This window comes from Sphingomonas sp. LR59 (assembly GCF_036855945.1).
Taxonomy (GTDB): domain Bacteria; phylum Pseudomonadota; class Alphaproteobacteria; order Sphingomonadales; family Sphingomonadaceae; genus Sphingomonas.
Genome location: NZ_JASPFL010000001.1, coordinates 2352530 through 2583215, shown reverse-complemented (window position 1 = coordinate 2583215; position 230686 = coordinate 2352530). Strand labels below are relative to the sequence as shown.

197 protein-coding genes, 1 other RNA gene and 17 pseudogenes (2 of these 215 cut by a window edge) are annotated in these 230686 nt (G+C 65.8%); 107 read left to right on the top strand and 108 right to left on the bottom strand.

The window, feature by feature from the left end; genetic code table 11:
• On the top strand, positions 1-719 hold the 3' portion of the coding sequence (locus QP164_RS11995; RefSeq protein WP_132895488.1) for a SapC family protein. Its footprint begins 64 nt before the window's first position; only the last 719 of its 783 coding nucleotides appear in the window; its start codon lies off the left edge, out of view; its stop codon occupies positions 717-719.
• A gap of 11 nt (positions 720-730) precedes the next feature.
• The gene (locus tag QP164_RS11990; RefSeq protein WP_333923278.1) at positions 731-1324 is read left to right on the top strand and encodes a cytochrome b; all 594 of its coding nucleotides are present in this window, start codon (positions 731-733) and stop codon (positions 1322-1324) included.
• Between the two features lie 429 nt (positions 1325-1753).
• Here QP164_RS11990 and QP164_RS11985 read toward each other — a convergent pair whose 3' ends face one another.
• From QP164_RS11985 to QP164_RS11970, 4 genes are all read right to left on the bottom strand, one after another.
• On the bottom strand, positions 1754-2824 hold the full coding sequence (locus tag QP164_RS11985) for an AI-2E family transporter (protein ID WP_333923277.1): 1071 nt from the start codon (positions 2822-2824) through the stop codon (positions 1754-1756).
• Between the two features lie 98 nt (positions 2825-2922).
• Positions 2923-3207: a hypothetical protein gene (locus QP164_RS11980; RefSeq protein WP_132736137.1), complete on the bottom strand. Its 285-nt coding sequence runs from the start codon at positions 3205-3207 to the stop codon at positions 2923-2925.
• Positions 3208-3313: 106 nt separating this feature from the next.
• Positions 3314-4540: a multidrug effflux MFS transporter gene (locus QP164_RS11975; RefSeq protein WP_333923276.1), complete on the bottom strand. Its 1227-nt coding sequence runs from the start codon at positions 4538-4540 to the stop codon at positions 3314-3316.
• 203 nt (positions 4541-4743) lie between these two features.
• Positions 4744-5016, bottom strand: a complete 273-nt coding sequence (locus QP164_RS11970; RefSeq protein WP_333923275.1) for a hypothetical protein — start codon at positions 5014-5016, stop codon at positions 4744-4746.
• Between the two features lie 311 nt (positions 5017-5327).
• Between QP164_RS11970 and QP164_RS11965 the strand changes: the two genes are divergently transcribed.
• A complete protein-coding gene (locus QP164_RS11965; protein WP_333924244.1) occupies positions 5328-6584 on the top strand; it encodes a glycoside hydrolase family 130 protein in 1257 nt (418 codons plus the stop codon).
• Positions 6585-6599: 15 nt separating this feature from the next.
• On the opposite strand, the gene QP164_RS11960 is transcribed toward QP164_RS11965, so the two are convergent.
• The 5 genes from QP164_RS11960 to QP164_RS11940 form a co-directional block, all read right to left on the bottom strand.
• Positions 6600-7520, bottom strand: a complete 921-nt coding sequence (locus QP164_RS11960) for a glycosyltransferase family 61 protein (RefSeq protein WP_333923274.1) — start codon at positions 7518-7520, stop codon at positions 6600-6602.
• Between the two features lie 306 nt (positions 7521-7826).
• Positions 7827-8705 (bottom strand): glycosyltransferase family 4 protein, encoded by an 879-nt coding sequence (locus QP164_RS11955; protein ID WP_333923273.1) that lies wholly within the window; start codon positions 8703-8705, stop codon positions 7827-7829.
• Positions 8702-10858, bottom strand: a complete 2157-nt coding sequence (locus QP164_RS11950) for a glycosyltransferase family 2 protein (protein WP_333923272.1) — start codon at positions 10856-10858, stop codon at positions 8702-8704. The genes QP164_RS11955 and QP164_RS11950 overlap by 4 nt, the downstream gene beginning before the upstream one ends.
• A 104-nt stretch (positions 10859-10962) precedes the next feature.
• Entirely contained in the window at positions 10963-11844 is an 882-nt protein-coding gene (locus QP164_RS11945; protein ID WP_333924243.1) for a polysaccharide biosynthesis/export family protein, read from the bottom strand.
• Positions 11845-12215: 371 nt separating this feature from the next.
• Complete coding sequence (locus tag QP164_RS11940) at positions 12216-12887, bottom strand: ABC transporter ATP-binding protein (RefSeq protein ID WP_333923271.1); 672 nt, start codon at positions 12885-12887, stop codon at positions 12216-12218.
• A gap of 68 nt (positions 12888-12955) precedes the next feature.
• Here QP164_RS11940 and QP164_RS11935 point away from each other — a divergent pair, with 68 nt between their 5' ends.
• The 7 genes from QP164_RS11935 to QP164_RS11905 are packed head-to-tail and all read left to right on the top strand — an operon-like array spanning position 12956 to position 21736.
• Positions 12956-14266, top strand: coding sequence for a glycosyltransferase family 4 protein (locus tag QP164_RS11935; protein ID WP_333923270.1), 1311 nt, complete (start codon positions 12956-12958; stop codon positions 14264-14266).
• A complete protein-coding gene (locus tag QP164_RS11930; protein WP_333923269.1) occupies positions 14256-15602 on the top strand; it encodes a glycosyltransferase family 4 protein in 1347 nt (448 codons plus the stop codon). The genes QP164_RS11935 and QP164_RS11930 overlap by 11 nt, the downstream gene beginning before the upstream one ends.
• Positions 15603-16406: an ABC transporter permease gene (locus QP164_RS11925; protein ID WP_207894113.1), complete on the top strand. Its 804-nt coding sequence runs from the start codon at positions 15603-15605 to the stop codon at positions 16404-16406.
• Positions 16407-16463: 57 nt separating this feature from the next.
• The gene (locus QP164_RS11920) at positions 16464-17636 is read left to right on the top strand and encodes a lipopolysaccharide biosynthesis protein (RefSeq protein ID WP_333923268.1); all 1173 of its coding nucleotides are present in this window, start codon (positions 16464-16466) and stop codon (positions 17634-17636) included.
• A 10-nt stretch (positions 17637-17646) separates the two neighbouring features.
• Entirely contained in the window at positions 17647-19158 is a 1512-nt protein-coding gene (locus tag QP164_RS11915) for a capsular polysaccharide export protein, LipB/KpsS family (RefSeq protein WP_333923267.1), read from the top strand.
• Positions 19155-20441, top strand: a complete 1287-nt coding sequence (locus QP164_RS11910; RefSeq protein WP_333923266.1) for a capsule biosynthesis protein — start codon at positions 19155-19157, stop codon at positions 20439-20441. The genes QP164_RS11915 and QP164_RS11910 overlap by 4 nt, the downstream gene beginning before the upstream one ends.
• Before the next feature lie 23 nt (positions 20442-20464).
• Positions 20465-21736 carry a glycosyltransferase family 4 protein gene (locus QP164_RS11905; protein WP_132736858.1) on the top strand — a complete coding sequence of 424 codons (1272 nt, stop codon included), beginning with the start codon at positions 20465-20467 and terminating at the stop codon, positions 21734-21736.
• A gap of 34 nt (positions 21737-21770) precedes the next feature.
• On the opposite strand, the gene QP164_RS11900 is transcribed toward QP164_RS11905, so the two are convergent.
• The gene (locus QP164_RS11900; RefSeq protein WP_333923265.1) at positions 21771-22889 is read right to left on the bottom strand and encodes a class I SAM-dependent methyltransferase; all 1119 of its coding nucleotides are present in this window, start codon (positions 22887-22889) and stop codon (positions 21771-21773) included.
• Between the two features lie 370 nt (positions 22890-23259).
• On the opposite strand from QP164_RS11900, the gene QP164_RS11895 reads away from it, so the two are divergent.
• The 5 genes from QP164_RS11895 to QP164_RS11875 are packed head-to-tail and all read left to right on the top strand — an operon-like array spanning position 23260 to position 31120.
• The gene (locus QP164_RS11895; RefSeq protein WP_333923264.1) at positions 23260-25455 is read left to right on the top strand and encodes a glycosyltransferase family 2 protein; all 2196 of its coding nucleotides are present in this window, start codon (positions 23260-23262) and stop codon (positions 25453-25455) included.
• A 26-nt stretch (positions 25456-25481) separates the two neighbouring features.
• Positions 25482-27494, top strand: coding sequence for a glycosyltransferase (locus QP164_RS11890; protein WP_333923263.1), 2013 nt, complete (start codon positions 25482-25484; stop codon positions 27492-27494).
• Positions 27491-29632, top strand: coding sequence for a glycosyltransferase (locus tag QP164_RS11885; protein ID WP_333923262.1), 2142 nt, complete (start codon positions 27491-27493; stop codon positions 29630-29632). Before QP164_RS11890 ends, QP164_RS11885 begins: the two co-directional genes overlap by 4 nt.
• Positions 29633-29684: 52 nt before the next feature.
• On the top strand, positions 29685-30509 hold the full coding sequence (locus QP164_RS11880) for a formate/nitrite transporter family protein (protein WP_333923261.1): 825 nt from the start codon (positions 29685-29687) through the stop codon (positions 30507-30509).
• Entirely contained in the window at positions 30509-31120 is a 612-nt protein-coding gene (locus QP164_RS11875) for a phosphatase PAP2 family protein (RefSeq protein WP_333923260.1), read from the top strand. Before QP164_RS11880 ends, QP164_RS11875 begins: the two co-directional genes overlap by 1 nt.
• 5 nt (positions 31121-31125) lie before the next feature.
• Here the strand turns inward: QP164_RS11875 and QP164_RS11870 are convergent, their stop codons facing one another.
• The 4 genes from QP164_RS11870 to QP164_RS11855 form a co-directional block, all read right to left on the bottom strand.
• On the bottom strand, positions 31126-32169 hold the full coding sequence (locus tag QP164_RS11870) for a cache domain-containing protein (RefSeq protein WP_132736097.1): 1044 nt from the start codon (positions 32167-32169) through the stop codon (positions 31126-31128).
• 245 nt (positions 32170-32414) lie between these two features.
• Positions 32415-33632, bottom strand: coding sequence for a methionine adenosyltransferase (gene metK / locus QP164_RS11865; RefSeq protein WP_333923259.1), 1218 nt, complete (start codon positions 33630-33632; stop codon positions 32415-32417).
• Between the two features lie 139 nt (positions 33633-33771).
• Entirely contained in the window at positions 33772-34866 is a 1095-nt protein-coding gene (lnt, locus tag QP164_RS11860) for an apolipoprotein N-acyltransferase (RefSeq protein ID WP_333924242.1), read from the bottom strand.
• Positions 34800-35261 carry a hypothetical protein gene (locus QP164_RS11855; protein WP_333923258.1) on the bottom strand — a complete coding sequence of 154 codons (462 nt, stop codon included), beginning with the start codon at positions 35259-35261 and terminating at the stop codon, positions 34800-34802. The genes lnt and QP164_RS11855 overlap by 67 nt, the downstream gene beginning before the upstream one ends.
• A 363-nt stretch (positions 35262-35624) precedes the next feature.
• Between QP164_RS11855 and QP164_RS11850 the strand changes: the two genes are divergently transcribed.
• Positions 35625-36044, top strand: a complete 420-nt coding sequence (locus QP164_RS11850; protein ID WP_333923257.1) for a VOC family protein — start codon at positions 35625-35627, stop codon at positions 36042-36044.
• A gap of 10 nt (positions 36045-36054) precedes the next feature.
• A complete protein-coding gene (locus QP164_RS11845) occupies positions 36055-36357 on the top strand; it encodes a polyhydroxyalkanoic acid system family protein (protein WP_333923256.1) in 303 nt (100 codons plus the stop codon).
• A gap of 15 nt (positions 36358-36372) precedes the next feature.
• On the opposite strand, the gene QP164_RS11840 is transcribed toward QP164_RS11845, so the two are convergent.
• The 4 genes from QP164_RS11840 to pyk all read right to left on the bottom strand — a co-directional run bounded on the left by QP164_RS11840 (position 36373) and on the right by pyk (position 40991).
• Positions 36373-36891, bottom strand: coding sequence for a biliverdin-producing heme oxygenase (locus tag QP164_RS11840; RefSeq protein ID WP_333923255.1), 519 nt, complete (start codon positions 36889-36891; stop codon positions 36373-36375).
• A complete protein-coding gene (locus tag QP164_RS11835) occupies positions 36888-37076 on the bottom strand; it encodes a YbdD/YjiX family protein (protein ID WP_333923254.1) in 189 nt (62 codons plus the stop codon). The genes QP164_RS11840 and QP164_RS11835 overlap by 4 nt, the downstream gene beginning before the upstream one ends.
• Complete coding sequence (locus QP164_RS11830) at positions 37073-39127, bottom strand: carbon starvation CstA family protein (RefSeq protein ID WP_333923253.1); 2055 nt, start codon at positions 39125-39127, stop codon at positions 37073-37075. Before QP164_RS11830 ends, QP164_RS11835 begins: the two co-directional genes overlap by 4 nt.
• A gap of 400 nt (positions 39128-39527) precedes the next feature.
• On the bottom strand, positions 39528-40991 hold the full coding sequence (gene pyk / locus QP164_RS11825; protein ID WP_333923252.1) for a pyruvate kinase: 1464 nt from the start codon (positions 40989-40991) through the stop codon (positions 39528-39530).
• A gap of 92 nt (positions 40992-41083) precedes the next feature.
• Between pyk and QP164_RS11820 the strand changes: the two genes are divergently transcribed.
• Both QP164_RS11820 and QP164_RS11815 read left to right on the top strand, forming a co-directional pair.
• Positions 41084-41398: a DUF1244 domain-containing protein gene (locus QP164_RS11820; RefSeq protein ID WP_333923251.1), complete on the top strand. Its 315-nt coding sequence runs from the start codon at positions 41084-41086 to the stop codon at positions 41396-41398.
• Between the two features lie 167 nt (positions 41399-41565).
• Positions 41566-41808, top strand: a complete 243-nt coding sequence (locus QP164_RS11815) for a DUF2312 domain-containing protein (RefSeq protein ID WP_197942503.1) — start codon at positions 41566-41568, stop codon at positions 41806-41808.
• A gap of 192 nt (positions 41809-42000) precedes the next feature.
• Here QP164_RS11815 and QP164_RS11810 read toward each other — a convergent pair whose 3' ends face one another.
• Together QP164_RS11810 and QP164_RS11805 are read right to left on the bottom strand one after the other, a co-directional pair.
• A complete protein-coding gene (locus tag QP164_RS11810; RefSeq protein ID WP_333923250.1) occupies positions 42001-42291 on the bottom strand; it encodes a GIY-YIG nuclease family protein in 291 nt (96 codons plus the stop codon).
• A 175-nt stretch (positions 42292-42466) separates the two neighbouring features.
• Positions 42467-43929 (bottom strand): annotated as a pseudogene (locus QP164_RS11805) (helicase HerA domain-containing protein).
• Between the two features lie 112 nt (positions 43930-44041).
• On the opposite strand from QP164_RS11805, the gene QP164_RS11800 reads away from it, so the two are divergent.
• From QP164_RS11800 to ruvA, 14 genes are all read left to right on the top strand, one after another.
• Positions 44042-44584, top strand: a complete 543-nt coding sequence (locus QP164_RS11800; RefSeq protein ID WP_333923249.1) for a DUF1003 domain-containing protein — start codon at positions 44042-44044, stop codon at positions 44582-44584.
• Positions 44585-44614: 30 nt separating this feature from the next.
• Positions 44615-45358 carry a YebC/PmpR family DNA-binding transcriptional regulator gene (locus QP164_RS11795; RefSeq protein WP_056477859.1) on the top strand — a complete coding sequence of 248 codons (744 nt, stop codon included), beginning with the start codon at positions 44615-44617 and terminating at the stop codon, positions 45356-45358.
• 180 nt (positions 45359-45538) lie between these two features.
• Positions 45539-46045: a crossover junction endodeoxyribonuclease RuvC gene (gene ruvC, locus QP164_RS11790; RefSeq protein ID WP_132736071.1), complete on the top strand. Its 507-nt coding sequence runs from the start codon at positions 45539-45541 to the stop codon at positions 46043-46045.
• Between the two features lie 48 nt (positions 46046-46093).
• Positions 46094-46273, top strand: a complete 180-nt coding sequence (locus QP164_RS11785; RefSeq protein WP_332754748.1) for a hypothetical protein — start codon at positions 46094-46096, stop codon at positions 46271-46273.
• Positions 46274-46893: 620 nt separating this feature from the next.
• Complete coding sequence (locus tag QP164_RS11780; protein ID WP_333923248.1) at positions 46894-50157, top strand: glycosyltransferase; 3264 nt, start codon at positions 46894-46896, stop codon at positions 50155-50157.
• Between the two features lie 14 nt (positions 50158-50171).
• Positions 50172-50822: a hypothetical protein gene (locus QP164_RS11775; protein ID WP_333923247.1), complete on the top strand. Its 651-nt coding sequence runs from the start codon at positions 50172-50174 to the stop codon at positions 50820-50822.
• 38 nt (positions 50823-50860) lie between these two features.
• A complete protein-coding gene (locus QP164_RS11770) occupies positions 50861-51847 on the top strand; it encodes a hypothetical protein (protein ID WP_333923246.1) in 987 nt (328 codons plus the stop codon).
• Positions 51848-51961: 114 nt separating this feature from the next.
• Entirely contained in the window at positions 51962-52774 is an 813-nt protein-coding gene (locus QP164_RS11765) for a polysaccharide pyruvyl transferase family protein (protein ID WP_333923245.1), read from the top strand.
• Positions 52775-52811: 37 nt separating this feature from the next.
• Positions 52812-54302: a BNR repeat-containing protein gene (locus QP164_RS11760; protein WP_333923244.1), complete on the top strand. Its 1491-nt coding sequence runs from the start codon at positions 52812-52814 to the stop codon at positions 54300-54302.
• 290 nt (positions 54303-54592) lie between these two features.
• Positions 54593-55567 carry a polysaccharide pyruvyl transferase family protein gene (locus QP164_RS11755; protein WP_333923243.1) on the top strand — a complete coding sequence of 325 codons (975 nt, stop codon included), beginning with the start codon at positions 54593-54595 and terminating at the stop codon, positions 55565-55567.
• Positions 55564-57216, top strand: a complete 1653-nt coding sequence (locus QP164_RS11750) for an AMP-binding protein (RefSeq protein ID WP_333923242.1) — start codon at positions 55564-55566, stop codon at positions 57214-57216. Before QP164_RS11755 ends, QP164_RS11750 begins: the two co-directional genes overlap by 4 nt.
• A complete protein-coding gene (locus QP164_RS11745; protein WP_333923241.1) occupies positions 57213-57482 on the top strand; it encodes an acyl carrier protein in 270 nt (89 codons plus the stop codon). Before QP164_RS11750 ends, QP164_RS11745 begins: the two co-directional genes overlap by 4 nt.
• Positions 57479-58435, top strand: coding sequence for an alginate O-acetyltransferase AlgX-related protein (locus tag QP164_RS11740; protein WP_333923240.1), 957 nt, complete (start codon positions 57479-57481; stop codon positions 58433-58435). Before QP164_RS11745 ends, QP164_RS11740 begins: the two co-directional genes overlap by 4 nt.
• 58 nt (positions 58436-58493) lie before the next feature.
• Entirely contained in the window at positions 58494-59093 is a 600-nt protein-coding gene (gene ruvA / locus QP164_RS11735; RefSeq protein WP_333923239.1) for a Holliday junction branch migration protein RuvA, read from the top strand.
• Between the two features lie 148 nt (positions 59094-59241).
• On the opposite strand, the gene QP164_RS11730 is transcribed toward ruvA, so the two are convergent.
• Complete coding sequence (locus tag QP164_RS11730; protein ID WP_333923238.1) at positions 59242-60150, bottom strand: 2-hydroxyacid dehydrogenase; 909 nt, start codon at positions 60148-60150, stop codon at positions 59242-59244.
• A gap of 53 nt (positions 60151-60203) precedes the next feature.
• Between QP164_RS11730 and ruvB the strand changes: the two are divergent.
• From ruvB to QP164_RS11695, 7 genes and pseudogenes are all read left to right on the top strand, one after another.
• Positions 60204-61228: pseudogene (gene ruvB / locus QP164_RS11725) on the top strand (Holliday junction branch migration DNA helicase RuvB).
• Positions 61229-61497: 269 nt separating this feature from the next.
• A pseudogene (gene ptsP / locus QP164_RS11720) lies at positions 61498-63768 on the top strand (phosphoenolpyruvate--protein phosphotransferase).
• 108 nt (positions 63769-63876) lie between these two features.
• Entirely contained in the window at positions 63877-64839 is a 963-nt protein-coding gene (locus QP164_RS11715; RefSeq protein WP_333923237.1) for a helix-turn-helix domain-containing protein, read from the top strand.
• 95 nt (positions 64840-64934) lie between these two features.
• Positions 64935-65858, top strand: coding sequence for a tetratricopeptide repeat protein (locus QP164_RS11710; RefSeq protein ID WP_333923236.1), 924 nt, complete (start codon positions 64935-64937; stop codon positions 65856-65858).
• A gap of 178 nt (positions 65859-66036) precedes the next feature.
• Entirely contained in the window at positions 66037-66999 is a 963-nt protein-coding gene (gene tilS, locus QP164_RS11705; protein ID WP_333923235.1) for a tRNA lysidine(34) synthetase TilS, read from the top strand.
• A gap of 100 nt (positions 67000-67099) precedes the next feature.
• Positions 67100-69088 (top strand): ATP-dependent zinc metalloprotease FtsH, encoded by a 1989-nt coding sequence (gene ftsH / locus QP164_RS11700; protein ID WP_333923234.1) that lies wholly within the window; start codon positions 67100-67102, stop codon positions 69086-69088.
• 63 nt (positions 69089-69151) lie between these two features.
• The gene (locus tag QP164_RS11695) at positions 69152-69529 is read left to right on the top strand and encodes a hypothetical protein (protein WP_277984408.1); all 378 of its coding nucleotides are present in this window, start codon (positions 69152-69154) and stop codon (positions 69527-69529) included.
• 157 nt (positions 69530-69686) lie between these two features.
• On the opposite strand, the gene QP164_RS11690 is transcribed toward QP164_RS11695, so the two are convergent.
• Positions 69687-70652, bottom strand: a complete 966-nt coding sequence (locus QP164_RS11690; RefSeq protein ID WP_333923233.1) for a DUF3667 domain-containing protein — start codon at positions 70650-70652, stop codon at positions 69687-69689.
• Positions 70653-70872: 220 nt separating this feature from the next.
• On the opposite strand from QP164_RS11690, the gene QP164_RS11685 reads away from it, so the two are divergent.
• From QP164_RS11685 to QP164_RS11630, 12 genes and pseudogenes are all read left to right on the top strand, one after another.
• A complete protein-coding gene (locus QP164_RS11685) occupies positions 70873-72135 on the top strand; it encodes a glutamate-5-semialdehyde dehydrogenase (RefSeq protein WP_333923232.1) in 1263 nt (420 codons plus the stop codon).
• 31 nt (positions 72136-72166) lie between these two features.
• Positions 72167-72421 carry a hypothetical protein gene (locus QP164_RS11680; RefSeq protein ID WP_333923231.1) on the top strand — a complete coding sequence of 85 codons (255 nt, stop codon included), beginning with the start codon at positions 72167-72169 and terminating at the stop codon, positions 72419-72421.
• Positions 72418-72702: a type II toxin-antitoxin system RelE/ParE family toxin gene (locus QP164_RS11675; RefSeq protein WP_333923230.1), complete on the top strand. Its 285-nt coding sequence runs from the start codon at positions 72418-72420 to the stop codon at positions 72700-72702. The genes QP164_RS11680 and QP164_RS11675 overlap by 4 nt, the downstream gene beginning before the upstream one ends.
• Positions 72699-73322, top strand: a complete 624-nt coding sequence (locus QP164_RS11670) for a nicotinate-nucleotide adenylyltransferase (RefSeq protein ID WP_333923229.1) — start codon at positions 72699-72701, stop codon at positions 73320-73322. The genes QP164_RS11675 and QP164_RS11670 overlap by 4 nt, the downstream gene beginning before the upstream one ends.
• A 21-nt stretch (positions 73323-73343) precedes the next feature.
• The gene (gene rsfS, locus QP164_RS11665) at positions 73344-73751 is read left to right on the top strand and encodes a ribosome silencing factor (protein WP_131583613.1); all 408 of its coding nucleotides are present in this window, start codon (positions 73344-73346) and stop codon (positions 73749-73751) included.
• Positions 73752-73769: 18 nt separating this feature from the next.
• The gene (locus QP164_RS11660; RefSeq protein ID WP_333923228.1) at positions 73770-74192 is read left to right on the top strand and encodes a 23S rRNA (pseudouridine(1915)-N(3))-methyltransferase RlmH; all 423 of its coding nucleotides are present in this window, start codon (positions 73770-73772) and stop codon (positions 74190-74192) included.
• Positions 74192-75352 carry a murein hydrolase activator EnvC family protein gene (locus tag QP164_RS11655; protein WP_333923227.1) on the top strand — a complete coding sequence of 387 codons (1161 nt, stop codon included), beginning with the start codon at positions 74192-74194 and terminating at the stop codon, positions 75350-75352. Before QP164_RS11660 ends, QP164_RS11655 begins: the two co-directional genes overlap by 1 nt.
• Before the next feature lie 299 nt (positions 75353-75651).
• Positions 75652-77048, top strand: a pseudogene (locus QP164_RS11650) (S41 family peptidase).
• 20 nt (positions 77049-77068) lie between these two features.
• Positions 77069-77551, top strand: coding sequence for a disulfide bond formation protein B (locus QP164_RS11645; protein ID WP_333923226.1), 483 nt, complete (start codon positions 77069-77071; stop codon positions 77549-77551).
• Complete coding sequence (locus QP164_RS11640) at positions 77548-78084, top strand: demethoxyubiquinone hydroxylase family protein (protein ID WP_056061210.1); 537 nt, start codon at positions 77548-77550, stop codon at positions 78082-78084. Before QP164_RS11645 ends, QP164_RS11640 begins: the two co-directional genes overlap by 4 nt.
• Before the next feature lie 65 nt (positions 78085-78149).
• Positions 78150-78368 (top strand): hypothetical protein, encoded by a 219-nt coding sequence (locus QP164_RS11635; RefSeq protein WP_333923225.1) that lies wholly within the window; start codon positions 78150-78152, stop codon positions 78366-78368.
• A gap of 968 nt (positions 78369-79336) precedes the next feature.
• Positions 79337-79771, top strand: a pseudogene (locus tag QP164_RS11630) (DJ-1/PfpI family protein); the annotation flags it as partial.
• A gap of 262 nt (positions 79772-80033) precedes the next feature.
• Here the strand turns inward: QP164_RS11630 and QP164_RS11625 are convergent.
• On the bottom strand, positions 80034-80666 hold the full coding sequence (locus tag QP164_RS11625) for a DedA family protein (RefSeq protein WP_277984403.1): 633 nt from the start codon (positions 80664-80666) through the stop codon (positions 80034-80036).
• Between the two features lie 80 nt (positions 80667-80746).
• Here QP164_RS11625 and QP164_RS11620 point away from each other — a divergent pair, with 80 nt between their 5' ends.
• Positions 80747-81544 (top strand): aldo/keto reductase, encoded by a 798-nt coding sequence (locus QP164_RS11620; RefSeq protein WP_333923224.1) that lies wholly within the window; start codon positions 80747-80749, stop codon positions 81542-81544.
• Between the two features lie 126 nt (positions 81545-81670).
• On the opposite strand, the gene QP164_RS11615 is transcribed toward QP164_RS11620, so the two are convergent.
• The 7 genes and pseudogenes from QP164_RS11615 to QP164_RS11585 all read right to left on the bottom strand — a co-directional run bounded on the left by QP164_RS11615 (position 81671) and on the right by QP164_RS11585 (position 90391).
• Positions 81671-83056 carry a UdgX family uracil-DNA binding protein gene (locus QP164_RS11615; protein ID WP_333923223.1) on the bottom strand — a complete coding sequence of 462 codons (1386 nt, stop codon included), beginning with the start codon at positions 83054-83056 and terminating at the stop codon, positions 81671-81673.
• 141 nt (positions 83057-83197) lie between these two features.
• On the bottom strand, positions 83198-84442 hold the full coding sequence (locus QP164_RS11610; RefSeq protein WP_333923222.1) for a putative DNA modification/repair radical SAM protein: 1245 nt from the start codon (positions 84440-84442) through the stop codon (positions 83198-83200).
• Between the two features lie 67 nt (positions 84443-84509).
• On the bottom strand, positions 84510-84686 hold the full coding sequence (locus QP164_RS11605) for a hypothetical protein (RefSeq protein WP_333923221.1): 177 nt from the start codon (positions 84684-84686) through the stop codon (positions 84510-84512).
• 64 nt (positions 84687-84750) lie between these two features.
• Positions 84751-88135, bottom strand: a pseudogene (locus tag QP164_RS11600) (chromosome segregation SMC family protein).
• 260 nt (positions 88136-88395) lie between these two features.
• Positions 88396-89136, bottom strand: coding sequence for a thioredoxin domain-containing protein (locus QP164_RS11595; protein ID WP_056051660.1), 741 nt, complete (start codon positions 89134-89136; stop codon positions 88396-88398).
• Positions 89137-89162: 26 nt separating this feature from the next.
• A complete protein-coding gene (locus tag QP164_RS11590) occupies positions 89163-89828 on the bottom strand; it encodes a thioredoxin domain-containing protein (RefSeq protein ID WP_333923220.1) in 666 nt (221 codons plus the stop codon).
• Positions 89828-90391, bottom strand: coding sequence for a DUF721 domain-containing protein (locus QP164_RS11585; protein WP_333923219.1), 564 nt, complete (start codon positions 90389-90391; stop codon positions 89828-89830). The genes QP164_RS11590 and QP164_RS11585 overlap by 1 nt, the downstream gene beginning before the upstream one ends.
• A 26-nt stretch (positions 90392-90417) precedes the next feature.
• Here QP164_RS11585 and QP164_RS11580 point away from each other — a divergent pair, with 26 nt between their 5' ends.
• Genes QP164_RS11580 through nudC form a run of 3 tightly spaced genes read left to right on the top strand, consistent with a single transcriptional unit; the run spans position 90418 to position 93700 of the window.
• Positions 90418-91467 carry an A/G-specific adenine glycosylase gene (locus QP164_RS11580; protein ID WP_443027437.1) on the top strand — a complete coding sequence of 350 codons (1050 nt, stop codon included), beginning with the start codon at positions 90418-90420 and terminating at the stop codon, positions 91465-91467.
• Positions 91464-92816 carry a serine hydrolase domain-containing protein gene (locus QP164_RS11575; protein ID WP_333923218.1) on the top strand — a complete coding sequence of 451 codons (1353 nt, stop codon included), beginning with the start codon at positions 91464-91466 and terminating at the stop codon, positions 92814-92816. The genes QP164_RS11580 and QP164_RS11575 overlap by 4 nt, the downstream gene beginning before the upstream one ends.
• A 5-nt stretch (positions 92817-92821) precedes the next feature.
• Positions 92822-93700 carry an NAD(+) diphosphatase gene (nudC, locus tag QP164_RS11570; RefSeq protein ID WP_333924240.1) on the top strand — a complete coding sequence of 293 codons (879 nt, stop codon included), beginning with the start codon at positions 92822-92824 and terminating at the stop codon, positions 93698-93700.
• A 240-nt stretch (positions 93701-93940) separates the two neighbouring features.
• On the opposite strand, the gene QP164_RS11565 is transcribed toward nudC, so the two are convergent.
• Positions 93941-94852, bottom strand: coding sequence for an LLM class flavin-dependent oxidoreductase (locus QP164_RS11565; RefSeq protein WP_333923217.1), 912 nt, complete (start codon positions 94850-94852; stop codon positions 93941-93943).
• Positions 94853-94949: 97 nt separating this feature from the next.
• Entirely contained in the window at positions 94950-97271 is a 2322-nt protein-coding gene (locus tag QP164_RS11560) for a S8 family peptidase (RefSeq protein ID WP_333923216.1), read from the bottom strand.
• Between the two features lie 119 nt (positions 97272-97390).
• Here QP164_RS11560 and QP164_RS11555 point away from each other — a divergent pair, with 119 nt between their 5' ends.
• The 5 genes from QP164_RS11555 (at position 97391) to QP164_RS11535 (ending at position 102819) form a co-directional block, all read left to right on the top strand.
• Positions 97391-98056 carry a pyrimidine 5'-nucleotidase gene (locus QP164_RS11555; RefSeq protein WP_333923215.1) on the top strand — a complete coding sequence of 222 codons (666 nt, stop codon included), beginning with the start codon at positions 97391-97393 and terminating at the stop codon, positions 98054-98056.
• Positions 98053-98871, top strand: coding sequence for a 2,3,4,5-tetrahydropyridine-2,6-dicarboxylate N-succinyltransferase (dapD, locus tag QP164_RS11550; RefSeq protein ID WP_333923214.1), 819 nt, complete (start codon positions 98053-98055; stop codon positions 98869-98871). The genes QP164_RS11555 and dapD overlap by 4 nt, the downstream gene beginning before the upstream one ends.
• 61 nt (positions 98872-98932) lie before the next feature.
• Positions 98933-99904 (top strand): class II fructose-bisphosphatase, encoded by a 972-nt coding sequence (glpX, locus tag QP164_RS11545; protein ID WP_333923213.1) that lies wholly within the window; start codon positions 98933-98935, stop codon positions 99902-99904.
• A gap of 262 nt (positions 99905-100166) precedes the next feature.
• Positions 100167-100898: a CPBP family intramembrane glutamic endopeptidase gene (locus QP164_RS11540; protein WP_333923212.1), complete on the top strand. Its 732-nt coding sequence runs from the start codon at positions 100167-100169 to the stop codon at positions 100896-100898.
• A gap of 70 nt (positions 100899-100968) precedes the next feature.
• Entirely contained in the window at positions 100969-102819 is a 1851-nt protein-coding gene (locus QP164_RS11535) for a CocE/NonD family hydrolase (protein WP_333923211.1), read from the top strand.
• Positions 102820-102891: 72 nt separating this feature from the next.
• Here QP164_RS11535 and QP164_RS11530 read toward each other — a convergent pair whose 3' ends face one another.
• The 5 genes from QP164_RS11530 to QP164_RS11510 form a co-directional block, all read right to left on the bottom strand.
• Positions 102892-103653 carry an ABC transporter permease gene (locus tag QP164_RS11530; RefSeq protein WP_056065813.1) on the bottom strand — a complete coding sequence of 254 codons (762 nt, stop codon included), beginning with the start codon at positions 103651-103653 and terminating at the stop codon, positions 102892-102894.
• Positions 103650-104579, bottom strand: a complete 930-nt coding sequence (locus QP164_RS11525; RefSeq protein WP_333923210.1) for an ABC transporter ATP-binding protein — start codon at positions 104577-104579, stop codon at positions 103650-103652. Before QP164_RS11525 ends, QP164_RS11530 begins: the two co-directional genes overlap by 4 nt.
• A 135-nt stretch (positions 104580-104714) precedes the next feature.
• Positions 104715-105425 carry a DsbA family protein gene (locus QP164_RS11520; protein ID WP_333923209.1) on the bottom strand — a complete coding sequence of 237 codons (711 nt, stop codon included), beginning with the start codon at positions 105423-105425 and terminating at the stop codon, positions 104715-104717.
• The gene (locus QP164_RS11515; RefSeq protein WP_333923208.1) at positions 105422-106777 is read right to left on the bottom strand and encodes a M48 family metalloprotease; all 1356 of its coding nucleotides are present in this window, start codon (positions 106775-106777) and stop codon (positions 105422-105424) included. The genes QP164_RS11520 and QP164_RS11515 overlap by 4 nt, the downstream gene beginning before the upstream one ends.
• Positions 106778-107371: 594 nt before the next feature.
• On the bottom strand, positions 107372-110341 hold the full coding sequence (locus QP164_RS11510) for an Rne/Rng family ribonuclease (protein ID WP_333923207.1): 2970 nt from the start codon (positions 110339-110341) through the stop codon (positions 107372-107374).
• A gap of 539 nt (positions 110342-110880) precedes the next feature.
• Between QP164_RS11510 and QP164_RS11505 the strand changes: the two genes are divergently transcribed.
• Together QP164_RS11505 and QP164_RS11500 are read left to right on the top strand one after the other, a co-directional pair.
• A complete protein-coding gene (locus QP164_RS11505; RefSeq protein WP_333923206.1) occupies positions 110881-112122 on the top strand; it encodes an N-acetylmuramoyl-L-alanine amidase in 1242 nt (413 codons plus the stop codon).
• A 161-nt stretch (positions 112123-112283) separates the two neighbouring features.
• Positions 112284-114257, top strand: a complete 1974-nt coding sequence (locus QP164_RS11500) for an OPT family oligopeptide transporter (protein ID WP_333923205.1) — start codon at positions 112284-112286, stop codon at positions 114255-114257.
• A gap of 339 nt (positions 114258-114596) precedes the next feature.
• Here the strand turns inward: QP164_RS11500 and QP164_RS11495 are convergent, their stop codons facing one another.
• From QP164_RS11495 to queF, 3 genes are all read right to left on the bottom strand, one after another.
• Positions 114597-115880, bottom strand: coding sequence for a glycoside hydrolase family 130 protein (locus QP164_RS11495; protein ID WP_333923204.1), 1284 nt, complete (start codon positions 115878-115880; stop codon positions 114597-114599).
• A gap of 63 nt (positions 115881-115943) precedes the next feature.
• Entirely contained in the window at positions 115944-118214 is a 2271-nt protein-coding gene (locus QP164_RS11490) for a glycosyltransferase family 4 protein (RefSeq protein ID WP_333923203.1), read from the bottom strand.
• 158 nt (positions 118215-118372) lie between these two features.
• Positions 118373-118831, bottom strand: coding sequence for a preQ(1) synthase (queF, locus tag QP164_RS11485; protein WP_333923202.1), 459 nt, complete (start codon positions 118829-118831; stop codon positions 118373-118375).
• Between the two features lie 20 nt (positions 118832-118851).
• Between queF and QP164_RS11480 the strand changes: the two genes are divergently transcribed.
• The 5 genes and pseudogenes from QP164_RS11480 (at position 118852) to QP164_RS11460 (ending at position 123844) form a co-directional block, all read left to right on the top strand.
• Positions 118852-120408, top strand: a complete 1557-nt coding sequence (locus QP164_RS11480; RefSeq protein ID WP_333923201.1) for a cryptochrome/photolyase family protein — start codon at positions 118852-118854, stop codon at positions 120406-120408.
• Between the two features lie 24 nt (positions 120409-120432).
• Positions 120433-121263, top strand: coding sequence for a 3-mercaptopyruvate sulfurtransferase (sseA, locus tag QP164_RS11475; RefSeq protein WP_333923200.1), 831 nt, complete (start codon positions 120433-120435; stop codon positions 121261-121263).
• A pseudogene (gene metC / locus QP164_RS11470) lies at positions 121260-122455 on the top strand (cystathionine beta-lyase). The gene sseA and the pseudogene metC overlap by 4 nt, the downstream one beginning before the upstream one ends.
• Before the next feature lie 88 nt (positions 122456-122543).
• Positions 122544-122720: a hypothetical protein gene (locus QP164_RS11465; RefSeq protein WP_165886461.1), complete on the top strand. Its 177-nt coding sequence runs from the start codon at positions 122544-122546 to the stop codon at positions 122718-122720.
• A gap of 266 nt (positions 122721-122986) precedes the next feature.
• Positions 122987-123844, top strand: coding sequence for a TorF family putative porin (locus tag QP164_RS11460; protein ID WP_333923199.1), 858 nt, complete (start codon positions 122987-122989; stop codon positions 123842-123844).
• A 401-nt stretch (positions 123845-124245) separates the two neighbouring features.
• On the opposite strand, the gene QP164_RS11455 is transcribed toward QP164_RS11460, so the two are convergent.
• From QP164_RS11455 to QP164_RS11425, 7 genes and pseudogenes are all read right to left on the bottom strand, one after another.
• Positions 124246-124659, bottom strand: a complete 414-nt coding sequence (locus QP164_RS11455) for a DUF3035 domain-containing protein (protein ID WP_333924239.1) — start codon at positions 124657-124659, stop codon at positions 124246-124248.
• Positions 124660-124674: 15 nt separating this feature from the next.
• Positions 124675-125154: pseudogene (gene lspA, locus QP164_RS11450) on the bottom strand (signal peptidase II); the annotation flags it as partial.
• Positions 125147-128101: pseudogene (gene ileS, locus QP164_RS11445) on the bottom strand (isoleucine--tRNA ligase). The pseudogenes lspA and ileS, both read right to left, overlap by 8 nt.
• A 191-nt stretch (positions 128102-128292) precedes the next feature.
• Positions 128293-129218, bottom strand: a pseudogene (locus QP164_RS11440) (bifunctional riboflavin kinase/FAD synthetase).
• A 69-nt stretch (positions 129219-129287) separates the two neighbouring features.
• Positions 129288-129751 (bottom strand): annotated as a pseudogene (locus QP164_RS11435) (dihydrofolate reductase).
• A gap of 188 nt (positions 129752-129939) precedes the next feature.
• On the bottom strand, positions 129940-130458 hold the full coding sequence (locus QP164_RS11430; protein WP_333923198.1) for a hemerythrin domain-containing protein: 519 nt from the start codon (positions 130456-130458) through the stop codon (positions 129940-129942).
• 75 nt (positions 130459-130533) lie between these two features.
• Positions 130534-131328, bottom strand: coding sequence for a thymidylate synthase (locus QP164_RS11425; protein ID WP_333923197.1), 795 nt, complete (start codon positions 131326-131328; stop codon positions 130534-130536).
• A gap of 100 nt (positions 131329-131428) precedes the next feature.
• On the opposite strand from QP164_RS11425, the gene QP164_RS11420 reads away from it, so the two are divergent.
• Positions 131429-131806, top strand: coding sequence for a JAB domain-containing protein (locus QP164_RS11420; protein WP_333923196.1), 378 nt, complete (start codon positions 131429-131431; stop codon positions 131804-131806).
• Positions 131807-131984: 178 nt separating this feature from the next.
• On the opposite strand, the gene QP164_RS11415 is transcribed toward QP164_RS11420, so the two are convergent.
• From QP164_RS11415 to QP164_RS11405, 3 genes are all read right to left on the bottom strand, one after another.
• Positions 131985-132680: a class I SAM-dependent methyltransferase gene (locus QP164_RS11415; RefSeq protein WP_333924238.1), complete on the bottom strand. Its 696-nt coding sequence runs from the start codon at positions 132678-132680 to the stop codon at positions 131985-131987.
• A gap of 23 nt (positions 132681-132703) precedes the next feature.
• Positions 132704-133831 carry a peptide chain release factor 2 gene (gene prfB, locus QP164_RS11410; protein WP_060526781.1) on the bottom strand — a complete coding sequence of 376 codons (1128 nt, stop codon included), beginning with the start codon at positions 133829-133831 and terminating at the stop codon, positions 132704-132706.
• Between the two features lie 132 nt (positions 133832-133963).
• Positions 133964-136483, bottom strand: coding sequence for a penicillin-binding protein 1A (locus QP164_RS11405; RefSeq protein WP_333923195.1), 2520 nt, complete (start codon positions 136481-136483; stop codon positions 133964-133966).
• A gap of 612 nt (positions 136484-137095) precedes the next feature.
• On the opposite strand from QP164_RS11405, the gene hrpB reads away from it, so the two are divergent.
• On the top strand, positions 137096-139408 hold the full coding sequence (gene hrpB / locus QP164_RS11400) for an ATP-dependent helicase HrpB (protein ID WP_443027436.1): 2313 nt from the start codon (positions 137096-137098) through the stop codon (positions 139406-139408).
• An 8-nt stretch (positions 139409-139416) separates the two neighbouring features.
• Positions 139417-139698, top strand: a complete 282-nt coding sequence (locus QP164_RS11395) for an ETC complex I subunit (protein WP_056051595.1) — start codon at positions 139417-139419, stop codon at positions 139696-139698.
• 100 nt (positions 139699-139798) lie between these two features.
• Here QP164_RS11395 and QP164_RS11390 read toward each other — a convergent pair whose 3' ends face one another.
• The 4 genes from QP164_RS11390 to QP164_RS11375 are packed head-to-tail and all read right to left on the bottom strand — an operon-like array spanning position 139799 to position 142427.
• Positions 139799-140302, bottom strand: coding sequence for an NUDIX hydrolase (locus tag QP164_RS11390; protein ID WP_443027435.1), 504 nt, complete (start codon positions 140300-140302; stop codon positions 139799-139801).
• Entirely contained in the window at positions 140299-140964 is a 666-nt protein-coding gene (locus QP164_RS11385) for a TPM domain-containing protein (protein WP_333923194.1), read from the bottom strand. The genes QP164_RS11390 and QP164_RS11385 overlap by 4 nt, the downstream gene beginning before the upstream one ends.
• Position 140965: 1 nt before the next feature.
• A complete protein-coding gene (locus QP164_RS11380; protein ID WP_132735880.1) occupies positions 140966-141820 on the bottom strand; it encodes a TPM domain-containing protein in 855 nt (284 codons plus the stop codon).
• Positions 141821-141830: 10 nt separating this feature from the next.
• Complete coding sequence (locus QP164_RS11375; protein WP_132735877.1) at positions 141831-142427, bottom strand: LemA family protein; 597 nt, start codon at positions 142425-142427, stop codon at positions 141831-141833.
• Positions 142428-142531: 104 nt separating this feature from the next.
• On the opposite strand from QP164_RS11375, the gene mscL reads away from it, so the two are divergent.
• Positions 142532-143002: a large conductance mechanosensitive channel protein MscL gene (mscL, locus tag QP164_RS11370; protein ID WP_332754685.1), complete on the top strand. Its 471-nt coding sequence runs from the start codon at positions 142532-142534 to the stop codon at positions 143000-143002.
• Between the two features lie 149 nt (positions 143003-143151).
• On the opposite strand, the gene QP164_RS11365 is transcribed toward mscL, so the two are convergent.
• Positions 143152-143583, bottom strand: a complete 432-nt coding sequence (locus tag QP164_RS11365; protein ID WP_132735874.1) for an RrF2 family transcriptional regulator — start codon at positions 143581-143583, stop codon at positions 143152-143154.
• 101 nt (positions 143584-143684) lie between these two features.
• On the opposite strand from QP164_RS11365, the gene ssrA reads away from it, so the two are divergent.
• Positions 143685-144039, top strand: a transfer-messenger RNA (tmRNA) gene (gene ssrA, locus QP164_RS11360).
• 48 nt (positions 144040-144087) lie between these two features.
• On the opposite strand, the gene QP164_RS11355 is transcribed toward ssrA, so the two are convergent.
• The 15 genes and pseudogenes from QP164_RS11355 to rimP all read right to left on the bottom strand — a co-directional run bounded on the left by QP164_RS11355 (position 144088) and on the right by rimP (position 159392).
• Positions 144088-144819 carry a hypothetical protein gene (locus QP164_RS11355; RefSeq protein WP_132895401.1) on the bottom strand — a complete coding sequence of 244 codons (732 nt, stop codon included), beginning with the start codon at positions 144817-144819 and terminating at the stop codon, positions 144088-144090.
• 129 nt (positions 144820-144948) lie between these two features.
• The gene (locus QP164_RS11350) at positions 144949-145263 is read right to left on the bottom strand and encodes a hypothetical protein (protein ID WP_333923193.1); all 315 of its coding nucleotides are present in this window, start codon (positions 145261-145263) and stop codon (positions 144949-144951) included.
• A complete protein-coding gene (locus QP164_RS11345) occupies positions 145239-146096 on the bottom strand; it encodes an acyltransferase family protein (protein WP_333923192.1) in 858 nt (285 codons plus the stop codon). The genes QP164_RS11350 and QP164_RS11345 overlap by 25 nt, the downstream gene beginning before the upstream one ends.
• A gap of 22 nt (positions 146097-146118) precedes the next feature.
• Entirely contained in the window at positions 146119-146907 is a 789-nt protein-coding gene (locus QP164_RS11340) for a GDSL-type esterase/lipase family protein (RefSeq protein ID WP_333923191.1), read from the bottom strand.
• An 86-nt stretch (positions 146908-146993) separates the two neighbouring features.
• On the bottom strand, positions 146994-147341 hold the full coding sequence (locus QP164_RS11335; RefSeq protein WP_333923190.1) for a response regulator: 348 nt from the start codon (positions 147339-147341) through the stop codon (positions 146994-146996).
• A 162-nt stretch (positions 147342-147503) separates the two neighbouring features.
• A pseudogene (pnp, locus tag QP164_RS11330) lies at positions 147504-149948 on the bottom strand (polyribonucleotide nucleotidyltransferase).
• Between the two features lie 192 nt (positions 149949-150140).
• On the bottom strand, positions 150141-150410 hold the full coding sequence (gene rpsO / locus QP164_RS11325; RefSeq protein WP_055881152.1) for a 30S ribosomal protein S15: 270 nt from the start codon (positions 150408-150410) through the stop codon (positions 150141-150143).
• A gap of 18 nt (positions 150411-150428) precedes the next feature.
• Positions 150429-151448 (bottom strand): tRNA pseudouridine(55) synthase TruB, encoded by a 1020-nt coding sequence (gene truB, locus QP164_RS11320; protein ID WP_333923189.1) that lies wholly within the window; start codon positions 151446-151448, stop codon positions 150429-150431.
• A gap of 147 nt (positions 151449-151595) precedes the next feature.
• A complete protein-coding gene (locus QP164_RS11315; RefSeq protein WP_056065907.1) occupies positions 151596-152171 on the bottom strand; it encodes a thymidine kinase in 576 nt (191 codons plus the stop codon).
• A gap of 373 nt (positions 152172-152544) precedes the next feature.
• On the bottom strand, positions 152545-152934 hold the full coding sequence (gene rbfA, locus QP164_RS11310; RefSeq protein WP_333923188.1) for a 30S ribosome-binding factor RbfA: 390 nt from the start codon (positions 152932-152934) through the stop codon (positions 152545-152547).
• Between the two features lie 118 nt (positions 152935-153052).
• Positions 153053-155920, bottom strand: coding sequence for a translation initiation factor IF-2 (infB, locus tag QP164_RS11305; protein ID WP_333923187.1), 2868 nt, complete (start codon positions 155918-155920; stop codon positions 153053-153055).
• Positions 155917-156648, bottom strand: a complete 732-nt coding sequence (locus tag QP164_RS11300; RefSeq protein WP_333923186.1) for a DUF448 domain-containing protein — start codon at positions 156646-156648, stop codon at positions 155917-155919. The genes infB and QP164_RS11300 overlap by 4 nt, the downstream gene beginning before the upstream one ends.
• A 118-nt stretch (positions 156649-156766) precedes the next feature.
• Entirely contained in the window at positions 156767-157006 is a 240-nt protein-coding gene (locus QP164_RS11295) for a tautomerase family protein (RefSeq protein WP_333923185.1), read from the bottom strand.
• Complete coding sequence (gene nusA / locus QP164_RS11290; protein ID WP_333923184.1) at positions 157006-158796, bottom strand: transcription termination factor NusA; 1791 nt, start codon at positions 158794-158796, stop codon at positions 157006-157008. Before nusA ends, QP164_RS11295 begins: the two co-directional genes overlap by 1 nt.
• Positions 158796-159392 (bottom strand): ribosome maturation protein RimP, encoded by a 597-nt coding sequence (rimP, locus tag QP164_RS11285; RefSeq protein ID WP_333923183.1) that lies wholly within the window; start codon positions 159390-159392, stop codon positions 158796-158798. The genes nusA and rimP overlap by 1 nt, the downstream gene beginning before the upstream one ends.
• A 178-nt stretch (positions 159393-159570) precedes the next feature.
• Between rimP and QP164_RS11280 the strand changes: the two genes are divergently transcribed.
• The gene (locus QP164_RS11280; RefSeq protein ID WP_333923182.1) at positions 159571-160692 is read left to right on the top strand and encodes a PQQ-dependent sugar dehydrogenase; all 1122 of its coding nucleotides are present in this window, start codon (positions 159571-159573) and stop codon (positions 160690-160692) included.
• Positions 160693-160814: 122 nt separating this feature from the next.
• On the opposite strand, the gene QP164_RS11275 is transcribed toward QP164_RS11280, so the two are convergent.
• The gene (locus tag QP164_RS11275; RefSeq protein ID WP_333923181.1) at positions 160815-161216 is read right to left on the bottom strand and encodes a PaaI family thioesterase; all 402 of its coding nucleotides are present in this window, start codon (positions 161214-161216) and stop codon (positions 160815-160817) included.
• Entirely contained in the window at positions 161213-161668 is a 456-nt protein-coding gene (locus QP164_RS11270; RefSeq protein ID WP_333923180.1) for a PaaI family thioesterase, read from the bottom strand. The genes QP164_RS11275 and QP164_RS11270 overlap by 4 nt, the downstream gene beginning before the upstream one ends.
• A gap of 95 nt (positions 161669-161763) precedes the next feature.
• Here QP164_RS11270 and QP164_RS11265 point away from each other — a divergent pair, with 95 nt between their 5' ends.
• Positions 161764-162546, top strand: a complete 783-nt coding sequence (locus tag QP164_RS11265) for a crotonase/enoyl-CoA hydratase family protein (RefSeq protein WP_333923179.1) — start codon at positions 161764-161766, stop codon at positions 162544-162546.
• A 240-nt stretch (positions 162547-162786) separates the two neighbouring features.
• On the opposite strand, the gene QP164_RS11260 is transcribed toward QP164_RS11265, so the two are convergent.
• From QP164_RS11260 to QP164_RS11210, 11 genes are all read right to left on the bottom strand, one after another.
• The gene (locus tag QP164_RS11260; RefSeq protein ID WP_333923178.1) at positions 162787-163143 is read right to left on the bottom strand and encodes a hypothetical protein; all 357 of its coding nucleotides are present in this window, start codon (positions 163141-163143) and stop codon (positions 162787-162789) included.
• A complete protein-coding gene (locus QP164_RS11255) occupies positions 163143-163559 on the bottom strand; it encodes a hypothetical protein (RefSeq protein WP_333923177.1) in 417 nt (138 codons plus the stop codon). The genes QP164_RS11260 and QP164_RS11255 overlap by 1 nt, the downstream gene beginning before the upstream one ends.
• A gap of 40 nt (positions 163560-163599) precedes the next feature.
• On the bottom strand, positions 163600-164325 hold the full coding sequence (gloB, locus tag QP164_RS11250; RefSeq protein WP_333923176.1) for a hydroxyacylglutathione hydrolase: 726 nt from the start codon (positions 164323-164325) through the stop codon (positions 163600-163602).
• Between the two features lie 7 nt (positions 164326-164332).
• On the bottom strand, positions 164333-164749 hold the full coding sequence (locus QP164_RS11245) for a VOC family protein (RefSeq protein WP_333923175.1): 417 nt from the start codon (positions 164747-164749) through the stop codon (positions 164333-164335).
• A gap of 194 nt (positions 164750-164943) precedes the next feature.
• Positions 164944-165657 carry a tetratricopeptide repeat protein gene (locus tag QP164_RS11240; protein WP_333923174.1) on the bottom strand — a complete coding sequence of 238 codons (714 nt, stop codon included), beginning with the start codon at positions 165655-165657 and terminating at the stop codon, positions 164944-164946.
• Between the two features lie 103 nt (positions 165658-165760).
• Positions 165761-166525 carry an alpha/beta fold hydrolase gene (locus QP164_RS11235; RefSeq protein ID WP_333923173.1) on the bottom strand — a complete coding sequence of 255 codons (765 nt, stop codon included), beginning with the start codon at positions 166523-166525 and terminating at the stop codon, positions 165761-165763.
• A gap of 21 nt (positions 166526-166546) precedes the next feature.
• Positions 166547-167488 carry an alpha/beta fold hydrolase gene (locus QP164_RS11230; protein WP_333923172.1) on the bottom strand — a complete coding sequence of 314 codons (942 nt, stop codon included), beginning with the start codon at positions 167486-167488 and terminating at the stop codon, positions 166547-166549.
• Complete coding sequence (locus tag QP164_RS11225) at positions 167485-167694, bottom strand: helix-turn-helix transcriptional regulator (RefSeq protein WP_132735806.1); 210 nt, start codon at positions 167692-167694, stop codon at positions 167485-167487. Before QP164_RS11225 ends, QP164_RS11230 begins: the two co-directional genes overlap by 4 nt.
• Positions 167691-168095: a hypothetical protein gene (locus QP164_RS11220; RefSeq protein WP_132735803.1), complete on the bottom strand. Its 405-nt coding sequence runs from the start codon at positions 168093-168095 to the stop codon at positions 167691-167693. Before QP164_RS11220 ends, QP164_RS11225 begins: the two co-directional genes overlap by 4 nt.
• A 229-nt stretch (positions 168096-168324) precedes the next feature.
• Complete coding sequence (locus QP164_RS11215; RefSeq protein ID WP_333923171.1) at positions 168325-168579, bottom strand: DUF6356 family protein; 255 nt, start codon at positions 168577-168579, stop codon at positions 168325-168327.
• Between the two features lie 24 nt (positions 168580-168603).
• Positions 168604-170001 carry a UDP-N-acetylmuramate--L-alanine ligase gene (locus QP164_RS11210; protein WP_333923170.1) on the bottom strand — a complete coding sequence of 466 codons (1398 nt, stop codon included), beginning with the start codon at positions 169999-170001 and terminating at the stop codon, positions 168604-168606.
• Positions 170002-170053: 52 nt separating this feature from the next.
• Between QP164_RS11210 and QP164_RS11205 the strand changes: the two genes are divergently transcribed.
• The gene (locus QP164_RS11205) at positions 170054-170869 is read left to right on the top strand and encodes an LD-carboxypeptidase (RefSeq protein WP_333923169.1); all 816 of its coding nucleotides are present in this window, start codon (positions 170054-170056) and stop codon (positions 170867-170869) included.
• A 186-nt stretch (positions 170870-171055) separates the two neighbouring features.
• On the opposite strand, the gene QP164_RS11200 is transcribed toward QP164_RS11205, so the two are convergent.
• Positions 171056-171616, bottom strand: coding sequence for a hypothetical protein (locus tag QP164_RS11200; RefSeq protein ID WP_333923168.1), 561 nt, complete (start codon positions 171614-171616; stop codon positions 171056-171058).
• A 134-nt stretch (positions 171617-171750) separates the two neighbouring features.
• Here QP164_RS11200 and thrS point away from each other — a divergent pair, with 134 nt between their 5' ends.
• The 12 genes and pseudogenes from thrS to QP164_RS11140 all read left to right on the top strand — a co-directional run bounded on the left by thrS (position 171751) and on the right by QP164_RS11140 (position 184618).
• Positions 171751-173739, top strand: a complete 1989-nt coding sequence (gene thrS / locus QP164_RS11195; RefSeq protein ID WP_333923167.1) for a threonine--tRNA ligase — start codon at positions 171751-171753, stop codon at positions 173737-173739.
• A 98-nt stretch (positions 173740-173837) separates the two neighbouring features.
• Positions 173838-174368, top strand: a complete 531-nt coding sequence (gene infC, locus QP164_RS11190; RefSeq protein ID WP_031396176.1) for a translation initiation factor IF-3 — start codon at positions 173838-173840, stop codon at positions 174366-174368.
• A 137-nt stretch (positions 174369-174505) separates the two neighbouring features.
• The gene (gene uvrC, locus QP164_RS11185; protein WP_132735786.1) at positions 174506-176431 is read left to right on the top strand and encodes an excinuclease ABC subunit UvrC; all 1926 of its coding nucleotides are present in this window, start codon (positions 174506-174508) and stop codon (positions 176429-176431) included.
• An 83-nt stretch (positions 176432-176514) separates the two neighbouring features.
• A complete protein-coding gene (locus tag QP164_RS11180; RefSeq protein WP_333923166.1) occupies positions 176515-177492 on the top strand; it encodes a polysaccharide deacetylase in 978 nt (325 codons plus the stop codon).
• Positions 177493-177578: 86 nt separating this feature from the next.
• A complete protein-coding gene (locus QP164_RS11175) occupies positions 177579-178316 on the top strand; it encodes a GNAT family N-acetyltransferase (RefSeq protein WP_333923165.1) in 738 nt (245 codons plus the stop codon).
• A gap of 177 nt (positions 178317-178493) precedes the next feature.
• Positions 178494-179225 carry a DNA repair protein RecO gene (recO, locus tag QP164_RS11170; RefSeq protein ID WP_333923164.1) on the top strand — a complete coding sequence of 244 codons (732 nt, stop codon included), beginning with the start codon at positions 178494-178496 and terminating at the stop codon, positions 179223-179225.
• A gap of 40 nt (positions 179226-179265) precedes the next feature.
• Positions 179266-180312 (top strand): 3-isopropylmalate dehydrogenase, encoded by a 1047-nt coding sequence (gene leuB, locus QP164_RS11165; RefSeq protein WP_333923163.1) that lies wholly within the window; start codon positions 179266-179268, stop codon positions 180310-180312.
• A gap of 7 nt (positions 180313-180319) precedes the next feature.
• Positions 180320-181417 (top strand): glycosyltransferase family 2 protein, encoded by a 1098-nt coding sequence (locus tag QP164_RS11160; RefSeq protein WP_332754966.1) that lies wholly within the window; start codon positions 180320-180322, stop codon positions 181415-181417.
• Between the two features lie 72 nt (positions 181418-181489).
• Positions 181490-182695, top strand: a complete 1206-nt coding sequence (locus tag QP164_RS11155) for a trans-sulfuration enzyme family protein (protein ID WP_333923162.1) — start codon at positions 181490-181492, stop codon at positions 182693-182695.
• Complete coding sequence (gene apaG, locus QP164_RS11150; protein ID WP_333923161.1) at positions 182692-183090, top strand: Co2+/Mg2+ efflux protein ApaG; 399 nt, start codon at positions 182692-182694, stop codon at positions 183088-183090. The genes QP164_RS11155 and apaG overlap by 4 nt, the downstream gene beginning before the upstream one ends.
• A gap of 178 nt (positions 183091-183268) precedes the next feature.
• Positions 183269-184049 (top strand): annotated as a pseudogene (locus QP164_RS11145) (LysR family transcriptional regulator).
• Positions 184001-184618: a GNAT family N-acetyltransferase gene (locus tag QP164_RS11140; protein ID WP_333923160.1), complete on the top strand. Its 618-nt coding sequence runs from the start codon at positions 184001-184003 to the stop codon at positions 184616-184618. Before QP164_RS11145 ends, QP164_RS11140 begins: the two are co-directional and overlap by 49 nt.
• A gap of 165 nt (positions 184619-184783) precedes the next feature.
• Here QP164_RS11140 and QP164_RS11135 read toward each other — a convergent pair whose 3' ends face one another.
• Together QP164_RS11135 and QP164_RS11130 are read right to left on the bottom strand one after the other, a co-directional pair.
• Entirely contained in the window at positions 184784-186055 is a 1272-nt protein-coding gene (locus tag QP164_RS11135) for a serine hydrolase (protein WP_333923159.1), read from the bottom strand.
• The gene (locus tag QP164_RS11130; protein WP_333923158.1) at positions 186055-186909 is read right to left on the bottom strand and encodes an ABC transporter permease; all 855 of its coding nucleotides are present in this window, start codon (positions 186907-186909) and stop codon (positions 186055-186057) included. The genes QP164_RS11135 and QP164_RS11130 overlap by 1 nt, the downstream gene beginning before the upstream one ends.
• Before the next feature lie 65 nt (positions 186910-186974).
• On the opposite strand from QP164_RS11130, the gene QP164_RS11125 reads away from it, so the two are divergent.
• Positions 186975-187727 (top strand): GcrA family cell cycle regulator, encoded by a 753-nt coding sequence (locus tag QP164_RS11125; RefSeq protein WP_333923157.1) that lies wholly within the window; start codon positions 186975-186977, stop codon positions 187725-187727.
• Positions 187728-188269: 542 nt separating this feature from the next.
• On the opposite strand, the gene QP164_RS11120 is transcribed toward QP164_RS11125, so the two are convergent.
• Positions 188270-189115 (bottom strand): outer membrane protein, encoded by an 846-nt coding sequence (locus QP164_RS11120; RefSeq protein WP_332754655.1) that lies wholly within the window; start codon positions 189113-189115, stop codon positions 188270-188272.
• Positions 189116-189273: 158 nt separating this feature from the next.
• On the opposite strand from QP164_RS11120, the gene parE reads away from it, so the two are divergent.
• Positions 189274-191283: a DNA topoisomerase IV subunit B gene (parE, locus tag QP164_RS11115; RefSeq protein ID WP_333923156.1), complete on the top strand. Its 2010-nt coding sequence runs from the start codon at positions 189274-189276 to the stop codon at positions 191281-191283.
• A 203-nt stretch (positions 191284-191486) separates the two neighbouring features.
• A complete protein-coding gene (locus QP164_RS11110; protein WP_333923155.1) occupies positions 191487-192557 on the top strand; it encodes a hypothetical protein in 1071 nt (356 codons plus the stop codon).
• A gap of 97 nt (positions 192558-192654) precedes the next feature.
• On the opposite strand, the gene QP164_RS11105 is transcribed toward QP164_RS11110, so the two are convergent.
• Positions 192655-193413: a hypothetical protein gene (locus QP164_RS11105; protein ID WP_132895363.1), complete on the bottom strand. Its 759-nt coding sequence runs from the start codon at positions 193411-193413 to the stop codon at positions 192655-192657.
• 292 nt (positions 193414-193705) lie between these two features.
• Here QP164_RS11105 and QP164_RS11100 point away from each other — a divergent pair, with 292 nt between their 5' ends.
• The 5 genes and pseudogenes from QP164_RS11100 to queE all read left to right on the top strand — a co-directional run bounded on the left by QP164_RS11100 (position 193706) and on the right by queE (position 198658).
• Positions 193706-194896, top strand: a complete 1191-nt coding sequence (locus QP164_RS11100) for an aspartate aminotransferase family protein (RefSeq protein ID WP_333923154.1) — start codon at positions 193706-193708, stop codon at positions 194894-194896.
• A gap of 198 nt (positions 194897-195094) precedes the next feature.
• Complete coding sequence (argF, locus tag QP164_RS11095; protein ID WP_333923153.1) at positions 195095-196015, top strand: ornithine carbamoyltransferase; 921 nt, start codon at positions 195095-195097, stop codon at positions 196013-196015.
• 194 nt (positions 196016-196209) lie between these two features.
• Positions 196210-197111: pseudogene (gene hslO, locus QP164_RS11090) on the top strand (Hsp33 family molecular chaperone HslO).
• A 194-nt stretch (positions 197112-197305) separates the two neighbouring features.
• Positions 197306-198022, top strand: a complete 717-nt coding sequence (gene queC / locus QP164_RS11085) for a 7-cyano-7-deazaguanine synthase QueC (protein WP_333923152.1) — start codon at positions 197306-197308, stop codon at positions 198020-198022.
• A gap of 3 nt (positions 198023-198025) precedes the next feature.
• On the top strand, positions 198026-198658 hold the full coding sequence (gene queE / locus QP164_RS11080; RefSeq protein ID WP_333923151.1) for a 7-carboxy-7-deazaguanine synthase: 633 nt from the start codon (positions 198026-198028) through the stop codon (positions 198656-198658).
• Between the two features lie 176 nt (positions 198659-198834).
• On the opposite strand, the gene QP164_RS11075 is transcribed toward queE, so the two are convergent.
• The 3 genes from QP164_RS11075 to lipB all read right to left on the bottom strand — a co-directional run bounded on the left by QP164_RS11075 (position 198835) and on the right by lipB (position 200874).
• Positions 198835-199542 carry a hypothetical protein gene (locus QP164_RS11075; RefSeq protein ID WP_132735736.1) on the bottom strand — a complete coding sequence of 236 codons (708 nt, stop codon included), beginning with the start codon at positions 199540-199542 and terminating at the stop codon, positions 198835-198837.
• Between the two features lie 305 nt (positions 199543-199847).
• Positions 199848-200114, bottom strand: a complete 267-nt coding sequence (locus QP164_RS11070; RefSeq protein ID WP_055881015.1) for a hypothetical protein — start codon at positions 200112-200114, stop codon at positions 199848-199850.
• Between the two features lie 88 nt (positions 200115-200202).
• A complete protein-coding gene (gene lipB, locus QP164_RS11065) occupies positions 200203-200874 on the bottom strand; it encodes a lipoyl(octanoyl) transferase LipB (RefSeq protein WP_333924236.1) in 672 nt (223 codons plus the stop codon).
• Between the two features lie 114 nt (positions 200875-200988).
• On the opposite strand from lipB, the gene QP164_RS11060 reads away from it, so the two are divergent.
• Together QP164_RS11060 and QP164_RS11055 are read left to right on the top strand one after the other, a co-directional pair.
• The gene (locus QP164_RS11060; RefSeq protein ID WP_333923150.1) at positions 200989-201810 is read left to right on the top strand and encodes a hypothetical protein; all 822 of its coding nucleotides are present in this window, start codon (positions 200989-200991) and stop codon (positions 201808-201810) included.
• Positions 201807-202547 carry a hypothetical protein gene (locus QP164_RS11055; RefSeq protein ID WP_333923149.1) on the top strand — a complete coding sequence of 247 codons (741 nt, stop codon included), beginning with the start codon at positions 201807-201809 and terminating at the stop codon, positions 202545-202547. Before QP164_RS11060 ends, QP164_RS11055 begins: the two co-directional genes overlap by 4 nt.
• Positions 202548-202685: 138 nt before the next feature.
• Here QP164_RS11055 and QP164_RS11050 read toward each other — a convergent pair.
• The 3 genes and pseudogenes from QP164_RS11050 to QP164_RS11040 form a co-directional block, all read right to left on the bottom strand.
• Positions 202686-203278: pseudogene (locus QP164_RS11050) on the bottom strand (GNAT family N-acetyltransferase).
• 1 nt (position 203279) lies between these two features.
• Positions 203280-204122: an oxygen-dependent coproporphyrinogen oxidase gene (gene hemF, locus QP164_RS11045; protein ID WP_333923148.1), complete on the bottom strand. Its 843-nt coding sequence runs from the start codon at positions 204120-204122 to the stop codon at positions 203280-203282.
• A gap of 173 nt (positions 204123-204295) precedes the next feature.
• Positions 204296-204745: a tRNA (cytidine(34)-2'-O)-methyltransferase gene (locus QP164_RS11040; protein WP_333923147.1), complete on the bottom strand. Its 450-nt coding sequence runs from the start codon at positions 204743-204745 to the stop codon at positions 204296-204298.
• A 203-nt stretch (positions 204746-204948) separates the two neighbouring features.
• On the opposite strand from QP164_RS11040, the gene petA reads away from it, so the two are divergent.
• The 5 genes from petA (at position 204949) to QP164_RS11015 (ending at position 209499) form a co-directional block, all read left to right on the top strand.
• Positions 204949-205515: a ubiquinol-cytochrome c reductase iron-sulfur subunit gene (gene petA, locus QP164_RS11035; protein WP_056489394.1), complete on the top strand. Its 567-nt coding sequence runs from the start codon at positions 204949-204951 to the stop codon at positions 205513-205515.
• Positions 205516-205524: 9 nt separating this feature from the next.
• The gene (locus QP164_RS11030) at positions 205525-206811 is read left to right on the top strand and encodes a cytochrome b (RefSeq protein WP_333923146.1); all 1287 of its coding nucleotides are present in this window, start codon (positions 205525-205527) and stop codon (positions 206809-206811) included.
• Positions 206812-206832: 21 nt separating this feature from the next.
• Positions 206833-207675: a cytochrome c1 gene (locus QP164_RS11025; RefSeq protein WP_132735715.1), complete on the top strand. Its 843-nt coding sequence runs from the start codon at positions 206833-206835 to the stop codon at positions 207673-207675.
• A 147-nt stretch (positions 207676-207822) separates the two neighbouring features.
• The gene (locus tag QP164_RS11020) at positions 207823-208371 is read left to right on the top strand and encodes an adenine phosphoribosyltransferase (RefSeq protein ID WP_333923145.1); all 549 of its coding nucleotides are present in this window, start codon (positions 207823-207825) and stop codon (positions 208369-208371) included.
• Positions 208372-208749: 378 nt separating this feature from the next.
• The gene (locus tag QP164_RS11015; protein WP_333923144.1) at positions 208750-209499 is read left to right on the top strand and encodes a hypothetical protein; all 750 of its coding nucleotides are present in this window, start codon (positions 208750-208752) and stop codon (positions 209497-209499) included.
• Between the two features lie 286 nt (positions 209500-209785).
• Here QP164_RS11015 and QP164_RS11010 read toward each other — a convergent pair whose 3' ends face one another.
• The 4 genes and pseudogenes from QP164_RS11010 to ychF form a co-directional block, all read right to left on the bottom strand.
• Positions 209786-210247, bottom strand: a complete 462-nt coding sequence (locus QP164_RS11010; RefSeq protein ID WP_333923143.1) for a MaoC family dehydratase — start codon at positions 210245-210247, stop codon at positions 209786-209788.
• Between the two features lie 11 nt (positions 210248-210258).
• Positions 210259-211545: pseudogene (locus tag QP164_RS11005) on the bottom strand (alkaline phosphatase family protein).
• 119 nt (positions 211546-211664) lie between these two features.
• Positions 211665-212051 (bottom strand): hypothetical protein, encoded by a 387-nt coding sequence (locus QP164_RS11000; RefSeq protein WP_332754640.1) that lies wholly within the window; start codon positions 212049-212051, stop codon positions 211665-211667.
• Positions 212052-212205: 154 nt separating this feature from the next.
• Positions 212206-213303, bottom strand: a complete 1098-nt coding sequence (gene ychF, locus QP164_RS10995; protein ID WP_056047251.1) for a redox-regulated ATPase YchF — start codon at positions 213301-213303, stop codon at positions 212206-212208.
• Between the two features lie 328 nt (positions 213304-213631).
• On the opposite strand from ychF, the gene QP164_RS10990 reads away from it, so the two are divergent.
• Positions 213632-214696 carry an NAD(P)-dependent alcohol dehydrogenase gene (locus tag QP164_RS10990; RefSeq protein WP_333923142.1) on the top strand — a complete coding sequence of 355 codons (1065 nt, stop codon included), beginning with the start codon at positions 213632-213634 and terminating at the stop codon, positions 214694-214696.
• A gap of 213 nt (positions 214697-214909) precedes the next feature.
• On the opposite strand, the gene QP164_RS10985 is transcribed toward QP164_RS10990, so the two are convergent.
• The 4 genes from QP164_RS10985 to QP164_RS10970 form a co-directional block, all read right to left on the bottom strand.
• A complete protein-coding gene (locus tag QP164_RS10985; RefSeq protein ID WP_056047257.1) occupies positions 214910-215515 on the bottom strand; it encodes a TIGR02466 family protein in 606 nt (201 codons plus the stop codon).
• Positions 215512-216081, bottom strand: coding sequence for an aminoacyl-tRNA hydrolase (pth, locus tag QP164_RS10980; RefSeq protein ID WP_333923141.1), 570 nt, complete (start codon positions 216079-216081; stop codon positions 215512-215514). The genes QP164_RS10985 and pth overlap by 4 nt, the downstream gene beginning before the upstream one ends.
• 208 nt (positions 216082-216289) lie before the next feature.
• Entirely contained in the window at positions 216290-216988 is a 699-nt protein-coding gene (locus tag QP164_RS10975; protein ID WP_333923140.1) for a 50S ribosomal protein L25/general stress protein Ctc, read from the bottom strand.
• Positions 216989-217259: 271 nt separating this feature from the next.
• Positions 217260-218126, bottom strand: a complete 867-nt coding sequence (locus tag QP164_RS10970; RefSeq protein WP_132895810.1) for a TraB/GumN family protein — start codon at positions 218124-218126, stop codon at positions 217260-217262.
• A gap of 188 nt (positions 218127-218314) precedes the next feature.
• Here QP164_RS10970 and QP164_RS10965 point away from each other — a divergent pair, with 188 nt between their 5' ends.
• The 3 genes and pseudogenes from QP164_RS10965 to ppdK all read left to right on the top strand — a co-directional run bounded on the left by QP164_RS10965 (position 218315) and on the right by ppdK (position 224508).
• Positions 218315-219154 (top strand): glycine--tRNA ligase subunit alpha, encoded by an 840-nt coding sequence (locus QP164_RS10965; RefSeq protein WP_093398883.1) that lies wholly within the window; start codon positions 218315-218317, stop codon positions 219152-219154.
• A 152-nt stretch (positions 219155-219306) separates the two neighbouring features.
• Positions 219307-221751, top strand: a pseudogene (gene glyS / locus QP164_RS10960) (glycine--tRNA ligase subunit beta).
• 93 nt (positions 221752-221844) lie between these two features.
• A complete protein-coding gene (gene ppdK / locus QP164_RS10955) occupies positions 221845-224508 on the top strand; it encodes a pyruvate, phosphate dikinase (RefSeq protein WP_133031604.1) in 2664 nt (887 codons plus the stop codon).
• 221 nt (positions 224509-224729) lie between these two features.
• Here ppdK and QP164_RS10950 read toward each other — a convergent pair whose 3' ends face one another.
• From QP164_RS10950 to QP164_RS10925, 6 genes are all read right to left on the bottom strand, one after another.
• Positions 224730-224978, bottom strand: a complete 249-nt coding sequence (locus QP164_RS10950) for a hypothetical protein (RefSeq protein ID WP_333923139.1) — start codon at positions 224976-224978, stop codon at positions 224730-224732.
• Positions 224979-225172: 194 nt separating this feature from the next.
• A complete protein-coding gene (locus QP164_RS10945; RefSeq protein ID WP_132736827.1) occupies positions 225173-226165 on the bottom strand; it encodes a type II secretion system F family protein in 993 nt (330 codons plus the stop codon).
• A gap of 10 nt (positions 226166-226175) precedes the next feature.
• A complete protein-coding gene (locus QP164_RS10940) occupies positions 226176-227147 on the bottom strand; it encodes a type II secretion system F family protein (protein WP_333923138.1) in 972 nt (323 codons plus the stop codon).
• 49 nt (positions 227148-227196) lie between these two features.
• Entirely contained in the window at positions 227197-228480 is a 1284-nt protein-coding gene (locus tag QP164_RS10935) for a pilus assembly protein CpaE (protein WP_132895343.1), read from the bottom strand.
• Complete coding sequence (locus tag QP164_RS10930; protein WP_333923137.1) at positions 228480-229109, bottom strand: CpaD family pilus assembly protein; 630 nt, start codon at positions 229107-229109, stop codon at positions 228480-228482. Before QP164_RS10930 ends, QP164_RS10935 begins: the two co-directional genes overlap by 1 nt.
• 48 nt (positions 229110-229157) lie before the next feature.
• On the bottom strand, positions 229158-230686 hold the 3' portion of the coding sequence (locus tag QP164_RS10925) for a type II and III secretion system protein family protein (protein WP_333923136.1). The gene runs 37 nt beyond the window's last position; 1529 of the gene's 1566 nt are visible here — the last part of the coding sequence; its start codon lies off the right edge, out of view; it ends in the stop codon at positions 229158-229160.

The window sequence follows — 230686 nt, the reverse complement described above, 5'->3', positions numbered from 1 at the left end:
ACGCGAACTACAAGGTCCGCCCGCAGGACAGCGCGCCGTTCCTGGTCGGCCAGCACGCCATCCCGATCACCGTCGACGAATTCCCGCTGGTCCAGCGCCACATGCCGATCGTCTTCTCGACCGGTGACGACGCCATCCCGCTCGCGCTGATGGGCCTGAACGAGGGCGTCAACGTGTTCGTCGGCGACGACGGCAAGCTGACCGAGACCACGTTCTACGTCCCCGCCTATGTCCGTCGCTACCCGTACATGCTCGCGCGTCTGCACCCCGATGCGCAGGAGCTGTCGCTCTGCTTCGATCCGACCTCGCCGACGCTCGGTGAGTTCGAGGACGGCGATGCACTGTTCGAGAACGGCCAGCCGACCGAGCTGACCAAGAACATCCTCGGCTTCAACGAGTCGTTCGAACAGGCCGGCGCACGCACGCAGAACTTCATGAACGAGTTGCGCGAGCTCGAGCTGCTGATGGACGGCGAAGTCACGATCCAGCCCGACGGTGCCGAGCAGCCGTTCGTCTATCGCGGCTTCCAGATGATCAACGAGGAAAAGCTGATCGACCTGCGCGGCGATGCGCTGCGCAAGATGAGCAAGTCGGGCATGCTCCCGCTGCTGTATGCGCACCTGTTCTCGCTGTCGCTGATGCGTGATATCTTCGCGCGCCAGGCACAGCTCGGCCAGACCCCGCAGCCGCAGATGGCCGCGCCGCAGTTCAACGTCTGAAGGACACGTACATGACGGCAGCGCGGGATAGTTCGGAACGCTACTCGCCGGAACGGCATTCCTCGGAACGCTATTCGAGGGTGGCGATCTGGCTTCACTGGACGATCGCGCTGCTCGTCATCCTCAACCTCGCGGTCGGCCTGTTGCACGATTCGGTGCCGGCCCTCCGCGCGTGGATGGGCGCGCACAAGGCGCTCGGGATGACCGTCCTCGTCCTGAGCGTCGCGCGGCTCGCATGGCGTCTCGCCAACCGCCCGCCGCCGTTGCCCGCGCTGATGCCGGCCTGGGAGAAGGGGCTCGCGCACGCTGCGCACGCGGTCCTCTATGTCACGATGATCGGCACGCCGCTGACCGGGTGGCTGATGGTGTCGGGCTCGGCGAAGCGCGGCCTGTTCAACTGGTTCGGCCTGTTCGACATTCCGTATCTGCCGGTATCGACGGCAACCGGGCATTTCGGCCACGAGGCGCATGAGATTCTCGGCTGGATGATGCTGGCGCTGGTCGTCGCGCATAGCGCGGCTGCACTGCGCCATCACCTGCTGCTGCGTGACGAGATCCTGGCGCGAATGGCACCGGCGTTCGCCCGCAAGAAAAACGCGCTCTGAAAAAATTCGGTGTGCGCCGCAACAAGGGTTGAACCAAATCGGGGCTCACCCATTTAGATCCTGTACGGCATCGTGTCCCCCCTTTCGCGGCGCCGTACGGTATGCTTCTAGCGTACCTCCTCCCTGAACCTAGGCCACTCCGTGCGTCATGCACGGGGTGGTTTTTTTGGCCTGCGGATGCGGGGTAGGGACTGCGGCTGCGTTCCAGCCGACACTCCGGCGTTAACGAGTACAGCCGCGCTCAAAACCGATCCTCCCCCGCCAGGGGGAGGTGGCACCGAAGGTGACGGAGGGGGAGGATGGGCAACCGACGTGCCGTCTACCGCCCCCTCCGTCAGGCTGCGCCTGCCACCTCCCCCTAGCGGGGAGGATTTGAAAACTGCGCGGTGTCGCGGACAACCAAGGCAAGCCCAGGCAGTGGCTCAGGTGTCAGGCGTCAGGCTCGGGCTGCCCAAGCCGCTGTTCGGTCAGGATCTGCCATCCCGCCAGGAACAGCGCCGCGACCACGGGGCCGACGACGATCCCGCTCAATCCGCAGATCTCGATCCCGCCCAGCGTCGTGACCAGCACGACATAGTCCGGAATTCCGGTGTCGCGCCCGACCAGGATCGGCCGCAGGATATTGTCCGCAAGCCCGATCACCACGACCCCCGACACGATCACCGCGATGCCCTGCCAGATCGCACCCGTCGCCAGCAGATACACCGCGACCGGCACCCAGACGATCGCCGGTCCCAGAGCGGGCAGCAACGAGGTGAGCGCCATCAACAGGCCCCACAGCAACGCCGCCGGCACGCCGACCAGCCAGAAGGTCAAGGCGCCCAGGCCACCCTGGACGAGCCCGACGATGACCGAGCCCTTGATCGTGGCGCGCACGACCGCGACGAACTTGCCGACCAGCCGCTCCGTCACCGACCGCTCCAGTGGCAACGCGCGGCAGATCGCCGGCCCGACACGGTCGCCGTCGCGCAGCAGGAAGAATGTCACGTACAGCGCGATGCCGAACGCCAGCAGGAATGCGAATGCATTGCGGCCGATCGACAGCGCCTGTCCGGCGATCGTCCGGACGCTGTTGCCCAGCGCGCCCGAAATACGCGATTGCAGCCGTTCGAAGCTGTCGATCCCGGACTTGTCGACAAGCTGCTGAAGCCGCTGCGGCAGGGCATCGTGGATCTGCTGGAAATAGGCGGCAAAGTTGATCTGGCCGTTCTGCATGCTCGTATAGACCGAGGATGCCTGATCGATCATCAGGCTGGCGATGATCAGCGTGGGGACGACCACCGCGACGAAGATGATCAGCATCGCCAGCGAGGCGGCGAGGTTGCGCCGCTCGGGCCAGCGCTTGAGCAGCTTTTGATACAGCGGCTGGAACAGGATCGCCGCCAGCGCGCTCCATAGCAGCGCGGCCGCGAAGGCGGATACCACCACGCCCAAGGCTATGGTGATGATCGTCAAGAAGAGGAGGAATCCCCCGTTCTCGATCCGGCCCCTGTTCGTCATGTCGCCCACCCTGTTTCGCCAGTCCGGTCGACATGTCCCGGCCGCCGTCTCGCATCACTTATATAGAAAAATCCCCCGGTCGTGCCGGGGGATCAGTATCAGCGGAGCTTCTCGCTGCCGTTGACGAGGGCCGCCTTCTCGCTGGCTGGCATCGCCTGCGCGTTCACGTCGGCGTCGTCGATCGCGTCGGCCTGCTGGTCGCCGCTCTCGCGCACGGCCTTGGCCTGGTCCTCGAGGTTGTCGGCCTTGGCTTCCAGCGCGTCGGCACGGTTGTCCGCTGCGCCTTCGACCTGGCTGCCCAGCTTGTCGTCGCCCTTGCCGCCGCAGGCTGCGAGCGGAACGGTGAGAGCAGCCATCATAAGCGCTACGGTCAGTTTCTTCATGATCGGATATCCTGTTGGTGTTGTGTCGACGCAAACCGTCACGGTGACGTAACGGTTCCCAACGCAGCGATCCTTCTGAAACAGTGTGATCTTTTTGCACTACGCCTCAGCGCAGCGCGGTCTCCCGCTGGAACCAGAAGCGTCCCTCGACCAGATACACGATCACCAGCGCACCGAGGCCGATCCCGAGATAGCCGATCGCGAGCGGGAAAGTGGATCCGTCATACGCCTGGCCGATCAACGATCCGACCACCACCGCGCCGAGACTGGTGATGAATCCCTGCACCGACGATGCGGTCCCGGCGATATGCCCGACCGGCTCCATCGCCATCGCGCCGAAGTTCGATCCGCACAGGCCGATGCACGTCATGCTCAGCGCCTGGATCGCGATGAAACTCCACAGCGTCTCTAGGCCACTGGCGATCACCGCGAGATGGACCAGCGACAACGCGATCAGCGCGAACACCCCGGCCTGCGAGATCAGCCGCGTGCCCAGTCGCTCGACCAGCCGACTATTGGCGAACGACGCACAACCCATCGCGAAGGCGCAGACCGCGAACAGCATCGTGAACCGATCGCCCGCACCGAACTGCTCACCGAAGATCTGCTGTGCCAGCGACACGAAGGCGATGATCCCGCCGAACGTCAGCGACGCGGCGGTCGCATAGCCGATCGAATAGCGATTGGTGAGCGTCAGGCGATAGGCGTTGCGCAGCGACGTCAGCGAGATTGCCGTCCGTCGCTCGATCGCCAGCGTCTCGGACAACCGCATCGCCGCCCATGCCAGGACGAATGCGGCGAACGCTGCCAGTGCGTAGAAGATGAACCGCCACGGTCCGAACGCGAGCAGGATTTGTCCCAGGCTGGGTGCGAGGATCGGCACCAGGAAGAAGATCATCTGCGCGATCGACAGCGTCTTGGCCATCTGCCGCCCGGAAAAGCGATCGCGGACGATGGCGACGGCGAGCACGCGAGTCGAGGCCGACATCAGTCCTTGCAGGATCCGCGCACAGATCAGCGCGGTGAAGGTCGCCGAACTCGCCGCGAAGATGCTCGCGCCGACGAATCCGATCAGCGTCGCGAGCAGGATCGGGCGGCGGCCATAGCGATCGGCGAGCGGCCCGTAGACCAACTGGCCGATCCCGAAGCCGAACATGTATGCGGTGATGATCCACTGCCGCGAATTGGCGGTCGCGGCATGAAGCTCGGCCCCGATCGCCGGCAGCGCGGGCAGCATCAGGTCGACCCCGAGCGCGTTCACCGCCATCATCGCGGCGATGAACGCGACGAATTCGCGACGACCAAAGGTAAAATGGGTAAGCGGCTGCGTCATATCACCGCGCCTACTGGCTAATGTTGCACCGCGCCATAATCGATCGCACCACTTCACAATCCTCCCCCGCCAGGGGGAGGTGGCAGGCAAAGCCTGACGGAGGGGGAGGACACGGAACACAGGTTGGCGCCGACCCCTCCTCATCTGGGAAGCGCCAGCCCCTTAGCGGGGAAGGACCCTACCGACTCGTTCCCCCACCCGCGTCATCCCGCGACCGTCGTGTCGCTCCGCTCCACCGCAACGATATCGACGTGATAGCTCTTCCACCCTCGCGTCGCCGCGGCCTCGACTGCGAGATTCTTGGTCTTTTTCGCCTCGCCAAGCGACTTGCTGTGTCCCCAGAACACCTCGGTCTTGCCGTTGGCGAGCACCGCGACGATCCGCCAGTAATGCGTCAGGTCGAGCGCGGTGGGCCCGATCGTCTTGACATAGCCGTCGGGCAGGACTGCCGTGAGGTAGAATTTACGCTTGGCCATCGCGACCTGCTACAAGCGCGATGGCCCGAACGCATCCGTGAAAAATGCCGTTCCCGTATCGGCCATGACGTGCGGCGACCGGATTTGGCAAACGGCGCAGGGATCGAATTGGCGCGTGCAGCGCTCCTCCTGAGACTCCTTCCGAAGGGCCGATGATGACGACACCCGACGCTGCTCCCACCAGTCTTCCTGTAACGGCCAGTCCCAACACGGCGGCTTCGGCAACGACCCCGGCAACGACTGGCGCCGACTCGCATGAGATCGACTTCAAGGCAGCGGCCGACGTGTTCACCAAGCTCGATGTCGAACTCATGCCCGATCCGTCGCGGACCGTGATCCGTCCGTTCAGCTTCGCCTATCCCGCCGCGTTCGATGATGGGCGGCCGTCGCGCGTCCATGCCGTCGTCGATCGTGTCCGTGCGCTCGATCCGGCAATGCGGACGCGGATGCGCGCGCTGCTCGCGGCTCCGATGCGCGAGCGGCACCGCAATGCTGATCGCGTCTTCCTGCGCCGCTTTGCGGAGATCCGCGACGAGATCGGCGCGGGCGATTTCGACGATGACGAGCAGTGGCTGATCGGCGCCTATTTCAGCCAGGAATACGCGTTCGAATCGGCGGCGTTGTTCAATCCGAGCATGGTCCGGTTGCCCGATGACGCGCTCGACGGGCGTCCGACCGAACCGGGCGCGGTGCGGTTTCTGCTGTCGCTGCGCGGGATCGGCGAGGGGCATATCTCGTCGGTGACGTTCCGGACCGGCGAATGGGGGCCGGGCGATCGTCTCGTGCTCGATCCGCCGAGCGCGAACGGGGTGCCGCCGCAGATCGAGCGGACCGAGGCGGACTGGGTGCGGCTGCTGTGCGAGGATAGCCAGGACGTCTCCGAGACGGTGATCTTCCCGGTCCTGCCCAGCCAGCATCAGGGGATCGAGGATCTCCGCATGGTCACCTTCACCGACCATGACGATGTGCAGAGCATCATCGGCACCTATACCGCGTTCGACGGCAAGACCGCGCGGCAGGAGATGTTGCGCGGAATCGATATCCGGACGTTCGAGATGCGGCCGCTGGCGGGGTCGATGACCGGTTATAAGGGGATGGCGTTGTTCCCGCGGCGGATCGACGGGCAGTTCGTGATGCTCGGGCGGCAGGACAGCGAGAATATCTGGCTGCTCCGCTCGGACGATCTTTACACCTGGGACAGCGGCACGCCGATCATGGCGCCGAAATATCCGTGGGAATTCGTCCAGCTCGGCAATTGCGGGTCGCCGATCGAGATCGACGAGGGCTGGTTGGTCTTCACGCACGGCGTCGGCATGGTCCGCGGCTATTGCATCGGTGCGTGCCTGCTCGACAAGGCGGACCCGTCCAAGGTGCTCGCGCGGACGCCGTCGCCGCTGCTGTTCCCGTCGGCCGAACAGCGCGGCGGCTATGTCCCCAACGTCACCTACAGCTGCGGTGGGCTGCTCCAGGATCGCCGGGTGCTGCTGCCCTACGCGATCGGCGACGAATACAGCGCCTTCGCGGTCGCCGAGGTCGACGACATCCTAGCCGCCATGGTTCCCGCCTGACGGTCCCCTTGCGGCTCAGCCAAGCGCCCCGAACAATTTGCGTATGATTCCTGTATCAACCGAAAAATCCCGCCGATCCACCGGCCGGGCGTCGGTGGCGACGGTCGGGCCGACGGCGGCAAGATAATCCAGTTGGCGGTGGTGCGCGAGATTGGCGAACAAGGTCGCATCGCCCTCCCGCCCTTCTGGAGCGAGTTCGATCAAAACGCTGCCGGGACGCATGAATACCGCATTGGCGAGTCCGGCGCCTAGCGGCCCGGCAATGGCGTCCGCGCCGGCAAACAGCTTAACTTGATCGTGAAAGGCAAGATGTTGCGGTTCGACGGTTTCGAACCCGTGCTCGGCGGCGATCTCCATGATCTCGGCTTCATTGATCAGTTTGCGCGACCCGGCACCGGCGCGGGTAATGAAGAACCGACGTCCCGCTGGTGCCGCTGGTGCATGCCGCTCGCGTATTTCATCCGCCATGGCGAATGCGTGGGCGCAAAACGTATGGATGTTGCTCAGCCCGCGCGCCGGCATCAGCAACCGGGCGCATCGTGTGATGCCGTCCGCCTGCGTCGCGCACCTGTCGATCGGTTGCAGCGCCGTCAGCATGTCGGCCATCCACGGGCGTAGCGGTGGCAGCCAGACTGTCGTGTCCGCCGCCAACCCCTCACGCTGTGCCAGCCACAGCCGCGGCATCGCCTCGAGCAACCAGTGGAAGTAGTTCAGGTTGGTTTGGATGCCCACGACCAGATGTGTTCCCGATAGCTCGGGCCCGCCGACCAGGTCGATCGAGAAAAGACGATCCGGGTGCTCGTGAAATCCGTAGCGTGCAAGCGATCCGAAGGCGCGGAAGCTGTCGCTGAGGATGCGATGATCCTGATCCGCAACCAGAAACCCTTCGGTGAGGATCGCACCATGCGGTAGCGCAACGACGAACGAAGGCGCCAATCGCGTAGTCGCGCCCGGCCCCGAACGGACGTCGTGTTCGCGCGCTACGTCGGCGACGCGCGGATCGATCGCGAAGAATACGGGGGGCTGGCGTATCACTGGTGCGCTACCAGGCAGCGTGACGCGCGTGGCTTGACCTACGGCAGTCGACAGATCATCCGTTGTGGGAATGCCATCGCGGTGGAACAGGTGATACATCGTATCAGGTACAAACTGAGAGTCGGTGATCGTCGGTTCCTTGCAGGAAACGTTGTGACGTACCTGTGTCTATGATCGCCGTCCAATCCCAGCCGGCGAACTGTTTCGTCATCCTGCGCTTCCCTCGATCTCGAGGTTGGTGAATACGCATCGGTTCTTCGCTACTTGTGCGTACAATGCCCCATAGCGGTCTGCCATCGCCGAGGTGTCATAGTGACGGCCGACCGTGTCCTGCCAGTGGACGGTCGCCATCCGGGCCGCATGGATGGCATCGGGAAGCGCCGCCAGATGAGCAAGCCATTGTGCCAGATCGGCAGCTGGAATGCCGACGTGATGCAGCCACCCGGCGCCGGACTCCTTGATCCTGTCGCCCACCGCGCCAATGTCGAAGCCGACCACAGGCAGTCCTGCTGCCCAGAGCTCGGTCAGTGTGTGACAATAGGTCTCTGCCCATATCGAGAAAATAGCCCCGAGGTGTGGCGCAATCTCGGCCACCCGAGCGGCGAACGCATCGCGCTGGTACCGCCCATGCAGGACCAGCCCAGGGCGCGCCGTCATGTGACCCGAGTCGCCAAGGACGTGAAATTCAAACGTGCGCCCGCCGTCGATCTCCGCCACGGCTTCTATGAGGATGGACCCTTTCGCGGCGGAAAGGTTGCCGGGTACGAGAATCTTGAGCGGCATACCTGGTTGCCACGGCGCGGCGATGCCGAAATCTGTAAAGGTGCGGCCATGAGGAATGACCTCAAACGGTCGATCAGCGAGATCGGGCAAGGCATCGAGAATAATCTCCCGCGCGGTCGGGCTTGTCGTGACGTACGCATCACAGTGGCGAAGCGCCTCGTTCATCATCGCGCGCCAGCGATGGATGAATTGATGCTTCAGGTTCGGAAACGCATCGGCCGGCCATAATTCGGGACGACACCGACCTGGTCCGGGCGTGCAGCGGCCACCGCAAAACACCATGTCCTGATCGAGCAGCTTCACCGTCGGACACAGCGTATAGAAATCGTGAAACGAGAAGACTGTCGCGATCCCCAGTCGGCGGCACGTTTGGGGAGGGTGGTGCTGTGCCACGCCATGTGTCGAATATGCACAAGATCGATCGCGTGCCGGGTGAGCATGTCGGCGACGATCAGGTCGTATTCGCTCGAACGGTGGACCAGCGGATCGATGCCGCGGTGCAGGTCTGCGGTCTCGACCGGCACCAGCGCGCCCTCGTGCAGCCGCGACAGCTCGAGCTGGACCGTATTGCAGCGTAGCAGCCACGGTTCGAACCGGTCCTCGATCGCGGCCATCAGGTCCTGGTTGGTCTGTGGCGTGCCCCCCGACTGCGTGGCGATCACATACAGGATGCGCGGTCGCGGCGCGGCCACGACGTCTGCCACCGCACGCCGGATCCGCCAGCGCATCGCCAGCATGTCCCGACCGCGCGAGAACACGCCGATCCGTGCCTTGTATTCGGGATAGCGTTCGTCGACCACCAGCCGCCCCGCCGCATACAGCGCCGTCTTGGCCGTGCCGAAGCTTGCCGACCCCTCATGATGGACGAACGTGCGGTCATCGACGACGTTGCGCAGCCCGGCATGATCGGCGCGCATCGAAAAGTCGTTCTCTTCGCCATAGCCGCGGGGAAACGCAGTGGCATCAAGCGCCCCGATTCGGTCGAGCGCGTCGCGGCGGATGAACAGGCAGAACCCGTGCCCGGTCGGCACCTCCGGTCGCAGCGTCATCGCCGATTGCCGGACCAGCCGTGCCATGTCGTCGAAGGAGAAGCCGGCGGGAACCGGATTGGCGATGCCGGGCTCCGGAACCGAGAAGGCGCCTGCATTGTCCGACACCGCCGTCGCGGTCGCGACTGATCGGCCGCTATAGGCCGCAAGGCGCAGACCCTGGAGCCACCCGACGGTCACCTGCGTATCCGAATTGAGCAGGACCACGTCGTCGGTGCCGGCAAGCCCGATCGCGCGGTTGACGGTACGCGTGAACCCCAAATTCTCGGTATTGCGGTGCACCTCGACGTTACGCAGCGTGGCCGCGGTCTCCAGGATTTCGGCAATCGCCGGATCGGTGCTGCAATCGTCGATCAGGATCAGCCGGCAGGGTATGTCGGTGCTGCGGCAAAGCGCGGCGATGCATGCGGCGGTATCGTTGGCGGCATTGTAGATCGGGACGATGATCGTCACGCCGCGCTCGTCGAAATCGGGCAGGATGTCGAGGATCACCGACGGCAGCAGCGTACGCCGCTCGGGAACCGGCATGTCGATCGCGCCGCGGATCGCCACGACGTCATCCAGCGCATGGACGGCAACATGCGCGCTGGTCGCGCCGGTCATGCTGATCGACGGCATCTCGAAGCGAAACCCGCCTCCCGCCGCGACGATGCCCTTGGCGACCAGATCGGCGCGGTACCGGTCGGCGACTCCGGTCGCATAGCGGATGCCATCGATCCGCATTTCCACGCGAAGCGTCCCGTCCGAGCGGTTGGCGTCGGCTGCCCAGCCCCGTGCTTCGCTCAGCGTGACGCGCTCAAGTTTGCCGTGGACCAGTTGCGTACGGACGAGGGTCGCCGCGCCGACGATGTGCGTGCCGGCCCGCAACAGGATCATGTCCGGGCCCAAGGCCGTGGCGGACGAAGGCGTCGCGCGCGCGCGCAGTGCCTGCAGCGACACGCGGAACCCGTAGTTCGGTGCGTTGCCCGGTACGATCTGCATCAGGTCGGGGCGGTCGATTGCCGGGTCGATAGACGCGGTCAGGTTGCCATCGAACTGGAGCGTCACCGGTAGGCCTACCGCGACGATCCACCCTCCCACATCGTCGCTGCCGGCCACCTCGATGTGACCGAGCGGCGCCATGGGACGCACTGCGTCCGCCGCGATCTTGAGCGGCTTGCCGGTGATCGTCGCCGTCACATGGGTCCCGTCGGCGATCGGAACCGGCAGGCAAACGCGAAATGCACGCGCACCGATCGCGGCCAGATCCTCGCGATACGCTGTTTCCGTGATCTGGACGACGCGCTGTGCGATGCCGTCGAACGAGAGCGTCAACGGGCCGGATCGCAGCGCCTCGTCGTTGGCCCAACCCTGCACGACCACGCGATCCGCCAGGCATTCCAACGCTTCGATATAGCCTGCGGTCATTGGTCTTCGCTGCTCCGTTCGCTCGCTTGGTATCCGGAGCCGACAGAACACGGTCGTTCCTGTCGTTGTTCGCTCCGGCCTCGTTCTCGTCCGTGCGTCAGCGGTTACTGGGTCAGGCTGCGAGCTAGCGCGAGCGGCGTGAAGAGCTGACCGATGATCTGCGTCATCTTGCCCGGTGCATTGGCTGCGGCGCTGGAGACGTAGATCACGTCCTTGTCCTGCATCTCGACCCGCTGCGACAGAAAATAGCTGTCGGCGCGGATCATGTTGAGGCGGTAGACGATCGGCTTGGGCTCGGCACCGAGCGAGGTGTCGTACCGGAACAGATAGACCGCGGCCGGGTCTGCGGTCCGCTCGCTCGGGCCTCCGATCCGTGCCATCGCTTCGGCCAGCGAAAGCGAACTTGCGCCGAACGCGACCTGCGAGACCTTCTCGGTTGCACCGAACACCAGGAATGTCCGTGGCCGGTTGAACAATTCGATCCGGTCGCCTGGCAACAACGCGATATTCTGATCGCCCGACGCGTTGATTTCACTCAGTCGTGTTTCTGCAGAGCGCGCGCTGCGGGTAACGCGCACGATCATGTCGTTGGGCTGGTTGGTCGTGCCGCCGGCGCGGGCGATCGCATCGAGCAGCCGTTCGCGCGGCAGGCCCAGTTCGAACCGGCCGGGCGTGCGTATGTCCCCCGAAACATAGAATACGTTGAAGGCGTTGGTTTTAACCGCCACGACGACCTGAGGGCGTTGCGACAAGCCGATCATGCCCTGTTCGATCGTCCGCTCGACCTGACCAGGCGTCTTGCCGACAACCGACACGCGACCGACATACGGCAACTGCACGTTGCCGGACGAGTCCACGCGAACGGTAAGATCGGTGCCCGATGCCGATGGTGTGAAACTGCTTTGGGCGGCGGCGCCGTTGCCACGCGTGAACAGAGTCACGCCAACTTCGAAAATGCCGATCGACAGCGTGTCGCCGGGGCCCAGCGTATCGGTACGGCCGACTTCGTCCAGCGTCGCGAGCGGCGTGGTGGTGGCGCCGTGGATGGCAAGACGCGCGGTGGTCGCCGCGTCGATATCGACGATCTGGAATCCCGTTTGGTTGTCCTTGGTCTCCGCGCGGCGGATTTGTGCGGAGGTCGGCCCCGCGGCAGGTAGGGTCGAGCACCCCCAATTGCGCCAAGTCCCACAGATATAAGGATGATCCTGGTCGATTGGCTGATGTATCGTCGACGCCGTTTGTAAATCTCAAATGTCGTCATCGATAAGTCTTTCAATAGACTGGCCGAAGATATCTAACTATCGGCCTATGTTTACCGATATACCGTTAAATGAGACCAAAGATGAAAACAATCAAATCAACGTGGCGATGGCGGAAAGCTTTGTAGTCTATGATGCACGTCGGCGGCTTCCTGAATCGTGTCATATAACGTGACGACGCCGCCGAATACCACCGCGCCGCGTTCGCAATATCGAAATAATGCGTGGGTATCGTGCGATACCATGACTAGGGTTCCACGGTCGCGGCGCGCGGTAAGTGCCTCTTCCGACTTGATTCTGAAACGTTCGTCTCCAGCGCCCGTAATTTCATCGACGATGTAGCAATCAAAGTCTATGGCGAGGGAGACGCCGAATGCAAGACGTGCGGACATTCCTGCCGAATAGGTATTGACAGGTTCATGAATATAGGAACCGAGTTGCGCAAAATCCTGAACATAGTCGAGCAGTTCTTGCGGATCCCGGCCATAGATCCGGGCAATGAAGCGGGCATTGTCAGCGCCGGTAAGCCCGGGTTGGAACGCACTGGCATAGCCGATCGGCCAGGATGTAGTCATGGTACGTTTGATGATGCCAGACGTTGGCGGTTCGACCCCCGAAATCATCCGCATCAGAGTCGACTTTCCGACGCCATTTGCGCCACATACACCAATACTATCGCCGCGTTTTATGATCATGTTGATGTCGTTCAGAACCGGGTTCTGAAAGCCGCGACCATGATATTTCTTGTAGACGTTCTCGAAGGCGATCATCGCGTCGAATGCTCCGCATGGAAGGGATGATATCTGGGCCTGTACTCGACCAAGCCCTCCATAAGAAGGTGAAGATCGCCGTCGACGCGCGATTGGCAGGAACTGGCGGTACGGGGGTTGCGACTTATCGCCGGGCGGTGCTCGCCGCGCTCGCCGCGGCGGGCCGTACCACGCTGGCCTTGCGCGATGACTCGATCGGCCGCTTCGGTGCGCCGAGCACGCGGCGGGCGGCGGCATCGCGATGGCTCTCGGCATGGTCTTCGCGACCCCGCAGCGTTTCTGCACGACCCATTGCGGCCGGGCGGGCACCGGTACGCGCAACGTCGGACCGCGAGACCGCGGGCTTGTGGCGGCGCGACATCTTCAGGCTCGCGCAGGTCCATTTCGCGCGGCACGGTACGCTGTTGCGGCTCACCCCGCCGGAGCCGGTCGGCATCATGCATTGGACCTATCCGATCCCTGCCGTCGTCGAGGGCTGGATCAACGTCCACACCGTGCACGACGTGATCCCGTTGCGCCGGCCCGATCTGTCCCCCGTCGCTGCGGAGCGATTGCGCGCGTGCCTGATGGCGATCGCCGCGCAGACCGACCGGATCGTCACGGTATCCGCCTGGGCGCGCCAGACCTTCCTCGAGATGCTGCCGATTCCGTCGGAATTGATCAGCGATTGCGGCGGCGGGTTGGTCGGGCTCGCCGGAACGCAGGAGGCGGGCACGCCGTGTTCCAGCGACACGCCTAGCGCTCGTCTCGGGCGTAGAGGCGGCGTCTTGCCGTATGATCTGCGCCCAGACGGCTATCTGTTCTTTTGCGGAACGATCGAGCCGCGCAAGAACCTCGCCCGGCTTGCGGTCGCGTGGCGGGCCAGCGGCTGCGGCGTGCCGCTGGTGATGGCGGGGCCCATTGGTAGCGATGGCGCTGATGGCGAAGGTGCTGGCGCCGATGCGTTGCGTTGCGAACTCGAACGCGCCGGCGTGCTGGTCCTGCCGTACCAGGACAGGTCGGTGTTGATCGACCTGATCCGCAACGCGCGGGCGCTCGTCTGCGTGTCGCTGGAGGAGGGGTTCGGCTTGCCGGTTGCGGAAGCGATGGCGCTCGGAACGCCGGTCCTCACCTCCAACGGTGGCGCGCTGGCGGAGATTGCAGGCGGCGCCTGCCTGCTGGTCGATCCGCTCGATGCGCAGGCGATCGCCGAAGGGCTCCGGCGGATCGTCGCCGACGATGTCCTGTGCGCCGCGTTGACGAGGCGCGGGTTGGCGCGAGCGGAGGTCTTCAAGCCGCTGGCGTTCGGCCGGCGACTGACGCCGCTGTACGACCGGCTGATCGACGCGCGGATCGCCGATGGCGTGTGGTCCGAATTGGAGACCGCGGGTGAACGCTGACGTGCGGATCGCGATCGACGGGTTCAACCTCGCCTTGCCGCATGGCACCGGGGTCGCGACCTATGGCCAGGCTCTTGGCGACGCGATCACGTCGTTGGGCGTGCGCCTGGACGGCGTATTCGGGATACCCGTCGGGATTCACCCGGAGCTGCGCGAGATCCTGTTCTACGAGGCGCTCGGGCGGGGAATTCCGCAAGGCCCCGGGCTCGCGGCGGTGCGGGCGGTGCGGGAGTGGTTCGGCCAGTATCGGCGGACGCAGATGTTCGACGTTCCGATGCGGGGATTGATCGTCCAGGGCGCGATCGCGCGGCGATTGCCGCGCTTCGAGCGGATCATGAGTTCCGCCCGGCTGTTCGAGCGTGCCGACCGATATTTCGCGCGGACCGGACGGTTCCTGCCGATCCGGGTCTCCGATCCACCGCACATCATGCACTGGACCTACCCCGTGCCGATCCGGATGCTGGGCACGAGCAACGTCTATACGCTGCACGATCTGGTGCCGCTCAAGCTGCCCTATGCGACGCTCGACCGAAAGCGGCTCTATTACCGGATGACCGAGACGATCGTGCGCGAGGCGGACCATGTCTGCACCGTGTCGGAGTCGAGTCGTGACGATGTGATCGCGCAGTTCGGTATCGCCGGGGACCGCATCACCAACACCTATCAATGCGTCTCGACCGCGCAGACACGGCAGGACCATGTCGGCGACGTCACCGCGTTGTTCGGGCTGAAGCCGCGTGGCTATTTCCTGTATTATGGCGCGATCGAACCCAAGAAGAATGTCGGTCGGCTGATCGAGGCCTATCTCGGCAGCCAGGTAAAGACGCCGCTCGTCCTGGTCGGCGCGGGTGCGTGGCAGGCCGACGAGGACCTTCGCCTGCTCGCGACCGGAGCGGCCGGATCGCACAATGCCTTTGGCAGGCGCGTCGCGAGCCAGGTCATCCGGTTGCAATATCTGCCGCGCGCGCTGCTGCTGCAGCTGATCGAGAACGCCAAGGGGGTGATCTTCCCGTCATTGTACGAGGGGTTCGGGCTTCCCGTCCTCGAAGCGATGCAGCTTGGCACCCCGGTCATAACGTCGGATCGGAGTTCGTTGCCGGAGGTCGCGGGGCAGGCGGCGCTGATGGTGGATCCGTACGACGTCGGCGCGCTGACCGCCGCCATCCTCGCGCTCGATACCGACGACGCGCTGGCGGGCCGGCTCGTGGCGGCCGGCACCGAGCAGGCGCAAGTGTTCACGCAGGATCGCTACCGCGCGCGACTCGGGGCGATGTACGACACGATCTTGGCGAAGGCCCCACGGGCCGGTCGCCACATGCCGAAGGGGTGGGAGTAGATGGCGACCCGTATCCAGCCGCGCGGCACGCTGCGTCGGGGCCTCAAGGTCCAGGGAAACGTGATCGGTGCGCTGATCATGCGCGAATTGCATACGCGCTATGGCCGCGACAATATCGGCTATGTCTGGCTCATTCTCGAGCCGATGATGCTGGCGACGATGATCGCCTTGCTGCACCAGCAGACCGGCGGGCATTTCGGCAGCGACATCAAGCCAGTGCCGTTCGCGCTGATCGGCTATTGCATCTTCATCATGTTCCGCAGCATCTTCGGCCGTGCCGAGGGCGCGCTGGAGGCCAATCTCCCGCTTCTGTATCACAAGACGGTGACGATCTTCGACGTCCTGCTCGCACGCGCGCTGCTCGAAGCCGCGGGCTGTATCCTGTCGTTCATGATCTTGATGGGGCTGGCGGTGGCGACCGGCCTGTCAGATCTTCCCGCGCGCCCTCTTTACGTATGCCTTGGCGTGGCGTGCATGTTCTTTCTGGCCTTTGGTCTTTCGCTCATCGTCTGCGCTTTTACGTTCGAAAACAGAGCGATGGGACGATTGGTCCATCCGATTGCGTACATCATGCTGCCATTGTCCGGTGTCTTCATCATGATGCAATGGGTGCCGGCAAAGTTCAGGCCGTTCTTTTCGTTCATTCCGATGTCGCATATTTTTGAAATGTTGCGATACGGATGGTTTATCAGCGCGGTGCCGTACTTTATCGACGCATGGTATCTCGCGGGCTGGATATTTGGATCGACCTTGATCGGCCTGCTGGCGATTGCTGCCGTCAAGCGCAAGATACATATGCCGTGACGATCCGTGACGGCGCTATACTCGGCCTTTACTGGCGGTCCACCCTCGGAGAATATCATGGTGCACGGTTTCATGTCCCCGGCGACCGCCGCACCGGCGGCGCTGCCGAGCCTCGGGGAGCGATGGCGTCAGGCCCGCACGCAATATGGCTGGTTCTTCGTCGTGGTGCTGCTGCCGTGTCTGGCCGCCGCGCTCTATCTCTACGGCTTTGCCGCGGACCAGTATGAGTCCGAAGCGCATTATCTGGTACGCGCGCAGGGTGCGCCGGCATCGAGCGGATCCAGCATCGAAAAGCTGCTCGGGGCGAGCGGCAGTGCTGGCGGCGGCGGTGGCCAGGGCGAGGCCAACAGCGTCGCGGACTTCCTGCTGTCGCACGACGCGGTCGATGCCCTGAGCAAGCAGAGCGCGCTGATCGCCCGGTTCCGCCGCCCCGAGGCCGACGGCCTGAGCCGATTGCCCACCGCCGATCCGACCCCCGAAGCGCTGCTTAAATATTACCGCAAACAGGTCGACGTCCATTACGACACCGACACCGGCATCACGACGCTGAAGGTCCGCGCGTTCCGGCCGGTCGATGCCTATGTCATCGCCCGCAAGCTGCTCGGACTGGGCGAAGGCCAGGTCAACACGATGAACGTCCGGTCCTATGCCGATGCGGTCAAACTGTCGCACCAGCAACTTGCCGAATCCGAAGCGGCGCTGTCCCAGGTACAAGCGCGGATGACCGATTTTCGGCAGGACAGCAGGGACGTGAACCCGCAAGGGACCGCCGAAGCGCAGATCGGCCTGGTATCGAAACTCCAAGCCGAACTGTCCGCCGCCCGGTCGCAGCTGGCGACGACGGTCAGCCTGATCGGCACGCGCAACCCGCAATACGCGGCCCTGTCGCAGCAAGTGCGGTCGTTGCAGTCCCAAGTCGCGGCACAATCCGCCAAGCTCGCGGGTGGCGGCAATGCGATCGCTGCCGGGCTGGGCGATTACGAGCGCCTCCGCATGCAGCAGGGGTTCCTGTCGAAACGCTACGACGCGGCCTCAGCGGCTTTCGAAGCGGCACGCCAGCAGGCGGTGCGCCAGCAACTCTACATCGTCCGGATCGTCGACGCGAACATGCCGGTCCGCTCCGAATATCCCAAGCGCGCGCTGTCGCTGCTCACGCTCTTCATCTCGTTGATGGTGGTGTATGGCCTTGGCTGGCTGGTCGCCGCCGGTGTTCGGGAACATGCGAGCTAAGCGCGGCGGCATGTCGTCACGCAGCATGACGAGCGACCGTAGGACCAGCGTCCTGCCGCTGTTGCGCGCACCGCCCTTTCCCTGGGTGGCGCCGGTGGCGATCACCGTGGCGGGCGGCACTCCACCCAGTCTTGCGGAGGCGCGTCTTGCGCTGGACGCATTGCGTATGGCGCGCGTCGGCGGCGCGTTCTGGGACGGCGAGAACGATCCCTGGACGCAGGTTGCGGATGGTCGCTTGGTGCAAGCGGATCCCGCCGACGACCTGGCGATCGTCGCTTGGCTGTCGGATGTGACCGTGCATGACGCGGGCGGGGCGATCGTCGATCCCGCGCGGATCGAACATGCCTGTCTGGAGCGGCTGACCGCGTTTGCGTGTCACGATCCGTTCGAGGATCGCCCCGCGACGCTGACCGAGACGATCGCACGGCTGGCGGGGTGGCGCAGGACGCTCGACGCCAACCGGAAAATCGGCGTGATGACCGGGATGGCGCGATGGAAGCGCACCACGATCGGTAGGTTCCTGTGGGACGGGCGACGGAGCCCGGATGCCGCCTCCGCGAAAAAGGCGCTAGCCTCGGCGCGTCGATCGGGGCGGGCGATCGCCGGCTGGGCGTCGCGGATGCCGTCCGATTACGCGCGCGACGTGCAAGCGGCGGGACTCGCGCTACAGATCGTCGAGGACGGTTTCGTGCGATCGAGCGGCCTTGGCGCCGATGGCCGCGTGCCGAGTTCGGTGACGATCGACACGTGCGGCGTTTATTACGACCCTGCACAGCCAAGCGATCTGGAGACCCTGTTGCAGACGCACGCGTTTTCCGACGCGCTGATCGATCGGGCACGACGTCTGCGTGGCATGATCTGCGACTCTCATATCGGCAAATACGGAATCGATGCGGGGGCGTTCGCACCGTTGCCCGATCGACGGTGCGTACTCGCGATCGGGCAGGTCGAGGATGATCGCTCGGTGCTGTGCGGCGGCGGCGGGGTGACCTCGAACGTCGAATTCCTGGCCCGCGTACGGCGTTGCGAGCCCGACGCGTTCATTGTCTATCGACCGCATCCCGATGTCGTCGCCGGTCACCGAAAAGGTCATGTGTCGCCGTCGGCCGCCGCCGAATGGGTCGATCGGATCGACCAGGACAGTGCATTGCTGTCGCTCGTCGAACGGGTCGATGCCGTCCATGTGCTGACATCCTTGACCGGGTTCGAGGCGCTGATGCGTGGACGCCCAGTGACGGTACACGGCCGCCCCTTTTTCTCCGGTTGGGGGCTTACCGAAGACCTTGTCGAGAAACCCGACCGTCGTCGTCGGATGCTGACGATCGATCAGCTCGTTGCCGGCACGCTGATCCTGTACCCGCGGTATATCGATCCGGTCACCGGACTATTCTGTGACGTCGAAACGCTCGTTGCCCGCATCGCGGCGGGGCAGGGGCGCTCCGATACCGCGTTCAACCTGATGCGCCAGATACTCGGACGAGTCCGGCGGCGGGGCATCGTACTCGCGACAGGCCTTCGATGACGCCAGCAACCGACGCCAAGCAGACGTTTCTCTTCCTGCAGGGACCACATGGTGGCTTTTTCGACCAGCTGGCGTCCGCGCTGGCCATGCAGGGGCATGCGGTACGCCGGATCAACCTGAATGGCGGCGATCGCGCCGACTGGAGCGGATTCTCGACCGACTATCGAAGCTCGCTAAAGGGCTGGCCGCTGTTCTTCGATGATTTTGTCGTCGATCATCTCGTCACCGACGTCATTCTCTTTGGCGATTGCAGGCCGCATCACGCCTCTGCGCACGGCATGGCCAAGCTGCGTGGCATTCGCGTCCACGTCTTCGAGGAAGGCTATATCCGCCCCGATTTCATGACGTTGCAGGAAGACGGCGTGAACGGGAATTCGAAATTGCCGCGTGATGGTGACTGGTATCGCGAACAGGCTGGCCGGCTGTCGGGATTTCCTCCGGTAGAACCCGTCCCATCGAGCTTCGCACGTCGGTTGCGCGAGACCAGCCGCTATACGATCTTCAGCGCGCTTACCCGTCCATTATATCCATTCTATCGATCGCACCGCTCCGCCGCGATGTTGAGCGAGGCGCTTGGCTGGGCAGTGCATTTCGTCACCAAGCGCCGCGAGCGCAGGCGGTCCGCCGCGTTGATGACGGCGATCCGCGACACCCCGTATTTCGCGCTGCCGCTGCAATTGAACTCGGATTATCAGATCCGCGTCCATTCGCCGTTTCGCGACATGCGTGCGGCGCTGCGGTTCATCATCAAGAGCTTTGCACGGTCGGCCCCGGCGGGGGTCAACCTGATCGTCAAGCGACACCCGCTCGACGGCGGATTGTCGAGCTGGCGGCGGTTCGTCCGCCGCGAGGCACAGCGGTACAAGGTCGCCGATCGGGTCTTTTATATCGGCGACGGCGATATCTCCGATCTGGTTGCCAAGGCCCGCGCGGTCGTGACCGTCAACAGCACGGTCGGCACGCTGGCGCTGAACTCGGGCGTGCCGGTGGCGGTGCTCGGCGAGGCGATCTACGATATCGAAGGAATCGTCCGGCGCGAACCGCTGGACAATTTCTGGGCCGATCCGCCGCCGGTCGACACGGCGCTGTATGATGCGTTCAAGCGCGTGCTGATCGATCGCTGCCTGATCCCCGGCGGCTATCTGAGCGACGCAGGGATCGCGATGCTTGTACGGCACGCCGAACGCCGCCTGACCCGCGAGCCGGTAGACACGGTGCACGCCGACCGGGGCGCGGACGGTGGACCCGATGTGCCCGACATGCGTGACGGAGACGGTGTTTGAAGCCGTTTCGCGCGTTTGCGCCGATGTTGCTTACTCGGACTCTGGTGCCGCGTTGGCTCGGTGGGCGCGCCAGCGTGGACGCAGAAGTCGTGCTCGATCTGTCGCGGTTGCTGAGCCGATCCTATCATGTGACGCCGACCGGGATCGATCGCGTCGAGTTCGTCTATGCGCGCGAATTGCTGAACCGTATTCCGGACCGACTGGCGTTTGCGGCGGTGCATCCCGCGGGCGGCTATTATGGGCGATTGCCGGTCGGGGCGGTGCGGCAGTTCCTCAGCTTTACCGATGCGCGATGGCGGAACCCGGACGTTCTCGATCCGCATGCGGTGCGGGCCGCCGCCAACCGGCACCTGCTGGCCCTACGGCCACGGCCGGTGCCGACCGATGACCGGCACCGCATCTATCTCCAGGCATCGCATCATCATCTCGAGGATATCGATTTGGTCGCGGCCATCCTGAAACGCGAACGCGCACGGCTGATCTCGCTGATCCACGACGTGATCCCGCTGACTCACCCGGAGTTCGCGCGGATCGACGGTCATGCGCGGCACCGCGACGTCATGCGGACGATCGACCGTCATGCCAGCGGGATCATCGGCAATTCGGCAGCGACGATCGATGCGGTCGGCCGGCATCTGACCGACGCGCGCAGCGAGCGTGTCGTCCGCGTCGCGCATCTCGGGACAGACCCGGTCGAGCTGCTCCCGTCCGCTCGCCCGGCAATCCTATCATCGGTTCCGGACGGTCCGTATTTCGTGTGCGTCGCGACGATCGAGCCCCGCAAGAACCATCTGTTACTGCTCAACGTCTGGCGCAGGCTGGCCGAGAAGCTCGGCACCGCGGCGCCGAAGCTTGTGCTGATCGGCCGCCGCGGGTGGGAAAACGAAAATGCGATCGACATGATCGAGCGCTGTGCCGCGGTGTCGGGCCATGTGATCGAGGCGTCGAACATGTCCGATCGCGAGATGCAGGCGGTGCTCGGCGGCGCGCAGGCCTTGCTGTTGCCCTCGTTTGCCGAGGGCTTCGGCATGCCGGTCAGCGAAGCACTCGCCGCCGGGCTGCCGGTGATCTGCAGCGACATCGCCGCACTGCGGGAGGTTGGCGGCGAGGCGCCCGACTATCTCGACCCGCTCGATGGTCTTGGGTGGCTGGAGGCGGTCATCGCCTATTCGCGACCGGAATCGCCGCGTCGTGCCGCGCAACTCGACCGGATGGCGCGGTGGCAGCCGGTGAGTTGGGGCCAGCACATCGACGTGGTCGAAGCGACGATCGACGCGGTCGTCGCGATGGCCTGATGGCGCAGGCCTGATCGGCCGGCGTCACCGCGCTTCAACGATCGCCGCGGCGGACGATGATCCCGAACGAGGTCGTGACATACTGACCGAGCGCGAGCTTCAGATGGTTGTCCGCCGAATAGGGGGGCACGTCGACATAGGCGTCCTGCTGCGTGTCGCCGAGATCGTATTTGATCTGCGCGACGAAATGCCCGCGCGAGACGAGATCGACCGCGAGCCGTTCGAAATCGCGACGCCGGAACAGGACAGTACCGCCGCTATCGATCGTCGCATCATTTGAGGTGAGGTTGAGTTCGGTGGTGTGTACCGCGAGCCCGCCCGGATTGAGGCACTGGACCGCGTTGCGGACGAAATCGAGACCGGCCTCGATCGATCCGAGATGCTCGTACGCGCACGACGACCAGGTGAAGTCGAACCCGCGCAGGTCGGCGGGAATCGCGTTCATGTCGGCCACGCGGAACGCGACGTTGCGATCGAAGACGTCGTTTGGACAGATCTCGGGATAGCGAAGCTGGTCGAGGCCTTCGCTATGCTGGTTGGTCAGGGTCCAGTCGCGGCTGCGGACGTCGTCGGCGGCAAGATCGGTCGCCACGATCGAGCACCCGATCGCCGCCATCGCTGCGGGCAGGGGTTCGATGCCCACACCGAAGCCCAAACCGCGCGCCCCCGCCTTGAGCATCCCGTAACGCTCGAGCGTCTGCAGGATATAGACGAATTCCCATTGCTTGCGATGGCGGTGCTTCGCCAGCTTGAGACGTTCGAGCCACTGGTCATAGGCGGGCTCGTTGAACTGCGATGCGGTGCAGGTCTGCGATACCGGATCGGCCAGCGTCGCCTTGCCGTGTGCCAGCAACCGCGAGGCGCGACGGAACACGCGTTGGCCGAAGATCGACTTGCGCGCCGCCTCGACCTGCTGCTCGAAATGCGGTTGGCGGACGGCGGCGTCGAGCAGGATCGTGAACGACTCCGCGATGGCATCGGTCTCGGTATAGAGATGCCCGAGCACCGCATATTGCATGCCGTCGACCGCATCGAAGGTGAGCCGCATGGTCCCGCCGGCCGCGACGATCTCCTTCACCGCGATCGGCCAGGTCTTGATCGTCTCCGCTGGGCGCGATCCGTCGAGCGGCAACGCGTTGACCCGAACGATCATCGAGCCAAGCGTTGCAGTCAGCCCGGTAAAGACGAGCGAGCATCGGACCGTGCTGCTCTCCAGCGACACATAGCGGGTATGAAAGACATAGGCCGGGTCTTCGGAGGGTTCGGAACCGCCAAGTCCTTGAATTCGGCTCGATCGGGGTGGCCAAAAGTCGAATGGACCCATGTCGATTTCAAGTGCTGTGGCACTAGCCGGCGAGGATGACGCACTTTGCATGATCGGGTCGTAGCGATGAAGAATGTACGCGTCACCCGTTATAAGGAGGTATGACCCAAAATTGTACGACTATACTTTGATCGGTTATGGCCTTCGTGCGGCTTGATCTTATAGTAGGGCGGTGAAGGCCCCGAAATAAGAGAGACCGATGAACAACTTATTTCGGACGGGCTTCGGCCGGTTGATGGGCGCTGCGTCCAGAGCCGGGGCCGGATCCGCGGCGCGATCGCCGGCGCGGATCGCAGGCGATGCGTCGCGCGACATCCGCGACTGGGCGGGGGCGATCGATGCCTATCGTCGTCACCTCGAGACCTTTCCCGGCGATTTCGCCATCCAGGTTCAACTCGGGCACGCGCTCAAGGAAGTGCGCGATTTCGGCGCATCGATGGAGGCGTATCACGCCGCCTACAGGCTTGATTCGCGCGATTCGGACCTGCTCGTCAACATCGGTCATCTGCACAAGATGCGCGGCCGGCAGGCGGCCGCGTGTTTCGCCTATGTCGCGGGCTATGCGCTCGACGCCAATGCCGATGCGGCGACCGAGCTTGGCGATCCGCAACTCGCCGCGGACATCGAGGCTGCACGCGACGCGTTTTCTACCGATCCGACCCGCGACCCGGTCGTCCTCGCGGTTGATGTCCAGGTATCGGATGCCGCATTGATGCCGGACCATATCGTCGGTCACGGTGATGCAATCGAGACCTCGCCGCTGTTCGACGCGCACTGGTACCGACAGCGCTATGGGGTGGGCGCGGACCTGGATGCGGCACGGCATTATACGACCGTCGGCGCCGCCGAAGGCCATGAACCGCACCGGCTGTTCGACAGCCGCTTCTATCGCTCGCAGGTGACGGGCGAACTGCCAGCGGGCGCGAACCCGCTCGATCATTTTCTCAAGGTCGGCGGTCCGAACGGGCTCGATCCACATCCGTTGTTCGCCGGCGACTGGTACCGCGAACACCATCCCGCCGCGGCCCGGACGGGCGTCATACCGATCATCCACTATCTGACGCATGCCCCGCACGAGAGCGCCGGCCCGACGCCGTTGTTCGATGCGCTACGCTACCGCGAGGCGACGCCCGACATGGCGGCGGGCGACGCGACGTTCGCGCATTATCTGGACTATGGCGACGCCGCGGGCGTGGCGCCGATCGCCGGGCTGCAAACCGGTCGGATCCTCAAAACCTTTGGCGGATCGCCGGTCGGCGGCGAAAGCGCGCTCGAACTCTACGTGCATTTCCTCGGCCGGAAGCAGGCCCTCGCCGGCGCGACCTTCGACCTGCTCGCGCCGTCGGACCTCGGCGTTCGCCCACCGCCGTTGCCCCTCGAGTCGATACGCCCTGCAGACGAACGGATCGCTGCCGCGAGCGAGGTGGTGCAACGGCTGCTCGGCGATACCGCCACCGGCGAAGGCAGGCCGTCCCCCGACCGGTACGCGCTGGCCAAGCTCGATCTGTTGCGTCGCGATCCCGACCAGCTCGATGCGGTGGTCCGCGATCTGCACGCCGCGACCGCCGCGACCGCAAGCGAGGTGGTGACGATGTTCGGCGTGTTGCCGCTGCACGACGTTGGCGATGCCGGTAGCGATGGCTTTCCGGCCGGCGGGGTGCTCGACCGCTACCGGACCGGTCAGCGCGATCTCGCACGGCGGTTCCGGCTCGATCACGACCGCGTCGGAACCGTGACCGGCGGGGTCACGATTTCGATCCTGCTGCCGATCTACCGCTCGCCGGTCGTGTATCTGGAGCGGGCGATCCTGTCCGTTCTCGCGCAGACCTATGCCAATTGGGAATTGTGCATCGTCGACGATTGTTCGCGCGAACCTGCGTTGACCGACATCGTCACGCGGTTCTGCGCGGCCGATGCGCGGATAAAATTTGTCACATCGCGGCGCAATAGCGGGATCGCGGAGGCGACCAACCGCGCGCTCGATCTCGCCACCGGTGCATATGTCGCGTTGTTCGATCATGACGACATGCTGACCGTCGATGCGCTCGAAATCGTCGTGGCGCGGATCGATGCGTCACCCGACACCGACTGGCTCTACAGCGACGAGTGCAAGATCGGGATCGACGATCAGCCCGACGAACTGCTGACCAAGCCCGACTGGAGCCCGGCGCTGCTGCTGTCGGTGATGTATACCGGGCATCTGTCGGTCTATCGATCGACGCTCGTCCGATCGGTCGGCGGTTTTCGCAGCGCGTATGATTTCTCGCAGGACTATGATCTTGCGCTCCGCATTTCGGAGACCGCGCCGACCGTTCAGCACATCCGCGACGTCCTGTATGGCTGGCGGATGATCGAGGGTCTGCTGCAAGCGGTGGCAAGCCCGAGGCGCGGCTGACCAACATCGCTGCGGTCCAGGCGGCAATGGATCGCCGTGGCTGGACCGGTCGTGCGGTCGCGTTGCCGGCATCGAATCGCCCGCGTGCGGACTATGCGACGTTCGATCAGCTCGTCTCGATCATCATCCCGTCGGACGACGCCGGGCATATCGTCCGGACGGTCATGTCGATCGTCGCATGGACCGCCTATCCCCGATACGAGATCGTGATCGTCACCAATTCGCGGACGGCGGCGCAGTGTCGCGAGTGGATGGACGGACCGCGCATCCGTTTCGCGATCTTCGATGCGCCGTATAATTTCTCTGCAAAATGCAACGCCGGTGCCGCGCTCGCGCAGGGCGATTATGTCGTATTCCACAATGACGACGTGCTGGTCATCACGCCGGACTGGATCGAGGCGCTGCTGGAGCAGCTCGTCCGCCCTGGCGTCGGCGGCGTCAGCCCCAAGCTGCTCTACGAGAATGGCCGCATTCAATATGCCGGCATGGCGGTCGGATTGCGGCAACTGACGGGAACGACGTTCCACGCCTTTCCGCGCGATACGGCAGCGCATTTCAACCTGGCGCAATCGACGCGCGACGTCGGCCTGTTGTGCGGCGCGTGCTTGGCGATGCCGACCGGGCTATTCCGGAACCTTGGCGGGTGGGATGCGCTGAACGTCGGCATCGCCCATTCCGACGTCGATCTCAGCCTGCGGCTTCGCGAGGCGGGATACCGGCTGGTCTATACGCCGCATGCCGAACTGATCCATATCGGCCATGCCTCGATCGGCGCCTCGATCGGCGCCGCGATCGGCGTCGATGCCGATCTGCCCGCGGGGTCGCGCTGGAAAAAGAGCAAAGCCGATATCTTCCTGCTCAAGCGCTTTCCGTCACTGATCGCCGACGATCCGTATTTCCCGCCAACGATGAGCGGGATCAGCTACATCGACTCGCAGGAACCCTATCGGATCCACCCCGCCACACTGCGCTACGCTGGCGACGGGCCCGACATCCTCATCGTATCGCACGACCTGACGAACAGCGGCGCCCCGCGCGTCGCGGCGGACATGGCGATCGCGCTGAAACAGTCGGGCGCATTCGTCGTCGTCACGTGCCCGACCGACGGACCGATGCGCGCCCGTCTTGCCGAGGCCGATATTCCCGTCATCATCGATGCACTTGCGCTGACCGACCATGCGAGCTTCCGTGATTTCGCGCGCAATTTCGATACCGTGATCATCAATACCGTCATCGGCTGGCGCGCCGTGAAACAGCTCGATTCGGAGACCGAAGTGCGCTGGTACATTCACGAATCCGGGCTGATCGACGAGATGGTGCGCGACACCGACGGGTTCCGCGTCGTGCTGGGATCGGCGCGTAACATCCTCGCGGTCAGTACGCGGACCGCGGCGGCGCTGCGCCGGCATGGCGTGTCCTCGCGCTTGCTCGAGACTGGGATAGCGGATCCAAAGGATTTGTATCCCGTACCGGCGCGGTCGGACGTCGTCCGGATCGGCGTGTTCGGATCGTTCGAACCACGCAAAGGCCAGGATATCGCCGCGCAGGCCTTTGCGATGCTCCCGCCCGGCACGCGCGCAAACGCCACGCTCGATTTCTTTGGCCGCGATCACGATCCCGATTTCCAGGAGAAGGTCCGGCGCACGTGGCAGCGGCAGGACGGTATCCATTTTCACGGTGAAAAGGGGCATCCGGACTATTGGTATTGCCTGGCCGATATCGACATCGTGCTGGTCCCGTCGCGGGACGATCCGCTACCGCTGGTGGCGTCCGACGCACTGGCGCTGGGCAAGACGATCGTGTGCAGCGACAGCACCGGGACGGCGGATTATATCGAGCACGAGGTGTCGGGCTTCGTCTATCCAACCGCGCGCGCGGCCGACCTGTCCGCGCTGCTGGCCCGGCTGATCGAGGATCGCACATTGCGCGAATCGGTGAGGGCGCCGGCGCGCGCGGTCTATGAGGCGATGTTCACGATGGAGGCGTTCACCGAACGGCTATCGGACCGACTCGCGCCTGTTGCCGTCGGCGTTTCGTGATCGCATCCGATGACGCGGTCGCTGCGCTGATCGCACGCGCGGATTCCGCGCGCGATCGCCGCGACTGGCTGGCAGCAGCGGATGCGTATCGCGCCGTGGTGCGCGTCCAGCCGCGCAACGCCGGACTATGGGTCCAATTGGGTCATGCACTGAAGGAATCGGGTGGCATCCAGGCCGCGGGCGACGCGTATCGCCGTGCGTTGTCGATCGACCGGTTCAGCGCCGACACGCATCTGCAGCTCGGTCATCTGCTCAAGATGCAGGATGACCGTGCCGGGGCGGTCGCGGCATATGCGCAGGCGCTGCGCCTCGATCCGACGCTGGACTCCGCGCTGGGCGAACTCGTCCATCTCGGCGCTCGCGATCTGATCCCCGCGGCGACCATCGATCGTCAGGCGATGTGGCGCCGGCTCGATGCGGTGGCGGAGGCGCTGGCGGGCGCGAACGAGGCGTTGCGGGCCTGGATCGGAACATCGGCCTATCCGATGGCCGCGTATGACCGGTTCCGATCCGACGTCGCGATGCGGCCACCGCCGCCGATCTCGGCGGTTGCCGACGACGGGGGCGTGCCGATCACGCTCGCGATCGATTGTCGGGCGACGACGGCGTCGTCGGTGCGCGTGACGTTGACCGCGTTGCTCGACCAGTCGGATCCGTCCTGGGTGGCGCGGTTGGTGGATGCGTCCGGAATCGCCGACCATCCGGTCGCCAGCATGACGGTCACCGATCCACGGATCGGGTTCGACGACGATGGTGGTTATGCGTCGCGACCCGGGCTGTTGGTCAGCATCGATGCGGGCGTCATTCTGCATCCCCATGCGCTGGCCTGGCTGCGCTATGCTGCGGCACGGTCGAGCGCGGCCGCGGTCACATGCGATCACGATCATGTCAGACGCCATTGGGCGCGCGGCCAGCGTCATGCCGATCCGATACTCTACGGTGTCGACGATTCGTCGTTGCGCGCAGCGGCACCGCCCCGTCTCGTCGCGGCGCGGAACGATATGCTCCGAATGCAGCGCGACGGCGACACGCTATCGGGGGCTGGCTTACGGGCCGCGATGATCGATGCCGCGCGAGCGGCTGCATCGCCGGTCGCGCATGTTCCGCGGATCCTCGCATCGCTGTACGACGACGCAGTGGAGAGACCGGCCGCGACGGAGCTACGCGGGGCAGCGTCACCGATCGATGCCGCGGCACCTCAGATCGCAGCGCGGCGATCGCGCATCGCCATCGTCATACCTACCCGCGATGAAGCGGCGATGCTGACCGAGGCGGTCGACAGTCTCCTCGCGGTGGCAGACCAGCCCGACCGGATCAGCGTGATCATTGTCGACAACCGGAGCCGGGAGCCCGCGACGCACGCTTTGCTCGACGACTACGCCACGCGATCCGGTCATGCGGTCGTCGTCATGGACGAGCCGTTCAACTGGTCGCGCGCCAACATGCTCGGGATCGCCACCGCGCGGGCGGCGGACTGCGACCTTTTGCTGTTCGCGAACAACGACGTCGTGATGCTGACGCAAGGGTGGGACAGCGAGCTCGACCGGCTGTTGTCCGATCCGGCGACGGGCATCGTCGGCGCGCGTCTTCTGTATCCCGACATGACCGTCCAACACGCCGGCATCGTGCTCGGTGCCGGCGAAGGCCTGCCGCTGCACGAGGGGCGTCATGCCGCGTTCGACGATCCAGGGCCCGGCGGGCGCTACGTGACGCAGCATGATGCGGCGGCGGTGACTGGTGCTTTCCTCGCGATGCGGCGCGGCGTCCTGACGGAGATCGGCGGGTTCGACGGCGCGCGGCTGCCGATCGCCTATAACGACATCGACGTCTGCCTGCGCGCGCGCGCGGCGGGATACCGGGTGCGCTATTGCCCGCAGATCGAGCTGATCCACCATGAGTCGAAGACCCGCGGCCGGACCCGGACCGAGGACGAGGTGGCGTGGGACGATGCCGAACTTGGCGATCTCCATGCCGTCTGGGGCGACGCGCTGACGCTCGATCCTGGGATCAACCCGCAATGGGCGCTTGGTGGCGCGCCGTTCGACGGCCTGCGTGAGCCGGGGTTGAGCGAGATCCTCGCGTTCATCGACCGGTCCGCACGCGTCGATCCCTGGCGCGTGACGAAGGCGGGCGTGTGATGCCGCGCGACCCGTGGGACCGAAACGCGCGGCGGGCCGTTACACTGGCGTAATGGCCAAACCGGATTCCACCCCACCGCAGGACGACGTCGACGACCTCAAGGCCGCCGATGCGCAGGATCTGCACCGCGCGGTCCGCGAGGAGGGGCAGGACGAGCTCGACCGGCCAGTCTCGTCGCTGTTCTTTTCCGGCCTCGCGGCGGGCATGGCGATCGCGAGCTCGCTGATCGCCGAGGGCGCGCTCCACGCGGCGCTGCCCGATACGCCGTGGCGGTCGATCGTCGTGTCGCTCGGCTATCCGATCGGCTTCCTCATGGTCATCCTCGGTAGGATGCAGTTGTTCACCGAAAGCACGATCACCGCGATGTTGCCACTGGTGACGCGACCGTCGGGCTGGGCGTTGCGACGCACGCTGCGGCTCTGGACGATCGTGCTCGGTGCCAATCTGCTCGGTACCGCGCTGGCGGGCGGGATGATTGCGGCAGGTCTGCTTGGCGGTGGCGAACTGCGGGCTGCGATGATCGAGGTCTCGGTGGCGATCACCGAGCTGTCGGCGGGGGCGACGTTCGTCAACGCGATCCCCGCCGGGTTCATGATCGCGATCCTCGCCTGGTCGCTGCCCAATGCGCGCGAACAGTCGTTCCTGGTGATCCTGGCGGTTACCTATGTCGTCGCGATCGGCGGGTTCAGCCATTCGATCGTCGGCTCGGTGGAGGCGTGGCTGCTGCTGTTCGCGGGCAAGACCGGCGTCGTGCAGACGCTCTTCGAACTGATGCTGCCGGCGATCCTGGGCAACCTGTTGGGCGGTGCGGGGTTGTTCGCGCTGTTGGCGCATGCGCAGGTGCGCGGTGAGATGAACGGGCGGGACGAGAGCTGATGGGTGAGATCGAACGTGCCGCGAAGACTGTCGAGGCGGCGGATCGCGGCGTCACGCTGAAGGCCGCCGAGCAGCGCGACCGGCCGGCGGTCAAGGCGGTTGGGTTCCTGGCCGAGATCGGCGACCAGCCACAGCTTGTCGCGACCTCGATCGGCACCGCGGTGATCGGCCTGATCGCCCGCCGCCCCGACATGATCCGTGGCGGCGTCCGGATGCTCGCGGCGCACGCGGCGGCGACCTTCGTCAAATCCGCGATCAAGAGTTCGGTCGACCGCACCCGCCCCGAAAAGGCGATCGAGGACGGCAAGGCGACGTTCGAACCGGGCGACAGCGACGATCACGACCAGACCTCGTTCCCGTCGGGGCATACCGCGGGCGCGGTCGCGGTCGCGCGCGCAGTATCGCGCGACATCGATGGGGCAGGGGCGCCCGCCGCGATCATCACCGGCATGGTCGCCGCGGCGCAACCGATCAACGGCAAGCATTATCTGTCCGACCTCGTCGTCGGTGCAGCGGTCGGCTGGATCGCGGAGGCGCTCGTCAGCGCGGTGTTCGACCGCGTCGCGCCCGTCGTCGAGGGTCAGGTCGCCGGCATCGCCGAGCGCGCCTGAGCCTCTTAGCCGACCCGCATGCGGGCGCGCATCATGGCGGCGATCTCGTCGTCGGTGGCGACGTGATCCTCGATCACGCAGCGTAGATCGAGTCCCGAAAACCCGTGATCGGACGGTACTGCGGCCTGCGCGACGACCAGTCCGTCGCGTGCCTCGATCCGTGGTGCGCCGCCGGCTTTCACATAGGGGTGCGGCGCGTGATAGGCGTACGCTCCGGTGCTGGCGACGACGCGGCCCTGTGGATCGACGATGCTGACCACCGCGCCCGAGCTCGATTTGCGGATCACGTCCATGATCGTCGCGGCCTGCCCCTCGAAATCATATTCCAGATAGCACACGCCGATCGTCGCGTCGTCGAAGCGGACCGGCGCGACATAGACCAGCACCTTGCGGCGATCCGACCAGGGGTTTTCCCAGACATCGTCGGTCGACCATTCCTGCGATAGATCGGCCACTAGCGCGCGTTCGAACTGCGAATAGCCCCTGAAATTGACGCCGCGGACCGATGCATTGTCATGCGCGCAGACCGCCACCGCGCCGGTCGCATCGACCACGAACGCGTTGAGGAAATAGGGCGAGCAGCGGAGCAGCGCGCGCAGCCGTTCGAGCGCCTTGGCCTCGACCTTGGGCGAATCGGAGCGGAACAGGATCGCCTCGCCGATCGAATGATCCGAGGCGAGCATGCGGATGTCGATCGAGCGATCGTACAGCGTGCGGCACAGCGTGTCGGCGATCGACTGCGCCAGTTCGACCAGCCGCCCGCCCTCGACGTCGCGGACCAGTTGCTCGGCGATCGCCGCGCCCTGTTGCAGGCGCCCGAGAATCTGCTCGCGGAATGAGGCGGATGAGGTGCGCGCCTGATCAGCCAGCGCCTTCACTTCCTGCGCGACGACCGCGAACCCACGCCCGGCATCGCCCGACCGTGCGGCCTCGATCGTCGCGTTGAGGGCCAGCAGGTTGGTCCGCCCCGCGATCGCCTCCGACTGCCGCGCATGCGCCGACACCTCCTCGCCCAGCGAAGCAACTAATGATCGTATGCGGCGGGGCATAAGCAGTATCCGAAGAAGCGAGGCGCCTCCGTTAGCCGGAAATGGTTAATCCAAGATAGTCGCGAAACGGCTATAATTTGATAAAAGGCATTGATTACGTAGGGGAATATCGTCCGTTGCGCTGTGAAGAGGACAGCGCCGCGCCGGCGGTCGATGACGCTGAACAGCAAAAGCCCCGCCCGATCGCTCGGGCGAGGCTTTATGGATCCTGTAATCCTTCCCTATGCGGGGAAGGACCGTGATGGTCAGGCGACGGCAGCCTTCAGCGCGTCGACCAGATCGGTCTTTTCCCAGGTGAACATGTCACCCTCGGGCTCGCGACCGAAATGACCATACGCCGCGGTCTTCTTGTAGATCGGCGCGTTGAGCTTGAGGTGCTCGCGGATGCCCTTCGGCGTCAGGCGAACGAGCTTCGGCAGCACCGCCTCGAGCTTGGCTTCCTCGACGGTGCCGGTGCCATGCGTGTCGACATACACCGACAGCGGCTCGGCGATGCCGATCGCATAGCTCAGCTGGATCGTGCAGCGACGCGCGAGACCGGCAGCAACCACGTTCTTCGCCAGATAGCGTGCGACATACGCAGCCGAGCGATCGACCTTCGTCGGATCCTTGCCCGAGAACGCGCCGCCGCCATGCGGGGCAGCGCCGCCGTAGGTGTCGACGATGATCTTGCGCCCGGTCACACCGGCGTCGCCATCGGGGCCACCGATCTCGAACTGGCCGGTCGGGTTGATGTAGATCGCGGTGTCGTCGGTGATGAAGCCGTCGGGCAGGACGTCCTTGAACACGCCCATGACGTAATCGCGCAGAACCGCGTACTTGGCGGGATCGGCGTTGTCGCCCTTCTCGCAATAGCCCGGTGCGTGCTGCGTCGAGACGACGAGGGCGGTCGCGCCAACCGGCACTTCGTTCTCGTACGACAACGTGACCTGGCTCTTGGCGTCGGGCTCGAGGAACGGCGCGGCGCCCGAGTGGCGGTCTTCGGCCATCCTGGCGAGGATCTTGTGGCTGTAATACAGCGTGGCGGGCATCAGGCCGGGGGTCTCGTCGGTCGCGTAGCCGAACATGATACCCTGGTCGCCGGCGCCCTCGTCCTTGTTGCCGCTCTCGTCGACGCCCATCGCGATGTGCGCGGACTGGCCGTGGAGGTTGTTCTCGAAGCGGAACGTCTCCCAGTGGAAGCCGGTCTGCGCGTAGCCGATTTCCTTGACGGTGTTACGCACCGCAGCCTCGATCTCTTCCAGGACGCCGTCGGCCCACTGGTCGTTCTCGTAGATGCCCTTGCCGCGGATTTCACCGGCGAGGACGACGAGCTGCGTGGTCGTCAGCGTCTCGCAGGCGATGCGCGCCTGCGGGTCCTTGGCGAGGAACAGGTCGACGATCGTGTCGCTGATCTGGTCGGCGACCTTGTCGGGATGGCCTTCGGAGACCGATTCGGAGGTGAAGAGAAAGGACTTGCGCATGAAACCTCTTCGCAAAGGCTCGCCCAGGACAGTCCGGGGAGCGACATATAAGGAAAGCTTTATATGTCCTTCTAGCGTTGGCGACGGCGCAGGGCAACCGCGCTTGCTCGCGAGCGGCTAATCGCCGCGGCAACGAGCATCAGTGCAGCGACGATCGCCGCCATCGCATTGCCGACGCGTGAGAAGAGTGTCGGGGGAGTGCGGATGGCATCGGCTGCTCAATCGCGCCAGCGGTCTCGTGCGGTACCGTCGCGACGAGGCGGCCATCGGCGGCGATGATCGCGGAGATGCCGGTCGGGGTGGCGCGGAGGATCGGCAACCCTTCCTCAATCGCGCGCATCCGGGCCTGGGCGAGGTGCTGCGGTGGACCCCATTTGCCGAACCACGCATCGTTTGAAGGATTGAACAGGATACGGGGGCGGTGCGCGCGATCGACGACCTCACCCGAGAAGATGATCTCGTAACAGATCTGCATCCCGATCGAGCCGAAGCCGGGCAGCGTCAGGTTCGCGGGGCCCTTGCCGGAGGTGAAGTCGATATCGCCGGGCACGAGCCGCGCGAGGCCTAGCGGCTTCAGCAGCCACGGCATCGGGAGATACTCGCCATAGGGCACGAGGTGCGCCTTGTCGTACCGCCCCCGCAGCCGCGCCTGTGCATCGAGCGCGAACACCGAATTGGCCGCGCCGGAGATCTGGTCCTTGGCGTTGAACTCAAGCGCGGTGCCGCCGATCAGCAGGATGTCCTCGGGCCCCAGCAGCCGCGCCATCCGGCGGCGGAGGTAGAGCGGGCTCGACCAGCCATAGGCGTAGAACGGGTAGCCATCTTCGACGTAATCCCGGACGACGCCCTCGGGCCAGACGACGAGACGCGGGGTGGTGCCGCCTTGGCCAGACAGCTTTTCGAGCGCGGTAAGGACGCGCTCGCCATCGGTCTCGCTGCGGTCTTCCTGGCCGATATCCGGCTGGACGACACGGACCAGAGGCGTGCCAGGCGCTGGCGGCGGGGCATTGGTCCACAGCGCGGATAATCCGGCAAGACTTAACGCGGGGATGGCGACCGCCGGCAGGGTCCAACGGCGTGAGGCCAGCATCAGCAGCGCACCCGCTGCAACTATCGTGACTCCCGACAAGGCGTAGGTGCCGATCCAGGCCGATAGCCGCGCGACGCCTATTGCTGGCAACCAGACGACGCTGAGCGGATCCCAGGCATAGCCAGTGAACAGAGTCGCACGCAGCCATTCGGTCGCGATCCAGGCGGCGGCGAAGACCAGTACAAACGTCGGGTCGGGGAGCCGGGGCGCCGTGCGGCCCGCCAGGCGACCCCGCCTGCTAGCATCGGGAACACCGCCAGATACAGCGCCAGCCCGACCGCCGCGAAATAGCCGAGCACCGGCGGCATCGCGTCCTGGAAGTCGAACGCATGCTGGAACCAGTTGTTGTTCACGGTGAAATGCCCGACCCCGAACACCCATCCGCGCCAGAGTGCGCGACGCAGGGTGGGGGCGTCGTGGACGAGCTTCATCCACAGCGCGAACGCGACGAGCGTCAGCGGCCAGAGATCGAGCGGGGCGAACCCGGTCGCGGCGAGCGCGCCAAGGACGAGGCAGGCGAGGGCGGGGTAGCGGGTCACGCTGGCGCTATGGCGTGGCGGAGGGGGTGGGGCAATGTTTTCGGTTTGGTGGGGTGGGGCATGAAGAGCAGCTCCCCGCCACCTAGCACCACCCCGGCGAAGGCCGGGGCCCAATTGGAAAGGCCGCAGTAACGAAGCGCGGTTCCCCGTTAGCTACGTCCCCCAATTGGGCCCCGGCGTTCGCCGGGGTGGAGTAATGAGGGGGAAAGGCACCCGCACCAAATCTTGTTCTCCCGCGAAGGCGGGAGCCCAGACTGGACTCCCGCCTTCGCGGGAGAACAAGGACGGGCGGGCACACATCCGTGGAAATCCCACGCAATCCCCCGGGTCGACGAACCGGATCCCCCGCCCTATCCTCCCGGCATGACCCTACGCCCCTTCCACCTCGCCTTCCCGGTCCACGACCTCGCCGCCGCCCGCAATTTCTACGGCGCAACGCTCGGCTGCCCCGAAGGCCGCTCCAGCGATCACTGGATCGACTTCGACCTGTTCGGCCACCAGATCGTCGCGCATCTCGACCCCACCGCCAAACCCGTCGCGGTCGAGAACGCGGTCGATGGCCACGCCGTCCCGGTGCCCCATTTCGGCGTCGTCCTGACGATGGACGACTGGACCACGCTCTCCGAACGCGTCACCGCCGCCGGCGTCCAGTTCGGGATCGCGCCCTACATCCGCTTCAAGGGCCAGCCCGGCGAACAGGCGACGATGTTCTTTCTCGATCCCAGCGGCAACGCACTCGAGTTCAAGGCGTTCGCCAACGACGACATGATTTTCGCGACCTAAGGACTATATTATGGCCAACCCCATCACCGTCGACGTCCCCCACCAGCTCGGCAAGGCGGCGGTCCGCGCGCGTCTGGATGGCGGGATCGACAAGATCAGCGCCAGCATTCCGGGCGGGTCGGTGACCGATCATCGCTGGGACGGCGACACGTTGCACTTCACCGTCCAGGCCATGGGTCAGACGATCGCCAGCGCGGTCACGGTGTTCGAGACAAACGTCCACGCGGTCGTCGACCTGCCCGGTATTCTCGGCCTGTTCGCGACCAAGATTCAGGAAATGATCCGCAAGGAAGCGCCGAAACTCCTGCGCTGATCTCAGTTGGAGATTTCAGGCCGGCGCGCGCCGATACAGATCGAACGCCGCCTTGGCGCCGACGATGGCCCGCTCGACCCAGGCGTCGTCGGCGGGCTCGTCGTCAATCGCGGCAAGCAAGGCGCGCCATTCGCCGGACAGATGCTTCGAACCGAGATACGCCGACGGCATCCCCTCGGGCACCGACCGCGACAACATGATGCCGCCGAGCCGCGAGCCCTCGACCACGTACATCGCGCCCCAGCCGGCCGCCTCGCTCGGCACCACATCGAACGCCATTGGTGCGGGCATATCTTCGCCCAGCGCGGCGAGATCCTCGGCCAGCGCCGTCTCCCTCGACCGGACCGCACCCAGTCCCGGGATCGCGGCAAGCCAAGCCTCGACCGCCGGCAATGCTTTGGCGTGCGCGATCAGGAACGCGCGGTAATCGTCCGCATTGCTCAGGTCATAGCGTCCAAACCCGGCATCAACCGCGTCGTGATCGCTCGCCGTCGCTGCCCGCAGCCGAGCGACGGTCGAAAGCGTCTCGGTCAACAGCAGCGTCCTCCGCCCTTGCTCCCGTACCGCGCTTCCTGCCGATCACGGAAGAACGCGCGCTCGTCCATCGGCGCGTGGTCCGGATGCTGCTCGGCCATATGCTGGCAATACGCCGTGTAGGACGGCACGCCGACCATCAGTAGCGCCGTCTCGCGCGCCTTCGCAAAGATCGCCCGGATCATTCCGCGGCCACCAGTTGCGGCGGGACTTCGGTGACGGTTGGCCGGTCGATCTTCAGCGCCGCCACACAGGTACGGATGCCAAAGAAGACGATCGACAGCACCACTGCGAGGAACAGTGCGCACAGCCCGGCGTCGATCCGGTCGTTGAGCACGATCCGCTGCATCTCCGCCATCGTCTTGGCGGGCGTGAGCAGCTCGCCCCGCGCCGCCGCATCCGCGAACTTCGACGCATGCGCAAGGAAGCCGACCTTCGGATCGCTCGCGAACAGCTTCATCAGCCCGGCGGTGATCGTGCACAGGCACAGCCACGCTGCAGGCAGGATCGTCACCCACGCATAACGCTGGCGCTTCATCCGGAACAGCACGACGGTGGCCAGCACCAACGCGACCGCTGCCAGCATCTGGTTCGAGATTCCGAACAGCGGCCACAGTGTATTTACGCCGCCCAATGGATCGGTGACGCCCTGATACAGGAAGAACCCCCACGCGATCACGCATAACGCGGTCGCGATCAGCCCCGGCACGATCGCCGAGGCGTTACGGAACGACGGCACCGCGAGCCCGATCAAATCCTGCAGCATGAACCGCCCGGCGCGCGTGCCGGCATCGACCGCGGTGAGGATGAACAGCGCCTCGAACAGGATCGCGAAGTGATACCAGAACGCCTTCATCGCCTGCCCGCCGACGAGGTGGCTGAAGATTTCCGACATCGCCACCGCCAGCGTCGGCGCGCCGCCCGTGCGGCTGACGATCGTGGTCTCGCCGACGTCCTTCGCGGTCTGCGCCAGGAGCTCCGGCGTGATCGGAAAGCCCATCGCGGTCACTGCGGTCGCGGCGGAGGCGAAGTCGGTACCGACCACCGCCGCCGGGCTGTTCATCGCGAAATAGACGCCGGGATCGAGGATCGACGCGCCGACCAGCGCCATGATCGCGACGAAGCTCTCCATCAGCATCGCGCCGTACCCGATGAACTGCGCGTCGCCCTCGCTGGCGATCAGCTTCGGCGTGGTGCCGCTGGCGATCAGCGCGTGGAAGCCCGACACTGCGCCGCACGCGATCGTGATGAACAGGAACGGGAAGAGTCCGCCCGACCAAACCGGGCCGGAGCCGTCGATGAACGGGGTGAGTGCCGGCATCCTAAGCGGCGGCGCGACGACGGCGATGCCGATCGCGAGCGCGACGATCGCGCCGATCTTGAGGAAGGTCGAGAGGTAGTCGCGGGGTGCCAGCAGCAGCCACACCGGCAGCACGGAGGCGACCGCGCCATAGCCGACCATCAGCACGCAGAGCTGCACCGGGGTCAGCGTGAACAGCGGCGCGAGCGTCGGCGAGGCGGCAACGGTGCCGCCATAGACGATCGCGGCGAGCAGCCCGATGACGCCGAGAACGGAGACTTCGCCGACCTTTCCGGGTCGGATCCAGCGCGTGTAGATGCCCATCAGGAAGGCGAGCGGGATCGTCGCGGCGACGGTGAACAGCCCCCACGGGCTGCCCGCGAGCGCGCGGACGACGATCAGCGCGAGCACGGCGAGGATGATGACCATGATCGCGAACGCGCCGATCAGCGCGATCACGCCGGGAATCGCGCCCATCTCCATGCGGATCAGCTCGCCGAGCGACCGCCCGTCGCGGCGCATCGAGATGAACAGGATCATGAAATCCTGCACCGCACCCGCGAGCACGACGCCGGCGAGGATCCAGAGCGTGCCGGGGAGGTAGCCCATCTGTGCGGCGAGCACCGGGCCGACGAGCGGACCGGCCCCGGCGATGGCGGCGAAATGGTGGCCGAACAGGACGTTGCGGTCGGTCGCGACGTAGTCGAGCCCGTCGGCGCGGCGCAGCGCCGGGGTTTGCCGCGACGGATCGAGCTGCATGACGTGCCGCGCAATGTAGCGAGCGTAGAACCGGTACGCGATCAGCTGGACCGAGACGGCGGCGGTGACGATCCACAACGCGTTGACATGCTCGCCGCGCTCGAATGCGACGACCGCTAGCGCGCTGGCTCCGAGTAGGGCGAGTGCGCCCCAACCGATCTTCTCGCGTAATGTCATGTGCGCGCCTCCCGTGCGGTCCTTACCGGCGACATCGCGTATTCGGGAAGCGAGCGCTAGCCTAGATTAGTTCGCACACCAGCCTCACAGCCCGACCCTGGCGGAGGCCGGGGCCACCGTTCCGCACACCCCGCGGACCGCGAGCCCGGCATGACCGGGAAGGGGTGGCGTTCGTTGGTGCTCCAGCTTGAATGTAGTGCTGGTGCGAGGCGGGATGCGGTCGACACCAGGGCCGTCCCCCGCGGATGCGGGGCCCAGCTAAGTACCGTAGCGCTCGGTACCCTGGACCCCGCCTTCGCGGGGGAACAGTTGGGGCGGGGTCCACTTTCTCAATCAAAGGGCTGCATCTGCATGGCAGCGACCGGCAAGCCGAGCGCGTCGCCAGTGCAAGCCCTCAAACTCAAACCTGCGAGTGATGTCCCTTCAGCTCGTCCCCCACGATCCGCACCACATGCAGCACATTCGTCGACCCAGGCGTCCGGAACGGCACGCCCGCCAGCACGATGACCCGGTCACCAGCCTTGGCCATCCCGTGCCGCAGCGCCATCCGCTTCGACTTGGCCACCATGTCCTCGAACGACTCGACATCGCGCGTGTGCACCGCATGCGTGCCCCACAGCAGCCCGAGCCGCCGCGCAGTCTCCTGGCTCGGCGTCAGCACCAGCAGCGGCACCGAAGGCCGCTCGCGCGCGATCCGGCGGGCGGTCGAGCCCGACGTCGTGAAGCAGATGATCGCCACCGCCGACACCGTCGCCGCAATGTTCTTCGCCGCCTCGGCCAGCGCATCCGCGGTCGTCGGATCGGGCTTCATCACCGTGAAGTGCATGCGGTCACCATGCTCGGGATCGGCCTCGACCGAGACGCCGATCGCATCCATCATCGCCACCGATTCGACCGGCCACGCACCCGCCGCGCTCTCGGCCGACAGCATGATCGCGTCCGCACCGTCATACACCGCGGTCGCGACGTCGGACACTTCCGCGCGCGTCGGCGACGGCGAGGTGATCATCGATTCGAGCATCTGCGTCGCCACAACGACCGGGCGGCCCATCCGGCGCGAGACCTCGACGATGCGCTTCTGCAGCGGCGGGACCTGCTGCGGCGGCAGTTCGACGCCGAGATCGCCGCGCGCCACCATCACGCCATCACACGCCTCGACGATCTCCTCCAGCCGCTCGATCGCCGCCGGCTTCTCGATCTTCGCCATCAGCGCAGCCTTGCCGCCGATCAACTTCCGCGCTTCCCAAAGATCCTCGGGGCGCTGGACGAACGACAGCGCGATCCAGTCGACCCCCTGGTCGACCGCGAAATCGAGGTCGCTGCGATCCTTCTCGGTCAGCGCGGCCATCGGCAGCACCACGTCGGGGACGTTCAGCCCCTTGCTGTTCGACAGTGCACCGCCGACCTCAACCCGCGTCGCGATCTGGCGTGGGCTGTGCGACACGACGCGCAACACGAGCTTGCCGTCGTCGAGCAGCAGGCGCGCGCCCGGCTCGATCGCCGCAAAGATCTCGTCGTGCGGCAGTTCGACGCGCGTCGCATCGCCCGGCGTCGGGTCGCGATCGAGCACGAAGGTCGCGCCGGTTTCGAGCACGGTCCGTCCGCCGTCGAACTTGCCGACGCGCAATTTTGGCCCTTGGAGATCGGCGAGGATCGTCGAAGGCCGACCATATTCCTTTTCCAGCGTGCGAATCGCCTGGATCACGGCGATCTTCGACTGCTGGTCGCCGTGGCTCATGTTGATGCGGAAGGCGTCGGCGCCGGTGCGGAACAGCGTTGCGATCATCTCTGGCGTGCTGCTGGCAGGGCCGAGCGTCGCGAGAATGCGGACTTTCCGCGAACGGGGGGCGATGGCCATGGTCATGCGGTGCGTCTTCCTCGGCGTTTCCTGGGGGAGGTCTTTGCCGCGACGGGCCTTAAACCCTATCTCCGTACGATCAACCACGGAGCATACGAATGAATCCCGATCGCCTCGATACTTTGGACGATGCCGTAGCGGCGAAAGCCTTCCGCCGCCTGATTCGCCACCTTCGCCACCGCGAGGACGCGCAGAATGTCGACCTGATGGGGCTCGCCGGTTTCTGCCGCAACTGCCTGTCGGACTGGGTCGAGGAAGCGGGCGGCCTGTCGAAGGACGAAGCGCGCGAGACGGTGTACGGAATGCCCTATGCGGAATGGAAGGCGCACCATCAGGGCGATGCGACTTCCGAGCAGCTCGAACGGATGAAGGCGAGCGTCGCGAAGAACGCGCCGTTCGATTCAGGCGATTGAGCCAAGCACGGTAAACGCCTAGACGCCGTCTCGCACCAGCAGCGGCATGATTCACGACGTCGTGAGACGGCGGTCACCGGTGCGGGCTTGTATCTCGATTGGCTTTAGGCCGGCGCGCGGCGCTGGCGAGTGGGGAATTTTCGATGTCTGACGAACGGCAACACGGCATGGGCGGCGGCGCGGTCGCAGCGGACGAACTGCGCCTGCTGATCGAGCGCGCCGAGCGTCTCGAAGAAGAGAAGAAGGGTATCTCGGACGATATCAAGGACGTGATGGCCGAGGCCAAGGGCCGCGGCTACGACCCCAAGGCGATCCGCAAGATCCTGTCGATCCGGAAGAAGAAGAAGGAAGAATATCAGGAGGAGGAAGCGATCCTCGAAGTGTATCTCCAGGCGTTGGGGATGATCTGAGGATCGTCTGATTGAGCCGTCATCCCAGCGAAAGCTGGGATATTCCGCGGCGAGGAGCGTTTCCTAGTCACGCAGCGCTGGTTGTTTGACCGGCCGCGTTCCTCCTCGCCGCAGGAGATCCCAGCTTTCGCTGGGATGACGGGCTAAATTGGGATGACGGTTTAGGCTGGGGGTTGGGCTGGCGTGACCGCCTCAGTGCAGCTGGTCGTAAAGATCCAGCCACTCCGGATTGATCGTCGCGATCAATTCGTCCTTCCACGACCGTTTCCAAGCCTTCAGCATCTTCTCCCGAGCGATCGCGTCCTGGATCGTTCCATGCTGCTCGGCGAACACCAGAATCTTCAAACCATACCGCCGGCAATAGGCCGACCCGGTATCGATCCGATGTTGGTGAACGCGCGAAGCCAGATACGCGGTGACACCGATGTACAGCATGCCAAACGGCTTGTTCGCCATCATGTAGACCCAACCGCCATGCACCATGTCGAGCCTCCAGCCCCCTTCGTCATCCCAGCGAAAGCTGGGATCTCCTGCGGCGAGGAGGAACGCGCCCGCCTAACAGCCCGTATTGTGTGGGACGGGCGCACTCCTCGCCGCGGAATATCCCAGCTTTCGCTGGGACGACGGGGAGTCAATCTAATGACGCGCGAGCGAGACCTTATGCCGCTTCCGCCGGCAACGTCGTCCACCCCAGCCCGGGTATCGTGATCGAGCGTTTACCGGCCAGATCAGTCCGGCACACGATCAACTCCCGGCTCTCGATATAGCCGATCAGGCGCTTCACTCGTCCAATCGAGCTGGTGCCGTACGTCGCCGCGATCCGCGCGTCCGACGGGCAGGGTTCGCCCTCGCGCGCAGCCCGCGCCACCAGCAGGAACGCCCCCAGCATGTCGTCGGGCAGTCCGCTCGCCACGTCGAGCGCCGCGGTCCACGCCTCGTCGGTCATGTCGAATATCCCCGCACGCGCGCAACTCAGACGCCGCACGAAACCCGGCAAATCGAGCGGCGGCTTGGCAAGTCCACCCATCCGGCAGCGCACCTGGAAATCCTGGAACAGCACCGATGGCGGCCGCAACGTCGACTCCGGATCCTCGACGATCGCGCGGAAGACGTCGGCGTAGACCGCCTCGACCTCGTCGTCGGTCTTCTCGGGGGCGGCGGTGCGGCGGTGCGCGGCTCGGGCGGGCGGGCGATGCCGTCGAGCAGTTCCTCCGCCGGCACGCGACGCGGTCGCGAATCGAACATCAGGCCGAGTTCGGGGGCGTCGACCACTGCCTCAGACAGCAAATCCTGCAAGTCCATCGGCGCAGCGCTCGGCAACGGCGTCAGCTTGGGGCTGCCGCTACGCGCGGATGTGGCCACATCGCCGATCTTCACCGTGATCGGTCGCCGCGACACCGCCGGCCCAAGCGCCATGAACGTACCGCGTTGGAGATCGCGAATCGCCTCGGCCTGGCGCCGCTCCATCCCGAGCAGATCCGCTGCACGCGCCATGTCGATGTCGAGGAAGGTGCGCCCCATCAGGAAGTTCGACGCTTCCGCCGCGACGTTCTTCGCGAGCTTCGCCAGCCGCTGCGTCGCGATTACGCCAGCGAGCCCGCGCTTACGGCCGCGACACATCAGGTTGGTCATCGCCGCCAGTGACGCCCGACGAACCTCTTCCGACACCTCGCCACCAGTCACCGGCGCGAACATCTGCGCCTCGTCGACCACAACCAGCACCGGATACCAATGCTCGCGCGGCGCATCGAACAGCGCGGACAGGAACGACGCCGCGCACCGCATCTGGCCCTCGACTTCCAGCCCCTCCAGGCTGAGCACCGCGGACGTCCGATGTTCGCGCAACCGCGTCGCGATCCGTGAGATCTCGCGTTCGCTATAGTCGCCGGCTTCGATCACGACATGACCGTGCGGCCCCGCGAGCGTTACGAAATCACCCTCTGGATCGATCACGATCTGCTGGACATGCCCCGCCGATCGCTCGAGCAGGCGGCGCAGCAGATGCGATTTTCCCGAGCCCGAATTGCCCTGCACCAACAGGCGGGTGGCGAGTAGTTCCTCCAGGTCGACGCCGACGGCAGTACCATTGCCGTCGGTGCCCATATTCACGCTAACCGTCATGCCGCGCGTTTGGCAGGTGCGGGCGTATGGGAGCAAGGAGTCTTTGCGGCTTCCGTCGCAAGCGGGGCTTTGCGCGCTGGCATAATCCGCATTCCGGGCTAGGCCTTTGAGGATGGCCACACACTCCCCGCTCGCCGATCTCTCGCAACGTCTTCTCGGCAAGGCGCCGGGCGAGCTCGACGACGAGGAGCGCCGCGTCCTTGCGGGGATCGAGGCGGGCACGGTCGTCAGCCGCGACGCCGGCGACGTCTCCGACGAACGCTCGAGCTATGGCGAGCGGCTGGCGGACAAGGTCGCGGCGGTTGGCGGGTCGTGGGGCTTCATCATCGTCTTCGCGGTCATCCTGTTCGGCTGGATGATCCTCAATTCGGACATCCTCGGCCATTTCGGGATGGCGTTCGATCCGTATCCCTACATCTTCCTCAACCTGATGCTGTCGACCGTGGCCGCGATCCAGGCGCCCGTCATCATGATGAGCCAGAACCGGCAATCGGCGAAGGATCGCTTGGCCGCGAGCCTCGACTACGAGACCAATCTGCGCGCCGAACTCGATATCTTGCGCGTGCATCACAAGATCGATCATCTGGTGCTCGCGCGGCTCGATGCGATCGAGCAGAAGATCGACGCTCTGGCGAAAACGGCCTCACCGTCCTAAAGCCACCCCATCAGGCTATTAGAGGCACCGATGGCAGGCCATTCCAAATACAAGAATATCATGTACCGCAAGGGCGCGCAGGACAAGAAGCGCTCGTCGGCGTTCAGCAAGCTCAGCCGAGAGATCACGGTCGCGGCCAAGATGGGCCTGCCCGACGTCGACATGAACCCGCGCCTGCGCGCGGCGGTCAATGCGGCCAAGGCGGCGTCGCTGCCCAAGGAGAACATCCAGCGCTCGATCGACAAGGCGAGCCGCGGAGACGCCGAGAATTACGAGGAGATCCGCTACGAGGGTTTTGGCCCCGGCGGCGTGTCGCTGATCATCGAAGCGCTGACCGACAACCGCAATCGCACCGCGACCAACGTGCGCGTCGCGGTCGGCAAGAACGGCGGCAACCTTGGCGCGGGCGGTTCTGTGAGCCACGCGTTCGACCGCGTCGGGCTGATCTCGTATCCGGCGAGCGCGGGCGATGCCGACACGGTGTTCGAAGCGGCGCTCGAAGCGGGCGCCGAGGACGTCACGTCGAGCGAGGACGGCCATGAGGTCTGGACAGCGCAGGGCGACCTGCACGAGGTGGCCAAGGCGTTGGAAGCCAAGCTCGGCGAGGCCGAAGGCGCAAAGCTCGCCTGGCGTCCGCAGGTGATGGTCGCAGTCGGTGCGGACGATGCGGCGACTTTGTTCAAGCTGATCGACGCGCTCGACGACGACGACGACGTGCAGACCGTCTGGGGCAATTACGAAATCTCCGACGAGATCATGGAGTCGCTGGGTTGAGATGAAGACTGGTTCACGCGAAGGCGCAAAGGCGCGAAGAGCTTCGCGTGGTCTAGTGATCCGCGAAGGCGGAATGTCTGTTCGGTGGTCAAGATCACTGATGAGGGTGCCGCTGACGCGGCACACCTTTCGAGTATGCGACACCTTCGCGCCTTTGCCCCTTCGCGTGAATCAATTTTCATGATCATCCTGGGACTAGACCCCGGCCTCGGTACCACCGGCTGGGGCGTCATCCGCGCCGATGGCAACCGCCTGAGCCATATCGCCAACGGCCAGATCAAGACCGATCCGTCGATGGCGCTCCCCCGCCGCCTGACTGCGCTGTACAATGCGCTGATCGACGTCATCCGCACCGAACGCCCCGACGGCGCCGCGGTGGAGGAGGTGCTTGGCAACACCAACGCGCAGTCGACGCTGAAACTGGGCCAGGCCCGCGGCGTCGTATTGCTCGCCGCGGCGGGGGCCGGGCTGCATATCGGCGAATACCACCCCTCGACCGTCAAGAAGGGCGTCGTCGGCACCGGCGGCGCGGACAAGAAACAGATCCAGGCGATGATGGCCGTCCTGCTGCCGGGCGCCAAGCTCGCGGGGCCCGACGCCGCGGATGCGCTCGCCGTGGCGATCACGCACGCGCATCATGTCGCCAGCGCGGCGGCACTATCGCGACGAACAGGCATGGGTGCCTGATCCCGACGGGAGAAATCCCGCTTCAAGCTTCCCCGGTTAAGGTCATCGATGCGCCGCCCGTCCAGACGGGCGGCGTTGCGTTATGGCGCGTCGGTGATGGCTGGCGGTATCGAGGTCGCTTCGATCCCCACGCTAAATAGTGATCTCGATCCTATTTCCCGCGACGATCTCCAATACAATTATGGCTTCAAGCATTGTCTGGCAATATCCAGCGATCTTAATCGCTAAAGTCGGAATACCAGTTCCGGTAGGTCGCCAATTGTAAGAAATGCTTTCCCCGAAAGGTAAAGACGCAGGATTCGTTTGTATTGCTAATGCCGGGCAGGCGTGACCAAGTGGCATAAATCTGAGAAGATTTGCGGGGCATTTGATTCGCAAAACACGTACGTTGCGTCGTGTAGATACTCATCGCGAAAGAGCGCCGTTTCCTATGACGTATAATCTTTTGCAGAATCCGACGTTTACGGATCATGATCCTGCAGTATCGGCCCGCCGGAACATGGGGCAGTTCTGTCAGAACTGGTTCGTCGAATACGGCGCAGCTGCAGCTGGCGACACGGGGCCGGCAAAGGCCTCGCCGAAGACGCAGGGGGTGAGGCTCCACATCCGCTCGGCACTGAGCTGGGTCCGGCTGTGGCAGCCGATCGAGTTGACGGGGTCGAACGGGGGCGCCGCGCCGTGGTACGGCTGCGGGCAAGTGCCGCCAGTGATGCCGAAGCCGGGCTCGATCTCGAATGGATCGCGCTGCTCAAGGCCAATGCGCAGGGCAAACGGATCTTTGCCAAAAGCTTTCGACGCAGCAGCGTTCGATCGAGGGCGATGCCCGGGACTATGAGCTGGAGATGCCGATGGGCGATCTCGTATCCGGCACCCCGTATTTCTTCGCCATGCAGTTTTCGAGCGGCCCCGGCACCGTCGAACTCGAATCGGTCGATTTTACCAGTCATGCGGCAACGGCCTCAGCCTCTGCGGCAACGGCCTCGGCCTCAGCCTCTGCGGCAACGACGAAGCGATACACCGTTCTTCAGGCGGCCCCGTCGGAGGTCGCGCTCGCGGCCGGTCCGGCGCATCCGGTTGTGGCGCAGTCGGGTAAGGGCGGGACCCGCGCGGACGATTTGGCACCCCGGTCCGGTCCGGCGCGCAATGGTGCGGCGGCAATCGATCCGGTCAAGGCGAGCGGCGCACATACGCGCGCAAAGCGCCCGTCCGGAGAGGTAGTCGGGTTGCGCGGCGACCGTCTGGTCGGCTGGGCCGAATTGCCCGAGGTCGATGCCGAAGTCCTGCTGTTCGTCGATGGCCGATTGGTCGGTTCGGCGATACCGGACGCGTCTGTCGATGCGCTGGCCGAGGACGTCGCCAAGGTCGCCACGCATGGTTTTGCCGTACCCCTGCCGACGTTGCTGCTCGATGGCGCCGATCACCAAGTCAGCCTGCGCGCGTCGACCGGCGAGCGGCTGGGTGCGGGGACCAAGCGCATGACGCTGGCCGGCGCGCGGGGAACGGGGGCCGCAGCGAAATCGTCGATCGAGGCGAAATCGGCACTCGTGGTCGACGCGTCGGATGCGGTGCCGGAGCACTCGCCGGTGGTCGGCGGTGATCCCGGCAAGATCGCAACCGCGGTCGCCGCCACGCGCCGCGTCGCGGTCGTGTCGTGGGATATGGCGCACAACCCGGTCGGGCGGGCGTTTCTGCTGGCGGACATGGCATCGCGCAACAGCGTCGTCGAACTCGTTGGGCCGATGTTCCCGATGTACGGCGCGACGATCTGGCCGCCGATCGCCGCCGCGACGATGACGATGCACGCCTATCCCGCGGGCAGCTTCGCCGAGTTCGTCGCCGGTGCGCGCGCGATCGCCGCGCGCGTCAAATGCGATGTCGTCCATGTCGGCAAAGCGCGATTCTCGAGCCTGTTCATCGGCGCGATGATCAAGCAGGCCAATGCGTGCCCGATGATCGTCGACGTCGACGATCACGAACTCGGTTTCTTCCCCAATCGCGACCCCGCCAGCCTCGACGATCTGATCGCCGCGATCACCGAGGATCCGCGGATCCTCGACAAGCCTTATGGCGAGATCTTCACGCGATTTGCCGAAGGGTTGATCGCCGAATGCGATGGCGTGACCGTCTCCAACTACGCCTTGCAGGAGCGGTTCGGCGGTATCGTCGTCCGCCATGGCCGCGACGAACGCGTGTTCGATCCGGCCTTGTACGATCGGCAGAAGGTCCGTGCCGAATTCGGCTACACCGACGCGGATCGGGTGATCCTGTTCCTCGGGACGCCGCGACCGCACAAGGGCGTGTTCGAGATTGCCGACGCACTCGAAGAGCTTGCCGACGATACGCTTGCGCTGTGCGTGATCGGAACGGTCACCGACAAGCGCACGTCGAGCCGGTTCGCGAAATACAAGAAGGCGCGGATCGGGTTGCACGGCGATCAGCCCTGGGCACGGCTCGCGGAACTGGTGTCGATTGCCGATGCGGTGTTCCTGTTGCAGGATCCGACATCGGCGATATCGGGCTACCAGATTCCCGCCAAGCTGACCGATGCGATGGCGCTCGGCGTGCCGGTATACGCGACGCCGGTGCCGCCGCTGCGCGATCTGATTGCGGCGGGGGCGATCATCGCGGTGCACGATGCCGCGCAACTCAAGGACGAACTGCGCAAGATCAGCGTGCAGGGCATTGCGCCGGCGACCAAGCAGCGCGTCCGCGATCATTATCTGACCGAACTCAGCTATAGCGTGAATTCGGCGAGGCTGGACCTGGCGTTCGAGGCTGCACGGACGGTATCCAGGCCGGTGATACCGGCGTTCGACGCGCTGTTCGCGGCGGTCGAGCGGGTGTCGGGCGAGCCGCTGCCGCGCTTTGCCAAGGGGTGGGCCGGTCCGGCGATCTGGCAGAATCGCAAACCCGATGTCGTCTTCCTGTGGAAGCAGAACGATTCGGACATCTATGGTCGCCGGTCGGATATGATGGCGCGGTATCTGCTCAAATCGGGAGCGGTGAACCAGGTCCTCCATTTCGATTCGCCGATCAGCGCGACCGATCTCGACAAACAGGCCAAGCACGGCGCGGAGGCGACCGCGCACCAGGGAAACTTGGTGTACGTCAACACCATCCGGCGCGTGCTGCGCCAGGCGGATACGACGAACCTGTTGCGACGGACGTTCCTGTTCCGCGCCGAGACGTCGCCGCAACGCTATCTCGGTACCGACCTGCCGCCGCGCGATGGGTATGAGGATTTCATCCGATCGGAGCTGCGCGCGGCCAATATCGGCGACTCGCCGGTGTTGTGGGTGTGCCCGGTGGTATTCGATTATACGATGGTCAAATCGGTCGTGAACCCGGGCTGTATCGTCGCCGACGTGATCGACGACCAGCGCCGATTCCCCAGCCGCGAACCGCATCGGACGCGTGTCCATGCTGCGTATGACGAGATCTTGCGCGATGCCGATCTCGTCCTCGCCAATTGCGAACCGGTACGCGAAGGGTTCGCGGCGATCCGCGAGGATATCCGCGTCATCCCGAACGGCGCGGAGATGTTCGATCTGTCGCATAGCTGGGCGGTGCCGGAGGATCTCGCGCATCTGCCCCGGCCGATCCTCGGCTATGTCGGCAATCTGCGCGACCGGGTCGATCTGGAGCTGATCGGCAAGGTCGCCGACGCTTTCCCCGGCGGCAGCGTGGTGCTGATCGGGTCGGCGCATGATCGGCCCGACGTGCTCGCACTCGGCGCGCGTCCGAACATCCATATCCTCGGGGTGAAACCCTATGAGGATGCGACGCGATATATCCGCGCGTTCGACGTCGCGATGGTGCCGCACCTGCGCAACGAACTCAGCGAGAGCATGAACCCGCTGAAGCTCTACGTCTATTTCGCGCTGAACGTCCCGATCGTGACGACCGACGTCGCCAATATCGGCGACATCGGCCCCTATGCGACGATCGCCGCGGATCACGACTCGTTCCTCGCCGCGATCACGCGCGTGGTGGCCGGCAAGCAAAAGGCGCCAACGACGGTGCAGCGCAAGAAGGTATTGAGTTCGGTGTCCTGGACGTCGCGGGTCGACGACGTCCTTGATGTTTTGGGCCTGGCACAGCGGCCGACGTGACGGGGGGATCGATCATGACCGTGAGCTGCAATATCTGCAACGGGACGACGTTCGTCCCAGCGCAGAACAACCGGCTGAGCCGGTCGCGCAAACCGCCGCAATGCGGCACGTGCCGGTCGCTCGAACGGCACCGTATCGCCCGCGCGGTCATCGATAAATTGCAGCTGCGCGAGACGTTCGCGCATCTTCCGTTGCTGCTATGGGGCGAGCCGAGTGGCATTCCCAAGCCCTGGTTCAAATCCGTCGAGCTGTTCGGGATCGAGCATGCCGATGCAGGGCTGCCCGCGCGCCAGAGCAACAGTCTTGGGTTCATCGTTGCGGCGAATGTGCTCCACCGTGTCCCCGCGCACCGCAAGACGCTGGCCGAGCTGGTCCGCGTGATGACCGCCGACGGCTTGATGCTGTTGTCCTATCCGAACCCGACGACGCGCGAAAAGACCGAGGATTGGGGCAGGGCCGATACCGCGCGCGGCGGCGCTTACCGCGTCCTGGGGCGCGATTTCGAAGCGGAGTTCGCACAGCTCGTTCCGGACGCGATCGTCCTGCGGATCGAGGAAGCGGACCCGGTCACCGGCGATGCGGACTGGCTGTACCTGTTGTCGAAGAGTCCGTTCTGGATGCGCACGGCATTCAGTGCGGAAATCGATGCAAGAATCCTGGACTGAACGATGTTTCGGCGCAGTACAAAAGGACGGCCCCTACGATGAATTCCTATAACCTAGCCGGCAATACGTGGTGGCCACCGGGCCAGGACGCGGCCGACGAGTATATGCAGTATGCAACCGCGTTCGATCGCGATCGGTGTCTGCGCCAGTATGACGACGTCGTCGGCAGCGCGGCGGCGAGCTATGTCGGCAATAGCGCGGGCGGTCCGATCGCCGCCTTCCTACGCAAGGCGATCGCCGCGAAGAGGCCCGCGTCGCTGATCCGGCTCGGCGACGCTGACGGCAACGTGTTGTTCTCGGGGCTCGATATCTACCCGCATTTGACCACGTATAATCTTACCAAGATTTCGCGGATCTACTTCGGCTCGAATACCTTGATGGTCGAGCATAAGCAGTTCTTCCTCGACACGGTAATGGAGGGGATCGCGGAAGCCGATCTCATCGGTGGTCCCGAGCGCGGGACGATCGACAAGAGCTTTTCTACGGACCTCCCGGATCTCGACGTCCGCGGCATGTGCGGCATGCGCGGCGTGTATAATTATCTGGCGGATGCCACCGATCTCGCCAAGCTGTCGGAGAAGACCTGGGCAAGCACCTGGTTCAGCCGGTCGTTGCTGCCGCATTATTTCAATATCCTGCATAAACAGCCGTATCTGGGCTTCGTCACGTGTTACCCGGACCTTGAGCGGGTGTTTCGCGAAAAGGCCGAAGTGGCGCGGACGGAGACGATCCTGGTGCCGATGCAGGCGTCGATCGCCAAGGTTCACAAGGACATCCGGCATTATCCCGACGCTTATCCGGACATCCTGGAACAGCTCCGACCGCCGTTCGAGGGCGCGGTATACATCGTCGCGGCAGGCATTCTGTCGAAGGCCTATTGTACGGCGATCAAGCGTCGCGGCGGGATCGCCATCGATGTCGGCAGCGTCGCGGACGTCTGGATGGGCACCAAATCCAGGCCGGACATGCCCAAGGACATGGTCGCGAAATGGCAGCTCGTCGCCAACAGCCCCGTCCCATCCTGATCAAGAATATTGGAGTTCACCGTGGACGATTCATGCGCCAGAGATTTCGAACGAAAAAACGGTCATCTCGCGGATTTATTTCGCCGGCACCGTAACAAGACGATCAAGTATTTCATGAATCCGGGTAACGCCGGGGACTCGCTGATCGCTGCGGCGACCTATCAGCTGTTCGACCATTACAATATCGACGTCGAGATACTGTCATCGGTGGCCGAGGCCAAGGCCTTGCGGAACGAAACGGTCCTGTTGGCGGGCGGGGGCAACCTGGTCCCGCTCTACCACGGCATGTCGGCGCTGATCCGCGTGCTTCAGCCAGGCAATAACCGCATCATCGTGCTGCCGCACTCGGTCCGTGGGAACGAGGAGCTGTTGCAGTCGCTGGTGCCCGCAACGACGATCTATTGCCGTGAGCTGCCGACCCACCAGCACGTCCTTGCGCATGCGCCGTCGATCGAGGCGGAATTGTCGCACGATCTGGCGTTGTTCCTCGATACCGACAAGCTTTACGACGACATGGAGAGCGACGCGGAGATCCATGACCTGTTCCGCGAGATGCTGCTCGAACGCGCGAAGCTCACGCCCGAGGCGATCGACGGCAAGAAGATGTCGTGCATGCGGCACGGCGTCGAGAAGACGTTTATCCCGCGGGCACCCAATTTCGATATCTCGATCGTGTTCCAGATCGGGGTGAAACCGCGCGAAGCCAATCGAGGAGCGTGGATGCTGCTCGAATTCACCCGTCTCGCGTCCGAGATCACCACCAACCGGCTGCATGTCGGCGTGGCCTCCGCGCTGTCGGGAACCACGACGCAACTGCATGATAACAGCTACGGCAAGGTGTCGAGCATCTACACGCACAGCATGCAGAAGGATTTCCCCAATGTGAGTTTCAACGGGGAGATGATGGCGGACTATGTCTTTGCCTGAGGCCGGCGCCTTTGCTCGCGCGCGATGCGACCGTCTAGTGAACCGCTTCTCAGCGGCGTGGCTCGAATGCCCGGCCCGATCATCCGCGGTCGAGCGCGGCCGTATAGGCCTTGGCCTATGGTCCGCGATCGTCGTGCTGGCGGGGTGCCAGGCACCCGACGTCGCTGCGCAACCCGCAGCGGGCATACCGCGCTGTTCGCAGCTCGGTGCCGCCGCGCTGCGCGGTGGCGGGGCGATCGAACTCGACCGGGTATGGACCGGGGTAGGGACCGCGATCGGCGCGGCAGCCACCGCGCGAGGGCAGATCTTCGCGGCCTATTTCGACGCCGACCGCTGGGTCACCGTCACGCGCTTCGATCCGTTGCGGCGCGTATCCTGTTCGATACGCCTGCCGTCCCGGTTCTCCGGGTGGGACGCGCACAACAGCCTCGCAGTCGCGATCGCTCCCGACGATACGGTGCACGTCGTCGGCAACATGCACGCGTCGCCCTTGTTCTATGCGCGCGGCACCGTCGGCGATGTCGGCACCATCCGCCCGGCATCGATGATCGGCCGCGACGAACTGCGCGCGACCTATCCGCGGTTCCTGCATGACGGCAACGGCAACCTCGTCTTCATGTACCGCACCGGCGGCTCGGGAAACGGCAGCTGGTTGCTCAACAGGTGGCAGGACGGGCGATGGCAGCGGATCGGGTCGATCTTTGCCGATCGCGACCGAAAGGGTCCGGTCAGTGCGTATCCAAGCACCTTCAGGACCGGCGCGGACGGCTATGTCCATGTCGCGGTCGTGTGGCGGCGAACGCCCGACGTCGCGTCGAATTTTGCGGTATCCTATGCACGAACCAAAAATTTCCAAACCTGGTTCACGGCGAACGGCCGTCCGATTGCGGCACCGCTGAGCCCCGATACGATGGATTTGGTCGAGAACGTCGGTGAGGATGCCGGGCTCGTCAACCGGCTCGACCTCGCGCTTGCAGCCGATGGCGCGCCGGTGATCCTGTATCCGCGCTATGCCGAGACGAAGGGCAAGGTCCGCTATGACGCCGCGAACGGACCCGCGATCGTGGCGGCACGTCCGGGCCGGGGCGGGTGGCGCATCCGCGAGATCGCGACGTCGCGAACCCCGTCGATCGTCGCGGGGAAGGGCGCGTTGCCCAATCTGCCGGCGGTATGGATCCTCGACCAGCAGCCGAATTCCGCGCGGGTCCGCATTGCGTTTGCCGGTCGGGATCGACGACGTGTGCAGCTCGACCTGCAGACGCTCGCGACGGTACCCGATGCAGGAGACGCCGGCAGTGCGAGGCCGAACGCCGTGGCCTCTCCCGCGTTTCCCAAAGGGATGGAGGACGTCTCGACGCGCCAGGTGATCGTCCTCGAAAACGGGGTCGATGGCCAGAAGGTCGGCACGCTCAGATGGTTTGCCCAGGTCGCGCATGGCGACAAGCCTCGATCCTGTTCGAGAACCGCACCCGTCGCATGCGACCCACCCGCCGCGCCCTTGCTGTGGAGCGCCGGGAAGACCCCATAAAGTTAGGGCGGCAGACCGCTGGCGCCAATGTCGCGTATCCGGCGCCGGCGCGTGTGCATGTACGCGTGACCGCAGGCTTCGACCTCGCTGTGAAAGATTACCATGACTGTCTCGAAGACTCGTCGCCGTGTCGCGATTTTGCCGAACCTGTCGATCCGGCAACTGGGCGACGCGGGCCGTATCCCGACCGCCGACGCTGCGACGCTGACCGAGGCGCTTGGCGGCAATTCGGGTAATGTCGCCTATGTCGACGGGCTGGTCGCGTCGTTGGCCGCCTCGCACATGATTACGTGGAGTACGCCCCCGAAATCGTCCGCGCTCACGCTGATATTCTCGTTGTGGCGTGTGCCAACCAGCTTGGTGATCATGTCGATCTGTCAGGCTGGGCAGCACGTCTCGCGGCGTTCGGGTTGCCCGTCCTGCTGGTTGGTCTTGGTGCGCAGGCGCCGGGTATTGGCGCGACTCTCGTGTTGAAGGACGGCACCCGCGCTGCGTTGGACGTCGTCGCGGCCGCCGCCGGCGCGGCACCCGCCATGCTCGTCCGCGGCGCGTATACGGCCGAGATCCTGGCTCGCAACGGCTATGCCTCGACGATCATCGGCTGTCCGTCGCTGTTCCTGTCGCCGATGAGAGACCTGGGCGGGCGGATCGCGGCGCGGGTCGCCGCAGGGCTCGGGACGCGACCGGCGATCGCGGCCGGGCACCATCACCATGCCGACATGGCGCCCGAACACCGCCTGATCGTCGCGGCGGATCGTCACGATGGTTGCTATATCGTTCAGCATCCCGAGACGATGATCGCGCTGGCCCGGTCGGACCTTGCCGATACCCAAAGCGTCGATTTCGCGCTGCTCGCACAGCGGTTGCTGCCCGGTCTCGACGGTGCGCAGGTTGTGGAGTGGGGGCGTCGGCGTGCCTTCGTCTTTACCGACAGCCAGACCTGGATGAGCTTTCTGCGGCGCTATGATTATGCGATCGGACCGCGGTTTCACGGCGTGGCGCTCGCCATCCAGGCCGAGCGACCGGGAGTCGTCCTGCATGTCGACAGTCGCACGCGCGAAATGGCCGAGACGATGGCGATACCGTCGCGATCTTTCGATGACGATCCGGTATCCGACCTGCGCGAGGTCGTCGCGACCGCCTGGACCGCCGACGCGGGGGCAGCGTTCGACACGCGCCGCGCCGCGCTCGCGAAGACGTTCCGCACCGCGTTGCAGGCGCATGACATCGCCGTCAGCGCGCGGCTGTCGGCCCTGTGCGGATGACGCGGCGGCCCAGCGAACCCGCCGGGCTGCTCGCGAGTTTCATCGCGCGCTGCAATGCCGCGCCATCGAAGGTGCAGTTCGTCCTCGCGCGCGTCGGCGGAAACGCGGTCGTGACGCACGCGATGCTGTGGGACGGAGGGCAGCGACACGCGCACCTCTATAGGCGCACCGGCGCGGCGCCCGGCACCGTGGTACTGATCGCGCTTCGATCGTCACCCGACCTGCTCTACGCGTTCGTAGGCGCGATCCTGGCCGGCTGTGTTCCGGCGATGATGCCGTTGCCGTCTATCAAGCAGGATCCGGCGCGGTTCTGGGACAGCCATACCCAGTTGTTCCGGCATATCGGCGGCGGCATTCTGGTCACCGATACGATCAACGCCGCGACCTTCGCCGACGCGCTAGCAGCAGACCTGCTGGCGATCGTCACCACGGTGGACGCAGTGCCCGACGACGGCGATCCGATCGCGTGGGACTGGCATCCGGACGCGGTCTGTTGTCTGCAGCATAGTTCGGGCACGACCGGGCTGAAGAAGGGCGTGACGCTGACATCTCGCGCCATCAGCCACCATATCGCGAGCTATGCCGCGGCGATCGGCCTAACCAGCGACGACGTGATCTGTTCGTGGCTGCCGCTGTATCACGACATGGGTTTCGTCACGACGTTGCTGATGCCGCTACTGACCGGCGTGCGCGCGGTGATCGTCGATCCGTTCGACTGGCTGTCAAACCCGCTTTCGCTGTTCGATCTGGTCGCCGATCACGACGGCACGTTGGTCTGGCTGCCCAATTTTGCGTTCGACCACTTGACGAATGCTGCGGTAGACAGCCGGCGGGTCGATCTTTCGCGGGTCCGTGCTTTCATTAATTGTTCCGAACCGTGCAAGCCGGCCAGCGTCGACCGATTCATTGCGGCATTCGGTCGGTGGGGCGTATCGGCCGCGCAGGTGCATGCGTGTTACGCAATGGCGGAAACGGTGTTCGCCGTCACACAGACGCGACTGGGCGTACCAGCACGCCGATACTCGGTCTCGGCCGATGGCTTGCGACGCCATCGGCTGGATGTCGTCGGAGACGATCGCATCAGCCTGTGCAGCGCTGGGCCGCCGATCGACGGCATCGAAGTCCGGATCGATGGGGCGGACGCGATCGGCGAAATCCTGGTGCGTGGCGATTTTGTCTTCACGGGCTATTACCGGCAGGACTCGTCTGCGAGCTTCAGCACCGGCTGGTTCCGGACAGGCGATCTCGGATTCCTCCACGAGGGTGAGGTGTACGTGCTCGGCCGCAAGACCGATCGGATCATCCTGCTCGGGAAGAATTTCTACGCGCACGAGATCGAGCAGGTGCTGAACGACGTCGTCGGCGTAAAGGCGGGACGTGTGGTCGCGTTCGGGCTGTTTGCCGAGGCGATCGGCAGTGAAACCTGCCATGTCGTCGTGGAGCGCAGCGGCCCCGTCGAAGAGGGCGGGGCAATCGAAGATTCTGCGCTTCGCCGGGCGGTGAAGAGGCAACTCCTTGATTTGCTGGGCCTGGTTCCGAAGACGATCTCGATAGTCGCGCCGGGCTGGTTGATAAAGTCGACGTCGGGGAAGATTAGTCGTACCGAAAACATTGTAAAATATCTTGCAGGTCGACACACTGAGATATGAACCAGGACGATGTTTGCGCGCGAATATTTGCGATCGTCGCGAAGACCTTCGGCGTCGATGCGGCGGCTGTCGACGTGGCGACCACCGCCGACGATGTCGATGGCTGGGATTCGCTGGCGCACGCCACGCTGTTGATCCGAATCGAGAAGCACTTCAACGTCGATCTCGGACCGGACGGCAGCGGCGCGCAGGATCTCGGCGCGTTGATCGCCCTGGTCCGGCGTCGGCGCGATGACGGACCGCGCGAAAGCCGGGCGGGCTCATGAGCATCGCCGGCGACACGCGCGCCCGGCTGGCGGCGGACGTCGTCCAGGGCGCGGACGGATATCTATTCCACCGCGACCATGAGGCGATCGACCAGATCACCGGCGCGCTGCCGCTCGGCCCTCGCGAGATCGCGGTGTGGCGCGACAGCATCGAGACGCGCGCGGCGTGGTGCAAGGCGAACGACATCGCGTTCCGGATGATGATCATTCCGGAAAAGCACGTCGTCTATGCCGACAAGCTGCCACCCGGTTTCGCGCTATCCGACAACCGCCCTGCAGTGCAGATCCTGGACAGTCTCGATCCCGAGACGCGCGCGCTGTGCTCCTATCTGTTGCAGCCGTTGATCGACGCGCGCGCGCTCCGCGAAACCTATCTGAAGACCGACACGCACTGGACCTTCTACGCGGGGTTCCTGGCGTATGACCTGCTGATGGATAGCCTGGCTGAGTCGGTATCGCTGCCGATCCGGATCGCCGAGACCGATCTGCGCTTCGCCGACCGGACGCATATCGGCGATCTCGGCGTGCGGCTCGAACCCGAACAGGACGAAATTGCCACCATAGTCGATCACCGGACCGCGCGACCATTCCAGCGGGTGTTCGAGAACAGGATTTTCGCGCGCGGCGCGGTGTCGATCTACGAGAGCAGCGATCGCGACCTGCCTCGCTGCGTGCTGTTCCGCGATTCGTTCGCGAACTACATCATCCCGCATCTGATCCCGACCTTTTCGCGACTGGTGGTGATGAGTTCGGACAGCCTCCAATATGACCTGCTGCGCTCCGAACGGCCTGATGTGGTGATCGTCACGATCATCGAGCGATTCCTTGGCATGCTCGACGGTGACGGCAGGCGGCATCTGCCCGACGATCTGGCCGGGCCGGGGCTCGCCGAACTGACGGGCGCGAGCGCCGCCGACCTGAAGGCCTATACTGGGTTCGATCGGCTCCCGTAGGCGACCGCGAATTTTGAGAGGATGACGGGACGCACGCCATGTTCTACCGATCGCGGCAATGATCGTGCATCTCAAAGGACGGCTGGACTCGACCGGCATCGACCACGCCGTGATCGACGTCGGCGGCGTCGGCTATCTGGTCGGCGCTTCGGCGCGGACGCTGTCGGCCCTGGGGCCGATCGGCGAGGCGTGCACGGTGTTCACCGAATTGCTGGTCGGCGAGGATTTCCAGCGGCTTGTCGGATTTTCGAGCGCGGACGAGCGCGACTGGTTCCGGTTGCTGACCGGCGTGCAGGGGGTCGGCGCGCGCGTCGCGCTTGCGATCTTGTCGGCGCTGGAGCCGGTCGATCTCTCACGTGCGATCGCCAGTGGCGACAAGGCGATGGTCGCGCGGGCGAACGGCGTAGGGCCCAAGCTCGCGCAGCGGATCGTGATGGAATTGAAGGACAAAGTCGGCGGCATCGCGCTCGGGCTTGGACCGGCGGTGGTCAATGCCGCGCCGGGGGCGTCTGCGGATGCGGTGTCGGCGCTGCTCAACCTCGGCTTTCGGCCGAACGAAGCGAGCGTCGCGGTGGCGGCGGCGGACGAGGATCTGGGGCCGGGTGCTTCGCTCGATGCGCTCGTGCGGCTGGCGCTGCGGAAAGCGTCTAAGTCGTAGTTTCGGACCCGTTCGGTTGGTTCTTAAGCTTGGTCTAACTCCCCCTTCCGTTCGTGCTGAGCGAAGTCGAAGCACCTTCTCTTGGGGCACACCCTTCGACTTCGCTCAGGGCGAACGGAAGGGGGCTTTGTTTCCCAAAGCCCCAGTCTCAGAGTGCACTCGGCAGCGGTCGTCCGGCAAAATGCGCGTCGAGGTTCGCGATGACCAGCGCCGCCATCGCAGCCCTGCCATCGACGGTCGCGCTTCCTTGATGGGGTGACAGGACGACCTGATCCATCGTCTTGAGCGCATCGGGAACGGCAGGTTCGTCGGCGAACACGTCAAGCCCCGCGCCGGCGACCGTTCCGTCTTCGAGTGCCGCTACCAAAGCAGGTTGGTCGACCAGACTACCGCGAGCGATGTTGATGAGGATGCCGTCCTCGCCGAGCGCCGCGAGAACCCCGGCGTCCACGATACGCGACGTCGCATCGCCACCCGGTGCGGCGATGATCAGCACATCGCACGCCGCCGCGAGCGAGGCGATGTCGGCATGGAACACGCCTGCGAAATCCGGCTTGGCGGAGCGTGCGGTATAATGGAGTTCGGTCGCGAACGGCGCTGCGCGCCTGGCGATCGCCTTGCCGATCCGGCCCAGCCCGAAGATGCCGATCCGTCGCTCGCTGGCGCGTCGAGAAAGGTCGATCTGCCACCCGCCGTCGCGCACCGCGCGGTCGTTCGCGACGATCCGCCGCTGCACCGCCAGCATCAGCCCGATCGCAAGGTCCGCGACGTCGTCGGTCAGCACGTCGGGCGTCGTCGTCACTGCGATGCCGCGCGCCTTGGTCGTGGCGAGGTCGATTCCGTCATAACCGACGCCGTGGATTGCGATGAGCTCCAGCGCGGGCAGGCGATCGAGCAGTGCCGCATCGACCACGCTGCTCCCACCCCCGACGATCGCGCGCGTCGTCGCCGGCGGATCCTTGCGGTGCAACGTAAAGCGCTCGGCGAGCGTCGCCTCCAGCGCGGGCGAGACTCCACCCAGCAGATACAGGTCAGGACGTACGGTGTGGTTGGTCATTGCCCCCCATAGCCGCCTTGCCCCCTTCACCGCGAGCGCGCTATCGCGGGTGGGTGACCGATACAGACCGCATCCTGACCGCTGCCAAGCGTCCCGAAGACGTCGACGCCGCGCTGCGCCCGAAGAGCCTCGACGAATTCGTCGGGCAGAAGGCCGCACGCGAGAACCTGCGCATCTTCATCCAGGCGGCGAAATCGCGCGGCGATGCGCTGGATCACGTGCTGTTCTTCGGACCACCGGGGCTCGGCAAGACGACGCTCGCGCAGATCGTCGCGCGCGAGATGGGGGTGGGGTTCCGCGCCACCTCGGGTCCGGTGATCGCCAAGTCGGGCGATCTTGCCGCGTTGCTGACCAATCTCGAGGACGGCGACGTGCTGTTCATCGACGAGATCCACCGCTTGCAGCCTGCGGTCGAGGAAGTGCTGTACCCGGCCATGGAGGACCGCGCGCTCGACCTGATGATCGGCGAGGGACCGTCCGCGCGCTCCGTCCGCATTGACCTGCCGCGGTTCACGTTGATCGGCGCGACGACGAGGCAGGGCTTGCTGACGACGCCGTTGAGGGACCGCTTCGGCATCCCGGTGCGGCTGCAATTCTATACGGTCGAGGAGCTGGAGCGCGTGGTGACGCGGGCGGCCGGGTTGCTCGGGCTCGGCATCGCCAAGGACGGCGCGATGGAGATCGCGCGGCGTGCGCGGGGACCCCGCGCATCGCTGGGCGTCTGCTGCGGCGGGTACGTGATTTCGCCAATGTCGCCGGGCATGAGACAGTCGATGCACGCGCGGCGGATGCGGCGCTCAACCGGCTTGAGGTCGATTCGCTCGGGCTCGACGCGATGGACCGGCGCTATCTGATGATGATCGCGGATATCTATCGCGGGGGGCCGGTCGGGGTGGAGACTCTGGCGGCGGGCCTTAGCGAACCGCGCGACACGATCGAGGAGGTGATCGAGCCGTATCTGATCCAGCTGGGTCTGATCGCGCGGACCGCGCGTGGCCGGTTCCTGAACGCAGGTGGCTGGAAGCATCTAGGCCTGAACCCGCCAGCGGGAAGCCAGGACGGACTGTTCGACGCGTAGGAGCGTCGACGGACCCGTGATCGCTTCCGCCCAAAATCGTCACCCCAGCGAAAGCTGGGGTCTCCCGATTGGAGGGTGCTGGGGGTTGGCGAGTCCCACGGGGATATCCCAGCTTTCGCTGGGATGACGGATTGGGGGTAGGGGTAGGGGCTCCGATACCCGCGGCGCGGCTCCCTTGTAAGAAACCACACCCGGAGATCGATCGAACTTGGGTGCGACACTGCTTTTGTTGCGTGGCACCCAAGCGCTTCATCTGATAGCCAATCCGAATGCCCCTTTCGGCCGCCGCCTCCGCCCGCGAAATCCTCACCAGCCTTCACGACGTGATGGCCTCGCGCACGTCCGCGCAAGCCAAGCTCAACGCCGTCGTCGGCATCATCGCCACCGCGATCGACAGCGAGGTCTGCTCGATCTACCTGTTGCGCGAAGGCGTGCTCGAACTGTTCGCGACCCGCGGCCTCGACCAGGCCGCCGTCCACGTCACCAAGCTCGCGCTTGGCGAGGGCCTCGTCGGCACGATCGCCGAGGACGTCGAGGTGCTCAACCTCGACGAAGCCGCGAGCCATCCCGACTTCGCCTACAAGCCCGAAACCGGTGAGGACCGGTTCCACAGCTTTGCCGGCGTGCCGATCATCCGCCGCGAGCGTTCGGTGGGAGTCCTGGCCGTCCAGCACACCGATCGTCGCAAATATGCGGACGTCGAGATCGAGGCCTTGCAGACGGTTGCGATGGTGCTCTCCGAACTGATCGCCAATGCCGGCCTGATCGACACCATGGGTGGCGGCGCGGACCGGCCGCAGTCGACCGCGGCGATGCGCATCCCCGGCCAGAAGCTCGTCGACGGGATGGGCGCGGGCTTCGCGGTCTATCACCAGCCGCGCATTCACATCGAGCACACCGTCGCCGAGGACACCGACGCCGAGCGCCACCGCGTCTATGCGGCGTTCGACAAGATGCGCGAAGGCATCGACCGGATGACGCGCGAGGCCGAATTCGGCGTCGGCGGCGAGCATGTCGAGGTGCTCCAGACCTACAAGATGTTCGCGTATGACGAGGGCTGGGCGCGGCGCATCAACGAGGCGATCGACTCCGGCCTGACCGCCGAGGCGGCGATCGAGCGCGTCCAGCAACGCACCCGCCAGCGCATGCGCCAGATCGACGATCCGCTGCTCGCCGACCGGATGCACGATCTGGAGGATCTGTCGAACCGGCTGCTCCGGATCGTCTCGGGCCAGATGGGCACCGCCGCGCAGATGGGACTGCGCCAGGACACCATCCTGATCGCACGCAACCTCGGCCCGGCCGAACTGCTCGAATACGACAAGCGGCGCCTGAAGGGCGTGATCTTGGAAGAGGGCTCGCTGACCGCGCACGTCACGATCGTCGCCCGCGCGATGGGCGTGCCCGTGCTCGGCCGCGTCCGCGACATCCGCCGGCTGGTGGCGGAGGGCGACATGCTGTTGCTCGACAGCGCCGAGAGCAACGTCTTCGCGCGGCCCTCGGCGGCGATGGAGGAAGCGTTCGAAGCGCGCCTCGCGATGCGTCAGAAGCGCAAGGCGGCGTTCGCGGCGCTGCGCGACGTGCCGCCGATCACGAAAGACGGCCACCGGCTGACCCTGATGGTCAACGCAGGCCTGCGCGACGATGTCGCCGCGCTCGATGTGACCGGCGCGGACGGCATCGGCCTGTTCCGCACCGAATTCCAGTTCCTCGTGTCCGCCACGCTGCCGCAGCGCGAGCGCCAGCACCGGCTGTACCGCGAGGTGCTCGACGCGGCGGGGGATCGTCCGGTGATCTTCCGCACCGTGGATATCGGTGGCGACAAGGCGCTGCCGTATCTCAACAAGGAGGACGCCGATGAGGAGAACCCGGCGATGGGCTGGCGCGCGCTGCGCCTCGGCCTGGAGCGCGACGGGTTGATGAAGGTGCAGGCGCGCGCGTTGCTCGAAGCCGCCGCCGGTCGCACGCTCAACGTGATGTTCCCGATGGTCAGCGAGCCGTGGGAGTTCGACGAGGCGCGCGCGCTTTTCGAGGCGCAGCGTCATTGGCTGGAGGGCAGGGGCGTAAGCTGCCGCTCGCGATCCGCTATGGCGCGATGCTCGAAGTGCCGGCGCTGGCCGAGATGCTTGACGTGTTGCTGCCGCGAATCGAGTTCCTGTCGATCGGTACCAACGACCTGACTCAGTTCCTGTTCGCGGCCGATCGCGCCAATCCCAAGCTCGCCGAACGCTACGACTGGTTGAGCCCGTCGATCCTCCGCTTTATCGCGCGACTGGTGCCGCCGACGCGGGATGCGAAGGTCGATCTGGCGGTGTGCGGCGAGATGGGGGCGGCCGCTGGAGGCGATGGCGCTGATCGGGCTCGGGATCGAGCGGCTGTCGATCACCCCCGCCGCGGTCGGTCCGATCAAGGCGATGACGCGCTCGCTCGATCGCGCCGCGCTCACCGTATACATGGCAGGACTGCTGGCTGATCCTCCGCGCGACATGCGCGGCGCGCTGACCAACTGGGCGACCGAAAACGGCGTCGAAATCGTCTGATCGGCGGAAAGCTGCGGTTAAGACGTTCGGTGCGTTGACACGGCTAAGGGCCTCTGAAAGACGGGTGCCATGGCGGGCAACGCTACGCGCCCGCGCTCGGAGATAAGAATGGACGAGGTCGAAACCGGCCAGAACGCAGCACCCGCTCAACCAGAGCGTGCTGGCGACATTCTCCGTAAAGCCCGCGAGGCGCAGGGCCTGACCGTTGCGGATATCGCGACGCGTACGCGTGTGCCGTTGCGTCACCTCGAGGCGATCGAGGCATCCGATTATTCCACGCTGCCGTCGTCGACCTACGCGGTCGGGTTCAGCCGCGCCTATGCGCGCGCGATGGGCATCGACGAGGTGCATATCGCGAACGTCGTCCGCGGCGAGGTCGCCAAGCTGGGCAGCAAGAAGCCCGAATACGAACCGTATGAGATGACCGATCCGTCGCGCGTCCCCTCGCGCGGGCTGGCGATCGTCGCGCTGGGGCTCGCGATCGCGGTGCTGGTGCTGGTCGGGCTGTGGTACGGCACGGACATGTTCCGCGGAACGAGCACGTCGTCGACTGCGACGCCGGTTGCCGAAGTTGCACCGAACCCCGCCGCCCAGACCGCGCAACCGGTGCCGGCGCCCGCCACGCTCGCGAACGGCCAGGTCACGCTGACCGCTTCCGACGAGGTATGGATGCGCGTCTACGATGCCGACAACAAGACGCTGTACCTCGGCACGATGAAGCCGGGTGAGAAGTTCGACGTGCCCAAGGATGCGAAGGACCCGATGATCAACATCGGGCGTGCGGACAAGCTGGCGGTGACTCTCAACGGCGCGGCCGCGCCGGCGCTCGGTACGGGCGAGCGCGCGATCAAGGACGTCCGGATCGGTGCACCGGCGATCGCCGCGCGGATCGCGGGCACGCCCGAGCCGCAGGCCACGCCGACCGCGTCTGCTCCGTCGTCTGCGAACGCCGAGCGGCCGCGCGCCAGCCGTCCGCGTACGCCGCGTCGTCCACTCAGCGAGACGCAGCGTGCCAATCTGGACGCCGCCGCCAATCCGCCACCGGCCGCTACGGCAACGCCGAATCCGTGAAAACCTGCGGGCATCGCCAGCGCCTTAAGGCTGGCGACAGGATGGGTAGTGCAGCTATACCCGGACGATTAACCAATCCACCGGGGGTGTGGCCAATGCGTAAGTCTATTCTGATCGGCGTCTGCCTCGCGGCGCTGTTGCCCGCCGCCGTGCAAGCCCAAAATGTCGAGGGCCGCGTCGGCAAGCTCGAAAGCGAAATGCGCGCGGTCCAGCGGAAGGTCTTTCCGGGCGGTGCAGGCCAGATGCTCCAGCCCGAAGTCCGCGCGCCACAGAACGAGCAGGGTCCCGGACCCGGCTCGCCCGCGACCAGCGCGCTCGCCGACGTGAACCAGCGCGTCACGTCGCTCGAACAGCAGATGACCTCGCTCACCGAGCAGATCGAGCAGAACCAGAACCGCACCCGCCAGTTGCAGGACGCGTTCGACAATTACCGCCGCTCGAACGACGCGCGGCTGAAGACGCTTGAGACCGGCCCTGCACCGATCGCGACGGGGGCAGGGACTGGTGGCCCAATCGAGTCGGATGACCAGTCGAGCGGCCCCTCGCGCCCGACCACGCGCCCCGAAGCGGCGAGCAAGCCCGGCGCGGCGACACCGACCAAGGTCTCGGTCGAAAAGCCTTCGACCGGCGATCCGGCGGAGGACGAGTATATGTACGGCTACCGCCTCTGGGCGGCCAAGCAATACCCGCAGGCCGAGGCGCAGCTGAAGAAGGTCGTCGCCGAATACCCCAAGAGCAAGCGCGCCAGCTATGCACAGAACTTGCTCGGCCGGTCGTATCTCGACGAAGGCAAGCCGAGCCTCGCGTCGATGGCGTTCTACGACAATTACAAGAAGATGCCCGAGGGCGAACGCGCGCCGGACAGCCTGCTGTATTTGGGGCAGGCGCTGACCAAGCTCAACAAGCCCGCCGATGCGTGTAAAGTGTATGACGAACTGAACGACGTTTACGGCGCCAAGATGGCGTCCGCGATGAAGGGGCAGGTCGCCGCCGGGCGCAGCGCGGCGAAGTGCAAGTAAGCAGGTCCTCGATGAATACCGGTCCCTCTGAAATCCTCCCCTGCAAGGGGAGGTGGCAGTCCGTCGGACTGACGGAGGGGTATCGCGCCATCGAGAGCGGATCACCCCTCCGTCTGGCAAGCGCCAGCCACCTCCCCTTGCAGGGGAGGATCAGCATCCTCGTCACGGCCCCCACCGCATGACCGAAGAAGGACGTCGCTTCGCCGCCGACTTCGAGCGACTGGCAAGCGACATCGTCAACCCGCTGTTCGCCGTCTCCGGCGGCCCCGACAGCATGGCGATGCTTACGCTTGCGCACGAAGCGCTCCCCGGTTTCACCGTAGCCAGCATCGACCACCGCCTCCGCCCCGAAGCGGTGGAGGAATCCGCCATGGTCGCCGCGCATTGCGCAACGCTCGGCATCCCGCACGCCACGCTCGCCCCCACCGAACCGATCACCGGAGCCAGCATCCAGGCGCAAGCCCGCACCACGCGCTACGCCCTGCTCACCGATCACGCTCGCGTGATCGGCGCAGGGGCGCTCGTCACTGGCCACCACGCCGACGACCAGGCCGAGACCTTCCTAATGCGCGCCGCGCGCGGCTCCGGCCTCGCAGGGCTCGCCGGCGTTCGCGCGCGCACCGAAGTCCACGGCGTCATCGTCGTCCGCCCCTTGCTCGACTGGCGCCGTGCCGAACTCCGCGCGATCGTGCGGCGTGCGGAAGTGCCGTTCTTTGACGATCCCTCGAACCATGACGATCGCCACGATCGCACCCGCTTCCGCCGGTTGCTCGGCGAGAACGAATGGCTCGGCACGCCCAACCTCGCGCGCGCCGCGGCCGCGCTCGCCGAAACCGACACCGACGTCCGCGCGATGGTCGAATGGATCTGGGCCGAACGCGCCAAGGTCGGCGGTGGCGAAGTGAAGCTCGCGGTCGAGAAGCTGCCCCGCGAAATCCTCCGCCGTCTCGCACGCCGTGCTATCGGCACCGTCCGCACTGAGGCCGGCATCGTCGCGCCCGAATGGACCGAGGCCGCCAACATCGAAAGCCTGCTCGACTCGCTGATGGCCGGCAAGCGCACCACGCAGGCCGGGATCATCGCCAGCGTCCGCGGCGACGTCTGGCGCTTCCGCGAGGCACCACCACGCCGAACGGCATAACGCGCCCGTCCGTTCACACTGATCAACGCAAGTCACGCGTTGTTCCATTGCCATTAACCTGCGCACGCTTATCTTGTGCGGTGAAAGGTATCGTGCACCCATGAGCGACAACGACAACCGCGGTCAGAAGCCCCAGGGCCCCGGAAACGGCGGTCCCGAAAACGGCGGCGGCAATCCTTGGATGAAGAGCCTGTTGATCTGGGTCGGCATCCTGCTCGCGCTGGCGCTGTTCGTTACCGTGTTCGACGGCCGCACGGCTGCGACGGGTGGCAACACGATCGCGTATTCGGCATTCCTCGACAAGGTCGATGAGGGCACCGTCAAGGACGTAAACATCTCGCGCGACATGATCTCGGGCTCGCTGTCGTCGGGCGAGAAGTTCAAGGCGTACCCGATCCCCGACTCCACGCTCGTGCCGAAGCTGCGCGAGAAGGGCGTCTCGATCAGCGCGAAGCCTGAAGAGGGCCCGTCGATGCTGGCGCTGCTACTGTATCAGTCGCTGCCGTTCCTGCTGTTCCTCGGCATCGCGTTCTTCGTGCTGAAGCAGATGCAGAAGAATTCGGGCTCCGGCGCGATGGGCTTCGGCAAGAGCCGCGCGAAGATGCTGACGCAAAAGGAAGGCAAGGTCACCTTCCAGGACGTCGCCGGCATCGACGAGGCGCGTGAAGAGCTCGAAGAGATCGTCGAGTTCCTCAAGGACCCGACGAAGTTCGCCCGCCTCGGCGGCAAGATCCCCAAGGGTGCGCTGCTGGTCGGCTCGCCCGGTACCGGTAAGACGCTGCTCGCCCGCGCGATCGCGGGTGAGGCCGGCGTGCCGTTCTTCACGATCTCGGGTTCCGATTTCGTGGAGATGTTCGTTGGCGTCGGCGCCAGCCGCGTCCGTGACATGTTCGAGCAGGCCAAGAAGTCCGCACCGTGCATCGTCTTCATCGACGAGATCGACGCGGTCGGTCGCCATCGTGGCGCCGGTCTCGGCAACGGCAATGACGAGCGCGAGCAGACGCTGAACCAGTTGCTTGTCGAGATGGACGGCTTCGAGGCGAACGAAGGCATCATCATCATCGCCGCGACCAACCGTCCCGACGTGCTCGACCCCGCGCTGCTGCGTCCGGGCCGTTTCGATCGCCAGGTCACCGTGCCGCGGCCGGATATCGAAGGTCGCATCAAGATCCTCGAAGTCCACATGAAGAAGGTGCCGCTTGCCCCCGACGTTGACGCACGCGTCATCGCACGCGGTACGCCCGGCTTCTCGGGTGCCGATCTCGCCAACCTCGTGAACGAGGCGGCGTTGCATGCTGCACGCAAGGGCAAGCGCTTGGTGGCGATGGCCGAGTTCGAAGAGGCCAAGGACAAGGTCATGATGGGCGCAGAGCGTCGCAGCATGGTCATGACCGACGACGAGAAGCGGATGACCGCGTATCACGAGGCCGGCCATGCCGTCGTCGCGATGCACGAGGCTGCGTCGGATCCGATCCACAAGGCGACGATCATCCCGCGTGGTCGTGCGCTGGGCATGGTCATGCGTCTGCCCGAGCGGGACTCGTACAGCTATCACCGCGACAAGATGTACGCGAACCTGGCCGTGTCGATGGGCGGCCGCGTCGCAGAGGAAGTCATCTTCGGCTACGACAAGGTCTCGTCGGGCGCGTCTGGCGATATCCAGTACGCCACGGGCTTGGCACGCGACATGGTCACGCGCTGGGGCATGTCGGATAAGGTCGGCCCGCTCGAATATGGCGAGCCTGAGGGCGAGTCGTTCCTCGGTTACTCGTCGAGCCGTCCGTCGCGCATGTCGAACCAGACCGCGCAGCTGATCGACGACGAGATCAAGCGCATCGTCGAAGGCGGTCTCGACCGCGCCAAGCAGGTGCTGAGCGATCACGTTGACCAGCTCCACACCGTGGCCGGTGCGTTGCTCGAATTCGAGACGCTGACTGGCGACGAGATCAAGAAGCTGATCGCCGGCGAGGATCTCGATCGTCCGGATCCGGGTGCTAAGGCGTCGACCGTCCCGCGTGCGGGTACGTCGATCCCGAAGACGCGGCGTCCGTCTGGTCCGTTCGGTACGCCAACCCCTTTGGGGGCGTGATCCGGTTCACCGGGCAGTCACCTAAGTAGCTCTATGGGCGGTCTTTTCTCGGAAAGGCCGCCCATGTCGTATTCGCGTTCCAAGGCTGTAGTCGCAGCGCTGCTGACGGTCGGCGTGGCGATGCCGGCGAGCGCGGCGATGACCGTCGGCACCTTCCTGGCGCGTGCCAACGCGCTCCGCGACCAGGGTCCGATGGCTCTGATGTCCCCCGACCTCCCTGCGCTGAAGGCCGAAGCCAAGGCCGCGACCAATCAACTCAAAGCAGACCGCGCCGCCCGCGCCGCGGCCGGCAAGCCGCCGATTGCCTGCGTTCCAGAGGGCGAATCCGTCGGCATCATGGACATGCTCGACGGCTTGAACGAACTCCCCGCTAGCTACCAGAAACGTCCCCTGAAAGATGGCTACGCGCGCGTCCTGGCGAACCTGTACCCCTGCCGCTGAGGCTCCTGCGGCCTGCTGGCTACCCACATACAGTCGTCACCCCAGCGAAAGCTGGGGTCTCCCGGTTGGAGAGTGCGCGGCCGACACAGTGATATCCCAGCTTTCGCTGGGATGACGGAAGGGGCGGGGATGCTGAGATGCAAACGTTATGGCCGCCCTAATCTGTCAAACCATGCAGCAACAACAGCACGATAAACGCCAGCAACGTCGTGAACGCGAACGTCAGCAGCGCCACCGTCCGCCACGCCGCCGACCGCTTCCGGAGCGCATATGCGCCCCGAAGCTGCGCGAACATATGCACCGGTGGCACCCACATGGCCGCCATCACGATCCAGCCCTCCGCCACCCCGATCACGCCCGCGACGATCAGCACGATCGTCAACAGCATCATGAACGCGAGCGAATACGTCACGAAGATCGCGTGATCGTACAGGTGATGCTGCCGCCGCCACAGGAACAGGAGCGCCATGAACGGCACGGAGAGCGGAATGAGCCCCCAACTGTATTTGTAGGCGCTGGTCTGCAATTTGTAGAGCATCAGCCCTGGATTGCCGTTCGCCTTCGCAATGCCGTGATCGAGCCGTTCCCAACCGGTCTGGAAGTCGCCGAGATCGACGACCGTGCCGTAGGCGACACCGTTCTGCATATCCGCCGCCACGCCAAGCGCGCGAACGGTGGTACGAAGCGCGCTTGCCTGCTGGTCGAGGGCGGCGATCGAGGCTCCCGAATAGGTCGCACCCGCCTTCACTGCTGCCGCCTTTTGCGCCTCGATCCTGTCGAGCGCGACGCGAGCCTTCGCCGCCTCGTGCGCATAATCAGACGTCTTCCCGGAGTGTTTGTCCTGGAGGAAGTCCTTCGTCATCTCGCCGCCGACCGCGCCGATCGTCGCGAACATCAGGAAGACGGTGAACAGGAACAGCGCCAGCGGCGACACGAACCGCGCCCGCTCGCCATTGACGTATCGGCGCGTGAGGGCTCCCGGATGCAGCATCAGCAGCGGCAAGGTCCGCCAGATCTTGCCTTCGAAATGGAAAACCCCGTGCGCAATCTCATGCCCGATCCCGCCGAGCGATCGGTGGACGTGCGCCGATTGGCCGCAGGCGTGGCAATGCTCGCCGAGCAATCGTGTCCCGCAATTGAGACAGAGCGCGCCGTCCGGATCGTGGCCGGTATGCGCACCATGGGCCTCCCCGCTTTCGGTTCGAACGCGCGCCCGACTAGGGCACCCGTGGCGATGTCCGCCGCTGCTCCGATATCTCCGGTCATGAGTCCCCCTGTAATATCGGTAGCGTAACGAGTTCGCGGCGTTGGCGCGAGGGGCTTCGCATGCTACCGCGCGGACCATGGCCGACGCAGAAAATCCGACCGAATTGATCGCTGAAATGGGCCGCCGGGCGCGGTCTGCCGCGCTGGTTCTGGCAACGATGCCGTCCGAGCGAAAAGCCGCCGCATTGGTGTTCGCAGCGGAGTCGATCCGGGCGTCATCGGCTGAGATCGTTGCGGCGAATGCGGAGGACATGACGTTCGCCGCCGCGGCAGGTTTGTCCGGCGCGCTACTGGATCGGTTGCGGCTGGACGAGACGCGGGTCGCGGCGATGGCGGACGGCGTCGCCGCAGTGGCGGCGCTCGCCGATCCGGTCGGGCAGGTGATCGACTCCAGTGAGCGCCCGAACGGCCTGAGGCTTTCCCGCGTGCGCGTCTCGATCGGCGTCATCGGCATCATTTACGAGAGCCGTCCCAACGTCACCGCGGACGCGGCGGCGCTGTGCGTGATGGCCGGCAACGCAGCGATCCTGCGCGGCGGCTCCGAGGCGGTGAGGAGCAACCGCGCGATCCATGCTGCGCTGGTCGAGGGACTGAAAGCGGGTGGCGTGCCGGTGGAGGCGGTGCAACTCGTGCCAACCACCGATCGCGCAGCAGTCGGCGCCATGCTCAAGGCCGACGGGGCGATCGACCTGATCATCCCCCGCGGCGGCAAGAGTCTCGTCGCACGCGTCCAGGCCGAGGCGCGCGTGCCCGTCCTCGCGCATCTCGACGGCATCAACCATGTCTATGTCCACGCCTCGGCAGACCCGGCGATGGCCAAGGCGGTGGTGGCGGATGCCAAGATGCGCCGCACCGGCGTCTGCGGCTCGATGGAAACGCTGCTGATCGACCGCGGTTACACGGATGCAGCCGCCTTGATCCAAAGTCTCGCAGCAACGGGCTGCGAAGTCCGCGGCGACGGAAGCGCGCGAGCGCTCGTTCCCGAGATCGCCGCCGCCGACGCGGCCGACTGGGACACCGAATATCTCGACGCGATCGCCTCGGTAGCGATCGTCGATGGCCTCGACGCGGCAGTTGCGCATATCGCCCGCCATGGCTCGCACCATACCGACGCGATCGTCGCCGAAGACGCCGCCGTCGCCGAACGCTTCCTGACCAAGGTCGACAGCGCAATCGTCCTCTGGAACGCCTCCACCCAGTTCGCCGACGGTGGCGAATTTGGCCTCGGCGCGGAAATCGGCATCGCCACCGGGCGCCTCCACGCCCGCGGCCCGGTAGCGCTCGAAGGCCTCACCACCTACAAATGGATCGGCCGCGGCACCGGCCAGGTGCGCGGTTGATTGTGATGCTCAAGGGGCATACCCTCCCGGCATGACGACGTCCGAACCTCTGACTATCGACCTGGATGCGGAGACACTTGCATCGTTGCAGGCCGCCTCGGTTTGGCGTGGGATGTCGGTGACCGACTATGTGAAGTCGGTCGTAGAGACTGCAACGCGGAGGGACGGCGAGCTCGCGGCCCTCGTCCAGGAGGGCCTCGACGATATCGATGCCGGACGCGTCTACACGCAGGAACAGGTCGAAGCCTGGTTCGAGGCGCGGCACCGCGACATTGCGGCCGAGTGACGCGTAGTATCTGGTCGGCCTCGGCACTTGCGGACCTGGGTGATATCGACCGCTATTTCCAGGATCGTTCACCGGACTTCGCGCACAGGGTCGGCGCAAGCGCTATCGACGCTGCCCGGCTGTTGGCCGACAATCCTTATCTTGGGCCGGCGTTCGCAGGCGAAATCCGGAAATGGTCCATTCGTGGCACGGAATATTTCATCCTCTATCGTCCCATGCCGGACGGCGTCGATATCGTTCGCGTGATGCATTCGCGCCGCGACACGCCACACGAATCATGACCCACGTCGGCATCCTTGGCGGGTCGTTCAATCCCGCGCACCGTGGCCATCGGGGCATCACGCTATCCGCCATCGATGCGCTCGCGCTTGACGAGGCGTGGTGGCTGGTGTCGCCCGGCAACCCGCTCAAGGACGCGGCCAACGACATGGCGCCGCTCCCCGCACGCCTCACGTCCGCCCGCATAATGGCCCGCCGCGCGCCGATCCGTGCGACCGATATCGAGGCGCGGCTTCACACCCGCTACACGCTTGACACGATCCGCAAGCTCAAGCGGCGTTACCCCAAGATCCGCTTCATCTGGCTGATGGGCGCGGACAATCTCGCCGACTTCCACCGGTGGAAGAACTGGCGGCAGATCGCCCGCGAGGTTCCGATTGCGGTAATCGCGCGTCCGGGATATGACGGGCGCGCCCTCGCGGCCCCCGCGATGGGTTGGCTGCGGCGCTTCCAACGGCGCACAGACCATGCGAAGAGCTGGACGACGTGGAGATTGCCGGCCCTTGTGCTGTTGCGCTTCCGACCCGACCCGACCTCCGCAACCGGCCTGCGCGCCAAAAATCCCGACTGGGTTCAGCACGTTGCTGGCTCGCCCCACCGTTCCGGCAGGTTGCCGGATTGATACCCTTACCCAGGAGCTGACTTGGCCACTTCCCCTACTGCCCCTCGCGCGACCGACCCCGAAGAGGTTGAGGCGCTGCATCGCCTGATCCTCGCGTCGCTCGACGACGACCAGGCGGTCGAGACCATCTCGATCCCGCTCGCGGGCAAGACCAGCATCGCCGATTACATGGTGATCGCCAGCGGTCGTTCGACCCGCCAGGTCGCCTCGATGGCACAGAAGCTGGCCGAGCGGATCAAGGCCGAGTTCAAGCGCCCCGTGAAGATCGAAGGCCTGCCGACCGCCGACTGGGTGCTGATCGACGCGACCGACGTCATCGTCCACCTGTTCCGCCCCGAAGTCCGCAGCTTCTACAATCTCGAGCGGATGTGGGCGTTCGGCGACGCACCGACGCCGCCGCCGGTGCCGACCTTCACCGACGAAGACTAAACCAACTTAGAGGCGGCGGTGCTGCTCCACATCGTCGCCCGCGGTCGGATCGGGCGCTCGCCTGAAGCCGACCTCGTCGACCGCTATCTGAAGCGGATCGTCTGGCCGACCAAGGTCAGCGAGCTCCCCGACATGGGCGGTAAGATTCCGCTCGTCGGTGAGCAGACCAAACGCATTCTGCTCGACGAGAAGGGCGAGACGCTGTCTTCGACGCAGTTCGCGCAAAAGCTCGAGCGCTGGCGCGACGACGGCGTCCGCGAGGCGCGGTTCATGATCGGCGCCGCCGACGGCTTCGACGACGCGGCGCGCGACGAGGCCGACCTGCTGTTCTCGTTCGGTCGCGCGACGTGGCCGCACCTCCTGGCGCGCGCGATGCTCGCCGAGCAGCTCTTCCGCGCGACCAGCATCCTTGCCAATCACCCTTATCACCGCGAAGGGTGATGCATGAGGGCAGGGGTGTCTTGGCGATCGCGGCGCTGTTCGCGGCGGCGGGCGTAACCGCACAGACTGACGCGCCCGAGCTGGCGACCGAGCAGCAACGCCTGGTCGCGGCCAAGCGCGACGCCGCGATCGCCGCCGCCCGTGCCGTCAAGCTAGCCGCCGTGGCCAACCAGGAGCGCGATGCCGCCGATAAGGCGCGTCGCGAGGAGCAGGCGCTGGCCGCTCGCGTGACCGCCGCCGAGGCGAACCTTGCCACCGCGAGTGCCCGTGTGACGCTGGTCGAGCGGTTGCTGACCGATCAGCGCGCCAGGCTCGGCCGCGCGCAGGCGCCGGTCGCGCGATTGCTCGCCGCGCTGGAGTCGCTCGCCCGACGCCCGACGATCGTCGCGGTCGCGCAGCCGGGATCGGTCGACGACCTCGTCCATGTCCGCGCGGTGCTGGGCAGCGCCTTGCCCGTCGTCCGCCAGCGCACCGAAGCCGTCCGCAGCGAACTCGCCGAAACGCGGCGTTTGCAGGCCAGCGCCACGCTCGCCGCCAAGGCGCTCTCGGACGGCCGCGCGCGGCTGGAGAGTGATCGGCAGGCGCTCGCCGATCTCGAGGCGCGCCATCGCCAGCGCAGCCAGAGGCTCGGTCGCGGTGCGCTCAGCGAATCCGACCGCGCTCTGGCGCTTGGCGAACGCGCGCGCGACCTTGTCGACGGCATGGCGACGACGACCAATGCCAAGGCGACCGCCGCCGCCCTGATCGCGCTCGCCGGCCCGATCCCGCGCCCGATCGCGCCCGGCACCACGCCACCACTACCCCTGCGCGGCGTGTACCGCACTCCGGTAGCGGGCCGGCTCGTAACCGGCTTCGACGAAATCTCGGACTCGGGCGTCCGGTCGCGCGGGCTGACGTTCGCCACCGCTCCCAGTGCGCGCGTCGTCGCCCCCGCCTCAGGGACGATCCGCTACGCCCGCCGCTTTCGCGACTACGGTGTGATCGTCATCATCGACCATGCCGATGGCTGGACCAGCCTCGTCACCGGCCTCGCGGCAACCTCCGCCAAGCCCGGTGACCGCGTGACGATGGGCGGCCCGCTCGGCACCGCCCCCGCGAAGACCCGCGCATTCCCGTCGAACTCCGCCGTCAAGGTCGCCCCGTTGATGTCGCCGCGTTGATAGGATCGCGCTGACCGGATGATAGCACGCGCGCCGCGTTTCGATCCTCCCCCGCAAGGGGGAGGTGTCGCCGAAGGTGACGGAGGGGAGGACACGGAACAGAGGTCTCGCTTTCCTCCCCCTCCGTCTGGCAAGCGCCAGCCACCTCCCCCTGGCGGGGGAGGATCGAAAAGGGTCCCCCAGTCAGCCCCCATTAACCCCAACCCGCCTTCACCCGCGCGCGCGTTGCCGCCAGCGTTCCGCTACGCTACGCCGTCACGACCGTACGACACGTCTTTTCTCAGGTTGCAGGACCATCGATGCCTCGTCCTATACTGCGTACCCCGATCCTTACCGCAACGGCGATCGTCGGCGCGCTGACGCTGATCCCGCTTGCCACCTCGGCGATGGCCGCGGTCGACACCGACACGTACCGCGAGTTCGACCAGTTTCTCGACGTCTTCAACCGCGTGAAGGCGGAATATGTCGACAAGGTCGATGACAAGACGCTGATCAAGGGCGCGATCCAGGGCATGCTCGCTAGCCTCGATCCGCACTCTAGTTATGTCGACGCGCTTGACTACGAAAACCTCCGGATCATGACCGAGGGCAATTACGGCGGTCTTGGCCTGACGGTGCAGATGGAGGACGGCGCGATCAAGGTCGTCTCCCCGCAAGAGGATTCCCCGCCGCCCGCGCCGGCGTCAAATCCGGCGACTACATCACGCATATCGACGGCAAGCTGATCTACGGCGATTCGCTCGACGAGGCGGTCGGCAAGATGCGCGGCAAGCCCGGCAGCAAGATCACGCTCGGCCTCGTCCGCCCCGGCCGCGACAAGCCGCTCGACGTGACGATGATGCGCGAGATCATCGTCCAGAAGCCGGTGAAATGGGAAGTCCGCGGCGACGTCGGCTATATCAACATCAACACCTTCAGCGAGAACACCGGCGCCGACACGCGCGCGGCGATCATGGCGATCGACAAGTCGCTTGGCCACCGCCCGCTTGGATACGTGGTCGACCTCCGCGAAAACGGCGGCGGTCTCCTGACCCAGGCGATCGAGGTCAGCGATGCCTTCCTCGATCACGGCGAGATCGTCTCGCAGCGCGGCCGCGAGAAGACCGATATCGAGCGCTATTACGCCAAGCCCGGCGACGACGCGCACGGCCTGCCGGTCGTCGTTCTTACCGATCCCGGCACCGCGTCGGCGTCGGAGATCGTCGCCGGCGCGCTTCAGGATCATCACCGCGCATTGATCATGGGCGAGCGCAGCTTCGGCAAGGGCTCGGTCCAGACCGTGCTCCAGCTCGGCCCGGAGACCGCGCTGCGTCTTACCACCGCGCGCTACTTCACGCCGTCCGGCCGCTCGGTGCAGGAGGGCGGGATCGAGCCCGACATCAAGGTGCCGCAGCTCACCGATCCCGACTACAAGTCGCGCCCGGTGTTCCGCGAGGCCGACCTGCGCAAACATTTGATCAACGAGGTGAAGGCCGACAACGCGGTGCTCGAGGAGGATACCAAGACCGACCCGCGCTTCTCGCAGACGCCCGAGCAGTTGAAGAAGCAGGGCATCGACGATTTCCAGCTCTATTACGCGCTGAAGACCGTCGCGCGTCTCGGCGGGGCGACGCAGGTCGCCGCCGCCACCAAGCCGCGCCCGATCAAGCCTGATCCGACCGCCGCCGCCGATGCTGCCAAGGCGCCCACCAAGTGAGCGTGCGTCGCGGGTTGGGCATGACCAAGAACGAAGAGATCGCACGTGCCATCGCGCTGTTGCTGCCGGCGTTCCTGCTGCTCGGTGCGCTCGGCTCGCAATATCTCGGCGGTCTGTACCCGTGCGAAATGTGCCATTGGCAGCGCTGGCCGCATTATTCCGCGGTGCTGATCGCCGGCGCGACGTTCTTCGTCCCCGGCCGCTCGCTGCGGGCGTCGCTCGTCATCATCGCCGGTTTGCTGATCGGCGTCAGCGGGCTGATCGGCGTCGCGCATGCCGGCGTCGAATATCATTGGTGGAACGGCTTCACCGCCTGCACCACGACCGTCTCGATGGCCGGCACCACTGCCGCCGAGCGCCTCGCCGCGATCATGAATGCGCCGATGGTCCGCTGCGATTCGCCGCAGTGGAAGCTGCTCGGAATTTCGCTCGCCGGCTTCAACGCCATCTTTTCCCTCGCCGGTGCGTTCACCATATTCGCACTCATGAGGAAGACGAGATGAGCGGCTGGAAGCCAGGAGACGCCAAGCGGGCCACCGATTCGATGATCCGCGTCGACCAGGCCGGCGAATACGGGGCGATCCGAATTTATGCAGGGCAGTTGGCGGTGCTCGGCGACCGCCACCCGGCATCGCGCTCGATCCATCACATGGCGCAGCAGGAGGAACGCCACCGCGCGTTCTTCGACAAGATGATCGTCGAGCGCCGCGTGCGGCCAACCGTGTTGCAGCCGATCTGGAAGGTCGCCGGTTTCGCGCTCGGCGCGGTGACTGCCGCAATCAGCCCGCGGGCGGCGATGGCCTGCACTGCGGCGGTCGAGACCGAGATCGACAAGCATTACGAAGAACAGCTCGTTCAGCTTGGCGCCAGCGACCCCGAGCTATCGGCAGCGATCCTGGATTTCCAGGCCGAGGAACTCGAACACAAGGCGACCGCGATCGCTGCGGGAGCTGAGGAGACGCCGGGCTATCCGGTGTTGAGTGCTGCGATCCGGCTCGGCTGCAAGGTCGCGATCGCAACCGCCAAACGGATTTAGGCGGACGGCTACGGTTCAGGCCGAGCGACTATAACAAGCCGAACGAACGCGTGGGAGTGATGCGTATGAAGATGCTTTTTGTGGCGGCCTTGCTCGTCGCCGGCCCCGCAGTCGCACAGACCGCGCCGCCGACCTCCAATGGCAATACGGGCAGTGCCAATACGGGCCCCACCCTCGCGCAGCCGCCCGCCAAGGCCCCCGCGCTTCCCGGCGCGACCGCCAGGCCCAAGCCGGTCGTCGCCCCCCGCAGGTCTCGCGCAACGCGCCGATCAACGGCGTCCTGACGCTGTTCGGCAATGAACGCTGCCCGACCAACCAGAACGGCGAAGAGATCGTCGTTTGCGTCCGCCGCAGCGCGCAAGAGCAATACCGCGTTCCGAAGGAGCTCCGCGAGTTCGTCGTCACCCCCGAAAACGCCAGCTGGGCGACCAAGGCACAGGGTACGATGGACGCCGGCTCGGGCGTCAACACGATTGGTAGCTGCTCCGCAGTCGGCGCTGGTGGCGCGACGGGATGCTTCGGCCAACGGGTCAGGGAATCCCGCCTGGAAAACAAGACGCGGGCGGCGGAGGTGCCGGTTCTACCCTGAGCTTTCGGCGCGCGTCGGGACCGATACGACGATATCCCAGCTTTCTCTGGGATGACGGGTTGGGGGAGCGTGTCGTACTGTTACGCCCATCCGCTTCTCGCGGCTGATTACCTGAGCCCAACCCAACCCGATCCGGCACGACCAAACCCGATCTGGCACGATCCAACCCGACCCGATCCGGCCCGACCCGATCCGATCCAACCCCGACCTGCAAACCCAACCCGTCACCCCAGCGAAAGCTGGGGTATTTCACGATGTGGGTGACACCAGCCCCGCACGACGGCCCATTACCCTAACGGTCGCCCCGTAGACTCCCGCCGCCATTCCCCAGACCCAAGTATTGACTCTTTGCGCCCGCTCGCCACATGGCCTTTTGCCTCGCGCCTTCCACAACACTCTTGAGCTGTTGCTGTCCTACAAGGATAGGGCATGACATGATGCGCGAATGACGTCAGTAGTCACCCAAGCGCGATCGCTAGAACTACTTCCCACTGCGCGCCTCCCGCCGGAGAGACTTCGCGCGAGCGCCTATACTTCCTACACTTCACTCGGACCGTTCACCCGTTCGGCGTCCGATAAATCCAGTTTTGCAACGACTTGGAGCAATAGAGAACTGCACTCTCGCCGACCGTCGCCAAAGCTCCTCCCGCTAGGAATGCCAGTATGACCGAACCGCTGAGCATCGCCTTCCTGCTGTTCCCGAACTTGACGCAGCTCGATCTGACCGGCCCCGCGCAGGTCCTGTCGCGGCTCGGCAATTCGCGGCTCGATCTCGTGTGGAAGACGCTCGACCCGGTGCCGACCGACGCAGGCTTCTCGATCCTGCCGACCGCGACCTTCGCCGACGTGCCGCGCGCGGACATTCTCTGCGTCCCCGGCGGTTTCGGGACCAACGACGTGATTGCCGACGACGAAGCGATGGCGTGGGTGCAGGCGGTCGGCGCCGACGCGACCTGGGTGACGAGCGTCTGCACCGGCTCGCTGATCCTCGGCGCGGCCGGCTTGCTCGACGGCTACCGGGCCGGGTGCCACTGGGCGCAGCGCGAGATGTTGCCGCTGTTTGGTGCGATCCCGGTCGACGCGAGGACCGTGGTCGATCGCAACCGCGTCACCGGCGGCGGCGTCACGGCGGGGATCGATTTTGCGCTGACGCTGACCGCGATGATCCGCGGCGAGGCGCACGCGAAGGCTGTCCAGCTCAGCCTCGAATATGATCCTGCACCACCGTTCGATAGCGGCTCGCCCGAAAAGGCCGACCCGGACATCCTCGAAGCGGTGAAGCGGAGAACGGCGCAGCTTGTGCCAACGCGAGACGAGGATCTGCGCGCTCTGGCGAAGCGCCGGGGTTACCCCGAGAGACTTAAGGGTGACGCTTCAGCCCGCGCACCCGGTGCCAGATATAGAAGCCGACCAGCGCGATCAGGACCACGCCGATCAGCAGGTCGGCACTGTGGAACGCCGCCTTCACGCGCGGATCGCTGTCCCATTTGTCGCCGAGCTTCATCCCGACCCAGGCCAGCCCGAAGCACCACGGCCACGATCCGACGAAGGTGTAGACGTGGAACGGCACCAGCTTCATGCGCGCGACGCCGGCGGGGAAGGCGATGAACGAGCGGATCACCGGCAGCAGCCGCCCGATCAGCACCGCCATCGAGCCCCAGCGCGCGAAGAACCGGTCGGCCGCATCGAGCTCGCCCGGACCGATCAGCAGGTATTTGCCCCAGCGCTCAGCCATCGGCCGGCCACCACGCTTGCCGATCTCGTACGCGACGATCGAACCCAGATTGCACCCGATCGCGCCCGCGGTGGCGGCGAGATACAAGTCGAACCGTCCGGTCGAGACGAGGTAGCCGGCGAACGGCATGATGATTTCGGACGGCAGCGGGATGCACGCGCTCTCGATCGCCATGAGCAGCGCGATGCCGACATAGCCACCCGACGAGATGACGCCGATCGTGAAGGTGGCGAGGACCGCCAGAATCTTTTCGAACATGGCTCGGTCGATTGCGCGAACCGGGCGACGAAGGAAAGCCCAAAATCGGAACCGGTACGCGGTTCGTTCGCTGGTGCCGCATGACAGATCTCACACTCAACGACGGCCGCACGATGCCCCAGCTCGGCATGGGCACGTGGCAGATCCCCGACAGCCAGGCCGCAGCGATCGTCCGCGCCGGGCTCGATATCGGCTTCCGCCTCGTCGACACCGCCGCGATCTACGACAACGAACGCGGCGTCGGCGACGGCTACAAAGGCTCGGACGCGTTTCTCACCACCAAGCTCTGGAACGACCGGCAGGGCGATGCCGAGGCGGCAATGGACGAGAGCCTGGCGCTGCTCGGTGTCGAGTCGGTCGACCTGTACCTGATGCACTGGCCGGTGCCGAAGCAGGACAAGTATGTCGAAGCCTGGAAGGCGATGATCGCCCTGCGCGATGCCGGAAAGGCCAAGTCAATCGGGGTTTCGAACTTCCTCCCCGAGCACATCGACGCGATCGTCGCCGCGACCGGTGTTACTCCTGCGGTCAACCAGATCGAACTCCACCCGAACTTCCAGCAGCGTGACCAGCGCAAGTATCACGAAGCCCACGGCATCGTGACGCAGAGCTGGAGCCCGCTGGGGCAGGGCAAGACGCTGTTGCAGGACGAAGCGATCGTCCGCATCGACGACAAGCACGGCCGCAGCGCCGCGCAGGTGATCCTCGCATGGCATCTGGCGAACGGCTTCTCGGTGATCCCGAAAGCCTCGGACGCCGAGCATCTGGCGGACAATTTCGCAGCGCTGGACCTGACGCTGGATGACGAAGACATGGCCGCGATCGAAGCGCTCGACGATCCGGCGGGCCGCTTGGGACCGGAACCGAACAGCATGTAATCCTCCCCGGCACGGGGAGGGGGACCGCGACGCGGAGCGGCGGGGTGGAGGGGTTCTCCACGAACGGTACGCCCGCGGTGAGCCCCTCCACCAGCTGCGCTGGTCCCCTCCCCGTACCGGGGAGGATCAGGCGATCCGTCCGCCCACTGTCCGCAGATCCTCGACGAACTGCGCATATTCCTCCGCAGCCTGCGCCGGATCCGGCAACCGCAGCAGATAGCTCGGATGGACCGTGATCCAGGCTTCACCCCCATCCGGCAACTGCAACGCCCGCCCGCGCTCGCGCCCGATCGTCATCACCTTCCCGAACAACGACCGCGCTGCGGTCGCCCCTAGCGCCACCGTCACCTTCGGCTTGATCAGCATCTGCTCCTGCTCGATCCACCAGCGGCAGGCGTCGATCTCGCCTGCGCCGGGCTTGGCGTGGATGCGTCGCTTGCCACGTTGTTCGAATTTGAAGTGTTTCACGGCGTTGGTGACGTACGCGCGGGAGCGGTCGACGCCAGCCTCGGCCATCGCCTTGTCGAACATCTGGCCGGCGGGGCCGACGAAGGGGCGGCCGGCGATATCCTCTTGGTCACCGGGCTGTTCGCCGACGAACATTAGCGGGGCATCAACCGGGCCCTCGCCGAACACGGTTTGCGTTGCGGGCTTGTAGAGCGGGCAGCGGGTGCAGCCGGCAGCTTCGTCACGCAGTGCTTCCCACGCGATCAGGCTGTTACCACCTACCGTGTCGCGCGCCTTCGCGATCATCCCGCTCTCCCTTGCCTGTGCCGCTGCCAGCAGGCCCGGTACCAGCGCGGTCTCGGGCATATTTTTCCAGTATTTCTTCGGCATCTCCTTCAGCATCGCGCCGATCTTGACGCGCGCCGGGTTAAAGATGCTGGCGTAATAGGTCTTCCAGACTTCCTCGGTCGGGTCGCCGTCGGGGGCGTCGGCCTTGCTCGCGCCGGGACCCTCGCTGAGCGCCTTGCCGTCCCAGTGAACCGAGACCTCGGGCGTCAGGATCGACCAGCGCATGCTGGCGAAGCGGTTGACGAAGAACGCGGCGTTGGCGCGGACGATGTGGTGGTCGGGTTCGAACCACGCGACGAAGCGCGTGCCGCCGTCCTCCTCGACCTCGCGGAAACGCAGGAACGCGCGCATCTTGTGGATGTCGCGGCGGACGTCCTTGGCGATCCGGTCGAGGCGGCGGACGAGCGGATCGGCGCGGTCCTCGATCAGTTTTTGTTCGCGGCGGAGGCGGAAGAGCAGCGTGTAGAGCAGGGCGAACCGTTCGGGGTCGCTGCCGAGGATGGCGCTGCGGGCTAGGTCTATGAAGGCGCGGGGGACGGAGAACGCGCCGGGGGGCGGTGCGGGGGCGGGTTCGGCGACGGTTGCGAACAGGTCGACTGGCTCGTCGCCGACTTGCCAGACGACGTCGTCTGGGGGGACGTCCTCAGCGATCAGGCCACGCGCGGCGTCGCGCCAGCCGTCGAAATCGTCGGGTTCGGATAGGGTTACGACGCGCATAATCCTCCCCGGCACGGGGAGGGGGACCAGCGAAGCTGGTGGAGGGGGCTTCCACGAGCGTACCGGTTGTGGTGAGCCCCCTCCACCCCACCGCTGCGCGTCGCGGTCCCCCTCCCCGTTCCGGGGAGGAATGCGGGGGCGTCACGCGAACATTTCCATCTGCTTGGGTTTCGGGGCTACGATCGGGCGCAGCTCCGCACGGTCGGACAGGACGACGGGGCGCCAGTCCTCTGCAATGATGAACGGCCGCAGTTTGGCAACCGAAACCGTCAGTCGCGCGACATCCGCCAGATGCAGCCGGCGCCAACGCCGGCTCGTCAGGATTCCGTTGACCGCCTTCACCCCAAGCCCCGGCACACGCAACAGCATCTCGCGCGGCGCGCGGTTTACGTCGACCGGAAACGACCCACGAAATTTCAACGCCCAGGCAAGCTTCGGATCGATGTCGAGCGGCAGCATCCCTGTGGCGTCGTCGGCAGCCGCTACCACCTCATGCGGCTGGAACTCGTAGAACCGCATCAACCAGTCGGACTGGTACAACCGGTGCTCGCGCATCAACGGCGGGCGTTGCAGCGGCAGCACCGCGCTCGCATCTGGGATCGGGCTGAACGCCGAATAATACACGCGACGCAGCCCGAACCGATCGTACAGCGTGGAAGCCTTCCGCACGATGTCGCCGTCCGTCGCCGCGTCCGCCCCGACGATCATCTGCGTCGACTGGCCGGCAGGCGCAAACTTCGGCGCAGACTTGTACTTGGCCTTCGCATCCTTGCCGTCGATGATCGACGCCTTCACCTCCGCCATCGCAGTCTCGATCCGCACCCCGTCCTTTTCGGGAGCAAGCCGCTTCAACCCATTGGCGGTCGGCAGCTCGACGTTGATCGACACGCGATCAGCATACAGCCCGGCTTGGTGGACGAGTTCGGGATCGGCGTCGGGGATCGTCTTGAGGTGGATATACCCCCGGAAATGATGATCCTCGCGCAACGACCGCGCGACCTCGACCATCTGCTCCATGGTGTAGTTCGACGAGGCGATGATGCCGGAAGAGAGAAACAGGCCCTCGATATAATTGCGCTTGTAGAAGGCGATGGTGAGATCGACCACTTCCTTCGCCGTGAAGCGCGCACGCCGCACGTTCGAGCTCTTGCGGTTGATGCAGTAATGGCAGTCGAAGATGCAGCTGTTCGTGAGCAGGATCTTCAGCAGCGAGATGCAGCGACCGTCCGGCGCATAGGCGTGGCAGATGCCCATCCCCTCGGTCGAGCCGAGCCCCTTACCGTCCTTCGAATTGCGCTTGGTGGTGCCCGACGACGCACAGGAGGCATCGTATTTGGCCGCATCGGCGAGAATCTCTAGCTTTTCACGGGTATCGAGCTGGGCCATCCGTTCGTCTTACGTTCCGGAATCGCAAGTGTCGATTGATCGATATCAACGATCCTCGCGATGAGCGTCAGTCGAAGATATAGCGGAACAGGTCGACGAACCCGCCGAGGCTGACGGGGAGCAGCAACAGGACGAGCGCGTAGAACAGCAGGATGCGGCTCAGCGCCTTCTCGTGGCGGAACTCAGGCTTGCGTGGGGGAAGGTCTTCCTTGCGCGGCCAGATGCTGGATTCGTCGAGGAACATGCGCGTATCATACCGCAAAACGAGACCGCGTTCCGGCAAAATAATACGGAAAAATCGATCTGTATCATTCAGCTGCGAGCAGACCTGTTGCCGCCTGGAGGTCGACCGAAACGAGGCGGCTGACACCGCGTTCGATCATCGTTACGCCGAACAGGCGGTGCATGCGGCTCATCGTGACGGCGTTGTGCGTGACGACGAGGTAGCGCGTGTCGGTGTCGCGCGACATGCGGTCGAGCAGGTCGCAGAAGCGCTCGATATTGGCGTCGTCGAGCGGCGCGTCGACCTCGTCGAGGACGCAGATCGGCGCGGGATTGGTAAGGAATAGGCCGAAGATCAGCGCGACCGCGGTCAGCGCCTGCTCGCCGCCGGATAGCAGGGTGAGCGACTGGAGGCGTTTGCCGGGTGGTTGCGCCATGATCTCGAGTCCGGCTTCGAGCGGGTCGTCGGAGTCTATGAGTTCCAGATGCGCTGCGCCGCCGTCGAAGAGCGTGGTGAAGAGGCGCTGGAAATGGCCGTTGACCGCTTCGAATGCCGCGAGCAGGCGTTGGCGACCTTCGCGGTTGAGCGTGCCGATCGAGCCGCGCAGCCGGTTGACGGCCTGCCCGAGTTCGTCGCGCTCGACCGCGTTGCCGCGCGCGGACTCTTCGAGTTCGGCGAGTTCGGTCTCGGCGACGAGGTTGACCGGGCCGATCCGCTCGCGGTCGGTGGTGAGGCGGTCGTGCGTGGCGGACTCCTCGGCTGGTGCGCGGACGTCGGCGACCGCGAAGCCGAGGCGTTCGGGGAGGACGGGGCGGGGCATTGGAAGCGCTCGCCCGAGAGGCGGCCGAGATCGAGGCGGCGCGCTTCGTGGTTTTCGACGCGGGCGATCGCGCCGGCGCGGGCTTCGCGGGCGACGGCGAGCGCTTCGGTGGCGGCGCGGTGGGCGTCGTCGGCGGTGCGGGCGGTGGTCTCCGCGGTGCGTTCGGTGGCGAGGAGCGCGTCGGCGGTTGTGCGCGCGTCTTGGTGTTCGGCGTCGAGCGTCTCGATTTCAGCGTCGAGGGCGGCGGGGCGAGCGGCGATCGCGGCGAGGTCGGTGCCGAGCGTGGTTTCGCGCGAGTCCATGGCGGCGATGCGCTTGGCGGCTTCACCGGCGCGCGCGCGCCAGCTTCGGGTGTCGGCTTGCGCCGCAGACAGGCGTTCGCGGTGGGTGGCGATGCTGCGGTTGAGCGTGGTGCGATCGGCGCGAGACTGCGCGACGGCGGCGCGGGCATTTTCGGCGTCGTATTGGAGCGCGGCGACCTGGCGCGCGTTGGCGGTGCCGTCGGGGACGGCGGCCATCGCGGCTTCGGCGCGGGTGCGGTCGGCGTGCGCGTCGGCGACGTCGTCGGCGATGCGGTGCGCGCGGACGTCAAGGTCTGCGCGCTGGGTGGCGAGGCGTTCGAGCGCGGCGGCGGCGCGGTCCTCCTGGCGGATAACGTCGCGCGCGGCGGTTTCGGCGCGTTGCAGGGCGGCGCGGGCGGTTTGCGACTGGCCTCTAGCCTGGGCGATCCGCTCGTCGATCGCGGCGCGGGTTCGTTCGGCGTCGTCCAGCGCCTTGGCCGCATTGGGGCGGGCGGCCTGGAGTGCGGCGAGGCGGTTGCGGCGGACGAGGCGTTCGGCGGCGGCCGCGCCGGTCCCGGTTTCGGTGAAGCCGTCCCAGCGGCGGAGTTGGCCGTCTCGGGTGACGATGCGCTGGCCGACGGCGAGGTGATGCTGGCCGTCGGTGTCGACGACGAAGACTTGCGCGAGCCGGCGGGCGAGGGCGGGGGCGCTTCGACATGCTTTGCCAGCGGTTCGGCGTCGGTCGGCGGGGCGGGGTCGTCTTTGCGGGGCTTGGCGCCTGCCCATGCATCGAGGCCGGTGTCGAGATCGTCGCCTAGTGCGGCGGCGAGTGCGCGTTCGTAGCCGGTGCTGGCCGAGACATGGTCGAGCAGCCGGTCGCGGCCGCTGCGCTGTGTTGCCTTGGTGAGGGCCGTCACTTCGCTGTCGATCGCGGCGAGGTTTGCGCGGGCGGTGGCGCCGGTTGTTTCGGCGGCGTCTCGCGCGCTGGTCGCAGCGGCTTCGTCGGTGTCTGCCTGGGTGATGGCCTGGCGAGCGGACTCGGCGGCGGCGGTCGCGGCGTGTCGGGCTTCGGCGGCGGTTTCGCGCTCTGCGGATAGCGGGGCGGGGTCGCCCAGCGCGCGGAGGGCGGCGGCGATCTGCGCGGCGTCGCGATCGGCGCGGTCGGCGCGGGTGCGGGCGGCGGCGAGGGCTGCGCTGGCGACGCGGACTTCGGCGGCGTCGCGGGCTTGCGTGGCGAGCGCCTGGGCCAGCGCGACTTCGGCGTCGCGGGCGCTGCGTTCGGTTTCGGCGAGGGCTGCGTTGAGATCGGGGATCGCGGCGGTGGCGTCGGCGATCGCGGTGTCGAGCGCCCTGGCCTCGTCGGCGAGGCGGGCAAGCGCCGCCGCAGCGTCGCTGGCGAGCGATCCTTCGCGGGCGCGGTCGTCGGCGATTCGGGCGCGGGCGTCGGTGAGGTCGGCGATCCTGCGCTCGACGCTGGCCTTTTCGGTCTTGAGCGCGGCGAGGCGGTGGGCGAGATCGCCGACCAAGTCGCGCGCGGCGAGCGCTGCGGTGCGGGCGGTAGCGACGGCTTCGATCGCGCGGTGCTGGTCTGCGGCGGCTGTGCGCTCGGCTTCGGTGGTGGCGTGGACGCGGGTTTCGGCGGCGGTGGCTTCGGCCTTGGCGGCATCGGCTGCGGAGGCGGCCTCGCGCCAGCGAGAGAATAATGTGCGCGCTTCGGCGACGCGGATCTGCGCGGAGATGAGGCGGTAGCGTTCGGCGGCGCGGGCCTGGCGTTTCAGGGTGGCGGCGCGCGCGTCCTGGTCGGAGATGATCTCGTCGAGCTTGGCGAGATTGGCTTCGGTGGCGCGGAGTTTGCCCTCGGCGTCCTTGCGGCGAACGTGGAGGCCGGCGATTCCGGCGGCTTCCTCGAGCATCGCGCGGCGGTCGGCGGGTTTTGCGGCGATGACCGCGCCGATCTTGCCCTGGCTGACGAGCGCGGGGGAGTGCGCACCGGTGGCGGCGTCGGCGAAGAGCAGGCCGACGTCCTTTGCGCGAACGTCGCGGCCGTCGATCCGGTAGGCGGAGCCGGCGCCGCGTTCGATCCGGCGGACGATCTCGCGTTCGTCGCCCGCAATTTCGGCGAGGATCGAGACTTCGGCGAAGTCGCGCGGCGGGCGGGTCGCAGTGCCGGCGAAGATGACGTCTTCCATGCCGGCGCCGCGCAGGGATTTCGCGCTCGCCTCGCCCATCGTCCAGCGGAGCGCTTCGAGGAGGTTGGACTTGCCGCAGCCGTTCGGGCCGACGACGCCGGTGAGGCCGGGTTCTATGCGGAGATCGGCGGGGTCGACGAAGCTCTTGAAGCCGGTGATGCGGAGGCGCTTGATCTGCATTCTTGCGCCCCCCGACGGTTGGTTTTGATCGTGTGCCGAACCGCCGAGCTTGTTTCCCCGCGAAGGCGGGGACCCAGACTGGGCTCCCGCCTTCGCAGGAGAACACGGAAGAACTGCCCTCAGATCAACCTCCACCTCCCCGGCGGAGGCCGGGGCCCAGTTGGAGAGGTGGCAGTAACGGAACGCAGCGCTGATCAGCGACGTCCCCCAACTGGGCCCCGGCCTTCGCCGGGGTGGTAGTTACTTGTGGAGCGGTTAGCTTACGCCCCAGCGGCCTTCAGCGCCTTCTCCATCTGGTCCCAGCTCACGACCTGGTCGAGCTTCTTGTCGTTGATCAGGAACGTCGGCGTGCCCGTCACGGTCCCCGCCTGCATCGCGTTCTCGGTAGGCTTGGCCATCACTTCGAGCTGCTTCTGATCCGCGAGGCAGGCGCGCGCCTTTGCTTCCGGGATCCCGCGCTGCTTGACGAAATCGATCGCGCCCATCTGTTCGGCGAGCTTCGTCGCGACGACCGTCGGCGGCTGGTTGGCGAGTGCCTTCTGCTGGTCGGGGGTCATCGCCTGGAGCTTGTCGAGGAAGGCGATCTGGTTGCCGTACATCTGCTCGAGGATCGGGAAGAACGGCGCGACGCCGCCGCACTGGCCGAGCAAAGTCAGCGCCACGTCGGGTGCGCCGTGGACGAGGAAGTCGCGGAATTCGAAGCTGACCTTCCCGGTCGAGACGTACTTTTCCGTCAGTGGCTTGTATGCCTCGCGGCCGAACGCGCCGCAGGTCGGGCACGAGCGCGCGCCGTATTCGACGAGCTTGATCGGCGCGTTCGGGTTGCCCATCAGATAACCCTCGGGGGTCTTCACGACCGTCTCGGTCCAGTTCTGGCCGGCGGGGGCTGCGGCGGCGGCGACCGGCGCGGCGGCGGGCTGGTCGACGTTACCGGTCGAATCGTTCTTCGAGCAGGCGGCGAGCGCGAGCGGCAGGACGGCGAGCGTGGTCAGGAACTTCATCGGGTTACTCCAGTGGATCACGTGAATTAGCGGGCGCCGGCCTTGCGTAGCGCGGGTTCGAGCTGTTCCCAGCCGACATGGGGTACGATCTTGCCGTTGAGGTAGAAGGTCGGCGTCGAGTCGATCTCATTCGGCGCGTCGGCGGTCAGTTTGACGATGCGGTCGATCTCGGGCTGGTTGGCGAAGCACGCGTTGATCGCGGCGTCCGAGAGCCCGCGTGCCTTGATCATCGCGGTCAGGCCGGAGCCGTCGGCGTTGGCGCGGATTTGCGCCGCCGCCGGGTACATGTTCAGGCGCGCGGCGTTGCCCTGCTGGTACTCGATCCCGCGCTCGAGCCATTGCGGCTGCGCGGCGAAGATCGCGGACGAGGTGGCGGAGAAGCCTTTCGGGCCGGTGCAGCGCGCGAGGATCGCTGCCGACAGGTCGAGCCGGTCGCGGATGAAGTGGCGGAATTCGAGGCTGGTCGAGCCCGATGCGATCATCTGGCGCTTCAACACGGGTTCGGACTTCACCGAGAAGTCGGCGCAGTGCGAGCAGGTGTAGCTGGCATATTCGACGAGCTTTACGCGCGCAGCGGGGTTGCCGATCAGGTACGCGCCCGAGGGGAGGATGCGCGCGGTCTGCGACCAGTCGCGCTTGGGCGCGGCACCGGTCAGCAGGAAGAGGGCGAAGACGGCAAAGAGGACGCGCATCAGTTGATCCTGGGAAGGCCGTGCGTCGAGGCGACGCCGGCGGCGAGGGATTCGAGGACGGCACGCAGTTCCGGATCGGCGATGCCCTTCAGGCTCATACCGAGATCGACGGGGACTGGGCGGATCGATGGCGGTGCTTTGCGCGGTACGGGGGCGGCGACTTCGCCCTGGCGGATCGCGACCTTTACGATCGCGGCGTAGCCGAAGAAGCGGTTCACGCGCTCGATGATCTCGGGCGCGATGTGCTGCATCATCGGGGCGTGCGCGCCGCGGACGGTGAGGGTCAGGACGCCGTCCTGCTTCTTGCCGACCGGGAAGCGGATCGATTCGGGGATGCTCGCGCCCGCCAGTTTTGCGCCGACGATCTCGGGCCAGCGGCTGACGATCGACGACTGGACGAAGCCGAATCGCCGGAATGCCGCGCCGCCGATCGCGGGCAACAACTCGGCGACCGCGCGCGAACGGTTCTCACGCGGGGCGTCTGGGTCGGTCTTGCCCTTAATGCGCTTCGTCGCCGGCTTGGGCGTCGCAGATTTAGGCACGGAAACGGGCGGCTTGCTCATCCGCAATCCCATGCCATAGGCGACGCGTGAACGCCAAGCGCTCTTCGGTCTCCGGGGCCCTGCTCGACTGGTATGACGCGCATCGCCGCGACCTGCCGTGGCGCGCGAAGCCGGGCGAGACGATCGATCCGTACCGGGTGTGGCTGTCCGAGGTGATGTTGCAGCAGACGACGGTGGCGGCGGTGACCCCGCGGTTCCTGGCGTGGACCGCGCGGTGGCCGGACTTCGCGAGCCTGGCGGCGGCGGACGATGCCGATGTGATGGCGGCCTGGGCGGGGCTTGGCTATTATGCTCGGGCGCGCAATCTGGTGAAGGCGGCGAAGGCTGTCGTCGCGGAGCATGGCGGCGTATTTCCGCGGACCGAGGTGGAGCTGCGCGCGCTGCCTGGGCTCGGCGCTTACACGGCCGCGGCGGTGGCGGCGATCGCGTTTGGCGAGCGCGCGGTGGTGGTCGATGCGAATGTCGAACGCGTAGTCGCGCGGCTGTTCGCGATTCAGACGCCCTTGCCGGCTGCGCGTCCTGCGATTCGGGTCGCGGCGGATTCGATCACGCCGGACGCGCGGGCGGGGGATTTCGCGCAGGCGATGATGGATCTTGGGTCGGGGATCTGCACGACGCGCGCGCCGAAGTGCCTGCTGTGTCCGATCCGCGCGTTTTGCGAAGGCTTCAAGCAGGGCGCGCCGGAGCGGTTGCCGGTAAAGGCGAAGAAGGCGGCAAAGCCTCAGCGCTACGGGACGATCTTCTGGCTGGAACGCGACAGGCAGGTGTTGCTGGTGCGGCGGCCGGACAAGGGTTTGCTCGGCGGGATGCGCGCGTTTCCGACCGGGCCTTGGGGTGAGGTTGCGCCCGGTTTCGAGGACGCGCCGGCGCAGGCTGACTGGCGGATGCTGGACGTTACGGTCGCGCATGGATTTACGCATTTCGATCTGCAACTGACGCTTGCGGTGGCCACGGTCGAGGCGCATCAACCGCGCGTTCCAGCGGCAAGCGAATGGTGGCCGATCGACGGGCTGGATACCGCGGGGCTGCCGACCGTTTTCGCCAAAGCCGGTAAGACCATACGGAGAGCTGCATGAAACTGGTGCACTGGATTTCGACTGGCGGCCTCGCCGCGCTAGCCGCCGCCACGGCCTATGCCCAGCAGGCGCAGCTGCGTCCGCAGCCTTCGCCTCAGGTCCGCCCCACGCCGCGAATGACGATCCCGGTTAATGCGCTGCTGCCCGCCACGTCCGCGCTGTTCGACAGCTATGTCGCGCAGTACAAGATGCCGGGGATCGTTGGTGCGTTCGGCGCCGGCGACGGTCCGACCCTGTTTCCGTCCGCGGGTAAGATCAGCGACGATCCGAACGCGCCGGCGGCGGGACCCGACTCGCTGTGGCGCGTGTATTCGATGTCCAAGCCGATCACGGGCATGTCGGCGATGATGCTGGTCGAGGACGGTAAGCTCAACCTCGACGATCCGGTCAGCAAATATATCCCGGCGTTCAAGGACATGAAGGTCGCGACCAGCCCCGACACGTCGCTCGCCACGCGCCCGGCGACGCGGCCGATCACGATCCGCAACCTGCTGACGCATACCGCCGGGCTCGGCTACACGATCGTCACCAAGGGGCCGCTGCTCAAGGAATATGAGCGGCTCGGGATCCTGCCGCTGTCGGTCAGCGCGGCGATGGAAGAGAAGATGCGGCCCGTCCGGCCGGCATCGCTCGAGGAATTCGCCAACCGCGTCGCGACGCTGCCGCTGATCGCGGACCCCGGCACCAAGTGGAGCTACTCGATTGGGCTCGACGTGATGGGGCGCGTTATCGAGGTCGCGTCGGGCATGAGCTTCGAGCGGTTCGTGCAGACGCGGCTGTTCGATCCGCTGAAGATGAAGTCCAGCTTCTGGCAGGTGCCGCAGAGCGAAGTCGGGCGGCTGGCGACCAACTACGCGTTCGTCGGCGATACGCGCACGCCGCTTGATCCGGCGGCGACGTCGGTGTTCCTCCAGAAGCCGAGCTTCCCGTATGGCGGTGCCGGCCTTGTGATGTCGGCGCGAGATTATGACCGCTTCCTGCACATGATCCAGGACGGCGGCATGCTCGACGGCGTCCGCGTGATGAAGTCCGAGACGATCGCGCTGGCGACGTCGAACCTGCTGCCGACAGGCGTGGTGTTCGGCGGAGTCGGTGGCGGCACCGGGGGTACGCAGGGGAGCAACATGGGCTTCGGCGCGGGCGGTTCTGTGGTGCTCGCGGATACGCCGAACGGGCCGGGCAAGGGCACCTATGCCTGGGGTGGCGCCGCGGGTACGATCGCTTGGGTCGATCCGTCGAAGCATTCGCGCGGCAACGTGATGGTCAATTACTTCCCGGCGGACCGGATACCGCTGCGCCAGCAGGTGGTCGCGGCGCTGCTCCAGGATGCGGCGAGGTTGCGCCGATGAGCGTGATGGACCCACCTGGGTTTACCGGAGGGACGCTCGACCGGTCCGATGCTTTGCGCCACGATCCGGAAGGGCTGGCGGCGGCACAGCGCGACTGGCGCGCGCGGCTGCTGGTGCTGGATGGGTTGCTGCCCGGTACGACCGACGACGGGCACCTCGCCTGGACGTCGATGGCGGACATGCCTGACGATGCCGAGCCGATCCTGCTTGGGCTCGACGAGAGCGGAAGGCCGCATTTCGCGGCGCTGCTGGCGGGCATGCGCGTCGACAATGCGCCGGCGATGCGGTCGCCTGCGCTGATGGCGGTACTGGCGTCGCTCGCACCGGGTGAGGCGGCGACCTATGCCGGCGCGCGGAGTGTCATCGACTGGCATGTCCGGCATGGCTTTTGCGCGAAGTGTGGATCTCCGACCGAGGTTTTCAGAGCCGGTTGGGCGCGCAAATGTCCGAACTGCGGGACCGAGCATTTCCCGCGCGTTGACCCGGTGGTGATCATGATCGCCGAGCATGACGGGCGCGCGTTGCTCGGGCGGGGCAAGGGGTGGCCGCCGGGGCGGTATTCCGCGCTCGCCGGTTTCGTCGAGCCCGCCGAGTCGATCGAGGAGGCGGTTGCGCGCGAGATTCTCGAGGAGTCGGGCATTCGGGTCGGCAAGGTGCGGTATGTCGCGAGCCAGCCCTGGCCGTTTCCGTCTTCGCTGATGATGGCATGCGTTGCCGAGGCGGAGGACGATGCGATCACGCTCGATGTGAACGAGCTCGAGGATGCGATGTGGGTGCCGCGTGAGATGGTGCGCGCGGTGCTGCGCGGGGAGGAGGGGCCGTTCGTGGCGCCGCCGCCTTATGCGATTGCGTATACACTGCTGAGGGAATGGGCGGGGGAGTAGGTGAGGTGTCTCCACGCGGGCACCACCCCGGCGGAGGCCGGGGCCCAGTTGGAGAGGTCGCAGTAACTAGACGCTGCCGTTCGTTACCACCGTCCCCCAACTGGGCCCCGGCCTCCGCCGGGGTGGTGCCTGTGTTGACGGCGGTGGCGCCTACCTAAGCCGCGATCTTCAACTCCTGCATCACATCCGCCGTGATCGACAGGCTCCGCTTGCGGGCCTCGTGATCGTAGATCGCGCTGGTCACCATGACCTCGTCGACGCCGGTCCGCTCGACGAACGCGGCGATGCCGCGGGCGACCTTGGCCGGGCTGCCGACCGCCGAGCATTGCAGTACGTGGTCGAGGATCTGGTTGCCCTGCGCGCCGAGCGAATCGCGGTAGCTGGCGAGGGGGGCTTCATCTTGCCGGGATTGCCGGTGCGGAGCGCCACGAACGACTGCTGCTGCGAACTCGCGAGCAGTTCGGCCTCGGCATCGGTTTCGGCCGCAAAGACATTAAAACCGGCCATGACGTGCGGCTTGGCGAGGCGTGCCGAGGGGCGGAAGTCGCGGCGGTAGATCGCGAGCGCGGCATCGAGCGCATCGGGCGCAAAGTGCGAGGCGAACGCGTAGGGCAGGCCGAGTGCCGCCGCCAGCTGTGCGCCGAACGTGCTGGAGCCTAGGATCCACATCTCGATGTCCGCGCCTGCACCCGGGGTCGCGACGATGCCGGTCTGGCCGTCGTTGGCGAAGTAGCTCTGGAGCTCCATGACATCCTGCGGGAACGCGTTGGCGTCGGTTTCCAGCGTGCGGCGCATCGCTCGGGCGACGCGCTGGTCGGAGCCGGGTGCCCGGCCGAGGCCCAGGTCGATGCGGCCGGGGAAGAGCGCGTCGAGCGTGCCGAACTGCTCGGCGATCGTCAGCGGCGCGTGGTTGGGAAGCATGATGCCGCCCGAGCCGACGCGGATGGTCTTCGTGGCGGCGGCGATGTGCGCGATCACGACGGCGGTCGCGGCCGACGCGATGCCGGTCATGCCGTGGTGCTCGGCGACCCAGTAGCGCTGGAACCCGACGCTCTCGGCGTGCCGCGCGAGGTCGGCCGCGTTGGCGAGCGATTGGGAGACGGTGCCGCCTTCGATGACGGGGACCAGATCGAGCAGGGAATAACGTGTCATGCGGTAGAGATAGGTACCGACCGGTAGCTTATCCAGCCCCGTCCCATCTTACGCCTGTCGACCTCGCCAGGATGACGGATTTATGGGGCGTGGGTATTCAAAACCCCAGGCTGTACCGCATCGCCATGCCATAATCATTGGGCAGCGCAGCGAAATTGCCGGGGTCGCGACGCCAGAAGAGGTTGGTGTCGAGGCCTCCGCCGAACACCGGCGTGCCGTACCGTGCCTCGACATCCACTTCGCGACCTTGCGGGGCGAGGTTGAGGCGCTGCGTGGTCCAGTCGGTCACACTGCCGCTGGCATAGTCGAAATAGGTCGGCAGTCCGAGATCGATCCCGCCGCGTGCCACCCGCAGAGGTTGCGCGATGCGCAGGCCGATGCTGTCGTGGCCGAACACGCCGTCCTTGCCGATATCAGCGGCAAACGCGTTGGTGCGGACGAGACCGTCGCCGCTGAGACCGCCGCGGACGGCCGCGCGGGTCCAGCCCTGGCGCATCGATCCGCCTATGCTCCAGCCGGCGCCGGCATCGAAGCGCGCCTTGGTGTCCAAGAACCACGTTGCCGCCCGTGTTGCGCCGAGCGCCGCATCGAAGCGCGCGCCGAGGACGGTATCGCGCTCGTCCATCCGAGTCGCGGCGACCATCGTCGCGAGCCCGCCGAAGCGTCGATCGATCGCCAACGATGCGCGATTGTACCCCGAACGTTGCCAGCGGTCGCGTAGCCGCAGGTCGTCGTCACGTTGCGTCAGGACGTCGCCATTCTCGATTCCCGCGGTAAAGCCGAACCCGCCGAAGCTCTGCCGCATCGCGCTCGAGGCGCGCGTGGTGCTGTCGAAGCCCATGCTGCCGGCATTGGCGATCAGGAAGGCGGGTTCGGACTGGCCGGAGAGCTGTGCGCTCAGCGCGCCCGATCCTTGCGCGAAGCCGAAGCCGAACGACAGCGTGCTGCCGAGCTTCTGCGTCACCATCCCCGCGATCGCGCGCGCGCCGGACGCGTCGGCGCGCGACAACGAGGTTCGGTCGAGCGCCACGTCGCCGTTCGAACGGGGGGCCAGCGTCATCGACACCGTCATGTTGCCTTGCGCCAGAGCGACGGTGCGGAGGTGCGACTGCAACGCGCCACCCAGCGCGCGGTCGGGGCTGCGTTTCGCGATCGTCTTGGCCAGATCGATCGCGAACGCTCGGCTGTAGCCGTCGAGTATGACCGCACCGAGCTCACCCTGCACCGCGTCGCCCATGGCGGCGGAGAGCGTTGCATTGCCGCTCGTCGATACGAGGGCCTTGGAGCCAGCCATTGACGTTGCGCCGAGCGGTTGGAAAGCCCGGGTCAGGTCGAGCACGCCGTTGCCGTAGACGGAGTCGATTCCGGGCGCGCCGACATCGCGCGCGCTCTTGAACAGGATGTCGACGATCTGCGCCCCTGTCAGGTTGGGGAATGCCTGCGCCAGCAGCGCGACCGCGCCGGAAATCTGCGGCGCGGCGAACGACGTGCCCGACCATAGATACGCGGTGTCGTTCTGGTCCGGCGCGCGGACGTTTTCACCGACGGCGGTGAGGAAATGCGCGGCGCCGGTGCCTGCCCTGTCGCTGAAGCTCGAGATGCCGTCGCTGGACCCGACCGAGCCGGCTATGATCACCTGATTGCGCGCCTGTGCGTCGCCGGCGACGTTGGTGAAGGGATCGGGGTTGACCGAGCCGTCATTGCCCGCCGCGATCACGACGACTAGCCCAGCGCTGGTCGCGCGGCCGATCGCGTCCTTCAGGCTTTGTGGCATCTCCGATCCGCCGAGCGAGATGTTGACGACTTTCGCCCCCGCTACGCGCGCTGCATCGACCCCGCGGGTGATCGCATCGGTCGGGAATTTACAGCCGGTGCTCTCATCGTCCTTGCTCGCAGTTGCGCAGGTGCCGGGGCGATCGGCGCGCAGGACGATCAGCGTCGCATCGAACGCAACGCCCTGCGAACCCGCACCGTTTCGACGGCCTGCGAGCGTAAAGGCGACCGCGGTGCCGTGGCCCCCCTCGTCGTCGATCGAAGCGTTGCCGGCGACGTCCTGCGACCCCGACGAGATGCGGGTTCCGAATTCCTGGCTTTGCAGGTCGATACCGCTGTCGATCACGCCGACGCCGATGCCTTTGCCGGTCGCGCCGACATTATAGGCGGCAAGCGCATTCATCGAGACCGCACCAACGGTCGCGCGGTATTCGCCGGTGTCGTTGCTGGACGGGGTTGGCGTGGGAGCAGGCGTCGGTGTGGGGGTTGGGGCGGGAGTTGGCGTTGGGGCGGGCGTTGGCAACGATGTCGAGGGCGGCGTCGGTGTGCTGTTGATACCGCCCCCACCGCCACCGCCACAGGCGGCAAGGAGAAGACCTGTCCCCATTGTCGCCGACCGCAGCAGGTCGGCCTTGATCCGTCGCATGAATTCCGCCCCTGTTGCCCGGACAAGCTAATGGAATACAAAGTGTTACGCGATGATAAACAAGGGGCTGCCCGGAGCCGGCTTGCCCGGTTGGTTCGCGGTGCCTAGAGGTTCGCGCGATGCTTGCCCGCCTTGACCATGTCCGCAACTGGATCTTCGATCTCGACAACACGCTGTACCCGGCGAGCGCGGACCTTTTTGCGCAGGTCGACGCGCGGATGACCGGGTTCATCCAGGATCTGCTCGGGCTCGATCATGACGAGGCGCGGCGCGTGCAGAAGGGGTATTTTCACAACCATGGCACGACGCTGTCGGGGCTGATGACCGAGCATCACGTCGATCCGCACGCGTTCCTGGCGCATGTCCATGACATCGAGATGGACGTGATCGAGCACGACGCGCCGCTGGTCGCCGCGATCGCGAAGCTGCCGGGGCGCAAGCTCGTTTTCACCAATGGCGACACGCCGTACGCGACGCGGATTCTCGAGCGGCTCGGGCTGAGCGAAAGCTTCGAGGCGATCCACGATATCCATGCGATGAACCTGATGCCGAAGCCGCATGCGTCGGCCTATGCAGGGTTCTGCGCGGCGTTCGATATCGACCCGCGGGAGTCGCTCTTCGCGGACGACATGGCGCGCAACCTGACGCCGGCCAAGGCGATCGGGATGACCACCGTGTGGATCGACAACGGCTCCGAGCAGTCGCCCGACGCGGCGCGCGATCACATCGACTTTACCGTGCCGGTGCTTGCGCCGTGGCTCGAAACCATCCTGGAGACATCATGACCTTGCAGACCATCATCGACGCCGCTTGGGACGACCGCGCGAACCTTGGCCTCGAAACCAAGGGCGAAGTGCGTGATGCGGTCGGGTCCGCGCTGGCGATGCTCGATGCAGGCACCGCGCGCGTTGCCGAGCCGACAGCTGACGGCTGGCAGGTCAACCAGTGGCTCAAGAAGGCGGTGCTGCTCTCGTTCCGGCTCAACGACAACGTCGTGATCGACGGCGGTTCGGCCGGTGCGCCGGGGTTCGACAAGGTGCCCTCGAAGTTCGCGGGCTGGGGCGATGCCGAGTTTCGTTCGGCAGGCATTCGCGTCGTACCCGGTGCTGTCGCCCGGCGCGGGAGCTTCATCGCCAAGGGTGCGATCCTGATGCCGAGCTTCGTCAACATCGGCGCCTATGTCGGCGAGGGGACGATGGTCGACGCCTGGGCGACGGTCGGGTCGTGCGCTCAGATCGGCAAGAACGTGCATCTGTCGGGCGGCGCCGGCATCGGCGGCGTGCTCGAGCCGTTGCAGGCCGATCCGGTCATCATCGGCGATGGCGCGTTCATCGGCGCGCGCGCGGAAGTCGCCGAGGGCGTCCGCGTCGGCGAGGGCGCGGTGCTGTCGATGGGCGTGTATCTGGGCGCGTCGACCAAGATCATCGACCGCGCGACTGGCGAAGTGTTCAAGGGCGAAGTGCCGCCCTACGCGGTGGTCGTGCCGGGCTCGATCGGCGGCGGTGACGGCAAGCCTGCGCTGTATTGCGCCGTGATCGTCAAACGGGTCGACGCGCAAACGCGCTCCAAGACCAGCATCAACGACCTGCTCAGGGACTGATCGGGTCGACAACATGCCAAGCCCTGCCTATCCGGGGCCAAACATTCCGAGGAGAAATATTTTGACCGCTGCCGCCAGCCAGGTTCTCGACCGCGTCCTCGTCCTCGAAATGGTCCGCGTGACCGAAGCGGCTGCGATCGCCGCCTCCACGCTCGTCGGGCGCGGCGACGAGAAGGCAGCGGATGCGGCGGCGGTCGAGGCGATGCGCGAGGCGCTCAACTCGCTGTACATGGACGGCACCGTCGTGATCGGCGAGGGCGAGCGCGACGAGGCACCGATGCTATTCATCGGCGAGAAGGTCGGCTCGGCGATCGGCAAGGGCCCCAAGATCGACATCGCGCTCGATCCTTTGGAAGGCACGACGATCTGCGCGACCGCGGGTCCCAACAGCCTTGCCGTGCTGGCGATCGCCGAAGAGGGTGGGCTGCTCAACGCGCCCGACGTCTACATGGACAAGATCGCGGTGGGCCCGGGTTATCCCGAGGGGATTATCGATCTCGACAAGACGCCGACCGAGAACATCACCGCCGTCGCCGCCGCCAAGGGCGTTCCCGCACGGGACCTGATCGTGTGCGTGCTCGACCGGCCGCGTCACGAGGCGCTGATCGCCGAACTCCGGAAAGTCGGATGCGGGATCATGCTGATCGGTGACGGCGACGTTGCCGGGGTGATCGCGACGTCCGACCCTGAGACCACGGTCGACGTGTACATGGGGTCGGGTGGCGCGCCCGAGGGCGTGCTGGCGTGTGCGGCGCTGCGCTGCGTCGGTGGCCAGTTCAAGGGGCGGTTGCTGTTCCGCAACGACGACGAGCGCGGGCGTGCGGCGAAGTGGGGGATCACCGACCTCGACAAGCAATACGACCTGTCCGAGCTGGCGAAGGGCGACTGCATCTTCGCGGCGACCGGCGTGACCGATGGCTCGTTGCTCGCGGGCGTGAAGCGGAAGAAGGGCAAGATGACCACGGAGAGCGTGGTCATGCGGGCGTCTTCGGGGACGGTGCGCTGGGTCAAGGGTGAGCATCGGACGGACTGATCGGGCGATGCTCTGACCGACAGCTAGGCACCTCCCCGGCGGAGGCCGGGGCCCAGTTGGAAAGGTCGGAGTAAAGGAGCGTTGTCCGTCGTCAGCAACGTTCCCCAACTGGGCCCCGGCCTTCGCCGGGGTGGGGGCTATGGCGAAATGTCGAGCCAGCCCACCTGTGTCCCCGCGAAGTCGGGGACCCAGACTGGGCTCCCGGCTTCGCGGGAGAGCAAGGAAGTAGAGCGGTGAACGGGTGGGCGATGGAAGTGTCGACATGATCCTTCCCAACGCCCTCCTCCTCGCCACCCTCATGAGCCTGGTCTGGTTCCTCAAGGGCGACCTCCTCGGCTATCGCCGCATCAAGCGCCTTCCCCACACCGCCTCGCGCCAGAAGACCTATCGCCTGTGGATCGCCAAGGCCGCGATCGCCTTCGTCCTGCCCGCCATCGTCGGACTCGCGCTGCTCGGCAGGCTCGATGCCATCGTCACTGTCCCCCCTGAGTTCGACGCCCTCCGCAAACTCCTGCCAAGCCTCGCCGGCGATAGCCGCGCGGAGATGCTCGCCATGATCGGCGGCAGTGCGCTGGGTGGCCTGATCATCGGCGCGATCCTCGCCACGCGGCGCAACTGGCGTATCCTCAAGACGATCGGCAACGTCGGTTCGCTCCTCCCGCGCAACCGAGCGGAGATCGTGCATGCCGCCGCCATGTCGATCGCGGCGGGCGTTTCCGAAGAACTCGCTTTCCGCCTGTTCCTGCCGCTGCTGGTCGCGCTCGTATCCGGCAACGCGTTCGTCGCGTTTGGTGTCGCGATCGCGGTGTTCGGCGCGATGCACCTGTATCAGGGGCGGGCCGGCGTGATCGCGACCACGCTCGTCGGCGCGCTGATGGCGGCGATCTACCTGATGACCGGCGAGTTGTGGCTCGCGATGCTCCTGCACGCGCTGATCGATCTAAATTCGCTGGCATTGCGACCGGCGCTGACCGGAGCGTGGCGCGCGGCTTGACTTCGCGGGCGCGGGTTCGTCCAATCGCGGCACGGTTCACGAAGGGCCACGGTTCACGGAGGGAAAGTCCATGTCGCGCCACGCCCTGCTCCTCGCATTGGCGATCACCGCCGCGGTGCCTGCCGCCACGCTTGCGCAGACCGTGCCGCAAACCGCGACCCAGTCTCCCTTCACCTTCGAGGAGGTGATGGTGCCGATGCGCGACGGGGCGAAACTGCAGACCGTCATCATGCGACCGCGCGGAATGACCGGGCCGCTGCCGATCCTGCTCCAGCGTACGCCCTACGGTGTGCCCGACGCACCGTTCTCCAGCGCCAGCCGGTTCGGTCCGCTGATGAAGGACGGCTACATCTTCGTCTTCCAGTCGATGCGCGGGCGGTTCAAGTCGGACGGCGTCTTCACGCTGTCGACTGCGGTGCATCCCGGCGATCCGAAAGTCGTAGATGAGGCGACGGATGCGTACGACACCGTCGGGTGGCTGGTGAAAAACGTCTCCGCGAACACCGGCAAGGTCGGCATGTGGGGCGTGTCATATCCCGGTTTCGCCGCGGCCGTCGCGCTGGCAAACCCGCATCCAGCGCTGAAGGCGGTTTCTCCGCAGGCGGCGTGGATCGATTACTGGCAGTCCGACGACCTGCACCGCAACGGCGCGCTGCGGCTGAGCTATGCGACCGACTGGGTGTCGTCGCTGCAACTCGACAAGACCAAGAATTCCGACTTTGCGTATCCGAGCGATACGTACGACTATTTCCTGAAGGCGGGCTCGGCGGAGGCGATCGACCGCAACGTCTTCAAGGGACGGGTGCCGATGTTCACGTCGCTGCTCGATCATCCCAATCACGACGGTTTCTACACCGCGCAGCGCTGGACGGACTCGCTCGGCAAGACGACCGTACCGACGCTGAACGTCGCGGGGTTCTGGGATCAGGAGGATCCGTGGGGTTCGTGGCAGATCTACGCGCGTCAGAAGCGCAACGATCCGGACAATCTCGCGCAGATGGTGGCGGGGCCGTGGCGTCACGGCGGGTGGCAGGGCACGGCGGATCACCTCGGCCCAATCCCGCTGGGGACGGCCAGCGGCACGCAGTTCCAGGAGCAGATCCAGGCGCCGTTCTTCGCCTATTGGCTTCACGGCAAGGGACCGCGGCCGGACTTTGCGGCGAAGATGTTCCAGTCGGGCTCGAACGTCTGGAAGACCTATGCGGCCTGGCCGCCGACGGGGGCGAAGGCGACGAACCTGTATCTGCACGAGGACGGCAGCCTGTCGTTCACCGCCCCGGCCACTGGCGAGGGATGTCGCGATTACGTGTCCGATCCGGCGAACCCGGTGCCGTTCCGCCGGCGGCCGATGTCGGCGACCTATGCGAGCCCGGACTGGGCGTGGTGGGAGGCGGACGACCAGCGCTTCGTCGATCACCGGCCCGATGTACTGGGCTATGTGTCGGAGCCACTGGCCGCGGACCTGACCGTGACGGGGGCACTGTCGGCAACGTTGCAGGCGTCAACGAGCGGCACGGACAGCGATTTTGTGGTGAAGCTGATCGACGTGCTGCCCGACGATACGGAGGCGTTCGACAAGTCGCAGGCGCAACCGGGCGACTATGCGAAGACGCTGAACGGCTATCAGTTGCCGATCGCGATGGAGGTGCGGCGTGGACGCTTTCTGACGGGCGATACCGCGCCGCAGCCCTTGGTATCGGGCAAGGTCGTCGCATGGGACGTGCCGCTGCGCGACCATGATCACGTGTTCAAGGCGGGGCACCGGATCATGGTGCAAATCCAGTCGAGCTGGTTCCCGATGATCGACCGCAACCCGCAGTCGTTCGTGCCGAACATCCCGCGGGCGAAACCGGGGGACTATGTGAAGGCAACGCAGAAGGTCTGTGCGGGGTCGCGAATCACGTTGCCGGTGATGCGCTAAGAAACTTGTTCTTCCGCGAAGGCGGGAGTCCAGACTGGGTCCCCGCCTTCGCGGGGAAACAAGGTTCTTACTTCAGTTCTTCATCCGCCAGCCGGTCTTGAAGATCCAGGCGATCGCGATCAGGCACACGGCGAGGAAGCCGGCCGTCACCGCGAGGCTCACCCCGACCGCGACGTCACCGACCCCGAAGAAGCTCCAGCGGAAACCGCTCACCAGGTAGACGACCGGGTTGAACAGGCTGAACGTGCGCCAGGGCTGGGGCAGCATGTCGATCGAGTAGAACGCGCCGCCGAGGAAGGTCAGCGGCGTGATCAGCAGCGCGGGGACGAAGTTCAGCTGCTCGAAGCCGTTGGCCCAGACGCCGATGATGAACCCGAAAAGGCTGAACGCCACCGCGGTCAGGATCAGGAACGCGATCATCGCGAACGGATGCTCAATCCGCAGCGGCACGAAGAACGAGGCCGTGGCGAGAATGATCAGCCCGAGGATCACCGACTTGGTGGTCGCCGCACCGACATAGCCGATCACCATCTCCATCGCCGACACGGGCGCCGACAACAGCTCGTAGATGGTACCCGTGAACTTGGGGAAGTAGATCCCGATCGACGCATTGGAGATGCTCTGCGTGAGCAGCGAGAGCATGATCAGGCCGGGGACGATGAAGCTACCGTAACCGACGCCGCCGACCTGCTGCATGCGGCTGCCGATCGCGCCGCCGAAGACTATGAAGTAGAGTGATGTCGTTAGGACCGGGGTGACGAGGCTCTGCCACAGGGTGCGCAGCGCGCGCGCCATTTCGAAGCGGTAGATCGCCCAGATGCCATGGGTATTCATGCGCGTTCTCCGACGAGATCGACGAAGATGTCTTCGAGGCTCGATTTGCTGGTTTCGAGATCCTTAAAACCGATGCCAAGTTCGCTGAGTTTGCGCAGTAGCGACGGGATGCCGGTGTGATCGGCTTGGGCGTCGAACACGTAGCGCAGGCGCTTGCCGTCGTCTTCCAGCGACAGGTCCCAGTCGGCGAGTTCCGGGGGAAGCGCCGCCATCGGGTCTTGGAGCGCGATGTCGAGTTCGCGCTTGCCGAGCTTCTTCATCAGCGACGCCTTGTCATCGACGAGCAACAGCTTGCCCTTGTTGATGACGCCGACGCGGTCGGCCATTTCCTCGGCCTCCTCGATGTAATGCGTCGTCAGGATGATCGTCGTGCCGCCTTCGCGCAGGCGGTGGACGAGCTTCCACATGTCGCGGCGCAATGCGACGTCGACGCCCGCGGTGGGCTCGTCGAGGAACAGGATTTCGGGTTCGTGCGCGAGCGCTTTCGCGATCAGGACGCGGCGCTTCATGCCGCCGGAGAGTTCGCGGATCTTCGCATCGCGCTTGTCCCAGAGCGAGAGGTCGCGGAGCACCTGTTCGATGTACGCGCTATGCCCTGAGCGGCCGAACAGGCGGCGGCTGAAGGTGACGGTGGCGAGCACCGTCTCGAACATGTCGACGTTGAGTTCCTGAGGCACGAGGCCGATGCGGCTGCGCGCCTGCTTGTAGTCGCGGATCGCGTCGTAGCCGGCGACCTTGATCGTGCCGGCGGACGGCGTGACGATGCCGCAGATGATGCTGATCAGCGTCGTCTTGCCCGCGCCGTTGGGGCCGAGGAGGGCGAAGATCTCGCCTTTCTGGATTTCGAGGTCGACGGGATGGAGGGCTGTGGTGCCGCTCTTGTAGGTCTTGGTGACGCCCGCGATGGACAGGATCGGTTCGGTCATTGGCACCCCTTTTGTGAGGGGAAGATGGGGGTGGTGGGACGTGAATGATAGGTCTTCCCTCCCCTTCTTGTTCTCCCGCGAAGGCGGGAGCCCAGACTGGGTCCCCGCCTTCGCGGGGAAACAAGGAGAGGAGCGTCAACCTGCGCGGGCGGCTGCTACGGCTTTCTGGAGGTCTTCCAACGGCAGCGCCCCCGACAACACGCGGTCGCCTACCACCCAGCTCGGCGTGCCGGTCATGCCGAGCTTGGCGGCGGTTTCCATGTTCTTGGCTATTTCGGCGTCGGCGGTCTTGGTGAAGCTTGCCTGCGTGGTGTCGACCCCCGCCTTGCTCGCAGCGGCGGCGATCGAGGCGTCGCTGACGGGGCCGCCGGCGTAGAGCGCGTCGTGGAAGGTGGCGAACTTGCCTTGTTGCGCGGCGGCCAAGCTCGCGCGGGCGGCAATGCGGCTTTCGGCGCTGAGAATCGGGAGTTCGCGGAAGACGACGCGGACTTTCGGGTCGGCGGCGATCAGCTTGGCGATCATCGGCAGGCTCGCGCGACAGTATCCGCAATTATAGTCGAAATACTCGACGAGCGTGACGTCGCCCTTGGGGTTGCCGGCCCAGGCGCTGCCGAACGGCGTGACGATCGCGTCGCGGTTGGCGGTGACGGTCTTGCCCGACTCGCGGTCGCGGAGTTTCTCCATCGCCTCAGGAAGGATCTCGGGGTGCGCCAGCACGTAGTCGTGGACGATCGATTCGACCTGCGCGCGCTCGACGCCGCCGCCCTGGCGGTCAAAGCCCCAGACCGCGAGGCCTCCGATGACGGCGCCAGCGATAGCGATCGCCGGGAATGTAAGTTTGCTCATTTGCGGCGCTTATACCGCTTGGGATTGTCGTCCATCTCGTTCTGCGCGGCCATCGCGATATCCTGCGCGCGGATCCAGTCGGTGGTGTTCGCGGGGATGTTCGCGAGCGCATATTGCGCGCTCGCCGAGGCGGTCCGCATGTCGCCGCCCATGCTGGCGCGCTCGGCGGTGGCTAGAGCGGCGCGCGCGGTATCGCCGGTCAGTTCGTAGACGGTGCCGAGCTGCATCCAGGCGAACGGGTTCTGGTCGTCGCGGCCGACCGCGGTGCGCAACACCCTGGTGGCCTCGGGGTAGTTCGCCTTGTTCTCGGTCGCGATCAGTGCGTGGCCGAAGGTGGTGGCGATCAGCGGGTTGTTGCGCGAGCCCTCCGTGGCTTCGCGCAAGGGGACGAGCGACTCGGTCGGCTTGCCCGCCTCGAGCAGGATCTGACCCTTGATCTCGAGGAAATACGGGTCGGTGGGCTCGGCTTTCACCAGCGCGTTGGCCTCGGCGTCGGCTTTCTCGGGGTAGCCGGCTTTGTGATACGCGTAGGCGCGGGCGTAGTGCGCGTAGATCGACTGGTTGCTGGGCGGGTAGGCCTGCAGCGTCTGGTCGGCGGGCATGACGTAGCCGGCGAGTTTCGCCTTCACGCGGCGGAAACGTTCTTCGAGCGCGGCGTCGGGTTTGTTGGCCCAGGCGGGCGAGGCTTGCAGGTCGGCGGTGAGCGTCGCGACGCGCTCGCCCGATAGCGGATGCGACTGCATGAACGGATCGATGTTCGCAGTGCCGAAGCGGTATTCCTGCTGCTGCAGTTTCTTGAAGAAGCTGAGCATGCCGCGGCCGGAGACGTTGGCCTCGCGGAGAAATTTCGCGCCGGTCGCGTCGGCGGTCGATTCCTGGACGCGGCTGAACGAGAGGTAGCTGCCCATCGCCGCCTGCTGGCCCGCCGCCATGATGCCCGCGCCTGCTTCACCGCTGCCGGCCGCCATCGCGGCGAGGCCGAGGACCATCGAGAGGAGGTACATTCCCATTGCGGGCTTGGTGCCGCGATCGGCGAGGACGACGTGGCCGTCGGCGATGTGACCGAGCTCGTGCGCGATGACGCCTTGGACTTCGTTGGCGTTGTCGGCGGCCTGGATGAGGCCCGAGTGGACGTAGACGGTCTGCCCGCCGGCGACGAACGCGTTGATCGACTCGTCGTTAATGAGGACGACCTTCACGTCGCGCGTGGAGAGGCCGGCCGCCTTGATGAGCGGGTTGGACATCTCCGCGAACATGGTTTCGGTCTCGGCGTCGCGGAGAATCGACTGGGCCTGGAGGGGCGTCGTCCAGAGGAGGAGGGCGGTGGCTGCGGCGGCTACTAGGCGCTTCATATTACGGGGTATCGTCGATTGGGGGCGGGGGGCAATGGTCGTGCGGTCGGGCGTGCGGTGGCTTTGTCTGTGCGCGCGACAGTGCGCCGCCAAAGCCGTCACCCCAGCGAAAGCTGGGATCTCCCGTTTGGCGAGCGTCGCGAGCCCCGTGGGATACCCCAGCTTTCGCTGGGGTGACGGGGTTTGGTTTGGGGTGGCAAGGGGCGGGCGTTCGGGGCGGTTCCGCCAATAGCTACCTCCCCGGCGGAGGCCGGGGTCCAGTTGGGGGACGTTGCTGACCGAGGGCGGCGCTTCGTTATTACTACCTTTCCAACTGGGCCCCGGCCTTCGCCGGGGTGGTGTGGGTTGGGGGAGTTAGGCGTGTCTCACGACAACGCTGGAACCCAAACCTCGTACCGCCCGCGTGGCTTGTTCACCCGCGAAGGCGGGTGCCCGGTCTGGGTCCCCGTCTTCGCGGGGAAGCAAGGTTTTGCCCTCACCTGCAGGGCATTGGATGCCGACGGTTACGATGCGGTCTGACGAGCGATCCACCCTACAACCGAAAACGGGCGCGGCCTTTCGGTCGCGCCCGTTCTTTGGTCACAGCGTCCGGCGTTAGCCGAAGGTGCGCTGCCACCAGCCGCGGCGGGGGGCGCCGTCGGGGTCGTCGTTGGCGCCGTCGTTGGTGTCCGAAGTCGCGACGTCCTGTGGCTGGACTTCGGCCTTGGGCGGGGTGGTCGCGATCGGCTCGGCGAGGGGCTCGCTGGTCGGGGCGGCATCGCCGGCATCGACCACGGCTGCTTTCCGCGGACGACCGCGGGGCTTGGCGACCTTGGCAGGCGCTTCCTCGACGACCGCCTCTTCAACCGCTGGGGCTTCGACCACCGCGTCCGACGCCTTGCGACGCGCACGCTTGGGCTTCGGCGCCGACGCTTCGATGGTCTCGGCGGGCGTTGCGCTCACCTCGTCCATCGTCGCTTCTGCGACCGCTTCGCGACGGCGACGACCGGGCTTCGGTGCAGCCGGCTCGGCTGCGACGGGCTCCGGAGCGATCGGCGCCGGAACCACTGGCTCCGGTGCAACCGTCTCGGCGTCCGCTTCGACCGCGCGTGGCTTGCGACCACGACGCGCCTTGGGTGCTGCATCCGCCACCGCCTCCGCGATGTTCGCCGCTGCGGCTGCCGCACGGGCACGCGGACGACGGCGCATCTTCGGACCCTCGGCGACTTCCGCCACCGGGGTTTCCTCGACCACCGGCTCGAACGCCGGTTCGTAAGGCGGTTCGGCATAGGTCGACTCGACCGGCTCATACGCTTCCGGCTCGGGGGCCTCGGCGATCAGCTGGGCGTCGTCGACGCTGCTGACGGTGACCGACTGGCCGTTCTCTGCGCCCTGCTCGTTGCGGCGACCGCCGCGACGTCCCCGACGACCGCGACGACGACGACCTTCGCCCTCTGCGCCATTGGCCTGCTCGGATGGCGCACCAGCCGAGACCATTTCGCCACCGCCGACTTCGACGATGTCGCCCTCGACCTCGTCGATCTCCTCGACGTTGGTGTCGGCGTCCTCGAACGCGCCGTCCTCGTTGACGCCCTCTGCTGCACCTTCCTCACCGGGACGTGCACGACCGCGACGACCGCGACGACGGCGGCGCTTCTTGCCGCCTTCACCATCCGCATCGCGAGCCTCACGCGGCGCACGCTGCTCGCCGTTACCTTCGCGACCGCTCTCACGACGGCGCGGCTGCTCGGCCTCGGCCTCCTCGACCTCTTCCTCCTCGATCTCGTCCTCGATCTCCTCGGGAAGGTCGTCCTCGTCTTCCTCGATGATCTGGACGAACTTCGGCGCATGCGCGGGCGGCGGACCACTGGCCTCGACCGTCATGTGCGCGCCTTCCTCGTCCTGGCCGGGGATGATCTCGACGATCACGCCGTAGCGATCCTCGATCTCGGCGATGTCGGCGCGCTTGCGGTTGAGGATGTAGACTGCGGCTTCCTGGCTGGCGCGCAGGGTGAGCAGCGAACCGCGACCGCGGGCGGCCTCGTCCTCGATCAGGCGCAGTGCAGAGATGCCCGACGACGATGCGGTACGGACCAAGCCGGTGCCCTCGCAATGTGGGCAAGCACGCGTGGAAGCTTCGAGCACGCCGGTGCGCAGGCGCTGGCGGCTCATTTCCATGAGGCCGAACGACGAGATGCGGCCGATCTGGATGCGCGCACGATCGTTCTTGAGCGCCTCCTTCATCGCCTTCTCGACCTTACGGACGTTGGAATTGTTATCCATGTCGATGAAGTCGATGACGACGAGCCCGGCCATGTCGCGCAGGCGGAGCTGGCGGCCGATTTCCTGGGCTGCCTCGAGGTTGGTCGCGGTCGCGGTCTGCTCGATCGAATGCTCGCGCGTCGACCGTCCCGAGTTGATGTCGATCGAGACGAGCGCCTCGGTCGGGTTGATGACCAGATAGCCGCCCGACTTCAGCTGGACGACGGGATGGTACATCGCGGCAAGCTGATCCTCGACGCCGGCGCGCTGGAACAGCGGCACGGGGTCGGCGTAATGCTTGATGCGTCGCGCGTGCGTCGGCATCAGCAGGCGCATGAACTCGCGCGCCTGGCGATAGCCGTCCTCGCCCTCGACGATGACCTCTTCGATTTCCTTGTTGTAGATGTCGCGGATCGCGCGCTTGATCAGGTCGCTGTCGCCGTAGACGAGCGCGGGGGCCGACGCCTTGAGCGTGGCCTCGCGGATGCCGTCCCACAGGCGGGCGAGGTAATCGAAGTCGCGCTTGATCTCGACCTTCGAGCGCTGGAGGCCCGCGGTGCGGACGATGCAGCCCATCGACGGCGGCAGCTGCATGTCGGCCATGATCGTCTTCAGGCGCTTGCGATCGCCCGCGTTGCTGATCTTCCGCGAGATGCCGCCGCCGTGCGACGTGTTCGGCATCAGCACGCAGTAGCGACCGGCGAGACTGAGGTACGTGGTCAGCGCCGCGCCCTTGTTGCCGCGCTCCTCCTTGACGACCTGGACGAGCAGCACCTGGCGGCGATGGATCACGTCCTGGATCTTGTAACGACGGCGCAGGTTCATGCGACGCTCGCGCAGATCCTCGACCGCGGCATCGTCGGCGCTCGGCTTGCGTTTCCGTCGCGGGGCTTCGCCAGACTCGCTGCCTTCGAGTTCTTCTGCGACGTCGGGGTCTACACCGCCATCGTCCTCGAAGCGCTCAATGTCGTCCTCGTCGTCACCCTCTTCGTCGTCCGAGTCGTAGTCGGCGCGCAGCGCGGCTTCCTCGGCGGCGTGCTCTGCCTCTTCCCGGAGCAGCGCGTCGCGATCTTCCTTGGGGATCTGGTAGTAATCAGGGTGGATCTCGCTGAACGCGAGGAAGCCGTGGCGATTGCCGCCGTAATCGATGAACGCCGCCTGGAGCGACGGCTCGACCCGCGTGACCTTGGCGAGGTAGATATTGCCCTTGAGCTGCTTGCGTTCGGCACTCTCGAAATCGAATTCCTCGATCCGGTTACCCTTGACGACTGCGATCCGAGTCTCTTCCCGGTGGCGTGCGTCGATCAGCATGCGCGTTGTCATTATAAATTCTCCGCGCGCGCGCCGGGCCTGTCGGCAGCCGTCGCGCGCTTGATGGTGGTGCGGTCGGGCACGGACGCCCGGACTCGCGGATGGTGTGCGAAACTGCCTCTGCGCGAAGTGCATGCCGCGGGAACTCTCCCTGCGGCGCCCGCACGACCGCGAGTCCGTCGGCGAAGGCCGGTCGGAGAGCGGGGCGGGGGAATGCGTCATTCGAGCGTCAACCTGAATTGCCGCGCCGGCGAGAATCCGCAGGCGGGCGTCGAGACCGGCGCGTCGCTGGTAAAATCCAGGCGACACACGGCTGTACGACAGGACTAGCACTGCATACCCGATCTCGCAACTAGCCCCGGAACCGACGCTTTCGCGGGCGTTTCGGCTCGAAATAGGGGCAGCGAAGCGCAGACTTGCCGGGGCGGCAGAGCCTTGCCGGCCAATACGTGGCAAACGGCAAATTAACCGCACTGCGCAACCGCGTCTTGTGATGCGAGGCGCTATCGCTCGCTCACAGAGATCGGATGTATCGATCAAAGGGGTGTAGCATGGGTTTTCGCTGGACCGGCGGCAGGGCCGCACGGCAAGGACGCGGGGTGTTGACGGTCATCGCCCTCATCGCCGGCTGGCTGGCGAGCGTCCCCGCCTGGGCGGCGACCGTGCAGAGTGTCGCGATTCGTGACGGGCGGATCGTCATCCGCTTCGACGAGGCGGTCGGCGATGCCGCCAGCCGCGTGCTGACCGGCCCGCGCCAGATCGCGGTCGACGTGTCGGGTGCTACGCCGGGCCGCGAGGTCGTGGGGCGTGGGCTGGTGACCAGCGTGACGCAGATGCGCAGCGGGCGGTCAGGGATGCGGATGGTGTTCGATCTGGCCGAGCCGGCGATCGTGACCGACGGCGGGTTCGACTTCGACGGGCGCGAGCTGACGCTGGCGTTGCGCACGGTCGATTACGACCAGTTCGCGGAAGCGGGGATCGCCGGGCCGCTGAATTTCTTCCCGTTCAATTTCGGCGCAGGCTCGCGGCCCAAGTACAAGGTGTCGGTGCCGGTGCCGCCCAAGGCGCGGGGCATGAAACTGCCGCGCGTGCAGGGCGACGACACGCGGCCGCTGGTGGTGATCGATGCGGGGCATGGCGGTGTCGACCCGGGCGCGATCGGGCCGAACGGGCTGCGCGAGAAGGACGTGACGCTGAAGGTCGCCAAGGCGATCCGCGACGAGTTGCTCGCATCGGGGCGCGTGCGCGTGGCGCTGACGCGGAACGACGACCGCTATCTGATTCTGCGCGAGCGGTACGGCGTCGCGCGGCGGCTCAAGGGTGACCTGTTCATCTCGATCCACTGCGACAGTACGGGTTCGGAGAACGCGACCGGAGCCACCGCGTACACGCTGTCGGAGGTGGCGTCGGACAAGGAAGCGGCTCGGCTGGCGGCGCGCGAGAACAAGGCGGACGTGATCTCCGGCGTGAACCTCGGCGAGGCGCCCGCGGACGTGTCGTCGATCCTGATCGACCTGACGCAGCGCGAGACGATGAACGCCTCGGCGACCTTCGCGCGGTTGCTTGGGCGCGAGGCCAGGCCGTTGATGCCGTTGAAGGCGAACTTCCACCGGATGGCGTCGCTGATGGTGCTGAAGGCGCCGGACATGCCGTCGATCTTGTTCGAGACTGGGTATATCTCGAACCCGCAGGATGCGGCGTTCCTGGATAGCGAAGAGGGGCGGCACCGGATCGCGGAGAGCGTGACGCGGGCGGTCGAGGTGCATTTCGCGCGGCGGATGGCGGCGCGGTAGGTTCGGGGAGGGGGTGCTCACTCCTCCTTGTTCTCCCGCGAAGGCGGGAGCCCAGTCTGGACTCCCGCCTTCGCGGGAGAACAGGCTAGTTACGGTCGATACTGTTTCCTCTGATCGCACATCATGCCACAAGTCGCCCAAATTGCTTTGAGGCTGACCAGATGACCGACGCGACGCGGGGCGTAACCGACACGGGCCCCGAGACCAGCATGCGCGAACTGACGTTTCGCGGGATCGTGCTCGGCGGGATCATCACGCTGCTGTTCACTGCGGCGAACGTGTATCTAGGGCTCAAGATCGGGTTGACGTTCGCGACGTCGATCCCCGCCGCGGTGATCTCGATGGCGGTGCTGCGGTCGTTCAAGGATTCGACGATCCTGGAGAACAACATCGTCCAGACGATCGCGTCCGCCGCGGGCACGCTCGCCGCGATCATCTTCGTGCTGCCGGGCCTGGTGATGATCGGCTGGTGGCAGGGCTTTCCGTTCTTCACCACCGCGGCGATCACGATGTTCGGCGGCGTGCTCGGCGTGCTGTTCTCGGTGCCGCTGCGCCGTGCGCTCGTCGTCGACACCGTGCTGCCGTATCCGGAAGGTCGCGCGGCCGCCGAAGTGCTGAAGGTCGGTGCGGGCAGTCGCGAAGGCGGCGAGGAGAGCGCGCGCGGGCTCGGCATCATCGTCGCCAATGCGGTCGTCTCGGCCGGGTTCGCGATCCTGACGCAGACCAAGCTCGCCGCCGCCGAGGCCGCGACGTGGTTCCGCGTCGGTGCGGGCGCGACCGGGATCTCGGGCGGGCTGTCGTTCGCGTTGCTCGGCGCGGGGCATCTGGTCGGCATCTCGGTCGGCATGGCGATGTTCGCGGGCGTGGTGATCGGCTGGTGGATCCTCCTGCCGATCCTGACCTCGGGCGGCAGCGTGACCGGGACCGCCGAGGTGATCGCCAACACCGTGTTCCGCTCGGACGTCCGCTTCTTCGGCGCGGGCGTGATCGGCGTCGCGGCGATCTGGACGTTGCTGAAGATCGCCGGGCCGGTGGTCGGCGGCGTCCGTTCAGCGTTGGCGGCCTCTGCAGCCAAGCGTGGCGGTGAAGTGCTGGCCCTCGAAGAGCGCGACATTCCGATCGGGATCGTCGGGATCGGCTCGCTGGCGATGCTGGTGCCGATCGGCATCCTGCTTTGGACCGTCTTGCAGGGCGGGCCGCTGGAGGCGTCGGCGATCGGGCTGATCGCGGGGAGCCTGGTGTTCATTCTCGTCATCGGCCTCGTGATCGCAGCCGTGTGCGGGTACATGGCGGGGCTGATCGGCGCGTCGAACTCGCCCGTGTCGGGGATCGGTATCCTCGCCATTCTAGCGGCGTCGATCCTGCTGGTGTCGTGGTTCGGTCGCGCGGTCGAGCCGGGGACGACGCAGGCGCTGGTCGCGTACGGGCTGATCGTGACGGGGATCGTGTTCGGGATCGCGACGATCTCGAACGACAATCTCCAGGATCTGAAGACGGGCCAGCTGGTCGGCGCGACGCCGTGGAAGCAGCAGGTGGCGTTGCTGATCGGCGTGGTGTTCGGGTCGATCGTGGTGCCGCCGGTGCTGAACTTGCTCGGGAGCACGCTGGGGTTTGCGGGGGCGCCGGGGGCGGGGCCGAATGCGCTGGCGGCGCCTCAAGCGGCGTTGATCTCGGCGCTCGCGAAAGGCGTGCTGGGGGGGAACCTCAACTGGGCGATGATCGGATATGGGGCGCTTACCGGCGTTTTGGTGATCGCGGTCGATGAGTTGCTTGGCAAGGCGGGGAAGCTGCGGTTGCCGCCTCTGGGGGTCGGGCTCGGTGTGTATCTGCCGATGTCGGTGACGTTGCCGGTTACGATTGGGGCCGTCGTCGGGTTTGCGTATGATCGTTGGGCGGACCGGGCTCGGGACCCTGAGCTTGCCAAGCGCATGGGTGTGCTGACCGCGACGGGGATGATTGTCGGGGAGTCGCTGTGGGGCGTCGGCTTTGCGGGGATCGTGTATCTGACCAACAAGGAGACGCCGTTGGCGCTGGTCGGGGATGGGTTCGCGAGCGTGGCACTGGTCGGCGGGACGCTGCTGTTCGCGGTGCTGACCTGGGTGATGTACCGGCGGACTATGGCGGCTTCGCGCTAGGCGCGTGCCCTCACCCTTCCCACCCGGCAAGCGCCGGGCGGGCCCCTTCCCTCTCCCCCGAGGGGAGAGGGGGTAGAGAGTTTGTTTCCCCGCGAAGGCGGGGATCCAGACTGGGCTCCCGCGTTGGCGGGAGAACAAGTCCCCCTCCCGTTCGTGCTGAGTAGAGACCGAGTAGCTGCGTGAGCAGCGTATCGAGGGCTCGTATCGAAGCATGGGTTCCGCGCGCCAACCTGTCCTTCGATACGCCCTCTCGATACGCTGCAAGTGCAGCTACTCGAGGGCTACTCAGGACGAACGGAAGGATGAGGGTGTCGGAACGTGGTCCAAACGCCCACCCCCTCACATCATCGCAGCAAGCATGTCCTTGATCGGCACGAACGCGAAGCCCACCGAGCTGTCCGCAATCCCGTACGGCATGAAGATCGTATCGCCATGCTTCAGCGCACCACAGCTATAGACGACGTTGGGCACATACCCCTCGCGGTCCTGATCCTTCGCAGCCAGGATCGGCTGGCTCGTCCGGCCGATCACCTTCGACGGATCGTCCTTGTCGAGCAGCACCGCGCCGATCGAATATTTCCGCATCGCGCCGACGCCGTGCGTCAGCAACAGCCAGCCCTCGTCGAGCTCGATCGGCGGACCGCAATTGCCGATCTGCACCAGCTCCCACGGATATTCGGGCGTCAGGATCTTCTCGCCGTCGTCCCAGTCGGTCAACGTCTCGGACTTGAGCAGGAACAAATTCTCGCCGTCCTGCCGGCCGATCATCATATACTGGCCGTTCACCTTCCGCGGGAACAAGGCCATGCCCTTGTTGCGTGCGGCAGGGCCGGTCATCGGCACGAGATCGAACGCGCGGAAGTCGCGGGTGCGCATCAATTCGGACTGGATCACCGAGCCGTTATACGCGGTGTAGGTGCCGATCCACTCGAACTCGCCGTTCTCGTGCTGGAACCGGACGATCCGCAGATCCTCCAGGCCCTTCGACTGCGCCTGCGTGATCGGGAAGATCACCGTGCCGCTCAGCGTGCTGTCGCGGTGGCGATAGACGGTCACGGGGCCCTCGGGCATCTCGTCCTCGCCGCTGCCGACCGCGTCGGTCGCGGTCGCGAACGGCGGTTCGGGCGCCAGCTTCATCTGGTTTTCGCAGGTGATGATGCCCTCGCGGAACGCTACGGAGGAGATGTGCCCCTCGCCGACCGCGCGCAAGCTCATCAGGATGCGCATCGAGCCCGGCGGCATGCCTGACTGGTCGAAATGCGGCACCGCGCTCGGGTTCATCAGCGCGGCGGCGGCATAGCTGTATTCGTGACAGAAATACGCGCCGATCAGCTGGCGCTTCTCGTCGCCGATCTCCGCGCCGTTCAGCCCGAGCATGTCCTCGATCTGGTCGTAGCGCGTCATGAACACGCGCCGCGTCTGCCAGTGGCGTGCTTCGAAGTCCTTCAGCACGACCTCGAGTTGCGCACGCGCCTGCGCAGGCGACATTTCCAGCACTTCGCCGACGAGCCGCTCGGTGCGGCTCGGTGCGCCGCCATGACCGCCCCAGGCGATGTGGAACGGCCGCACGACGACACGCGAAGGGTCCGCGTGCAGCCGCAGCTGGTGGTTGAACAGATCCATCGTAGCAGTGCCCCGCGTCGTTCCACTCAGCGCACCGTCGCCTGCAAGGCTGTCGCTAGCGAACTAGGCGACGACGCGGGTCGCTCCTGCCACGCTTTGCGCAGCCTTTGATACCCCCGAAATCGCGCAATTGGCGAGTTGGAGGGCCAAAATCGACTCGGCGCCCTGGTTTCGGTTGAGCCCGCTGGGCATAAGACCGTCGAAACAGCCGCCATCGAGCACGCTCGCAAGCGGCAAATCGAGGTCGTTCGCGCCGAGGAACCAGCCATAGGCACGCTGCGCCTCGTCGTGCCAGCGCATGTCGCCGGTCGCCTCGAACGCTGCGGCACACGCGTCGACGGTGGCCTGCGCCTCGAGCGGCTGCTGATCGAACTGCAACGGCTCGGCATAAGGCCGGTTGAAGCTCTCCGACCCGACTGCACGGAAACGGCCCTCGGGCGAGGTCTGCTTGGCGACGATCCAGTCGAGCGTGGCGATGCCGCAATCGATCAGGTCCTGACGGTCGAGCGCCTGCCCAGCACGGATCAGTGCCTGCGGAAGCCGCGCATTGTCGTAGGCAAGGACGATCTCGAACCACTGCCACTCGGGGCGACGCGCTGCCGCAAGCAGGTCTAGGTGGATCTTCGGGAATGCCTCAAGGATCGACAGCGATAGCTGGTGACCGGGTTTGGCCTCCAGCATCGCCGCCGCGCCGAGCATCGCAAACGACTGCGCTCGCAGGCTGCCGAGTTCGAGCGCCATCGTCGCGGTCGAATCGAACATCGCGGTCGCCCAGTCACGGTGCTTGCCGGCCTGCGCATCGCGCGCCGTGACGCCAAGCGACCAGAGCGTGCGGCCGTTCGAATCTTCCGAGCCCGAGTCTTCGCACCAGGTGCGATCGAAGTTCATGAAGTTGCGGAAGCGGCGCGTGTCCGGGTTCCAGGCATATTGCACGAACGACGCATAGATCGTCATCCACTTGTCGCGGGTGACATCGTCGAGATCGGGCAACGCGCTCATCAGCATCAGCGCGCGGCAATTGTCGTCGATGCAATAGCCGTGGCGGCGATCGGGGATCGAGAAGATCGAATGCTGGAGCATGCCGGTCGAATCGCTCATCCGCTCGACCGCAGCGAAGTCGGGCGACAATTGCTTCAAATGCGTCTGCACCTTGGGGAGCCTGAACGGGCGTGCGGCGACGATCGCGTTGATCTCTGCCATCGTTGCCTCGGCGAGCTTCGGCCAGATCATCGTGCGGCCACGCGCATAGGCGCGCTCCGCGAGACGGAGGCGATCGCGGTCGCTCGACAGCAGCGTGTCGATCTCGCGCGCGAACGCGTCGACGTCGCCGAACGGGACGAGCACGCCGTGACCGTCCGCCAGGATCTCGGTCGCGTGGACGTAGGGCGTCGAGATCACGGGCTTGCCGACGCCGATCGCGTAGCTGAGCGTGCCCGACGTGATCTGCGCAGGATTGGTATAGGGCGTCACATAGACGTCCGCCGCCTGCAGATAATCGATGAGTTCGCCATGCTCCAGGAATGCATCGACGAAAGCGACATTGTCCGCCACGCCCTTGTCGGCGGCGAGCGCCTTCAGCTTGTCGCGATACTTCTCACCCTCGTGCGCGACGAGGTTCGGATGCGTCGCGCCGAGCACGACGTAGAGCAGGTCGGGATGCTTCTCGATCACGGCCGGCAATGCGTTGATGACCGTTTCAATGCCCTTGTTGGGCGCGAGCAGGCCGAACGTCAGCATGACCTTGTGGCCATCCCAGCCGAACTTGCCCTTCACGGCGGCGGTATCGAGCAGGGCGCGGTCGGGCACGCCGTGCGGGATCATGACGATCTGGCGCGCATTGGCGCCGTACACGCGCTGGAGGATGTCGCGGCCACGCTCGGCCATCACGATCACGCGCGCGGCGCGACGCAGCAGCCCTTCGAGCACGCGACGCTCATCGGCGTTGGGCTTCTCAAGGATGGTGTGCAGCGTGACGATGACCGGCAGCGTGGTGCGATCGAGCAGCGCGAGGATGTGCTCGCCTGCCGGGCCGCCGAAAATGCCATATTCGTGCTGGAGCCAGATCGCCTGCGCACCACTGGCTTCGATCTTCCGCGCGGTGTCGATATAGGCCGACAGATCAGGCTCGGGGATCGTGCCGGTGACTTCGGCCGGGTAGTCGTATTTGCCGGGGTGATCGTCCATCGCGTAGACGTCGACGGCGATCTCGGGGAAGCGCGCGCGCATGGCCGTGAAAACGTCGGTCGTGAAGGTGGCGATGCCACACTGTCTCGGCAGGAAATTACCGATCAGCGCCAGTCGCGCGATATTCCCACCGTCCGCCGGTTTCACCATACCCTGTCCCTCGTTTGAGCGCGCACTTCTGGGAGAACCCGGTCGCGCATCCATTTGAACGGTTCAGGTAGCATAAAGTTTCATCACATACTGCAGTGCAGCACGGGAATGATATCAATCTAAATCAAACCGATATTTCGCGTCGTCGTCCTGGGCCCTCAACCGCGACCGCGATACGAGGCGACTCCCTGGTCCGGCAGCCACAGATCTTGCGGCGGTGCACTCGATTGCCAGAACACGTCGATCGGGATTCCGCCGCGCGGATACCAGTAACCGCCGATACGCAGCCATACCGGTTTCATCTCGTCGAACAGGCGTTCGCCGATGCCGACCGTGCAATCCTCGTGGAACCCGGCATGGTTGCGGAAGCTGCTCAGGAACAGCTTCAGCGACTTCGACTCGACGATCGTTTCGCTCGGGACATAGTCGATGACGAGGTGCGCGAAGTCGGGCTGGCCGGTCACCGGGCACAGCGAGGTGAACTCGGGCGCCGCGAACCGCACCAGATACGTCCGCCCCGGTCGAGGGTTCGGGACATAATCGAGTACGGCCTCTTCGGGAGAGGCGGGGAGGGCGCTGTTCTGGCCCAGATGCAATGGGTTGGCGGGTGCGGTCATGATGCGCCATGTAGGACGCGATGACGCGCAAGAAAACCACACTCGTGCCGATCCTCGGCGACCAGCTGACGATCGACCTCGCTTCGCTGCGGGACTGCGACCCGACGACGACCATCGTGCTGATGATGGAGGTCGCCGAGGAGACGACCTATGTCCGTCACCACAAGCGCAAGATCGCGTATATCCTGTCGGCGATGCGGCATCATGCCGAGGCGCTGCGCGAGGCCGGGTGGACGGTCGAGTACACAAAGCTCGACGACCCCGACAATGCGGGCAGCTTCACCGGCGAGATCGCGCGCGCGGTCGAACGGCATGACCCCGAGCGGATCGTCGTCACCGAGGGCGGCGAGTGGCGCGTCATGGCGATGCTCGAAAGCTGGGAGACCTTGTTCGGCATCCCCGTCGAGATCCGCAGCGACGACCGCTTCCTCGCCAGCCATGCCGATTTCGAGACCTGGGCGGCGGAGCGGAAGACGCTGACGATGGAGTGGTTCTATCGCCAGATGCGGACACGCACCGGGTTGTTGATGACCGCCGGCAAGCCCGAGGGCGATCGCTGGAACTTCGACAAGGAGAACCGCAAGCCCGCCAAGAACGACCTGCTGATGCCGCGCCCGCTGGTCTTCAAGCCGGACGCGATCACGCAGGATGTGCTGGCGCTGGTGGCGGAGCGGTTCGCGGATCATCCGGGGAGTCTCGACGGGTTCGAGTACGCCGTGACCGCGAAGGATGCGGAGCGGCAGGCGGCGAATTTCTTCAAGCACGCGCTGGCGCAGTTCGGCGACTATGAGGACGCGATGCTCACCGGTGAGCGGCATCTGTGGCACTCGATCCTGTCGCCCTACATCAATTCGGGGCTGCTCGATCCGCTCGATTTGTGCCGGCGGGCGGAGGCGGAATATCGCGCCGGCCGCGCGCCGCTCAACGCGGTCGAGGGCTATATCCGGCAGATCATCGGCTGGCGCGAATACATGCGCGGGATCTACTGGCGCGAGGGACCGGAGTACGTCGAGCGCAACTTCCTCGATCACCACCGCGAACTACCCGGCTGGTACTGGACCGGCGAGACCGACATGCATTGCCTGCGCGAGGCGATCGGGCAGACGCTGGAGACCGCGCACGCGCACCATATCCAGCGGCTAATGGTGACGGGCAATTTCGCGCTGCTGATCGGCGCGGACCCCGCCAAGGTGCACCTCTGGTATCTGGAGGTGTATGTCGACGCATACGAATGGGTCGAGCTGCCCAACACGCTGGGGATGAGCCAGTTCGGCGATGGCGGCTTGTTGGGGTCTAAGCCGTATATCTCGTCGGGCGCGTATATCGACCGGATGTCCGATTATTGTGGGCACTGCCGGTATAACGTGAAGCAGCGGATCGGGCCGGATGCGTGCCCGTTCAACGCGCTGTACTGGGATTTCCTCGCGCGGCACGAGGACAAGCTCGGGCGCAACAACCGGCTGGCGATGCCGTATCGCAACTGGGCGAAACAGTCCGAGGCGGACCGCGAGGCGACGCGTGCGCAGGCGGCGGGGTTCCTCGCCTCCCTCGACGCGAGCGGCCCTGCTGGCTACTGACCTCACGAGCACAAGGAGCGGCATATGGACGCGTTGGTAAGCACCGAATGGCTGGCGAACGAACTGGGCGCGAGCGATCTGAGGATCGTCGACGCGACCTATGCCGAGGGTCGCGATGCGGCCGCGGAGTATGAGGCGGCGCACATTCCCGGCGCGGTGTTCATGAACCTCGCCGAACTGCGCGATACCGATAGCGACCTCCCCAACATGCTGCCCTCGGCGGAGAAATTCGCTAGCCGGATGCAGACGCTTGGGTTGGGCGATGGCAGTCGGATCGTGCTGTACGACAGTTCGCCTTGGCACACGGCCGCGCGGGCGTGGTGGATGCTAACGCTGTTCGGCGCGCACAACGTGGCGATCCTCGATGGCGGGCTGGCCAAGTGGCAGGCCGAGGGGCGCGAAACCGCATCGGGCAAGGAGGCGCCGCGGGATCGCCACTTCACGACTTGGGCGGATCTGAAGGGCGTGCGTGACCTCGACCAGATGAAGGCGAACGTCGCAAGCGGGGCGGAGCAGGTGCTCGACGCCCGGTCCGCGACGCGCTTCACCGGTGCGGAGGAAGACCCGCGGCCGGGGACCGCGCCGGGGCATATTCCGGGCTCGAAGAACCTGCCGCAGGGGGCGGTGTTCAACGCGGACGGCACGTGGAAGACCGGTGACGCGCTGAAGGCAGAGTTCGACAAGGCGGGCATCGACTTGGCGAAGCCGATCGTGATGACCTGCGGCTCGGGCATCACCGCGTCGGTGCTCGCGTTCGGCGCACATCTGCTCGGCAACGACACGGCGCTGTACGATGGCAGCTGGTCCGAATGGGGTGGCGATCCCGACACACCCAAGGCGACGGGAACGGCATGAGCGACACGAATAAGCCGGTCGGCGACGCGACCAAGGTCGTTCTCGCCGGCCGTCGCAAGGAATGGACGCAGGGCATCGTAAGCCCGCCGGTCTGGCGCGCCTCGACGATCCTCTACGATTCCGTCGGCCACCTCCGCGAAAGCGCCACCAAAGACACGCATCACCGTCTGTTCTACGGGCGAAAAGGCACGCCAACGCAGTGGAGCCTCGCCGATGCACTGACCTCGCTCGAGCCCGGCGCTGAGGGGACGTTCCTTTATTGCTCGGGCGTCGCGGCGATCGCGGCGGCGTTGCTGTCGGTGCTGTCCCCCGGCGACGAACTGCTGCTCGTCGACAGCGCCTACGACCCGACGCGCGGCATGGCGGGCGGGTTGCTCAAGCGGTTCGGGATCACCACGCGCTATTACGACCCGATGATCGGCGCGGGCATCGCCGACCTGATCGGCGAGAACACGCGGGCGATCTTCATGGAAAGCCCCGGCTCACTGAGCTTCGAAGTGCAGGACGTGCCCGCGATCGTCGCCGCGGCGAAGGCGAGGGGGTGACGACGCTGCTCGACAACACCTGGGCCACCCCGCTGTTCTTCCCCGCGATCGAGCGCGGCGTCGACCTGACGATCCTTGCTGGCACCAAGTACGTCGTCGGCCATTCCGATGTCATGCTCGGCTCGGTCACCGCCGCGCGCGGTCACTTCAAGAAATTGCGCGAGACCAGCTTCCAGCTCGGCCAGGTGGCCAGTCCCGACGATTGCTGGCTCGGCAGCCGGGGCTTGCGCACGATGGCGGTCCGCCTCGCGCAGCACCAGTCGAGCGCGCTCACCATCGCCAAGTGGCTGCAATCGCGGCCCGAAGTCGCACAGGTCCTCCATCCAGCACTTCCCGATTGCCCCGGACACGACCTGTTCGTCCGCGACTTCAAGGGATCGAGCGGCCTCTTCTCGTTCGTCCTCAACGGCGGGGACGAGGCGTCCCGTGCCGCCCTGATCGACGCCCTCCAGTTGTTCGGCATAGGCTATAGCTGGGGCGGCTTCGAAAGCCTCGCCATCCCCGCCGACCCGCACCGCCACCGCAGCGTCACCAAGCGCGCCGCCGCCGGCCCGATGGTCCGCCTCCAGATCGGCCTCGAAGACCCGGCCGACCTGATCGCCGATCTCGAAGCGGGGTTGAACGCTTTTCGGAGAGTGCGCGGCTAACGGTCCGTCCGCAGTTTTCATCGCCGTGTCATCACCCCGATAGGGCCGCGTCACTACCCTATTCGCAGGCCAACCGACGGGACGAGCGATGACGGAAACTCAAGGCGATCTGTTGGGCAGCCTCATTGTCCTGGTGAGTACGGGGCTGCTGCTCACCGCGGTGCACCGTGCCAGTTCATCGCGGGACGCGCCGGAGGTCCGCTGGCTTGTCATACTGAGCGTCATCCTGTCGGTCGCGGGCGTCGCCATCGTCATTCTGACCTGATTGCGTCGCCCCGCCGTCTCCGGCGCCCTCCCGGCAGTTGAAACTCGTTCTTGTCGCTGCTCCTCGGATAGGTTTGGTGTGTCTGTTGCGCAACATGTGTGGCGTCAAACCCGGATTGTACGCAAGATTCGCTTGTGCGTCGCACCATGGACTGTCACACATTCGTCACCGCAGGAAAGACCGCACTCGGAGGCTGATGCCTTGATAGATGCGGCGTCCGCGGTTGCAGGCGGGGACATCGACTTTCCAGTATCGAAAGGGAAACGATGCGCTTCACCACTATTCTTCTCGGCGGCATCGCATTGGCTGCCGCTACGCCAGCGTTCGCTCAGGACGAGGCTACCGCACCACCCAAGGAGGTCACGGTCTCCGGCTCGGTCGGGCTCGTCAGCGATTACCGCTTCCGCGGCGTGTCGCAGTCGGACGAAAACCTTGCCGTCCAGGGTGGCATCACCATCGCGCACAAGAGCGGCCTGTATATCGGCACCTGGGGCTCGAACCTCGCGGGCTGGGGCACGTTCGGCGGCGCCAACATGGAGCTCGATCTAATCGCGGGTTATAAGGTTCCGGTCGGCGGCGGCGGTACGCTCGATGTCGGCGCGACCTGGTACATGTACCCGAGTGGCTTCGACAACACCGACTTCATCGAGCCCTATGCCAAGCTGTCCGGCACCGCCGGCCCCGTCGCCCTCACTGCCGGCGTCGCCTACGCGCCCAAGCAGCAGGCGCTGGGTCCGTGGTACACCAACGGCGCGTCGGCGGCGGCCGGCGTCTATGACCGCGTCAATGCGAAGGACGACAATCTCTATCTCTGGGGCGACGTCAGCAGCGGGATCCCGAACACCGGGCTGACCGTGAAGGGCCATATCGGCTATTCGCGCGGCAACAAGGGCCTCGGGCCGTTCGCGACCAGCGTATCGCCGACCGGTGAGTATTTCGACTGGCTGCTCGGCGCGGACTATGTGATCCCGACGACGCCGCTGACGCTGGGTGTTGCGTATGTCGATACCGACATCGGCAAGGGCGAATCGGCGTATCTGCAGCCAAGCTTCAGTCGCGGCCAGGACGGCAACGGCTCGATCGCCAACGGCAAGGTCCTGGTGTCGCTGACCGCGGCGTTCTAAACGGGCTGAGGGAAGGGCGCGGCGAGCGTTGCGCGCCCTATCTCCGACTCACAAACTTGTGTCCCCGCGAACGCGGGGATCCAGTCTGGGCTCCCGCCTTCGCGGGAGAACAAGGGGGCGGGCGCCAACGCTAACCCAATCCCCAACCCCCAATCCCCGCTCCCGAATCATCATTCCGTCACCCCAGCGAAAGCTGGGGTATCCCTCCAGGCGGGCGACGTTCGCCCCAGGGTGAGATCCCAGCTTTCGCTGGGATGACGGATTTAGGGGCGGGTGCGGGCACGGATCATGGGATCATGAAATCATGGTCCGCTTCGGACCTTGCCGTGGCACCAAACCAGACACGAAAAAGGGCGGCCCCGCGAGGAGCCGCCCTTTTTCGTCCTTCGGGAGAACCCCGATCAGTTCGCGGTCGTGCGTGCGTCCTGGCCGTCGCCCTCTGGCGCCGCGACGATGTCGCGCGTGGTCGAGCCCTTGTCGACGACCGTCGTGCCGGGATCGCCTGCGCTAGAGCGGATGCCGGGATCGTCATTGTCGACGCCAGCATCGGCGATCACGCCCGACTCGGCCGGGCTGCGCGCGGCGGCACCACCGAACAGCGCATCGAGCGTCTGGGCGTTGGCGGCGGTATCCTGCGGACGGGCGGCGCCAGGCTGCGGCGGGACCAGCGCGAAGTCGGGCGGAATCACCAGCGGTGCCTGGCGCGCGACGGCGAACTCGTCCGGGCGCGCACGATCGAGGCTTCGGCCTGCGCCACAACCGGACAGGAGGGCTACGCTCGCCAGACCGGCAGCCAGGGGTACGAACTTACGCATGGGAATTCTCCACAGGGGCTTCTCGCGCACGAGGAGCGCCCGAACAAGCAGGACGAGCACGCCGACAGTAATCGCTGCATCGGCGACATTGAAGACCAAAAACGGACGCCATTCGCCGATATGCAGGTCGCAGAAATCGACGACATAGCCGAGCCGGATCCGGTCGAGGATATTGCCGATCGCACCGCCCAGTACGAAGCCGAGCGCGACTTGGTCGGCAGGGTTCTTCTCGCGCGTCATCCACATCGCGACGCCGATCGCGATCGCGCCGGTGAGCAGCACCAGAGCCCAACGCGTCAGGTGGCCGTCGGCGGGAAGCAGCCCGAGTGAGATGCCGATGTTGGGCACGAAGCGAAGGTCGAAGAACGAGGTGATCGTCTGCGAATCGCCGAGCGAATCGATCCCGAGCGGCTTGGTCACCGCCCATTTGCTGAGCTGGTCGGCGAGGAAGAGGGCGGCGGCTGCGGCGAACCCGGCCTTGGGAAGGTTACGCATGCGCCACCACCTCTTCGCAACGATTGCACAGGTCGCCATCGACCGTCACTTCGGGGAGGTGGCGCCAGCAGCGGCCGCATTTGTGGAAGTCGGTGCGGGCGACGGTGACGGCGTCGCCCGGCGTCACCTTGGCGACGATGAACGCTTCGGCAAGCGCGTCCGCGTCGAGCAGCATCGACGGCACGGTGATCTCGGCTTCCAGGCTGGAGCGCACGGTCTTCTCGCGGCGGAGCGGTTCGATCGCCTCGGTGACCTGGACGCGCAACTGGCGGATTTCGTGCCACTTGCTGCCGACCACGTCGTCGGCGTCGAGCGACGGCAGCGACGGCCATTCGAGATAGTGGACCGAGCTGTCATCGCTCGGGAAGCGTGACTGCCACACTTCTTCCGCGGTGAAGCAGAGCACCGGCGCGGCGTAGCGAACCAGCGCGTGGAACAGCACGTCGAGGACGGTACGGTACGACCGGCGCTTGATGTCGCTCGGCGCGTCGCAATAGAGCGAGATCCTTGCGGATATCGAAGAAGAACGCGGACAGGTCCTCGTTCCCGAAGTCGGTTAGCAGGCGCGTGTAGCGATTGAACTCGTACGCTTCGGCCGCCTGGCGCAGTTCGGTGTCGATCATGCCGAGGCGGTGGAGCACGTAGCGCTCGAGCTCGGGCATGTCGGACACCGCGACGCGCTCCGACTCGTCGAAGTCTTCGAGTGCGCCGAGCATGTAGCGGAAGGTGTTGCGCAACTTCCGGTACGCGTCGGAGGCGGTGGCGAGCACCTCCTTGCCGATCTTCACGTCGTCGAAATAATCGGTCGAGGCGACCCACATGCGCAGGATGTCCGCGCCGGACTCGCCGATGATCTTGAGCGGATCGACGACGTTGCCGAGCGACTTCGACATTTTCCGCCCCTGGCCGTCGAGCGCGAAGCCGTGCGTGAGGACCGCGTCATACGGTGCGCGACCGCGCGTGCCGCAGCTTTCGAGCAGCGACGACTGGAACCAGCCGCGATGCTGATCCGAGCCTTCGAGATACAGGTTGGCGCGCGTGCCTTCGCCATACCGCGCTTCGACGGTGAAGACGTGCGTGCAGCCGGAGTCGAACCAGACGTCGAGGATGTCCTTCACGACCTCGTAATCGGCGAGGTCGTAGTCGGGGCCGAGCAGCGCCTGGTGGCCGTCGGCATACCACGCATCCGCGCCGTTCTCGCGGAAGGCTGCGACGATGCGCGCGTTGACGTTCGCGTCGTTGAGGTACTGGCCGGTGGCGCGGTCGACGAACAGCGCGATCGGCACGCCCCAGGCGCGCTGGCGCGAGATGACCCAGTCGGGGCGGCCCTGCACCATCGACGTGATCCGGTTTTCAGAGCGCGCGGGGATCCAGGTGGTCGCGGCGATCGCGTCGAGCGCGATTTCGCGAAGCGTGGCGCCGTTGCCACTTTCTGCTCCCCTCCCGCTTGCGGGAGGGGTTGGGGAGGGAGGCGTCGAGCGCAGCATTTGCGGCACTGCCCTCCCTGACCCCTCCCGCAAGCGGGAGGGGACTCTGTCGCACGCCCGTCGGTGCTGAGCGACGTCGAAGCATCCATCGGGATGAACCATTGCGGGGTCGCGCGGAAGATCACCTTGGCCTTCGAGCGCCACGAATGCGGGTAGCTGTGCTTGAAGTCGTCGCTCGCGGCCAGCAACGCGCCAGCTTCGCGCAGGTCGGTGCAGATCGGGCCGTCGGCGCTCACGAACTTCTTGTTGATGACGCTGCCCTGGCCACCGAGCCATGCCCAGTCTGCGCGGTACATCCCGGCGCCGTCGATCGCGAAGACCGGGTCGATGCCGTATTGCTTGCAGAGTTCGAAATCGTCCTCGCCGTGATCCGGCGCCATGTGGACAAGCCCGGTGCCGGCGTCGGTCGTGACGAACTCGCCGGGGAGGAACGGACGCGGCTTCGCGAAGAACCCGCCGAGTGCGTGCATTGGGTGGAGCGCGGTTGCGCCTTCGAGTTGCGACCCTTTAAATCGAACCCGCTCATGCAAAGTCCGGTTAAGGCGTTCTTCGACCAACTCTTTCAAAGCACTCGCGACGATGTAAAGTCCGCGCTCTCGGATGATCGGCATATCCCCCTGACCCGGCCGTATAAACGCAGCCTCGCCCTCATAAAGCATGCAAAGGGAGTATTCGATCTCAGGCCCATAGCTCAGCGCCTGGTTCACCGGGATCGTCCACGGCGTGGTCGTCCAGATCACCGCATGCGCGCCGACCAGTTCGGGCGCATTCGGCGCAGAGTCGATCTCGAACGCGACGTCGATCTGCGTGGAGACGATGTCCTCATACTCGACCTCGGCCTCGGCGAGCGCGGTCTTCTCGACCGGCGACCACATCACCGGCTTGGCGCCGCGGTACAGCTGGCCGCTCTCGGCGAACTTCAACAGCTCGCCGACGATCGCGGCCTCGGCCTCGTACTTCATCGTCAGATACGGATCGGCCCAGTCGCCCATCACGCCGAGCCGTTCGAACTCGGCCTTCTGCACCGCCACCCATTTCTCGGCATAGGCGCGGCATTCGGCGCGGAACTGGTCGACGGGGACGTCGTCCTTGTTGAGCTTCTCTGCGCGATACGCTTCCTCGACCTTCCACTCGATCGGCAGTCCGTGGCAGTCCCAGCCGGGGACGTAGGGCGCGTCCTTGCCCATCAGCGACTGCGAGCGGACGATGATGTCCTTCAGGACCTTGTTCATCGCGTGGCCCATGTGGATGTCGCCGTTCGCATACGGCGGGCCGTCATGCAGGATGAATCGCTCGCGCCCGAGCCGCTGTTCGCGCAACCGGTCGTAGATGCCGAGCTTCGCCCAGCGCTCGAGGATCGCCGGCTCCTTGGCGGCGAGACCCGCCTTCATCGGAAAGTCGGTCTTCGGCAGGAAGACGGTATCGCGGTAATCGCGGGCGGGCGCAGGAATATCGGTCATAAGTGGGCTGGGCTCTAGCCGGTAGCGGCTCACGTTGCCATCCCCTGTCCCTTCTGCCGCTGTCCCTCTCCCTTCTGCCGTCGCCCCCTTCTGCCGTCACCCCAGCGAAAGCTGGGGTCTCGTGCGGCAGGGGGCCGTTCCATTACATGGATACCCCAGCTTTCGCTGGGGTGACGGGACTTGTGGAGAGGCTATCGCGCTAAGATCGCGCGCGCGCGCGCGCAGTCGGCGTCCATCTGGGTGATGAGCGCGTTGAGGTTGGCGAACTTCGCCTCGGGGCGGAGATACTCGATCAGCGCAACCTCGATCCGCTGGCCGTACAGGTCTTCGCCGAAATCGAAGAAATGTGGCTCGAGCAGTTCCTTGGGGGATCGAAGCTCGGGCGGATGCCCAGGTTGGCGGCGCCCTTGAGCACGCGACCGTCCTCCAGCCGCCCGGTCACCGCGTAGATCCCGTAGGCGGGGCGCAGGTAATTGCCCATGTCGAGATTGGCGGTCGGATAGCCGATCGTGCGACCGACCTTGTCGCCGTGCTGGACGAAACCCTGGATCGCGAACGGGCGCGTCAGCAGGCGGGTGGCGGTGGCCATGTCGCCAGCGCGCAGCGCCTCGCGGATACGGGTGGAGGACACGGTCTCGCCTTCCAGTTCGATCGCGCTCACCGTTTCCGCGCGAAATCCGTGCGCGGGCCCACGCGAGGCGAGCGTGCGGACGGTGCCGGCCTTGCCCTTGCCGAAGGTGAAGTCCTCGCCGGTGACGACCCCCGCGACGCGCAGGTTGGCGACGAGCCGCTCGGTGATGAAGCGCTCGGCTGTCAGCGCGGCGAGATCGCCGTCGAAATTGAACACGACCATCGCATCGGCGCCGGCCTTCTTGAACAGCTCCAGGCGTTGATCGAGCGTGGTCAGGCGGAACGGCGCGGTATCGGGGCGGAAGTGGCGGACCGGATGCGGATCGAACGTCGCCACCAGCGCCGGACGCCCCTCGGCACGCGCCCAGGCGACCGCACGCGCGACCACCGCCTGGTGACCGAGGTGAAATCCATCGAAATTCCCCAGCGCGACGATCCCGTTCGCCAGATACGACGGGAGCACCGCACCGCCGTCGAGACGTTGCATGCGCGGTTCAGTAACCAGCCGTCGCGAAAGGCGATAGTCCTTCCGTAACCTTGGTCCCCCGAACGGTCTTTAGGGGCGGGTGAGCGTGACGAAGCTGTAGCCCGGGCGGTCGTTTTCAGCGAGGTGGTCTTCGCGCGCGATCTCGTGCCAGCCGTCGAAGGCGGGAACGGTCGCGTCGCCGTCGGGGGCGGCGTGGACTTCGGTCAGCTCGATGCGATCCGCGTGGGGAAGCAACTGCGCGTAAATCTGCGCGCCACCGATCACCGCCACGTCGTCGCCCGCCATTGCGAGCGCCTCGTCGACGGAGCGCGCGACGTCCGCGCCCTCAGCGCTCCAGTCGCCCCGCGTCAGGACGATGTGGCGGCGACCGGGGAGGGGCTCGGGAAGCTCTCGAAGGTCTTGCGGCCCATCACCATTGGCTTGCCCATCGTCAGCGCCTTGAAGCGCTTGAGGTCGGCGGGGAGGCGCCAGGGGAGTTGCCCGTCGCGGCCGATGACGCCGTTGCTGGCGCGGGCGAGGTAGAAGGTGATCATCCGGCGGTCATGCCGGATTGGGGGCGGAGAGCTACTCTCCCGTTCACGTCGGCACACCGCCGTTAACTCCACCCCGGCGAAGGCCGGGGCCCAATTGGGGAACGTCGTTGATGAGCGCTGCGCTCCGTTACTCCGGCCTTGCCAATTGGGCCCCGGCCTTCGCCGGGGTGGTAGATAAGCGGTATGGTTCAGCTCGGCGCGTGTTCCTTCACATACGCCTCGGGATCCTTGTCGACGACCTTCACCCCGTTCAGGTGGTTCGCCTCGAACGCTGCAAAACGTACGCCCAGTTCGTGCCGCTCCTCCAGCGTCGCATGCTTGCGGAAATCCGTCAGGCCCTGGCGTTCTTCCTCGGCCAGATGATCGCTGTTCGCCTTGTTGCATTCGCCGACCGCTTCGAACCACGCGTCCGATCCGACCGGGTGCTTGTCGACCGCTTCCCCGGTGTCGCGGATGTCGTTGTGATCCTCGATCGCGTCCTCGGTTTCCTCGGCGGCGGACTCTGCGTCGTTGCCGCCGGTGCCGATCTTCATCAGCCGCGGGTAGAAGAAGCGTTCTTCGGCCTCGGCATGCGCGTCGAGCAGGTTCTTGAGCCGCGTCCAGAGCGCTGACAGCGCCTCGGTGTCCTTGGCGTCGATCGAATCGATCTGCGCGAACAGTGCGCGCTGCTGCGCGTGTTCGTCGAGAATGAGCTGGGTGATGTCCATGATGGGCCTTCCGAATAGGTTCGGACGGTCAACCATGGGCGCAACCCACGGTTCCTATTGCGATTCGCTCTCTGTTCAGACCGCGACCGGTGCCTTGATATGCGCCTGCGCGACGTAATCGTGGAGGACGAAATCCTCATATTCGTACGCGCCGATCGAGTCCGGCTTCCGCACGATCTCAAGCCGCGGCAACGGCCCCGGCGAGCGTGTCAGTTGCAGTTGCGCCTGCTCCAGATGGTTCGAATAGAGGTGGCAATCGCCGCCGGTCCAGATGAATTCGCCGACCTCGAGCCCGCATTGCTGGGCCAGGATGTGCGTCAGCAGCGCGTAGCTGGCGATGTTGAACGGCACGCCGAGGAAGATGTCGCCCGAGCGCTGGTAGAGTTGCAACGACAGCTTGCCGTTGGCGACGTGCGTCTGGAACAGGCAGTGGCACGGCGCGAGCGCCATCGCGTGCAGGTCGCCGGGGTTCCACGCGCTGACGATCTGGCGGCGCGAGGCGGGGTTGGTCTTGATCTGCGCGATCAACTCGGCGATCTGGTCGATGTGACGGCCATCGGCGGCGACCCAGTCGCGCCATTGCTTGCCGTAGACCGGGCCGAGATCACCGTTCTCATCCGCCCATTCGTCCCAGATTGCGACTTTCCGGTCCTGCAACCAGCGCACGTTGGTGTCGCCGCGGAGGAACCACAGGAGTTCTACGATGATCGAGCGGAGGTGAAGCTTCTTGGTGGTGAGCACGGGGAAGCCCTGCGCGAGATCAAAGCGCATCTGCGCGCCGAACACGCTGAGCGTGCCGGTGCCGGTGCGGTCCATCGTCTCGACGCCGGTCGAGAGCACGCGGTCCATGAGGTCTAGATATTGGCGCATCGGGCTTGCGTAGCGGCGCGGCGGCGGCGGCTCAAGCGGATGCAGTTGCGCGTGCGGTGGCGGGCGTCGCGGGGCAGGCGGGTATGTGCTGCCGTCGCCCGTGCCTTTTCCTCGTATCGCGGACCTCGCGGCGGCTCGCGCGCTGTTTGCCGGGTTGGGTCATGCCACGGTCGAGACGGTGGCGGTCGCGTATCTTGATCCGAATCGGAGGCTTCTCGGGATGCGGCATGTCATCGGGGCGCGGGATCAGGCGGCGATCTCGATCCGCACGGTTGCAGCGGATGCGCTGGCTTTCGGCGCGACCGGGGTGGTGATCGCGCATAACCACCCGAGCGGAGATGCGACGCCAAGTGCGCGGGACGTAGCGTTCACGCGGGCGCTGGCTACGGGGTTGCGGACGCTGGAGGTGGTGTTGCTCGATCATCTGGTGATCGCTGGTGGGCAGGTGACGAGCCTACGCGCGGCGGGCGTGGTGTGAAAAACGCTGGCCCGCAATTCCACCACCCCGGCGAAGGCCGGGGCCCAATTGGGTGACGTCGCTAACGGAGCGCAGGACGCTGTTACGGCGACCTTTCCAATTGGGCCCCGGCCTTCGCCGGGGTGGTGCAGTTGGCTGGGTTAGCGCCTCGACCCGAAGCCGGAGCCGACGTCGCGCCTCACTTCAGCCGACACGCGCGGATCGCCTCCGGCGCCGGCCTCGGCCCGGTCGCACGGAACGTTGCCAGATACCCGCCCGCCGAGGGCATGTCGTCCATATCGACCTGCGTATACCCGACCGCCGCGAACTCGCACTTCAACAGCGCGGGCGGTGTGCCGTGGTCCTGCGTCGGGCGGTTCGCATCGACCACCACCACCAGCCCGTCGGGCTTCAGCGACGGCCGCAACCGCCAGAGGAACTCGTAGGGCTGCTCGATCTCGTGATACATATGGACCATCACGACACGGTCGAAACTGGCCTCGGGCAGCTTCGGGTCGTTCGCCTCGCCCAGCTTCACGCTGACGTTCGCCAGATCCTCGCGCGCGACACGCTCCGCCAGCGTATCGCGCACGCTCGCGACGATGTCCTCGGCCAGCACACGCCCGTCCTTGCCGACCCGCGCAGCCATGCGGATCGTATAGTATCCCTCGCCCGCACCGATATCCGCGACCGTCATGCCCTTGCGGATTTCGGCCTTGTTCATGACTTCACCCGCCTCGTTGAGACGGTCGCGGGCTTCCTCGTTCGACCATCGCGCCGAGACGATCGACGCGACCGGGCGGTCTGCGGCGGGGAACACCGGCTCCTTCGGCTCGCGCTTGATCAGCGGCTTGCTACCGTCGCAGGCGGCAAGCACGATCATCGGCAGGACCATCAGGGCAAGGGCACCCTTCAGCTTCAATCGACGTCCTCCACCTCGACGGCCTCACCGGTCACGCGCTGCGACAGCGCCGCCGCCATGAACATTTCGAGGTCGCCGTCGAGCACGTCCGACGGGCTGGTCGAGACGACGCCGGTGCGCAGATCCTTCACCATCTGGTATGGCTGGAGCACGTACGAACGGATCTGGTGGCCCCAGCCGATGTCGGTCTTGCCGGCATTCTCGGCATTCGCCGCGGTCTCGCGGATCGCCAGTTCGCGCTCGTACAGACGCGCGCGAAGCTGGTTGTAGGCCTCGGCCTTGTTCTTGTGCTGCGAACGCTGGTTCTGGCACTGCACGACGATGCCGGTCGGGATGTGCGTGATACGCACCGCCGAATCGGTCGTGTTGATGTGCTGGCCGCCGGCGCCCGACGCGCGATAGGTGTCGATGCGCAGGTCGCTCTCGTTGTATTCGACCTCGATATTGTCGTCGACGACCGGGTACACCCAGACGCTGGCGAACGACGTGTGCCGCCGCGCCGCCGAGTCGTACGGGCTGATCCGCACGAGCCGGTGCACGCCGCTCTCGGTCTTTGCGTAACCGTATGCATTCTCGCCCTTGAGCAGCAGCGTGGCGGACTTGATCCCGGCCTGCTCGCCCGAATGCTGGTCGACCAGTTCGACCTTCAGCCCGTGGCGCTCGCCCCAGCGCGAATACATCCGGCTGAGCATGCCCGCCCAGTCCTGGCTCTCGGTGCCGCCAGCGCCGGCGTTCACCTCGATATAGGTGTCGTTGGCATCGGCCTCGCCGGCGAGCAGCGCCTTGATCTTGTCCCGGTCGGCACGCGCGGCGAGTTCGGCGAGCGCGGCGACGCCGTCCGCCTCCATCGCCGTGTCGCCCTCAGCTTCGGCCATCTCGATCAGCTCCGCTGTGTCGCTGAGTTCGCTCTGGATCGCGCGCGTCGCGCTGATCGCCTCGTCGAGACGACGACGCTCGCGCATCACCTCCTGCGCGGCCTTGGGATCGGACCAGAGCGCCTGATCCTCGACGCGCGCGTTCAGCTCGTCGAGACGACGCAGCGCGCGGTCCCAGTCGAGGAAGCGGCGCAGCAGCGCCAGCGCGTCGTTGATGGTGTCTACGTGAGCCTGCGCTTCGGCGCGCATGGGTATTCTCCGGTCTTCGTCATGCCAGCGAACGCTGGCATCTCCTGCGGCGAGGAGTGTCCTCCCTTACCACGAGATCCCAGCTTTCGCTGGGATGACGGATTGATGTGCGATGACGTCTATATAAGGGCGCTAGTAGATTCCGCCTTGTCTTTGCAAGAAATCGCTGTCGCGTGGCGCTTCGGCCTTCTTCACCGCGGTCGTTGTCATGGCAGCAGTTGGGGCAACATCCGAGCGTCGCGCGGCACGCCGCGGTTCGCTTTCGGGCTTGAACGCTTCCCAGATTACCGCGGGCTTGGGATCGCTGGTATCGGGCCACGTGCCATAGACCGGGCGACCACTGCCGCGATCGATCCGGACCATGCGGATCCCCGCCGGCGCGCGGAACGGCAGCTTGGGCAGGTCCTCGTACGCCTTGACCGCGAACTGCTTGAAGATAGGCGCGGCGAGCGTCCCGCCCTGCGCCGCACCACCGAGATTCCGCGGCGTGTCGAAACCGATATACAGTCCGCCGACGAACTGCGGCGTACCCCCGACGAACCACACGTCGGTCGGGCCGTTGTTCGTGCCGGTCTTACCGAACATCGGCCGATCGAGATCGCGCAACGTCACCGCGGTGCCGCGCTGGACGACGCCCTCGGTGATGTGGACCATCTGGTACGCGGTCATCGCATCGAGCACCTGGCGCTGGCGCGTGATCGGCCGCGGCATCGGCTTGCCGTCCCAGTCGGGCGCGTTGCAGCGATCACAGGGCCGCCAGTTCTCCGGCCAAATCACCTTGCCGTGACGGTCTTGCACGAAGTCGATCAGCGACGGCGGCCCGCCCTTGCCGTTGTTCGCGAGGATCGAATACGCATTGACCATCCGCCCGACGGTCGTCTCGCCGGCACCAAGCGCATAAGAAAGATAGGGCGCGTAATCGCCGACACCCATCTTCTTGATCGTCGCGACGACCTTCGGCATGCCGGTCTGCGCAGCGGTCCGCACGGTCATCAGGTTGCGCGACTGTTCGATACCCCAGCGCATCGTGTGCGGCCCGGCGCCACGCGAATTGCCGAAATTGCGGAAGCATTTCTGCCCCAGCCGCGCGCCCTGATAGACGCAGAACGGCCCGTCGACGATGATCGAGGCTGGCGTCATCCCGTTGTCGAGCGCGGCGGAATAGACGATCGGCTTGATCGTCGAACCCGGCTGACGCATCGCCTGAGTCGCGCGGTTGAAGGCCTGCAACCGGTCGTCGAAGCCGCCCTGCATCGCCAAGACGCGGCCCGACGCCGGCTCCTCGACGACGAACGCGCCCGAGACCTTGGGGATCGCCCGGAGCGCGAACGAACCACCGTCCGGCGCCACCGCGATGATGTCGCCGACCTTGATCGCGCCGAACGCGTTGCCGCCCTTGCCGCGCACCGGCATCTGCGCAGCATAGCGCGGTAGCGTGCCGGTCTTGCCGGTGCGGAAGCCGAGGCTCCAGGCGTTGCCGTCCTTGCCCGTCACGATCGCCGCGACCCAATCGCGATAATCGAGCGCGATATTGCTGTTGAGCAATGGCTGGAGCCAGTTGTCGTCCTCGATCTCGACATGGCGGATCGGGCCGTTCCAGCCGCGCCCGCTGTCGAACCGCACCAGACCATCACGCAAGGCTTGCTGCGCGAGATCCTGCAACTTCGCGTCGAACGAGGTCCGCACCCACAGCCCGCCCGAATAGACGCTGTACGGGCCGTCCTTCGCGTTCTCGCCGAACTTCGCCATCAGCTGGCGGCGGACTTCCTCGACGAAATAGCCGCCGACGCTCTCGAACTTCGGCGTGCGGCGCATCACCGCGCCAAGCGGCTCGGCATTGGCCTGGTCATGCTGCGCGCGCGTGATGAAGCCGTTGTCGAGCATCCGGTTGAGCACATAGTTGCGCCGCGTCATCGCCTTCTCGGTGTTGCGCACCGGATCGTAGTTCGACGGACCCTTGGGCAGGATCGCGAGATACGCCATCTGCGCGAGATCGAGCTGGTCGAGTTCCTTGTCGAAATACGCATGGCTCGCAGCCTCGACGCCGAACGCGTTACGCCCGAGCGCGATCTGGTTTAGGTACAGCTCGAGGATCTGCTCCTTGGTCAGCGTATCCTCGATCTTGTACGCCAGCACCGCCTCGCGCAGTTTGCGCGACGGCGAATAGGCGTTGCCGATCAACAGGTTCTTGGCGACCTGCTGCGTGATCGTCGAGCCACCCTTGGCGCGCTTGCCGGTGCCGAGCTTGGTCGCATAGTCGTACACCGCGCCCGCGAGGCCGGGATAATCGACGCCGTGATGCGCGAAGAACGACTTGTCCTCGGCGGCGAGGAACGCCTTGACGAGCAGCGGCGGATATTCGGCGTAACTGAGTTCGACGCGCCGTTCGCGTGCGTAGGAATGGATCGGCGCGCCATCGATGCCGCGGACGTTGGTCGGCAGCGGCGGCTCGTAGGTGCGCAGCGTGTCGACCGACGGCAGGTCGCGCATGACCGCGAACCAGAACGCGAAGATCGCGACGAAGCCGAGCACTACCAGCACCAGCGCGGCCTTGGTCCACCGACTCGCCCAGGCGCGCGCGAACTTGCCGCGCAGCCGGTCGGAGGTGCGGCCTGTCGCCGTCGTCGAGGTGGGGGAGGGATCGGACGCCATGATTACTGCCGCAGCGTCTAGCAGGTTCGGGGACGCTTGCCAGCCTTCGGTGGTGGGGGTGTCGCAACGCGTTCGTCAGCGATTGGCTATTCCCAGCTCGCCCGGTGCTGAGTCCGTCCGCCTATGTCCACCACCCCGGCGAAGGCCGGGGCCCAATTGGTCAGGTGGCAGTAACGGAGCGTAACGGCCTTCACCGCCGTTTCCCAATTGGACCCCGGCCTTCGCCGGGGCGGTGCCGTTGGATGACAGGTAGCCATCGACCTTCTCAAGTCCCTTCGATCCTCCCCTGGCGGGGGAGGATTGAAAGCCCGCGACCCTCGCTTCTGCTCTATCATTGGCGTGGAAATGCCCCGCACGCGCATCCACAAAACCTGTCGCCAACCCCGCTACTGTGGCAGCAGGCTCGGATGACTCCGCCGCCCCTCCCGATCCTAGCCGTACTCCCCGACCTGCTCGCCACCCTCCGCGATCGAACTTCGGCAGTCCTAGTTGCCCCCCAGGCGCCGGCAAAACTACCGCCGTCGCGCCGGCTCTCCTCACCGAACCCTGGTGCACCGGCGAGATCCTCCTCCTCTCCCCCGCCGCCTCGCCGCCCGCGCCGCCGCCGAACGCATGGCCTCCACCGCCGGCGAACCCGTCGGCCAGACCTTCGGCTACGCCACCCGCATGGACAGCAAGCGCTCCGCCGCCACCCGCGTCACGGTGATCACCGAAGGCATCTTCGTCGCCCGCATCCAGGCCGATCCCGAACTCGCCGGAGTGTCCGCGGTGCTGTTCGACGAAGTTCACGAACGCAGCCTCGACGGCGATTTCGGTCTCGCGCTGGCGCTCGACGTCCAAGCCGGCTTCAGCCCCGACCTCCGCATCGTCGCCATGTCGGCGACGCTCGACGGCGCGCGGTTTGCAGCGTTGATGGACGACGCACCCGTGATCGAAAGCGAAGGCCGCAGCTATCCCCTGACCCTTCGCCACATCGGTCGCCAAGCCGAACTCCGCATTGAGGACTCGGTCGCTAGCGCCATCCGCCGCGCACTCGGCGAAGCGGAGGGCGGCGTGCTCGCCTTCCTCCCCGGCGTCGCCGAGATCGAACGGACCGCCGACCGCCTCGCCAATTTGCCCGACGACATCGTCCTGCACGAACTCCACGGCAGCCTCGACCCCGCCGCGCAACGCGCCGCAATCCTCCCCGAACCGGACGGTCGGCGGAAACTCGTGCTCGCCACCAGCATCGCCGAGACCAGCCTGACGCTCGACGGTATCCGCATCGTCGTCGACTCCGGGCTCGCGAGACGCCCGCGCTACGACCGCGCCGCCGGGATGACGCGGCTGGTCACCGAACGTGCGAGCCAGGCGGCGGTCACGCAACGCGCCGGCCGCGCCGCGCGTCTCGGGCCGGGGATAGCGTATCGCTTGTGGGAGGAGGCGGCGACGGCCGGCCTTCCGCGCTACGACCCGCCTGAAATTCTGGAGGCGGACCTGTCCGCGCTAGTGCTGGCGTGCGCATTATGGGGTGTCGGCGATCCGCGCGACCTCCGCTGGATCGACCCGCCCCCCGCCGCCGCGATCGACGAGGCGATGGCGAGACTGACGACGCTGGAAGCGATCGAGGATGGTCGCCCGACGGCACACGGCCGCGCCATCGCCAAACTCCCGATGCCGCCAAGACTCGCGCACATGCTCCTGCGAGCGGGCGAACGCGGCTTGGCGCCGGTCGCAGCCCAGATCGCCGTCCTGCTCGGCGAACGCGGCATCGGCGGGCAGGACGTCGACCTCGAAACCCGCCTCCGCCGCTGGAAAACCGAACGCGGGGCCAAAGCTAATGCAGCGCGAGCAATGGCGGAGAGATGGGCGAAACTTGCTCCCCTCCCGCTTGCGGGAGGGGTCGGGGAGGGCGCGACATACCCCAAGCACGCGGCACTGCCGGGTCAGCCCCTCCCCGACCCCTCCCGCAAGCGGAAGGGGGCAGAGGTTTGCGTCGCGCTTGGCTTTCCCGATCGCGTCGCACGCCGCCGCGATGCGTCCGGCGAGACCTGGGCTTCGGTCGGCGGCCGCGGGTTCAAGCTCGATCCCACCTCGCCGCTCGCCCGCTCCGAATGGCTTGCCGTCGCCGACACGCAGGGCTCGGCCGCTGGCGCGCGCATTCTCTCCGCCGTAGCGATCGACCAGAGCACCGTCGAAACGCTTTTCGCCGACCGCATCGACTCCCGCCGCACCGTCACGTTCGACCCGACGACCGGTGGCATCCAGACGCTGCGCGAACGCCGGCTCGGCGCGATCCGCCTGTCGAGCGGCCCCGATAGTGGCGCGGACCCCGACGCGATTCTCGCCGCCCTCATCGACGGCGTCCGCGAGCACGGCCTTGCGCTGCTACCGTGGAGCGACGGCGCCCAAGCGCTGCGCGACCGTGCCGCCTATGCGGGCGTACCGCTCGATGACGCGATTTTGCTCGACCGCGTCGACGAATGGCTCGCACCGCTCCTGACCGGAAAGCGCCGACTCGACACGATCGCCCCCGGCACGCTCGCCGAAGCGCTGCGCAACCTGCTCGGCTGGGACGCGATGCAGACGATCAACCGACTGGCCCCGCCCGACTTCACCAGCCCCGCCGGCAGCACTCACGCGATCGACTACGCCGCGGAAGGCGGGCCCCGCGTCGAACTTCGCGTCCAGGCGCTGTTCGGGCTCGCCGTCCATCCGGTGATCGGTGAGGCCCGCGTACCGCTGGTGCTAAGCCTTACATCCCCCGCCGGCCGTCCGATCCAGACGACGCGAGACCTCCCCGGATTCTGGGCGGGCAGCTGGACTGCGGTGGCGAAGGAAATGCGCGGCCGCTACCCCAAGCATCCCTGGCCCGACGACCCCGCCGCGGCGTCGGCGACGCTGCGCACGAAAAAGGCGGATGCAAGGGCCGCCGGTTCGCGATAAGGGGGCTCATGCCAACCGCCCGTATCTTCCAGCGCCCCAAGAACGCCATGCAGTCCGGCAAGCACCGGACCGACGCCTGGCAGCTCGAATTCGAACCCTCGGAGCCCAAGCGCCCCGACCCGCTCACCGGCTGGGCAGGCAGTGGTGATACCCGCGACCAGCTGCGCCTGCTGTTCCCGACCGCCGAGGCGGCGATCGCGCACTGTGAGCGCGAGGGGTTCGGCTACACCGTCGTGCCGGCGCCGCAGAAGACGCTGAAGCTGCAGAGCTACGCGGACAACTTTAAGTAAGCCCGCGGGAGCGGCGCTAGGCCCTCCCGCACCTCCTTGTTCTCCCGCGAAGGCGGGAGCACAGTCTGGGTCCCCGCCTTCGCGGGGAAACAAGTCTTGGTTAGAGGATCGATTCCGCCAGGATCAGCAGCATCTTGGTATCGATCGCCACGCCAGCCTTACTCTTCTCGGCCACGAACGCCGGGACGTCCGCCAGTGCCACCCGGTGCACGGTAATGTTCTCGTCACCATCCCCGCCGCCATCGCCGACCTTCGTCAGCCCGGTCGCGCGCACCAGCGTGAAGCATTCCGACGTCATCCCGGGCGACGAATAGAACACGCCGAGATTCTCTATCGCGTCCGCGCGGTAGCCGGTCTCTTCCTCCAGCTCGCGGCCAGCGGCCACCGCGACGCTCTCGCCCGCGGTCTCGTCGCCGACCAAGCCTGCCGGTAGCTCCAGGCACGCCCGCCCTAGCGGCACGCGGTATTGTTCGACCAGGATCACGTCGCCGTCGTCGATCGCGACGATCACCGCCGCCGCGATCTCGCCCTGGCGCGCGGCGAATTCCCACGTACCTTCGGTCTGCACGGTCAGGAATTTCCCGGCCCATACGGTCTTGCTCATAATTCGATCAGCCTGTCCGGAAGTTCGTTCACCGGCGCACCGGTCCGCGGGAAATGTTCCGCCAACACCGCGCCGATCTGCGCGACCGCATCTGCCATGCCGTCGGCGGGGCGATCGTCGCGGACGCCGGCGAGTACCGCCGCCATCGCCGCGCCCCAAGTCTCGTTCGGCACGCGCGGGTGGATCGCGTCGTCGGCGATGATCTCCGCGCGGTGCTCGGCCAGCGACAGATACAACAGCACCCCGGTCGAACCCTTGGTGCGCTTCTCGGCCCCCGCGCGAAATAGGAGTAAAGCCCGCCGCCGCACGCGCCGCGCCTTGGTCGCACCAGGCGTCAGCGCCACCCGCGCCGGCGTCCAAGCCAGCACCAGCCGCACCGCCAGGAACACCAGCGTCACCAGCACCAGCGCGATCACGTACAGCGCACCCTGTGGAGCCACCTGCCAGGGATCGACCAGCGCATATATATGATCCGCCGCGACCGGATGGTACGCTAACAGCGCTAGCGTCAGCAGCATCGCCAGCACCGCCCAGTGCATCGATACGTCGTGATATGCATCGGACTGCCGCGCGACGATCGTGACGATCTCGCCGGTCGTCGCGGTCTCCGCCTCGGTTACCGCCGCAGTGACGCGGTCGTGATCGGTGTCGCTCAACCGCATCTCACCAACTCCCCGAAGCGCCGCCGCCGCCGCCGGATCCACCGCCGCCGCCGCCGAAACCACCGCCGCCCCAGCCGCCGCCGCTATCGCCGCCGCCGCCACCGAAGCCACCACCACCACCGCCGCCGCCACGGGTCATCGCATCGGCGATGCTCCACAGCACGATCGGCAAGGCGCCGCTGCCACCGCCGCGGCTGCCGCCATCGACGTAATGCTTGCCGCCTGCACGCCGCGAGATCATCGGAATGACGATCGCCGCGAGCACGATCCCAAAGAAGATCAGCCCGATCGGCACGCCGCCGCCGCCTGAATTCGACCGGCGATGCGTTTTGTCATACTCCGCCGCCGCCGCCGTCACCTTCGCGCGCGCCTCCGCATCGGGGAGCGCAAGCTGGTCCGCCACCGCGTTCGTCCCCGCGACGATGCCGCCGGGAATGTCGCCCGCCTTGAAGCGCGGCAGGATCTGCTGGTTGATCACGACGCTGGAGAACGCATCGGTTAGCACCGGCTCGAGGCCATAGCCGACCTCGATCCGCACCTTCCGGTCGTTCGGCGCGACCAGCAGGATCGCGCCGTTATTCGCATCCTTCAGCCCGACGCCCCAGCTCCGGATCAGCGCATTGCCGTAATCCTCGATCGGATAGCCTTCGAGGTCGGGCACGGTCGCGACGACCAGCTGGTTGCCGGTCGACTTTTGCAGGTCGTCGAGCCGCTTGGTCAGCGCCGCTTCCTGGTCGGGCGGGATCACGTTCGCCGCATCGACGACGAAGCCGGTGAACTTGGGCAAGGTCTGCGCGGTCGCGGCGCTGCTTCCCAGCAGCACCGCGAACGCCAGCATCAGGAGATGGCGGAGCATCGGGCCCCGATCAGCTCGCGTTGCCGAAGTTCACCGTCGGCGCGGTTTCGGCGCCCGGCGTGGTCGCTGCGAACGGCACCATCGGCTTGGCACCGTAGAAGATCTTCGCGCCGACCGCGTCGGGGAAGGTACGGATCTTGGTGTTATACGCCTGCACTGCGCCGTTATAGTCGCGCCGCGCGATCGTGATGCGGTTCTCGGTGCCTTCGAGCTGGCTCATCAGCGTGGTGTAATTGGCCTGGCTCTTCAGCTCGGGATACGCCTCCTGCAAACGCTGAAGCGATACGCCGACTGCACCCTGGACGCGCTGATACTGCTCCATCTTCGCGGGGTCGGACAGATCAGCGGCCGAAACCTGGACCGAGTTCGCGGCGGAGCGCGCCTGCGTCACCTGGACCAGGATATCCTTCTCCTGCGCGCCGGCCGCCTTCACGGTCGCGACGAGATTGGGGATCAGGTCGGCGCGACGCTGATAGTTGTTCTGGACGTCCGCCCAGCGTGCCTTCGCGGTTTCCTCGGCGGTCGGCACGCTGTTGATCCCGCACCCGGCGAGGGCCGATGCGAGGAGGATTGCGGCGGTACCGCGGGCGATTGGGGCACGTGACATCGGGGCTCTCCTGAATACCTGTGTCACCCTCATAGGACAGTCCGCAGGGTTGGCGAAACCGAAATCGGCGGTTAGCCTTGGGCCGGCAACAGAAGGGGGCGGCATTGCTCAAGGAATTCAAGGCGTTCATTATGCGCGGCAACGTGCTCGACCTCGCCATTGCCGTGATCATCGGCGCGGCGTTCGGGAAGATCGTCACGTCGCTGACCGACGACGTGCTGATGCCGGTGATTGGCAAGATCTTCGGCGGGCTCGATTTCTCGAGCTATTTCTGGCGTATGGGGCCGGTGCCGGCGGGCTATGTCGGTTCGCTCACCGATTACGCCGCGTTGAAGAAGGCGGGCGTGCCACTGCTCGGTTACGGCGAATTCGCGACGCAGCTCGTCAATTTCGTGATCGTGGCGGGGATCATCTTCATGATCTTGCGCGTCGTGAACCGGACCGCGGCGCTGATCGAGCGCGAGACGGCACGGTTGAAGCGCGAGGAAGACGCTACGCCGGTCGCGCCTGCGCCCGAGCCGGTCGAGATCGCGTTGCTGCGTGAGATCCGCGACGAGTTGAAGGCTAGGGGGTGACCGCCTTGTCCCTCTCCCCTGCGGGGAGAGGGAGGGAGGAGCCATTAGGCGACGGAAGGGTGAGGGGCTTGAGGCTCGGGACGAGGTCCCAACGCCCCCTCATCCGACGCTACCGCGCCACCTTCTCCCCGCAGGGGAGAAGGGTAGAATTACGCCGCGACTAGATCCTCGGCGTTGGCGTCAGCCAGGCTCGTCCCATCGAGGATCCGCGCGGTCTCGTCCCGAACGCGCATCATCGCATAGCGGATCGCGCAATCCGCCTCGCTCTTGCAGTCGAGGCACGGCCGGTACGCGGTCCGGCTCACGCACGGCACCAGCGCGAGCGGCCCCTCGATGATCCGGATGATCTCGCCCAGCGAAATCAGATGGCTCGGCCGCGACAGGCAATAGCCGCCCATCTTGCCGCGATGGCTGATCAACAGCCCGGATTCACGCAGGTCGGCGAGGATCAGCTCGAGGAATTTCCGCGGAACGTTCGCCTCGGCGGCAATCCGCGTCATTGGGATGGGAGGGCCACCGGCGGGGGCACCGCCAAGGAAGATCATCGCGCGGAGCGCGTAGCGGGAGCGCTGCGTCAACATAATGCAGGTTGCTATGCACGCGCTTTGTGGCGAGCGGAAGGCGGTTTGGCACGCCGCGTGCTAGGACATTGGCGTTTCTCGATAAAAAAGCATCGGAGCCCGGGCTTTTCATCGCGTTGCGGCACGCCTATATCAGGCATGCCGTCGGGGAATCTTCTCTTGGCGGCTATGGCGATAAACCGTGGCGTGTCATAGACACAGCGGACCCGGGGGCAGTACCCGGCGACTCCACCACCGCCCTCTTCGCAAGAGGGGGACGATGACGGGGTCGAACTAGGATCGACGTGTGTTCAACGACGCTATGTTTCGCTCGGAATGGGACCACCGCAACGGCCCATACACAAGTGCCAACGATAACGAAGCACTCGCAATTGCCGCATAACTGACGGTCTAACGACCTAAGTTATACGGACGAAAGCGCGGTTCGGGCCACACCGGGCAACAGAAGTGGACACCGGCGGTACGGGGGGCACCGAGCAACAGAAGCTCCCCACTATCCCCACATCACGCGGCGAGACGCTCCACCAGGCGGAGCACCGGCGGACTTATTCCGAGCAGCCCGATCAGCATTTGCGTCGCGACCAACACGCCACCGCCCCACCAATAGGCGGAATGGACGCGGCCGCGCGATCGCACGTCGAACACCATGCCCGCGATCACATAAAGCGCCATCACCGCAAACACCCCGAGCCCTGCGAACTTGCCGAGCAACGGCATCGGCAGGATGCGCCCGATCGCTGGCGACATGACGAGGATCGTCCCGCACAGCATCAGCCTCTTGTGCCACGCCGCCTGCCTGCGCAGCACGATCGCCCAGGCGGTCAGGATACCGAAGCCGATCACCCCCAGCACGTCGAGCACGAGGAAGATGCCGGGCGGAAAGAATGGCGGCACGCGGTGCTGCTCGATCGCCATGACGGTGGTGACGATGCCCAGCACCACCATCACGACCGCGATACCCGCACCGAGTGCGCCCAACTGCCGATGCCATTTGAGGGAACCGCGTACGATCAGCCAGTTCTGCACGACGTACAGCAGGATCCACGCCGAAAACGCGGCCGCGTGCAGATGCACCTGCGGCGGCAGCGCCAGAAAACTCCAGTGCATCCGCGCTGCGTTCATGGTGAAGCCGATGACAACCGTGGCGGCGATCGCAAGTGCCATGAGCAGGAAAAACCGCCGTTCGCTCACGAGGACGCCGCGCTGTGGCGCCCCTGTCGTAATCGCCGTTGCCATCCTGTCGCCCCCGCGAGTCGATACCCAGATACCGGATCCGGATACTGGACGATGATCGCAATCGGATGATCCGGCAAGCAAGTTTACAGGATGGTGGCGGCCTCTTGCGATAGATCAAGTCCTGGGGATTCAGACAAGGACTGCTTCGGTCTGCTTTGTAGAGTCGGGATAGCGGCCATTGAGCAGGAACGACATCAGGGGAAATATTTCGACGGCCAGGAAATGTGCGGCATAGGTGATCGCCGATGCTGCCACGATCGTGATCGAGAATTCGAAATAGGGGTTCCACGCTATGTGCATGAGCACAAGCTTTGCTGCGATGATGACCGGAAAATGCAGGATGTAGATCGTGAACGATGCATCCGCGAACCGCCGGACGATCGTCGGGATGGTTCGTATCGTGATCGCCGATCGCAGGATCAGGACCGATGCGGCGGGGGGCATATCGCCATCCCGATCAGCTCGACGAGATCGCCGACGATCGCCCGACGGAGCGGATCGAGCGCCAGTCTCACGCCGCCGAACCAGCCTGCATAGACGATACCGACGCAGACCAGGATGATGACCGGCATGCGGATCGAGTGCGTCGCCGCGCGGAACAGCATCGGCGACCGTGCGAGCAGGAAACCAAGCAGATAGAAGGGCGCATAGCCGAGCATCAGCTGGATATGCGACAAGGGCGCGGCATAACCCGGCGGAATATGGCCCGCCAGGATCTGACGGGTGAGCATCATCAGCGCGCAGCATGCGAGTGCGGTGGCGAGCAGGACGACGGTCTGGGCCGATCGGCCCGAGCCAATCGAACGGTCGGCGAGCGCCTGCTCGATCCGGACGATCACGCCATAGCGACGATCCCATTGGTGAAACGCGTAGCTGAGCGGCGCATAGGCGAGCAGCGCGACGAGAAACCAGAGGTGATACCAGTCGTGCGCCAACACGAAGGGCCAGCGCGTGCGATCGGGGAGGTCGTCGAGCATCCAGCCGATCAGTGGACAGATCACGAGCAGCCCGACCAGCAGCGGCACGCCGATCTGGATACTGCGCCGACCCAGCCACGCCAGCGGCGACCGGCGTCGCGCCATGGTGTAACCGCACAACAGGCCGGAGATCAGCATGAAGCTGCCCATCCGGAAGGCGTGCGATATCAGCGGGATCGCGGCAAATACGGGGATATGCTCGAGGCCGATCGCGCCGTGCAATATGACGCCGCCAAGCATCAGGATCGCCCGCCACATCGACAGGCCTTCGATCCTGGTGCCGGGCGCGCCGATGCTCATCGCCCGACGATCGCCCGACCGGTCAAGATTGCGCTTCTGACGGCTGGGGACATGCCCGGGCGGGCGCATGCCGTATGATGGTTTTCAGGGTCGGCTGGATCGCAGAGGTCAGCCTGCCATAGCCGGCAGCATTGAGATGGATGCCGTCATCGACATAAAACGCGCCGGGACGGTGGTTCACCAGGAACAACGGGACGATGTTGACGAACGTCGCACCCGGTGTGCGTAGCGCGATCGCGCGCGCTGCGGTGTTGAAGGCGGTCTGTTCGGGAAGGTTGCCCCACCGCGTCGGCGTCGGCTTCAGCGACACGATCACGACCGGAAGATTGCCCCATCTAGCTGACTTCAGCTTCAGGAACGTCCGCAGGTTGGCGATATCGTCGGCGGCGCTAGCCCCTTTGGCGATATCGTTCTCGCCTGCGTAGAAGACGATCGCGCGCGGCGGCGTGCCGCGCGGCTCGTTGCGGATCATCTGCAGCAATTCGGGCATCGTCGCGCCGTCGACGCCGCGGTTGCGTGCGTCCAACGGTGCCATGTCGCTCGCCAGCGTGCTCCATTTGTGGATCGTCGAACTGCCGATGAACCACAGCGCGCATCTGCTCGCCGGACCGCCGCCGGGAAGCGTCGCGGAGGCCGCACGCATCGCCGCGCGCGACTGCATCACGAGCACGCCGCCGCCGAAGACGATCGCAAAGACCGATGCGGCGACGCTCAGCTTGCCCAGCTCGGCCCACCGCGAAGCCGATTGGGTGGAACGGCGGCTATCGCTGTCAAGCCGATCCGCAGGAATATCGTCGTCGCCTCGCGCCACTGCGCCTCACCTAATTGCCCTAGCCAGACGACATAGCCGGACGGTGTAAGCCAAACGTTAATCCACCGCGATCGGCGCGGACGAGGTCAATCGAGTTGCTGGTGCAACAGCCGGCTCAACTGTGCGCCGGTATAGGGTTTGGGAATGAAACGAGCGTCGCCCGGCAACATGGTCTCGCAAATCTCGCCGGCGCCCGACGTGACGAGGATGGCGATGTCCGGACGCCGATCATAGACGGCATTGGCCAAGCCCACGCCATCGAGCGAGCCCGGCATCTTTATATCGGTGAACAAGGCGCCGATGTCGGGCCGTTCCTCCAGCCGCGCCAAGGCGTCGCTGGCGTTGCAGGCCTCGACCACCTCGAACCCGGCATCCTCCAGCGCCAGGTTGGAGTGAACGCGCACAAGCGGATCATCATCGACAACGAGGACCACGGACTTCGACATACTCTTCATATCGGTTCGAACCGCTGGCCGATCGCTCCGTTCCGAGCTTGGCCGACTTCTTTGTGAAACAATGCGACGGACCGCTCGTCGCATAGAAAAAGGGGCCCGGTTTCCCGAGCCCCTTCAACATTACCACAGTGCGGCAATGCTTTAGTCGCGATCGCCCGTCAGGAACGCCGGGGCGAACTCGGGGGCCTTGTCGCCCTCGGAACGCTCGGCGCGGGGAGCGCGGCCTTCAGTCTGGGCGCCGCCACCGCCGCCATCGCGACGCGGACCGCGGCCACCGCCGTTGCCGCCTGCGTCACGGCCACCATCGCCGTCACGACGTGGGCCACGCGAGCCACGGTCGCCCCCATCACGACCGCCGCCGCCTTCGCCACGTGGACCACGACCACCGCCGTTGCCGCCGGCGTCACGACCGCCATCGCCGTCACGACGCGGACCGCGCGGACCACGATCGCCACCCTCGCGGGGCTCACGTGCAGGACGCGTGTCCTCCAGCTCTTCGCCGGTCGTCTGGTCGACGACGCGCATCGACAGGCGAACCTTGCCGCGCGGATCGATCTCGAGAACCTTGACCTTGACCTCCTGGCCTTCGGTCAGCGCGTCGAGACACCTTCTCGACGCGCTCGTTCTTGATTTCGGACACGTGGACGAGACCGTCCTTGCCACCCATGAAGTTCACGAACGCCCCGAAATCGACCAGGTTGACGACCTTGCCGTCATAGACCTTGCCGACTTCGGCTTCCTCGACGAGGCCCTTGATCCACTTGATCGCGGCTTCGATCTGCGCGGGGTCGGACGACGACACCTTGATCACGCCCTCGTCGTCGATGTCGACCTTGGCGCCGGTCTGCGCGACGATCTCGCGGATCACCTTGCCGCCGGTGCCGATGACTTCACGGATCTTCGACTTGTCGATCTGAAAGCTCTCGATGCGCGGTGCGTGCGCCGACAGTTCCTCACGGGTGTGGTCGAGCGCCTTGGCCATCTCGCCTAGGATGTGCGCGCGGCCTTCCTTGGCCTGCGCCAGTGCCTTGCCCATGATCTCTTCGGTGATGCCGGCGATCTTGATGTCCATCTGCATCGTCGTGATGCCCTCGGACGTGCCCGCGACCTTGAAGTCCATGTCGCCGAGGTGATCCTCGTCGCCGAGGATGTCGCTGAGAACCGCGAAGTTCTTGCCCTCGAGGATCAGGCCCATCGCGATGCCCGACACTGGACGCTTCAGCGGAACGCCTGCGTCCATCATGCTCAGCGAACCACCGCAGACCGTCGCCATCGACGACGAGCCGTTGCTCTCGGTGATGTCCGACAGGACACGGATCGTGTAGGGGAACTCTTCCTTGGTCGGCAGCACCGGGTGCAGCGCGCGCCATGCGAGCTTGCCGTGACCGACTTCGCGACGACCCGGCGCACCGAAGCGACCGACTTCACCGACCGAATAGGGAGGAAGTTGTAGTGCAGCATGAAGTTTTCGTACGAAAGCCCGTTCAGGCCGTCGATCATCTGCTCCGCGTCGCGCGTGCCGAGCGTGGTGGTGCAGATCGACTGCGTCTCGCCGCGCGTGAACAGCGCCGAGCCATGCGTGCGTGGCAAGAAGTGGACCATCGCCTCGATCGGACGGATCTGCGTGGTGGTGCGGCCGTCGATGCGGGTGCCGTCCTTGAGGATGGCGCCGCGGACGATCTCCGCCTCCAGCTTCTTCATCAGCTTGCCGGCTGCCATCTGGTCCTGCGGCGACGCGTCGGCGAATGCGGTCTTGCCCTTCGCACGAGCGGCATTCAGCAAGTCCGAGCGCTTGGACTTGTCGGTCACCTTGTAGGCGGCCGCGATGTCCTTGCCGATCAGCTTCTTCAGCTTGTCCTTGGCGGTCGACAGGTCAGCCTGCTCGGCCATTTCCCACGGATCCTTGGCAGCCTTCTCGGCCAGATCGATGATCAGGTTGGCGGCTTCGCGGCACGCCTTGTGGGCGAACTGCACGGCGCCGAGCATGATCTCTTCCGAAAGCTCCTTGGCTTCCGATTCGACCATCATCACGGCCTGCCCGGTGGCGGCGACGACGAGGTCCAGATCGCCAGCCTTGGCTTCTTCCAGCGTCGGGTTGAGGATGTACGCGCCATCGACGTAGCCGACGCGGGCCGCGCCGATCGGGCCCATGAACGGCACGCCCGAGATCGTCAGCGCTGCCGACGCCGCGACCATCGCGAGGACGTCCGGCTCGTTCTCGCCGTCATACGACAGAACCTGGCAGATCACGTTGATCTCGTTGTAGAAACCCTCGGGGAAGAGGGGACGGATCGGGCGATCGATGAGACGGCTGGTCAGCGTCTCCTTTTCGGTCGCGCCACGCTCACGCTTGAAGAAGCCACCGGGGATGCGGCCGCTCGCGGAGAACTTCTCCTGGTAATGGACGGTGAGCGGGAAGAAATCCTGCCCTTCCTTGACGGTCCGTGCAGCCGTCACGGCGCACAGAACGACGGTCTCGCCGAGGGTGGCGAGGACTGCGCCGTTGGCCTGGCGCGCAACGCGGCCGGTCTCGAGCGTCAGCGTCTTGCCGCCCCACTGGGCGCTTACGGTCTTGGTATCGAACATTCTTTTTCCTTCACTCCGGTCGCCGGATGCGAACGGGGCCTATGTGCGGGCTTAGCCGGCCCGCGGCGGTGTGGAGCGAGTTGTCGCTCCTTGCCAGTGCACCGAATTGTGTCCTGGCGTTTGCCTCCGCGCGAAATGCGCGGAATCAAAACCCTATATACCAAAACGGCCCCCCGAGGGGAGCCGTCTAAGTTACTTGCGGAGACCGAGCTTCGCGATCAGATCCAGATAGCGCTGGCCGTCCTTGTGACGGAGATAATCCAGCAGCGTCCGGCGCTTGTTGACCATCATGAGAAGGCCACGACGCGAGTGGTTGTCCTTCTTGTGACCCTTGAAATGCTCGGTCAGGTTCTTGATGCGCTCGGTCAGGATCGCGACCTGGACTTCCGGCGAACCGGTGTCACCCTCGGCGCGCGAATGCTCCTTGACGAGCTCGGTCTTGCGTTCAGCGGTAATCGTCATGAATTCATGTCCTCGACATCACAGATTGAAACCGCGAACGACCCGGACGTCTCCGTCCTCGACCTCGACCAGCGCGACCGGGACAGCGTCCAGTTCGGCGAAGTATTGGCCATCGTCTGCGGCGATCCCGGCCAAGATACGCCCCTGTCGGAGCGCCCCTGCCTGGTCGGGGGTGAGGGAGAGAGCCGGGATGTCGTCCAGCGCCACCCTCAAGGGCAGAAGTACATCTTCAAGCGCGGAGGCCTTAGCGAGTTCGTCCAGTTTGTCCAGCGATATCGCGGACGTGAGGTCGAACGGACCGGCCTTGGTCCGGCGGAGCATGGTGACGTGGCCGACGGTGCCGAGCGCGAGTGCGATGTCGCGCGCGAGGGAGCGGATGTAGGTGCCTTTCGACACATGGGCAGTAAGCGTGACTTCATTGAGGGGGAGTGGGGAGGGGGTGCCTCCTGCAATTCCTCCCCGGTACGGGGAGGGGACCGCCGTCCGCTTGGACGGGGGGAGGGGGCTCGCCAGCAGCGGAACGCTCGCGGAAGCCCCCTCCACCAGCTGCGCTGGTCCCCCTCCCCGTACCGGGGAGGATAGCGAATGGATCGTCACATCCCGGCTGGCCAGCACCACCTCATGCCCGGCGCGCGCCAGATCATAAGCCCGCTCTCCATCCACTTTCAGCGCCGAATAGGCAGGCGGCACCTGGGAGATCGGCCCAGTGAACTGCGCGAGCACGGCCTCCACCGCCGCCAGAGTCGGCCGTACGTCGGAGGTCGCGATGCTCACCCCCTCCGCATCGAGCGTGTCCGTCTGAACCCCGAACATCACCGTAAAGTCATAGATCTTGTCGCTATCGAGCATCCGCCCGGCCAGCTTCGTCGCTTCCCCAACGGCAATCGGCAGAACTCCGGTGGCGAGCGGATCGAGCGTCCCCCCATGGCCCACCTTGAACTTCCCATACCCGCCGCTGCGCAAGGCACGCTTCACCGCCGACACCCCCTGCGTCGAACCAAGCCCCAGCGGCTTGTCGAGAATGATCCAGCCATGCATGCGCGTAAGTCCTAGAATTCAATTGAGGCGGGAACGGCCACCCATCTACTCCGTCATCCTGACGAAAGTCAGGATCCAGAGCCATGTCCGCTGCGGTTCGTAACTCTGGGTCCTGACTTTCGTCAGGATGACGGGGAGGAGTGAAGCCTACCCCAAAGCCTCGCAAAAATGCCGCCGACACAGCGCGACATAGCGGTCGTTCCCGCCAATCTCGGTCTGCTGCCCCTCGGCAATCGCCCGCCCGTTCCCGTCGACCCGCAGGTTCATCGTAGCTTTCCGCCCACACCCGCAAACCGACTTGATCTCCACCAACGAGTCCGCCAGCGCGAGCAACCGCGCTGACCCAGGAAACAGCGCGCCCTGGAAATCGGTCCGCAATCCGTAAGCCAGCACCGGTATCCCCACCACGTCGCAGATATGCGCGAGCTGATCGACCTGCGCAGACGTCAAGAACTGCGCCTCATCCACCAGCACGCAGGAAATCGCGTCCTCGCCATGCTGCCGAACCACGCACGCCCCGATATCCGTCCCCGCATCGAACGCGATCGCCGGCGCTTCCAGCCCGATCCGCGACGTGATCGTCCCCGCCGCGAACCGATCGTCGATCGCCGCGGTAAACAGCATCGTCCGCATCCCTCGCTCGCGGTAGTTGAAGTCCGCCTGCAACAGGTTCGTCGACTTCCCCGCGTTCATCGACGCGTAGTAGAAATACAGCTTGGCCATTGGGGGCAAAGAGCGGGAACGAGGGGGATGTCCAGAGGAGCGGTGCACTATGGCTCGGAATTCCCAAACCCGCTCCCGCAAGACCACCTCTCACCACCCGCTGCCCAACCACCATCCGTTCGTCCTGAGTAGCTGCTGAGCTTGTCGAAGCGGCGTATCGAAGGACAGGTTGGGATGCGGAACCTGTGCTTCGATACGAGCCCTCGATACGCTTCTTCGAAGCTACTCGGTCTCTACTCAGCACGAACGGGGAGGGGGAAGGGCACGAGGAGCGCAGAAGGTTCGGAACGGGATAGGACGTAGGAGGCGTTTTATTCCAATCGCCGCAAAGCCCTTACTGACTGCAAGCGAGGTGCTCGCAGCCCCAGCAAAATCAATCTTCGGTCAGATCCCGCGCGATGTGCGGCTCACGCAGCAGCGTGTCGATATGCGTGCCCTCATCGAAGCTCTCGTCCGCCAGGAACTTCAGCTTGGCCGCATACCGCATCTGCACCCGGTTCGCGACTTCGCGCTGGAGATAAGCAGTGTTGGTGCGGAGTGCCTTCAGCACCTTTTCCTCGTCCTTGCCGAGCAACGGCTTCACGAAGACGGTGGCGTGGCGGAGGTCGGGGGACATGCGGACTTCGGTGATCGTCACGAGGTGCTTTTCGAGCACCGGATCGTGGACGTCGCCGCGCGCGAGGATGTCGGACAGCGCATGACGCGCTTGCTCGCCGACTCGTAGCGATCGGACGGCTTTTGCTTCTGGGGTATCGGTCTTCATTCTTCTAACTCCCTCGCCCCTCCGGGGAGAGGGTGGGGGTGAGGGGCTGCCACCAACGCAAATGCGCCTAACCACCCCTCACCCAACCCTCTCCCCGCAGGGGAGAGGGCTCTCGGCCTCAAAGCGTGCGTTCGCGCATCTCGACTTCGAACGTCTCGAGGACGTCGCCGGCCTTGATGTCGACGAAGTTCGACGTGAACGTCACGCCGCACTCGAGCCCCGCACGGACCTCGGCGACATCATCCTTGAAGCGACGCAGCGATGCGATTTCGCCCTGGTAGATGATGACGTCGTTGCGCGTGATGCGCGCCTTGAGCGCCTTGCGGATGTTGCCCTCGGTGACGAGCAGACCCGCCGCCTTGCCGTGCTTGCCCGCCGAGAAGACCTCGCGGATATCGGCGCGACCGACGACCGTCTCGAACGCTTCCGGCCCAAGCTCGCCTGCCATCCCTGCCCGGATCTCGTCGATCAGGTCGTAGATCACGTCGTAGTACTTGAACGCGACCTTCTGGCGCTCGGCGATCTCGCGTGCCTTGGCGTTCGGGCGGACGTTGAAGCCGATGATCGGTGCCCCCGATGCCGCCGCCAACGTGACGTCCGACTCGGTGATGCCACCAACGCCCGAGCTCAGCACGCGCGCCTTGATCAGGTCGGTGGAGATCTTATTGATGGCCCCGACGATCGCCTCGACCGTGCCCTGCGTATCCGCCTTCACGACCAGCGGATATTCGATCGCCTGCTTTTCCTTCAGCGCCGAGAACATGCTCTCGAGGCTGGCAGGAACCGATGCGGTCCGCTTGTCGGTCTTCACGCTGCGACGATATTCCGCGACTTCGCGGGCGCGTGCCTCGTTCTCGACGACCTGGAACGGATCGCCCGCCTGCGGAACACCCGACAGACCGAGGACCTCGACCGGCATCGCCGGACCTGCTTCCTTAATCTGCTTGCCCTTGTCGTCGACCAGCGCACGGACCTTGCCGCTCTCGCCACCGACCACGAAGATATCGCCAACCCGCAGCGTACCGCGGTTGACGAGGATCGTCGCGACCGGGCCACGACCCTTGTCGAGCTTGGCTTCGATCACCGTACCCTCGGCGGCGCGATCCGGATTGGCGCGCAGTTCGAGCAGTTCGGCCTGGAGCTGGATCTTCTCGATCAACGCATCGAGACCGATCTTCTTGGTCGCGGAGACTTCGACGTCCTGGACGTCGCCGCCCATGTCCTCGACCACGATCTCCTCGCTCAGCAGGCGCTCGCGCACCTTCTGGGCATTGGCGCCTTCCTTGTCGATCTTGTTGATCGCGACGATCATCGGCACGCCCGCCGCCTTGGTGTGGGCGATCGCCTCCACCGTCTGCGGCATCAGGCCGTCGTCCGCCGCCACCACCAGGATGACGATGTCGGTGACGTCCGCACCACGCGCACGCATCTGCGTGAACGCCTCATGGCCCGGCGTGTCGAGGAAGGTGATCTTCGACTTGTCCTTCAGCGTGACCTGATACGCGCCGATATGCTGGGTGATGCCACCCGCTTCGCCGCGCACCACGTCGGTGCCGCGCAGGGCATCGAGCAGCGACGTCTTGCCGTGGTCGACGTGACCCATGATCGTGACGACCGGCGCGCGTGGCTTCAGCGTCTCCTCGGCATCGTCGATCGTGTCGTTGGCCAGATCCTGGTCGACATCGCTGACGCGCGTCAGGTTGTGGCCGAACTCGGTGACGAGCAACTCGGCGGTATCCTGATCGATCGTCTGCGTCATCGTGACGGGCATGCCCATCTTGAACAGCGCCTTGACGAGGTCGGCGCCCTTCTCGGCCATGCGGTTGGCAAGTTCCTGCACCGTGATCGCCTCGGGGACGACGACGTCGCGGATCTGCTTGGCCTGCGCCTCGCGTGGACCACCGGTGCCACGACGCTCCTTCTCGCGGGCACGCTTCAGTGCGGCGAGCGAACGGGCGCGTGCACCATCACCATCGCCGAGGGCGCGGTTGACGGTGAGCTTGCCCGAGGTGCGACGATCGTCACCCTTGCGGTCACGCTGCTGCGGACGCGCGGGGACAGCGTCGCGACGGACGCCACCGGCCGGAGCATTGACACCGGTCGCGCCGGGACGCGCCGCGGTCGTGCCGGCATTCGCAGCCGTGGTCGGCGCTGCGGCAGCGGGTGCCGCGACAGGCTTTGGCGGCGGCGGAGGACGCTCGGGACGCGCCACCGGCGAGAACCGGCGCGGTGCCGGGAACGCCGGATCGCGGGTCAGTTCGATGATGGGCGGCGGTGCCGGCGGAGCGACAGGCGCCGGCGCAGGCTTGGGAGCCGGTGCAGGAGCAGCCGCGACTGGAGCCGGAGCGGGCTTCGGTGCAGGCGCAGGTGCCGCGGCAACCGGAGCCGGGGCAGGCGCCGCAGCAACGGGGGCTTCGACCGGGGCCGGCGCAGGCGCTGGCGTCGGTGCTGCGACCGGAGCGGGAGCCGCTTCCACCACAGGGGCGGGTGCGGGCGCAGGCGCGGGCGCCTCGACGGGCTTCGGCGCCTTGGCTTCAGCCTCGGCACGCGCACGATCGGCGACGCGATTACGCTCGTCTTCGATCGCCTTGGCCCGCTCGGCCTCCTGGCGACGACGCCCTTCTTCCAGCGTGTTCATGCGCTGCTCTTCGGCCTCGCGGAGCAGCTTGGCCTGGCGCTCCTGCGGCGACAGATTGCTCTGCTGCTGACGCACGGGGGCGGGCGCAGGCTGCGGTGCGCGCGCCTGCGGTGCCGGGGCTGCGGGGGCAGCCGCCGGGGCGGGCGCGGCAACCGGTGCGGCATCCGCGACCTGCACGTCGGGCTCGCCCGGACGGCGCAGGACGCGCGCGCGCTTGGTTTCCACGATCACCGTATTCGATCGGCCGTGGCTGAAGCTCTGCTTCACCTGGCCGGTCTCGACCGTGCGCTTCACACCCAAAGGTGCGCGCATGCCAAGTTTCGGCTTCTCGTTGTCCGTGTCGCTCACTCAAATTCCTCAGTCATGTCCACGGCCGGGCGTGTTCCGGTCGATCCGGACGCCTGTTGTATCGGTGGCGCCCCATTTTGTGGTGACGCCGATGCGCCCTGCGAGGCCGTTTCGCAAGACACGGAAGAAGGTTCGGGGCCGATAAAATGCAGCCAACGGTCGAGCGCTTCGCTCACCCGCTTTGCTGCAGCGCGGTCGGTCAGGCCAATGTGTACCACATTTTCCCGCCCCAGCGCCAACGCCAATATGGTGCGCGATACCGGGAGTGCCAACCCCCGCAAACCCGAGCCCTCGACATCGTTGCCGATGCGCCACGCCTGATCGAGCTTGCGGTTGCCGTCCTCGGCCGCGTCGGACGCGTGATACAGCGCCTTCAGCTTGCCCTGGCGTGCGTTCTGCTCGATCCGGTCGGAGCCGATCAGCACCGTCCCCGAGCGCGATTCGAGCCCGAGCCGGTCGAGCGCGTTACGCTCGAGCGCGGACTCGATCTTGGCCGGAAGCTCGGGATCGATGGTGAACTCGCCGGTCTTGAACGCACGGGAAAGAGCGCCCTTGAGCTTGCCCTTCTTGATCGCGGCTTCGAGCTCGATTCGAGTCACCCCGATCCACGCGCCGCGGCCGGGAGCCTTGGCGCGCACGTCGGGAAGGATTTGGCCATCCGGCGACAACGCGAGTCGCACCAGATGCGGCCGCACGTCGCGTTCACCGGAAAGAATGCATTTGCGCACTGGCTCATTCCCCTCCCGCTCGCGGGAGGGGTCAGGGAGGGGCTATCCGCAGGGGCGGCAGCCGTGACTGCCCTCCCCGACCCCTCCCGCGAGCGGGAGGGAGTTTAGCGGCGCAGTGTCATCGGGAGGGTTCCGCATTTGCGTCCTCCTGCGCTGGAGTCGTCTTCGGAGCGTCGCGGTCGACCAGCAGCTGGCCACCCGCGCCGTAATTCTCGGTCGAGACCTCTTCGATCACGATCTGCACCGCAGCCGGGTTCTTTCCCAGCCGCTGCACGAGCGACTGGGTGATGTCGGCGACGATGCCGGACTTCTGGTCCTTGGTGGCGGACCCCGAGATGCGGATGCTGACGAAGGGCATCAGGCCTTGTCGCCCTCGCTCTTCGCGTCGGTCTTGTCCGCCGCGTCTTCAACCGAAGCGTCCTCGACCGAAGCGTCGTCCGCCGAAGCGTCCTCAGCCACGGCTTCGTCGGCCGTCGTCTCTTCAGTCGCAACGTCCTCGACCACGGCGTCATCAGCCGAAGCCTCTTCCACCGGAGTCTCGTCCGCCTCGACGTCGTCAGCCGAAGCCTCGGGAGCCTCGTCCTCGAACCAGTGTGCACGAGCGGCCATGATGATCTCGTTGCCCTGCTCGTCGCTCAGGCCATATTCCGCGAGAATCCCGCCCTTCGGCTCGGGACGCTTCGGTGCGTCCTCGTTGCGACGACGTGGCTCGACGCGCTTCTTCTCGACCAGCTCGTCGGTCGCGAGATCGGCAAGGTCGTCGAGCGTCTTGATGCCCGCCTTGCCAAGCGTGACCAGCATCGCTTCGTTGAGATACGGCATGCCGGCCAGCGCGTCCTCGACGCCAAGCGCGGTACGCTCTTCGCGGCTCGCGGCGTCGCGACGCTCGAGCGCCTCGGTCGCACGGTTCTGCAATTCGCCCGCCAGGTCCTCGTCGAAGCCCTCGATGCCGGCGATCTCCTCGACCTCGACATAGGCGACCTCTTCGAGGTTCGTGAACCCTTCGGCGACCAGCAGCTGTGCGAGCGTCTCGTCGACGTCCAGCTCCTTCTCGAACATCGCCGAACGCTCGACGAAGTCCTTCTGGCGCTTCTCGGACGCATCGGCCTCGGTGAGGATGTCGATAGCCTTGCCAGTGAGCTGCGACGCAAGCCGCACGTTCTGGCCACGACGGCCGATCGCCAGCGAAAGCTGATCATCGGGAACGACCACCTCGATGCGCTCTTCTTCCTCGTCGATCACGACGCGCGACACGGAAGCCGGCTGCAACGCGTTGACGACGAAGGTCGCGATGTCGGGCGACCAGGGGATGATGTCGATCTTCTCGCCCTGCATTTCCTGCACGACGGCCTGGACTCGCGAGCCCTTCATGCCGACGCACGCGCCGACCGGATCGATGCTCGAATCATGCGAGATGACGCCGATCTTCGCGCGCGAACCCGGATCACGGGCTGCGGCCTTGATCTCGATGATGCCGTCGTAGATCTCGGGCACTTCCTGCGCGAACAGCTTCTTCATGAAGTCGGGGTGCGCGCGGCTCAGGAAGATCTGCGGCCCACGGTTCTCGCGGCGGACGTTGAGGATCAGCGAACGGATGCGGTCGTTGACGCGCACCACTTCGCGCGGGATCTGCGCGTCGCGGCGGATGACGCCCTCGGCGCGACCCAGGTCGACGACGACATGGCCGAACTCGACGCGCTTGACGACGCCGGTGATGATCTCGCCCGCGCGGTCCTTATACTCTTCGAACTGGCGCTCGCGCTCGGCGTCGCGGACCTTCTGGAAGATGACCTGCTTGGCGGCCTGTGCGGCGATGCGGCCGAACTCGATCGGGGGCAGCGGATCGACGATGAAGTCGCCGAGCGCGGCGTCCTTCTGGAGCTTCTGCGCGCCCTTGACGTCGACCTGCTTGAAATAATCGTCGACCGCCTCGACCACTTCGACGACGCGCCACAAGCGCAGATCGCCGGTGTTCGGATCGAGCTTCGCGCGGATGTCGTTCTCGGCGCCGTAGCGCGAGCGGGCGGCGCGCTGGATCGCGTCCTCCATCGCCTCGATCACGATCGCCTTGTCGATCATCTTCTCCGACGCGACCGAATTCGCGATCGCGATCAGTTCCGCGCGGTTTGCGGTGACTGCCGTGGCCATCAATGCTGTCCTTCTTCGGTGTCGGCCTCGTGAGCATCGGGCTCATCGGTGGGCGTATCTTGATAGAAAACCTCGTCCGCGCCTTCGATCGAAAGCGGCGCGGTCGCGGCGATGAGACGGTCGGTCATGACGAGCTTGGCGTCGGCGACCTGCGAAAAGTCGATCGTCATGAGCTTGTGCTTATTGACGTCGACGGTGATCTTCGTCCCCTCGACGCCCATCAGATTGCCCGAGATCTGTTTGCGATCCTCGAACGGCTCGACGAGGCGAATGCGTGCCTCCTGGCCTTCCCAGTCTGCGAAGTCCTGGAGCCGGGTCAGCGGACGATCGATACCGGGGCTCGACACTTCGAGGCGGTACGCGTCCTCGCCGACCGGGTCCTTGCCCTCGGCTTCGAGCGCATCGAACTTGTCCGAGATGCGGCGCGACAGCTCGGCGCAATCGTCGATCAGCAACTGGCGAGTATCGGGGCGCTCGGCCATCACCTGCAACGTCGGATCGGACTTGCCGCCCTGCATGCGCACGCGCACGAGGCTGAGGCCGAGCGCGGTCGCCTCGGGTTCGATCAGGTCGGTCAGCAGGGCGATATTCGCCATCGAAATTCCAAACAGGGCCAAAGCACAGGTGATTGCCGCCGCGGAGCAAGCCCCGCAGCCTCTTCATCTGGCGATGTAGAGAAGTGGTGCCTCTATACGCGGGGTGGCGCCCGTCCGCAAGCGGGAGCAACCTTCGTTTAGTACGCTGCGTTAGCGCAGGGATTTCCGGGAGAAGATCATGATTCGCAAAACGCTGTTCGCCACTGGTTTACTGACCGCCACGCTGCTCGCCTCGACAGCCTGTTCCGCGCAACCGGCGGCAGACAAGCCGTTCAAGGAGACGGTAGTTGCCGACTTCGATTCGCCCTGGGCAATGACGGTGCTGCCCGACAAGCGCATGCTGGTGACGGAAAAGAAGGGCGAGATGCTGCTAGTCTCCGCCGATGGCAAATCACGCCAGACGGTCGCGACGATCACCGTCGATTCGGCAGGGCAGGGCGGCTTGATGGACGTCGTCCTCGCCCCCGATTTCGCGACCAGCAACCGCGTCTATTTCAGCTATTCGACCGCAGGCGAGGGCGGCAAGGGCGTCGTCCTCGCGCGCGGCCGCCTGCGCCCGAACGGCGGCGGCGGCGAGCGTCTCGGCGAGATCGAGACGATCTTCAGCGCGCGGCCCTTCGTAGAGGGCAACGGCCATTATTCCGGCCGCATCGCCTTCTCGCCCGACGGCAAATATCTGTTTTTCACCAACGGCGAGCGCCAGAAATTCACACCCGCGCAGGACCCGAAGATGACGCTCGGCAAGGTGCTGCGCCTCACGCTTGACGGCAAACCCGCCCCCGGCAACCCGCTGGTCTCGAAGGGCTTCGCACCCGAAATCTGGAGCTACGGCCACCGCAATCTGCTCGGCATCGCCTTCGACAAGCAGGGCAATCTCTGGGAGCAGGAGATGGGGCCGAAGGGCGGCGACGAGGTCAACCTGATCAAGCCCGGCCTCAACTATGGCTGGCCCAACGCCTCGAACGGCAGCAACTACGACGGCACCGACATCCCCGATCACAAGCCCGGCGACGGCTATGAGCCGCCCAAGGTGTTCTGGAACCCGGTCATCTCCCCCGGCGGCCTGATGATCTATTCGGGCAGCATGTTCCCGCAGTGGAAGGGCGACGCGTTCATCGGCGGGTTGTCTTCAAAGTCCCTCGTCCGCGTCCACCTCACCGGCACCAACGCCGCCAAGGGCGACCAATGGGACATGGGCGCAAGGATCCGCGAAGTCGAACAAGGCCCCGACGGCGCGATCTGGGTCCTCGAAGACGGCGGCGACTCGCAAGGTCGCCTAATCAAGCTGACGGCGAAATAAGCGAAATTCCCCTCCCGCTTGCGGGAGGGGTCAGGGAGGGCGCGACGTACGTACTGGCGTCCGGTCTGTAAGGCACACCCCTCCCCGACCCCTCCCGCAAAGCGGAAGGGGAGCAGAAGCGGCTAGTCGCGCACAATCAGATAATTCATCCGTGCTGCGGCAATCGGCTTCTCCCGCTCGTCCTGCCAAGCCGTCGCCTCGACATTAGCCACCCGGTTCCCCAACCGCGTCACAACCCCAGCCGCCCGCGTAGGCTTATCCCGACCACCCCGCATAAAATCGACCGTGACATTCACCGGCTTGATCCGCGCGTCGGAGCCGGTGGCACCCTCAGCCTCCAGCGCATGCTGCAAAGCCGCAATCGCCGCCATCTCAAGCAACCCCGAGATCGCGCCGCCATGCAAAAACCCTGGCCGTCCCAGCACATCATCCGCAAACGGCATCAGCAATACCGGTGGCGCCCCATCCTCGGCTTCGACCGAAACGCGAAGGATCTCCGCATAAGGCGGCAAGCCGATCGTCATGCCTCGATCCTTCTGTTGAGACCCATGCCGGCAACATCGCCCACCACCATGAACGTCCCCGCGACATGCGCCAGCGGATCTGCCGGATCGCCGTCATGCGCCTGCCCGCGCACGAACGCGATCGAGCGCGTGATCCGGTAGCATTCCCCGCGCCCGATCACGGTCTTCCCCGGCGTCGCCGGTCGCAGATAATCTACCCGCAGGTCGAGCGTCGCGTGCGGCACGAACGCGTTGCGCTTGATCCAGATCGCGAGACTCGTCGCCATGTCCATCATCGTGATGATCGGCCCCGACGCGATCACGCCGCTCGCCGGATCGCCGATCAGCCGCTCGTCATAGGGCAGCGCAAGCTCCGCCCAGTCGTCGCCATGCGCGTGATAGCGCATGCCCAGCGCGGCGCCGTGCCCGCCGAACCCGCGCGTCGCAAACCATTGTGGATCAAAACCAGCCATGCGCGGAGCCTCTACACGCCGTGTGAACGCGCGCAACATTGCGGGCGCGCGCGGGGCCGGTTAGCGTTCCCGCAAAGATCGAGAGGATCGCCAGAATGAATGACCGGGTCACAATAAGCGTCGCCGACGGCATCGCCGACGTCCGCCTCAACCGCGCCGACAAGATGAACGCGATCGACCCCGCGATGTTCGAAGGCATCGCCGCCGCGATCGACCAACTTAAGGGCATGGCCGAAGTCCGTTGCGTCGTCCTCTCGGGCGAGGGCAAGGCGTTCTGCGCCGGTCTCGACATGGCCTCGATGGCGAGCGGTGGCTCGGGGCTGGCGCTCGGCGAGCGGACAGCGGAGGGCGCAAATCTCCCCCAGCAGGTCGCCTGGGGCTGGCGCACCCTACCGATGCCCGTCATCGCTGCAGTCCACGGCGTCGCGTTCGGCGGCGGGTTCCAGATCATGTCGGGCGCCGACATCCGCATCGCACATCCGGGCGCGCGCTTCGCGATCCGCGAGACCTATTGGGGCCTCGTCCCCGACATGGCCGGTATCGCGCTATGGCGCACGCTAGCCCGCGACGACGTGCTCCGCGAACTCACCTACACCGCCCGCGAGTTCGACGGTGCGGAAGCGTTGCGGCACGGCTTCGTAACGCGTCTGTCCGAAGACCCGCTCGGCGAAGCGATGATGCTCGCCCGCGAGATCGCAGCGAGGAACCCCCACGCGATCCAGGGCTCGAAGCGCCTCTACAACCTCGCAGCAGGTGCGAATGCGGTCGCGGTCCTGCTCGCCGAGACCGAAGAACAACTAAAGGTCATCCGTACCCCCAACCAAGTCGAACAGGTGCGTGCGAACATGGAGAAGCGGGCAGCGGTATTCGAGGACTGAACTCCCGTCATCCTGACGAAAGTCAGGATCCAGAGCCGTGAATGGCACCGTGCGTTACCCTGGATCCTGACTTTCGTCAGGATGACGGAGGGGAGGGCGCTACCCTGAGCACCACCCCGGCGAAGGCCGGGGCCCAATTGGAAAGGTCGTAGTAACGGAGCGCTGCGGTTATCACCACCGTCCCCCAATTGGGCCCCGGCCTCCGCCGGGGTGGTGCGCTACTGATGAGGTGACAAACCCTTATTTCGCCACCTTGTCATACGGCGTGAAATCCCGAAACCGGCAATAGCCCGACGGAATCGACATGCCCGCCGACACCGTCCGAAACCGATCGTTCCGACACAACTGCCCGCCATAAACATCGACGATCAGCGTATCGAACGGCCGCAGCGAGGGGCACTCCCCAACCGGCCCGGTCTTCCAGATCCGCTTGCCAGATTGCCGGTACAGGATCGTCTGCGAATCGACGATCTCCGGCCCGTTGAGCTGCTGAAGATCGATGCACCGCACCGGCGCACCCGCGATTCGCCCCTCCAGCGGGTCCGATCGGCCGGCAAGAAGAGGCAGCGCCAAGGCCGCGAGAAGCACCGTGCGCATCATGGCTTCCGATACGGCACGAAGTCGCCGAAGCTACAGCTCCCGGTCGGAAAGCGCGAGGTCTGGTCGAACGTCTGCGCGATATCGCCGCGGCACAGTTGCCCACTCGGCGTCCGCGTCACCAGGATATCGCCGCGCGCGATCCCCTCGCACCCGCCGACGGTATCGCTGCGATACACCAGCCCTTTATTCACCCGGTACAGGATCGTCGCGCCGTAGCCCGCACTCTGCTTTTGCGGAAACTGGTTGATGCACGTCTCGGGTTTACCTGGCACCAGCCCGGCGAGTTCCTTCGCCAGCTTCTCCTGCACACCCGCCGCGCGCACCTGCGCCCGCTCGACATCCGCCTGGGTCTGCGTACACGCGCCAAGCAGTAGAGCCGGCAGCATCAACAGTGGCAGGGTCCGCATCCGCATCGCAACGCTCCTCAAAATCCCCGCCGCCCTCATACGCCTTTTACCCGCGAAAATCATCCTTCGCCGCACGATACGCGGCAAGCTGCTCGACAGATGTCGCCCGCAAGAACGGATTGGTCGCGCGCTCGAGCCCGATCGTCGTCGGTACCGTGGGCTCACCCTCGGCGCGCGCCGCATCCACCTCGACCATACGCGCGACGATGTGGGCATTGTCCGGCTCGGCGACCAGCGCATACCGCCCGTTGCTCTGCGTATATTCATGACCGCAGAACACCTCGGTCTCGTCCGGCAGCACCGCATAGCGCTGCATGTTCGCGAACATGTCGGCCGGCGTCCCCTCGAACAGCCGCCCACACCCCATTGCGAACAGCGTATCCCCGGTGAAGATCGCCGCGTCGTCGGCGAAGTGGAACGCGATGTGCCCCTGCGTATGCCCGGGCACGGTCATCACGGTCGCCTCATGCGCGCCCAGCCGGACGACATCGCCTTCGCCAACCTGCTCGTCGAGCGTCGGTATCTTGTCCGCCTCCGCCGCCGGCCCGACGATCGTCGCGCCATACGCCTTCATCTCGGCATTCCCGCCGGTATGATCGGGATGCCAGTGCGTCGTCCACACCCGGTCGATCCGCCAGTCGCGCATCTTGGCCGCGGCGATCACCGGCCCCGCCTCGCCCGGATCAACTACTACCGTCTCGCCCGAGACGGTGTCGTGGATCAGCCAGGCATAATTGTCGGAAAGCACCGGCACGCGGACGATATCGAGCATCAGCGGTTCACCACTTGCCGGTGTTCGGCATCGACGCCCAAGGCTCGGCGGGATCGAGCGCGCCATCCGCCTGCAACAGCTCGATCGAGATGTTGTCGGGGGTCCGAACGAACGCCATGTGGCCATCGCGCGGCGGACGATTGATCGTCACGCCGGCATCGTGGAGCCGCTGGCACGTGTCGTAGATATTGTCGACGCGGTAGGCGAGATGCCCGAAATTGCGGCCTTCGCCATACTCTTCCGGATCCCAATTGTGCGTCAGCTCGACCTCGGCACCCTCGTCGCCGGGAACCGAGAGGAAGATCAGCGTGAACCGACCTTTCTCGTTCTCCATGCGCCGGACCTCCTTCAGACCGAGCAGTTCGAAGAACGCGATGGTCTTCGCCGGGTCGCTCACGCGGATCATCGTGTGGAGGTATTTCATGCTTGCTCCGAGGGTTGTTCGGAAAAGCAGATAGGGATCGGGGCCATGGGGGAAAGGGCTGCAAGTGATGGAGGGCATAAAGCCACCACCCCGGCGAAGGCCGGGGCCCAGGTGGGGGACGTTGCTAATTGAGGACGGCGCTTCGTTACAACCACCTTTCCAACTGGGCCCCGGCCTCCGCCGGGGTGGTGGCGCTAGCGGCCGATCGGAGCGCCGCTGTTCGGAGCGCTGGGACGAGGAGCGGTGCCTCCCGTATCGAACTGCCGCAACGCCGTGACCGCGCTCCGCCCCACCGGCGTATCCGGCGCCAGCCGCGCCGCCTGTCCCCAGGCCTCCCGCGCCGCGGTCTCGTCGCCGGCCATCGCCGCGATGTTCCCCGCCTCGAGCTGCACCGAAGCATCGTCCGCCGACCGCTTCAGCGCCTCGCCGATATCCTTCTTCGCCCGCACCGGGTTCCCCTCGCGCCGCGCCAGGGTCGCGGACAACAGCCACGCTAGCGGATCGTCCGCTGCATTGGTCAGCGCCAGATCGATATCGGTCCGCGCCGATTCCAGATCGCCGGTCGCCACCAGCGCGCGCGCATGATCGAGCTGCGCCTCACCCAGCGGTAATCCGGTCAACGTCCCCGCCGTCAGCGCCGAATCTAGCGCTGTGCGCGCCTTGGCTGGCTGCGCGGCGGCGAGCCATGCATTCCCGGCCTGCGCCCAATAATTTCCCGACCGAGTGTCCTTGGCGATCTGCGCCTCGCGCGCCGCGTCCTCGAATTCGCCGGCCGCCGACGGCCAGTTCTTCTCGGCTGCAAACGCGATCCCCGCACATTCCCGCGCGAAATACCGGCCCCCGAAATTCGCCAGCGCCCCGCTTCCGCGTGCGCCGCAGCCGGATCGGTGCCCGCCAGCGCGATGCACCGACGGAAGCGACCCTCCTGGACGTCTGCCGGACCGGCCTGCGGCACACTCGCCTTGGCGGAAGGCCCCTGGATCGGGGCGACGGCGAGAAGCAGGGTAAGGATCATAGCGCGGCGATCACATCCTCGACCGCCCGGATGATGAGGGTAATGTCGCTATCGCGCGACAGGCGGTGGTCGCCGTCCTTGACCAGCCATGTCTGCACATCGGCTGAACGCAACAACTCGGCCAGCCGCGCGGTCCGCTGCCACGGCACGTCCGGATCGCGCTGGCCCTGGACCAGTCGGACCGGACCATCGAACGCGATCTCGCCGAACATCAGCCGGTTCGCCTCGCCCGACGACCAGAAGGCGCGGGTGTAGACAGTCGGCTCCGGGCCATAGGGGTTCTTCCGCTCGATCCGCCCGTTGCTCAGCAACGCCATCTTCTCGTCGGTGGTGAAGCCCCAGTCGGTGAAGTCGGGCGCGGGCGCAACGCCGACCAGTCCCTTGACCAGGTCAGGGCGCATCTTCGCCGCGAGCAGCATCAGCCAACCGCCCATCGACGATCCGACGAGGATCGCGGACTCCTCCACCAGCGCATCGATCATCGCCAGCACGTCGTCGCGCCAGTCGACTAGGGTCTGATCCTCGAACGCGCCCTCGCTTTGCCCGCAGCCGCCATAATCGAACCGCAGGAACGCGCGGCCCTCGGACTTCGCCCAGGCCTCCAGCGTCACCGCCTTGGTCCCCATCATATCCGACGCATAGCCCGACAGGAACACGATCGTCGGCCCGGTACCGGGGCTGTGGTGATAGGCTAGGCGAGGGCGCTCCTTGGCGGGGGGCGTCTCGGCGGGTGTGGCGGCGGCGGGGGCGATATCGGTCATGCCGCCATCCTTAGCCGCGCGTCACGGACGGAGAAAGTCGTCCAATGCAGCCTGGAACGCGACAGGCTGATCGAGCATCACGAAGTGCGCCGCATCGCCGATATCGACGAAGGTGACGTGCGGCGCAGTGGCATAGGCCTTCCGATAGAGCGCGTCGGCAACCGGTTTGGTCGGCCCCACCGAGTTCCACGGATAGACCAGCGTGATCGGCGCCGCGATCGACGCCATGGCGGGACGCAGGTCGGTGGTCAGATCCTCGTACATCGCCTGCGCCGAGACGCGCGCATCCGCCTTGGCCGCCCACTCGGCAACGGTCGTCCGCGACGCGGGCTTCAGCGCCATGCGCGCGGCAAGCGCTTCGTTCGCCGCCACGTTCGCCGGCTTGCCATACGCCGCGGCCATACCCGCGCGCATCGCCTTAGCCTGCGGTTCGAGCGCCGCCACGGTGGCACCGGGCGCAAAGATTTCGCCGATATACGGGAGCGAATCGACGATCATCAGCTTGCCGACCGCATCCGGGTGCGTCTTGGCCAGCATCAGCGCGACCAGGCCGCCCATCGAGTGGCCGACGATGGCGGGCTTGCCGAGCTTCGACTGGGCGATCAGCGTGTGCAGATCGGCGACGATCCCGTCGAGGATACCCGGCGACAGGTTTGCGCGCGGATCGTCGCCGCCGAAGCCGTTGACCTGCACGACATACACTTGATGCGTCTTGGCGAGCGTTGGCACCACGCCGTCCCACACCGCGCGCGGCGAGGAGAGGCCGGGAATGAGGATCACCGGCGTGCCCTTGGCGACCTTCTGCAATGGGCCGACAGTCTGGACGGAGATGTGGGGCATCGTCGTTTCGACCGACGCCTGCGCCGTGCCGGAGGCAGCCTGCGCATGGCTCGCGCCTGGATGCAAAACGATCATCAGCGTGACGGCGGTGGCGGCAAGCCGAGCTTTGAGATGCGAGATCATGTCACAGGCTCCTTCGACGGGCTGGTGAAGATATCCTCGATGGCGAGGTCGAACAGTTCGGCGATCTTGAATGCGAGCGGCAGCGACGGGTCATAGCGCCCCGTCTCGATCGCATTGACGCTCTGCCGCGAGACTTCGAGGCGCTCGGCCAAGTCGCCCTGGCTCCAGTCGCGCTCGGCACGCAAAACTTTCAAGCGGTTCTTCATGCCTCGCGGCGCATCGTGACGATATTATAGCCCCAGCCGATCCACAGCCCGGCGAACCACAGCACTGCCGCGTAATAAGCGGGGATGTGCGGCACCAGCCCGAAGCCTTCGAGAAAGCCCCATGCGGTCATCACGCTCAGCATGAACCCGCTCGCGACCAGCGACTGGCGGATCATCAGCATACGCAGATATTCGTCGGTTTCCTCGACGATATAGCGGCCGAGCACGAGGAAGATGCCGATCAGCGGCAGGGCCGGCAGCAGCGCCGCGACATAGGCGATCGGTCCGTGCACCGAGCCATGTACGAACAGATAGATCGTCGCGAACAACAAGGCTGCGTAGACGAGACTGAGTAGCATGACGCGGCGGTTGTAACGGCGGATGGCGGGATTCGTGAGCATGGAAAGCGTCCTTTCGAATCAGTAAAGGAGGCTTGTCATTGCAGACGTATAGAGTCAATGACGCTTTACAAGTGATCTCGATCCTCCCCCGCCAGGGGGAGGTGGCACCGAAGGTGACGGAGGGGAGGACACGGAACCGAGGTTGGCGCTGGCCTCCCCATCCGTCTGGCAAGCGCCAGCCACCTCCCCCTGGCGGGGGAGGATCGATGAGACGACCTCGCGCCTCGCGTCAGATGATGAATTCGACCGTCTTCATCTGCGTCTGATCCGCCGCGACCGCGCCGCGCTTCTCGACCATCTGGCGGTGCAATTCGGCGACCGTGTCGCTGCCGCGCGTCTTGCACAGCGCCGGCACGAGAGCATGGACCAGCGCGCCGAGCCCGCCCTTGATCATCGTCAGCCCGAAGCGTCCGGCGACGCCGAAATGCTCGGCATAGCTCTCGCCGACGGTGGCGGGGTGGTCGAGGAACAGGCGGCGAAACATCGGCAGTCTCCTGCTTGCTCTATATCAGGCGGCGGCCAAGGCGTCGACCATGCCCGCCGCCAGCACGCTCAGCGAGTCGTCTCGTGCGCCCATCACGACGATCCGGTCGCCCGGCCGTGCCTCGGCCACCAGCGCGGCGGCCGCCTCCGCACGGTCGGCGATGTGCCGCGCGTCGCGACCGCCCTCGACGATTTGCGCGACGATGTCGGCGCTAGTGACTTCCCGCGCGACCGTCCCGCCATAATAGGCGGGGTCGGGGAGCACGAGCACATCGTCCTCCGCCATCCGCTCGACGAACGTGGCGACGAGTTCGCGGCCCATCACCTTCAGCGGGCCATAGCCATGCGGCTGGAAGAACAGCAGCAGCCGGCCGGGAAACGCGTGGAGCGTGTCGAGCGTCGCGGCGATCTTGTCCGGGTTGTGCCCGAAATCGTCGATCACCGCGACCCCGCCGGCCTCGCCGACCAGATCGAAGCGTCGCCGCAGGCCAGTGAACCCCGCGATCGCCTTCACCGCATCGGCCAGCGACACATCCGCCGCCATCACTGCCCCGATCGCGGCGAGCGCGTTCGACACGTTATGCCGACCCGGCACTGCCAGCTTCACCGGCGTCCGCACGCCGCGCGACACGAGATCGAAGCGGATCGCGAACGGTTCGGGCTTGAGGTTTTCGGCACGTAGATCGGCCGAAGCGTCGATCGCGAACGTCGTGACCTGACCGCGCGGGAGCCGCGAGGCGAGCGCGGCCGCGTCGGGATCGTTGGCGTTCACCACCGCCGTCTCGGCCTTCGCGATGAAGTCCCCGAACAGCACGCGCAGTTCCTCCAGCGACTTGTGGTCGAGGCTGACGTTGTTGAGCACCGCGATCTTCGGCGCATAGGCTGCGATTGATCCGTCGCTCTCGTCGACCTCGCTGACGAACGCCTCGCCCTCACCAACCAGCGCACTCGCGAACGGTGCGTCGGGGGTCGCGAAGTTCTTCATCACCGCGCCGTTCATCACCGTCGGATCGCGCCCGACCGCATGCAGGATCCAGCCGATCATGCCCGTGACGGTCGACTTGCCGCTCGTCCCCGCCACCCCGACCGGCAACCGGCTGTCGTTGAACAGCGACGCCAGCATCGCCGCGCGGGTCGAGCGGGTGCAGCCGAGCGCGTCTGCTGCGATCATGTCGGGCACGGTAGCCTCGATCGCAGCGGAGGCAATAACGAGCTGGTCGGCCGAGACGATCCCGCTGCCATCCTGCGGGAACAGCGCGACGCCCTTCGCCGCGAGGTCGTCGAACTTGGCGGGCACGCGGCCCTGGTCGAGGCTGCGGTCGGAGCCGGCGACGGTCGCGCCGCGGCCCGCGAGGATCATCGCGAGCGGCATCATGCCGGATCCGCCGATGCCGACGAAGAAACAGGGTTTGCTGATATCCATGCCGCCGCGATATGGGCGGTTTGGTAACGGGGCAAGGTCGGGAACACGAACAATGCGCATCGGTGTCCTCGCCGCGTCGAGCCGGACCAATCCCGCGGCGATTGCAAAAATGACCGCTTACGCGGCGACTGCGTTTCCTGAGGTCGAACTCGTCTTCCATCCGCAATGCTTGGAGACCGACGGCCATTTCGCGGGCTCCGACTTTCGCCGCGCGGCTGCGTTTCTCGAATACGCCAACGATCCGGCATTCGACGCGCTCTGGTTCCTGCGCGGCGGCTATGGCGCGAACCGCATCCTCGCGATGGTCATGCCCGAACTCGGCCGCGCGGCGAGTCACAAGACGTATCTCGGCTATTCCGATGTCGGCTTCCTCCTCGGCGCACTCTATGCCCGCAGGGTTGGCCGACCGGTCCACGGTCCGATGGTCAGCGACATCAACCGCCACGACGGCGAGGCGACGGTCGCGCGGTCGCTCGGCTGGATGGTGCGCGGCGATCGCGAGGGACTTGAGCCTGGGCTGGATGGGCGTCCTTCAGCGGCGTTCAACCTCAGCATCCTGACCTCGCTGATCGGCACACCGTGGCTGCCCGATCTCACCGATCACGTCCTGATCGTCGAGGAGGTGTCGGAGCCGATGTACGCGATCGACCGCATGCTCTTCAAAGTCGCCAACGCCACGCAGTTGAAGGGTATCGCGGGGTTGCGGCTCGGCGCGGTGACCGCGGTGCAGGAGAACGATCCGCCATGGGGCGAAACGCTGGATTACATGATGGTCCGCTGGTCGCGTGACATGGGCGTGCCGTATCTCGGGCGGGCGGAGATCGGCCACACGCAGGCCAACCGGGTGGTGCCGTTCGGGTTGGTTTGAGGGGGAATTACTCAGCAATGCTTTGTCACCCCACGCGACTCCGTCACCACGCTAAGACCCCGTCACCCCAGCGAAAGCTGGGGTATCCCTGTTGGCGGACGTCGCGGCTCGAACCGGGAGATCCCAGCTTTCGCTGGGATGACGGTTTTTATTGGTGGCAGCGGATGGCGCATGAATTCGTGCGTTTCACCTCGCCGTCGGATCGATCACCTGCATCCCCCCGAACCGCACCTTCGGTTGCCCCGGCACCGTATAGCTCTCCGCCACCTGATTCACCGCCCAAGCACGCAGATTCGCCACGACCTCGACCCGCTGCAACCGATCCCGCTCACGCATGAACACGACCAGATCGTCGCGCCGGTTGCAGTCGCGCGCGTCGGTTGTCGCGCACGGCGAATACAGGATCGCCAGCGCCACGATCTTCCCGCCTGGATCGAGCACTGCTGCACCCTTCTCAGGACAACTATGCGCCCGGCACGCGGTGAAGCGGTACAGCGCCCCGATCCGCGTCGGTTCGTCGGGTGGCCCGTGCAGCACCTCGATCTGCTGATCCGCGACATCGCCGTTCGCATAAAGGTACGACGCCTTGCGCTTGCCGATGAGCCGCCGGACTGACGCCGTGAACGCTGGCGCCATGACCAACTGGTTCGTATCGCGGCACGCCGCCAACCTCGTCGGCGCGCAGGTCGCAGCAGGGCCAGCAGCAGGACCCGCAGCGGCGGACAGCATCATCACCAAACCCAGCATCGCACTCTCCCATAGCGCCCAGCCACTCCCCAGTCCGGCGCATGTCCGTCTGGAGTAGCCCTGTGCGCGTATCGTCTTATATACACGCCGTGCGCGGATCGGTCCGCGCGCGTCACCCCGAGAGAAAGTCTCCCATGTCCGCAATGTTCCGAATCACGCTGCCCGACGGTTCCGTCCGCGAGGTTGCGCCCGGGACTACCCCCGCGGATGTCGCCGCGGCGATCGGCCCCGGCCTCGCCAAGGCCGCGCTCGCCGCACGGATCGACGGTCAGGTGCGCGATCTCAACCGGCCGTTCGAAGGGGACACGCAGCTTGCCCTCGTCACCGCGCGCGACGAGGCCGACGCGCTCGAACTCGTCCGCCACGATCTCGCGCACGTCATGGCGGAGGCGGTCCAGCACCTGTTCCCCGGTACGCAGATCACCTTCGGCCCGGCGACCGATGACGGCTTCTATTACGATTTCGCCCCCAAGGATCGTCCCTTCACCGACGAGGACCTCCCCGCGATCGAAGCCGAGATGCGCGCGATCATCGCCCGCAACGAGCCGTTCCAGCGCGAGGTCTGGTCGCGCCAGCAGCTGATCGACCGCTGGACGCAGCAGGGCGAGAGTTTCAAGGCCGAATGGGCCGCCGAACTGCCCGAGGGCGAGGAACTGACGATCTATCGCCAGGGCGAGTGGCTCGACATGTGCCGCGGCCCGCACATGGCCTCGACCGGCAAACTCGATCCGGCCGCGTTCAAGCTGACGCGCGTGTCGGGCGCGTATTGGCGTGGCGACCAGAAGAACGCGATGCTCAGCCGCATCTACGGCACCGGCTGGCTCAACAAGAAGCAGCTCGACGCGCATCTGCTGCGGATCGAGGAGGCGGCCAAGCGCGACCACCGTCGCATCGCGCAGGAAATGGACCTGTTCCATCTCCAGTCCGAAGCGCAGGGCTCGGTGTTCTGGCATCCCAAGGGCTGGGTGATGTGGCGCCAGCTCGAGGCGTATATGCGCCGCAAGCTCGACGCCGCGGGCTATGCCGAGATCAAGACGCCGCAGCTGATGGATGCCAAGCTGTGGGAGGCGTCGGGCCATTGGGGCAAGTTCCGCGAGAACATGTTCGTGGTCCCCGACGAGGTGCCCGGGATCGATCCGAACGCCCCCGTGCTGACCGGCAAGGGCGACCTGATGGCGCTGAAGCCGATGAACTGCCCCGCGCACGTCCAGGTCTTCCGCCAGGGGATCAAGTCGTACCGCGACCTGCCGCTGCGGCTCGCCGAGTTCGGTTGCTGCCACCGCAACGAGCCGCACGGCGCGCTGCACGGCATCATGCGCGTCCGCCAGTTCACGCAGGACGACGCGCACATCTTCTGCACGTCCGAGCAGATCGTCGCCGAGACGCGCGCGTTCTGCGAATTGCTCGACGCGGTGTACCGCGACCTGGGCTTTGCCGATTACATGGTGAAGCTGGCGTTGCGCCCCGACAATCGCGCCGGCGACGACGCGCTGTGGGACCGCGCCGAGGGCGATCTCCGCGAAGCACTGAAGCTTGCCGGGCTGATGGAGGATCGCTTCCAGTTCGAGGAGCTGCCGGGCGAGGGGGCGTTCTACGGTCCGAAGCTCGAATTCCACCTGACCGACGCGATTGGCCGGACGTGGCAGTGCGGGACGTTGCAGCTCGATTACGTGCTGCCCGAGCGACTCGACGCGTCGTACGTGGGCGCGGATGGCGAGCGGCATCGCCCGGTCATGCTTCATCGCGCCATTCTCGGCACGTTCGAGCGCTTCCTCGGCATCCTGATCGAGCATCACGCCGGCCGTTTTCCGCTCTGGCTTGCGCCGGTGCAGGCGGTCGTCGCGACGATCGTGTCGGATGCCGACGACTATGCCGCCGAGGTCGCGGCCAAGCTGAAGGCCGCTGGGATCCGCGTCGAGACCGATCTCCGCAACGAGAAGATCAACTACAAGGTGCGCGAGCACAGCCTGGCGAAGGTGCCGAACCTGCTGGTCGTCGGCAAGCGCGAGGCCGAGGAGGGCAAGGTCGCGCTGCGCACGCTCGGCAGCCAGGCCCAGACCATCCTGACGCTCGACGAGGCGATCGCGCGTCTTGCGGACGAGGCCCGCGCACCCGATATGTGATCCAACGGGGCTGGCTTTCCGAGCGCGGGTTTCTGCGCTATACGCCAGCCCAAATATTGTCAGAAACTTCAGGAGCAAACCCCATACGTCCTCCCACGATGCGCCGGCCGATGCAGACGCCCGCAATGAACGGCCCGCGATTCAACGAATTCATCCAGAGCCAGAAGGTCCGCGTGATCGATCACGAGGGCGAGAATCTGGGCGTGATGTACACGCGCGAAGCGATCGAGCAGGCAGCCGAGCATGGCCTCGACCTGGTCGAAGTGTCGCCTAACGCTGATCCGCCCGTCGCCAAGTTCCTCGATGTCGGCAAGTTCAAGTACGAGGCGCAGAAGAAGGCGAACCTCGCACGCAAGTCGCAGAAGACGCAGGAGATCAAGGAGATCAAGATGCGTCCGAATATCGACGACCACGACTACGACACGAAGATGAAGAAGGTGAACGACTTCATCGGCGAGGGCGACAAGGTCAAGATCACGCTGCGTTTCCGCGGTCGCGAGCTTAGCCATGGCCAGCTTGGCATGAACCTGTTGAAGCGCGTCCAGGACGACGTCGCGGAGATCGCCAAGATCGAGGCGTACCCGCGCATGGAAGGTCGCCAGATGCTGATGGTGCTCGCACCGAAGTAAGCTGCACCGCCGCCGATCAGGGTGCGCAGGCTATGAGGCCGGTTCGACAGGGGTCGGACCGGCCTTTTTCGTGTCTGCATCGCTCCCGGACATCCGGGCGGTAGCGGAAGCGCCACTCAGCCCCTAGATTCCGGTCAATGTCCGCTCCCAATTCCCCCGACCGTTTCAACGAAGACAAATCCACCTTCGCCGTCCGCGGCGGCGGGGAGGCGCCCGATCTCGCGGCGGGCGTGGCCGCGATCCGCAACGTGCTCGATACGCTGCCGATCCGCCCCGGCGTCTACCGCATGCAGGACGCGCGCGGCGACGTGCTCTACGTCGGCAAGGCGCGCGCGCTGCGGAACCGGGTCGCCAACTATGTCCAGGTCGAGCGGCTGACGAAGCGTCTCCAGCGGATGGTGTCGCAGACCCGGTCGATGACGATTGTCACCACCAACAACGAAGCCGAGGCGCTGCTGCTCGAATCGCAGCTCATCAAACGCTATCGCCCGGCCTACAACGTGCTGCTGCGCGACGATAAGAGCTTCCCCTTCATCCTCCTGCGCGACGACCACGCCTTTCCGCGCGTCCAGAAGCACCGCGGCGCGCGCCGGGCCAAGGGCAATTACTACGGGCCGTTCGCCAGCGCCGGGTCGGTCAACAACACGCTCAACGCGCTCCAGAAACTGTTCCTCCTGCGCAGCTGCACCGACAGCTTCTTCAAGACCCGCGACCGGCCGTGCCTGTTGTATCAGATCAAGCGCTGCTCGGCGCCGTGCGTCGGCCGCATCGACGAGGCCGCGTACCGGGAACTGACCGAGGATGCGAAGGCGTTCCTCGGCGGCAAGTCGACCGGCGTGCAGGCGAAACTCGGCGCGCAGATGCAGGCCGCGGCGGAGAACATGGACTTCGAACTCGCGGCGTTGCTCCGCGACCGTCTCCGCGCGCTGACGTTCATCCAGGGCACGCAGGCGATCAACGCGGAGGGCGTCGGCGACGCGGACATCTTCGCGATGGCCTGCAAGGACGGCCTCATCGGCATCCAGGCGTTCTTCATTCGCGGCGGCCAGAACTGGGGGCATCGCAGCTTCTTCCCGCAGCACACCAACGACGTTCCCGAGGACGAGGTGCTCACCAGCTTCCTCGGCCAGTTCTACGAGGACGTGCCGCCGCCCAAGCAGATCCTGCTCGACCGCGAATTGCCGGAGGGCGCGCTGCTGGTCGAGGCGTTGGGCGAACGTGCCGGCTACAAGGTCGCGATCCAGGTCCCGCAGCGCGGCGATCGCCGCCGCCTGATGGACCAGGCCACGCGCAACGCGGTCGAGGCGATCGAGCGGCGCCAGGCCGAATCGACGACGCAGGCGAAACTCCTGCGCGAAGTCGCCGACCTGTTCGATCTCCCGGAGCCCCCGCAGCGGATCGAGATCTACGACAACAGCCATATCCAGGGCACCGCGGCGACCGGCGCAATGGTTGTCGCCGGGCCTGAGGGCTTCCGCAAAGGCCAGTATCGAAAGTTCAACATCAAGAACAAGGATACCGCGCCGGGCGACGATTTCGCGATGATGCGCGAGGTCTTCACCCGGCGCTTCTCGCGCGCGCAGGCCGAGGACCCCGATCGGGATTCGGGAGACTGGCCGGATCTGGTGCTGATCGACGGCGGCAAGGGCCAGCTCAACACGGTCAAGGCCGCGCTCGAGGAGATTGGCGTCGAGGACGTGTGCCTGGTCGGCATCGCCAAGGGGCCCGAGCACGGCCGCGACGGCCGCGAGGTGTTCCACATGCTCGACGGCCGCGAGTTCCAGCTCCCCGTCAACGCGCCGGTCCTGTTCTACCTCCAGCGCCTCCGCGACGAGGTCCACCGCTTTGCGATCGGCGTCCACCGCGACAAGCGCAGCAAGGCGATCGGCGCGAGCCCGCTCGACGAGGTCCCCGGCATCGGTCCGGCGCGGAAGAAGGCGCTGCTGATGCACTTCGGCACCGGCCGCGCGGTCCGCAATGCCAGCTTGCAGGATCTGCAACAGGCGCCCGGCGTGTCCGCTGGCGTCGCGCAACAGGTGTATGATTTCTACCATTCGCGCTGATCGGTGGCCTCGGCGACGCTCGCGGCCTGCGATCGTAAGGAAACGAAACCTGATCTTCATTATCCTCGGATAGAGAGGGCGCAGTGACCACGCCCGTCTTCCTGACTATTGATACGGAGTTCGCGTGGCGGCATCACGTCGCCGGGCTCGACTGCGACGCGATTTACGCGCGGTCGCTTGAGCCGGCCGGCGTCGGGCTAGCCTATCAACTGGGCGAACTCGCGCGGCACGATCTGAAAGCGTGTTTCTTTGTCGATCCGATGCCCGGCATCACCTTCGGCCTGGCTCCCATTCGTCGCATGATCGAGACGATCCTAGACGCGGGGCAGGAGGTCCAGCTTCACCTTCACCCCAACTGGACGACCGCGAAAGCCGGTGACCGCGGTGTCGCGCACGACCGGTTCTCGCTGTTCGACTATAGCCTGGCCGAGCAGACCGATCTGCTCGTGCGCGCCACTGAATTGCTGGTCGAGGCAGGAGCACCGCATCCGATCGCCTTCCGCGCCGGCAGCTATGCCGCCAATGACGACACGTTGACCGCGCTCGCGGCACTCGGGTTCAGCTACGACAGCAGCCATAACGGCTCGGAAGCCCCGGGAATGAGCCGCATCTCGCTGCCTGCGCAGCAGATCTCCCCGGTCCGCCGTGCGCAGGACAAGGGCGTGATCGAAGTACCCGTCACCGTGATCGAGGACCGGCGCGACAAGATCCGCACCTTCCAGCTCTGCGCGCTGTCGGCTGGTGAGACCTATGACGCGCTGGAGCATGCCGCGGTGTCGGGGCATGCGGTGGTCACCATCGTCAGCCACGGCTTCGAACTGGCGAACCGGAGCGGCACGCGGCCCAACGCGGTCCATGTGCGGCGCTTCACGGCGTTGTGCGGGATGCTGTCGGAGATGCGCGAAGTGTTGCCGACTCATCATTTCGCGGATCGGCCGCCGCTCGCGCTCGATCGCGCGGATACGCCGCTCGCGCCCGACCAGTTGCGGACCCGCTGGCGGCAGGCCGAACAGCTCTGGTCGAACTGGGTCGAGGAACGGCCGCGATCGCGCGGGCTGTAATGGGAGATGGTGCGGTTCGCCGCCTGCCGCTGAAGTTCCAGATTGGCGCCCGGACCCTCGCGACCATTCCCCGGCGCCTTGTGCGCGTGTCGTTTTCGCTCGACGCCGTGCTCGCGCCGACATCACCGACCCTGCCGCCGCTGCCCGACGATGCCGATGGATATCTGGTGACGTCGTTGCCCGAACCGATGCCAGAACTGATGCTCGCCGGTCTCGATCGCCACGGCCTGCTCGCGTTCGTTCGGCAGCGCTATGTGCGGTATCATATCGATCTTGCGGCGGGGGAGGCGGCGTGGCTCGCGGGATTGTCCGGCAGCGCAAGGTCGGGGATCAAGCGCAAGGCGAAGAAGCTCGCCGCAGCGAATGGCGGCGCGCTCGATATTCGGCGCTATCACGATGCAGCGGCGTTCGCCGACTTCCACCCGCTCGCCCGCGCGGTGTCGGCGACGACGTATCAGGAGAAGCTGCTGGGATCGGGACTGCCCGACGATACGGCTTCGGTGCGCCATCTAGAATCGCTCGCGGCGCAGGACAGGGTGCGTGCCTGGCTGGCGTTCATTGCAGGCGTGCCGGTCGCGTATCTGTGCTGCACCGCCGACGGCGACTCGCTGTGTTACACCTATGTCGGGCATGATCCGGCGCATAACGACCTGTCGCCGGGCGCGGTTTTGCAGGTCGAGGCGATGCGCGCGCTGTTCGCGGAGAAGCGGTTCGCACGGTTCGACTTCACCGAGGGGAAGGGCAGCATAAGCGGCAATTCTCGACCGGGGGGACGGCGTGCGTCGATGTGCTGCTGTTGCGGCCAACGCTGGCGAACCGCGTAACGGTGATGGCGCTGCAGACGTTCGACCGTGTGATCGCGACGGCCAAACGCGCTGCAACGCATCCGGCCTTGGCCACGCTCGCAAAGAAGATCCGGCGCTGATCGTCTCCCCATCCTGAGGTAGAGAGGGGTGGAGACCTTTTACCCTCTCCCATGCGGAGCGGGGTATAGGACCTGCATGCATCTCCGCGCAGCCGCCATCGTCGTTGCCGTCCGCCAGCACGGCGAGCACGGTGCGATCGTGCGGGCGCTGACCCGCAACGATGGCATCCAGCCCGGCTACGTCCGCGGCGGGCGATCGCGCGCGATGCGACCGGTGCTGTTGCAGGCGAACGTCATCCAGGGCGAATGGCGCGCGCGGACCGGCGAGCAACTCGCCTCGCTGACCGCCGAGCTGATCCATAGCCGCGCGCAGATGCACGGTGAGCCGCTGGCGGCGGGCGCACTCGAATGGGCCACCGCGCTGACCGCCGCCGCGCTGCCCGAAGCGCAGCCTTATCCGCACATTCACGATGCGCTCGAAGGGGTACTCGGCGCGATCGAGGCGGCACCGTCCGCGCGTGGCTGGGCGGCCGCGCTGGTCCGATACGAATTATTGGTGCTCGCCGAACTCGGTTTCGGGCTCGACCTCGATCGCTGTGTCGCGAGCGGCACCGAGGAGGATCTCGGCTTCGTCAGCCCTAAAAGCGGCGCGGCGGTCTCGCGTGGGGCGGCGTTCGGCTATGAGGCCAAGCTGCTCAGATTGCCGCCCTTCCTTCTCACCGGTGGCGAGGCTGCGTGGTCCGACATCTTCGACGGCCTGCGACTGACCGGCCATTTCCTCGCCCGCGATATCCTCGTCGACCGTCGCGCCGACCCGTTGGCGGCGCGCGACCGGCTGGTCGATCGACTGAAAAGGGCGGTTGCGTGAGCGTGCACCGCCCGGCAAGGGCCGCGCAGGAGGAACGTACATGCCCTTGATCGCGATACTGGCCGGCGACGGCATCGGACCCGAAGTCACCGCGGAAGCGCGGCGGGTGCTCGATACGCTCGGCCTCGACCTCAGCTACGAAGAGGGCCTGGTCGGCGGTGCCGCGTACAAGGCCGCGGGCCATCCGCTGCCGCCCGAGACGCTCGACCTCGCCCGCCGCGCGGATGCCATCCTGTTCGGGGCGGTCGGCGATCCGGACTGCGATGCGCTCGAACGCCAGTTCCGCCCCGAGCAAGCCATTCTCGGCCTGCGCAAGGACCTCGGCCTGTTCGCGAACCTGCGTCCTGCCAAGCTGTTCGCCGGCCTGGAGGACGCGTCCGCGCTTCGCCCCGAGATCGCCCGGTCGATCGACATGGTCATCGTCCGCGAGCTGACCGGCGACGTGTATTTCGGCGCGAAGGGTATCCGCACCACCGCCGACGGCCTGCGCGAGGGCCATGACGAGATGCGCTACGACGAGACCGAGATCGCACGCATCGCCCGCGTCGGCTTCGAGACCGCACGCACCCGAAAGGGCAAGCTGTTGTCGGTCGACAAGGCCAATGTGCTGGAGACTTCGCAGCTCTGGCGCGACGTCGTCATCGAGGTTTCGGCCGACTATCCCGACGTCGTGCTCAGCCACATGTACGTCGACAATGCGGCGATGCAGATGGTCCGCAACCCGGGCCAGTTCGATGTGATCGTCACAGGCAATCTGTTCGGCGACATCCTGTCCGACGAGGCGTCGATGTGCGCAGGCTCGATCGGCATGCTGCCGTCCGCCGCGCTCAACGGCTCGAACAAGGGCATGTACGAGCCGATCCATGGCAGCGCGCCCGATATCGCCGGGCAGGGCAAGGCCAATCCGTGCGCGGCGATCCTGTCCGCGGCGATGATGCTGCGCCACTCGCTCGATCTGCCCGAAGCGGCCGACCGGATCGAGGCAGCGGTCGCCGCCGCGATCCTCAAGGGCGCGCGCACCCCTGACCTCGGCGGCACGCTGTCGACCTCGGCGATGGGCGACGCCGTTCTCGCCGAACTCGGCTGAGCCTGTGATCGCGGACCTTCTCGAACTTGCGATCGTCATCCCGACGTTCAACGAGAAGGCCAACGTCCCGACGTTGATCGCCAAGCTCGACCAGGCGCTGGCCGGGCGTAACTGGGAAGCGATCTTCGTCGATGACGACAGTCCCGACGGCACCGCCGACGCCGCACGCGAGATCGCCCGCCTCGACAAGCGGGTGCGCGTGATCCAGCGGATCGGCCGACGCGGGCTGTCGTCGGCGTGCATCGAGGGGATGTGCGCGACGGCGGCGCCGGTCGTCGCGGTGATCGACGGAGACCTCCAGCACGACGAGACGTTGCTGCCGGCGATGCTCGACCTGTTGAAGGACAGCGAGACCGACGTAGCGATCGGCTCGCGCTTCGTCAGCGGCGGCTGCACGGGCGAGTGGGACAGCGACCGCGTCGCCAAGTCGGCGCTCGCCACCCGGATGTCGCGCCGCGTGCTGAAATGCGATCTCAACGATCCGATGAGCGGCTTCTTCATGATCCGCACCGACATCGTCCGCCGCCTCGCGCCGTCGCTGTCCGCGATCGGCTTCAAGATCCTGCTCGACCTGCTCACCGCGTCGCCGACGCCGCTGCGCTTCGTCGAGGTGCCCTACACCTTCCGCTGTCGCACCGAGGGCGAGAGCAAGCTCGATCACGTCGTTGCGATGGAATATCTGATCGCGATCTACGACCGGATGTTCGGGCGCGTCGTGCCGGTGCGGTTCGCGATGTTCTCGGCGATCGGCGTGCTCGGCGTCGGCATCCACATGGCGGTGCTGACCGCGTTGTTCGTCGGGTTCGGCACGCACTTCCTGGTCGGCGAGATCGTCGCGACGCTTGCCGCGCTCACGTTCAACTTCTTCCTTAACAACGCGCTGACCTATCGCGACCGGCGCTTGAAGGGATGGCGGCAACTGGTCGATGGCTGGGTGTCGTTCGCGGTGATCTGCTCGGTCGGCGCGGTCGCCAACGTCGGTATCGCCGCGTTCCTGTACGAGATGCGCGACGGGGCGTGGGCGGCGTCGGCGCTGATCGGTGTGCTGGTCGGCGCGGTGTGGAACTACGCGCTGTCCTCGAAATTCACCTGGGGGCGGTACTAAGCGAGGCGCCCGGCCAGCTCTCTTCGCACCCGCAAGGCTTGTCATCCCGGCTCCCCCGGCAAAGCGGCGCGCATGAAGCGCAAGACCGGCCAGGATCGTTCGATCACTCAGAATTGGCGTCCCGCGACGCGCGCTATCCGCGGCGGCACCGCCCGCAGCGAATATGGCGAGACGTCGGAGGCGTTGTTCCTCACCTCGGGCTATTGCTACGACAAAGCGGGCGACGCGGCGGCGCGCTTTGCCGGCGAGCAGGAAGGGATGACCTATTCCCGCCTGCAGAACCCAACCGTGCAGATGCTCGAGGAGCGGATCGCGCTGCTGGAGGGCGCCGAGGCGTGCCGGACGATGGCGACCGGCATGGCGGCGATGACTGCCGCGCTGCTCTGCCAGCTTCAGACCGGCGATCACCTCGTTGGTGGCCGTGCGGCGTTCGGCTCGTGCCGCTGGCTCACCGATACGCTGCTGCCGAAGTTCGGGATTGCTACGACGATCGTCGATGCGCGCGATCCGCAGGCGTTCCTCGACGCGGTCCGTCCCGAGACGAAGGTGTTCTTCTTCGAGACGCCCGCCAACCCGACGATGGACATCGCCGACCTCAAGGCGATCTGCGATATCGCGCGCGAACGCGGCATCACGACGGTGGTCGACAACGCCTTCGCCACACCGGCGTTGCAGCGGCCGATGGAGTTCGGCGCGGACGTGACCGCCTACAGCGCGACCAAGATGATGGACGGGCAGGGCCGCGTGCTCGCCGGCGCCGTCTGCGGCACCGAGGATTTCATTACCAACACGCTGCTGCCATTCACGCGCAACACCGGCCCGACGCTGTCGCCGTTCAACGCCTGGGTAGTGCTCAAGGGGCTAGAAACGCTCGACCTGCGCATCCACCGCCAGTCCGAGAACGCAATGAAGGTCGGGCAATTCCTCGAAGGCCGCGTCCCTCGCGTGCTGCATCCCTTCTTGCCGAGCCATCCGCAGCATGAGCTCGCGATGCGCCAGATGGACGCGTGCGGACCGATCTTCGCGTTCGAGGTCGAGGGACGCGAGCAGGCACACGCACTGCTCGATGGTCTCGAATTGGTCGATATCTCGAACAACATCGGCGACTCGCGCTCGCTGATGACCCATCCCGCCTCGACCACGCACGCCAGCGTATCGCCCGACAAGCAGATCGAGATGGGCGTGACCGAGGGGCTTCTCCGGATCAACGTCGGGCTCGAGGATGCGCAGGACGTGATCGACGACCTCGACCAGGCGTTGCGTCAGGCTGGCCTGTGAAGGCGCTGTTCCCCAACGCGGCGACGACCGATGGGGTGACGGTGCGCGTGTCGGTCAGCTATTTGCCCGAACAGTCCGAGCCCGAGCGTGGCCGCTGGTTCTGGGCGTATCACATCCGCCTCGAGAACGAGGGCACCGAGACCGTCCAGCTGCTCACCCGCCACTGGGTGATCATCGACGGCCGCGGCGCGCGGCATTCGGTCGAGGGCGAGGGCGTGGTCGGCGAACAGCCGGTGATCGAACCGGGCGCGAGCTTCGATTACGTCTCGGGCTGTCCGCTCGCGACGCCGTCGGGCGCGATGCAGGGCAATTACCGCATGGTCCGCGAAGATGGCGCCATCTTCGACGTCGAGATTCCCCGCTTCTCGCTCTTCGCCCCCGCGGTGCTCAACTGATGCGCCGTGCACTCATTAGAAGCGCGCGCCTCGAAGACCTCCGTCGCCTGACCTCATTCCGTCTCCCCAGCGAAAGCTGGGGTATCCCGGTTGGCGGTCGTCACGCCCGCCCCATGAATATCCCAGCTTTCGCTGGGATGACGGTTGGGGTGAAGCTGCTGGCAAAGGGGCCGGTCCAATGAAGCGCACGCATCTTCCGCTCAACGGCCTGCGCGTACTCGACGCGGCGGCGCGGCATCTGTCATTCACGCGCGCCGCGGACGAACTGGCCGTGACGCCAGCGGCGGTCGGCCAGCAGATCCGCGCGCTGGAGGATACGCTCGGCGTCGTCCTGTTCCGCCGCACCACGCGCGGGCTTGAACTGACGCCTGAGGCTGAGGCCGGTCTCGGCGCACTCCGTGGCGGATTCCTCCAGTTCGAGGAGGCCGTGCGCGCGATGCAGGCCGGGCAGTCCTCCAAGTCCCTGACGATCGCAGCCCCGCGCGACCTGACCGAGAAGTGGCTGATGCCGCGGCTCGCGCAGATCGCCGAGGCGGATCCCGAACTGCGCTTCGTGCTGATCACCGGCGACGAGAATGTCGACTTCACCGAAGCCAATCTCGATCTCGCGATCCGCTGGGGCGATGGCCCGGGCGAGCACGAGGGCGAGGCGCTCGAATCGGAGGGCATGGTGACGATCGCCAAGCCCGGCACGGATAGCGAAGCCACGATCGCATGGTCCGGTGAGGACGGCGTAGCGCTGGTCCGCGTTACCGACGCCGGGCTCGCGATCGACGCGGCGGCGGCGGGGCTCGGTCGCGCGACCGTCCCCGAACTGCTGGCGCGGCGCGATCTTGCGCAGTCCCGCGTGCGGCTGATTGGCGAGTCGCAGCCGTCGAAGGGGGTATTGGCTGGTAGCCCCGCTCCCGCAGTGGCGCCAGAAGAAGGTCCGCGCGCTCGTGGATGCCCTCACCGCGTGAGACAGCCTGGACGGAGAGCACGTCGCGCTGGAGTATCTCCGGTCCTCAAGACACGGCGGCTGCGCTTGCGGCCGCTTGTTGAGGGCGACGCGACCGCGTTGCACCCGATGCTCGCTGATGCAGAACTGATGGCGTATTCCGCAGATGGCCCTCTCGGCAGCGTCGACGACGTCCGCAGCTATCTCGCCGAGGAAGCCGCCCCCGGCAACCAACGCACCTGGGCGATCACCCGCACCGGCGACGATCGCGCGATCGGCTGGGTCTCGGGGAGCGAGGCCGATGGGGCAGGGGTGACGGAGATCGGCTTCATCCTCGCGCGAGAGGCCTGGGGGCGGGGAATCGCGCGCGAGGCGGTGTCGGCCGTGATCGACCGGTTGTTCGCGGAGGGGCGGAGTCGCGTGTTCGCCGACGCGGATACCGAGAATACCGCGTCGATCTTGTTGTTGGAGCGGCTGGGCTTTCGCCGTGAACGGCTGTTGCGCGACGAATGGGAGACGCATTTGGGTCTGCGTGACAGCCTGATCTACGGGCTCTGCGCGGATAGTTGGCAGGCGGCTGGGAGGGCTTAGCGCCGATACGCCCCGTACTGATATCCACCACCCCGGCGAAGGCCGGGGCCCAATTGGCAAGGTGGATATAACGGAGCGATATTCCCCGTTAACAGCGTTTCCCAATTGGGCCCCGGCCTCCGCCGGGGTGGTGGCACGAGTTAGTGGCTCTTCAGATAAACTAACCTACCGCGCAGCCAACAACGCCAACGCCCGTCCCATCAGTCCCGCGAACCGAACCTCGTTCACCGCATCGTCAGCCCGATGCCAGTTCCCGGTCGCCGCATACCAGCGCCCGTCCTTCGCCTGCACCAGATAGTTCAGCGTCAGGACCCCAGGCTCGCCGCCACCCTTGAACCCGACATACCCAAACCGCTTGGCGATCGCCGGATCGACCCCCGCATTGACCGCCAGCACCGCCCGCGTCGTGGCATCCGCCCCGCGCAATCGATCCAGCAGCCCCGCCATCGCCGAAGGACTCGCAAACCACTCGACGCTGTCGATCGCCACCGGCTTCCCCGCGAACACGGTCGGATCGAGCTTGGCGGTGGCAATCTTCACCGCATTGTCCACCAGCAGCGCCCGCCGCTCGTCCACCGAGCCCGCAATCCACGCCTTGGTCAGTGCCGGATCGCCCTTGAGCGCGAACATTTCCCGCGTCGTCATCACCGGCACGCTACCACCTGCCGACGCGGCAATCGCATCGACCTTCGCGCGGCCAAGCGTCGTCAGCAGCGTATCCGTCGCGGTGTTGTCGCTGATCGAGATCATCAGCGTCGCCAGCGTCTGCACCGTCACCGGCGACTCCGCCGGCCAGGTCTGCAACACGCCCGACGGCAACGATGGCGCGCTGACCTTCACGACATCCGTCCAGTGACGCTCGTCCGCAGCCACCTGCCGCGCGAGTTCCGCCAGCACCCACAGCTTGAACGCCGACCCGAGCGGTGCGGCGATATCTGCCCGGTATTCGAGGATCGGTGCAGGCTTACCCTGACCCAGCGCATACAGCCCGAACCCGCTGGCCCCCGGCAGTGCGCGAAACTCCGCTTCGACCTTCGCAAGGCTGTCGTCGCGCGCGCCCGTACCGGTAATGAGCAACCCGGTCGCGGCATGCGGCGCGGCCGGATCGAGCGCGAGACGGACGCTCGCCGTCCCGCGCGCATACCCGACGATCAGATCGGCGCTCCACGCCGACGTCGCGGTCAGCGACTCGATCTTTTCCGGCGCGCCGAGTGTCGCCTTCAGCTTCTCGACGATCGTCGCGAACTGCGCCTGCGGCACCTTCTCGCGAAAGCTTGCGGCAAAATACGCGTCATACGCGCCACGCCCGTCGAGGATCGCGACCAGCGCATCCGCCTTCGCCCGCAGCGCCGGATCCGCCACCGCACCCTGCGCAACCGCACCAACCGGCAGCAACGCCACCGCCAACGCCATCAGCCAGAGCGTGAGCCTCTGCATCAGTTCTTCAGCTTCCAACCGCTCTTCAGCAACCGATAGCAGAGTGTCGCCAGCACCACGTCGATCACCAGGATCACGATCCCGCCGATCATCACCGGCGAGTCGGCAATCCCGAGGAACCCGTAACGAAAGCCCGAGATGATGTAGAAGAACGGGTTCGCATGGCTAAACGCGCGGAACGCCGGCGCGAGCTTGTCGACCGAGTAGAACGTGCCCGACAACAGCGACAGCGGCGCGATCACGAAGTTGGTGACGGCCGCCGCATGATCGAACTTGTCCGCCCAGATCGACGTCAGCACGCCGAGCAGCGCCAGGAACACCGCGCCGAGTAACCCGAACCAGACGATCGCGAGCGGCGCGTGCGGCGTCACGTGCACGCCCGGATACAGCGCCATCGCCGCCCACACGACGATCCCGACGATCACCGCGCGAGTCACTGCCCCACCGACCAACGCCGCCAGGAGTTCACCCGTCGACAAGGGCGGCTGGAGGTAATCGACGATCGTGCCCTGCATCTTGCCGACCAGCAGCGAGAAGCTCGCATTGGCGAACGCCGGCCCCATCATGCCCTGCGCGATGATCAGCCCCGGCGCGATGAAATCGGCGAAATCGACGATCTGGCCGTCGACCGGCACCGGGCTTTTCGCGCCGGTCGCGATGGTGAAGACGATCAGAAACAGGAGGGTGGTGATCGCCGGCGCCCACACCGTCTGAAGCTGCACCTTGAAGAACCGGCGCACCTCCTTGATATAGAGGGTTCGCAATCCCTCCCAGTTCACGCTCTTTATGACGGGAACGCCGGGGGCGGAATGCACCGCCGAATGGATTTCACCGATTGGGGGCTGGCTGCTCATAGGCGTTGCGGGTAATCGCTGCCGCTTCCGCCCGCAACCCGGCTGAGCAAGACTAAGGAACGAACATGTCCTGGACCGACGAGCGCATCGAGACGCTCAAGACGATGTGGGAGGCGGGGCAGACCGCCAGCCAGATCGCCGAAGCACTGGGTGGCGTCAGCCGCAACGCCGTGATCGGCAAGGCGCATCGCCTCGAGCTGCAGGCGCGCCCGTCGCCGGTGAAGCCGAACGATCCCGAGGCGAAGGCGGCAGCTGCGGCTGCAGAGGCGTCGGCAGCGGTCGTGGCGGACGTGGCTGAGCCGGTGGCAGAGCCAGAGGTCGAGGCGCCCAAGCCCGCACCGGTCGCGCCGCCGGTCGTCGCTGCGCCAAAGTCGGCCGCACCGGTAGCGGCCGAGCCCGTCGCGGACGAGCCCGAGGATGATGAGGACGAAGACGAGGAGGAGGTTGCTCCGGCCGTCGTCGCCCCCGTCCGTGCGCCGCAGCCGATCCTGCGTTCGGTCGGCCCCGGTGGCTTCCTTCGTCAGGCTCCCGGTGAGCAGCAGCCACCGAGCACGCCGGCGCCGCCGCGTCGTCTGGTGCCCGCCAAGCCGTCGCCCGAAATGGCGAACAAGACGAGCCTGCTCGAACTGAACGACCGGATCTGCAAATGGCCGCTTGGTCATCCCGGCGAGCCCGACTTCCACTTCTGCGGCAAGGCGGTGAACCCGGGCTTCCCGTATTGCGTCGATCATTGCGGCCATGCGTACCAGGCGCAGTTGCCGCGTCGCGATCGCCGTCCGACTCCGCCGCTGCCATTCGGCGGTCCGCGGCCGAGGTGAGGCGCAGGGCGGCCTGCGCCAATTTGGCGCAGGACTCGCCCAAGCCCGGCCGGCGCGGCTTGTCCGCGTCCGACGACATGGGCTTTGCCCATGGCTAGCGTGATACAGAAAGGCAGCTTCCTCAGTGAGGTGGCGGCCTTTTTCAAACAGGCTCCACCCCGGCGGAGGCCGGGGCCCAGTTGGAAAGGTCGTGGTAACTGAGCGCCCGGCGCGTTTAACAGCGTTTCCCAACTGGGCCCCGGCCTTCGCCGGGGTGGTGGGCGTGGTTAAGGGTGAGCATCCTTACCTTGTTCTCCCGCGAAGGCGGGAGCCCGGTCTGGGTCCCCGCCTTCGCGGGGACACAAGCTTCGGTTGGTAACGGGCTGCCGAATGTGGGGAGCCTAAGTACAGCGGACAAGAATAAGGCCGCTTCCCCGTGTGAGGAAGCGGCCTTTTTCATGTCACGCTAGCCATGGGCAAAGCCCATGTCGTCGGACGCGGCGAGCCGCGCCGGCCGGGCTTGGGCGTGTCCTGCACCAGCTTGGTGCAGGCCGCCCTTCGCCTCAGAACCTAAACGCAGCCGTGGCGCGCAGGCTGTGCCAACGGAAGTCCTGCGAGTCGCGACGGAAGTCGGTGCCCGCTGCGTTGCCACGCGTGAACGGACCGCCGGTCGGGCCGCCCGAGGCGCGGACGCGGTAGTCGTTGTCCTGATACTGGTGATACTGATATTCCAGACCGACCGAGAAGTTGCGACCCAGCTTCTGCTCGATGCCGCCGCCACCGACGATGCCCCATTCCTTGCTGCCACCGTTGGTGGTGAAGGTGTTGGCGGTGTTGCCGGTCGTGAAGCTGTTGTCGATGTTGGCATAGCCGACGCCGAACGTGCCGTAGAACAGCGTCGTGTTCGCCGCATAGCCCAGGCGGCCGCGTGCCGATGCTTCCCATTTCAGGTCGCGCGTCATCGTGTAGAAGGCGGGCGTGGTGCTGAAGGCGGTGACGCTGTCGCTGATCTCGTTCTTGCCGAACTCGCCGACCACGCCGACGACGATGTTGCCGCGCTGGTAATCCGCGCCGACCCGTGCCGAATAGCCGATGCCGTCTTTGTCGCTACGGCAACCACGACCACCAGCGGCGGGCGCGGTGTTGCTGGTCGCGCGACCGTTGCAGAAGCCCGGCGAGAACGCGTTGGCGGCGGTCGCAGTCGAGATGGTGTCGCCGAAGACGCCATCCAGATTGCGATCGAATGCGATCGTCTCGCCATTGTCGTTGGGCTGCACGTCATAGCCGAACGAGCCGCCGACATAGACTCCGCTGAACGGCGCATCGTCGGTCATATCCTGTGCAGCGGCAGGTGCTGCGAAACCCAAAGCGGCAGCGCCTGCAAGCGCCACCATCATCGTCTTAGTCATATTCACTCCCGGAAACTTCATGACAGGTTTTTCATAAACGGCTGATCGGGGAAAATTATGCAGCAAGCATAACAATCTGCGGCAATGTGGCTTTCCAGTAACAGGGAGAACAAACAGAGCCTGTGGCTTTGTCCAACGCGTGCGGCTACGCTCTCGCCATGGCTGAAGATCTGTTCGCGTCCCCGGGCGCACCCGGCGTCGGCAAACCCGCCGCCAATACCTATGACGCCTCCTCGATCGAGGTCCTCGAAGGGCTCGAACCCGTCCGCCGCCGCCCCGGCATGTATGTCGGCGGCACCGACGAGCGCGCGCTGCATCACCTTGCCGCCGAAGTGCTCGACAACGCGATGGACGAGGCCGTTGCCGGCCATGCGACGCGGATCGAAGTCACGCTGGAGGCGAACAACCGCCTAACGATCGTCGACAACGGCCGCGGCATCCCGGTCGATCCGCACCCGAAGTTCCCCGACAAGTCCGCACTCGAGGTGATCCTCTCGACGCTCCACTCGGGCGGCAAGTTCGCAGGGAAGGCGTATGCGACATCGGGTGGCCTGCATGGGGTGGGCATCAGCGTGGTCAACGCCTTGTCGTCGGATACCGTCGTCGAGGTCGCGCGCGACCGGCAATTGTACCGTCAGCGCTTTTCGAAAGGCCAGACGCTAGGCCCGATCGAGCATCTCGGGCCAACGCCGAACCGTCGCGGCACCAGCGTCGCGTTCACCCCCGATACCGAGATCTTCGGCAGCGAACTGAACTTCAAGCCGCAGCGCCTTTACAAGCTCGTCCGCTCGAAGGCGTATCTCTTCGCCGGCGTCGAGATCCGCTGGCACTGCGCGCCCGATCTGATCGGCGACGACACACCAGCACAGGCCGTGTTTCAGTTCCCAGGCGGCCTCGCTGACCACCTGCGAGACCAGATCGCCGGCCGCGAATGCGCGACCTCCGACTTCTTCTCCGGCTCGCAGGATTTCCCGAGCGCCAACGGCGAGACGCAAGGCCGCGTCGAATGGGCGGTCGCGTGGCCGCTGTGGAGCGACGGCTCGTACAGCTGGTATTGCAACACCATCCCGACCCCCGATGGCGGCACGCACGAACAGGGTCTCCGCCAGGCGCTGGTCCGCGGCCTGCGCGCGTTCGGCGATCTGGTCGGCAACAAGAAGACCAAGGATATCAGCGCGGACGACGTCATGGTCGGCAGCGAGCTGATGCTGTCGGTCTTCATCCGCGAACCGCAATTCCAGAGCCAGACCAAGGATCGCCTGACCAGCCCCGAAGCCGCCGGCCTCGTCGAGAAGGCGGTGCGCGATCATTTCGACCATTTCCTCAGCCACAACATGGAGCGCGGCAAGGCGCTGCTGAACTATGTGCTGGAGCGGATGGACGAACGCCTGCGCCGCAAGCAGGAACGCGACGTCAAGCGCAAGACCGCCACGTCCGCACGCAAACTGCGCCTGCCGGGTAAGCTGACCGACTGCTCCGCTAACTCGCCCGAGGGTACGGAGCTCTTCATCGTTGAAGGCGATTCGGCCGGCGGCTCGGCGAAGCAGGCGCGTGACCGAAAAACGCAGGCGATCCTCCCGATCCGCGGCAAGATCCTCAACGTCGCGTCGGCCACCAGCGCCAAGATCTTCGCCAACCAGGAGATCGCCGACCTCACGCTCGCGCTAGGCTGCGGCACGCGGAAGGACTGCACGCCGGATACGCTCCGCTACGAACGCATCGTCATCATGACCGACGCAGACGTGGATGGGGCCCACATCGCAACGCTGCTGATGACGTTCTTCTTCCAGGAGATGCCCGAACTCGTCCGCCGCGGGCACCTCTACCTCGCGCAACCGCCACTCTACCGCCTGACCGTCGGTACCAAGAGCATCTACGCAAGGGATGACGCGCACCGCGCCGAACTCGAACGCACCGTGTTCAAGGGCAAGAAAGTCGATGTCGGCCGCTTCAAGGGGCTCGGCGAGATGAACCCGAGCCAGCTCCGCGAAACCACGATGGACCCCGCCACCCGCGGCATGCTCCGCATCACGCTGCCCCAGGAATACGAGGAGCGCGCGCAGGTGAAGGATCTGGTCGACCGCCTGATGGGCAACAACCCCGCGCACCGCTTCGCCTTCATCCAGGAAAACGCCGGCCGCATGGACGAGGAAGCAATCGACGCGTGAATGCGGCGAGCGAGTGCGGAGCTGGTTGGTCGATTATGACCCATTTGGGTGATCGACATTGCCACGCTCGGCGATACATTTGCGTGGGATGTCGGTTGCATAGGGCGTGGTCGAATGATGTTGCTTGTTGTTGCTCTCATTCAAGCCGTGGCCGTGGCCGCGCCCCTCCCGCACCGCCGCCAGGCGACGACAAGACGATCGTGGTGGTCGGCCAGCGTCTGTCGGGCACCGAACGCGCCTTGGCCCAATGTATTGCGCGTGGATGTCCTCCCAAGGAGGAAATCGCGGCATCGCTTGCGCATGCGGAGAACCAGTTCCTGGTGGGTGACTATGCAGCGTCTCGACAGACGCTGCTGAAGGCGCGCAGCCGCAACGAGAAATATGCCAAAGACATACCCGTCGACGTCGCGAACCTGATCCGCGCGAGCGGACGGCTGGCCAGCTTGAACGGACTGTCGGACTCGTCGCGGACAAACTCGATCGATTCGCTGGACGTTCTGAAAGGCGGCCTCGATCACAGCGACCCGCGGGTCCTGATGGAGCGCCTTCTCGTCGGCGACACCTTTGCCAAGGAGCATCGCTATACCGCGGCGGAGGAGGTTTATGCCACGGTCGCGAAACAGGCGGGTGCTGCCGGTCTGAAGCAGGTCGAGGGGCTCGCGATGTTGCGGACGGCCGTGCTCTACACGGCGCTGGCCAGCGTCGATCATGCCTATGATTACCAGGCGGGCAAGGCGATCCGCCGGATACGGGACACGACGGACCCCGAGCTCGCGCCGTTTCGTGAGGCCACGGTCACACTCGAACGACGCGTGAAGGCTGGCGACAAGGTGCATGACGTCGAGAAGGCCGAACTCGCCAAGGTTCCAGCGGGGGAGCGTACCAACGAGGCCGTACTCGTCTATGCGGCGCCTATTGATCTCCCCGACCGTTCGCAGAGCGGATCGAAGGTCGTCGCCATGACCGGCGATCGGGTGCCGCAATGGGCGGACGTCACGTTCATGGTCCGCCCCGACGGTACGGTGCAGGACATTGATGTCCTCCGGCAATCCGACAATGTGCGAGGGGCGTGGCTCGAATCCGTGAAGACGTCGCTGACGAAACGGCTGTATCGGCCGCTCGCCATGGCGGCGGACAAGCCGGGACTGCGCAGGATAGAGCGATATTCCCTGATCTACGACGTGACCTATGCTGCGGGGTCGCGTGTTCAGGTGCGGTCGAGCGAACCGCGAGTCGAGATGACCGATCTGACAGTCGAGACGCCGACCGGCTGATCGGCCAGCCACCTCCGCTGGCGTCACGGCGCAGCAGCTACGCCTGCGGGGAAACTCTCCCGTCCGCAGGCGCACCGCGATCACTGGCGGTGGGCGATCACTGTCTGTAGGCGATCAGCGTCGAGGTCTTGCCGTATTTGATGTCGTTGACGTCCATCGTCATTTTCTTGCCGTCGGGCGAGATCGTCATGACGTATTTGCCGATCACCTTGCCGTCGAGATAGTCGGTCTCATGCAGCGTGTTGAGATCGGATTGCCGTAGCGACACCGTCGTCCAGCCGGCATCGCCGACGACCGCGACCGACGGGCCGCCCGTCGTCGCCACGTACGATGTCCCGGTCGGCGTCGAATAGGTCACGACCTTGCCGGTCTTCGCGAAGGTAAACACGAGGCCGCTGTCGGACACTTGGGTCTGGTTCGTCTGCAGCCACGACCCCGATGCCGCGTGCGACCCGGACGGGCCCGCTGCGACGCGCTCGCTGATGGTCGTGCCGGTGATCGGGATCCCGTTCGGCGCGCTGGTGTCGTTGAACACCGTCGAGATCGAACTATTGTCGGCGGACAGCGTCGCGGTTGCGTCGCTCATCGGCTTGCCGCCTTTGCTCGTCGCATATTTGACGGTCGCCGGATCGACGACGGTGACCGACATCGCGTCATAATAGGCGTGGCCGGTGACCGGATGAAGCGCACCATCGGCGGCGATCTTGACCACCGGAATGCAGGTCGAACAGGTGTAAAACCCGTTCTCGATCAATGCGACCGAAGGTTTTGTCGAAAGTTCGCTCTCCTTGATGTCGCCTTTCCAAGTTCCGGTGAAGACGTCCTTGGCATAGGCCGGTGATGTCGTGGCAAGCATAAGTGCGATGCATGGTAGTAACCTGGACATGGTTCTCTCCCCTATAGTGCGGCGGGGCGATTCGAATCGAACCAAAGCGCACAGGATCCTGGCACCACGTCTTGCCGATCATGCGCCTATTCGGGTGCCTATTCCAGTGAATGCCGCAAGCGCAGCGGCGAATCATCGGGATCGGCCATGTCGGCGTTCGCCGCGCGGTGCCACGCGGTGTTGCCCCCGGCGTCGCGCGCTCGTATCAGGCGGTTCGGGCGGCCGTGTGGGTCGCCCTCGCTGTTTGAAGGAGCTTGCCGTCGTGACCATCACCCCGCTCATGCCCGTCTACCCGCGGTGTGGCGTGCGTCCGGTCCGAGGCGAGGGCGCGTACCTCTTCGGCGAGGACGGCCAGCAATATCTCGATTTCGCCAGCGGCATCGCGGTCAACGCGCTCGGCCATGGCCATCCGCATCTGACCAAGGCGATCGCCGAACAGGCTGCGACGCTGATGCACGTGTCGAACCTGTACGGATCGCCGCAGGGCGAGCATCTCGCACAGCGGCTCGTCGACAACACGTTTGCCGACACCGTGTTCTTCACCAATTCGGGTGCGGAAGCGGTCGAGTGCGCGATCAAGACCGCGCGGCGCTATCATTTCGCCAACGGCAATCCGCAGCGTCACACGCTGATCACGTTCGACACGGCGTTCCATGGGCGGACGCTCGGCACGATTTCGGCGACCAACCAGGCGAAGATGCGCGACGGGTTCGAGCCGCTCCTGCCGGGATTCGCCTATGCGAAGTTCAACGATCTCGAAGGCGCGCTGGCGCTGATCGACGACAACACCGCGGGCTTCCTGGTCGAGCCGATCCAAGGCGAGGGCGGCATCCGCCAAGCAACGCCTGAGTTCCTGACCGGTCTGCGGAAGGCCTGCGACGAACATGGCCTGCTGCTGGTGCTCGACGAGGTCCAGTGCGGCTATGGCCGCACCGGCAAGCTCTTCGCGCACGAGCTGTACGGGATCACGCCCGACATCATGTCGGTCGCCAAGGGCATCGGCGGCGGGTTCCCGCTGGGCGCGTGCCTCGCGACCGAGGAGGCGGCCAAGGGCATGGTCGCGGGGACGCATGGCTCGACCTATGGCGGTAACCCGCTGGCGATGGCGGCGGGCGAGGCGGTGCTCGACGTGATTCTCGACGAGGGCTTTCTCGACAACGTCGCCGCGATGGGCGACCGGTTGCGGCAGGGGCTCGAACAGATGATCCCGAACCACGATCACCTGTTCGACAGCGTCCGCGGTACCGGGCTGATGCTCGGGCTGAAGCTCAAGAGCGACAGCCGCGCGTTTGTCGCGTTCGCGCGCGATCACCACAATCTCCTGCTGGTGTCCGCGGGCGAGAACGTCATCCGCATTCTGCCGCCGCTGGTGATCGACGAGAGCCACATCGCCGAGTGCATCGACAAGCTGTCGACCGCCGCGCGGGTGTACGTGCCGGCTGCCGACGACTGATTTAAATCCTCCCCGGTACGGGGAGGGGGACCATGCGAAGCATGGTGGAGGGGATCGCCCCGAAGTGTTGCGTTCGTGGAGAGTTTCAGGTCGAACATACCCAGTATGTTCGAGGATCACCTTGGGGTGATCCGACCTGAAGCTCCTCCACCATTCGCTAATGCGAACGGTCCCCCTCCCCGTGCCGGGGAGGATATTATGACCCGCCATTTCCTGAATCTCACCGACGCGGGCGCCGACGGCATCGCCGCGATGCTGGCCGATGCGCTCGATCGCAAGGCGGCGCGCGCCGGTTTCCCCAAGGGCCGCGCGGACTCGGATGCGCCGCTGGCCGGCCACACACTCGCGATGGTGTTTGAGAAGAATTCCACGCGCACGCGCTTCTCGTTCGACATGGCGATCCGCCAGCTCGGTGGCACCTCGATCGTTTCCGACGCAGGGTCGATGCAGCTCGGCCGCGGCGAGTCTATTGCCGACACCGCGCGCATCCTGTCGGGCTATGTCGACGCGATCATGATCCGCACCGACGATCACGCCAAGATCGAGGAGATGGCGCATTACGCCTCCGTCCCGGTCATCAACGGCCTGACCGACGCGTCGCACCCGTGCCAGATCATGGCCGACCTGCTGACGATCATCGAGAGCGGCAAGGCGCTGCCCGGTCTCAAGGTTGCGTGGCTGGGGGATGGCAACAACGTTCTTGCGTCGATCGTCGAGGCCGCCGGGCTGATGCAGTTCGACGTCGTCGCAGCCTGCCCGCAAGGATATATGCCGACCGACGCCGAAGTCGCGCTGGGCAAGGGGCGGGCGCGTATCGTGTCGACGCCGCGCGAGGCAGTCGAGGGGGCGGACATCGTCGTCACCGATACCTGGATCTCGATGGGGCAGGCGCATGCCGAGACCAAGTTGGCGGCGCTGACGCCGTACCAGGTCAATGCCGCACTGATGGCGCTGGCCAAGCCCGACGCGAAGTTCCTCCACTGCCTCCCCGCGCACCGCGGCGAGGAAGTGACGCCGGAGGTGATCGACGGCCCGCAGTCGCTGATCTGGCAGGAAGCGGAGAACCGCCTCCACGCGCAGAAGTCGGTCTTGCGCTGGTGTTTCGGCCAGATCGGGTGACGGACCGGCGGTAACACGCCGTTCACGCCACCCCGCGCCCCATCCGTCATCCCAGCGAAAGCTGGGTTATCCCCGTTCGAGCCTCGGCGCCCGCCAATAGGGATACCTCAGCTTCCGCTGGGGTGACGGAGATGGGTGGGCGACGGATGGGGGATCGGGTTGACCCGCCGCCCTCGCTCCCCATCTTCCCTCCGATGAACGACCCCAACATGACCGATCTCGACCGCGCGCTGGCCTTCGCGATCCCTGCGCGCAGTGCCCGCGGCCGGATCGTCCGGCTCGGCACCGCGCTCGACGAAGTGCTCGCCGCCCACGCCTATCCGCCTGCGATCGAAAAGCTGCTCGCCGAGGCGCTCACGCTCGCCGCGCTGATCGGCTCGACGCTCAAGGACGCCAGCGGCCAGCTGACGATGCAGACCCGCACCGACAACGGCGTCGTCCAGCTGCTCGTCTGCGACTACCGCGGCGGCGAAGTGCGCGGTTACATCGAATACGACGCGGACAAGCTTGCCGAAGCCCCCGCCGAGCCATCGTTGTTCGCGCTGTTCGGCGCGGGGTACCTCGCGATCACGTTCGACATGGCGACCAGCAACGAACGGTACCAGGGCATCGTCCCGCTCGATGGGGATACGCTGTCACAGGCCGCGCAGAGCTATTTCACGCAGTCCGAGCAGATCCCGACGATGATTCGGACCGGTATGGCGAAGGGCCCGGACGGGCGCTGCGTCGCAGGTGGGCTGTTCCTCCAGCATCTTCCCGAGGGCGAGGATGGTCGCGAGCGGCTCCACACCAAGCTCGACCACCCGGAATGGGAGCATGTCGCTACGCTCGGCAACACGATCGGCGCGGACGAACTCACGAATGCGTTCCTGCCGCTGGAGACGCTGGTCTGGCGCTTGTTCAATGAAGAAGACGACGTCCGCATTCTCGCGGATATTCCGATCTCGCGCGGATGCCGCTGCGACCCTGATTATATTCAGGGGTGATCTCCAAATTTCCCATCGAGGAGCGGCGGTCGATGGCCGACGAGAGCGGTTTCATCATCGTCGATTGCGCGTTCTGCGCGAAGAAATTTCCTGTTCCAGTCGGCGCCTGACTTGCAGGATTTTTCCCCGCAACGATAACTTAAGAAATTAACTCCCTATTCACTTATGTTGGGTATAGAAGGGACTGTGCTTTTTATTCGGCACGTTTTTCTCCCTTGTGGCGCGGTTCGCGCCAACCTTAGGGGGCTGCCTTACCGGGCGGCCCCTTTCTTTTGCGCGCCGCTGGCCTAGCGCATTGCGCATCATGACATCTCCTGCTCCCTTTGCGGTCGCGCTCGTTTCGGGCGGGCTCGACTCGATGGTATCCGCCGCTTTGGCGCGCGAAGCCGGCCAGCGCGTGCTCGCGCTGTCGTTCGATTATAATCAGCGCCATCGGATCGAACTCGACGCCGCCCGCCGCGTCGCCGCCGCGATCGGCGCCGAACGCCACATCGTGTTGCCGATGGATCTCTCCGCGTTTGGCGGGTCGGCACTGACCGCCGATATCGACGTGCCGAAGGATGGCGCGGGCACCGAGGATGGCGGTGGCATTCCCATCACCTACGTACCCGCACGCAACACCATCTTCCTCAGCCTTGCGCTGGGCTGGGCCGAGGCGGCGGGCGCGCGCGACATCTATATCGGCGTCAACGCGCTCGATTATTCGGGGTATCCCGATTGCCGCCCCGAGTTCATCGCCGCGTTCGAAGGTTTGGCCGAACTCGCCACCAAGGCTGGTGTCGAGGGCGAGCCGTTCCGTATCCAGGCGCCGCTTCAGATGATGACCAAGGCGGATATCGTCCGCGAGGGCACGCGTCTTGGCCTGGATCTCGGGCTGAGCTGGTCATGCTATGATCCGACGCCCGCCGGCGAGCATTGCGGCCTGTGTGACAGCTGCCGTCTGCGCTCCAAGGGGTTCGAGGACGCGGGCATTGCCGATCCCACCGTCTACGCCGTGCGTCCTGGATCCGGGCTGGCCTGAGCGATGAGCTACGCCGTCAAGGAGATGTTCCTCACGTTGCAGGGCGAGGGCGTGAACGCCGGCCGTCGTGCGGTGTTCGTGCGATTCGCCGGCTGCAACCTGTGGTCGGGTCGCGAACAGGACCGCGCGACCGCGGTCTGCAAGTTTTGCGATACCGAGTTCGTCGGCACCGACGGGCTGGGCGGTGGCAAGTTCGCCGATGCGCAGGCGCTCGCAGCGGCGGTCGCCGGCTTCTGGGGTGACGGCACGAACGATCGATTCGTCGTCCTGACCGGGGGCGAGCCGATGCTGCAGATCGACGACGCGATCGTCGATGCGTTGCACGGCGAGGGCTTCCGGATCGCGATGGAGAGCAACGGCACGATCCCCGCGCATCCGGGTATCGATTGGATTTGCATCAGCCCCAAGGCGGGCAGCATCGTCGTCCAGCGCGCGGGGCACGAACTGAAGCTCGTCTGGCCGCAGCCGGGCAGCGACCTCGACGAGGTCGAGACCTGGGACTTCGCGAACTTCCTGCTCCAGCCGCTCGACGATCCGCGCGCCGACGCGAACCGCGAGGCGTGCGTGGATCTGGTCATGCAGCGGCCGCAGTGGCGGTTGTCGCTGCAGACGCACAAGCTGCTGGGCCTGCGCTGATAATTTGAAGCGCGCTACGTAGGGGACTTCATTCTTTCCCTACCGTCATCCCAGCGGAAGCTGGGATGACCCCATGAGACTCTCGTCGCGCGCTTCGTGAGATACCCCAGCTTTCGCTGGGGTGACGGCAGAACGCGAGGATAAAATCATCCGGTAATTCGGGCAAGGCGGCGACGTTACCGCCCGGCGATGCCGACGCCAACCGGCGGCCAGTTTTGGGCGCCGCACTTCTTTTCGACCCACTCGCCCTTCTTGTTCCAGCAGATCGTATCGAGCCGCGGCATTGCCGCATTGCGATCGCGGCCGATGTAGCGCGGGAAGCGCTGTTCGCCCCAGGGAATCAGGCTGTTGCGCAGTTCGCGCGACCGCGCCAGCGCGACGTCGGCAAAATGCCCGCGCGGTGCGAACACCGCGTCGCGTCCGATCGAGGCTGCGGTCTGGCAGAACCCGTATTGCGCGGCGACCGTGGCGAAGCTGGAATAGGTCCGCGTGCCGAACTGGTCGAGCGCGGCCTGCCCGGCGCGGAGGCCCGACGCCTTGTTCACGCGGATGAAGTATTTGGTCAGCGTATCGAACGCACCCTTCAACTCGTCGCCATGATCGGCGAGAATCGAATTATAGTTCGGTACGGTCAACAGCGTCGGCTCGAACTGGCATTGCAGGGCCGCCACGTTGAGCGCGGCGCGCATATGCCACACCAGGGCGGCACGCGTTTCCGCGGGCGTCGCACCCGGCAGGGGCTGGCCGAGATCGGCTTCGTCGCCGGTCACCGCAGCGCCGGAAAAGTCACGCGACTGCAAAAAGAACTGCGCCGACGCCGACTGCGCCACAGCGAGACCGCTCGACGCCACGCAGAGCGCGAGCGCGGTACGCAAGACTTTCATTCAAACCTCCCCAGGGGCATTCCAAGTCGACGAATCTAAAGCGTTTCCGCCAAACCCCCAAGCGATTTTAACCTTTTGCCGGGATCGATTTTGCGACCCGAATACCCCGATCCGGTATGCAAACTGTCGCATCCGAAACGACCGCGGTTTGCCGCCATTCGACGTGCGCAAACGCGCTGACCGGCATCCAGGGTCGGCGTTCCCCATCCCGTAACGATAAAGGGCCGCCCGGTTGCCCGGGCGGCCCTTCACATCGCATAATGCCGTTGAAGGTCATCCGCCGTAACGGTCGACCTTCGCGACCATTACATTGCGTTGTTGGTCATCATGGTGTCGTTCGACATCATCGTGTCGTTCGCCATCATGGTGTCGTTGGCCATCATGCCACCGTTCGACGCGCCGTCGACTGCGGTCATGTTGTCGGTCATGGTGTCCATGCCTTCAGTGGCGTTCATGTCGGTGACCATCGTGTTGTCGGTGGTCGTCTCGGTCTTCGGACCGCAAGCCGAAACGGCGAGTGCTGCGCTGGCGATCAGCGAACCGGTCAGGACCTTGGAAATGAGTGCACGCATGTGGAAGCTCCCTAGATAGAGGATTTGGCTGGCTGCTCGCCCTTAATACCCAAATCGTAGTGGACATTAATCCGATAACGCTTTGTCCTCAAGCCTCGTTTTCTTGAGGACAAGAAACTGTTTCAAGGAAAGTATCGGCCGTCAACGCCAGGGCGGCGTCGAAGGTTGCAAGGTCGGCGGAAATGCCCAGCGATTGCAGGCTGGTAACGCCGTACTCGGACAGGCCGCAGGGTACGATGCCACCGAAGTGAGACAGGTCCGGATCGACGTTCACCGAGAAGCCGTGGAGCGTCACCCAGCGTTTTACCCGTACCCCGATCGCACCGATCTTGGCTTCCCGGCCCCGATCGAGCGTCCAGATGCCGACCCGGCCATCGACCGCGAACGCCTCGACGCCGAGCTCGCCAAGCGCCGCGATCACCCAGGATTCGAGCGCGTGGACGTAACAGCGGACATCCCGTCCGCGCTTGGTCAGGTCGAGCACGACATAGCCGATCCGCTGGCCCGGCCCATGATAGGTGTATTTGCCGCCGCGTCCCGTCGGGATCACCGGGAAGCGCGCGTCGATCAGGTCGCCCGGATCCGCGCTGGTGCCCGCGGTGTAGACTGGCGGATGTTCGAGCATCCACAACAGCTCGCGCGCCTCGCCCGCGCCGACCGCGAGCGCGCGCGCCTCCATCTCCGCCAGCGCATCGGCATATGGGGTGAGGCCGGCGCTGGTCCGCCATTCGATATCGGAGGGGAGGGGTTCGTCACCGATCCCAATTGCGCACCGACGCTCGCACTTGCAACTCCGACGTGCGTTTCAACCATGTGGTCAAGCGCAAGGGCTTGGGCTAACCCGCGCGATACAGGAACCGGGGGAGCGTGACGCATGGTGAAGATGGGAACGGTCTGGGATCGCACGATCGAGGTGCTCAACGGGCGTACCGGCATGATCGCGCCGATCGCGGTGCTCGGCATTCTGCTGCCCAGCGTGATCCGTGACGGCTATGTCGCGTTCTCGACACCGGGGACGATGAGCTTCGCCTTGATCGGCAGCGGTCTGGCGATCGGTACGCTGGTCGCGATGCTATGGGCGCAGCTCGCGATCGTCGCGATTGCCAGCGATCCCGGCACCGATGCTGCGGCCGCGCGCCGCCAGGCCGGTGCGCGCGTACTGCCGGCGCTCGGCATCACCGCGCTGATCACGCTGGTCGCCGCGCTGCTCGCCGTGCCGCCGGTAATCGTTCTGGTTCAGTCGGGCTTCGATTTCTCCGCCGCTGCCAATGGATCGAGCGTACAGATGACCCCGCCGACCGCCGGCGCCGCTGGGTTCACCGCGCTGTACGGCATCGCCTATCTCCTGCTGGCGATCTGGATTGGCGCGCGACTGGTGCTGCTCAACCCGGTCATCCTGAACGAGCGCCGCGGGATCGGTGCGATCCGTCGCTCGGTCCAGCTGACCAAGGGGCTGACGTGGCGGATCATCGGCGTGTTGATCCTGTTCGCGATCGTCATGCTCGTCTCGACCTGGGCCGCACAGTCCGTGACCGGGATCATCTTCCGGCTCGCGCTCGGCGCCGACGGGATCGCCACCGCGACCTTCCTGTCGGGGATCGCCGCGACGATCGTCACCACCGCCTTCACCGCGCTCGCCGCCGTCTTCACCGCGCAGCTCTATGTCGCCGTCAGAGAGAAATCCGTCACCCCATGAAGCTCGATTTCGCGACCGTCCTCACCGATGCCTGGAGCCTGTTCAAGCGCGACCGCGACCTGTTGCTACGGATCGCCGCGCCGTTCCTGTTCCTGCCTGCCTTCGCGCTGGCGCTGGTCGTGCCCGATCCGCCGATGCCCAACGCGGCGGCGGGCGATAACGAGGCGCAGGCGATGGTCTGGGCCGATGCGGTGCAGACATGGGCGGCGGCACATGGCGGCTGGTACCTGCTCGCTTACGTCATGAGCTTCTTCGGTACGTCGCTATTCTACGCGCTGTATCTCGACCGCGATCAGCTCGACCTGCGGCAGGCGCTGACGCGCTGCCTACGGATATTCCCGCGCTTCCTGCTGGCGATGGTGATCGTGTCGCTGCCGGCGGGGGCGGGGCTGTTGCTGTACGCGATCCCCGGCCTCTACATCCTCGGCCGGACGATGCTGACGGGCCCGGCGCTGTTCGCCGAAGCCCCGCTCGGTGCGCTCAGCGCGATCCGCCGCAGTTTCACGCTCAGCCGCGGTTCGGGGTTGCCGCTAATGGGATTGGCGGCGTTCAGCTATATCAGCGGCTGGCTCGCCGGCGCGCCGTTCATGATGCTCGACCGTGCCCTGCGCGAAGCGGGCGAACCCAACCCGGTCGCTCTGGCGATCGTCGATGCGGGTGCCGCGGTGGCCGCAATGGCGGCGGGCATCGCCATGGCCCTGATCGCTATATCGGCATACCGCCGCCTGGCGCGGTAAGGGCGCACCAACGGAAGAAAAGCACCACCCCGGCGGAGGCCGGGGCCCAGTTGGAAAGGTCGCAGTGATCGGGCGCACCGCTCAGTTAGCAACGTCCCCCAACTGGACCCCGGCCTCCGCCGGGGAGGTGGCTGAGGCCTACCCCCGCTTCGCCAAATACGGAATTTGCGGCGCCGTCTCCGGCGGCAGCAATCCAGAAGCCCGAGGATCGGGAAACGTCTCGATCGTCCGCTTCATCGCCACGAATCCCTGCGCCCGATAAAACCCCAGCGCGCTAGGATGATCGAGCGTGCAGGTATGCAGCCAGACCCGCTCCACCCCTTCGCCCAAGCCCGCGCGCAAGCCTCGGCCATCAGCCACCGCCCATGGCCTTGCCCAGCCAATTCGGGAATCAGCCCGAAATACGAAATCTCGCATGCACCCGTTGCGCGAAAATCGAGTTCGAGCATTCCGACCTCGATCCCCGCCGGATCGAGCACCGCATACACCGCGATCCCCGGATCATGGACGATCGCCGCCAGTGCCTCGTCCGCCATCACCAGCCGCGAGAACCACAGCCACGGGCTCCCCACTCGCCGGAACAGCGCGCGGTATTTTTCCAGCGCCGGCCGCTCCCACCGCACCAGCCGCAACCGCGACCCCGGGCTCGGTCGCAGCGGCGGCCGCTTGCGCATCTCCAGCGTCGTGACGATCGTCGCGAGGACGTCGTCGGCAACCGGGATCAGCGCCATATCAAGACCAGGTCGCGCGGGGCGGCAGGCTCATCAGGATCGCGTCGATGTTGCCGCCCGTCTTCAGCCCGAACAAAGTCCCACGGTCATAGACGAGGTTGAACTCGGCATAGCGCCCGCGCCATTCCAGCATCCGTGCCTCGTCGGCCGCAGTGAACGGCGTATCCATCCGCCGCCGCACGATCCGCGGATACGCATCCAGAAACGCCTCGCCGACATCGCGCGTGAACGCGAAGTTGGTCTCGAAATCGCCATCGAGATGATCGAAGAAAATCCCACCGACACCACGTCCGACCTTCCGGTGCGGGATGTAGAAATAGGTCTCCGCCCATTCCTTGAACCGGGGGTAGTGCGCCGGATCATGCGCGTCGCACGCCGCCTTCATCGTCGCGTGGAAGTCCGCCGTGTCCTCCTTGATAGGCAAGGGTGGGTTGAGATCGCCGCCGCCGCCGAACCAACGCTTGGTGGTGTTGAGGAAGCGACAGTTCATGTGCACCGCGGGGACGTGCGGGTTGGTCATGTGCGCGACCAGGCTGATCCCGGTCGCGAAGAACCGCGGGTCCTCGACCGCACCGTGGATCGACTTGGCGAACTCGCCTTCGAACGTGCCGCCGACGGTCGAGACGTTGACGCCAACCTTCTCGAACACGCTGCCCTTCATCACGCCCATCACGCCACCGCCGCCCGGCTCGCCCGAGGGATCGGTCCGGTTCCACGGGGTGTACTCGAAGCTGGCGTCGGAGCCCGCCTCGCGCTCAATCGTCTCGAACTCCGCGCAGATGCGATCGCGCAGGGATTCGAACCAGGTTCGGGCGGCGGCTTGCTGGGGGTCGAGTTCGATCATGCGGGCGTCTCTACCAAATCCTCCCCGGAACGGGGAGGGGGACCGTTCGGCTACTTGGCCGAAGGGTGGAGGGGACTTCCACGAGCGTTACAGTTGTCGGACGGAAGCGGGGCGTTTGCGGTGAGCCCCCTCCACCATGCTTCGCACGGTCCCCGTCCCCGTGCCGGGGAGGATTAGCTCGGCCAGCCGCCCGTCTGCCGCAACGCCTCCGCCGCGACGATCCCGGTCGCCACGGAAATATTCATCGACCGCAACCCAGGCCGCATCGGGATCAGCACGCGCACATCGGCCCGAGCATGCACCTCCTCCGGCACGCCGGCCCCCTCGCTCCCCATCAACAACACGTCATCCTCGCAAAACTCGGCCACATCCAGCCGCACCGCGCCCTTCGTCGTCAGCAGCACGATCCGCCCGCTGACTTGCGCCAGGAACGTGTCCCAATCGACATGCCGCACCACGTCGACCACGCCGACATAATCCATCCCCGAGCGCGCGACGGCCTTGTCGCTCCAGGTGAATCCCATCGGTTCGATCAGGTCGACGCCGATTCCCATGCACGCGGCGGTGCGCAGAATGGCGCCGACATTTCCGGCGATGTCGGGCTGATAGAGGGCAATTCGCATACCGGATCCCCTAGCGCGCCGAGCGCCGCACGGTAACCCAAAGCAAAATGCAGTTGGCAAACCGTCGCCCCGCCGTCTATCAAAGCGCAGCCTCCGTGGGGACGGTCGGATGGATTGGGGATATGGTTTCGCGAAACCGAAAGCCTAGTCCGTCACGAAAAAAATAACGTGCAAGGGCGAGATGAATGGCGACAGTCGACGACATGGTTCCTCCCGGCGAATCGCCAGAGCCGTTTCACGAAGAGGCCCATGACCCTCGCCGCCGTGATTTCATCAATATCGCAGCCGTTTCCTTCGCCGGCGTCGGCGCGGTCGCGATCGTCCTGCCGCTGATCAATCAGATGAACCCGAGCGCCGACGTGCTCGCGCAGTCGACCACCGAGATCGACCTGTCGAAGATCCTCCCCGGCCAGGCGATCAAGACGTCGTTCCGCAAACAGCCTTTGTTCGTCCGCAACCTGACGCCAAAGGAAATTTCGGAAGCCGACGCGGTCGATATCTCGACGCTGCGCGATCCGCAGACGCTCGAGCAGCGCACCAAGGCGGGTAAGAAGAACTGGCTGATCACGCTGGGCGTCTGCACGCATCTCGGCTGCGTCCCGCTCGGCGCCGGCGAGGGCGAGAACAAAGGGCCGTTCGGCGGCTATTTCTGTCCGTGCCACGGCTCGGCCTACGACACCGCCGCACGCATCCGCAAAGGCCCCGCTCCGTCGAACCTCCACGTTCCGGACTATGCCTTCAACTCCGACACCGTCGTCACGGTAGGCTGAGGAACGACCATGAGCTTTCCCTGGGCCAAGCAATACGAACCGAAGCTGCCGCTGACGCGGTGGCTGGATGAGCGGCTTCCCGTTCCCCGGCTCGTCTACAATTCACTCGGCGGCGGCTATCCCGTCCCGCGCAACCTCAATTATTTCTGGAACTTCGGCGTGCTCGCCGGTGCCGCACTGGCAATCCAGATCGTCACCGGCATCGTCCTGGCGATGCATTACGCCGCCAACGGCGCGGTCGCGTTCGACTCGGTCGAGAGCATCATGCGCGACGTCAACGCGGGCTGGTTCCTGCGTTACGCGCACGCGAACGGCGCCTCGATGTTCTTTATCGTCGTCTATACGCACATCTTCCGCGGGCTGTATTACGGCTCGTACAAGGCACCGCGCGAGATGGTGTGGCTGCTCGGCGTCGTCATCTTCCTGCTGATGATGGCGACCGCGTTCATGGGCTACGTGCTTCCCTGGGGCCAGATGAGCTTCTGGGGGGCGCAGGTCATCACCGGGTTCTTCTCCGCGATCCCGCTGGTCGGCGACACCATCCGGATCTGGCTGCTCGGCGGATTCGCGCCCGACAACGCCGCGCTCAACCGCTTCTTCTCGCTGCATTATCTGCTGCCGTTCGTGATCGCGGGTGTCATCATCCTGCACATCTGGGCGCTGCACATCCCGGGGTCGAACAACCCGACCGGCGTCGACGTGAAGGGCGAGCAGGACACCGTCCCGTTCCATCCGTACTACACCGCCAAGGACGGCTTCGGGCTCGGCATCTTCATGCTGATCTTCGCCAGCCTGCTGTTCTTCTTCCCGAACTATCTTGGCCACCCGGACAACTACATCCCGGCGAACCCGCTTTCGACGCCCGCGCACATCGTGCCCGAATGGTATTTCTGGCCGTTCTACGCGATCCTGCGCGCCTTCACCGCGGACTTTATCCTGCCGGCCAAGCTCTGGGGCGTGCTGGCGATGTTCGGCTCGATTCTGCTGCTGTTCTTCCTGCCCTGGCTCGACAGCTCGCCGGTCCGCTCGATGAACTATCGTCCCAAGGCGCGGATCGCGTTCTGGGTGCTGGTCGCGGACATCTTCGTACTCGGCTATTGCGGTGGCGCGCCGGCGAACGCGTTCTACGTGATCCTCAGCCAGATCTGCGCGGCCTATTATTTCGCGCATTTCCTGATCATCCTGCCGATCATTTCGCGCTCCGAGCGTCCGCGGCCGCTGCCCAACTCGATCACCGAGGCCGTGCTGAGCAAGCACGGCGGCACCAGCCCGGCCAAAACCGCGCTCGCGCACTGATACGAACTAGAGGACACACACATGGTTCGTCTCATCGCCTCCATCGTCGGCGCGGCCTTCGTGCTGGTGCTCGGCATCGCGCTCTTCGGCAGCGTGGCGGGAGTCATCACCGACCCCGTCGCGCCGACCGCGGAAAGCGTCGCACACAAGCACCCCAAGGAACTCGAGCTCGCCTCCAACGGCGTGTTCGGCAAGTTCGACCGTCGCCAGCTCCAGCGCGGGTTCCAGGTCTACAAGGAAGTCTGCTCGGCCTGCCACTCGCTGCGGCTGGTGTCGTTCCGCGACCTGACCAAGATCGGCTATACCGACCCCGAGGTTAAGGCGATCGCCAACCAGTGGGTCATCGAGCAGCCCTCGATCAACCCGGAGACGGGCGAGCCCGCGACCCGCAAGAACATCCCGTCGGATCGTTTCCCGTCGCCGTTCGCCAACGAGATCGCCGCGCGCGCCGCGAACAACAACGCGCTGCCGCCTGATCTTTCGCTGATCACCAAGGCGCGCGAGGACGGCACTGCGTATGTCCACTCGCTGCTGACCGGCTACACGACGCAGCCGGCCGCGTTGCTGAAGGAATTCCCGGACATCAAAACGCCGGCGGGTCTGCACTACAACCCGTATTTCGCGAACCTCAACATCGCGATGCCGCCGCCGCTGACGTCGGATGGCCAGGTGACCTACGCCGACGGCACCAAGCCGACGATGGAGCAGATGTCGACCGACGTCTCCGCGTTCCTGACCTGGACCGCAGAGCCCAACCTCGAGGCACGCCATGCCGCCGGGTTCGCGTCGATCATCTTCATCCTGATCTTCTGCGGCCTAGCCTGGGGCGCGTACCAAAACGTCTGGCGCGACGTTAAGCATTGATGACGGCCCGGCTCCCGCGGTAAGGGCGCACGGATAAAGGGAGCGGCGGACGGGCAGGGTGCCTTGTCCGCCGCTTTCGTTTTGGCCGTAGCGCAGCGTCGCGCACCGGCGCATCCGCCGCCATCGTGCGGAGAGAAGGGAGCTTCCATGCTCGATACCGAAGAGCGCAACGCCGACCTCAAGGCGCTGATCCGCACCATCCCGGATTTCCCCAAGCCCGGCATCCAGTTCCGCGACATCACGACGCTGCTGCTCGACCCCCACGGCTGGGCGACTGCGATCGAGCGGATGGTCGAAGCAGTCTCTGGCCCCGTCGACTTGGTCGCCGGCATCGAAGCGCGCGGTTTCCTGTTTGCCGCCGCGCTCGCCGCACCGCTCAAGGCCGGCGTCCTGCTGATCCGCAAGGACGGCAAGCTCCCCGGCGCGACCATCGCCGAGGACTACGCACTCGAATACGGCACCGACCGCATCGCGATCCACGCCGACGCCTTCGCGCCCGGCGCGCGCGTCCTGCTGGTCGACGACCTGATCGCCACCGGCGGCACCGCCCGCGCCGCGGTCCGCCTGCTCCACAAGGCCGGCGCGGTGGTTACGCAGGCACAGTTCCTGGTCGACTTGCCGGACCTCGGCGGAGCAGACGCGCTCCGCACCGACGGCATCGAAGCAACCGCCCTGATTCACTTCCCCGGCCACTGACGCGCGCTTGCCTGCGCACGCTACCTGATGCAGGTCACCTGATAGTGGTCACTCGTTCCCTAATACGGCACCACCCCGGCGTAGGCCGGGGCCCAATTGGGAAACATTGCTGACGAATGACCGCGCGCCGTTACCTCTTTCATCGCAATTGGACCCCGGCCTTCGCCGAGGGGGTAGTGAGGTAGCGGTTTGCTTCATGACTTGATCGCCGCGTGCGTGAGGGAACGGTAAGGGGACAACGTCCTGGTCCGCACAGGCTCACCCCCACCAGCCAACAAACCCCGTCAGACCCCATTCATGGAACCTGCGACATAACGACTCCGTTGTACGACGAATAGCGGCGCGTTGTGTCCGCTCTCCACGTACGGGAGACTCCCCATGTTTATGAAGCGCTTCGGCATTATCGGCCTAGCCTTGGGCCTCGGATTAGGCGTCGCGGGCTGCACCGATGGCTACGGCTATGGTGGCGCCGGCGTCGGCTATGCCAGCGATCCCTATTACGGCGGCGGCTACGGCGACGGTTATTATGGCGCAGGCTATGGCGGTTATGGCGGCGGTTACGGCGGCGGCTATGACGGGTTCGCCGGCTATGGCGGCCTGAACTCCTATTACGGTTGGGCCGGCGATTATTATTATCCCGGCTCGGGGGTCTACGTCTACGATCGCTACCGCCGCCCGCACCGCTGGAACGGCAACCAGCAGCGCTACTGGCAGGGTCGCCAGCAGTATCGCGGCAACCGCAACGACGGTGGTCGCGGCAATTGGGGCGGCTTTGGCAACCGAGGCGATGGCGGCCGGAACGGCGGCTGGCGCGGCAACCGTCCGGGCTATCAGAATAATCCCGGCACGCCCGCTCAGGGCCAGTTCGGCAACGGCCGTCCCGGCCGCGACGACGATCGCGGCCGTGGTCCCGGTCGCGGCCAGTTCGGTCAACCCGGCCAGCCCGCGCAGCCCGGTCAGGTCGCCAACCCGCAGCAGCCCCAAGCCCAAGGCAACTTCCGCGGCAATCGTGGCGACGGCGCATTCCGAGGCAATCGCGGCGGCGGCGGCCAGCGCTTCGGCGGTGGACGGCCAGGCGGCGGTCGTCAGGGCGGCGGCAACCGCGGCGGCGGTCGCCCGGCGCAATAATTAGACAAGGTCGGTTCACGCAAAGGCGCGAAGGCGCGAAGAGAAGACTTCGATTTCGCGCAGAGGCGCGGAGAGTAGTTTAATACGAGAGGGCGAGCCTTCGCGTCGGCAGCGAAGCTAAATCAAAGCTCTGCCATCAAATCTCTCTCTCTCTCTCTCTCTCTCTTTCTCTGCGCCTCCGCGCCTCTGCGCGAACAAACCTTCTCTTCGCGCCTTCGCGCCTTCGCGTGAACTATCACTGCATCGGGAAGGCAGTGAGCCCCTAAGCAGGGCAACGGCTCGGCGATCAGCCGGCGTTGGCACCTGTGGGGCGGGTCGCCACCAGCCCATTAGAAACAAACGTCATCACCATCACGTCGTCCTGGTTGAACACCCGCATCCGGCTCTTGAAGATCCCCATCTCCGGCCGACTGGCCGACACGCGCTTCTCCAGGATCTCGGTCACGCAGCGCAGCGTGTCCCCCGGATACACCGGCTTGATCCACTTCAACTCGTCGATCCCCGGCGACCCGAGCCCGGCCTGCTGGTTCTCCTTCAGGTTCGCGACCACCATAGACATCACCATCGCGCACGTATGCCAGCCGCTCGCCGACAACCGCCCGAAATGCGTCTGCGCGGCCGCCTCGTCGGACAGGTGAAACGGCTGCGGATCGTATTTCGCGGCGAAGTCCATCACCTCCTCGCGCGTGACCGCGTAGGAACCGAACGACGCAGTCCGACCGACCTCGATATCCTCGAAATACTGCACAACCTCTCCTCTTATCGTTGCAGCACCTTCTGGAAGGGTGCGTCGGTGCCGTCCAGCCCCGCTTCGGCCGGCAACCCGATCAGATCACGCAGCAAAGGCTCGATCGCGACATTGTCGAAGCTCGCAATCGTCTTGCCGCGCGCAAACGCCGGCCCGTTGGCGATGAACAGCGCCTGCATCTCCGGCGCCATGTTGTCATACCCATGCATCCCGCCGACCGAAGCCTTGGTCGGCGCACTCGAATCCACCCGCCAGCCGACATCAGCGAGACACAGATAACTCGGCACCCTTGGATTGCGCCCGTAATGAAATCGCGCCGGGATCTCCCCTTCCGCCAGCATTGCAGGTGATCGTGGGGCTTCAACAACCGCGCCTCCAGCGCCGCCTCATGCCCCGGCACCGCGAACAAAGTCGCGTACGGCCCCGTCTCGACGGTGCGATAATCCGCCTTGTCCGCAATCGCGTCGAGCGCCACGACTCGCGTGCTGCTCGTCGCCGCCATGCCGTGGTCCGCGACGATCACCAGGTTCGCCAGCTGCCCCAGCGCGGCAAGCCCGTCGACCAGCGCGCCGATGCTCGCATCGACATCGGCCACCGCCTGCGTCACGCCTGCGCTGTCCGGCCCACCCGCATGACCCGCGCTGTCGACGGTATCGAAATACAATGTCACCAGCTTTGGCCGGATCGCCGCTGGCCGCCGCATCCAGTCGAGCACCGCGTTGACGCGCTGCGTCCCTGAAACCTGCTGGTTGAACTGCTGCCAGTCCTCCGGCCGCGTCCCCCCTCGATCGCCCCGTGGCTGTCGGGCTTCACCTTGCCACCGATGGCAACATTCGCGCCCGGCCAGAACATCGTCGCGGTCCGGATCCCCGCCTTCTCCGCATCGACCCAGATCGGCGAGCTCTCGCTCCACCAGAACGGATCGTCCGTCGCCATCGTGAAGCTCTCCCCGGCCGCGCCGGATCCTCCATCCTGTTGCCGACGATCCCGCTGCGATCGGGCCGCAGCCCCGTCACGAGCGTCCAGTGATTGGGAAAGGTGACGCTCGGAAACGACGGCCGCATGCTCGCGAATACCCCGCCCGCGCGCAGCCGGTTGAGGTTCGGCGTCACGCCGCGATCGAGATAATCCGGTCGAAACCCGTCGATCGACACCAGTATGGTAACCGGCGCCCGAGTCTGGCCCGGCATCGCAGCCACCGCCGTCGATACGGGCGCCGGCGCAGTGATGGGCGCGAGGGCAGGGGGCGTATACGGATAAGCACACCCTGCGAGTGCAAGCGCACAACCACTCAACATAATTTTCATTGGTGTTCGTCCTGAGCAAGTCCCGGCGTCGCGGCCTCTACCCGGCAAGCTCGACGAACGAAAGCGCCGTCAGGCGGTACGCGCGCCGAGCATGTCTGGCCTGCAGGCGATCACGTGTCGTAACAGCTGATCACGGTGCTGCGCATGTCGACTTCCGCGCGTTCACCCGGCAGCACCTCGGTTGAAATCTTGCCCTTCTTGGTACCGACGTTCAACCGCGCCGGCCCTTCGATCTTGCACGTCATGCCCTTTGCGGTGATGCCGCAAGCATTCTCCAGACGCTTGCTCTCGGACACCGAGTCTTCGTCGATCGGATGCAGCGAGAACGACGCGGCGAACGTCCCACCAAACAAGGCCGGACCCAGACCGCTCGCAAGGTTGACCTTCCAGCCGCCAGCCCGCGTCTTCCCACCACTTTTAGCGTTCGGCTTCATGCCGAGTTGCGGTGCCAGGCGCTGGCAAAAGCTCGGCACCGCGGGCTGTTGAAAGGGCGTCACCGCAGACGCCGTCGTCGACAGGGCAACGAGCATTCCCAACAGATGCATGACAGCCAACGCAATTCCCCCGATATGTCGGAGGCTACGCTAGCCATCAAATCTTACATTGAAAATGCGCGATTGCCCGGTTCCGCATCTCAGCGGCCGTCCGGTTTCAGCTATGCAGGAAGTGCATCACGTCGCCGTCATGGACGACGTACGCCTTGCCTTCCGCGCGCAGCTTGCCCGCCTCGCGCGCCTTCGATTCGCCACCCAGCGCGATGAAGTCGTCGAACGCGATCGTTTCGGCGCGGATGAAGCCCTTTTCGAAATCGCCGTGGATCTCGCCCGCCGCCTGCGGTGCGGTCGCGCCCTCGTGGACGGTCCAGGCACGCGCCTCCTTCGGGCCGACCGTGAAGAACGTCAGCAGGTGCAGTAGCTTGTACCCGGCGGTGATGACGCGCGCGAGGCCGGTCTCTTCCAGACCCAGTTCGCCGAGAAACTCGCCGCGATCCTCGGCTGGCATCGTCGCGATTTCCGCTTCGATCGCCGCCGACACCACGACCGCCTCGGCGCCCTCGGCCTTCGCCTTTTCGAATACCCGCGCCGACAGCGCATTGCCGTTCGCCGCATCGCCCTCATCGACGTTGCACACGTACAGGACAGGCTTGGCGGTCAGCAACTGCGCCTGCGCGAACACGCGCGCCTCGTCCTCGTCCTTCGGCACGGTCAGCCGCGCGGGCTTGCCCTCGCGGAGCAATTCCAGCGCTTGGCCCAGCACGGCGGCGCCAATCTTGGCTTCCTTGTCGCCCTGCATGCCCTTCTTGGCGAGGTTCGGCACGCGCTTCTCGAGGCTTTCGAGGTCGCTCAGCATCAGCTCGGTGTCGACCGTCTCGGCGTCGGCGATCGGATCGACCTTGTTGTCGACATGCGTCACGTCGCCGTCCTCGAAGCAGCGCAGCACATGGACGATCGCGTCGACCTCGCGGATGTTGCCGAGGAACTGATTGCCGAGCCCTTCGCCCTTCGACGCGCCGCGCACGAGGCCGGCGATGTCGACGAAGCCCAATTGCGTCTCGATGATCTTCTGCGATCCGGCGATCTTGGCGAGCGCGTCGAGCCGCTTGTCGGGCACGCCGACGTTACCGACGTTCGGCTCGATCGTGCAGAACGGATAGTTCGCCGCCTGCGCCGCGGCCGTCTCGGTCAGCGCGTTGAAGAGAGTGGACTTGCCGACGTTCGGCAGCCCCACGATGCCGCAGCGAAAACCCATGATATGCCCTTGGTATAAGAATGTGGTGGCGCTTTAGGGCAGGGCGCGAAGGAAGGCCAGCAAGGACGCCTCGTCCTTAATCCTCCCCCGCCAGGGGGAGGTGGCAGGCACTTGCCTGACGGAGGGGGAGGCTGGTGCAACCGCTGTTCCGTGTTCCTCCCCTCCGTCGCTTCGCGCCACCTCCCCCTGGCGGGGGAGGATCGGCAGGAGCGGGCCTGATCGAACCACTCGATTGCCGCAACGCAGCAAAATTATCATGCCGCTCGGTAGAGATGTCGCCGGTCGATGGTTATCATCGGTCTCTCCCCCAGAAATCCCCAGGAATTTCATGACCACGACCGCCAACGGCTACGCCGCGCAATCCCCCGAAACGCCGCTCGCCCCGTTCAGCTTCGAGCGCCGCGCGCCCGGCAAGACCGACGTCGCGATCGACATCGCGTTCTGCGGCGTCTGCCATTCCGACCTCCACACCGCCAAGGGCGAGTGGGAAGGCACTCTCTACCCCTGCGTCCCGGGCCACGAGATCGTCGGCCACGTCACCGCGGTCGGCAGCGACGTCACCAAGTTCAAGGTCGGCGACGTCGTCGGCGTCGGCTGCATGGTCGACAGCTGCGGCGAGTGCCCGTCGTGCAAGGACGGCGAGGAGCAATATTGCGAGACCACCGGCTTCGTCGGCACGTATAACGGCCCCGATCCCGTGCTCGGCGGCCACACCTTCGGCGGCTATTCGGACAAGATCGTCGTCGACGAGGGCTTCGTGCTGAAGGTCTCGCATCCCGAAGCCGACCTCGCCGCAGTCGCGCCGCTGCTGTGCGCCGGCATCACCACCTACTCGCCGTTGAAGCACTGGAAGGTCGGCCCCGGCCAGAAGGTCGGCATCGTCGGTCTCGGCGGGCTTGGCCACATGGGCGTCAAGATCGCCAATGCGATGGGTGCCGAGGTCTATGTCTTCTCGACCTCGCCGAACAAGCGCGACGACGCCAAGCGTCTCGGCGCGAAGGACCTGATCGTGTCGAAGGACGAGGCCGCGATGGCCGAGCACGCCAACAGCTTCGACTTCATCCTGAACACCGTCGCGGCGAGCCACAACCTCGACACGTTCACCGCGCTGCTCAAGCGCGACGGCACGATGACGCTGGTCGGCGTCCCCGAGCACGCGCATCCGTCGCCCTCGGTCGGCAACCTGATCTTCAAGCGCCGCGCGATCGCCGGCTCGCTGATCGGCGGCATCGCCGAGACGCAGGAGATGCTCGATTTTTGCAACGAGCACGGCTTGGTATCGGACATTGAGATGATCCGCATGGACGAGATCGAACCCTCGTATCAGCGCATGGTGAAGAGCGACGTGAAGTACCGCTTCGTCATCGACATGGCCTCGATGAAAGCGCCGTAACCGGGAAGGGGCGGCGCTCAACGAGCGCCGCCCCAAACTCCCTCCCCTTCAGGGGAGGGGGTAAGAAGGACTAATACCACCACCCCGGCGAAGGCCGGGGCCCAGGTGGGAAGGCCAGTGTGATGAAGGGCAGCCCTTCGTTAGCAACGTTGCCCAACTGGGCCCCGGCCTTCGCCGAGGTGGCGACCATCACCACGCCGGACTGCGCCCCAATCACCACCGATAGTTGAAACTAATACTGATCCGCTCACCCTTGGCAGCATTCGGCACGACCTCATGCCGCAACCAGCTCTCCCAAAGAAACACACTCCCCGGCTTAGGCTCCGCATAAACAAACGTCCGCAGATCCTCCGCAGCATCCTCCAGCCGGGTCGGCGCCGCCATCATCATCGGCAACCGCGGATCCTCTAGCTTTAGCGCCCCAGCCCCTTCCGGAATTGCCACATACATCGTCCCCGACACGACGCTATGCGGATGGATATGCCCCGAATGCGCGCCCCCAGGCTTCAGGACGTTCACCCAAAGGCTATCCAGCTTCAACTTCCGCCCGCCAAGATCGAACGCGCAATCCTTCGCGAACTGCGCGACATGCTTGTTCAGCAGCCGCACCAGATCCCCGAACCGCGGATCGCGCAACGGCAGGTCGTTCAGCGACGCATACGACGTGTACCCACGATACCCATGCGCCTTCGACCACGCGACCCCGGCGCGATCTGCCTTCGCCAGTTCGAGCGCGGCGTCCTCCAGTTCCTCGACCAGATCGTCGTCGCCGAGATCGGCCTCATAGAACCGCGTGGCAAACAGGGAGCGGGTAGTCATGGCTGCATCCTCAACGCGACATCGTTCATGAAGCGGACGTCGTCGCCTTCCGCCAGCCACTTGGCCTCCGCCGCGACCGCGCCGAGCATGTCGCTCAACGGCTCGATCTCGGCCTTCGCATAATTGCCGAGCACATAACCGGTGACGCGATCCTTGTGCCCGGGATGCCCGATTCCCAGCCGCACGCGGCGAAACTCGGGCCCCAGATGCTGGTCGGTCGAGCGCAGCCCGTTATGCCCCGCGGTCCCGCCGCCGGTCTTCACCTTCACGCGAAACGGCGCGATATCGAGTTCGTCGTGGAACACCGTCAGCGCCTCGACGCCGAGCTTGTAGAAGCGCAACGCCTCGCTGATCGCGCGGCCGCTCTCGTTCATGAAGGTGGCCGGCTTCAGCAGCAGGATCTTTGTCGAGCCGATCCGCCCCTCCTGCGTCCAGCCCTGAAACTGCTTCTTGACCGCGCCGAAGCCGTGCACCTCGGCGATCGCGTCGGCGACCATGAACCCTACATTGTGCCGGTGCATCGCATATTGCGCCCCCGGATTGCCGAGTCCCGCCCAGATCTGCACGTGTGATTCTCCAAAACGAAACGGCCGAGCGCTCGACCACATAAGCTGCTCTCCCGCGAAGGCGGGAGCCCAGGGTAACGGGCGGCGGCGCTCTTGGCTCCTGGACCCCCGCGTTCGCGAGGGAACAGTAAGGGGCAGCCCTATAAAACGAAACGGGCGGGAAAGCCCTAGCTTTCCCGCCCGCCAGATCATCCGAAGACGAAGAAGATTAGTCCTTCTTCTGCGGCGTGATCTTGTCGTCGTCGTTGTCATCGTCGTTAGGCTCGACCGGGGTCTCTTCCTCGGCAGCAGCCTCGGCAGCCTGAGCTTCGGCGACTTCGGCCTCGAGCTCTTCGTCCTCGACGGTCGGCACGGTCGGCGGCACGATCGTGGCGATCGCGAAGTCGCGGTCGTCGATCGCGGGCGTCGCGCCCTTGGGCAGCTTCACGTCGCTGATGTGGATCGAATCACCGATCTCCATCCCGCTAAGCGAAATCGTGATCTCGCTCGGGATATCCGAAGCGTCGACGACCAGCTCGATCTCGTGGCGCGTGATGTTGAGGACGCCCTTGCCCTTCTTGATGCCCGGTGCGTCGTCCTCGTCGGTGAACGCGATCGGCACCGCGACGGTGACGGTCGAATGCTCGCCGATGCGCAGGAAATCGACGTGGATCGGGCGATCCGAAACCGGGTGGAACGACACGTCCTTCGGCAGCGTGCGCACGCCGTTGACCATCACCACGGAATTCATGAAGTGGCCGGTCATCAGCGCCTTCATCAGCGCCTTTTCCTCGAGGTGAACCGAGGTTGGTTCCTGGTTCAGGCCGTAGATCACGGCAGGCACGCGGCCATCACGACGCAGCGCCCGGGAGGCTCCCTTGCCAACCCGGTCACGCGTCTCGGCTGCGAGCGTCAACTGGTCGCTCATCAATATTCTCCGAAACTCGTTTGTTGTCCTTCCCGCCCACGCCTCCAGGGATGACCATGGACCGGAAGCGCGGGCGCATAGCGGAAGTGGGGGCAAAAGCAATTCTGCGCCTTGGGAGTGCGTCCCCGCCAAATGCCGTCACCCCAGCGAAAGCTGGGGTATCCCCGTAACGAAGCGCGCTCCAGCCGCACGAGACCCCAGCTTTCGCTGGGGTGACGCAATGGTTGGGCGGGGCGTCGCGATTAACCCGGCAGATTAAAACCGGTAGTGGTCAATACTTCACCCGCTCGGCCTTCACGCCAAGCTTAGCCAATTGCGCCTGAACGCTATCCTTGCCCGCCAGATGCCCCGCACCAACCGCGATGAACACAGTCCCCGGCGTCCCGAGCCGAGTCTTCACCCACTCCGCCCAACGCGCGTTACGATCCACCAGCAACACCTTCGCCACCTCTGGCGAGTCCTTCAAACTATCGTTCATCTCCTTGGCAAGCGCCTCGGGATCACCCTTCGCCCATTCGTCGACCATCGTCGCCATCGTGCTTTCCAGCTTCGGCAACTCGTCGATCGTGCTCCCGAGAAACTGCAACTGCGCGGTCTGCGACAACCCGCCGAAATACCCGAGCTGCTGCTCCGCCGTCTCCAGCCCAATCACCGGCTTCCCCGCAGCCTTCGCCGCCGCCGTAATCACCTGCTCCGGCCCGTTCGCCGAATCATAGCCGAGCTTCGAAAGCGGCGCGATCGACAGGTTGGTCGCCGCCAGCCACGGCTTGAACCGATCGAACGCATTCGCCGGCAGCCCGAGATCGGTCACCGCCTTCGCATACGCCGCACGCTTGTCCGCGGGCAGTTGCTCGGTCAGCGTCGGCCCGTCCTTCGACACGCCGGTGGCCATCACCAGCGACTGCATCTTCGCGGGATCGGGCATCACCAGCTCCAGCACCACCTGGTTCGAGCGATCGAACGCGGTCTTCACCGCCTCGTCGAACCACGTCATGCCGGGCTTCAACACATGGATCGTCCCGAACAAATAGATCGTCGTGTCCTTGTCCTTCACCACCCAAAGCGCTGGATCGGCATCGTTCGCGGCTTGAACAGGCTTCGGCGCGACCTGCGCACAGGCGGGCAGGGCGAACGCCATCGCGATGGCGGACAGCGCGGATCGGAACGACGCGATCTTCGAAAACAGCTTCAAGGGAGGGCATCCTTACCGTGAGTTCGCCCCCATGTAGGACGCCCGACCGCAACGCACCACTTGCCTCCCGCACCCCCATCCGCCAAAGCCCGCGCGTGACCAAATCCGTGACAAAGCCTCTTAGCTTCCAGCGCATGATCCTCACGCTCCACGATTACTGGAGTGAACACGGATGCCTGATCCTGCAGCCCTACGACATGGAAATGGGCGCGGGTACCTTCCACACCGCCACGACGCTCCGCGCGCTCGGGCCGAAACCGTGGAACGCCGCGTTCGTCCAGCCCTGCCGCCGCCCGACCGACGGCCGCTACGGCGAAAACCCCAACCGGCTCCAGCATTACTACCAGTATCAGGTCATCCTGAAACCATCGCCTGCGAACCTCCAGGAACTCTACCTCGGCAGCTTGGCCGCGATCGGCATCGACATGCTGAAGCACGACATCCGCTTCGTTGAGGACGACTGGGAAAGCCCGACGCTCGGCGCCTGGGGTCTCGGCTGGGAGGTCTGGTGCGACGGCATGGAGGTGACGCAGTTCACCTATTTCCAGCAGATGGGCGGCTTCGACATGAAGCCCGTCGCCGGCGAACTCACCTACGGGTTGGAGCGCCTCGCGATGTACATCCAGGACAAGGACTCGGTCTACGACCTGGCGTTCAACGATGCCGGCGTGACCTACGGCGACGTGTTCCTGGAGAACGAGCAGGAGATGTCGAAGTGGAACTTCGAGATCGCCGACACGGACTCCCTGTTCGACCAGTTCCGCAAGCACGTTGCCGAATGCGAGAACTCGCTAGCCGCCAAGCTCCCGATCCCAGCCTACGAGCAGGCGATCAAAGCCAGCCACATCTTCAACCTGCTCCAGGCCCGCGGCGTAATCTCGGTCGCCGAACGCCAAGCCTATATGGGCCGCGTCCGAGACTTGGCGAAGGGCGCCTGCGCCGCCTGGATGGACAAGCACGGGTGGGCGGCGTGATGCTCGCTATCGCCATTCCTCCCCGGAACGGGGAGGGGGACCATGCGCAGCATGGTGGAGGGGCGTGCCACATACGCTCCGTTCGCGGCCCGCCCCCTCCACCGTCCTTTGGACGGTCCCCCTCCCCGTGCCGGGGAGGATTTGAGAGTCCCATGACCGATTTCCTTCTCGAACTCCGCTCCGAAGAAATTCCCGCCCGGATGCAGTCCAAGGCGCGTGAAGACCTCGCCAGGCTGTTCACCGCCGAGCTCGCCAAGGCCGGCATCGCCACCAGCGCCATCGTCACCTACGCGACCCCCCGCCGCCTGACGCTGATTGCGCGCGACCTGCCGCTCGAGACCGCCGCCGTCTCCGAGGAAACCAAGGGCCCCAAGACCTCCGCGCCCCCGCAGGCGCTCGAAGGCTTCCTCCGCAAGACCGGCCTCACCCGCGAGCAACTCATAGACCGCAACGGCACGCTGTTCGCGGTCACCGAAAAGCCCGGCCGCGCCACCGCCGCCGTTCTTGCCGACGCGATCCCCGCGATCGTCCGCGCCTTCCCGTGGCCGAAGTCGATGCGCTGGGGCGATGCCTCCGCCAGCACCGAATCGCTCCGCTGGGTCCGCCCGCTGCAAGGCATCGTCGCGTTGCTCGGCGAAGAGATCGTGCCGTTCGAGATCGCCGGCATCGCCAGCGGCGCCGCCACGCTCGGCCACCGCTTCCACCACCCGTACCAGATCACGATCGGCGGCGCGCACGACTATGTCGAGAAGCTGCGCGCCTGCCACGTCATCGTCGACCACGACGAACGCGCCACGCTGATCCGCGACCACGCCCGCGAAGCCGCCGCGCAGGCCGGCCTCGAACTCATCGAGGACGAGGGCCTCGTCGCGGAGAATGCAGGCCTGACGGAATGGCCGATTCCCCTGCTAGGCCAGTTCGACCCCGCGTTTCTCGACGTCCCGCCCGAGGTGATCCAGCTCACCGCGCGCGTGAACCAGAAATATTTCGTCTGCCGCAGCGCCGACGGAAAATTGGCGAACGCGTTCGTCTGTACCGCTAACATCGCCGCGCACGACGGCGGCGCGAAGATCGTCGAGGGTAACCGCAAGGTCCTCGCCGCGCGCTTGTCGGACGCGAAGTTCTTCTACGACACCGACCTCAAGGTCCCGCTCGAAGAGCAGGCCGAGAAGCTGTCGAAGATCGTCTTCCACGAAAAGCTCGGCACCGTAGCCGACAAGGTCGACCGCGTCGCGAAGCTCGCCCGCTGGCTGGTAGAAGAGGGTATAGTCACTTCTGCTTCTGCTCCCCTCCCGCTCGCGGGAGGGGTCGGGGAGGGCCTGACACAACCACCACCGCCGCGTTTGAGGCTAGCCCCTCCCCGACCCCTCCCGCAAGCGGGAAGGGAGCAGTGAGTTGGCAAACCTAGCAGACCGCGCAGCCCGCCTCGCAAAAGCAGACCTCGTCACCGGCATGGTCGGCGAGTTCCCCGAGCTGCAAGGCCTGATGGGCGGCTACTACGCCGCTGCGCAGGGCGAGCACCCGTCCGTCGCCACCGCCATCCGCGACCACTACAAGCCGGTCGGCCAAGGCGACGACGTCCCCACCGACCCGGTAACGGTCGCGGTAAGCTTGGCGGACAAGCTAGATACGATTGCACAATTCTTCTCGATTGATGCGGCACCTACGGGTTCGAAAGACCCGTTTGCACTTCGTCGGGCTGCACTTGGCGTAATTGCGATTATAAAGCTCAACGGGTTGCGTATGAGCCTCTTCTTCGCGATTTTCGAAGCGCTAGCGAAGTCTGGCATTGGCGTTGCTGTGTTGGAACAGCAAGGAAAACGCGCTGAGTTGCTGAACACCGTTTTTGACGAATTTGGTGCCGAGGTCGCCATTGGCGCATTGAAGGCTTGGATTGATACGATCCGCCCTGACGAATACAAAAAGCAGATCAGCGAAGCGGTCTGGGCTGATATGGAGCTGGCTATGCCAGTTGCGGCGAATGTCCGAGATTTCATGATGGATCGTCTGGAAGTAGCTGAACGCGATGTAGGAACTCGTCCCGACATAATTCGTGCAGCCCGCATCATGGACGGCACTGGCGCTAAGGAGGACGATCTCGTCCGCCTGCTCGCGCGCGTCCACGCGCTCCAGGCGTTCGTGACCACCGAGGACGGTGCGAACCTGCTCGCCGGTTACAAGCGCGCTGCCAATATCCTGAAGAAGGAAGTCCCTGCTGCTCCCTCTCTTCTGCGGGGAGAGGGTAGGGGTGAGGGGCTGCCAAGCAGTGCAGCGCCCGGAACTGCCCCTCACCCCGACCCTCTCCCCGCAGGGGAGAGGGGCAGGAAACGCTGTCCTACACCCCCGAACCCGCAGAGACCGCGCTGATGACCGCGCTCGACTCCGCCGAACCCCGCGCCACCGCCGCGATCGCGCGCGAGGATTTCGCCGCCGCGATGGCCGCGCTCGCCTCGCTCCGCGCGCCGATCGACGCGTTCTTTGATAGCGTTATCGTCAACGATTCCGATCCCGCCAAACGCTCCGCTCGCCTGACCCTACTTGAGCGAGTCCGCGCCGCAGTGCACAACGTCGCAGATTTTTCGAAGATCGAGGGCTGATTGAAAGCGGAAATGCAGACGGCTCCCAGCGTCTGCACTTCCTGTACTTCACTTTTGCCCCGCCCATAAAAACAAGCACTTAGAGGACCTGTGATGACCCAATATGTGTACCGCTTCGGCGGCGGTGTTTCGGATGGCGGCAAGGGCGACAAGAACCTGCTCGGCGGCAAGGGCGCGAACCTCGCCGAGATGGCGTCGATCGGCCTGCCGGTCCCGCCGGGCTTCACGATCTCGACCGATTTCTGCGCGGTCTATTACGACGAGGGCGGCCAGTTCCCGCAGAGCCTGCGCGACGAGGTCGCCACCGGCCTCGCCCACATCGAGGGCGTCACCGGCAAGAAATTCGGCGACCCCGCCGATCCACTGCTCGTTTCGGTCCGCTCGGGCGCCCGCGCCTCGATGCCGGGGATGATGGACACCGTCCTCAATCTCGGCCTCAACGACCAGACCGTCGAAGGCCTCGCCGCCAAGTCCGAGGACGCGCGCTTCGCCTGGGACAGCTATCGCCGCTTCATCCAGATGTACGCCGACGTCGTCCTCGAACTCGATCACGGCGCGTTCGAGGAAGCGCTGGAGATCGCCAAGGAAGACCAGGGCTTCACGCTCGACACCGAACTCTCCGCCGACGACCTGCGCAAACTCGTCGCCGAATATAAGGGCCTCGTCGAGAAGCTCTGGGGCAAGCCCTTCCCGCAGGACGTCCACGACCAGCTCTGGGGCGCGGTCGGCGCCGTCTTCGGCTCGTGGCAGTCGGAGCGGGCGAAAGTCTATCGCCGCCTCAACGACATCCCCGGCGGCTGGGGCACCGCGGTCAACATCCAGGCGATGGTGTTCGGCAACATGGGCGACACCTCGGCCACCGGCGTCGCCTTCACGCGCGACCCGTCGAAGGGCGACCGCGCCTATTACGGCGAATTCCTGATCAATGCGCAGGGCGAGGACGTCGTCGCCGGCATCCGCACCCCGCAATACCTGACCAAGACCGCGCGCGAAGACGCCGGCGCCAAGCCCGCCTCGATGGAAGAGGCGATGCCCGAGGTCTACCACCAGCTCGCCGACGTATTCGACACGCTCGAAAACCACTATCGCGACATGCAGGACATCGAGTTCACGGTCGAGAAGACCAAACTCTGGATGCTCCAGACCCGCGCCGGCAAGCGCACCGCCAAGGCCGCGCTCAAGATCGCCGTCGATATGGCGAATGAAGGTCTCATCACCCGCGAGGAAGCGATCCTGCGCATCGAGCCGATGGCGCTCGACCAGCTGCTCCACCCGACTCTCGATCCCAAGGCGACGCGCGACGTCCTGACCAAGGGCCTCCCCGCCTCGCCGGGTGCAGCCTCGGGTGCGGTCGTGTTCGATGCCGATGCCGCCGAGAAGAAGGCCGCCGATGGCGTCGCCGTCATCCTGGTCCGCACCGAGACCTCGCCCGACGACATCCACGGCATGCATGCGGCGAAGGGCATCCTGACCGCGCGCGGCGGGATGACGAGCCACGCGGCAGTGGTGGCGCGTGGCATGGGCCGTCCCTGCGTTTCCGGCGCCGGCACGCTCTCCATCGACGCCAAGGCGAAGATCATGCGCTGCGGCGGCCGCGAGGTGAAGGAGGGCGACTTGCTCACCATCGACGGCACCACCGGCGAAGTGATGATCGGCGCGGTCGCGACCGTGCAGCCCGAGCTGTCGGGTGATTTCGCCACGCTGATGGTCTGGGCCGACGAGGTCCGCCGCCTGAAGGTCCGCGCCAACGCCGAGACGCCGGAAGATTGCCGCGTCGCCCGCGAGTTCGGCGCCGAGGGTGTCGGCCTATGCCGCACCGAGCACATGTTCTTCGAGAGCAGCCGCATCACCAACGTCCGCCAGATGATCCTGGCGAGCGACGAGAAGGGCCGCCGCGTCGCGCTCGAGAAGCTGCTCCCCGAACAGCGCAAGGATTTCACTGAGATCCTCGAGGTGATGGCCGGCCTGCCGGTAACGATCCGCCTGCTCGATCCGCCGCTCCACGAATTCCTTCCCCACGAGGAATCCGAATTCGCCGAAGTCGCGACCGCGGCGGGCGTCGACGTCGACACGCTCAAGCGCCGCGCGGCGGAGCTGCACGAGTTTAACCCGATGCTCGGCCACCGGGGCTGCCGTCTCGGTGTGACCTATCCCGAAATCTACGAGATGCAGGCGCGCGCGATCTTCGAGGCGGCCGTGGATGTCGCGGAGAAGTCCGGCGCGGCCCCGATCCCGGAAGTCATGATCCCGCTCGTCGCCACCCGCCGCGAGCTGGAGCTGATGAAGGCGGTCGTCGACAAGGCCGCCCAGGCGGTGTTCGCCGAGAAGGGCCGCACGATCGAGTATCTCGTCGGCACGATGATCGAACTCCCGCGCGCAGCACTGCGGGCCGGCGAGATCGCGGAAGTCGGCGAGTTCTTCTCGTTCGGCACCAACGACCTGACGCAGACGACCTTGGGCGTCAGCCGCGACGACGCCTCGCGCTTCCTCGGCGCGTATGTCGAGCAGGGCATTTACGCGAAGGACCCGTTCGTCAGCATCGACGTCGAAGGCGTCGGCGAATTGATCGAAATCGCAGCGGAGCGCGGGCGGAAAACGCGGGCGGGCATCAAGCTCGGCATCTGCGGCGAACACGGCGGGGACCCGGCAAGCATCGCGTTCTGCGAAAAGGTGGGGTTGGATTACGTGTCGGCCAGTCCCTACCGCGTCCCGATCGCCCGCCTGGCAGCAGCCCAAGCGGCGCTGTCGAAGAAGTAACGCCAGCCTCAAACAAGCACCACCCCGGCGAAGGCCGGGGCCCAATTGGAACGTCCAAGGTAACGAAGGACTGCCTCGAGTTACCTAGCGTCCCCAATTGGGCCCCGGCCTCCGCCGGGGTGGAAGAAGAAAAGAATGCTTCCCCGCGAAGGCGGGAACCCAGACTGGGCTCCCGCCTTCGCGGGAGAACAAGGGGCAGGGGCTAAACTAACCCCTGCAACTCACCGACGCTGATCGAAATCGAACCAACCACGCTTGGTCCCATCGGCATTATACGCCGGCCGAGCATAACCCGGCCGCGCCGAAGACAGCGCCCCGGTCCGCGACGTATCCACCACCGGCGCCCGCTCGACAACCGCCGGAGCAACCCGCGCCGCCTCGACGTCCTTCACCAACCGAGCATTCTCCCGCTCGGCCTCGACAGCCCGCTTCTCCGCCGCAGCAGCCCGAACATCCCCATCCTTCTTCACCGAAGCATGTGCATCCCGCTCCGCCAGATACCGCGCCTTCCACTTCTTGCCCCCGGATGACTCGCCAGTCCGAACAGCCAGCCGGCGACAAAAACCAGCGCAAGCGCCGCGAACTGCGTAGGTGTGGAAAACAACGGCATCGTAAAAACCCTCCTGTTACGGGAGCTCAACGATCGTCTGCGCCGCCGGTTGCTTCAGGTCTTGATGAGCGCATCGGAGATCGAACACGCCGCCGGCCCGAGAATGACGACGAACAGCACTGGCAGGATGAACAGGATCAGCGGGATCGTCATGATCGCCGGCAACCGCGCCGCCTTCTCCTCCGCCCGCATCATCCGCTCATTGCGGAATTCGCCCGACAGCACACGCAGCGCAGACGCCAGCGGCGTGCCGTATTTCTCGGTCTGGATCATCGTCGTGACGACCCCCTTCACAGCATCCAGCTTCACCCGCTGCGCCAAATTCTCGAACGCCGAACGCCGGTCGGTCAGGAACCCGAGCTCGATTGCGGTCAGCGTAAATTCCTCGCCAAGCTCGGGATAGGCCCGCCCCAGTTCTCGCGCGACGCGGTGGAACGCGGCATCGACGGTCAACCCGGCCTCCGCGCAGATCACAAGCAGATCGAGCGCGTCGGGAAGCCCCTTACGGATCGCGTCAGAGCGCTTCTTGATCTTGTTGTCGAGATACAGATCCGGCGCCTTGTAGCTCAGGATGAAGGTCAGCGCGACGAGGCCGTATTTCTTCAGCGGCGACCAGGTCGCGAAGCCGTCGGTGCCGTACACCCAGTACAGCATGGCGCTGCCCAGCACGATCGGCAGCACGAGCCGGCCGAAGATCACCGCCGGGGCCCATTCCTTCGACCGGATCCCGGCCTGCATCAGCTTGAGCTGGACCGCCTTGACCTGGCTGTCCTGCAACATCTTCATCGACGACAGCATGCCGCGCATCTTGTCGGCGGTGTCGTTGCGCTGGACGAGCTTGGCGCGCCGCTTGGTCGAGGCGGTGATACCTGCCTTCAACTGTTCGCGGCGATCGTTGAGCGCCTTCACGCGCTTGGTCATCGGATCGCTGACCGTGGTCGCGGCATAGATCGCGACCATCACCGCGAACGCGGCAACGCCCGACAGGATCGTCGCGACCCATAATACGTCGAATCCGAGCAGGGTTGGTCCGGCCGTCGTGCCCATCATTGCGCCCCTAAATCTCGAAGCTGATCATCTTGGACATGATGAAGGCGCCGATCGCCATCCACACCATGCCGCCCATGCCGATGGCCATCAGCCGCTCGTCGATGAAGAAATTCTGCATGTAGGTCCCGTTGATGAACCAGATCAGCCCGAAGACGATGAACGGCAACGCGCCGATGATATACGCCGATGCCTTGGATTCCGACGACATCGCCTTGATCTTGAGTTTCATCTGGCCGCGCATGCGCAGCACGTGCGACAGGTTGGCGAGCGTCTCCGCCAGATTGCCGCCGGTCTCGCGCTGAATCGCGATCGTGATCACGAAGAACTGGAATTCGGGCGTGCCGAGCCGGTCTGCAGTCTCCTGCAGCGCCGCATCCATCGTCCGGCCGATCTTCATCTTGTCGCTGACCGCGCGGAATTCCTCGCCGACCGGCCCCTCGACCTCATGGCCGACGACGCCGATCGTCTCGCTGATCGGCAGGCCCGAGCGCAAGCCGCGGACCAGCAGGTCGATCGCGTCGGGAAACTTCGCGGTGAACTTGCCGATCCGCCGCTGGATCGTCTTGCCAACGATGAAATGCGGCAGGCCGACGCCGACGAACACACCGAACAGCAAAGCGAGCAGGATCGGCAGCCCTTTGAGCAGCATCAGCGCCGCGACGACCACCAGTATCCCCGCGGTCGCCATGCCATATTGGCCGACCGTCCAGGTCTTGCCGGTCATCGCGAGGCGCTTGGCGAGCTGGACCGGATTGGGGAGGATGCGCCCGAAGGCGAGATCCATCTTGGTATCGCGGTTCATCGAGATACGGCGCAGCTGCGCTTCGGCAATCACCAGCGCGTCGCCGTGACGTTCGCGCAGCGAGGCGATCCGGCGCGACTGCGCGCGTCCGGCGGACGGTCCCGCAAACGCGAACGCGATCATCCCGAGCACGATCGCTGCGCCGAGGATGACCAACAGGAACGGCATCATCTCCATCGCAGCTATCGCCTTCCGCTCGTCGCGGTCCGGAAGATCCGGCTGCGGCTCATTTGGTTTTCGCCTTGACCGTGCGCTTCGGGATCAATCCCTTCAGGTCGCCAAACTTGCCGATCAGCGATTTGCCCTTTGGCTTGGCGCCATCGGCCGCACTGTCCGGGACGGCGGAGGCGATCGCGGTCACGAGTGCCATGATCGGTGCGATCGTCTTGGACGCCTTCCCGACCTCGGCGAACGGTTTGCCGAGCTTGGCCGCCTGCGCCGCGAGCTTCTGGTCGAAGGGGACGACATAATCGATCTTGCGTTCGATCGAGCCCTCGAAATCCTTGCGACTGATCTCGAGCTGGCCGCCGGCGTGCATCCGGTTCGCGAGCACGAACAGCTGCGTCTGCGGTGCGTTCGTCTTCATCCACGACAGGATGCGGATCGTGTCGCGGGCGGATGCAAGCGTCAGTTCGGTGACGATCACGCCGAGCTGAACATCGCTGACGAGTTGCGGATGCTGGATCAGCATTCCCCGCGGCAAGTCGACGACGGTGCATTCGAACGCCGCGCGCATTTCTTCCTGCAACTGGTAGAACGCCGATCCATCGGTGACGAGCGGCGCATTGATCGGCGCTTCGGCGGACAGCACCGACAGTTTCTCCGACGCCTTGACCATCGCGCGTTCGATGAACAGCCCGTCGATCCGGCTCGGATTGTCGATCGCGTCGGTCAGGCCGCGGCCCGGCTCGAGATCGAGGCTGAGTGCACCCGTGCCGAAATGCACGTCGAGATCGAGCAACGCGGTTGCGCGCTTTTCCTTGTCCGCGAGCAACCAGGCAAGCGACGTCGCGACAGTCGAGGCGCCGACGCCGCCGCGCGTGCCGATCACCGCGACCGAGCAATGCGGTCGATCGGTCGAGATCTCGACATGCTTCGGCGTATTCAACAGCGTCTGCGCATGACCGAAGGCCTCACGCAGCATATCGGCGTGCAGCGGCTTCAGGAGATAGTCCTGGATCCCGCTCGACACCAGGTCGCGGTAGAGGCGGACGTCATTGACCTGCCCGGCGGCGATCACCACCGTCCCGGGCTCGCAGACTTCGGCCAGCGCATTGATATCGTTCAGCGGGTCGCCCGATTCGGCGAGATCGACGAACAGGATCTGCGGCGATGCGGACACCGACAGCGACTGGATCGCGTTGCGCAGGCCGCCCTTGTGGATCTTCTCGACCGCCCAGCCGAGTTCGCTCGCGATCGGCCGCAGGGCCTCGGCGGTGATCTCGTCGCAGACATAGGCGGTAAACGGTTCGCGATGCGCGATGCCGCCCGGCTTCCAGGGTGCGTTCATCACTTCCCTCCCGTGCTGGACGCGGCAAGGCCGCCGGCCCCGGTCGGCGCCTTTTTGCGATAGGTGTCGATCGCCTTGTACGACACCGCCGTATCCGTCGTCTCGTTGCCGGGCGCGCCACGGACCAGATCCGCCGGGTTGGCGACCATCGCGGCAAGGTTGCGGTTGATCGCGCAGCCATAATTGGACGACGTGTTGGAGGTGAAGTCGTTGGTCGAATCGCGCGACCAGTCGGGGCAGCGCGGTACGTCTGCATGCATCCGGCTGACGACGATCCGGATCGTGCCGGGCGCCACCGGCGCGGGTGTTACCGGCGCATCGGCACCGAGCAACAGGCCATATCGGCCAACCACGGCAGCGACATCGGTACGCGCCGCATACCCCTCCGCCGCCGGATCGTCGATCGCGACCCGGTCGCCATAGCTAAGCCGCATCGCGTCTAGCCAGCTGGCCAGCCGCTGCTGTTCCCCGCGGCCCAGCGCGCCGCCGGCGACGCCCAGATCGAGCGCATAGTCCGATCGACTGACGACGGGTTGATGAACCGATTCGAGGCCGCGATTCTCCGTTCCCATGCAGCCGCCGAGCAGCAGCGGGGGGATCAGGAACGCTAGGATCGATTTGTTGATCATCGGAAATCCTTGGTGCGGGAGGCGCGTGGTCGGCTCGGGTTCGTCATCTCAGTTCGAGAAGCCGGGCGCGGGCACGCTGCCGTTCTTGGCTTTGCCGCCGGTGTTGCGCGTGGTTGATGGTACGACGTCGTCTTCGGGGCGTCGCACATCGCCGCCGAGCGGTGTCGGACGAACCACCGCCGCTGCGCCGACCGAGGGTTGCGCATAGGAGGCAGGAGCAACCGTCGGAACGGGGCGTTTGCCGCCGCCGCTCGCACTGAGCGTCCCGAGCAATACCCGGTCGAGATCGGTCGGTGCGCGCGCGCCGTCGGTCGGCAGCGCGATGTCGCTGGCATTGTTGACCGGTTTCACCAGGTACGGCGTGATGACGATGACCAGTTCGGTCTCGTTGCGCTGGAACGCGTTCGAGCGGAACAACGCGCCGATGATCGGCAGGTTCGAGAGGCCCGGGGTCTTGTCGTACGAGTTGTTGTGGCTGTTCGACAACAGGCCGCTGATCATCATGCTTTGGCCCGAGCCGAGCTCGACGGTCGTCTCGGTGCGCCTGGTCGTCAGGCCTGGTACGCGCGTGCCGCTAAGCGTCACCGCGTTCGAATAATCGAGCTGCGAGACTTCCGGACGAACACGGAGCGAGATCCGTCCGTCCGACAACACCGTCGGCGTATACGCCAGGCTGATGCCATATTGCTTATACTCGACCGAGACCGTGCCCAGCGCCTGCGCCAGCGGGATCGGGACTTCGCCGCCAGCAAGGAAAGTCCCGGTCTCGCCCGACAGTGCAGTGAGATTGGGATTGGCCAGCGTCGTCACCTGCCCGGTGGCTTCACCGAGATCGATCGCGGTCAGGAAATCCATCCCCAACAGCTTGCCAGCGATACCGAGCGTCGTGCGCTGTGCACCCTTGGTATAGGTCGATGTCTTTAAACCGGTCGTGGGATCATAGGTGATCGTGCCGGGCGTGCCCGACGTGCTGCCGAACAGGATTCCCGATCCGCTGCGGTCCTGCGTCAACAGGTTGACGCCGATGTTCTTGACGAAGCTGCGGCTGACTTCGGCGACGCGCACCTGAAGGTTAACCTGTAACGGCGTCGCGGTCTTCAGCCGCGAGAGGACTTTGGTTGTATCACCCACGAACGCCTGCACCAGGCGTTCGGCTTCGGCGGCATCCTCGGGGGCGAGGACGGTGCCGGTCAGCAGGATCAGGCCGTTCATCGGCGTCGCGACGACCTGCGCTTCGGGCATCGCCAGGCCGAGCATCTGCTGGACCGAATCGAGGTTGTTGCCGACCCGAACCGTCGCCGCATAGACGACCGCGCCGCCCTTGGTGGTGGCCGATATCGTCGTCTCGCCGGTCTTCTTGCCGAACAGATATAATTGGGTCGGCGAGCGGACCTGGACATCGGCGATCGAGTCGTCGGCGACGAACAGGTCGGTCATTGGCCGCGCGAGCGTCACCAGCCGGCCGCGACCGGTGTTGACCTGGACGACCGGCGAACCGGCCGGGGCGATCGCCGCGCCGCGGCGCTGGGCGAGGGCGGGCGCCGACGGTGCGGCACTCGCGGCAGCCAGGGCGACGG

Coding starts and splice junctions, on each gene's coding strand:
- QP164_RS11990 (WP_333923278.1), top strand. CDS start 731: ATGACGGCAGCGCGGGATAGTTCGGAACGCTACTCGCCGGAACGGCAT.
- QP164_RS11985 (WP_333923277.1), bottom strand. CDS start 2,824: ATGACGAACAGGGGCCGGATCGAGAACGGGGGATTCCTCCTCTTCTTG.
- QP164_RS11980 (WP_132736137.1), bottom strand. CDS start 3,207: ATGAAGAAACTGACCGTAGCGCTTATGATGGCTGCTCTCACCGTTCCG.
- QP164_RS11975 (WP_333923276.1), bottom strand. CDS start 4,540: ATGACGCAGCCGCTTACCCATTTTACCTTTGGTCGTCGCGAATTCGTC.
- QP164_RS11970 (WP_333923275.1), bottom strand. CDS start 5,016: ATGGCCAAGCGTAAATTCTACCTCACGGCAGTCCTGCCCGACGGCTAT.
- QP164_RS11965 (WP_333924244.1), top strand. CDS start 5,328: ATGCCCGATCCGTCGCGGACCGTGATCCGTCCGTTCAGCTTCGCCTAT.
- QP164_RS11950 (WP_333923272.1), bottom strand. CDS start 10,858: ATGACCGCAGGCTATATCGAAGCGTTGGAATGCCTGGCGGATCGCGTG.
- QP164_RS11940 (WP_333923271.1), bottom strand. CDS start 12,887: ATGATCGCCTTCGAGAACGTCTACAAGAAATATCATGGTCGCGGCTTT.
- QP164_RS11925 (WP_207894113.1), top strand. CDS start 15,603: ATGGCGACCCGTATCCAGCCGCGCGGCACGCTGCGTCGGGGCCTCAAG.
- QP164_RS11920 (WP_333923268.1), top strand. CDS start 16,464: ATGGTGCACGGTTTCATGTCCCCGGCGACCGCCGCACCGGCGGCGCTG.
- QP164_RS11915 (WP_333923267.1), top strand. CDS start 17,647: ATGTCGTCACGCAGCATGACGAGCGACCGTAGGACCAGCGTCCTGCCG.
- QP164_RS11910 (WP_333923266.1), top strand. CDS start 19,155: ATGACGCCAGCAACCGACGCCAAGCAGACGTTTCTCTTCCTGCAGGGA.
- QP164_RS11905 (WP_132736858.1), top strand. CDS start 20,465: ATGTTGCTTACTCGGACTCTGGTGCCGCGTTGGCTCGGTGGGCGCGCC.
- QP164_RS11900 (WP_333923265.1), bottom strand. CDS start 22,889: ATGATCGTTCGGGTCAACGCGTTGCCGCTCGACGGATCGCGCCCAGCG.
- QP164_RS11895 (WP_333923264.1), top strand. CDS start 23,260: ATGAACAACTTATTTCGGACGGGCTTCGGCCGGTTGATGGGCGCTGCG.
- QP164_RS11890 (WP_333923263.1), top strand. CDS start 25,482: ATGGATCGCCGTGGCTGGACCGGTCGTGCGGTCGCGTTGCCGGCATCG.
- QP164_RS11880 (WP_333923261.1), top strand. CDS start 29,685: ATGGCCAAACCGGATTCCACCCCACCGCAGGACGACGTCGACGACCTC.
- QP164_RS11875 (WP_333923260.1), top strand. CDS start 30,509: ATGGGTGAGATCGAACGTGCCGCGAAGACTGTCGAGGCGGCGGATCGC.
- QP164_RS11870 (WP_132736097.1), bottom strand. CDS start 32,169: ATGCCCCGCCGCATACGATCATTAGTTGCTTCGCTGGGCGAGGAGGTG.
- metK (WP_333923259.1), bottom strand. CDS start 33,632: ATGCGCAAGTCCTTTCTCTTCACCTCCGAATCGGTCTCCGAAGGCCAT.
- QP164_RS11850 (WP_333923257.1), top strand. CDS start 35,625: ATGACCCTACGCCCCTTCCACCTCGCCTTCCCGGTCCACGACCTCGCC.
- QP164_RS11845 (WP_333923256.1), top strand. CDS start 36,055: ATGGCCAACCCCATCACCGTCGACGTCCCCCACCAGCTCGGCAAGGCG.
- QP164_RS11835 (WP_333923254.1), bottom strand. CDS start 37,076: ATGATCCGGGCGATCTTTGCGAAGGCGCGCGAGACGGCGCTACTGATG.
- QP164_RS11830 (WP_333923253.1), bottom strand. CDS start 39,127: ATGACATTACGCGAGAAGATCGGTTGGGGCGCACTCGCCCTACTCGGA.
- pyk (WP_333923252.1), bottom strand. CDS start 40,991: ATGACCATGGCCATCGCCCCCCGTTCGCGGAAAGTCCGCATTCTCGCG.
- QP164_RS11820 (WP_333923251.1), top strand. CDS start 41,084: ATGAATCCCGATCGCCTCGATACTTTGGACGATGCCGTAGCGGCGAAA.
- QP164_RS11815 (WP_197942503.1), top strand. CDS start 41,566: ATGGGCGGCGGCGCGGTCGCAGCGGACGAACTGCGCCTGCTGATCGAG.
- QP164_RS11810 (WP_333923250.1), bottom strand. CDS start 42,291: ATGGTGCATGGCGGTTGGGTCTACATGATGGCGAACAAGCCGTTTGGC.
- QP164_RS11800 (WP_333923249.1), top strand. CDS start 44,042: ATGGCCACACACTCCCCGCTCGCCGATCTCTCGCAACGTCTTCTCGGC.
- QP164_RS11795 (WP_056477859.1), top strand. CDS start 44,615: ATGGCAGGCCATTCCAAATACAAGAATATCATGTACCGCAAGGGCGCG.
- ruvC (WP_132736071.1), top strand. CDS start 45,539: ATGATCATCCTGGGACTAGACCCCGGCCTCGGTACCACCGGCTGGGGC.
- QP164_RS11785 (WP_332754748.1), top strand. CDS start 46,094: ATGCGCCGCCCGTCCAGACGGGCGGCGTTGCGTTATGGCGCGTCGGTG.
- QP164_RS11780 (WP_333923248.1), top strand. CDS start 46,894: ATGGGCGATCTCGTATCCGGCACCCCGTATTTCTTCGCCATGCAGTTT.
- QP164_RS11775 (WP_333923247.1), top strand. CDS start 50,172: ATGACCGTGAGCTGCAATATCTGCAACGGGACGACGTTCGTCCCAGCG.
- QP164_RS11770 (WP_333923246.1), top strand. CDS start 50,861: ATGAATTCCTATAACCTAGCCGGCAATACGTGGTGGCCACCGGGCCAG.
- QP164_RS11765 (WP_333923245.1), top strand. CDS start 51,962: ATGAATCCGGGTAACGCCGGGGACTCGCTGATCGCTGCGGCGACCTAT.
- QP164_RS11750 (WP_333923242.1), top strand. CDS start 55,564: ATGACGCGGCGGCCCAGCGAACCCGCCGGGCTGCTCGCGAGTTTCATC.
- QP164_RS11745 (WP_333923241.1), top strand. CDS start 57,213: ATGAACCAGGACGATGTTTGCGCGCGAATATTTGCGATCGTCGCGAAG.
- QP164_RS11740 (WP_333923240.1), top strand. CDS start 57,479: ATGAGCATCGCCGGCGACACGCGCGCCCGGCTGGCGGCGGACGTCGTC.
- ruvA (WP_333923239.1), top strand. CDS start 58,494: ATGATCGTGCATCTCAAAGGACGGCTGGACTCGACCGGCATCGACCAC.
- QP164_RS11730 (WP_333923238.1), bottom strand. CDS start 60,150: ATGACCAACCACACCGTACGTCCTGACCTGTATCTGCTGGGTGGAGTC.
- QP164_RS11715 (WP_333923237.1), top strand. CDS start 63,877: ATGGACGAGGTCGAAACCGGCCAGAACGCAGCACCCGCTCAACCAGAG.
- QP164_RS11710 (WP_333923236.1), top strand. CDS start 64,935: ATGCGTAAGTCTATTCTGATCGGCGTCTGCCTCGCGGCGCTGTTGCCC.
- tilS (WP_333923235.1), top strand. CDS start 66,037: ATGACCGAAGAAGGACGTCGCTTCGCCGCCGACTTCGAGCGACTGGCA.
- ftsH (WP_333923234.1), top strand. CDS start 67,100: ATGAGCGACAACGACAACCGCGGTCAGAAGCCCCAGGGCCCCGGAAAC.
- QP164_RS11695 (WP_277984408.1), top strand. CDS start 69,152: ATGTCGTATTCGCGTTCCAAGGCTGTAGTCGCAGCGCTGCTGACGGTC.
- QP164_RS11685 (WP_333923232.1), top strand. CDS start 70,873: ATGGCCGACGCAGAAAATCCGACCGAATTGATCGCTGAAATGGGCCGC.
- QP164_RS11680 (WP_333923231.1), top strand. CDS start 72,167: ATGACGACGTCCGAACCTCTGACTATCGACCTGGATGCGGAGACACTT.
- QP164_RS11670 (WP_333923229.1), top strand. CDS start 72,699: ATGACCCACGTCGGCATCCTTGGCGGGTCGTTCAATCCCGCGCACCGT.
- QP164_RS11655 (WP_333923227.1), top strand. CDS start 74,192: ATGCATGAGGGCAGGGGTGTCTTGGCGATCGCGGCGCTGTTCGCGGCG.
- QP164_RS11645 (WP_333923226.1), top strand. CDS start 77,069: ATGACCAAGAACGAAGAGATCGCACGTGCCATCGCGCTGTTGCTGCCG.
- QP164_RS11640 (WP_056061210.1), top strand. CDS start 77,548: ATGAGCGGCTGGAAGCCAGGAGACGCCAAGCGGGCCACCGATTCGATG.
- QP164_RS11635 (WP_333923225.1), top strand. CDS start 78,150: ATGAAGATGCTTTTTGTGGCGGCCTTGCTCGTCGCCGGCCCCGCAGTC.
- QP164_RS11625 (WP_277984403.1), bottom strand. CDS start 80,666: ATGTTCGAAAAGATTCTGGCGGTCCTCGCCACCTTCACGATCGGCGTC.
- QP164_RS11620 (WP_333923224.1), top strand. CDS start 80,747: ATGACAGATCTCACACTCAACGACGGCCGCACGATGCCCCAGCTCGGC.
- QP164_RS11615 (WP_333923223.1), bottom strand. CDS start 83,056: ATGCGCGTCGTAACCCTATCCGAACCCGACGATTTCGACGGCTGGCGC.
- QP164_RS11610 (WP_333923222.1), bottom strand. CDS start 84,442: ATGGCCCAGCTCGATACCCGTGAAAAGCTAGAGATTCTCGCCGATGCG.
- QP164_RS11605 (WP_333923221.1), bottom strand. CDS start 84,686: ATGTTCCTCGACGAATCCAGCATCTGGCCGCGCAAGGAAGACCTTCCC.
- QP164_RS11595 (WP_056051660.1), bottom strand. CDS start 89,136: ATGAAGTTCCTGACCACGCTCGCCGTCCTGCCGCTCGCGCTCGCCGCC.
- QP164_RS11590 (WP_333923220.1), bottom strand. CDS start 89,828: ATGCGCGTCCTCTTTGCCGTCTTCGCCCTCTTCCTGCTGACCGGTGCC.
- QP164_RS11585 (WP_333923219.1), bottom strand. CDS start 90,391: ATGAGCAAGCCGCCCGTTTCCGTGCCTAAATCTGCGACGCCCAAGCCG.
- QP164_RS11575 (WP_333923218.1), top strand. CDS start 91,464: ATGAAACTGGTGCACTGGATTTCGACTGGCGGCCTCGCCGCGCTAGCC.
- nudC (WP_333924240.1), top strand. CDS start 92,822: ATGGACCCACCTGGGTTTACCGGAGGGACGCTCGACCGGTCCGATGCT.
- QP164_RS11565 (WP_333923217.1), bottom strand. CDS start 94,852: ATGACACGTTATTCCCTGCTCGATCTGGTCCCCGTCATCGAAGGCGGC.
- QP164_RS11560 (WP_333923216.1), bottom strand. CDS start 97,271: ATGCGACGGATCAAGGCCGACCTGCTGCGGTCGGCGACAATGGGGACA.
- QP164_RS11555 (WP_333923215.1), top strand. CDS start 97,391: ATGCTTGCCCGCCTTGACCATGTCCGCAACTGGATCTTCGATCTCGAC.
- dapD (WP_333923214.1), top strand. CDS start 98,053: ATGACCTTGCAGACCATCATCGACGCCGCTTGGGACGACCGCGCGAAC.
- QP164_RS11540 (WP_333923212.1), top strand. CDS start 100,167: ATGATCCTTCCCAACGCCCTCCTCCTCGCCACCCTCATGAGCCTGGTC.
- QP164_RS11535 (WP_333923211.1), top strand. CDS start 100,969: ATGTCGCGCCACGCCCTGCTCCTCGCATTGGCGATCACCGCCGCGGTG.
- QP164_RS11530 (WP_056065813.1), bottom strand. CDS start 103,653: ATGAATACCCATGGCATCTGGGCGATCTACCGCTTCGAAATGGCGCGC.
- QP164_RS11525 (WP_333923210.1), bottom strand. CDS start 104,579: ATGACCGAACCGATCCTGTCCATCGCGGGCGTCACCAAGACCTACAAG.
- QP164_RS11520 (WP_333923209.1), bottom strand. CDS start 105,425: ATGAGCAAACTTACATTCCCGGCGATCGCTATCGCTGGCGCCGTCATC.
- QP164_RS11515 (WP_333923208.1), bottom strand. CDS start 106,777: ATGAAGCGCCTAGTAGCCGCCGCAGCCACCGCCCTCCTCCTCTGGACG.
- QP164_RS11510 (WP_333923207.1), bottom strand. CDS start 110,341: ATGACAACGCGCATGCTGATCGACGCACGCCACCGGGAAGAGACTCGG.
- QP164_RS11505 (WP_333923206.1), top strand. CDS start 110,881: ATGGGTTTTCGCTGGACCGGCGGCAGGGCCGCACGGCAAGGACGCGGG.
- QP164_RS11500 (WP_333923205.1), top strand. CDS start 112,284: ATGACCGACGCGACGCGGGGCGTAACCGACACGGGCCCCGAGACCAGC.
- QP164_RS11495 (WP_333923204.1), bottom strand. CDS start 115,880: ATGGATCTGTTCAACCACCAGCTGCGGCTGCACGCGGACCCTTCGCGT.
- QP164_RS11490 (WP_333923203.1), bottom strand. CDS start 118,214: ATGGTGAAACCGGCGGACGGTGGGAATATCGCGCGACTGGCGCTGATC.
- queF (WP_333923202.1), bottom strand. CDS start 118,831: ATGACCGCACCCGCCAACCCATTGCATCTGGGCCAGAACAGCGCCCTC.
- QP164_RS11480 (WP_333923201.1), top strand. CDS start 118,852: ATGACGCGCAAGAAAACCACACTCGTGCCGATCCTCGGCGACCAGCTG.
- sseA (WP_333923200.1), top strand. CDS start 120,433: ATGGACGCGTTGGTAAGCACCGAATGGCTGGCGAACGAACTGGGCGCG.
- QP164_RS11465 (WP_165886461.1), top strand. CDS start 122,544: ATGACGGAAACTCAAGGCGATCTGTTGGGCAGCCTCATTGTCCTGGTG.
- QP164_RS11460 (WP_333923199.1), top strand. CDS start 122,987: ATGCGCTTCACCACTATTCTTCTCGGCGGCATCGCATTGGCTGCCGCT.
- QP164_RS11455 (WP_333924239.1), bottom strand. CDS start 124,659: ATGCGTAAGTTCGTACCCCTGGCTGCCGGTCTGGCGAGCGTAGCCCTC.
- QP164_RS11430 (WP_333923198.1), bottom strand. CDS start 130,458: ATGGACATCACCCAGCTCATTCTCGACGAACACGCGCAGCAGCGCGCA.
- QP164_RS11425 (WP_333923197.1), bottom strand. CDS start 131,328: ATGCGCCAATATCTAGACCTCATGGACCGCGTGCTCTCGACCGGCGTC.
- QP164_RS11415 (WP_333924238.1), bottom strand. CDS start 132,680: ATGGTCCTGCCGATGATCGTGCTTGCCGCCTGCGACGGTAGCAAGCCG.
- prfB (WP_060526781.1), bottom strand. CDS start 133,831: ATGCGCGCCGAAGCGCAGGCTCACGTAGACACCATCAACGACGCGCTG.
- QP164_RS11405 (WP_333923195.1), bottom strand. CDS start 136,483: ATGGCGTCCGATCCCTCCCCCACCTCGACGACGGCGACAGGCCGCACC.
- hrpB (WP_443027436.1), top strand. CDS start 137,096: ATGGCCTCCACCGCCGGCGAACCCGTCGGCCAGACCTTCGGCTACGCC.
- QP164_RS11395 (WP_056051595.1), top strand. CDS start 139,417: ATGCCAACCGCCCGTATCTTCCAGCGCCCCAAGAACGCCATGCAGTCC.
- QP164_RS11390 (WP_443027435.1), bottom strand. CDS start 140,302: ATGAGCAAGACCGTATGGGCCGGGAAATTCCTGACCGTGCAGACCGAA.
- QP164_RS11385 (WP_333923194.1), bottom strand. CDS start 140,964: ATGCGGTTGAGCGACACCGATCACGACCGCGTCACTGCGGCGGTAACC.
- QP164_RS11380 (WP_132735880.1), bottom strand. CDS start 141,820: ATGCTCCGCCATCTCCTGATGCTGGCGTTCGCGGTGCTGCTGGGAAGC.
- QP164_RS11375 (WP_132735877.1), bottom strand. CDS start 142,427: ATGTCACGTGCCCCAATCGCCCGCGGTACCGCCGCAATCCTCCTCGCA.
- QP164_RS11365 (WP_132735874.1), bottom strand. CDS start 143,583: ATGTTGACGCAGCGCTCCCGCTACGCGCTCCGCGCGATGATCTTCCTT.
- QP164_RS11355 (WP_132895401.1), bottom strand. CDS start 144,819: ATGGCAACGGCGATTACGACAGGGGCGCCACAGCGCGGCGTCCTCGTG.
- QP164_RS11350 (WP_333923193.1), bottom strand. CDS start 145,263: ATGCCCCCCGCCGCATCGGTCCTGATCCTGCGATCGGCGATCACGATA.
- QP164_RS11345 (WP_333923192.1), bottom strand. CDS start 146,096: ATGAGCATCGGCGCGCCCGGCACCAGGATCGAAGGCCTGTCGATGTGG.
- rpsO (WP_055881152.1), bottom strand. CDS start 150,410: ATGACGATTACCGCTGAACGCAAGACCGAGCTCGTCAAGGAGCATTCG.
- truB (WP_333923189.1), bottom strand. CDS start 151,448: ATGCATGGCTGGATCATTCTCGACAAGCCGCTGGGGCTTGGTTCGACG.
- QP164_RS11315 (WP_056065907.1), bottom strand. CDS start 152,171: ATGGCCAAGCTGTATTTCTACTACGCGTCGATGAACGCGGGGAAGTCG.
- rbfA (WP_333923188.1), bottom strand. CDS start 152,934: ATGAAGACCGATACCCCAGAAGCAAAAGCCGTCCGATCGCTACGAGTC.
- QP164_RS11295 (WP_333923185.1), bottom strand. CDS start 157,006: ATGCCCTTCGTCAGCATCCGCATCTCGGGGTCCGCCACCAAGGACCAG.
- nusA (WP_333923184.1), bottom strand. CDS start 158,796: ATGGCCACGGCAGTCACCGCAAACCGCGCGGAACTGATCGCGATCGCG.
- rimP (WP_333923183.1), bottom strand. CDS start 159,392: ATGGCGAATATCGCCCTGCTGACCGACCTGATCGAACCCGAGGCGACC.
- QP164_RS11280 (WP_333923182.1), top strand. CDS start 159,571: ATGATTCGCAAAACGCTGTTCGCCACTGGTTTACTGACCGCCACGCTG.
- QP164_RS11275 (WP_333923181.1), bottom strand. CDS start 161,216: ATGACGATCGGCTTGCCGCCTTATGCGGAGATCCTTCGCGTTTCGGTC.
- QP164_RS11270 (WP_333923180.1), bottom strand. CDS start 161,668: ATGGCTGGTTTTGATCCACAATGGTTTGCGACGCGCGGGTTCGGCGGG.
- QP164_RS11265 (WP_333923179.1), top strand. CDS start 161,764: ATGAATGACCGGGTCACAATAAGCGTCGCCGACGGCATCGCCGACGTC.
- QP164_RS11260 (WP_333923178.1), bottom strand. CDS start 163,143: ATGCGCACGGTGCTTCTCGCGGCCTTGGCGCTGCCTCTTCTTGCCGGC.
- QP164_RS11255 (WP_333923177.1), bottom strand. CDS start 163,559: ATGCGGATGCGGACCCTGCCACTGTTGATGCTGCCGGCTCTACTGCTT.
- gloB (WP_333923176.1), bottom strand. CDS start 164,325: ATGCTCGATATCGTCCGCGTGCCGGTGCTTTCCGACAATTATGCCTGG.
- QP164_RS11245 (WP_333923175.1), bottom strand. CDS start 164,749: ATGAAATACCTCCACACGATGATCCGCGTGAGCGACCCGGCGAAGACC.
- QP164_RS11235 (WP_333923173.1), bottom strand. CDS start 166,525: ATGACCGATATCGCCCCCGCCGCCGCCACACCCGCCGAGACGCCCCCC.
- QP164_RS11230 (WP_333923172.1), bottom strand. CDS start 167,488: ATGATCTCGCATCTCAAAGCTCGGCTTGCCGCCACCGCCGTCACGCTG.
- QP164_RS11225 (WP_132735806.1), bottom strand. CDS start 167,694: ATGAAGAACCGCTTGAAAGTTTTGCGTGCCGAGCGCGACTGGAGCCAG.
- QP164_RS11220 (WP_132735803.1), bottom strand. CDS start 168,095: ATGCTCACGAATCCCGCCATCCGCCGTTACAACCGCCGCGTCATGCTA.
- QP164_RS11215 (WP_333923171.1), bottom strand. CDS start 168,579: ATGTTTCGCCGCCTGTTCCTCGACCACCCCGCCACCGTCGGCGAGAGC.
- QP164_RS11210 (WP_333923170.1), bottom strand. CDS start 170,001: ATGGATATCAGCAAACCCTGTTTCTTCGTCGGCATCGGCGGATCCGGC.
- QP164_RS11205 (WP_333923169.1), top strand. CDS start 170,054: ATGCGCATCGGTGTCCTCGCCGCGTCGAGCCGGACCAATCCCGCGGCG.
- QP164_RS11200 (WP_333923168.1), bottom strand. CDS start 171,616: ATGCTGGGTTTGGTGATGATGCTGTCCGCCGCTGCGGGTCCTGCTGCT.
- thrS (WP_333923167.1), top strand. CDS start 171,751: ATGTCCGCAATGTTCCGAATCACGCTGCCCGACGGTTCCGTCCGCGAG.
- infC (WP_031396176.1), top strand. CDS start 173,838: ATGCGCCGGCCGATGCAGACGCCCGCAATGAACGGCCCGCGATTCAAC.
- uvrC (WP_132735786.1), top strand. CDS start 174,506: ATGTCCGCTCCCAATTCCCCCGACCGTTTCAACGAAGACAAATCCACC.
- recO (WP_333923164.1), top strand. CDS start 178,494: ATGCATCTCCGCGCAGCCGCCATCGTCGTTGCCGTCCGCCAGCACGGC.
- leuB (WP_333923163.1), top strand. CDS start 179,266: ATGCCCTTGATCGCGATACTGGCCGGCGACGGCATCGGACCCGAAGTC.
- QP164_RS11155 (WP_333923162.1), top strand. CDS start 181,490: ATGAAGCGCAAGACCGGCCAGGATCGTTCGATCACTCAGAATTGGCGT.
- QP164_RS11135 (WP_333923159.1), bottom strand. CDS start 186,055: ATGCAGAGGCTCACGCTCTGGCTGATGGCGTTGGCGGTGGCGTTGCTG.
- QP164_RS11130 (WP_333923158.1), bottom strand. CDS start 186,909: ATGAGCAGCCAGCCCCCAATCGGTGAAATCCATTCGGCGGTGCATTCC.
- QP164_RS11125 (WP_333923157.1), top strand. CDS start 186,975: ATGTCCTGGACCGACGAGCGCATCGAGACGCTCAAGACGATGTGGGAG.
- QP164_RS11120 (WP_332754655.1), bottom strand. CDS start 189,115: ATGACTAAGACGATGATGGTGGCGCTTGCAGGCGCTGCCGCTTTGGGT.
- parE (WP_333923156.1), top strand. CDS start 189,274: ATGGCTGAAGATCTGTTCGCGTCCCCGGGCGCACCCGGCGTCGGCAAA.
- QP164_RS11105 (WP_132895363.1), bottom strand. CDS start 193,413: ATGCTTGCCACGACATCACCGGCCTATGCCAAGGACGTCTTCACCGGA.
- argF (WP_333923153.1), top strand. CDS start 195,095: ATGACCCGCCATTTCCTGAATCTCACCGACGCGGGCGCCGACGGCATC.
- queC (WP_333923152.1), top strand. CDS start 197,306: ATGACATCTCCTGCTCCCTTTGCGGTCGCGCTCGTTTCGGGCGGGCTC.
- queE (WP_333923151.1), top strand. CDS start 198,026: ATGAGCTACGCCGTCAAGGAGATGTTCCTCACGTTGCAGGGCGAGGGC.
- QP164_RS11075 (WP_132735736.1), bottom strand. CDS start 199,542: ATGAAAGTCTTGCGTACCGCGCTCGCGCTCTGCGTGGCGTCGAGCGGT.
- QP164_RS11070 (WP_055881015.1), bottom strand. CDS start 200,114: ATGCGTGCACTCATTTCCAAGGTCCTGACCGGTTCGCTGATCGCCAGC.
- QP164_RS11060 (WP_333923150.1), top strand. CDS start 200,989: ATGGTGAAGATGGGAACGGTCTGGGATCGCACGATCGAGGTGCTCAAC.
- QP164_RS11055 (WP_333923149.1), top strand. CDS start 201,807: ATGAAGCTCGATTTCGCGACCGTCCTCACCGATGCCTGGAGCCTGTTC.
- hemF (WP_333923148.1), bottom strand. CDS start 204,122: ATGATCGAACTCGACCCCCAGCAAGCCGCCGCCCGAACCTGGTTCGAA.
- QP164_RS11040 (WP_333923147.1), bottom strand. CDS start 204,745: ATGCGAATTGCCCTCTATCAGCCCGACATCGCCGGAAATGTCGGCGCC.
- petA (WP_056489394.1), top strand. CDS start 204,949: ATGGTTCCTCCCGGCGAATCGCCAGAGCCGTTTCACGAAGAGGCCCAT.
- QP164_RS11030 (WP_333923146.1), top strand. CDS start 205,525: ATGAGCTTTCCCTGGGCCAAGCAATACGAACCGAAGCTGCCGCTGACG.
- QP164_RS11025 (WP_132735715.1), top strand. CDS start 206,833: ATGGTTCGTCTCATCGCCTCCATCGTCGGCGCGGCCTTCGTGCTGGTG.
- QP164_RS11020 (WP_333923145.1), top strand. CDS start 207,823: ATGCTCGATACCGAAGAGCGCAACGCCGACCTCAAGGCGCTGATCCGC.
- QP164_RS11015 (WP_333923144.1), top strand. CDS start 208,750: ATGTTTATGAAGCGCTTCGGCATTATCGGCCTAGCCTTGGGCCTCGGA.
- ychF (WP_056047251.1), bottom strand. CDS start 213,303: ATGGGTTTTCGCTGCGGCATCGTGGGGCTGCCGAACGTCGGCAAGTCC.
- QP164_RS10990 (WP_333923142.1), top strand. CDS start 213,632: ATGACCACGACCGCCAACGGCTACGCCGCGCAATCCCCCGAAACGCCG.
- QP164_RS10985 (WP_056047257.1), bottom strand. CDS start 215,515: ATGACTACCCGCTCCCTGTTTGCCACGCGGTTCTATGAGGCCGATCTC.
- QP164_RS10975 (WP_333923140.1), bottom strand. CDS start 216,988: ATGAGCGACCAGTTGACGCTCGCAGCCGAGACGCGTGACCGGGTTGGC.
- QP164_RS10970 (WP_132895810.1), bottom strand. CDS start 218,126: ATGGCGTTCGCCCTGCCCGCCTGTGCGCAGGTCGCGCCGAAGCCTGTT.
- QP164_RS10965 (WP_093398883.1), top strand. CDS start 218,315: ATGATCCTCACGCTCCACGATTACTGGAGTGAACACGGATGCCTGATC.
- ppdK (WP_133031604.1), top strand. CDS start 221,845: ATGACCCAATATGTGTACCGCTTCGGCGGCGGTGTTTCGGATGGCGGC.
- QP164_RS10945 (WP_132736827.1), bottom strand. CDS start 226,165: ATGGGCACGACGGCCGGACCAACCCTGCTCGGATTCGACGTATTATGG.
- QP164_RS10940 (WP_333923138.1), bottom strand. CDS start 227,147: ATGGAGATGATGCCGTTCCTGTTGGTCATCCTCGGCGCAGCGATCGTG.
- QP164_RS10935 (WP_132895343.1), bottom strand. CDS start 228,480: ATGAACGCACCCTGGAAGCCGGGCGGCATCGCGCATCGCGAACCGTTT.
- QP164_RS10930 (WP_333923137.1), bottom strand. CDS start 229,109: ATGATCAACAAATCGATCCTAGCGTTCCTGATCCCCCCGCTGCTGCTC.